Raw genomic sequence first — 178,052 nt, 5'->3', positions numbered from 1 at the left:
CCCCCGCAGGCGCCCGCGCGCGCCCCTCCTCGACAATCGTGTGCTGCATCCCCGACTACCCCGACCCTTCCTTGTCGTCACCTGGTTGGACGCCGCGCAGGACCGTTCGGTTCCCACGGATTTTCGGTCCGCGGTGACGGCTGAACGGCGTCTCGGTCAGGCGTTACCGTAGCGGTCGGCGAAGAGGCGGTGACGCTCACCCACCCGTCGGCACTCTTCGCGCAGCTCAGGAGGGTCGAGGACGGTGAAGTCGACGCCGAATGCGCTGAGCCAGTTGGCTATCGACGGCACGGAGTCGCCGCCGAGCGCCACCGCGCATCGTCCGTCGGGCATTTCTTCGAGAGTTCCCCAGTCTTCGTGGACCAGGGTCGCCATCTCGTCGATCGACGCGTGCAGCAGTACCCGTGCGCGGATCCGGGTGACGGCCCGGTTGATTCCGTGTGCGACGAATTCGGCAGCGCCGCCGGGCGGCAGTTCACGGGGTACGAACCTCGGTCCCGTCGGGATCTTCGGTGTCAGGCGGTCCACCCGGAACGACCGCCAGTCCGCGCGGGTGAGGTCCCAGGCGACGAGGTACCAGCGCAGCCCTGACCGGACGAGCCGGTACGGCTCCACTTCACGCCGGCTCTCGGTGCCGTCGTGGGTGCTGTAGTCGAATCGGAGTCGTTCGTGGTTGTGGCACACCGAGGCGACGGCCGACAGGACCTGCGCGTCGACGGCGCTCTTCGCGGGCTCGCGGTGGACCACGTCGACCTGCAGCGCCTCGAGGCGGTGTCGCAGCCGGGACGGCATCACCTGCCGGAGTTTGGTGAGCGCTCGCATCGACGCCTCCCCGATGCCGACCACGGAGCCGGTCGCGCCGGACTGCAGGCCGAGTGCGACGGCCAGGACTTCCTCGTCGTCGAGCAGCAGGGGCGGCATCTCCGCGCCCGCGCCGAGCTGGTAGCCACCGCCCACCCCGACCGTCGCGTCGACGGGGTACCCGAGGTCGCGGAGTTTCTCCACGTCTCGCCGAACCGTGCGTGGGGTGATGCCGAGCCGGTCGGCGAGTTCTGCCCCGGACCAGTCTTTTCGGGTCTGGAGCAGGGACAGCAGCCGGAGGAGTCGTGCCGAAGTTTCCCGCATGCACCTCAGGATGCCATCAATAGAGGACATCTTCTGTCCTCTATTGATGGCGGGTAACGGTAAGTAACGATTTTCCCACCAGCCCCACGAGTGTCACTACACTGGCGCCGACGCTCCACGGACCATCGCATGTGTACTTCGTGAAAATCCGACGGAAAGGTCTCAGCGTGACGCAGTTTCGTGTTCGGCCCATTTCTTCAGCAGTCAGGGCGCTGCTCGCCACCGTCATGACCGCCGCCTTCTGCCTGGCGCTGGCGGTCTCCACCACCGCGACGGCGTCCGCCTCGGCCGCCGACCTCTTCAACAGCGCGCAGGGCAGATTCGCCGCAGGTGACACCCGTGGCGCCCTCGCGGACATCGGTGGCGCCGTCGCCGGAGAACCAGGCGACACCAATGCGCTGGCGTTGCAGGCCATCTACGCCGACGCCGCGGGCGACCTGATCACCCGGGAGACGGCGCTCGCCCGGCTCGGCGCGATGGACGGTGGGATGCGCGCCGGCGTCGACGGGATGTTGAACGCGATCAGAATTGCGTCGTTCACGCCCCCGAACCCACTTCCGGCCATCCAGGGTCCGTCCACCGCGATCATCGTCCTCGGCTTCGGACTGCTCCCCGACGGTGCGATGCGACCGGAATTGATCAACCGTCTGCAGGCCGCGCTCGTCCAGTCGTGGGCCTCGCCGATGTCGCCGATCATCGTCACCGGCGGCAACCCGCAGAACGGCATCACCGAGGCGGCCGCGATGCAGGGGTGGTTGCAGTCGCACGGTGTCCCGGCGCAACGCATCCACCCCGAGCATCGTGCCGGCTCGACGGTGGGCAACGCGCTCAACTCGGTTCCGCTGGCCCGCTCGCTCGGTGCGGGCGGCGCGATCATCGTGACGTCGGCCAACCACATCCGCAGGGCAACGGTCGATTTCAACGTCGCCGGACTGCCGGTGGTCGGGGCGATGAGCGCGATCACCAGCGCCGGTCAGCTGATCGCCGAAGTCATGCCCCTGACCAAGGATCAGCAACTCGGCATGTACCGCGACGCGATCAGGGTGTTCGGCATCCCGGCCGGCTACTGACGCGACTCGTACTCGGCCACGACCGGCGGCTGCTCGACGGGATCCGCGCCGCCGGGGCCGAGCTTTCCGTGGATGGCGTCCTGCATCTTCTGCTTGTCCAGCTGGCCTTCCCAGTTCGAGACGACGAACGTGGCGACACAGTTGCCGAGGAGGTTCACGAACACACGCATCGAGTCCATGATCCGGTCGGCGCCGAGCAGCACCGCGACCGCCGCGACGGGGAAGATTCCGAGCGCGGTCGCGGTCGCCGACAGCGCGAGGAACGACGACCCGGGTACGCCCGCCATGCCTTTCGACGTGAGGAGCAGGATGAACAGCGCGCCGAGCTGGTCGGCGACGGACAGGTCGTGGCCGGTGGCCTGGGCGAGGAACAGGGTCGAGATGGACAGATAGATCGCGGCGCCGTCGAGGTTGAACGAGTATCCGGTCGGCACCACGAGCCCGGTCGCGGCCTGCGAGTTCCCGGCACCGACGAGCTTGGTCATGATGCGGGGAAGCACTGCCTCGGACGAGGCGGTTCCCAGCGCGAGACCGAACTCCTCCTTGGTGTAGCGGATGAACGTGAAGATGTTCAGTCCCACGGCGAACTTCGCAATGAGTGCGAGGACGAGGACGAACAGGGCTCCGGCGAGGTAGCAGCACGCGATGAGCGCGGCGAAGCTCCCGAGGGTGGAGATTCCGTACTGGCCGATGATGAACGCCATCGCGCCGAATGCGCCGATCGGGGCGAGCCGCATGATCCAGCCGATGATCATGAAGATGATGTGGCTGAGGTGGTCGACGAATTCGAGGACCAGCGGGGGCCCGTGCTCGCCGTACTTGGCCAGCGCGATACCGAAGAGCACCGCGAAGAAGAGGACCTGCAGCAACATGTTGTCGGCGAATGCGCCCACCACGCTGGTCGGGACGATGTCCATGAGGAACTCGACGGCGCCGGGGAGTTCACCACCGCCGGTTTTCTCCGCGATCTGCTCGGTGCCGTCGGCGAGGGTGGCCGGGTCGATGTCGAATCCGGCGCCGGGCTTGACGATGTTGCCCATCACCAGCCCGAAGAGCAGCGCGAACCCGGTGACGGCGGTGAAGTAGATCAGTGCCTTCACGCCGATCCGTCCGACGGCCTTGACGTCGCCGACCTTGGCGATTCCCGTCACGACCACCGTGAAGATCAACGGCGCGATGAGCATCTTGATGAGCTTGATGAACGTGTCGCCGATCGGTTTGAGCTCCGACCCCACGGTCGGCCACAGCCAGCCGAGGGTGATGCCGCCGACGATTCCGACGAGGAGCTGGACGAACAGGTTGGTGTACCAGGGCGATCGCGTCCGGGTTGTCGACGCGTCGCCGCCGGGTGGGGGATGGGCGGCAGTGGAGATGGCCATGGGGGAACGCTAGGAAGGCGCTGTGACGGGTTCGTGTCACGAATGTTTCCGCGGTGAGAACGGCGGCCGTTCCGGGCGTGGGCGGTGCCACACTGCAGTTCGTGGCAGTATTGCGACGCACCGACCGCAGGAGGACACATGCGCTTGTCGCCCCACGAGCAGGAGCGTCTGCTCCTGAGCTACGCCGCGGAACTCGCGCGCAGGCGCCGGCAACGCGGCCTCGTGTTGAACCACCCGGAGGCGGTGGCCCTCATCACGGATCACATCCTCGAGGGGGCCCGCGACGGCCGGTCGGTGGCGGAGCTGATGGTGTCCGGTCGTGAGGTGCTCACCCGGGCGGACGTGATGGAAGGCGTCCCGGAGATGCTGCACGACGTGCAGGTGGAGGCCACGTTCCCGGACGGCACCAAGCTCGTCACCGTCCACGATCCGATTGCGTAGGGGTGACCGTGATTCCAGGTGAAGTCGTGTGCGCCGAGGGCGTGATCGAGCTCAACGAGGGTTCTCCCCGCACCGAACTCGAGGTGGTCAACACCGGGGACCGTCCGGTCCAGGTCGGAAGCCACGTTCATTTTCCGCAGGCCAACCACGCCCTGCAGTTCGACCGTTCCGCCGCCCACGGGCTGCGGCTGGACATCCCCGCGGGCACCGCGGTGCGCTTCGAACCGGGTATCGCGCAGACGGTTTCACTCGTACCCCTGCGCGGCACCCGTGAAGTGCACGGGCTGAGCCTCACTCCTCCCGGAAAGCTGGACGCGTCATGACCGAACTCAGCCGCGCACGCTACGCCGAGCTGTTCGGTCCCACGACCGGCGACCGCATCCGGCTCGCCGACACCGACCTTCTGATCGAGATCACCGAGGACCGCAGCGGCGGGCCGGGACTGGCCGGCGACGAAGCGGTGTTCGGTGGCGGAAAAGTGTTGCGCGAGTCCATGGGCCAGGGTCGCGCGACCCGCGCCGAGGGCGCGCCCGACACGGTGATCACCGGCGTGGTCGTCGTCGACCACTGGGGAATCATCAAGGCGGACGTCGGTATTCGGGACGGACGCATCGTCGCACTCGGCAAGGCAGGCAATCCCGACACGATGTCGGGGGTCCACCCCGATCTGGTGGTGGGTCCGTCCACCGAGATCATCGCCGGGAACGGCAAGATCCTCACGGCCGGCGGTATCGACTGTCACGTGCACTTCATCTGCCCGCAGATCATGGACGAGGCACTGGGCGGCGGCATCACGACGATGATCGGCGGCGGCACCGGCCCCGCCGAGGGCAGCAAGGCCACCACCGTCACCCCCGGTTCGTGGCACACCGCCCGGATGCTGGAGGCACTCGACGGCTGGCCGATGAACATCGCGCTGCTCGGCAAGGGCAACACGGTCAGCTCCGAGTCGATGTGGGAGCAGTTGCGTGGCGGCGTCTCCGGGTTCAAGCTGCACGAGGACTGGGGTTCGACTCCGGCGGCCATCGATGCGTGCCTCACCGTCGCGGACGCCGCTGGAGTGCAGGTGGCCCTCCACTCGGACACGTTGAACGAGGCCGGTTTCGTCGAGGACACTCTCGCGGCCATCGCCGGACGCGCGATCCACGCCTATCACACGGAGGGGGCGGGCGGCGGCCACGCGCCGGACATCATCACGGTGGCCGCGCACGGGAACGTCCTGCCGAGTTCGACCAACCCGACCCGGCCGCACACGGTCAACACCCTCGACGAGCATCTCGACATGCTCATGGTGTGTCACCACCTGAGCCCGAAGATCCCGGAGGACCTGGCGTTCGCGGAGAGCCGCATCCGGCCGTCCACCATCGCGGCGGAGGATCTGCTCCACGACCTCGGCGCCATCTCCATGATCGGCAGCGACTCGCAGGCGATGGGACGCATCGGCGAGGTCGTGTTGCGCACGTGGCAGACGGCGCACGTGATGAAACAGCGCCGGGGTTTCCTGGCCGGCGACAACGGCGCCGACAACCAGCGCGTCCAGCGGTACGTGGCGAAATACACGATCTGCCCCGCCGTCGCGCACGGGTTGGAGGCCGAGATCGGATCGGTCGAGGTCGGCAAGCTCGCCGACCTGGTGCTCTGGGACCCGGCGTTCTTCGGTGTCCGGCCACACGCGGTGATCAAGGGCGGGATGATCGCGTGGGCCGCGATGGGAGATGCCAACGCGTCCATACCGACTCCGCAACCGGTGCTCCCGCGTCCGATGTTCGGGGCGGCGCCCAAGGCTGCGGCTGCCACGTCCGTGCACTTCGTCGCTCCGCACGCCCTCGAGGACGGTCTGGCGGATCGACTCGACCTGAGCCGTCGACTCGTCCCGGTCGCGAACGTGCGGTCGCGGGGCAAGGCCGACATGCCCCGCAACGACGCGCAGCCGCGGATCGAGGTGGACCCGGACACGTTCACGGTCCGCATCGACGGCGACGTGTGGGAAGAGCAGCCGGCGGCGGAACTGCCGATGGCCCAGCGATACTTCCTGTTCTGATGCGCCTCGCTCACCTGATGTCCCTCGCCGATTCGAGGCTGCCCACGGGCGGTCACGTGCATTCGGGCGGCATCGAGGAGGCCGTCGCGAGCGGTGTCGTCCGCGACGTCGGCACGATGGAGGCGTTCCTGCGGCGACGGGTCCGGACCGCCGGGCTCGTCGGGGGATCGATCACTGCGGCGGTGTGCGCCGGGCGGCTCACCGCCGAACACGCCGACGCCGAGATGGATGCGCGAACCCCGTCCCCCGCGGCGCGGTCGTCGTCGCGGGCGCAGGGGAGAGGTCTGCTGCGGCTGGCCCGCACCACGTGGCCCGAGCACGACTGGTCGCCGCTGGGCACACGTCCGCACCTGCCCGTGGTCTCGGGGGTGGTCGGATCCGTCACCGCCGTCGAACCGCGGGAGGCGGCACTCGTCGTCGTCTACACCACCATGACCGGGTCCGCGATCGCCGCGCAGCGTCTGCTCGCTCTCGACCCCGCGCAGGTCGCCGCGTGCACGTTCGCGCTGTCCGACCTGTGCGACGACATCGCCGGCCAGTGCGTGACCGGACTGTCCAGCGTGTCCGACCCCTTCATGGATGTCGTCGCCGAGCGGCACGTTCTGCGGGACCGCCCCCTGTTCGTGTCGTGACACTCAGCTGTACCCCAGTAAGGAGAGATCAACCATGCCACCGCATTTCATCGATGGTGAACCCCACGACCATCAGCACGACCGTCCCCGGCGGGTCCGGGTGGCGGGGGAGCCGGTCCGGATCGGGATCGGTGGGCCCGTCGGATCGGGCAAGACGGCGCTCGTCGCCGCGCTGTGCAGGCAACTGCGCGAGGAGTTGTCGCTGGCCGTGCTCACCAACGACATCTACACCACCGAGGACGCGGACTTCCTGCGCCGCCACGCCGTGTTGCCGGACGAGCGCATCGCCGCCGTGCAGACCGGTGGCTGCCCCCACACGGCCATCCGCGACGACATCACCGCCAACCTCGACGCCATCGACGACCTGATCGCGGCCAACCCGCCGCTCGATCTGATCCTGGTGGAGTCGGGCGGCGACAACCTCACCGCGACGTTCTCCTCGGGCCTGATCGACGTGCAGATCTTCGTCGTCGACGTCGCGGGCGGTGACAAGGTTCCCCGCAAGGGTGGTCCCGGCGTGACGTTCTCGGATCTCCTCGTGATCAACAAGACGGACCTCGCCCCCATGGTCGGAGCCGATCTCGCGGTGATGCGCCGCGACGCCGAGAAGGTCCGCGAGGGCAGGCCGACGGCGCTGATCTCGTTGACGGAGGATCCGTCGTCCGGACCGGCTCTGGAGTGGGTGCGCGAGCAGGTGCGCACCCTCGCCGACGTGCACTAGTAGTGCGCACCGAACTGACGATCGTCGCGTCCCCCGACCGCAGTCCGCGGATCTCCGCGGCCGGGGGACTGGCGGCACGGATCACCGGCCGCGACACGGTCCACGTGATCGGCACCGCCGCGACCCCGCTCGGCGGCGACCACTGGGACGTCACGGTCCGGGTGCTGTCGGGCGCCCGGCTGACGCTGCGCAGCGTCGCGGCGTCCCTGGCCCTGCCCGGCCGGGGTCGTGTGCTGTCCACGGCGCAGTGGTCGGTGGAGGTCGAGGACGACGCCGCGCTCGACTGCGCGCTCGAACCCACGGTGATCGCGGGCGGCGCGGAGCATCGCGTCGAGACCACGGTGTCCCTCGCCGAGTCGTCCACGTTGCTGCTGCGTGAGCGGGTGCAGATCGGCCGGGCGGGAGAGACGACGGGACGCTGGGTCGGGGTCACCAACGCCGATCTCGGCGCCCTGCCGCTGCTCCGGCACCAGCTGGAACTCGGCGTCGGCACCGTCTCGCACGACGTCCTGGACGGCCCGTCGGCCGTCACGAGTGAACTGCGGTACCCGGACGACCGGCCCGCGGACGTCACCGGCGACATCCGGTCGGCGCGGACCCGTCTGCCCCTCGCCCGGGGCGGCAGCCTCACCACCCGGCTCGGCCCGCGCCTGTGACGCGGGTGAGGGGCAAAGTGCGTGATGGTGCGCATTTCCGCACCCGTACCGGGAGCGCCTAAGCTCTACCCTTGTGCTTTCCGTCGTTCCTCGCCCCGTCGTCGTCAGGGCCCCGTCCAAGGTCAATCTGCATCTGGCCGTCGGGGACCTGCGCGACGACGGCTATCACGAGCTGAACACGGTGTTCCAGGCGCTCTCCCTCAGCGACACGGTGTCGGTGGTCCCCGCGGAGACGCTGTCGGTGACGGTCCGCGGTGAGGACGCCCGCGTCGTGCCCACCGACAGCAGCAACCTCGTGTGGCAGGCCGCCGAGATGCTCGCGGCCGAGTCGGGGCGGCGCCCTGACGTCGAGATCGCCATCGACAAGGGCATCCCGGTGGCCGGGGGCATGGCCGGCGGCAGCGCGGACGCCGCGGCGGCGCTGGTCGGGCTGAACGCGCTGTGGCAACTCGACCTGTCGCGGGAGGAACTCGACGGGTTCGCCGCGAAGCTCGGCAGCGACGTTCCGTTCTCCCTCCACGGTGGCACCGCGGTCGGGACGGGACGCGGCGAGCGACTTCTGCCGGTGCTCTCCCGCAGCACGTTCCACTGGGTGCTCGCGCTCGCGAAGGGCGGCTTGAGCACACCGACCGTGTTCCGGGAGCTGGACCGGCTGCGTGCCGACGGGAATCCGCCGCGACTCGGCGGACCCGAGGACCTGATGCACGCGCTCACCACGGGCGACTCCGCGACGCTGGCCCCGTTGCTGGGCAACGACCTGCAGTCGGCCGCGCTGTCGCTGAATCCGGGCCTGCGGCGGACGCTGCGTGCCGGGGTCGCGGCGGGCGCACTGGCCGGCATCGTCTCCGGGTCGGGCCCGACCTGTGCCTTTCTATGTGCTGAAGCGGACGCCGCGGTCCGGGTCAGCGCAGAACTCGCAGGTGCGGGGGTGTGTCGCACGGTGCGGGTCGCCAGCGGACCCGTACCGGGCGCCCGAATAATCAACGACGCGGCGGAGGGATCGCACTGATGGCGAATCTGATCAATCTCGAGCAGGTATCGAAGTCCTTCGGCATCAAGCCGCTGCTCGATTCGGTATCCCTCGGAGTGCAGGAAGGCGAACGCATCGGCGTCGTCGGCCTCAACGGCGGTGGCAAGACCACCATGCTCGAGGTGCTCGCCGGAGTGGAGGCGCCCGATTCCGGACGTGTCAGCCGGGTCGGCGGCCTGCGCATGGCGGTCGTGACCCAGCGGGGCGTCCTGCCACCCGGCTCCAGCGTCGGCGACGTGGTGCTCGGGCCGCTCGGGGTCGCCGACCACGAGTGGGCGGGCGACGCCCGCATCCGGTCGATCCTGGCCGGCATCGGCATCGACAACCTGGGGCTCGAGGTGTCGGTCGACGGGCTGTCCGGTGGTGAGCGGCGACGCGTCGCACTGGCCGCCGCGCTCGTCCAGGACCTCGACCTGCTGGTGCTCGACGAGCCGACCAACCACCTCGACGTCGAGGGTGTGCAGTGGCTGGCGGAACATCTCGTCAGCCGTCGCAGCGCACTGGTGGTCGTGACCCACGACCGGTGGTTCCTCGACACCGTGGCCAACCGCACGTGGGAAGTGGTGGGCGGCAAGGTCGAAAGCTACGAGGGCGGTTACAACGACTGGATCTTCGCCCGGGCGGAGCGCTCCCGGCAGGCCGACGCGTCCGAGGAACGTCGCCGCAACCTCGCCCGCAAGGAATTGGCCTGGCTGCGGCGCGGTGCACCTGCCCGCACGTCCAAGCCCAAGTACCGGATCGAGGCCGCCGAGGCGTTGATCGCGGACGTCCCACCGCCCCGCGACAACGTGGCGCTGGCGTCGTTCGCGCAGCGGCGGCTCGGCAAGGTCGTCATCGAACTCGAGGATGCGCGCCTGGAGACGCCGGACGGCCGGGTGCTCGTCGACGACCTCACGTGGCGGTTGGCGCCGGGGGAGCGTGTCGGCCTGGTCGGTGTGAACGGCTCCGGCAAGACGACGCTCCTGCGCACGCTCGCCGGCGAGATCTCGCCGGCGTCGGGCAAGCGCATCCAGGGGCAGACGGTGCACATCGGCTGGCTCCGTCAGGAACTCGACGATCTGCCGACGAACATGCGGGTGCTCGAGGCCGTCAAGGACGTCGCCGAGCGGATCACGTTGGGTGACAAGGAGGTATCGGCCGGGCAGCTCGCCGAACGGCTGGGCTTCACTCCGGCCCGGCAGCGGACACCGGTCGGTGACCTGTCCGGTGGCGAGCGTCGCCGGCTGCAGCTGACCCGTGTGCTGATGTCGGAGCCCAACGTACTGTTGCTCGACGAACCGACCAACGACCTCGACATCGACACGCTGCAGCAACTCGAGGACATTCTCGACGGCTGGGCGGGCACGATGGTCGTCATCAGCCACGACCGGTACCTGATCGAACGCATCTGTGACTCCACGTGGGCGTTGTTCGGTGACGGCAAGCTGACCAACCTGCCCGGGGGGATCGAGGACTACCTGCGTCGCCGGGCGAAGATGGTCGACACCGGCGCACCGTCGGTGGCGTCGACGGCAACCGGTGCGTCGGCCCCCAAGCAGGTGCGGGACGGGGCAGCCGAACGCGCCGCGCGCAAGGAACTGTCGCGTCTCGAGCGGGCTGTGGCGAAGCTGGACGACCGGGAACGGAAGCTGCACGAGAAGCTGGCGGAGGCGGCGACCGATCCGGACAAGCTGCAGAAGCTCGACACCGAGCTCAAGCAGGTCGTCGCGGAGAAGGAAGCCACCGAGGAACAGTGGATGGAGCTGGCCGCCGAATTGGATTAGGCGGGACCTGCGCTGCGGCCCGTCAGAACCGCAGAGACAGGATGCCGTCACGGTCCGTGACGTGAACGGTCCGCCCGATCACCGACCGTGCCGGGGTCTCGGTGAACGCGGACAGCGCGACCGCCTCCGTGGGGCCGGTACGTCCGGCCAGACGCCGGCCGTCGGGGGTGTGCGCGACGACGAAGCCGGTCGCCGGGGCGCCGTCCCGCCCGTACTCCACCGTGGACGTGACGATGTCGGCTCGTCCTTCGTAGCCGGTGACGAGTTCCGGCGCCTCCGACGCGAGTTGCGCCGGTTCCGGATCGCCGACGTACCCGTCCGGGTGCGGGGCGCCCGCCAGCATCACGACGTGCTGGTACGTCAGGTAGCCGCCGTTGCCGTGGACCAGGGCCGGTCCCGCGCCTTCCCGCAATCGGCGGGTGACCTCGGCAATCGAGTGCAGCGTGTAACTGTTGAGGGGCCCGCCGAAGAAGGAGTGGCCGCCCGTCACGCTCGGCACGATGCGTGCGGGCAGGCCGAGCGTGCGGGTCAGTAGCTTCGGCACCACCGGGAAGCAGCTGTACGCGTCGACGATGTCGAGTGCGGAGGCGTCGATCGAGGCCCGCGACAGCGCCCGGTGCACCGCGTCCGTCATCGCCGTGGACGTGCCGAAACCGTTGCGGCTCAGTACGTCCACGGGATCGGCGGCTCCCGCGCCGCCCCACAGGTACACCGTGCGGTCCTCCGGAACGCCGTGTTCGCGCGCGACGGCCAGGGAGCACACCAGCACCGCGGCGGCCTGATCGACGAACGGCATGGCGTTGAGCATCAACGGGTACGGCTCGCACACCATCCGGTTGCCCGGACCCACCGTGGCGATCTCCTCGGCGGAATACACCTCGCACGTCCACGACGCCGGGTTCTTCGCCGCCAGTTCGGAGAAGGCGGAATACATCCGGGCCGACTCCGCCAGCGACTGGTCGGGTCCGACACCCGACTCGTGCGCCACGCGGTTCTCGAACAACGGGTACACCCGGGTCGGAACGATCAGGCCGGCGCGCTGCATCGCGGGACTCCCGAGATCCGCCGGGTCGAACGCGGGAGGACCCCCCGGTTCCGACGCCCAGCCCAGCGTCGTGGGATCGGTGCCCGACTTGCGCAGCGCCGTCATGGTCGCCTGCGACTCACCGCCGACAAGGAGCGCTGCCGACGACCGGCCCGAGGCGATGTCGTCGCCGATGCGGTCGAGGAGCGTCGCGGGCCAGTGGCCACCGATCGGGGACGTGCTCGACCGTGGTGACGGCAGATTCAACCGGGCGGCCAGCAGTCCGGGGAGGTCGTCGTACGACCAGCTGACGGTCTTCACCGCATGGATTGCGTCGATCCGGGAGCCGAGGGTCGCGGAGCCGCTGTCGGCGAGGGCGGCACGCGCGGCGGCGGTGATCAGGTCGAGCGGTTCACGCGGGGCTGCCGGATCGCCTGCACGGCCGGAGCGGATGTCGCCGACTCCGACGATCACCGGTATGCGGGCCGGATCCATGGATTCCCCTCTCGCGTGACCACGTCAGCGTCACGATAGCGTCGGGCGGGTTACCTGTGGATTCGGGGTCACAGCAATCCCTTCCGGCGTCCGGCATTATGGGACCCTTCGGAGCGAAGGGTGCTCGGAAAGATGACTAAAAGTGCTGTACAGCAGATGGATTCGAACGCCGATGGACTGAGGTGCGGGACCCTCGGGTCGGTGGGAGCCTGCGGGCTCGGACCCTCGTCGGGTGAGGCTAGCCTAAGGTAGTGTGAACAGTGTGCTGTTGCGCAGGCCATGCAGTCATTTCGTAACCTTTTCGTGTCCCGGATCACGGCCTGAATATGCATGATCTGGTCAAAACGGGGGAAACCAAGGCGAACCTGCAGATCATCCGACTAATCTGCAGTCCAGGGCTTGCATGTTCGCTGCACAGGAGGCGGGGGTCATGGATCTCGAAGCAATCAAACAGATCGAGCAGCTCAAGCACCGTTATTCACGTGCTCTCGATACGAAGTCGTGGGTGGAGTTCGCCGACACGATGGTCCCGGACGTCACGGCGACGTACAGCGAATACCTCACGTTCGATTCCCGTGACTCATTCGTGTCCTTCCTCGAGAACACTCTCGGGACCCACGTCATCACCGAGCATCAGTGCGGCCAGCCCGAGATCACCGTCACCGGAGACACCGCGGTAGGGGTGTGGTTTCTCGCGGACACCACGCTGATTCCCGAGGACGGCATGCTGCTGCGCGGGTCTGCCTATTATCACGATCGTTATCTTCGGTGCCCCGACGGAAACTGGCGGATCACGCACACCGGATACGAACGCACCTGGGAATCGGTTGCGTCGCTCTCCGATTTCCCGAGTTTCCGGCTCACGTCCAACAAGTGGGCGATGTTGCAACCTCCGGCATCTGCCTGAGGGAGCACACTGGGACTCGACGCACCGCGGACACTGGGAGGTGACGATGGCTCCGGAAGTCCCCGTTCCCGGCGCGCTGCCGTATCTGACGGTGCGGCGGGGTGTCGAGGCCATCGAGTGGTATTCCAAGGTGTTCGGCGCCGAGGTGGTGGGTGAGCCGATCGTCATGGACGACGGCCGGGTCGGTCATGCGGAACTGCGGTTGCCGAGCGGCATGATCTATCTCGCCGAGGAGTTCCCCGAGATGGGTCTGACCGCGCCGGAATCGGGTTCGACGTCCGTGAGCCTGATGTTGTCCGTCGACGACCCCGATGCCGTCCTGGCGGGTGCCCGCGACGCCGGCGGCAAGGTGGAACGGTGGATCTCGGAGGGCCACGGACACCGCAACGCGACACTCATCGATCCGTTCGGTCACCGTTGGATGCTGGTGGGGCCGACGGATCCGGCCGCGTCGGCCTGAAGACCCGGGCCGCGGCTACTGTCGGCACATGCCGACCACACCCGACCGTTCGTCGTTTCCGGACACCCGCGCGTGGATACGCGCCCTGCCCGCTCTCGGCGGCGAGACACCCCCGCCCGTCGACGCGCTTCCGGAGTCGCCGACCGCGCTGTTTCTCGACTGGATCACGCAGGCCGCGGCGGCCGGTGTTCCGGAACCGCACGCCGCAGCGCTGTCGACCGTGGATGCCGACGGCGATCCGGACGCGCGATTCCTGCTCCTCAAGGACGTCACGGAGCGGGGCTTCTGGTTCTCGGGTGACACGCGCTCGCCGAAGGGGCGTGAACTCGCTACGAATGCGGTTGCGGCACTGTCGTTCTACTGGCGAGAGCAGGGCCGGCAGGTGAGGGTGCGCGGTTCCGTCGTCGAGGGGGATCCGGCGCTCTCCGCCCGCGACTTCCGCGAACGGTCGGTCACCGCGCGGGCCGTGGCCGCCGCCAGTCGTCAGAGCGAGGTCCTGGACGATCCCGCCGAATACGAACGCGCCGTCGCGGCTGCGGTGGCCCGCATCGAGGCCGACCCCGACTTCGTGTCGGGAACCTGGCGGGCATGGTGCATCGTCCCCGACAGTGTCGAGTTCTGGCAGGCGGACGCCGGGCGCAGGCACGTGCGCCAGCTCTACCGCCGCGAGTCCGGCCGGTGGCTCCGCGAGGTGCTGTGGCCCTGACGACGCCCGGGAGCGGGGGTCAGCGTGCGGTCGCGGACGGCGAGCGCAGGTCGACGACGATCGACTGGCCGTTCAGCTTCGCGTGGATCTCGGGGCGCTCGAACCCGGCTGCGACGAGGTATTCGCCGAGCAGCGCCAGCAGTTCGTCAGCGTCCACGGTGGGATCGGCGGAGTGACTGCTCGCCGAGGCGAGGTGCTCCTCGAGCAGTTCGGTGTGTGCAAGACGGCCCGCGACTCGCACGGCTGCCACTCCCATCGCGTTGCGTCGCATGACGGTGCGCCCACGAGATTCGAGCGACGCCGTCGTGTCGGAGACCTCGCCCGGCTCCTCGGTGCTGTGCGAACCCGAGCTGCGCGTCGGCAGCGGGAAGGTGAACGTCTCGGCGGAGCTGGTCGTGGACTTGCCGTTGCCGTTACCGTTGCTGCCGGTCAGCCCGCCCGTGCTCGGTTCAGCGAAAGGGGACTCCGATGCCGAGTTCGTGCCGGCGGAGCCGTTACTGCCCGATCCGTTGGTGGAAATGCCGTTCTCCATCGTGTCGCTTCCTGCTCGTGGCCAAACGGGTACCGCGCAAAGCCCGTCAGTGTGCTCGATTCGACCTGAAAGCTACCAGGAGGGTCCGGCGGGCCGCACGCCTCGACGGCGCACGGCGCGGCCCCGGTCGGTCTCGGGTCCGCGGCGCGGTCACGTCATCGAACTCCCTCGGCCCTCAATTCCCGGGCCCAGGCGGACGCGTGCTTCGTGAGCACGCCGGCGATCCGCTCCAGCTCACCCGGGTACGACGCGACCTCGGCGGGCATGGACACGCTGAGGGCGTCGGTGGCGGGGATCCGGTAGGGCACGACGGTCGCGATACACACCACGCCGACCGTCCGCTGTTCTCGTTCCAGGGCCCATCCGCGGTTGCGTACCTCGCCCAGTTCGGTGACGAGATCGTCGACGTCGGGGGATCGCCCCGGTGATGTGGTGCGCCGGGTCCGCCAGTGCCGCGCTTGCGGGCTCGAATAGCAATGGGAGTGACTGGACCGGATGCGCCTCGACGCGGAGAAGGTCCAGAGCGCGGTTGGTGTGGCCGATCCGGCGAGACAGACTGCCCCCGTTCGCCTGTAGCGTTTGTCGGGCGGTACCTGAGTTCCTAGCGGAGGTCAAGCCACCTGGCGGCTCGTAGGCTTGGTCTTGGCGGGCCGGCCTGTTGGAGCGCATCGCGACCCCTGGGACTCCTGACCCGCCGCCTGCTTGCGGCGCTCACGCATCCGCTTGTATCGGACGTTTTCGCGCCGCCGCGGGTCGATCTTGTGGCGCGCCTTGACGATCGCCCGGCCCTCGGCCTCGGTGATCGGCGTGTCGTCGACGTCCCGCAAGGCGTACGGTTGGCCGGTACGCATGCAGGGCGGCGATCCGGGTGACCAGATGGGTGGCCAGATGACAGATCGCAGACTCGTGGTGCCGGTCGCCGATCCGTCCAGCGATGACGGCGCTGATCATCGCCCCCACGCCGGGAGCAGAGGCAACGATGCCGGCCGGTCGGCGTCGGCGTAGAGGTTCGCGACTCGCTCGTCGATCTGCTTGATCTGACGGGCCAGGAACAGTGCCTGTTCGGCTTCGTGGGCGATGTCCTCAGCGAGCTCGGCGAAGTCCATCCCGTCAGACCCGTCGCTGACCACAAGCGTCGGTGTGGGACACGGTCAAACCCGCACCACCGCACGGTGATACAGGTAGCCGTGACACACATCCATCTCAACTATCCGTTGCGCCAGTGGCGGAGAGTGTGAGATCTATGTAGACGCTGTAGTAGAAGACGCTAGTCGGCGGCGGCCACGAGAGGTTCGAGCGTGAGGTCGGGCAGCTCCTTCTGGATGTACTGCAGCCGCCACTTGTCGCTGACGAGCGCCAGCATCACGCCGTCCGAGCGGGTGAACACCTCGACACCGCGCTGACGGTTCAGCTCGTCGGCCGACTCGGCGTCGGTGCGCCGCGCCAACGCGTAGCCCAGGGGTTCCATCCGGGCCTCGACGTTGAACTCGGCCTTCATCCGCGCCGCGACCACCTCGAACTGCATCGGGCCGACGGCCGCCATGACCGGCGAGGCGTCGCCACGGAGGTCGTTGCGGAGGATCTGCACGACACCCTCGGAATCGAGCTGATCCACAGCCCGCCGGAACTGCTTGTACTTGCCCGCGCTCTCGGCCCGCAGGATGGAGAAGTGCTCCGGCGCGAACGACGGGATCGGCGGGAACTCCACCTTCTTCTCGAAGAACAGGGTGTGGCCGGGGGCGAGTGCGGTGGCGTTGACCAGTCCCACCACGTCGCCGGGGTACGCCGATTCCACGGTCGAACGCTCGCGACCGAACACGGTCTGCGCGTACTTCGTCGTGAACGGCTTGCCGGTCTGGGCGTGGGTGACCACCATGCCGCGCTCGAACACGCCCGACACGATGCGCATGAACGCCAGCCGGTCGCGGTGCGCGGTGTCCATGCCGGCCTGGACCTTGAAGACGACCGCACTGAACGGGTCGGTGACCTCGCGAGGGGTGCCGCCGACGTCCTCGCGGGCGCGCGGCGGCGGCGCCAGCTCGACGAGCGTGTCCAGGATCTGGCGGACGCCGAAGTTGAGCATCGCCGACGCGAAGATCACCGGCGACGTCTGGCCGCCGAGGAACAGCTCCTGGTCGTGGTCCTGACCGGTGGCCGAGAGCAGTTCGCTCTCCTCCGCGGCGGTCTCCCATTCGGAGCCCTCCTTCGCGAGGGCGGCGTCGGCATCCATGACCTCTTCGGGGGCGATCTTCGCGCCACCCGCGGTCCGGGTGAACCGGATGTACTCCCGCGGGGCACCGTCCTCGCCGCGCCGCAGCAGGCCCCGGAAGTCGCCGGCGATCCCGACGGGCCAGTACAGGGGAGTCGGGGTGAGACCGATGCGTTCCTGGATCTCGTCGAGAAGCTCCAGCGGCGTCTGGCCCGGCCGGTCCCACTTGTTGATGACCGTGATCACCGGGATTCCGCGGTGACGGCACACCTGGAACAGCTTCAGCGTCTGCGGTTCGAGACCCTTCGCGGCGTCGATCAGCATGACGGCGGCGTCGACCGCCGTCAGGACGCGGTACGTATCCTCCGAGAAGTCGGAGTGACCGGGAGTGTCGACCAGGTTGATCACGTTGTCGACGGGGTCGTCCGCCGACGCCTCGGTGGAGCGGTAGTTGAACTGCAGGGCCGTGGAGCTGACCGAGATGCCGCGGGCCTTCTCCATCTCCATCCAGTCGGACACCGTCGACTTGCGGCCGGCCTTGCCGTGGACCGCGCCCGCTTCGGAGATGACCTTCGCGTGGAGCGCGAGAGCCTCCGTCAGCGTCGACTTACCGGCGTCGGGATGCGAGATCACGGCGAACGTGCGGCGACGGGACGCCTCCGCACGGACACCCTTCTCGGATTTCCCTTCCGGTGCGGCGGACGTGGCGACGGACGCCGCCTCGGCTGGAATGGTGTCGGCCGAGTCGGACGGGGTAGTCAACGAAGAACCTCTCGGGGGACGTGTGGCGTGCAGGAAGGCCGTGTGGCCGCATACCAGGTTACTCGGGTGCCGAACACGAACGCGCAGCACAGTCGCATCCAGGGAGGAGTAACGATCGGAGGCCGGTGGGGGATTTATATGGGTGAGTCGTCGGGGCGCTCCGGAGTTCACCGTTCTGCGTTCGGACACCCGTATGTGCAGGAGGAAGACTGTGAGCAAATTCACCGACGAGATGTACGCGACCGCGGCGAGTAGCACCCGTGGTCTCAACACGGGTGAGCCCGACGCGCCGCTGCGGCAGCCGTGGGGCGAGATCCACAAGGCCGCGCGCCGCATGGCGGGCGCACTCGCCGAGGCGGGTATCGGACACGGCGACGCCATCGGCATCCTCGCCGGTCAGCCCGTCGACATCGCACCCTCCTGCCAGGGCACCTGGATGCGGGGCGCGTCCGTGACCATGTTGCATCAGCCGACGCCGCGCACCGACCTGGCCGTGTGGGCCAAGGACACCGAGACCGTCATCAACATGATTCAGGCGAAGGCCGTCATCCTCGGTGCGCCGTTCGACGCCGCCAAGCCGCTGCTGGAGGAGCGCGGCATCACCGTGGTGACGGTGGCCGAGCTGAACGAGGGCACGGCTATCGACCCGGTCGAGACGTTCGAGAGCGACATCGCGCTGCAGCAGCTCACGTCCGGTTCCACCGGTTCCCCCAAGGCCGTGCAGATCACGCACGAGAACTTCTACACCAACGCGTACGCCATGATCGACCGCATCAAGTTCTCCATCGAGGACGATGTGATGATCAGCTGGCTGCCCCTGTTCCACGACATGGGGATGGTCGGGTTCCTGAGCGTGCCGATGCAGGTCGGCGCGGAGGTCGTGAGCATCACCCCGATGGACTTCCTCCGCACGCCGCTGCTGTGGGCGGAACTGATGGGGAAGTACAAGGGCACCGTCACAGCCGCCCCCAACTTCGCGTACTCGCTGCTCGCCCGCCGCCTCAAGCAGGCGGAGGACGGCGCCGTCGACCTGAGCACCGTCCGGTACATGTGGAACGGCGCCGAGCCCGTCGACCCCGAGACGATGACCAAGCTCGCCGAGGCGGGCGCCCGCTTCGGCCTGAACCCGTCCGCACTCGCCCCCGTCTACGGCATGGCCGAGACCACCCTCGCCGTCTCCATCCCGGATCCGGATCAGGGCCAGGTCCTCGACCTCGTCGACCCGGATCTCCTCGAGGCGATGCAGCGCGCTGTCCCGTCGAGCAAGCCGAACGCGCGTGCCCTCGCCACCCTCGGAAAGATGGTGCCGAACCTGGAGGGACGCGTCGTCGACAGCGAGGGGGAGCTGCTCCCGACCCGCGGTGTCGGCATCATCGAGGTCCGCGGCAAGGCGGTCACCCCCGGATACATCACGGTCGACGGACACAAGCCCGCGCAGGACGCGGACGGCTGGCTGAACACCGGCGACGTCGGCTACTTCACTGAAGAAGGCCTCGTCGTCGTGTGCGGCCGCGTCAAGGACGTCATCATCATGGGTGGCCGCAACATCTACCCGACGGACATCGAGCGGGCCGCCGGCACCGTCGCCGGAGTGCGTCCCGGCAACGCGGTGGCCGTCCGCCTCGACGCGGGGCAGAAGCGGGAAAGTTTCGCCGTCGCGGTGGAGACCAACGACTATCAGGACCCCGAAGTGGTCAAGCGCATCGAGCACGAGGTCGTGCACGCCGTGTTCTCCGAGGTCGGCGTACGACCGCGCACGGTCGCCGTCCTCGGGCCCGGCAGCATTCCCAAGACGTCGTCGGGCAAACTCCGCCGCGCCACGTCGGCGAATCTGGTCCACTAGGCGCTCCGCGCCCGTGCGCCTTTTTGGTAGCTGGGAGAACCAGATAGGCGCACGGGCGCGGAGCGCCTAATGCAGGCGGTTCTGCGCAGCCTCGAGCCCGACGCGCAGGACCAGCTCGACGGCGTCCGCGGATTCTTCGCAGACGAGGTCGAGTTCCTTGCGTTCCGCCGAGGAGAACGGCTTCAGCACGTACGACGCCGGATCCATCCGTCCGGGGGGACGACCGATCCCGACACGGGTGCGCAGGTACTCCTTGGTGCCGAGCGCGCTCGAGATGGACCGCAGGCCGTTGTGCCCGCCCTCGCCGCCGCCCTGCTTGAGTCGAATGGTCCCGAAGTCGAGGTCGAGTTCGTCGTGGATGACCACGATGTTGCCCGGATCGACGGAGAAGAAACGGGCCAGCCCGGCGACGGCGGAACCGGACAGGTTCATGAACGACCGCGGTTTGGCGAGGATCGTCGGACGTCCCTCGAGTCGCCCCTGAACGATCTCGGCGCCGCTCTTCTTGTGCGCGCTGAACTTGCCACCCATGCGAGCGGACAGCACGCCGGCCACCATGAAGCCGACGTTGTGCCGGGTCTTCTCGTATTGCGGTCCGGGGTTGCCCAGACCCACCACCAGGGCGGTGTCTTCACTCACCGACAGGGTCCTTCCATGCGTGAGGGGGTCGTGTCAGACGACAGCGGCGCGTCACCCCGGACAATCCGGGACGACGCGCCGCCGACATCAGTGCGGTTGCGAGAGGATCAGCTCTCGGCGCCCTCTTCGGCCGGAGCCTCGGCGGGCTCGGCCGCGGCTTCGCCGGTCTCCTCTTCGAGGTCGGCAGCGGTCGGGGCTGCGACGACGTTGACGATGAGCAGTTCCTCGTCGGCCTGCAGGGTGGAACCCTTGGGCAGCTCGAGCTGGTTGGCCAGGATCTGGGTGCCGACCTCGAGGCCCTCGACCGAGATCTCGATCTGCTCGGGGATGTGCAGCGCGTCCGCTTCGAGGGAGATGGTGGCGGCGTCCTGCGCGACCAGGGTGCCGGCAGCGGCCTCACCGGTGACGACGACGGGAACGTCGACGGTGACCTTCTCGCCCTTCTTGATGACGAGGAGGTCGGCGTGCTCGATGTAGTTGCGGATCGGGTGAACCACGACCGACTTGGTGAGCGCGACCTGCTCCTTGCCCTCGATGTCGAGGGTCAGGATGGCGTTGGTGCCGTGCGCGCGCAGGATGGCGGCGAAGTCGCGGGACGGGACGTTCAGGTGGCGGGGGTCCTCACCGTGGCCGTACAGGACTGCGGGGACCTGGCCGTCGCGGCGCGCGCGGCGGGCGGCACCCTTGCCGAACTCGGTGCGCACGGCGGCTACGAGGCGATTTTCGTCAGACATGGTGAAACGGCTCCTACAACTCACGGTGGTAACTGGCGGGCGGTTCGAGTCGACGAGGGACGAACACGCGACGGCCAGGAGCGAAACGCTCGAGCAGAGCCGTCGCCGCGTCGATCACGGTGAGCCAGTCAATGGGAACTTCTGGTTCACCCTCGCCGAGACAACTTATGGAACTCTACCGGATGGCCTGTTGACCTGCTAATCGGGTGTCTCGGGCGGCTGCGCGGCGCCGAGGTGGGGACGGTGCAATCCGATGCAACGCTGCCGCCCCGTCCTTGTGACCCGTATCACAGAGGTATCGAACTTCTCGATTCCCGACGACGGAGGACATCATGACCGCCACACTCGACGCACCCGTCGACACCGCCATCCCGCAGCCGGGTGACATCGCCCGGCGCTGGCTGGCCGGATTCGGTGCCGCCCTCGAACGAAGCGACGTGCGCGGGGCCGCCCAGCACTTCCTGGTCGACGGTTGGTGGCGCGACCTGCTGTCGTTCACCTGGGATCTGCACACCACGCACGGTCGCGCGGACATCGAGTCGCGCCTCGCGGATTCGGTTCCGGTGCACGAGCCGCGCCACCTCGTCCTGTCACCCGCGCACCCCGCCGAGGCGGTGGCCGATCCCGAGGGTGACTGGATACAGACCTTCTTCACGTTCGAGACGACCCTGGCCCGCAGCCGCGGTTTCGTTCGGCTGAGGCGCGACGACGACGGCGAGTGGCGTGCCTGGACGTTGATCAGCGCGATGGAGGAGATCAAGGGTCACGAGGAGAAGAAGGGGCATCGGCGGGTTCAGGGCACGAATCACGGCGCCCACCGCGGCAAGATCAACTGGCTCGACCGGCGAACCGTCAAGGGTGAGTTCGAGACCGAGCAGCCGGCCGTCGTGATCGTCGGCGCCGGCCAGGGTGGTCTTGCCCTCGCGGCCCGTCTGGGACAGCTCGGAGTCGACACCCTGCTGGTGGAGCGAAACGACCGGATCGGTGACAGCTGGCGCAAGCGCTACCACTCGCTGGTCCTGCACGACCCGGTCTGGTACGACCACCTGCCGTACTTGAACTTCCCCGACCACTGGCCGGTGTTCACGCCCAAGGACAAGCTCGCGAACTGGTTCGAGTTCTACGCCGACGCAATGGAACTCAACGTGTGGACGGGAACCGAGTTCACCGGCGGCAGCTATGACGACGCCACCGGCGAATGGACCGTGACCGTCGCCCGCGACGACGGCTCCACCCGCACGCTGCACCCCCGGCACGTCGTCCTCGCCACGGGAATGAGTGGGGTGCCGAACATTCCGCGGATCGCTGGTGCCGACACGTTCGAGGGAACCATCGAGCATTCGAGTTGGTTCGTCGGCGGCCGGGAGATGCAGGGCAAGAAGGCCCTCGTCGTCGGCTGCTGCAACTCGGGCCACGACATCGCCCAGGAACTCAACGAGCAGGGTGCGGACGTGACCATCCTGCAGCGCTCGTCCACGTATGTGATGAGCAGCAAGCACGGCATCCCCGGACTGTTCGGCGGCGTGTACGAGGAGGGCGGGCCCGCGGTGCAGGACGCCGACCTGATCTTCGCGTCGCTGCCGTACCCGTTGCTCGCGGGAATTCACGCCGGGGCGACGGAGGCCATTGCAGAGAAGGACGCGGAGATGCTCGACGGTCTGCGGAAGGCCGGATTCAAGGTCGATTTCGGCGAGGACGGCAGCGGCCTGTTCATGAAGTACCTGCGACGCGGCGGCGGCTACTACATCGACGTCGGTGCATCCGAGCTGATCGCGAGCGGCGAGGTGACGGTGAAGCAGGGAACCGAGATCGATCACTTCACCCCGGACGGGGTTGTGTTCGCCGACGGCACCGAGATGCCGGTGGACGTGGTGGTTCTCGCGACCGGATACAAGAACATGCGTGAGAGCGCCCGCAAGTTCCTCGGCGACGCGGTCGCGGACCGCTGCCAGGACGTGTGGGGCCTCGACGACGAGGGCGAGCTGCGCACGGTGTGGCGCCGGTCCGGTCATCCGGGTTTCTGGTTTATGGCCGGCAACCTGCATCAGTCCCGGCACTACTCGAAGTATCTGGCCTTCCAGATCAAGGCCCAGGAGGAAGGGTTGCAGCCGATCCGATGACGGACAGTGGTGTGGCTCACAACGTCGGGGGTAGCCTCGGCGTTGTGAGCGCTGAACGTCCGACCGCCGACCGGCTGACCGCAGTGGCAACTGGTGTGGATCTGCCGCGACATGCCCGGCTGCTCAGCCGGGTGCACGACGCCGTGCTGTCCGGGGAGCAGCCGCCCGCGCTGCCCCGGGACGTGGTGGCGCGGTCGTGGTCCCGACTGCAGGCGGGCGGTGTGAGCCCGGACCACTGCGCGGACGTGGAGCCCGCCGACTTCTCCGAGATCGAGGCGCGGCGTACCCGGACGGCGCTGCGCACGGTGCTCCCGGAACTGCGCAGCACGCTGACGCAGGTCGCGGACGATGCGAACTTCATCGTGGTCATCGCCGACGCCGACGGTGTCCTGTTGTGGCGGGAAGGATCCCGCGGGGTCCGGAAGGCGGCCGACGCCCTGGGGTTCACGGAGGGTGCTCGCTGGGCGGAGCAGGCGGTCGGGACCAACGCGATCGGCACGGCGCTGATCGAAGATGCTGCGGTGCAACTGTTCTCGGCCGAGCACTATGCGCCCTCGCATCACGGCTGGTCGTGCACAGGGTCGCCGGTGCACGATCCGCGCACCGGTGAGATCCTCGGCGTCGTCGACATCAGTGGGTCGGCGATGTCGATTCACCCGACCACGGTCGCACTCGTCCGCACCGCCGTGCGTCTGGCCGAGGCGACACTGTGGCGCGAGCACACGGCGCAACTGGACAAGTTGCGCGGCCGGGCGGCACCGCTGCTCGCGTCGGCGGGCGGTCCGGCGCTGGTCGTCGACAAGCACGGGTGGGTCGCGGAGGCGAGTGGCATCGCGGCGCCGGAGCGGGTTGCGCCGCCGAGCCTGGACCGGCCACTGCTCGTCCCGGGGCTCGGGCTGTGCGTGCCCGAACCGCTCGGCGACGGCTGGCTGGTGCGCAGGCGCGTCGACGGGGCAGCCATCGAACTGGAACTCGACCTCGGGGACGCGCCGCACGTGACGGTCCGGGGCGACGTCAACTGGACGCGGCCGCTCTCACCCCGGCACGCCCAGATCCTGCGGGTGCTGTCGGTCGCGGGACCGGCGGGCGTCGACGCGGCCTCGCTCAGCGAATCGTTGTTCGGCGACCGCGACCACGTGGTGGCGGTCCGCGCCGAGGTCTCGCGTCTGCGCAAGAGTCTCGGCGCGGTCCTGAGCACCCAGCCCTACCGGTTCGCGGCCGGCGTGACGGTCCGGCTCGTCGGGTAGTCCGGTCAGGCGCGCGTCGCCGCACTGATCCCGGCGCGGCGGCCGTAGAAGCTGCCGTCGCCGAGGGAGGTGCCGCTGGCGTAGCCGCCGGCGCACACACCGGACGTGCACCGTCCCGCCGCGAAGAGGCCGGGAATCGGTTCGCCGGAGACGTGCAGTACCTCGGAGTTCACGGTCGTCCGCAGGCCGCCGAGCGTGAAGCCGAGGGTGAACCCGCGCAGGTCGAGTGCCGCGACGGGGGTGCCGATCGGCTTCACCCACTCGGATTTCTTGTGCAGCAGCGGGTCCGATCCTTCGGCGGCGTGCGTGTTGTAGACCTCGACGGTCGACTGCAGTGCGCCGGCGGGCAAACCCATGTCCGATTCGAGTTCCTCGACGGTCTCCGCCGCCCACTTCGGTTGGACGCGCAGGAACGGCGTGGCCGTGGTGGCGGCCGCCCCCTCCTCGTAGGACGCCTCGTCGATGATGAGGAACGCCTGGTTGTCCTGGTGGAACAGGGTCATCTGGCCGATCCGCCCGGAGTACGTGTCCTCCGGCACGTAGCGCTGCCCCCGGCCGTTGACCAGGATGCCGCGGACGATCAACTGGGGGTCGCAGACGAACGCGACCTCGGTGGCGTCCATGTGGGCGAGATCGGCGCCGAGGGCCTGCGCCATGAGGATCGACCGTCCGTCGTGCTCCTCGATGGCGGCGCCGGGGCGGCCGATGAGCCGCGGCGCGTGGGCCTCGATCATCTTGTCGTTGTAGGCGAAGCTGCCGGTGGCGAGGACGACGCCGCGGCGCGCCCGCACGGCCACCTCCTTGCCGTACTGCTTGGCGACGATCCCGACGACGCGACCGGTGTCGTCCGTGACGAGCGTCTGGACGCGCATGTCGTATTCGGCTCGGACCCCGAGCTTTTCGGCGGTCTCGACGAGCGGCTTCATCAGCATGTAGCCACCGCCCTTCTCGCCGGTCCGCTTGCCGTCCATCTGCGGAACGTGGCCGCGCGGTGCGGGAGTCGCGATCTCGTTGAAGGGTGCCGCGTTCTCGCCGCCGGAGTACATGAGTCCGTCGTCGAACGGGGGCTCCCAGCCGGGTTCGCCCCAGAAGCTCTCCTTGAACGGGACACCACAGTTGACGAGCCAGTTGTAGTGTTCGACGCTGCCCTCGCAGTAGTCGGTGATCTTCTCCTCGTCGGCACCCGGGCCGAGGGCCGCCATCATGAACGTCTTCATGTTCTCGGGCGAGTCGTCGAACCCGCACGCCTTCTGCAACGGCGTGCCTCCGCCGAGGTAGATGAAGCCGCCCGCGAGAGCGGCGGCACCGCCCCAGCCGCTGGTGCGTTCGAGGACCAGGACGTCGGCGCCGGCGCGCGCCGCCTCGATGGAGGCGGACACACCGGCGATGCCGTAACCCGCGACCACGACATCGGCCTCGTAGTCCCACTCGGTGACCGTTGCTGCGGACCGGGGGCGGATCGGTGTGGCGTCGACCATGGGTGGAAGTCCTCTCGGGCGGTCACAGGCGAAGTGTGACGTGGGTTACCCTCAAACTGTAACCTGTTCCAAAACCCGATTCGGTGGATCTCCCGGTCAGTGGGACGCCGCGCTCGGAGGTCGGCGAGCGCCCGGCTATCCGGGCAGGTCCGTCACGCCGGACAGCTCGTAGTGCAGCGTCGACGTGCGTGCCAGCCGGTGCGCGAGATGCACCCCGATCCGCTGCACCACGGGATACTTCTCGTCGATCAGGGCGCCCGCGGCCCGCGCCTCCTCACCGGACAGCAGTCGCGCCGTGGCCTGCGCCGGCGGACCCGTCGGCTTGCCGGACCACGTGCACGGGCGGATCCGGACGTCGGGGAAATTGCGTAGCCGCTTGTTCTTGGACGCCCGTCCCGGGGTCCGGAAGTATGCCCGATCGCCCTGCACGGCGAAGTTGACCGGAGTGTCCACCCACGAGCCGTCGCGTCTGCGCGTCTGCAACTGCACGACCTTCTCCGCGGCGAAGCGCGGCAGCGCCGGTGATCCCTGGTCCGTCATCGCGAAGTCCTGATATTCGGGTGAGTTCCAGCGTACTGCCCTAGTTCGCGAGTGTCCGCACCTCCGCGAGGAACCGGTCGAGGTCGTCGGGGGAGCAGAAGTAGTGCGGCGACGCCCGCACCACGGCGTCCAGTCCGCGGGCGCTCATGTCCAGCAGCGTCGATCCACGCAGGCTGGCCGTGACCGTGACGTTGCGGGCGGCCAGCTGTTTCCGGACGTCGCCGGGATCGAACCCGTCGACGGTGAACGAGACGATTCCGCAGCGGCGGGCGCCGAGGTCGCGCACGGTGACACCGGGGATCGCCGCGAGCCCCGACCGGAGGTGCTCCGCCCCGGTAGCAACGGCCACCTCGACCTCGTCCACCCCGAGGTCGAGGAGATAGTCGGCCGCCACTCCGAGTCCGAGGCGCGCGGCGACGTCGCATTCCCAGAATTCGAACCGGCTGGCGTCGGTGGCGAGCCGGTACGCATCGGCTGCGGTCCACTCCGCGCTGTGCAGGTCGAGGGCGGCCGGCTCGAGCGTCGCGGCCAGTTCCGGCCGGACGTACAGGAAGCCGGTGCCCCGCGGTGCACGAAGCCATTTGCGGCCCGTGGCGGAGAGCGCGTCGACGCCCAGTTCGCCCACGTCGAGCGCGATCTGACCGACCGACTGGCACGCGTCGAGCAGCACGAGCGCGCCGTGCGAGTGTGCCAGCTCCGTCACCTCGCGGACGGGGTTGACCAGACCGCCGTTGGTGGGCACGTGCACGAGGGACACGAGACGGACCCGGTCGTCGAGAAGCGTCTCGAGGGCGGCCACGTCGATCTGGCCCGCCGGGTCGCTGGGGATCACGTCGACCGTCGCGCCCACGGACCGGGCCCGTTGCAGGACGGCGATGGCGTTGCTGGCGTACTCGACCTCCGAGATCAGCACTCGGTCACCGGCCCGGAGCGGGACGGCATGGAAGAAGTCGTTCCAGGCGGTGGTGGCACTGTCCACCAGGGCGATGCCGTCGGCGCTCGCCCCGATCAGCCGGCCCAGGGACGACTTGACGGCGGCGAGATCGTCGGCCCGTTCGGCGGCCGCGACGTAGCCGCCCACGTCGGCTTCCCGGCGCAGGTGCGCGAACACGGCGTCCAGGACCGGGGTCGGCGGAAGCGAGGAGCCCGCGCTGTCGAGGAACACCTTGTCGAGGCAGCCCGGGGTGTCCCGTCGCGCCTGCTCGAGGTCGAGCATGTCCGATACCTCCCTTTTCGCGGTGAATGGACTCGAACGTACCTGTGCAGGTTCCTCGAAAAGTATGCCGTTGGGGCGTGCATCGACGGCCGAGGCGCTCTAATGTCGATAACGACGTTCAGGCGGCGCCCGAAGGGGAGGGTCGAATGGCTACTGCAGTTCAGTCCGTCGAGGCAACGTGTTTCACGTCGCGGCCGGCGGCGGAGGCGTACCTGGGTGGTGTGTGTTTCAAACTTGGGCCGCCGCAGCTGATCGGCGCGGAATTGGAGTGGCTGACCGCGCAACTGCCGGAAAACGTGCGCCCCGACCTCGCCGCTCTCGCTGAAGCTCTCGGGCCGCACACTCCCAGAACCATCGATCCCTCTTCTCCTGCTCAGCCCCTTCCTGGTGGCAGCGTCGTCACGGTCGAACCCGGCGGACAGATCGAACTGTCCAGCGCCCCCTATTACTCCGCACGCGAATTGTGCGACTATCTCGCCGCCGATCAGGCGGTTCTCGCGGACCTGTTGTCGTCCCAATCGATCCTCATGTCGTCCGAGGCCGCGGACACCCGCCGGCCCGCGCAGCGTCTCCTCCAATCGCCGCGGTACTGCGCGATGGAATCCCACTTCACCGGCATCGGGCCCTTCGGGAAACTGATGATGTGCAACACCGCCGCAACGCAGATCAGCGTGGACGCCGGGGCCGATCCGGTTGCGGTGGAGAAGCGGTGGCACCTGCTCCATGCCATCGGTCCTGCATTGATCGCGGCCTTCGCGTGTTCGCCGCGGCTCTACGGGGGACCCGACGGGCAATGGGCATCGCAGCGGATGCGAACGTGGCTCGAACTCGATTCGCCGCGCACCACCGGAACCCCGCACATCGCGGACTATGCGGGGTGGGTACTGGACGTGCCGCTGCTGTGCATCCGTAACGACGGAACGGACTGGACTGCGCCCGACGGTGCAACTTTCGCCGACTGGGTCGAGGGCGCGCTGGACGACGTGATCGGACGCCCGATGCCCGCCGACCTCGACTACCATCTCACCACCCTGTTTCCGCCCGTTCGTGCGGCCGGTCATCTCGAGGTGCGCTACCTCGACGCGCAACCGGGTGACCAGTGGCGGGTTCCCATCGCGGCGATCGACGCGCTGCTGTCGGGTCCGGGTGCCATGACCGAGGCGCTCGACGCGGCGCTGCCCACCGCCGAACGCTGGCGGGACGCGGCCGAGTTCGGTCTGGCCGACCTCGAACTGCGCGCTGCGGCAACATCTCTGCTGTCGCTGGCGGCGGCGTACTCGCCCGACCCCGAATTCGTCAGACTGCTCGATGCCGCCGCCGAGCGATGTTGCCGGGGCCAGGCACCGAGCGGGGAACGCTGATGGGTACCCGCGAGAAGATCGAGACGGTGTTGACACGGGCGCGGGAGCGCACCGCCGGGTTGACGGACTGTGTGGACGGGGAAGACCTCGTCGCGCAGCATTCGCCGTTGATGAGCCCGCTCGTGTGGGATCTCGCGCACATCGGCAATCAGGAAGAGTTGTGGCTCGTGCGGGATGTCGGGGGCCGGGAACCGGTCCGCCGCGATATCGACGAGTTGTACGACGCATTCAAACATTCGAGGAACTCCCGGCCGTCCCTGCCGCTGCTGAACCCGGACGAGGCGAGGGAATACATACGAACTGTTCGAGACAAGGCGTGGGACGTGCTCGACCGCAGCACGTTCCGGGGCCGGCCGCTCGAGGAGAACGGATTCGCATTCGGCATGATCGCGCAGCACGAGCAGCAGCACGCCGAAACGATGCTCGCCACCCATCAACTGCGCACCGGTGCAGCAGTACTGGCCGCGGAGAGCGCGCCGCGTGTCGGCGGGGCGATGGACGAGGACGAAGTGGTCATTCCCTCCGGCGAATTCACGATGGGGACGTCGGACGATCCGTGGGCACTCGACAACGAGAGGTCCGCGCACCCCGTGCACGTCCCGGCGTTCGTGATCGACGCCGTCCCCGTCACCAACGGCCGCTACCTCGAGTTCATGGACGACGGTGGTTACGCACGTCCCGAATTGTGGAGTGAGCGGGGATGGGCGCACCGCCTCGAAGCGGGGCTGGACGCTCCCCAGTTCTGGGAGAACGACGGCTGCGGAACGTGGTGGCGACGGCGGTTCGGGGTGACCGAGCCGATCCATCTCCAGGAACCGGTCGTGCACGTCTGCTTCTTCGAGGCCGAGGCGTTCGCGCGCTGGGACGGCAAGAGGCTTCCGACCGAAGCCGAATGGGAGAAGGCCGCGCGATGGGACCCGTTCACCGACCGGTCGCGCCGATTCCCCTGGGGTGACGACGAACCCGACGCCTCGCTGGCCAACCTCGGGCAGCACCACCTCGGACCCGCGGTGGTCGGGGCATACCCGTCGGGGGCGTCCCCGCTCGGCGTCCATCAACTGATCGGCGACGTGTGGGAGTGGACGTCGTCGCCCTTCGAGCCCTATCCCGGTTTCTCGGCATTCCCGTACCGCGAGTACTCGGAGGTGTTCTACGGCGGCGACTACCGCGTGCTGCGCGGCGGTTCGTTCGGCACCGATCCGGTGGCATGCCGTGGGACGTTCCGCAACTGGGACCACCCGATCCGCAGGCAGATCTTCTCCGGATTCCGCTGTGCCCGGGACCTTCCGGGAGACGACCGCTGAGATGTGCCGACACCTGGGCTATCTGGGACCGGAACAGTCGGTGGGCGACCTCCTGAGTCGCGGCGAGAACTCGCTACTGCGCCAGTCCTACGCGCCACACGACATGAGGGGTGGCGGAACCATCAACGCCGACGGATTCGGTGTGGGGTGGTGGGGAACGGACGGCTTCTCCCGCTACCGCAGTGCTCAGCCGCTGTGGTCCGACCCCGTCGTGCGAGAGACGTTGCCGAACATCCGCTCCCGCGCGGTGATGGCCGCCGCTCGGTCGGCGACGGTCGGGATGCCCGTGCAGCACACGGCCTGTGCACCGTTCTCCGACGAGACCTGGGCCTTCAGCCACAACGGGGTGGTGCGCGGGTGGCCGGAGTCGCTCGGCGCGCTCGCCGCGGAGCTACCCGTGAGCGATCTGCTGCAACTCGAGGCACCGACCGACTCGGCCGCGTTGTGGCTGCTCCTGCGCCGGGCACTCGGCGAGCAGGACCCCGAGAAGGCGATGAGTGCGCTCGTGCAGGACGTCGTCGCCGCGGCCCCGAACTCGCGATTGAATCTGCTGCTGGGCAACGGCAGCGAACTGTGGGCCACCACCTGGCATCACTCGCTGTCGGCGCTCGTCGACGACGAGCGGGCCATCCTGATGTCCGAACCCTACGACGACAACCCCGCATGGCAATCGATTCCGGACCGGCACTTCGTCAGCGCACGCCCCGGACACCTGATCGTCACCCCGCTCGAGATGGGAGCACGATGACCACCACACCGACACTCGAGGTGTACCTGCAGCCCGAGCAGCTGAAGGCCGCTCTGCGCAAGGACGCCACCGTCGGGCTCACGTCGAACCCGAAATGGCTGCCTCCCAAATACTTCTACGACGCCCGCGGGAGCGAGCTGTTCGAACAGATCACCGCGTTACCTGAATACTTCCCGACGCGTACCGAACGGGAACTGCTCAGACGGTATTCGGGGGAGATCGCCGAGGTCGCGGCGCCGGAGATTCTCGTCGAACTCGGATCCGGGTCGTCGGAGAAGACACGGTTGCTGCTGGGCGCCGGCACGCGGCACGGAAGCCTCCATACGTACGTACCGCAGGACGTGTCGGTGTCCGCGCTCGAGAGCGCGGCGGAGCAGATCGGTGTGGAGTTCCCGAATCTGACCGTGCGCGGCGTCGTCAGCGACTTCACCGAGTCGTTGCACCACCTGCCACGCGGTGGCCGCCGCACGATCGCGTTCCTCGGTGGCACCCTCGGAAACATGGTGCCCGCCGAGCGGGCGGAGTTCCTCTCCGGGATCGCCGACGTCCTCGAGCCGGGGGAGCACCTGCTCCTCGGGGTCGGACTGGTCACCGATCCCGCCGTCCTCGTGCCCGCCTACGACGACGCGGCCGGGGTGACCGCCGAGTTCAACCGTAATGTGCTGCGGGTCCTCAACACACAGCTCGACGCCGATTTCCCGGTGGACGAGTTCCGGCACGTCGCGCTGTGGGACGCCGACAACGAGTGGATCGAGATGCGGCTCGAAGCCGAGCGTGCCATGTCGGTCCGCGTGGGCGAGCTGGATCTGGACGTGGAATTCACCGAGGGTGAGCAGCTGCGGACGGAAATCTCCGCCAAGTTCACCCTCGACGGCATCCGACGGGAGTTGGCGGAGGCGGGATTCGACGTCGACCGCACCTGGACCGATCCCGACGACCGCTTCGCGCTGGTGTGCGCCGCGCGGAACTGACCCATGTGAGTGGCATTGTGTGCCCGCGCACGCGGTGCCACTCACATGCAGCGACAAGGAAAGGGTAAGTATGGCAACGAGGATCAGACGTCTCGGCACGCTCGTCGGCACGTGCGCCGCTGCTGTGGCGTTCACGACTGCGTCCGCCGGCATCGCTTCTGCCGTCCCCGATCCGGTGTCGGTGACGACGACGGCGTTCCAGGTTCCGTTCACCGGTGTCATCGGAGACCCGTTCCCGTTCGCCACGGTGTCGCTGGCCGCGTCCACCGGTGCGAACCCGGGGCCGGGTGTCGTGCGGTTGTCCGCGACGAGCATGTGCCCGGCGTTCACCCCGAACGCGAACTGCACGACGTACGCGTTTGCCACCACGATTCGGTGGCTCAATCTCAGTACCGGCGTGACGGGGACGGCCACCGTGCCGTCGGGCTCCTTCGGGGTGCCTGGACAGGAACCGGTCGTCGACGTGCCGACGGGATCGGGGCATGTGACGGCGACCGTCCTCGGCGCCTCGTCGGGCACGATCGTGCCGGGCCTGGGTTACTTCTTCGTTCCCTGACCGTCGCCGATTTCGCCTCGGACGAACGGGACGCTCGTTGCGTCAGATCGAACGAGCGTCCCGTTCGTTCGGGCGGTGGCAGGTGTCAGGCGCGTCCGGAGTCGTGCTCGGCGATCGCCGGCGCGACGAACTGCTCGAGCATCGTGCGTTCGTCGGCGTCGTCGACGCCCGGAACGGTGAGCAGGGAAACGATGATCCGGACGAGCCACCGTGCCTTCCTTACCGTCTCCTCCCCGGAGAACCCCGCCTGCCCCAGGAAGGCGGTGCCCAGCGACTCGATGACGTCCGACGAGTGCGCGATCTGCGCGGCGAGTCCGGAGTCGCCGAGCTGGAACCAGGCGGCCAGAGTCGGGTCGGCGCGCACCAGCCGGATCGCGGCCAGCATTGCCTCCACGATCACGTCCTTGGGGTCGCCGACCCCGGACACCTCCTCCGCGACCAGCGCGCCGATGCGCTGGGCCTCGCGGTGCACGAACGCCAGCTGCAACGACTGCCTGCTGTCGAAGTAGCGGTACAGCGTGGCACGGGAACATCCGGCCGCCCGGGCGACCTCGGCCATACCGACGGCGGCGATGCCGTTCTCGACGTACAGCTGGGCCGCGACGTCGAGGATTCGCTCGGCGGCGAGGCGGGGGCGTTCGTCCCGCATCCAGTCAGCGGTCATGCTCACGCACCCGGAACGGGACGCTAGTCGGGCGGCGCACGTAGTTGCCATCCGCGTAGGCGACGGCGTCGATGTCGACGGTGAAGTCGGGGCAGCGGGCCAGCAGTTCCTCGAGCGCGATCCGCGCCTGCATCCGTGCTGCGGCCGCACCCAGGCAGTGGTGGGCCCCGTGGCTGAACGTGAGGATCTGCTTCGGACTGCGACGCACGTCCAGGACCTCGGAATCCGGTCCGAACCGGCGCGGATCGCGGTTCGCGGAGCCGTACAGCAGAAGCACCTTCCGTCCCTCGGGAACGACGGTGCCGTCGATCTCGACGTCGCGGGTCACCGTGCGGGCGAGGCCCTGGACGGGGGCCGTGAGCCGCAGCAATTCCTCGACGGCGTCGCCGAGGAGCTCCGGATGTTCGATCAGATCGCGGCGCTGATCCCGGTGCTCGGTGAGCAACTGGACTGCGCCGCCGAGCATCCCGGTGGTGGTGTCGTTACCGCCGGTGACCATCGTGAACGCGAAACCGAGGATGGAGAGCAGCCCGGTGACGTCGCCGTCGGCTCCCATTCCGCCCGAGACGAGGTGTGAGATCGTGTCGTCTCCGGGGTCGGTGCGCCGCCGCTCGATCAGTCCGGCGAAGTAGCCCATCAGATCGGTGACCGCACCCGTCGCCTGCAGCGTGTCGCCCTGCGCATTCGCCGCGACGATGGCCTCGGTCCAGCCGTCGAACTGCGCTCGGTCTTCTTCGGGGACACCGAGGTAGTGGGCGACGACCATGCTCGGCAACGGCTTGAACAGTTCCTTCACCACATCGCCCTCACCTGTCTCCCGCAGTCGTTCGATGCGCTCCACCACGAACGCCCGGACGTCCGGCTCGACGGCGGTGACCTGCCGTGGGGTGAATCCCTTCGACACGAGACGGCGGAACGCGGTGTGGTCGGGCGGGTCGAGCATCACCAGTGGCGGATTGTCCTGCAGGCCGATCTTCTCCAGCTCGCCGTATGTCGTGGTGAGGCCGGCTGCGGAGGAGAACGTCTCGGCGTCCCGGGCCGCCGCGTAGACGTCGGCGTGCCGGGACAGCACCCAGTACTCGTTCCCGGGTGCGCCCTCGGGGACGACGTGATGGACCGGATCGTGGTCGCGCAGGTCTGCGTACATCTGCCACGGGGCCCGCCACGATTGCCCGGACCTCGGCACGAACGAGACGCTCGACACATGTGCGGTCATGTACCGATAGTGAGACACATTCCACAATGTGTCAATGGTGCGGCTGCGACTTCTCTAGCCGAACAGGGCGAACGCCACGACGGCGAGGATCAGGACGAGTACCGGTGTGAGGATGAGCAGCAACCCGAGCAGTCCAGGATTTTTCACCGGCCGATGGTCGATGGCGCCCTTGCTGAAACTGCTGAACGGCGACGCGTAATACACCGGGGGAGCCGGGTGGTACCGGTTGTCGACGGTGATCTGCGCCCTGCCCTGCTCCCAGATCCACGGGACCGAGATCTGGATGTGGTGCACGCCCGGCGGTGCCGGAATTTCGTTGTGTCCCCACCTGAGCGGCACGGGATACCCGTTGATGCGCGCATTGGGGGTCACCAGCATCGGGCCCATCGGCGGTTTCTTCGCGTCGATGACGAGCGCTGTGGGTGAGGAGGCGGGCTGCACGAAGGGCGACAGTATCACCCTGCGGCACCCCGAAACGGGTGGCCTACTGGCCGGCCGCGATCCGGGCCTTCTCCAGCGCCGCGAGGGTGCGGAGCACGGTGGCGCGTTGCTTCTCGAGGTCGCTGATCCGGGCACGCGCGGCCAGTCCGGCGGGCTCACCGATCAGGTTCATCTGGGCATCGATGGCCGAGAGTTGATCGAGCAGACCCGTGACGCGGGATTCGAGTGCGGCGACGTCGACGGCGTCGGTGCGCACCGGTGCCACCGGCGGCGTGGCGGACGTGCGGGACGTGCTCGGGCGGGTCGACGCGGTGGTCGACGACGTTCCGGAATGGGAGGTGCTGCGCGGCTCCGACACCACACTGGCCGCCCGGGGACGGAGGGCCTTGCGCACGGCGGCCGGGTCCGGGAGTTCCGCGAGCTTCATCTCGTTGAGTTCGCGACGCGCATCGCGGGCGTTGACCCGGTGCTCACGCTCTTCGTCGTCGTCCGACTGCAACGTGCCGCCGAGCGGACGCAGACCGTACATACCCAGGAAGCGGCGGGCCTCGTCGATGACCGATTCCTTCTCGCGGCAAGTGCCACAGCGAGGTTCGTTACGGAACATTTCGACTGCGTTGTCGTCTCCGCACCACACGCACGCCCCCGGCGACCAACGCCGGACGTTTCGAATTGCAGCGATATCGATAGGGCCGGAGAGAGTCTGCGCGTCGATCACGACGAGCCACAGTAGGGGAATTCGAGCGTGCGAGTCACATCGCCGTAAGTACGACCTGCGGTTCTGCGGCCAAGCGTGACGAAGATCATGCCGATGCTCGCAAACTGCTCCGCAAACGCTGTGTGCCACACGTGTTTTCCCGACCGGTAAGTTTCATTCTCCGGCACCGATGACGGTGGTCAGCCAGTCGACGAGCGGCCGCATCGAACGCCAGGCGGTGCGCACTTCGTCAGCGGCGCGGGGAGTTTCGATCCAGTCGGGGGAGAGGTAGCTCCGGCTGGCGGTGAGCGACTTGTGACGCATCAGGTCGAGTCGCGGATGGTCCTCGGCGACGCCGCGGGGACGGGTCTTGAGTGTGTCGCCGCCGATCTCGAATCCCGACGACCGGACCTTCTTCACGAGCCGGACGAGTTCGCGGCCCTTGCGGTCGTCGTCGACGGCGTCACGGAAACGCCCGACCTGGACCGGGGTATGCGAATAGAAGCCGCCCGCGACGAACAGTCCGGCGGCGTCGATCTGCACGTAGTAGCCCACGCCGGGGCGGGTTTCGACGAATCCGCCCTGATGGGTCTTGTAGGGCGTCTTGTCCTTCGAGAACCGGACGTCGCGGTAGGGGCGAAACACCTTGCCTGCGCCGAACTCCGATTCGAGTTCCGCGAGCAGGGCGGTCATGGGTGCGCGCACGGAGTCGTCGTAGACGGATTTGTGCGCGGTCCAGAAGCTCTTGCTGTTGTCGGCCTCGAGGTCCTCGTAGAAGTCGAGAGCAGCGGTGGGGATCCCGGTGAACACAGAGAAAGGCTACGCCTGTGAGTGGTTGACGAGTGTCTGGACTCGTCAACCACTCACGGGTGCGAAGCGCTTAGGCGTTGCCGTTGAACAGCGACGTGACCGAGCCGTTCTCGAAAACTTCCTTGATGGTGCGAGCCAGCAGCGGTGCGATGGACAGCACCGTCAGGGTCGGGAATTTCTTCGACTCGTCGATCGGGAGCGTGTTGGTGACGATGACTTCCTTGGCACCACACGCGGCGAGGCGCTCGGCCGCCGGATCGGACAGGACACCGTGGGTGGCGGCGATGATCACGTCGCCCGCGCCGGCCTCCTTGAGGATCTTCACGGCGCCGGCGATGGTTCCACCGGTGTCGATCATGTCGTCGATCAGGATGCAGGTGTGGCCGTCGACGTCACCGACGACGCGGTTGGACTTCACCTGGTTGGGCACCAGCGGGTCGCGCGTCTTGTGGATGAACGCCAGCGGCGCGCCGCCGAGGGTGTCGGCCCACTTCTCGGCGACCCGGACGCGACCGGAGTCGGGGGAGACGACGGCGATGTTCTCGGTGCCGTAATTGCCGCGGATGTACTCGGCGAGCTGCCCCTGGGCGTGCATGTGGTCGACGGGGCCGTCGAAGAAGCCCTGGATCTGGTCGGTGTGGAGGTCGACCGTGATGATGCGGTCGGCGCCGGCCGTCTTGAGGAGGTCGGCGATCAGGCGAGCCGAGATGGGCTCACGGCCGCGGTGCTTCTTGTCCTGGCGTGCGTAGGGGTAGAACGGCAGGATCGCGGTGATGCGCTTGGCCGATCCGCGCTTGAGCGCGTCGATCATGATCAGCTGTTCCATCACCCACGTGTTCAGCGGGGCCGGGTGGCTCTGCAGCACGAAGGCGTCGGAGCCGCGGACCGACTCCTCGAAACGGACGAAGATCTCGCCGTTCGCGAAGTCACGGGCAGTCTGCGGGGTGACCCGCACGTCGAGTTCCTTCGCTACCTGTTCGGCCAGCTCCGGATGCGCGCGACCAGAAAAAAGCATGAGGTTCTTCTGGTTGTCGATCCAATTCGCGGTCACTGCTCTATGCCATCCTTTAAATCTTGCTTCTCGGTTTCGTGCAGATCTGAACTGTGGTGCGGTCCCGCGGCGGCTGCCGCCTCGGCGGCGGCGGTACCGGGCCGATTTCGTTGCACCCAGCCGTCAATATTGCGCTGCTTCCCGCCGGAGACCGCGAGTGCCCCCGGTGGTACGTCGAAACGCAGCACCGTGCCGGCGCCGGTGTAAGCACCGTCACCGACCTGTACCGGAGCGACGAACATGGTGTCCGATCCGGTCCGGACGTGTGACCCCACCACCGTACGGCTCTTGGTGACGCCGTCGTAATTGACGAACACGCTCGACGCACCGATGTTGCTGTACTCGCCGATCGTGGCGTCGCCCACGTAGGTCAGGTGAGGAACTTTGGAGTGCGCTCCGATGTCGGCGTTCTTCGTCTCGACGAATGCGCCGAGCTTGCCGGACGCACCGAGGACGGTGCCGGGACGCAGGTAGGAGAACGGGCCGACGGTGGCGCCTTCGCCGATCGTCGATTCCGAGCCGTGGGTGCGCACCACGCTGGCGCCTTCGCCGACCGTCACGTCGGTGAGTGTGGTGTCGGGACCGATCACGGCGTCCTCGCCGACGGCGGTGGTGCCGAGCAGCTGCACTCCCGGATGGATGGTGACGTCGCGAGCGAGCGTGACGCCGACGTCGATCCACGTGGTCGTCGGATCGACGACGGTGACGCCGGCCCGCATCCAGTTATCGACGGTGCGGCGGTTGAGTTCGGCGGCCAGCCTCGACAGCTGGACGCGATCGTTGGCGCCCGCGACCTTCGCGGAGTCGGACAGGTGGGCGGCGAAGACGGGTGCACCGGCCTCGCGGGCGATCTTGACGACGTCGGTCAGGTACAGCTCACCCTGCGCGTTGTTCGCGTTGAGCTGCCCGAGCGCGGAGCGGAGGAACTCGGCGTCGAACGCGTACACACCCGCATTGACCTCGGTGATGGCCGACTGCTCTTCTGTGGCGTCGGCCTCTTCCACGATCTCGGCGATCTCACCGTCGTGGGGCAGTCTGACGATCCGCCCGTAGCCCGTGGGCTCCGGGGCGGTGAACGTCAGTACCGTGACCGCCGCGGGCGTGGGCTCGCTGCGGTGCTCGTCGACGAGAGCGTGCAGGGTGCGGCCGTCGAGCAGCGGGACGTCCGCGGCGGTGACCAGCACGGTCCCGCGGAAATCGGCGGGCAGAGCGGACAGGCCGCATTCGACGGCGTGCCCGGTGCCGTTCTGCTCTTCCTGGACGGCGATTGCAATCGGACGGCCCAGTTCGGCCTCGAGGGCAGTGACGGCGGCTCCGACGCGTTCCTTGTCGTGCCCGACGACGGTGACGAGGTGTGCCGGATCGACCTCCGCGGCGGCGTGCAGGGAATGCGCGAGCATCGTGCGTCCGCCCAAGGTGTGCAACACCTTGGGGGTCTTCGACCGCATCCGAGTTCCCGCGCCGGCGGCGAGGACGACCACGGCGGTCTGCACTGGCATGAAGCTCCCTCTGGATCGTTCCGCTCTTGCTGTTCTCGACAGCTCCGCCTGCAGGAATCAGCTCCGCAGGCTCCGCTCCGCCGCCAGGACTCGAACCTGAACTATCTGAACCAAAATCAGAGGTGCTGCCATTACACTACGGCGGATTGCCACACACGGGGTGTCACGCCCGTTTGCGCGAGAGAATCCTCGCATGCCGACCCGCCGCCCGTCGAACCGCTGCGGAAATTTGTCTCGAACGTCCCGATAGAGTGGGTGCTACCTGCAGTGTTTCGACGCTGCCCGCGGCACTTCGTCGTCGCGAGTGTCAGGAAAGGATGGTGCCTCGGTGCCCCGACCCACGGACGTGGACGCGACCCCCGAGAGGGTGGTCCGCACCCGGATGACCGGTACGCAACGCCGGGAGCAGTTGATCGAGATCGGTCGCGCCCTGTTCGCCGAGCGAGGCTATGAGGCGACGTCGATCGAGGAGATCGCACAGCGGGCGCACGTCTCCAAGCCTGTCGTCTACGAACACTTCGGCGGCAAGGAGGGCCTCTATGCCGTGGTCGTGGATCGGGAGATGTCGCGGCTGCTGGAGATGGTGACGTCCTCGCTGAAGCAGAACCGCTCCCGGGTCCGGGTCGAGCGGGTGGCGCTGGCGCTGCTGACCTATGTGGAGGAGCACACCGACGGATTCCGCATCCTCGTCCGCGACTCTCCGGTGGCGGCACCGGACGGCACGTACTCGAGCCTGCTCAACGAGGCCATCGGTCAGGTCGGGCACATCCTCGCCGGCGATTTTTCGCGGCGTGGCTTCAATCCGGATCTGGCCCTGCTGTACGCGCAGGCACTGGTCGGAATGGTGTCCACCACCGCGACTTGGTGGCTGGACGAGCGGACACCGCCGAAGGAAGTCGTCGCCGCGCATCTGGTCAACCTGTGCTGGAACGGGTTGACCAATCTCGAGGCGGATCCGCAGCTGGGCACGGACCGGCCCCGCACGACACCTCAGTGAACGTGTTCTCGTTCTCCGACTCGCGGTTCAACTTCGCCAGGGCTGCGCCTGTCAAGTGCTAGGGTTCGCTGGAGTTTGCGCGCCCCGTCGGGGGGGTTGTTCGGGAGGCAGTCGATGGCGAGACAGGTTCGAGCAGAGGTAACTCGGGCGTCGGTCCTGATGGCGGCGGCCGACGTATTCTTACGCCTCGGGTACGCCAACGCGGGTCTCAACGAGATCATCGAGCAGTCCGGTGTGACCAAAGGTGCGTTGTACTTCCACTTCAGTTCCAAGGAAGACCTGGCCCGCGGTGTCATCGACGAGGGCCAGATCCGTCTCACCGCCGGAATGACGTCCGTCAGTGACGGGCCGACGCCGGCGCTGGAAGCGCTCGTCGCCCTGTCCTATGTGGCGATCGAGGCGGCGAGTTCCGATCCGATCGTCGCGGCGATGTTGCGACTGCAGCACGAGATCGGCGACTACCAGGGGACGCACGGCAACGTGGTGGCCTCGTGGCAGCAGGGTTTCGAACGACTTGTCGCACGAGCGGTCGAGGAGGGCGACATTCTCGCGGAGGACGACGTCTCCACGGGGACGCTTTCCACCTTTCTGCTCGGGTCGTTGCTGGGAGCGCATGTGGTCGCGACCGCGACCGGCGCCTTCGACGATCTTCCTCGCCGCATGGAGCGGGTCTGGTACTTCATTCTTCCCGGGCTTGTCGAGCCGTCGAAGCTCGTGTACTTCCGGCAGTTCGCCTCGCGCCGCCTGCTGCGCTGAGTGCGTTTCCGGCGGTGGTGCCTCCACCGCCGCGCGCTCGTCGCGCTCCCACCCGGAGCGGGAACTGCATCTGGTCCATCGCCACACGACGGCCGAAGTCCAGGGTTCATCAACGGATGGAACCCCCCGCGGCGCGCCGTTCGTCTGCGCATCGTCGAGATTCGTCAACAACTGAGGCTCTAGCTTCTGTCGAGCCGGGTGGGTAATCTCTTCATCGAAGTGATATAGCTCTCTTGTCTGTGTCGGGGGCCAAGAGAAGGCTCTGGAGGCCGCGCTCACCCACATCGATGGAGCCGCCATGTTCCACTTGCGTTCCGCGCTTGGTTCAGTTGCGGTCGCTGCGGCCGTCGTCTTTTCCATCTCGGTCACACCGCTCGGGGTGACGACAGGGGTGAGCGCCGCGCCGTTCACCACCCCCGTGGCCCGGACCTTCACCGGCGACTACAGCAGCGGCGACTTCTCGCAATGGCCGTCGGTGCAGACCAAGGACTACAACGGGTCCGGAGCGGACTATGTCCCCAGTTACTCTGCGAGCATCGTCCCGGACGGAACCTACGGCAGAGCGGCCCGCTTCGAGGTTCGCAGCGGCGACGTCCCGTCGTTCGGGGACGGCGAGCGTTCCGAAGTGGCGGCCGGGAACGAAACCGGCGGCTTCGAAGGCCAGACACTCTGGTATCAATTCTCCACCAAGTTCGACCCCGGATTTCCGCAGAACCACGCCGACCTCGGCTGGGGGCTGACGAACCAGTGGCACCAGGACGTCGGTGTCGGAAGTCCCCCGGTCGCATGGTCTGTGGGCCAGCGGAACGGCTACTGGTCACTGATCGTCCAGAAGCAGTCCGTGCCCGGCGCCTATCTGGAGACACTCACCCTCTTCGAGATACCCCTGGACGTGGGTCGGTGGCATGACGTGAAGATGCAGATCAATTGGTCGGCATCGGACACCGCAGGCTGGATCAAGCTGTGGCTCAACGGCGTACCGCAGACGTTCACCAACGGCGCCGACACGTACTTCGTCCGCACGCTGATTCCCGGCACGAGCACCGTCTACTACAAAGAGGGCTACTACCGGCAACCTATGCAACCCACCGGTGTCTTGCTCCACACGGGATTCCGGTGCGCCACCGACCAGGCGGCACTGTAGGAGGTGCCCGGTGGTCGCTCCACAGATTGCGGGTCACTCCGCACCGACGGCCGGCCGCATTGCACTGAGGCGCAAGTTATTTACGCTCGGCAATCAAGAGGACTTCACGGACCGAGAGAGGGCCGGCGAGTTTCGTGCGAACGGAGATCGGAGCCGCCTGCAACGGACGCTCGATGATCGCCTTGACTGCGACCGGCACGTACGCGTGACGCTTCGCCCTGCCAAGGTGTAACAACATCCGACTTGGCACGGCGCGACTGCGCACGCGCCGAAAGCCGGCGTCGCGCAGCATGGCGCCCAACTCCCCGTTGGTGTATTCCCGCAGGTGAAACCCCGTGGCCACAGGAGTGAAGCCGCGCGAAATATCCCAGGGACCAGTCAGTCGACTGGGTGTCTCGATGAGAAAGCGCCCCCCCGGCCGCAAAATCTTCAGAACCGCGGCGAGGTGTTCGGGAACATCGTGAGGGTGCAGGTGCTCCATAACCTGACGGCTTATCACGAAATCGGCCGAGGATGGCGGCAGCGGTGGGTCGAGCACGCTACCGACCATGAAGCGTGCGTTGGCCGGTCGCTCTTGGTTCGCAAGTTCCACCATCGCGTCCGAGGCGTCGATGCCGATGCATTCGCGCACGGCCGGCGCGAATCGCCGAATCAGACCTCCTCTCCCGCAGCCTACGTCGACCACAGTGTCAGTTGGTCGAGTCAGCGCCCCGTACTGCTGGAACCAGCCTTCTTCGAAGGCTTCCTCGGAAGCGGCGTCTGTGACGTGCGCTTTATGCCAGGGAACCTCCTCGAACAGACGGTTGTATACATCTCGAGTGACGGACTCGCGCGTGTCGGGGGTGCTGGCCAACAGTTCCTCGCGCAGTCCTCGTTCGATTTTCCAGTGAACTCTGTCTCGGTCTTCTGGCGGTGGCCAGTCCTTCGAGGGCTCGCCCGGTGGTTGAGACATGTCGATCGAGACCTCCTGGGTGAAGTGAAGTGAGGGTTCCCGGCCGAGACCTCTGACCAGGACGTATCACTCGAGGACGGAGATCCGACTTACGTTTTACAGTGTAGACATCCGCGGCGCCGCGGCTGAGACGAACGCGTCGACTCACCGACAATGCATCTGGACCGTCACCTAGATTTCCGTGGTTTTCCGGTACTTCCAGTCGACTGGCTTGTGCTCGGCGGGCGGGGCCGGGATAGCGGTGCACCGGTCTTCCGGCGAGCGTTGAATGTCGGTACCAGCGGTTTGCCGTTCGACTGTGCGGTCGAAGACCGGCTGGTAACGGTCATGGGCCTGGTTCGCGGCATGTTCGCGCATCGTGAAGTATCGCGAATCGGCGCCACCGGGACTGTGTATACGCGGATGCGTTGCCCCCGGTTTCGGCCGGGGGGCCCGCCCTCGACGTCGGACGGCATCCGAGCGGTTCATGCCGATCGTGCCTCCCCCGAAACGAGGAGGGGCGTCGCAATTCTGTCTTCGCAGAGCACTTTTCAGGGTTTCGACGAGTCTCCCTCCCGGTGGAAGGTGCCAATATGGCTCAGCCATTGTGGTATCGAGGGTTTTGCGCGGTGGAGGTGTCGAATGTGCCGGCATGACCAGGGCACCCGCGACCCGGTGCGGTCGTGAAATTGTGGCCGGAATTCATGGATGAATCGTGTGGTCGCCATCTGATCGTCCGTTGACGAAAGCGATTCTGCCGCTGACGAACTAGTCCGCTACCCCGATCCTGCGGGGTGCGGCGTACCGGCGAAGGGCGGGGGCGACCGGCCGCCCGCGGAGGAATCCCGCCACACTCCCGGCTTCGATCGCTCTGCTGTAGATCTGCAGTGCGCCCCGGGTCGCCTCGAGAGTGTCGGTGATGTCCGTCGGGGTGTGCGCTGCGGATGTGACGAACGATTGACCGAGCACTCCACCTGACAACAGTTCCTGGAGGAAGAGTGTGCGGAACTCCTGCGATGGTTGACGTTCGGGGTCTCGGGTGACGAATACGAGGCAGGATGGTCGTCCCATCACTTGGACGTAGTCTGCGATACCCAGCTCTGCCGCGGCCCTGTTCACACCCTCGGCCAAGCGTTGTCCCGACCGCACCATGTGAGATATAGGGTCCTCGGTGGCGTAGGCGTGAACGACCGCTCGGAAGGCTGCCAGCCCGCCGCGCTCCGGGCCGTGCGTGGTCGACAGGAGGAACACGCGCTCTCGGTCCGTATTCAGACCTCCTAGGTCCATGTACTCACGTTTACCGGCGAGGGCCGATATCGGAAAGCCGTTGCCCATGGCCTTTCCCCAACACGACAGATCAGGTTCGACCGAGTAGAGCGATTGTGCGCCGCCGGCCGACCAGCGGAATCCAGTGATCATCTCGTCGAAGATCAGCAGTGCGCCGTGCCGGTCGCAGAGGGCGCGGACACCCTGGAGGAAGCTCGGTTCCGGCTCCGCCGTTGCGGTCGCAGCTTCGAGGATGACACAGGCGATCTGACCGTCGTTCCGGTCGAAGAGTGCGGCGAGCGAAGCGAGGTCGTTGAACGCGAAACCGGCGGACTTGGCGCCGATATCGGTGGGAACACCGCTGTTCATCGCTGTGGTACCGATAAACCAGTCGTCGACCGAGAAGAACGGTTGATTGCAGATGGCCACCATCTCTCGGCCCGTCACCGCCCGGGCGAGGCGGACCGCGGCGGTGGTGACGTCCGACCCGTTCTTGGCGAACTTCACCATGTCTGCTGCGGGAACCAGTTCGAGGAAGTCTTCCGCGGCCTGCAGTTCGAGATCGGTCGGCCGGCTGAAGTTCGTTCCATCGGCGATCGCCGCGCAGACGGCGTTCACGACAGGACGGTAGCCGTGCCCCAACGTCACCGATCGAAGACCCATGCCGTATTCGATGAAATTGTTTCCGTCCGCATCCCACACACGGGCGCCTGAACCGCGGACGAGAACGGGTGCCATGAAGTCCGGATACTGGTCGGGACCGCGCGCGTAGGTGTGTGCGCCGCCCGGGACCAATCGGTTCAGGCGGGACTGCAGTTCGTTGGAGCGTGTGAACGACGGGCGGGCCGAGCCGTCGTCGCGTGCATTCGACATAGCCGAACTCCGGGGTGTGGAGGGGTGCAGTGCCTTCACGTTGTGCGGTACTGTCGACACGAGTCTCTCCCCGTCGGGGTGCACTCGCAAGCGGCGTCGATCGGAAATCTGTTCCGCGGGCTGCATCTGACGAGACTGTTGTCGGCCCAGCGTTGTCGCGCGAGACTGTAGCCATATCCGATTTCTCCGGACTCTTCAAGGACAGTAATGGCGAACTATGAGGCCGACTCGACGGGCATCGACAGTTCGACTGTGCGCGTACTGATCGAAAACGGGGAGTACTGGCTCACCAATAGAGGTGATCTCGCCATCCTCGACGTCACCGTCAGGAGATTGAGCGAGCGATGGCCCGGTGCGCGGCTCGGCGTCCTGACCTATGCACCGTCGTTGTTGCGCGCGTTCGCTCCGAGCGCCGAGCCGGTCACCTATCGCCGTGGGAGCAGATGGGCGCGATCCGGACCATGGTGGCAATTACCTGCGTATGCCGGGCCCCAACTGGTCGGCCCGGTGTCGGAGGGCTGGTGGGCTGCCTCGGATCGTCCACGGCGTTACGCGCGCAGGGTTCGTGACTCCCTCCGCGGATCGGTCGCCGTGCCCGACGAAACCGGGCGCATTCCGCGCATTCCGATGGCCGTCCGTGATGCGTCACTCGTGCTCGCCATGGGTGGTGGCTACATGACCGACGTAGATCCCTATCAGGCCCACCGAACCCTCGATCTGCTCGAGTGCGCGGCTGACCTGCAGATACCGACCGCGATGTGTGGTCAGGGCATTGGACCGCTCACGGGTGAACACCTCGTCGCCCATGCCTCGCACGTCCTGCCCAAGGTCGATCTCATCGCGGTCCGAGAGGGAGTGCGAGGCCCGGCGCTCCTGCGGTCGCTCGGCGTGTCCTCCGAGAGGATCGTGGTCACCGGCGACGATGCCGTGGAACTGGCCTACGACATGCGATCGGACCCGATCGGGACAGACATCGGGGTATGTCTTCGCGTTGCGGGATACTCCCAGGTCACGGGCGGTGCACAAGATGTCGTCGGACGTGTGGTCCGGGGGTTCGCTGGTAGCGTCGATGCTGGTCTCGTTCCGCTGATCGTCTCCGAGTACGAGGCCGAGGATCGTCGCTCGACGATGCCGTTGGTCGACGGGTTTCCGGTCGTGAGACCCATACTGGGGCGCTTCGCCAGTGCCCGAGATCTGGTGGCCGAAGTGGCGCGGTGCCGGGTACTCGTCACCGGCGCATACCACGTTGCCGTTTTCGCTCTTGCCCAAGGTATTCCGGTGGTGGGTTTGTCCACATCGCGCTATTACGACGACAAACTCGGTGGTCTGAGCGGGATGTTCCCCGGCGGCGTCGAGTTGGTGCAACTCGCTGAGGACGGGCTCGAGGAACGACTCACGCGTGCGGTTCACCATATGTGGCAGGCCGCTCCGGATCTGCGTTCCGGCCTGCGTGCTGAGGCGCGCGCGCAGGTGTGTGCGAGTAGGCGGGCGTTCGAGCGCGTGTACGCGCTCGTAGAGTCGGAGAACCCGCGCCGGGCAACGGAACAGTAACGCGCCATTCGTGTTCCGGTCGAATCACGGGCTGACGAATGCGGTGGTCAGGGTGTCGTCAATGTTGGATGTTGTCGGGACGTGGGTCTCCCATGTTCGAGGCCTGCGCCCACATGTCCGACGTGATCGCCCACATGTCGTGATCTCTACGGCAGCCGCCGACGTCGAGGAAGCTGGCCATTGTGCCCTCACGTCTCATGCCCACGCGCTCAGCCCGCTTCGCAGCCGCAGCGTTGTCCACGCAGATGGGCGCGGTGACTCGGCGTAGTCCCAACGTGCCGAACACGTAGTCCGCGAGTAGCACGCCCAAGACTGAGCACACGCCTTTGCCGGTTACCCGTGCGTCGAGCCAGATTCCCAACTCTGCGGTCTTGGTGCGCACGTCGATGCGCTCGAGATTGCATTGTCCCGCAAAGCGTCCGTCGATCTCGACCACCATCGGCAGCGCGAGGCCGGCACGGGCGGCCTTTCGTGACTGAAGGCATTCGTCGACCCATACCGTCTCGGTGTGGCGCTCCGGCCAGCTCAGTGCAGAACTGACCCAGTACGGTTCGATCAGACGCTGATCTCGCAGCCGAATTTCCCGCCAGGCGGTTGCGTCGGACAGCCGCGGCGAACGGAGCGCCACTTCGTGCCCGCCGACGACTACCGGGCCGAGGTGCAAGGCCGGGGCCCGGCGTGCAAGATGAATCCGGCGGAGCGGCCGGAGATGGAACCTGGCCGCCGCGACGACTGCAACTCTTGTTTTCGGAAGATCCAACGATCTCACCTCTGGCGATTGATGATACTCGGCCGCGTGTGCCAGTCGTCAAATATGAAAAATCCGCCAAAACCATACCTCAGGTACTCTTCTATGGAGTAAATTAATCTCGAGGTCGGGAATAGCTTAGTCGACATTTCGGGTCGGCGCCGTGGGTCGAACGATGGCGTGCCGAGTCAGCCCGACATCTCAGCGGGGACGCGCGATCCTCCGCAACCTGATAGTGGAGGGGTACATGACCAGCACATTGAACGTTCAGCTCGAGCGTATCTGGCGCCGTCGTGTGTTGGTCGTCCTCATCGCGGCGCTGGCGGTCCTCGGAGGGGTCGTAGCAGCGAAGGAAGCCGGGACCAGCTATACGGGCAGGGCGGCGCTGATCGTCTCCTCGCCGGGCCGGGCTCCCGAACAGGACGCAATCCTCGTGGTGGGGTATGTCGACTACTTCAACAACGGGCCCTACCAGGAACGGATCCGAACTCGAGCGGGCGTCCCCGACGACGTAGCCTTCGCGGCCAGCACAGCCGCCGCGAGTCCGATCCTCTATATCGACGCCACAGCCAAAGACCCCGAGACCGCGGCATCCGCGGCAACTGCAATGGCCGGGGCGTTCCGAGACGATGTCAACACCGTCAGGTTTGCCGGTAGGGCCGACACCCTCGAGGAGCTCAGGAAGCAACTCGACGAGCAGCGTGCAACCCCCGAAGCGGACCCCGTCGCAATGGCGCAGCTCCAGGACCGGATCACGGCGATCGAGTTGGACACGACAAACGAGCTGCAGGACCAGCAGCTCGCCGCCGGCGTCGCAGAGGAGAGCCCGTCTCTGGCGCGGAACGCGGTGCTCGGGCTGTTCGGCGGCCTGATACTCGGGTGCGTTGCAGCTCTCGCGCTGGACGCGGTGTCGAAACGCCTCACGACCGCCGACGACGTGCGTGCGAAGGTCGGCGTGGACACGCTGGTCGAGGTCCCGCGCGGCGGGAAGCCTCGGGCGGAACAGCGTCGCGAGGCACAATTCCGACGTTTGGCAAACATCGTCGGTTTGGCCGATCTTCCCCGCCCGGCAACGATTGTGGTGACCGCGCCGCGGCGCACGGAGGGCGTTGCACAGGTTGCGCGGGCAATCGCCGAGCACAGGGCGATCCAGAGCGAACGGTCCTTGATCGTGCGGGCGGATCTGCACGGTTCCGAGCGCGCAACGAATGTCGATGAAGCTCCGGGCGTAGCGGATTTCCTCGCCCCGGTCACCCCACCTGCGATCGCCGGGTTCATCCAGGACGCGGTACCCGGCGAGATACCGGAGATACCGGAGATGCCGAGCGGAACGGGGAACGGTGATCCCTACGCGCTGTTCACCCGTGAGCGGTTCGGCAACCTGCTCCAACAGGCCCGCAGTATCGCCGACGTTGTTGTCGTCGAGGCTCCGCCGATCACGGAAGCAGCTGAAGCGCAGGTGATCTGCGCGGCAGCAGACGCGGTAGTGCTGGTGGTCGAAAGGCGCAGCACGCGGGTCCCCGAAACGGTGGAGGCATGTCGGCTGCTCGGGCAGGTGGAGTCGAGGTTGCTCGGCGCCGTCATCATCGATCCTCGATGCACGCGGCGCAGTGCGCCGATCCCGCCATCGGACGAGTTGGACGAGTCCGCGGACTCGGTCGCGTTGGACGAGTCCGCGGACTCGGACGCGTTGGATACCGTCGACCTCGTGCAGGTCCGCGAGTCCACTCCGGATCAGACCGCGCGTCCGTGACCTGACGACAATGAGACGGACACCGCCCCTCGCCGACCCCACCAGTGTCTCGTCCACGGGTGGATCGACCTTCCGATGGATGGTGGGCGCAGGGTTCCCAGTGGCTGTGCTCATCGTGCTCGCAGCCGCCGCGAAGGTACCGACTCATTTCGGTGTGCTTCTCCTGCTCGGCGCCGTCGGCAGTGCGCTTGTCTTCGCCGGGCTGCGCGATCCGGTGGTCGCTGTGCTTCTGCTGCTGGTCACCACGTTTCTCCGGGTTGCCCTACCCAGCATTCTGCCGGTGGATCCCTTCGTCCTGGCGTACCTCGGGGTGGTGGGTGCGTGGGCGATCTGGATTGCCCGGGGCATCGATCGCGCTCCGCGTCTGGGCGCCATCGAGTGTGCAATGGTTCTCTACGTCACCTGGAACGTGATGTCGATGTTCTCCTCACACCAGTACGGCTCCGTCGTCCCCGTGTCCGGCGCAGAACTCTCCGTACCGCGATTCGTACTGACCGGCACCATCATTCCGTTCACGGTGTTTCTCGTGGGGCGGTACACATTCGACCGAGTGTCTGCGGTCCGGCTACTTCTATGGACGATCCTGTTGCTCGGGGCTTACTCGGCTGCGATGTGCATTCTGCAGTTTCATGGTCCGACCGCACTCGTCTGGCCACGCTACATAGTCGAGTCTCCGAGCTGGGAGGGGCGAGCCGTCGGCATCTTCGACCAGCCCGTGGTCAACGGCGTGGTGTTGATCCTCGGTTTCATCGTGGCGCTCCTCCTGGCCGCAACGCGCAGTGAACCTCGGTGGAGCAGGGTTGTGGCCATCGCTATCGCGGTAGCGTCCGCATACGGCGTCTATCTGACCCACACGCGAGTTGTCTGGCTCGCATTCGCTGTGGTGGTGTTGATCGGAGCAGCGTCTGCCAAGGGGTTTCGAACCGGGTTCGTCGTGACCGGCGCGGTCGTGGCGGCCGCCGTGGCCGTCAAATGGTCGGCCTTCACCAGCAGCGATCGTTCCGCGGGTGGCGTCGGATCACCCGACGAACTGCAGGATCGGCTCAACACTGCGGAGACGGCGATCTGGGCAGTCCAGGAGAAACCGTTGGCGGGGTGGGGGATCGGGCGCTTCACCGCGATGAACACGTACCATCACCAGCAGTGGGCGCCGGATGTGCCATGGATTCGCGGCTTCGGAATCGCGTCCCACTTCAACGAGCTCGGAATCGCGGCGGAACTGGGACTACTCGGGTTGGCTCTCTGGCTCGCGGTCCTCTTCCTCTTGGCCTGCGGTCTCTTCCACGCATACCGGGTGCTGCCGGCGGACGGCCTGTGCGGGAGGCGTCTCGCGCTCGTAGCGATCATGGCCTTCGTTGTGCTCGTGATCGCGGGCCTCACGGTCGACCTACGGTTCTTCGACTTTCCGAACGCGGTCGTGATGCTGCTCGTCGGAATCGTCATCGGCTGGGCTGATCGACTTCCCGCGGACCAGATGACACCGGATCCGTCTCGACGCGCGCCTGTATCGGTCCCAGAACAGGAACGCGCATGAACCGGCAGCGGGCCCTGTGGGCGTCGACCAGTACGTCCACCCGGGGTGGAGTAGCGACTTTCGTCCGAACGATGCAAGCTACTCCGCTGTGGGAGCTGTGGAATGTTCGCCATGTCAGTACCCACCGGAACGGCACGGTCGCCACGAAGATCGTGGCGTTCGCGACGGGGCTGGGCACGTTCGTGTCTGCTCTGGTTTTCGACCGGCCGGATGTGGTTCACCTTCATACCTCCGTCGCAGGCAGCTTCATCCGAAAGGCCATCCTCGCCTGGATCTGTCGAATCTTCCGGGTGCCGGTTGTGATGCACGTGCACGGTTCCGACTTCCATCTGTTCTACGGCCGATCGTCGCGCCCAGTAAAGGGGCTCATCCGCGCCACACTCACCCGTGCGGACGTGGTAGTGGCACTCGGCGACCGGTGGGCAGAGCGGCTCGAGCGGATTGCGCCGCAGGCGTACATCGTCTCTGTTCCCAATGCGGTCAGACCTTGCCGTCCGGTACGGCAGCCGTCCGGACGTGAACCGGTGCACGTGTTGTTCCTCGGCTGCATCGGCGATCGCAAGGGGACCTTCACACTGCTCGACGCGTGGGCGAAGATGATCGGCGACGGAAACGGGCGTGCGCGACTGACGATCGCCGGTGACGGCGAAGTGCAGCGCGCGCGGGACCGGGTCGATGAGCTGTCGGTGGGTAGCACCGTCACGGTGCTCGGATGGCTCGCTCCGGATCGGGTACCCGAATTGTTGGCAAGCTCCCAGGTATTGGCCCTGCCGTCGCGCAATGAGGGCCAGCCGATGGCGATACTCGAGGCGATGGCCCACGGTCTGTGTGTGGTAGCCAGCGCGGTGGGAGGCATCCCCGAACTGATCGACGATCATTGTGGGGTGCTGGTTCCGGTTGACGACGTGGACGCGCTCGCGCAAGCCTTGCGTCGTGCGGTCTACGACGACGATGCCCGCATCAGGCTCGGATCCCAGGCGTTGCAGCGCATCCGAGCAGAGTTCGACGTCGACGTCGTCTGGCGCCGTTTCGATGCCCTCTACCACAAGGTGCGGCGATGACAGCCGATCGCCCCCTGCGGGTGTTGTGTGTAGTGCCTGACCTCCGCGTCGGCGGAGCGGAGCGGCATGCTGTCACGTTGCTTCCCCGACTGGACCGAGAGAGGTTCGAGCCCAGCGTCATCTGCATCGGGAAGGAGGGCGAGCTGTTTCCTGCCCTGGCGGCCGGCGATGTTCCCGCCCTGGCGTTGTGGCGAACGAAGTTGCAGGCGGTCGGTGCGCTGCGCGACCTCGTGCGGGAGACGCGCAGGATCGCCCCGGACATCATGATCGTGCGCGGCTTCAATGCGGAGGCTCTCGGTCGGATCGCTGCCGTTCTGGCGCGAGTTCCACGGACGGTCGTATGGGTGCACAACTGCGGTGAGACCACCACGAGGAGTGTCTTTCGGCGGATCGTCGACCGCGCGCTCGGCCCGGTCACGAGCGCGTATTTCGGTGTGGCGAAGTTGCAAGTTCCCTATCTGGTAGACGATTTGCACATCCCGCCGGGCAAGATCCGAATCATCCACAACGGTGTGGACCCCGCAAAGTTCGATCCGAGGGGAGATCGTTCCGCCGCCGCGGAGCTCGGGATCGGGCCGCGCGACCGAGTGGTGGGAATCCTTGCCGCGCTGCGACCCGAGAAGGACCACGCCACGCTGTTGCGCGCCGCACGGCTGGTCATCGACGAGCTGCCGGACACGAAGTTCCTCGTCGTCGGCGATGGGCCGACGCGAGGCGATCTGGAACGGCTCGCCAGTGAGCTGGGCATCGCCGACCGCCTGGTGTTCACCGGCTCCCGTCCGGATGTGAGGGATCTGCTCGGAGTGATGGACGTCTTCGTCCTGAGCTCGTACAGCGTGGAGTGTTTCCCGATGGCGTTGCTCGAGGCGATGGCCGCAGGGCGGCCGGCCGTCTGTACCGCAGTCGGCGGCGTTCCAGAGATGATTTCGGAGGGGGTGACCGGATTTCTCGTGCCCCCGCGTGCGCCGACGGCACTGGCCGAGAAGCTGTTGCGAGTGCTGACGGACCCCGAGACGTCCAGGGAGATGGGCCTCGCAGCGCGGACGCGAGTCGAGTCCGAGTTCAGTCTGCGCGCCAGCGTAGCCGAGAGTGAACGTGCACTCGAGGAGGTGGCGGGTCGGTGCCCGCCTCGCGGGGCGAGACCCATCCGGCTCAGCTTGGTCTTGGACCTGACGTTCGTCGGGGGTGTCGAACTCCTGATGCTGGAACTGTTCCGCAATCTCGATCCGCGGGTGGTACGACCGCGCCTGATCTGTCTGCGCGAGGCTGGGCCGCTCGGCGAGGAGTTTCGGAGGGCGGGATTCGACGTCGAAGTGCTCGAGCGCTCGGGTCGCTACGACGTTCGAACCCTGCCGCGGTTGATCCGTAGCCTGCGACGTGATCGCACAGACGCGGTGCTGGTTACTCATCATCATCGAGCGGCGCTGGCGCTGGGGCGAATTGCGGCACGGATCGCGGGAGTACGTGCCAACATCGTGGCGGCCCACGACATGGACCTGACGTCGGTCGGCAAGCGTTGCCTGCCGCGCTCCACCGTGGAGACGCTGTGGCTGTCCGATGCGCTGGTCCTGCTCGCCCCGCGACAGGGCGAGTACCTGCGCCGGGAAGAAGGGGTAGGACGCTTCGCGTGGCGACGCACGCGCGAGGTGGTGATTCCGAACGGGATAGTGCTGCCGCCGTTGCCGCGTGACACCGACCGTGAGCGTGCCAGGACCGCGTTCGGTCTCGACCAGCAGGACTTCATTGTCGGTATCGTTGGCCGGCTCAGCAGTCAGAAGGCGCACCAGGTGCTCTTCGAAGCGATTTCTGCCGTGGCGGCGTCCGGTGTCCGGGTACGGCTGGTCGTGATCGGAGGCGGCGAACGCGACGATGAGCTACGCACTCTTGCCACCGAACTCGGTATCTCGGGCCGCACGCGGTTCATGGGGGTGCGGCGGGACGTGCAACAACTCCTGCCAGGGCTCGACGTGTCCTGTCTGTCGTCCGTGCATGAGGGCGTGCCGATCATCGCGATCGAGTCCATGGCCGCGGGCGTGCCGCTCGTGGTCACCGATTGCGGTTGCCTGCGAGACATGGTCACCGATGGTGAACAGGGTTATGTGGTGCCGGTCGGAGATGCACATGCGATGGCGCAACGGCTCATTTCCTTGGCCGCGGACCCGGGACTGTGCACTCGGCAGGGACGGTCGGGGCGTGCACGGGCGGAACAGCAGTACCGGATCGAAGACACGGCGCGAGGATTCGAGCGCCTGCTCACGGAAGTGGTGGAGGTGCGATGAGTCGGCACATTCTGATTCTCGTGGAGAATCTCTCGGTACCGTTCGACCGCCGGGTGTGGCAGGAGAGCAGCGCGTTGGTCGAGGCAGGCTACCGCGTCACGGTGATCTGCCCGATGGGGGCCACCCAGGACTGCGAGCCGGACGTCACGCTGGACGGGGTCCGCATTCTCCGCTATCCCCTTCGTGCCGCGGAAGGTGGGCCGTTGGGCTATCTGCGGGAGTACGGTCTGGCGTTGTGGCACTCCACGCGGCTCGCTCTCCGGGTGCGGCGTGATGATCCGGTCGATGCCGTCCACGCCTGCAATCCGCCGGATCTCCTGTTCCTCGTCGCTGCGCTTCTTCGCCCGGCCGGTGCCAAGTTCGTGTTCGATCACCACGATCTGGTGCCCGAACTCTTCCTGTCTCGGTTTCCCCGAGGCGGTCCGATCCTCTATTGGGCGACCAGGCTACTGGAACGGCTCACACTGGCCTCCGCCGACGCGGTGATCTCGACGAACGAGAGCTACCGGCGGGTTGCCCTCGAGCGCGGGCATCTGCCGCCGGAGCAGGTTACCGTCGTTCGGAGCGCGCCCGATCTGAGTCGGTTCGTCCGCCGAGACCCCGATCCGAACCTGAAGCGCGGCAAGCGGTATCTCGCGGCATACTTGGGTGTGATGGGCCCGCAGGACGGCGTCGACTACGCGCTACGCGCCCTCGCTCACCTGCGGGACGGGATCGGGCGGGACGACCTCCACTGCATATTCATGGGAGCGGGAGACTCCTTCGACGACATGGTGGCCCTCAGCGAGAAGCTCGGACTCACAGACATGGTCGAATTCACCGGCCGGGTCCCCGACGAGTTCGTGCAGCGATGTCTGTCGACCGCAGATGTCTGTCTCGCACCGGATCCACGCAACCCGTTGAACGATGTATCGACGATGAACAAGGTCGTCGAATACATGGCGATGAGTCGGCCACTCGTCTCGTTCGAGCTCGTCGAGTCGAGAGTGTCGGCGGGGGAGTCCGCTGTCTACGCCCCGGCCAACGACGAGGCAGCCTTCGCAGCGGGGATCGACGAGCTGCTTCGGGACCCGCAGAAACGTCACAGAATGGGCCAAGTGGGCAGGGCACGTGTCGAGCAGCAGTTGTCGTGGGAGACGTCGCGCCGGGCACTCACGGACTTCTACGCGCGGCTCTTCGCGGCCGAGCGCGTGAGGCGATGAACGACCGAATGCGGTCATGGGTTCTCGCTCGAGAGCACGAGACCGTCACTCGGTTGGAGGGTCACCGACGTGACGGTGTCTCCGTTGTTGGTGCTCGGATCCCGGACGCCCTGAAGTCGCCGAAAGGGCTTCTCGAGTTGCACTTCTCGCGGTTTGTCGTCGGTGTTCAGCAGGACGGTTCCGTGCTCGAAGTCGCGACGGAAGAGGCCGTGGCCCAGCGACCCGACCCCGTCCGCGTACGGATCGTTGAGGACAGCCGGCGACGGGTCGGCCACCAGTGGATGCCCGAGGTACCCCGGGCCGAGTCCGCCACCGTCCATCTCGTCGAAGTAGGCCGGCTCGTCGTAGTCGGCGCCCATCGGCGCCCAGAATCCGTTCTGGAGCAACGTCGCCGCCAGGAAGTACCGGGCACGCTGGAAATCCTGTGCCGAATGCGGTGCGGCACCCAGCTTGTCGATCGTCATCGCGAGGCCGGGCCGGCGGTGTTCGCCTTCGGCGGTCAGGCTGACATACTGCTCGATGTCGAACATGGGATTCCGGTCGGCTCGCGGGTCTGCGAATTTTTCCCACGCCCGGCCGTCCAGTTGTTGCGTCAGCAGTGTCCGGTCGCCGTTCGCGACCAGGATGGCATCCGGAATTCGTTGCCGGATGATCTGTTCGGCCAGGTTCACGCCGCGTTCCCAGGGGTTTCCGAACCCGTAGATCGAATCGTCCGGCTCGTCGGTGCCATCGGAATCGATGTCCCAGTGATCTCGATCCGCACTGTAGATCCGGTCGCCCCAGACGTCGAGGAAGATGCCGTCCCACACCCCCGCGGACCAGACGTCGTCCACCACCCAGTTCGCGGCATACTCGGCAAAGATCTGGCCGTTGATCCGCGGCGCCTGGTCCGTGAGGTTGGTCATCGTCGACTCCGGCCACTCGCTGACCGGCGTGCCGTCCATCGTGTGCGCCAGCCATGGTTCCGGGAAAGCACTTTCGCCGTTCTCGTCGAACTGCCACAGCGCGTATCGGTTGGCCCAGTACGCCTCCGTTCCGAGTTGATCGGGATGGTCGACCACGTTCACGTAGGCGAGCAACCGGAGGCGTGGATTGGCGTGACGGAGCTCGTCGAAGTATTCGTGCGGCTTCCGGTTCGCCCACTCGTTGTCGATAACCACCACGTCATATCGAGCGAGCTCCTCGACGGGAGGAAGATCCTGCTGATTCAGGAAATACGTTGCGGTCCTGGGGAACGTCAGGGAGTGGGGATCGCCGGGCGTGGGCGCGGGCGCGGGCCGCTCGTCCACAGGCGTAGCGCAGGCGGCGATCAGTCCAACGGCCGTAACGACCGTCGTCAGGGCGAACCGGAGGCGGCTGAAACGCCGGGAGGCGAGAGTGCCGGGCACCGAGTCAGCTTGACACGCTCGACGGCACCTTGTCACCTGCCGGATGAGGTTCTCGTATCCGCATGGAGGGCGCCGTGAGTCAACTCTTGTGGCACGTGCGGCGATTGCAGTCGATGAGCCCGCGCGAGGTGGCATGGCGTGCGAGTCGAGCGGGTCGGAGCCTGCTTCCGCACGGCGGGCGCGGTGCGACGAGTGACGCAGACCTGTTCGGGACGCCGGAGGCGGACTGGGAAACCGCGTTGGCGAGATTCCGGGAATGCGCCAGTCGGCCCGCACTGCTGGACCGCGGCCGGGCGGCCGTCATCGCGCGGGAACATCCGGCCGGGGTCGAGCAGGTGATCGCGGCTGCCGAGCGCGTGGCCGGTGGGCGATTCGCCTACTTCGGTTACCCGGAAGTGACGCTGCCGGAGCCGATCGACTGGCACTACGACCCGCATTCGAAAGTCGGCTGGCCTGTCGTGCCCGCATCCAGAATCGACCACCGCACCGCGGATGGTGATCCGAAGTGGATCTGGGAGCTCAATAGACTCCAACATCTGACCTGGCTCGCCGAAGCGTGGTTGTTCACCGGTGAGGAGCGATTCGGCGACGCGGCGTTTCGTCAACTCGACTCGTGGATCGAGCAGAATCCGCCGGGCATCGGCATCGGATGGCGCGGTGCCTTCGAGGCGGGGGTCCGCTCGATCTCGATCGCGGTGGCACTCCAGGGTCTGCGAAATTCGCCGGCGTTGACGACCGCGCGGTTTCGGGCCGTCGTCCGCGTGCTCGCCGAGTCTGCCCGTCGCTGCTGGGACGAGCGTTCACGGTTCAGCTCGGCGAACAACCACCTGGTAGGGGAAATGGCAGGCCTGGCCACAGTGTCAATTCTTCTGCCGGACCTGGCCCGTGCCGAGTCGTGGGAGAAGGACGCGATCCGCGTATTGTCGGCCGAGGCCGGGCGGCAGATCCTGCCCGATGGTGCAGGCGCCGAGCAGGCAATGGGATACCAGATCTTCACCTCGGAACTGCTTCTCACCGTGGCGGCGTTGCTGACGCTTCGTGACGGTCGACCACCCCCGGAGTTGATCGCGGCCGTCGATCGGAGCGCGGACTTCATCGCAGCACTCGTCGGTGATCGTGATCCGGAGCCGCACTACGGCGACGACGACGAGGGCTTCGCGCTCAGGCTCGGCGCGGAGCCGGTACGCACAGCCCGAGATCACCTCGGCACGGTGGGCGCGGTGACCCGCAACACGGCGGCACGTCGGGTGGGCCGCACGACGCTGTCGGCGGCCTGGATGAACTACGCTCGCACAGAACCGGTTTCCGGGGTGGAGTCCTTCCCAGAACCTGGTCCTCGTAGCTTCTACGCCCCGCACGGCGGTCTCGTCGTGCTGCGCGCGGGCGCGCGCCGGCTGACTGTCGACGTCGGGCCGCTCGGTTACCTCTCGCTCGCTGCACACGGGCACGCCGACGCCCTCGCAGTGACGCTGAGCATCGACGGCGACGACGTGATCGGCGACCCCGGCACCGGCAGCTACTACCGGCACCCCGACTGGCGCGCTGCTCATCGGGGTACTCGCGCTCATGCCACCGTGTGTGTCGACGGCCTGGACCAGTCGGTCGTCGGAGGGCCGTTTCTGTGGACGGAGCACGCCCGGGTTCGGGTGCGGTCGGTCGACCTCGAGCGCTGTGTCGTCGATGCCGAACACAGTGGCTACAGTCGGCTCTCGCAGCCGGTGGTGCATCGGAGGTGGCTCATCGCGCCGCCGGATCGGGGCAGCATCCTCGTCGTCGATCTCATCGCGGGCCGAGGCCGTCATGAGGTACGCACGTCGTGGCCGCTGTCGCCCTCGCTGGACGTCACACCGCTCGAGGAGGGTCACCTTGCCAGCCGCGATAGGGAGCCGATTCTCCAGCTGGTCCACAGCGCCAGCAGTGAGTTGATCCGGTACGAGGTACGAGGTGACGCCCAGCTCGGTCTCGGGTGGTGGTCGCGTCGGCTGGAATCGAGAGAGCCGGCATGGTTGGTCGGTGGATACTGCACGGGCGACGTACCGGTTGTGGTCGCAACTGTGCTCAACCCGCTGGACGGACGCATGGCGTGGGCTGAAGACCTCACCGTCGGGGTTCGCGATGGATGTCTCATCGCGAGTTGGCGCGAGGGGAGCTCGGAAAACCGGGTGGAAATCAACCATGCGATTGGAACCATGACGAAAAACGGGGACGTAGTATGGAATAGATCCCATTAGAAAACTTCTAGACCTCTACTGGTTGGGCGGTTGTCATGAGCGCGACCGAATTGCATATGCGTCCATCCGCGCGGCGGATAGCCCTGAGCGTCTTCGGGCTAGGCTACGTCGGATGTGTGTCGGCGGCGTGCCTGGCGTCCCGGGGTTTCCCCGTGGTCGGGGTGGACGTCAATCCCTCGAAGATCGATTTCCTGCGCCGGGGCCAGACCCCGGTGTTCGAGGAGCGGATCGGCCAACTGATCGCGGAGGTGGTGGAATCCGGCCTGCTCACCGTCAGCGACGACCCGGCCGCCGCCGTCCTCGCGAGCGACGTCACGATCGTCTGTGTCGGCACCCCGTCCGCACCGGGGGGAGGCCTGGCCACCCGCTATCTCGAGCGTGCGACCGACGAGATCGGCGCCGCGCTGGCGACCAAGGACAGCTTCCACGTCGTCGTCTATCGCAGCACCATGGTGCCGGGTACCTGCGAGGAGATACTCATCCCGCGTCTGGAACGTGCCTCGGGCAAGCGTGTGGGTGTCGACTTCGGCGTCTGCGTCAACCCGGAGTTCCTGCGCGAAGGCAGCAGTGTGCGCGACTTCCTCAATCCGCCCAAGACGGTGGTCGGGGAAAGTGACGAGCGCAGCGGGAAGCTGGTGACAAGTCTGTACGACGGGCTCGGTGGACCGCGGTTCCGCGTACCGATCCCCGTCGCCGAGATGGTCAAGTATGTCGACAACAGTTTCCATGCCCTGAAAGTGGGGTTCGGCAACGAAATCGGAGCCATCTGCGGATCTCTGGGGCTCGACTCACACGCCGTGATGGACATCTTCCTCGCCGACACGAAACTGAATCTCAGTGCCGCCTATCTGCGTCCGGGATTCGCTTTCGGCGGCTCGTGTCTCCCGAAGGACGTGCGCGCGCTGATGCACACTGCTCGAATCCACGACGTCGAAGTGCCGGTGCTGGCGAACGTGCTGGTGTCGAACGAGATGCACCTGCGGCGGGCAGTGGACCAGGTGATCGCGTTGGGTAAGCGGAGGATCGGCATCTTCGGTCTGTCGTTCAAGCCCGGCACCGACGATCTGCGTGAGAGCCCGATGGTCGAGTTGGCCGAGCGACTCATCGGCAAGGGTTACGACGTCAAGATCTGTGATGCCAACGTCGCACTGTCCAGGTTGTTGGGCGCGAACCGCGACTTCATCGAGGAACTGCTGCCGCACATCGGTGAGGTTCTCACCGATGACGTCGACGCCGTCCTCGATCACGCAGAGGTGCTCATCGCGGGGTCCAGGGAGCCCGCAGTGGTGGCGGCGGTCAACCGGGCGGGCGCGCAGCACACGGTTGTCGACCTCGTCCGGCTCCCAGGCGCCGAGGAGCGGCGCCGGCGCGAAGGTTATGTGGGCTTGGGGTGGTGACGGTGAGCGACTCGCGCCCCCTCCCTACCTTCAGCTTTCTGACCACCGCCTACCGGACGGAGGAGTATCTGGCGCAGACGATCGAGTCGGTGCACCGCCAGACCCGTACCGACTGGGAGTTGATCGTCGTCGACAACGGATGCTCCGACGAGATCGCGGCGATAGTCCGTTCCTTCGCATCCGACAGCCGAATCAGGCTGGTAAGACAGGAAAATCGCGGATACGAGGGCGGTGTGACGGCTGCCGCCGCTCTGGCGCGCGGACAGTACGTCTGCGTGCTCGACAGCGACGATCTGCTGATGCCGGACTTCTGCGCGCGGACGGGGGCGGTACTCGCCGCCGACCGGGCCGTCGACGCGGTCGGTTGTGACGCCCTGCTGTTCGACGATCTCGGTGGCGCACCCAAGGGATACCTACGCTCGATCGGATTCAGGGCGCGACCGGATCCGGGGCAGCCTCTGGCTCTGACCGAGATGCTCGCGGGATACATCCCGTACTACACGGGCGCGGTTCGGCGCGAGGCGTGGATCGCTGTGGGTGGGTACGAGCACGCGACACAGGAAGTCGAGGCGGACGTGGTCATGTGGCTGAGGCTCGTCGATTCCGGATTCGATGTGCGAATGCTCCCTGAGCGCCTCGCGCGCTGCCGTGTCCGGAAGGACTCGGTATCGCGCGACCCCGCGGGGGTCGAGGCGTTCGATGGGCGCATTCAACGGTCGTTCCAGACGGTGGCCCACTCCACGAGCCGGGCCGAGGACCTGGACGCGCTACGGAGCAATTTACGGCGGTTGCGGTACCACCAAGCGATGCGACGGGCCCGACGGTCGCTGCTCGAAGGGAACCTGGCCGTGGCGCGTGTCGAGGCGAAAGCGGCGTTCGCGCAGCGGCACACACTCCGCGCCGCCTTGGTGACGTGCTCGTTATCGCTCTTTCCCGACACGATGCGCAGGCTGCATCCGGTCAAGCAAAGGGTCACCGTTGCCCTCGGACACACGATCGGTCGGCGCACCGAGGCCGTGAGTCGGCCGTGAACGAAGGCGGCGCAGTGGATTCGTCGACACCTGGGCGCGCCCCGGAGTGTGGTGACTCGGGATCTGCACCGTCGCCCGGGACCACCTCGGTCGGCACACTGAGCAGCATCCTCCGCCGCGGGGCCGCGATGGCCGCGGCGGGTCTGCTGATCGTGCAGGGTGTGACGTTCGTGCAGACGTTGGTGCTGGCACGGCTGCTGAGCCCCGAGATCGTCGGGGTGTTCGCGGCGGGTACGGTGATGACGACCTTTCTGGTGGTCGTCACCCACGGCACGTTGGCCCAGGCACTCGTTCAGCGTGAGCACGACGTCGAGAATGCGGCCACCACGGTGTTCTGGGTGACCCTGGGTACGGGGATCCTCATGAGCCTGGTCATGTTGGCGGTGTCCCCCTTGATCGGGCGCGTGTTCAGCAGCCAGGCGGTCGGGACGGTGGCCGCTGCCATGTCCGGTTCGATGTTTCTGATCGCGATCACATGCGTCCCGGATGCCCTGATGCAGCGCCGTTTTCAGTTCAAGCGCCGGATCATCGTGGATCCCGCCGTGGGGCTCACCTTTGCGGCGGGTTCGATAGTGTTCGCCGCGCTGGGGTACGGCGTCTGGTCCCTGGTAATCGGCTCGTATGCGTCGATGCTCGTCTGGATCGTCGCGAGTTGGTGGCTGTCCCGATGGCATCCGTTCGGAGGGCGGTTCTCGTTTCGGATCTGGCGCGAAATGGCGGTCTTCTCGTTTCCGCTACTACTGGACGGCGCAGCCGCACGGGCACAGGAGGTCGTCGAGTTGACGATCATCGGCCGCGGACTGAGCGAGGCTGCGCTCGGCAACTATCGGTATGGCCGCAGGATCGCGTTGCTCCCCGGCATGGCAATCGTCCAGGTCTGCTCGTATGTGCTGTTTCCCGCCTTCTCCCGCATCTCCTCCGACTCGCGGCGCTTCAAAGATGCTTTCCTGCGTGCTCTGAGTTGGATCTGGCGGGTGGCGATGCCGGCTGGGGCACTGATGGTCGCAGTCGGTGAGCCCGCCGTCGTGGTACTGCTCGGCGAGCCCTGGCGCGGCGCCGGAGTGGCGGTGGCATCGATGGCGGGCATCGGACTCGGCGTGGCGATGAACTCGGTGAGCGCGGAGGCGATGAAGGGGGCCGGCCGATCCAGCCGCATGAATTGGATGACCGCAGCCGGCCTGCTGACCGGAGTCCCCTTACTGCTGCTGTTGTTACCACTCGGTCTCGCCGGGGTCGGTCTCGCGGTTTCCGGCGCGGCGATCGTCGTGGGGATAACCGGGCTCGGACTCGCGCGCTCGGTGATCGGGGCATCGGGCGGTGAGATAGCCCGGGTGATGGTCCCATCAGTGATCGCCTCGCTGGCTGCGTTCGCGATGATCGCGCCACTCGAACGGTACGTCGTGCACTCGGACCAGCGGTCGATCGCGGTGGGACTCGCGGCGATAGCCCTGGAGTGTGTGGCGTTCCTGATCGCCTACCTCCTGTCCCTTCGGTTGATCGCACCATCCGCCTTCGCGGAGATACGGGCGGCCGTCCACACGATCGCCGGCCGCGTCGTGGGAGGGGAACGCTAGGTGCGCAGTACAGCTCGATGGTTGCGCTGGCCGTTCATCTGCGTGGTTGCCGCGGTCCTCGGCGCGACGGCAGCAGGTGTGCCGACATATGTCGAGCCGCAACTCGACGAGCTCCACCGAGCTGATGCGATCCTGGTTCTCGGTGGTCCCGGTCACGAGCGCTATACCTACGGACTCGACCTCGCCCTCGAGGGGCTCGCCGGGCATGTGGTGCTGTCCGATCCGAGCGGTGGATCCGACGAGTGGCTCGATCGACTTTGCGGAGCGCAGTTCGCGTTTGCGGTTGTCTGCTTCGATCCCGACCCCGCGACCACCGCCGGGGAAGCGCAGGCATTCCGCGATCTCGCGACGGCCGGCGGATGGAACAGCGTCATCGTGGTCACGTTCACCCCGCACGTGTCACGGGCTCGGTACATTATTCAGCGCTGCTTCGGCGGGGACGTCATGATGGCGGCCAGCCCGGCGGACATCTCTGCCGCCGACTGGGTGTGGCAGAGCGGCTATCAGACGGCAGGGTATGTGCGGAGCTTGTTCCAGCCAGGCTGCTGACGTTCCCCGTCGGCGATGTCCACCACCCATTTGCCGGTCAACCCTGGAAACTGCGACTGCACCTCCGGGAGCAGGTCGGCGACCGTCAGCAGCACCACGTCGGGGTCGTCTGCGAGCAGCTGCGCGGGGGAGATGATCGGTACATCGGTGCCGGGCATCCGCCGGCCCTGCTTGGCGCGGGACGCGTCGGCCACCGCGCACAACACACGTCGGTCGACGCCCGCACGCCTGAACAGGGCAACTGCCCGCGACGCCGCACCGTATGCGTAGACGCGTTGCCCGCGACCTGCCATCGCGGCGAGCCAGATACGCAGCGAGCTGACGTGGTCGTCCGCGGCCTGCTGCAGGTGGCGGATCGATCGCGGCTTGCACACACCCATGGCGTTTTCAGCCGCGAGGATTCTGCGGACGGTGTGCGACGTGTCCGACCGGACGCCGTGCCGGGCGGCAACCAGGACGGTGCCACCGTAGAGGTCGAACTCCCATGCGGACGACAGGCTCATGCCGACGTCGCCGAGCATGCGCTGCAGGGCCGTCAGGGAGTAGTACGCGTAGTGGCCGTGCCGCAGCGCGTTCCATTGGCCGTGCGTGACTATTGCAGCGAGAGAGTGAAATTGGAGAAGAAGGGTGCCATCACTTGCCGTTGTGCTCACTCGTTCCGCCAGTGCCGCCCTCTGGTGTCCTTCGTGCATGAGGCCGAAGCAATCGAGCACCACCGATGCAGGTCTCCCCGGGGGCGGCGGGCGGAACCCGCGGTCGGCGAGCAGTCCGAGCCAGCTGCCGCCGTGCGGGCTGCCGAACTCGAGGACGGTGTCGCCGCTCAGGAAGCCCGACTCGGCGACCGTCCGAACGGCGTCGGCAGCCTGGTTCCGCAACGCGAGAGGTTCGACTCCCCGCGGCTCCTCCGGCGTTGTGTCGTCGTCCGCGAGTTGCGCGAGTCCGCACTGTCGGCACAGCTCCATTGCCAGCGGATGCGCCGACTCGCGCGAGTCGATCGCCGACCACGCCGGCGGGAAGTGGTCCGCGGCGGGCATACGCCCGAGATCGAGCACACGGACCGTGTCGGAACCGGCGCATCCGCGGCAGATCATCGTGACCGTCCGGACTTCCGGAAACGCCGCACCCGCCTACCGCGGTGCGGCACGATGGTGATGTGCGCGTGGAAACCACGGAACTCGAGGATGTCCTGCTCTTCACTCCCGAGCCGTTTCGGGACGAGCGGGGACTCTTCACGCGGACGTTCGACGCACACATATTCGACGACGCCGTCGCGCGCCGAGCGTCCTCGCGCCGACCGGTCCGCGCCGCGGACTTCGTGCAGGACTCCCAGTCGCGATCGGTGCGCGGCGTGATCCGCGGCATGCACTGCAGATCGGGGGAAGGCGAAGCCAAGCTCGTGCGCTGCGCGCACGGAGCGATCTACGACGTGCTCGTGGACGTACGGCGGACGTCGCCGACTTTCGGACGCACGCAGGCGTTCACCCTCGACGATGACACGTTCGCGCATCTGTTCGTGCCACCCGGATTGTTGCACGGGTTCCAGGCCCTCACCGACTGCGCCGATGTCTGTTATCGCATCGACAGGGAGCACGACCCGGCAGAAGACGTGGCGGTGGCCTACGACGACCCTGACCTCGCCATCGCCTGGCCGCTCCCGGTGTCGTCGGTGAGCGCGCGGGACGCAGCTGCCGCGAGCTGGGCAAGTCTGATGAAGTCGCTCTGAGGCGCGCGCACGACCGTCGTCAGTCACGGCCCGCACCGACCCGCTGGAATCGGAGCGACGCGTCGAGCAGACCCGCGGTTTGCAGCGTCCGCAGGTGGGCCAGGCGGGTGAAGCGCGTAGTGAAGAGCTCTTCCGTGAGCCCCCAGCGGACGTAGTTCTCGTACAGTTCGACCGCGCCCGCGACGACGGTCCACTGCGGGGTGTATCCCTCGAATGCCGTCCGGATCGCGCTGAAGTCGACGCGATACGACCGCGGATCCGGTCCTGTCTCACCGGTGACGTCGACGGTCGAGTTCGGCACTGCCGTGGCCGCGGCTTCCGCGATCTGCGCCACGGTGACGTTGTTGTCCTCGGTCCCCACGTTGTAGGCGCGGCAGTGAATCGCGTCCACGGGCGCGACGAGTGCGGCGCAGAATGCAGCTGCGATGTCGCGGGCGTGCACCAGTGGGCGCCACGGCGTGCCGTCCGACAACACACGCACGGTGCCGGTCAGCATCGCGACGCCGACGAGATTGTTGAGGACGATGTCGGCGCGCAGACATGGCGAGAACCCGAACGCGGTCGCGTTTCGCAGAAAAACCGGCGAGAACCCCGAGTCGGCGATGGCGGTCACGTCCTCCTCTACGCGCACCTTGCTCTCCGCGTACGGGGTGAGAGGGCGGAGGGGTGCCGATTCGGTCACCAGATCCTCGCCCGCCGAGCCGTACACCGAGCATGTCGATGCATACAGGAAGCGTTGCACACCAGCATCTTTCGCGAGCCGGGCGAGGTGCAACGACGCGTGATGGTTGATGTCGAAGGTGATCTCGGGGGCCAGTGAACCCAGTGGATCGTTCGACAGCGCGGCAAGATGGATCACCGCGTCGAAGCCGACGAGATGTGACGCCGTCACATCGCGGATGTCTGCGTGAATCGACGGAACCTCGGCACTGTCGGGTCCGAGGATGCAGCCGGCGAACAGTCCCGAGTCGAGGCCGACGACGTCGTGGCCAGCGGCGAGCAGACACGGAGCCATGACCGAGCCCAGGTAGCCACGGTGTCCGGTGAGGAGCACTCGCATGTCAGGTCCTTCCGAATCGTATGTTCGCCTTCTCGAGAACGAAGGCCTCGGCGTGCAGCCGCCGACACTGCACACCCCGCAGCCGGGTGACGCCGAGGAACGCTTCTTCGTCGAACCAATCGCGGTCGATCTGGGACGGGTAGTGCTTCAACAGAACCCGGACCTTTTCCTCCGCGACCGCTCGTATCAGAGGATGGAAGACGGTGGGGTGGGGGGTGTCGGTCTCCCATTTGAGGATCTCATAGCCCAGCACGAGATGGTCCCGAAACACTGTCGGTACGAGTTCGGCCAGTAGCCGGTGATCCTGGTGGGCATCCCCGCGGTGTGGAGCGAACACGATGTCGGGCTCACATCGTCGCCGGAATCCCTCGAGTGCAGTCTTGATCGGCTCCCAGTATCCGGGCGCGTGCCCGTCAGGAACGTCGAGGACGTCGAGTTCGAGGTCGGCACCGGGGCACAGTGCGGTGAGCGCGTGCCGTTCCTCGATCTCTCGCCTGGAGTCGTTGCCCGACAACACCAGGGCACGCACTCGGAGTCCTGGCGAAGTGGACGACAGAGTCAGCAGCGTCCCGCCGACGCCGATCGCGATGTCGTCACAGTGTGCGCCGAGGACGGCGATCTCGGCGACCTGCGGGGTATGGAGGTCGAGCATGACCTATGACACCGCCTGCGGTTGATCCCACACCATCCACGGATGGATGCCCTTTGCGTAATTCGCGTCGAGTTCGGCCCGCTCCTTGAAGGTGTCGGCAGGCTTCCAGAAGCCCTCGTGCCGGTATCCGAACAGGCGGCCCTCGCCCGCCAGGGTTTCGCAGACATCCGCTACCAGATCGCCGCCCGGTGGGAGAAGGTCGAAGATCTCGTGGCTGAGGACGAAGTAGCCACCGTTCTCCCAGATCGGTAGCCGACCGACCGGTATGATCTCCTTGACCTCGCCGTTATCGGCCACGTTCACGCAGTGGAACGAGGACTGCGGCGGAACGACGAGCATCGACGCCGCGGCACCGGATTCGTGGAACTTCGCGACCACGTCGTCGAGGGGAGCGTCGGTCAGGACGTCTGCGTAGTTCGCGAGAAAGTATTCGTCGCCGTCGAGGTGCCTTCGCACGCGGCGCAGTCGTTCACCGATCGCCGATTCCAGACCCGTGTCGACGAACGTGATGGACCAGTCGCTGATGTCGGAATGCAGAAGCTCGATCTTGTTAGCGTGAAGGATGAAGTCGTTGGACTCCGCTTCGCGGTAGTCGAGGAAGAACTCTTTGATTGCCTCGGCGCCGTACCCGAGGCAGAGGATGAACTCCTTGTGCCCGAAGTGGGCGTAGTAGTGCATCACGTGCCACAGCAGGGGCCGGGGGCCGACCATCTGCATCGGCTTGGGGATTGCGTCGCTGCGGTCGTTTCGCATGCGCATGCCGTAACCGCCGCAGAACAGGACAACTTTCATGTCGTGAGCCTCCTTGACACGAGGTCCGGCTGGAAACCAGCGCTGTGTAGGGAGGGGAGTGGAAAGACCAGTTCCCCGCCCCACTCTGTGATGTATCGCAGTTGTTCGGTCAGTTCTGCCTCGAGATTCCAGGGCAACGCGAGGACGACGTCCGGGCGATCCTTCTCGATCTGCTTCGGGTCGAGGATCGGAATCCGGGTGCCGGGCGTGAAACGACCGTGCTTGTAGGGATTCCGATCGACCGTATATTCGAGTAGGTCCGGACGAATTCCGCAGTAGTTCAACAGCGTGTTCCCCTTACCCGGAGCGCCGTAGCCGACGACCGTCCGGTTCTCGGTCCGGCAGTCCAGGAGGAACCCGAGCAACTGCTGTCGTACAGCCCTCACCCGAGGCTCGAGTCCGAGGTAGCCGTCTACGTCGTGCAGGCCGGCCGTCTTCTCCCGGTGCAGCACCTCGGCGACGCGGCGAGTCGGCTCCCGGCCGACGGCGCTGGGACGCGCCCAGATCCGTATCGATCCCCCGTGTGTATCCAGCAGTTCCACATCGACGACGGTGAGGCCCGCCGTCGCGAGCGCGCGGGTCGCGGACAGCACGGTGTAGTACTGGAAGTGCTCGTGATAAATCGTGTCGAACTGCGCGAGGTGGACCAGATTCAAGGCGTGGTGAACCTCGATGCTCAGCCAGCCGTCGTCTGCGACGAGGGTGCGGAGAGAGCGAGTGAATCCGAGAAGGTCCGGGACGTGCGCGTAGACGTTGTTCGCGACCACGAGTTCCGCGGGGCCGTGCTCCGCTCGAACACGGGCGGCGAGGTCCTCGTCCAGGAACGCGGTGAGAGTGGGAACCCCGCGCTCACGCGCAGCCGCACCGACGTTGTGCGACGGTTCGATTCCGAGACAGCGGATTCCGGCGGCGACGCAGTGTTGCAGCAGGTAGCCGTCGTTGCTCGCCACCTCCACGACCGACGAAGTGTCGTCGAGGCCGAGTCTGTCCGCGGCCGAGGCGACGAACCTCCGCGCGTGCTCGACCCAGGAGTCCGAGAAGGAGGAATAGTAGGCGTAGTCGGTGAAGGTGTCTTCCGGCGTGATCAGTGCAGGAATCTGCAGGAGCAAACAGTCTTCGCACAGCCGCAGGTGCAGTGGATAGGTTACTTCCGCAGTGTCCAACGCGGCTTCGGTCAGGAAGAGTTCACAAGGCGGGGTCGCGCCCAGGTCCAGGATGCTCCGCATCCGGTCGGAGTCGCACAGTCGGCAGCGCACTGCAGTCTCCCTTCACCCCGGGGAGGTCATGACGTTCCTGTCAGGTATGTCACACCACGGGTCGTCGATCCACTCAATAAACCACACTTCATGTCACCGTTCAAGGCTCAAAACCAACTTTGGGTATGTTAGGGGCGTGCAAAACCATTTTCGAAATTTATCGAATTAGTCCAGACAGTGGAGTAATTTGTGGCCGCGAACAGGAGGCTGGCGGCTTCGGGGACCAATGACGCAGACGGTGGATACCCGACGATGTATTGTGAAAATTCGACCTCCAAAAAGCAGGAGGCCGAACATAAATTGTCGTTGTAGGCCATAAGGTCCGATGACATCGGAGGGGTGCCCGGTGCCGTTCGTCATTGTCGAACGTGAAGAGACGTTAGTCGCTGGACTGGCTGTGCGCAGCCCCAAGCGGGCGCTGGGGGAAGCGCGCGACAAGGCTCTCGAGAAGACGTGGTCCACCCTCCTCGCGCAGAATGTGGATCGCCCGTTGGCCTCTGCCTACGTTGACCACGCTCCCGAGATCAATTCGTATTACACGCAAATCGTGGGGTACGAGTGCTCCTCGATAGATCAGGTAGGGCGCGGGCACCTGGTATCGCGGATTCCTGCGGGCACCTATGCGAAGTTCTCCTCGGTCGGCACATTCCCTGATCTCTTCGACGCCCTCTGGGGGCAGATTCGAGACGCGGAGGAGTCACAGCAAATTCAACGGTCCTTCACCGGCGATTTCGAGTTCTACCCGCATGCTTTCGGGATCGATCTCTATGTGGCGATAGTGCCACCCGCCACCAGGCAGGGGCAGCAATGAGTTTCGAAATTGTCAAGCGTGAGTCGACTGATTTCGGTGGCCTCGTTCTCCCGCGCATGGAGTTGGGTTCGTCGGCGCATGCGACCGACCTGTTGAAGTTCACCCGCGAGCGCGTCCAGCTGCGCGGCGTCGAGGAACTCACCACCGTCTACGTCGCGGTCCCGGAGCTGGGATGGACGGCCGTGATCGGGTATCGCTGCATCGACCTCGACCACCTCGAGATCGGCGACGTGCTGGTGCGCGTCCCGGCCGGTTATTTCGCGAAGTTCACACCAGACGGGCGGACGTCCGACCCCATCGAAGATGTGTGGATCCAGGCCGAGGTGGCCGAGAAGGAGGGGCGCATCGAGCGCGCTTACGCGGAAGAGGTAGAGGTCTTCCGTCCTCCGAACAACGTCGAGTTGTTCATTTCCCTGACGTAATTCAGGCGCGTTGAATACCGACCTGAAGTTTGTTTTAGTGCCTATTTTCGGCACCACAGGTGACAAATCCGGAGTAAACGCGGAAAATGAGTAGCCGCGGGGCTGTGACCGGGTGTTCGTGTGTCCAGTTCTTGGGGTCTTAACGTAACCCGTGAGTCCCCGGAATTGCCGCACCAACTCCGATGGGAAAGCCAATGCCTGTTGAACAGCTGACGCGTCCGCAGACCGACGTACGGTCGACCGAGACCATACTCGACCGAACTCTGAGTGTCTGGGATCCCCGGTCGGAGTGTCGCTTCGTCGTGGCCCGGCCCTCCGACGAGCCGGCGCTGTGGGAAGCATATCTCGAGGGTGCCGTGACCGGCTATCGCAAGTACGGCGCCGAGAAGGCCCTCGAATACCGCCGGATACAGGACGGCGACACCACTGCAATGTTCGTTGTCGCGATCGAGCCGCAGGGCTCCGTCGCGGCGGGCGTCCGAATCCAGGGGCCCTATCTTTCCGCAGATCAGGCGCATGCGATCACGGAATGGGGCACCCATCCCGGAGCTCCCGCCGTCCGCCGGATGATCGAGGACCGGTTGCCGTTCGGCGTGTTGGAGGCGAAGGGCGCGTGGGTGTCGGACAGCGCCGGCCGGCGGGGTGAACTCGTCGGCGCACTGGGCCGATTCGCCACCTATTCGATGGATCTGCTCGACGTCCAGTTCATGCTCGCAACCGCGGCGGCCCACGTTCTGGACACGTGGCGGTCCTCCGGCGGGGTGGTGGCCGGCCATATTGCTCCTGTGCCTTACCCCGATGACCGCTACGAGACGCGGCTGATGTGGTGGGATCGGAGTAGGCGCAGGGGCCGCGCCGAATCCATGCAGTTGGCCCAACTGTTACTCACGACGTCCCGCTCGACGCCGTCGGCGGACACCGCGACGGGGACGGGAGGAAACGTCGTCCGGCCGATGCGGAGCGTCTCGTGAACGAATCCCGCGGTGACTACACCGCACTGCTGTTCGACGAGGGCCACTCCGGGGACGCGGCGGTACTCGACCGTCTCCGCCGCGACCCCGCGGTGGTCTTCGTCGATCGACTCGAACAGCAGAGGGACACGCTCCGCACTCTTGTTCCCGCGCCCGATCCCGATGTGCTGGACGAGACGCCGGTGTGGGCGTACTACTCGTGGCGACGCACCGCGGTGCGGTTGCTCGGCCCCGCAGCGTTCCGGTTGCTGCGGCTGGACCGTAATCGAAACAAAGTCACCGCACCGGAGCAGGAACGACTTCGCGACGTGACCGTCGGGATCGTCGGGCTGAGCGTCGGCCACGCGGTTGCGCTGGCCCTCACCCTGGAAGGGGCATGCGGCGGCCTGCGGCTCGCGGACTTCGACACCCTCGAACTGTCCAACCTGAACCGGGTTCCCGGCACCGTTCTGGACCTCGGCGTGAACAAGGCAGTGGTCGCCGCCCGCCGTATCGCGGAGATCGACCCCTACGTCACTGTGACGTTATGGGAGGACGGTCTCGACGTCGAGTCGGTGGCCGAATTTCTGGACGGCACGGACGTGGTGATCGACGAGTGCGACTCGCTGGACGTCAAGGTGTCCCTGCGGAGGGAGGCCCGTCGCCGGGGTCTGCCGGTGCTGATGGCCACCAGCGACAGGGGCCTGCTGGACGTCGAGCGGTTCGACCTCGAACCGGATCGCCCAATCTTCCACGGAGTGATCGGCGACGTCGACGTGGAGTCACTCGCCGGTCTCGGCGCGCGGGACAAGATTCCGCTCGTCCTTCGGATTCTCGACGCCACACAGTTGTCGGCGACGATGGCGGCCTCGCTGGTGGAGGTGGACGAGACCATCTCGACCTGGCCGCAGCTCGGGGGCGAGGTGTTGCTCGGCGGGGCGGAGGTCGCGGCGGCGGTGCGGCGCATCGTGCTCGGACAGCCGCTCGCGTCGGGTCGGTGTCGCATGGATCTGGACGGGCATCTCGATGCCCTCACCGATCCGCCCAGACCGCACGACCTGCCGAAGGAGCCCGCGGATCGCGAGGCGGCTGCCGCGGTCTCGCGCGACGCCGTCGACGCCGTCGTGCATGCGGCGGCCCGCGCGCCGTCCGGCGGCAACGTCCAGCCGTGGACGATCGCGGCGGACGACGACGGGCTGACCATCTCCCTGGCCCCGGAGCACTCGACGGCCATGGACGTCGGGTACCGGGGCAGTTATGTCGCGGTCGGGGCCGCCCTGCACAACGCCCGGATCGCCGCGTCGGCCGCCGGACTGCTCGGCGCCGTGACAGTCCGCGACGGGGATCTGGGACTTCCCGTCGCCACGATGACGTTCGGCAGCGGAAACGACCGTGAACTCACCGACCGCTACGAGCACATGCTCGACCGGACCACCAACCGCCGGCCGGGCGTGCCCCGGCCGTTGGACGACAGGCAGGTAGGGCTTCTCTCGGATGCTGCATCTCGCGAGGGTGCACGCCTCTGCCTGGTGACCGACCGGGACGACATCGCGACGATCGGCGCCATTCTGGCGGAGTCGGATCGCATCCGATTCCTCACTCCTACCCTGCATCGCGAAATGATCGGCGAGTTGCGGTGGCCGCTCCTTGATTCGGTCGAGACCGGCATCGACGTTCGCGCACTGGAACTCGACTCGGCGGAACTGTCGACCCTTGCGCTGTTGCGGAGACCCGACGTCATGGAACGGTTGGGCGCACAGGACGCGGGCCAGGCGCTGGGCAAGTCCACTGCGGACCGCGTTGTGTCGAGCTCGGCGATCGCCGCCGTCGCGATCCCGGGTAGCACCCTGCGGGACTATGTGCGCGGCGGCCAAGCTACCGAATGCGTATGGATCTGCGCGCAGGCGCTCGGGCTCGCCGTCCAGCCGATTTCACCGGTATTTCTCTACGGGGTGGAAAGCGCGGAACTCGAACAACTCTCACCACGGTATGCGGCCCCATTGGAGAGGCTGCGGAAGGAACTGTTCGACGTCGTCGGAGCGAAGGGAGGTGAAGCGCTCGCCCTGGTGTTACGGCTCAGCCATGCGCCGGGCCCCTCGGTTCGGAGCGAGCGCCTCGCCGATCGGGTTCGCAGGCGGATATCGTAAGGACAGGAGGGCCCGTGAACACCGAGAAGCAAACCGAGAAGCTCGAGACCCTGGTGACAACCGTGGCGTCCCGGCTCACGCCTGTCGATGCGGTCTCGTTCAAGCCCGTGGCCACCCGCGTGTTGCAGGATCTTGTGGAGCATTTCGAGGTCGACACCAGCTTCCTCCGGTTCACCGACCACGACATCGCCGCGACGGTCCTGATCGCGGAATACCCACTCCGGCCCTTCATCCCCGACCCCGACCCGCTCGGCGTCGTCTATTTCAAGGACGCCGACTCGACGTTCGCCCAGATCGAGCACCAGAAGGAAGTGGCCATCTTCCGGCCGGAGGTGTCCGGTCCGGATTACAACGAGCGGGTCCGCGAGGCGTCCGGAGTGCCACAGGTGTCGCTCGCGGCCGTTCCGCTGCTGTCCGGTGAGACGACGACGGGCACGCTCGGATTCATCAAGTTCGGCGACCGCGACTGGACGCCGCCAGAGCTCGACGTCCTCAAGGCCATCGCCGCGTTGCTCGCCCAGGTCCAGGCACGCATCGTCGTCGAAGAGCAGTTGCGCTACTCGGCCGACCACGATTCCCTCACCGGACTCAGTAACCGGCGCGCGCTCTACCACCACCTGGACACTCGCCTCGCCGAGTCCGAACCCGGGCCGGTCGCCATCCTGTTCCTCGACCTGGACCGGCTGAAGCCTCTCAACGACTTCTTCGGTCACGGAGCCGGCGACGGGTTCATCTCCACGATCGCGGACCGGCTCAGATCGAGCAGCGAGGCCGACGACCTCGTCTCCAGGCTGGGCGGCGACGAATTCGTGCTCGTGCTTGGCGGATCGGTCGGTTTGCAGGAGGCGGAGGCGCGGGCGCAGCGCATCCGCGACGTAGTGACCGAGCGGGTGCGTCTCGGCCGCGAGGTCGTCAGTCGCAGTGTCAGCATCGGTGTCGCGGCGGGATATCCAGGTAAGGCCACCACAAGTTCACTTCTCAGCCAGGCGGACCAGGCCGTCATGGTCGCGAAGACCAAGGGCGGTAACGCGATCAGCGTCTTCACGGACGAGATGCAGGAGGAGAGCGAGAAACGCAACATGATCGAGCTCAGTCTGCGTGCGGCCATCGCGGACGAGTCGCTGTTCCTCGAGTACCAGCCCGAGGTCGACCTGCGGACCGGCCGCATCATCGGGGTGGAGGCTCTGGTGCGGTGGAATCACCCGCTGCTCGGTTTGCTGCAGCCGGCGTCGTTCATCGACGTCGCCGAGGCGACGAATGTGGCGGGGGAGCTCGGGCGCTGGGTGATCCGGAAGGCCTGTCGCCAGTGGGCCGACTGGCGGTCGCAGGTTCCCGAACTGGATCTGGATCTCCGCGTCAACGTCTCGCCGGGGCAGTTGGCCGGTCTGGATTTTCTCGACGTCGTCGCGAATGCGTTGACGGAATTCGACCTTCGGAAGGGCGCGCTGTGCCTGGAGATCACCGAGAACGCTGTGCTCAGTGACCTGACCTGGACGCGTGAGGCGCTCGAAGGGCTGCACGCGATGGATGTCGAGGTCGCGATCGACGACTTCGGCACCGGGTACAGCTCCCTCAGCCACCTCAAGGCGCTGCCGGTCGGGACGCTGAAGATCGACAAGGGCTTCGTGATGAACCTCGACAGCAATGCGGGGGACCGGGCGATCGTGAAGTCCATCATCGGCCTTGCCGAATCGTTCGGCCTGGAGCTGGTCGCGGAGGGCGTCGAGAACGTCGAGTCGGCCCGGCAACTTCTCGACATGGGTTGCCATCGGGCGCAGGGCTTCTTGTTCAGCCGCCCGGTCTCGGCGGAGAAGATCGGCAAGTTGCTGGTCGCGGGAGCGATCGAGGTCGGGCTGTAGGTAGCCCGTGCCGCATTAACTATACCGAAAGTTTGGTTTAATTCGTTTAAAATAATGCAAGTCATTTGATTGCGGCCATAACAGACTCGGAGTATGTTTTTAGTAATCAGTTCCGGGGCTCGATCGGATCGACGCCGCGGCGGGTGGGTTCCGAGCATGGGTTTGGCCAATGTGCGAATGTGGAAGCGATGTCGAAGCGCTGAGTGTGTCCGAGAGGACCCAGCTCCTCATTAGATCCGAATGTGCACGTGTCCGAACGGGGGCGGGAGTACCGACGATCCCCGGCCGTGCCGTGCCCGAGCCTCCGCCTCGACGACCGGACTGGGAGCGTTCGTACTTTCGCGCTGCGTTCTGCAGCGATCTCCTCTGCGTCTTGGCTGCGGACCTCTTCGTCACCGTCGCCTATCGCCACCTCTCTCTCGGGTCTGTTGGGGCGTGGCAGGGGGGGCTCGCAGTTGCGGTCGCGGTTCTCGTTCTCTCGATGCTCTCCCTGGCTCTGGCGCATGCATGGGATCCACGCGTTCTCGGCAGCGGTGCCGAGGAAGTGCACAGGGTCGGACGAGCGTATGTCTGGGCCATCGCAGTGATGGCTGTTGCCGGGTATGCCCTCGGCACCTCGAACGGGCACTCGTGGGTGTTCGGCGCTCTTCCGCTCGCGGCCGCACTCTCGGTGCTCGGACGCTATGTGCTGAGGCTGGAACTGCGCAGACGCCGGAGATCGGGGGGCAATCTGCGCTCCGTCCTCGTGGCCGGCGACGTCGCGGAAGTGCTCGAATTGATCAAACGAACGCCTGATATCTCACAGGCCGGGTGGCGCGTCGACGCTATCTGCCTGGCCGATGTGAGACCGGGTGAAGAGCTTCCGCTTGCAATCGAGGGCATTCCGGTGATCGGGACGGAGAAGGACATCGTCGGAATCGCGAGGCTGCATTCCTTCCAGGCGATTGCGGTTCTCCCCTCGAGCGGCTGGACCCCCACTCGAACCGAGCGGCTCAGCTGGGAACTCGAGGGCACCGGAACCGACCTTCTGATCGCGCCCGTGCTCATGGATGTGGTCGGTCCGCGCCTGCATATAGCGCCTGTCGCGGGAGTTCCGTTGATGCAGTTGAGCGCGCCGACGTATTCGGGCCCGGCATGGGTCATCAAGAATGTTCTCGATCGGATCTTCGCTCTCGTTCTCGTCATCGGCATCGCTCCGGTTCTTCTGATGATCGCCTGTGCAATTCGCGCCAGCAGTCGTGGTCCGGCGTTGTTCAAACAGACCCGCGTGGGGCGGGACGGCGCGCTGTTCACGATGTACAAGTTCCGCAGCATGGTGGTGGGTGCCGAAGGGCGAATCCGTGAGCTCGCGGCGTTCGACGAGGGCGCCGGCGTGATGTTCAAGATTCACGACGATCCCCGGGTCACACGTGTCGGCAAGTTCATTCGCCGCTACTCACTCGACGAGTTGCCGCAGTTGTTCAATGTCGTGACGGGCAGCATGTCCTTGGTGGGCCCACGTCCACCGCTGGAGTGCGAGGTGGCGCGATACGGCGACGACGGTGCGCGGCGTCGGCTGTTCGTCAAACCGGGACTCACGGGTCTGTGGCAGGTGAGTGGCCGGAGCAACCTCAGCTGGGAGGAGTCGGTGCGTGCCGACTTGCATTACGTCGAGAACTGGAGCCCCACGCTGGATTTGCTGATCCTGTGGAAGACGACTCGCGCAGTGCTTCGGCCGAGCGGCGCCTACTGAGGGTGCGTCGACTCCGAGTCGGCCATCGGGTCGCGGGGATGTGGAGGGCGGTCGTCCTTTCGGGACTTGTAGTCGGCGTTCCGACAAGACAGCGTTACAGACTCGGGGTATGTTTAGGTCCGGCGCAGGCCGAGCTCGGCAGCCTCGCGGCGGCCGGCCACCATCCACGGTGGAAGGCGGCCGTGCCGCGGGACAACGGGGCGTCCTGGGACTTCGAGGACGTCCGCGATCACTACGTGCGGACGCTGTTCGGCGAGGAACCGTCGACGGTCCGCTGGAGCGACCCCGAGCGGTACCTCGCCCCTTGGTCGGGCCGCCGTCTGCGAGGTGTTCGCGGCAACTCTCGGTTACTGGCGACGGCCCGATTCGGGATGCGACGGCGCCCTGGTGCTCGCACTCCGCGACCTCGAACCCGGCGCCGGGTGGGGGCTGCTCGACTCCGACGGCAGGCCGAAGGCGCTGTGGTTCGTGATGCGGCGGATGTCGCTGCCGGTCGCCGTCCTCCTCGCCGAGGACGGACTGGACGGACTGCGGATCGACGCGGTCAACGACTCCGACCACACGGTCGTGGGGGAGTTGCGGGTGCAAAGTGCACACCCGCACGGGTTCCCGGGCGTTCGACGTCACCGAACCGGTGACCCTCGCCGGGCACGCGGCCCGCCGGTGGTCGCTCGATACGGTGCTCGGGCGTTTCACCGACGCGACACACGTCCACCGCTTCGGCCCCCGCAGCTACGAGAGCGTGACCGTCACCCTGTCGAGCGAGGGCGGTGTCGTCGCCGAGTCCGTGCACCTCGTCGGCGGACCTGCACGGGCCCTCGAACGCACCGTCGGCCTGACGGCGGTGGCGCGGCAGGCGGCGCCTGGAGACTGGGTCGTCGACGTCGGAACCGACGGCGCTGCCCAGTACGTCCACCTCGAACTCCGCGGCTTCGAACCGGCGGACTCCTGGTTCCACCTGCCGCCCGGCGGAGCACGGATCGTGCCGGTGCGCAGGACCGGGACAGCGGACGTGGTGACCGGGCACGTGCGGGCGCTGAACTCGGTGGCCGTCGCACCGGTCGTGCAGGTCTGCACCTGATACGGACCCCGGTCCGTCCGTGTGCGATATCGACTAGGCTGGCTCAGTCCGCAACTGGCCGCTCGTCCCGGCCCGAGCTGTTCGCCGGCAGTTCGTCATCACTGCTCAGGAGTGCGTCGTTGTCTTCCCCGCTCATCGCTGCCGAGCCCTCGTCCGACACCCCGCTCGCCGGTCTGGCGAAGATCGCGCTGGGCGACGCCGTCATCGCGCAGGTGACCGAGGCGCTCGGGCGGCATCACCTCGACATCGTCGCGCCCGCACCCGCCCGGCCGTTCGTGGCCGCGGCTCTCGCCGAGCGCACCCATCTGCTGCTGGTCACCGCGACCGGTCGCGAGGCCGACGACCTCACCGCCGAACTGCAGGAGATGATCGGCGACGCCGTGGCGCAGTTCCCGTCGTGGGAGACGCTGCCGCACGAACGGCTGTCGCCGAGCGCCGACACGGTCGGTCGCCGCGTGGAGGTGCTCCGCAGACTCGCGCGCCCGGACGACCGCTCGTACGGGGCCCCGCTCCAGGTCATCGTCACCACCGTCCGTTCGCTGGTGCAACCCATGGCCCCCGGTCTCGGTGAGATCGAACCCGTCACGCTGCGCGTGGGTGTCGAGCACGACTTCGACGGGCTGATCCAGCGGCTCGTCGAAATGGCGTACACGCGCGTCGACATGGTGGGCAAGCGCGGCGAGTTCGCCGTCCGCGGCGGCATCCTGGACCTGTTCTCACCCACCGCGGATCATCCCGTGCGCGTCGAATTCTGGGGCGACGAGGTCACCGAGTTGCGCGCGTTCTCCGTCGCGGATCAGAGGTCGCTGCCCGAACTCGACATCGACGCCGTGATCGCCCCGCCGTGCCGCGAACTGCTGCTCACCGAGGACGTCCGCGACCGCGCCGCGCAGCTCGCGGTCGACAACCAGGCCGACGCCGCGCTCGTCGAGATGCTCGACAAGATGTCGGCCGGCATCCCGGTGGAGGGCATGGAGGCACTGCTGCCCGTACTGCGGCCGGGGCAACTCCAGTTGCTCACCGACGTGCTGCCCGAGAGCGCACACGTGCTGCTGTGCGATCCGGAGAAGATCCGGACGCGCGCCACCGACCTGGTGCGCACCGGTCAGGAGTTCCTCGAGGCGTCGTGGACGGCGGCCTCGATCGGCGGCGCCGTCCCGCTCGACACCTCGGTGCTGAAGGGCGACGGCATCGACCTCGGCGCCTCCGCCTACCGTTCGCTCAGCCAGGTCCGTGAATCCGCGGAGACCACGGGTCTGCCGTGGTGGACGCTGAGCCCGCTCGCGTCCGGCAACGGCGAGGAACTGGAGCTGGCGGTCACGCCGGCACCGCAGATCCGCGGTTCCGACGACCTGCTGTCGGAACTGTTCGTGAGCCTGCGCGCCCACGTCACCACCGGCGGGCGGGCCGTCATCGTGGTCGCGGGCGCCGGCACAGCGCATCGCGTGCTCGAGCGTCTGCGCGAGGCCGAGGTACCCGCGGCGGAACTCGCGCCCGGTACCGAGCCCCCGCGGGGCAAGGTCGGGGTGCTGCGCGGTTCGCTCCACGACGGCCTGGTCTTCCCCGGCGACGCCTCCACCGCCGGACTCGTCATCGTCACGGAGGCCGATCTCACCGGCAACCGGGTGGCCGCGGTCGGCGACGGCAAGAGGCTGCCGGCGAAGCGCCGCAACCAGGTGGACCCGCTCGCTCTGACCGCCGGGGACATGGTGGTGCACGACCAGCACGGCATCGGACGATTCGTCGAGATGGTCGAACGCACCATCGGCGGCGCGCGGCGCGAGTACCTCGTGATCGAGTACGCCGCCAGCAAGCGCGGACACCCGGGCGACCGTCTGTTCGTTCCCATGGAGTCGCTCGACCAGCTGTCGCGGTACGTCGGCGGCGAGCTGCCCGCGCTGAGCAAGCTCGGCGGTTCCGACTGGGCCAACACCAAACGCAAGGCGCGCAAGGCGGTTCGTGAGATCGCCGGTGAACTCGTCCAGCTGTATGCGGCGCGGCAGGCCGCACCCGGTCACGCGTTCGGCCCGGACACCCCGTGGCAGAAGGAGATGGAGGACGCCTTCGCGTTCACCGAGACCCACGACCAGCTGACGGTCATCAGCGAGGTCAAGGCCGACATGGAGAAGGCGGTCCCGATGGACCGCGTCGTCATCGGCGACGTCGGCTACGGCAAGACCGAGATCGCGGTGCGCGCGGCATTCAAGGCCGTGCAGGACGGCAAGCAGGTGGCGGTCCTGGTGCCGACGACGCTGCTCGCTCAGCAGCACCTGCAGACGTTCACCGAGCGCATGGCGGCGTTCCCGGTGACGGTGCGCGGGCTCTCCCGCTTCACGGATGCGGGGGACTCCAAGGAGATCATCGCCGGCATGGCGGACGGCGAGATCGACGTCGTCGTCGGCACGCACCGGTTGCTGCAGACCGGGATCCGGTGGAAGGACCTGGGCCTCGTCATCGTCGACGAGGAACAGCGCTTCGGTGTGGAACACAAGGAGCACATCAAGGCGCTGCGCACCCACGTGGACGTTCTCACGATGTCGGCCACGCCGATCCCGCGAACGCTGGAGATGAGCATGGCGGGCATCCGCGAGATGTCCACGATCCTCACGCCGCCGGAGGAGCGGCACCCCATCCTCACCTATGTCGGCGCGTACGCCGACAAGCAGGTGGCCGCGGCCATCCGACGGGAACTGCTCCGCGACGGGCAGGTGTTCTACGTCCACAACCGGGTCAGCTCGATCGACAAGTCGGCCCAGCGGATCCGCGACCTCGTCCCCGAGGCGCGGGTCGTGGTGGCGCACGGGCAGATGAACGAGGACACGCTCGAGCGGACCGTGCAGGGCTTCTGGGAACGTGACTACGACGTGCTGGTGTGCACCACCATCATCGAGACGGGTCTCGACATCTCCAACGCCAACACGCTCATCGTCGAACGCGCCGATTCCCTCGGCCTGTCGCAGCTGCACCAGTTGCGCGGTCGCGTCGGGCGTAGCCGGGAACGCGGCTACGCGTACTTCCTGTACCCGCCGGAGAAGCCGCTCACGGAGACGGCCTACGACCGCCTCGCGACCATTTCGCAGAACTCCGACCTCGGTGCCGGCATGGCGGTCGCGATGAAGGACCTCGAGATCCGCGGCGCCGGAAACGTGCTGGGCGCCGAGCAGTCCGGTCACGTCGCGGGTGTCGGGTTCGACCTGTACGTGCGGCTGGTGGGGGAAGCGGTCGAGGCGTTCCGGGCGGCCGCCGACGGCAAGCCGATCACGACGGAGGACGCTCCGAAGGAGGTCCGTATCGACCTGCCCGTCGACGCGCACATCCCTCCCGATTACGTCACCAGCGACCGTCTCCGGCTCGAGGGGTACCGCAAGCTCGCGGCGGCCACCGAACTCGACGGCATCACGGCCGTGGTCGACGAACTCGTCGACCGGTACGGACCGCTCCCCGAGGAGGTCCGCCGACTGGTTTCGGTGGCCAAGCTGCGCCTGCTGGCCCGCGAGTACGGACTCGAGGAAATCGCCGTGGTCGGGACGCAGCTGAAGATCGCGCCGATGGCCCTGCCCGACTCGAAGCAGTTGCGTCTCAAGCGGATCTACCCGAGCGCGCAGTACCGTGCCACCACCGGGATGGTGCAGCTGCCGCTGCCCCGGGCAGGGTCGGGCGGAATAGGCGCGGAGCGGGTGCGGGACGTGGAGTTGCTGCAGTACATTGCCGATTTCGTGCTCGCGCTGGACGGCAAGGCTGCCGGGTCCGTGGTGATGGAGGCCTGACCCGATGACGGTGGTCCTGCTCGATCCGTTGCGGCCCACGACGCTCCCGATGCAGGCCGTCGGGGTGGTCGGTGACGGAGTGGAGTTCACCGACGAGGTACCCGAAGCCGTGCGGACGTTGCTGACCGAAGCACCTGGGGCCGCCGTCCTGGTCAGTACCGATCCCGACCACCCCACTGTGCGCGAGTGGGTGGCGTCGGGGTCCCGGGTCATCGCGGCACCGAAGGTCCCGGGCGACAACCTCGTCGAGGCCGCCGAGGTGATGGATCGACTGTGGAGTTACGGCGGCTGGGAAGTGACGCAGACGCACCGCACCCTGTCGCACTACCTCGTCGAGGAGACGTACGAGGTGCTCGACGCGATCGAGTCGTCCGAACCCGGCGATCTCCGGGAAGAACTCGGAGACCTGCTGCTGCAGGTCCTGTTCCATTCGCGCATCGCGTCGGCGTCGGGCAATTTCGACGTGGACGACGTAGCCGCGACCCTGGTGGCCAAGCTCGTGCACCGCAGCCCCCACCTCGGGGAAGACGTCGTCGGGCCGATCGACATCGCGGAGCAGGAACGGGCATGGGAGATCCGGAAGGCGGCGGAGAAGGCGCGGAGTTCCTGCCTCGACGGCGTCGCGATGAGCCAGCCCGCAGCGTCCCTCGCGGCGAAGGTAATCGCCCGCGCGCGCAAGGCCGGCCTGCCGTCCGAACTCGTGCCCGACGAGCTCGAGTCCGGTCTGGTAGCTGAGGCAGAGGCCGAGACGAGACTCCGGGCGGCGACGCACGCGTTCATCACCCGGATCCGGGTAGCCGAGAACGCGGCGCGTGCACAGGGGAAGGCCTCCCTCGGAGCGGCGGACTGGGCGGGTCACTGGCCGTCGTGAGGGCGGCCGTTCCGCGCAACCTCGAGAGAGGTTTACCTGCCGCTGCGGCCACCCATTCGCCGCTCACGAGCACTACCGCGAGGGCACGTCCTGTGCACTGTGCGACTGTCCGCGGTTTCGGCGGCCGCTTGCTCGGGTGATCCGGAAGCTTTTCGGCCGCTGACCGCGATCCGCGCACGGTAGCGGTGCGGATCGGGCAAGCGATGTCGAACGTTCGTGCTTGCCTGTCTGCCTTACGGTGACGACGGAAACATACCATGGGTATCATTCTGCACTGTATTTCAGTATGCACGTCGTGCAAAGATGGACGTCTGGATACTTTGAATTCAAGAATTCACTGACAGCAGGCGGCAGTTCGGGTGGTGACGATGGGACATCGGACAGCCGAGCGGGTGGGGACGTCGTCGAGCGCCGAGGCCGTGTGGAGAGGCGGTCTGTGTGCGATCGCCGTCGCATTCATCGTCCCATCGCTGCTGTTCGCGATGGGTTGGTGGTCGGGATGGGATGGAGCGTTCACGACGATCGTGATTGCCGACGTGAGTTTGCTGGTGTTCGCCGTGCTCGCCACCGCGTGTGCCGCCTGGGCTGCCTGGGTAGGGCGGGGCGCGGTGCGCCACAGCTGGTCGGCGTTGGCAGGTGGGCTGGCGGCCTGGTCGGTCGGTCAAGGCATCTGGTGCTACTACGTGGTGAACGAGGGAAGTGATCAGATACCGTTCCCCTCCGCGGCGGCTGCGGCGTATCTGTTGTTTCCGGTCGGCGCATGCGCGGCGTTGTTGCTGTTCCCGGCCGGTGACAGCGGACAGTCCCGTACCCGGCTGATTCTGGACGGAATCATCGTGGCCGGTTCACTGTTCGTGGTGTCGTGGGTGAGCGTGCTCGGCAGCGTGTACCACGCGGGGAGCGACACACCGGCAAGCCTCGTGTCGTCCCTCGCCTATCCTGTCGCGGACCTGGTGATTGCGACGATGGCGATTGTGGTGCTGACCCGAGCGCGGGCCGGGCAACGCCTGACCCTGGGATTGCTGTGCATCGGGATCATCCTGATGGCATTGTCTGCCAGCGCAGTCTCCTACCTGACCGCGCTGGGCACCTATCGCAACGGCGGTGTGACAGACCTGGGCTGGGTGGCCGCCTTCGTCGCGATCGGGCTGGCGGCGCTGTCGAGCACCCGCACACCGTCACCCGAACCGGTCCCGGTGCAGATTCCGTCCCGGGCACGATTGTGGTTGCCGTACGTTCCGTTGTTGCTGGCCGTTGCCGTCGGCCTGCAGCGGGAGCTGCCCGGGCTGGGTTCCGGCCCGATTCCCGCTGCGATCATGGTCCTGGTGTCGGCCTTGCTGGCACGGCAGTTCATCGTGTTGGCCGAGAACCGGCGGTTGTTGCTCACCGTGGCCCGACAGGCCTTTCGCGACCGACTGACCGGACTGGCGAACCGTGCGTTGTTTCTCGACCGTCTCGACCAGGCAGTGCAGCGACAACGGCGGGAACGGTCACCGATCGTGGTGTTGTGTGTGGACCTCGATGATTTCAAGACAGTCAACGACAGCCTCGGCCATCCCGCAGGGGACGAGCTGTTGATCCGCGTTGCCGAACGGCTCACCGGGTGCGTGCGGAGCACCGACACCGTAGCCCGGCTCGGAGGTGACGAGTTCGCGGCCCTGGTCGAAGGGAGCGTCGAGGATGCCCTGTCTGCTGCGGATCGGGTGCTGGAGGCCTTCATCCCGCCGTTCGTCATCGACGGTGTCGCGCTCTCCATCCGTCCCAGTATCGGGCTGACCATTGCCGCATCCGAGGTCCCCGACGCGACGACCGAGAGCCTGCTCAAACAGGCAGATTTGGCAATGTACGCGGCCAAACGCGGCGGCGGTGGCTGCCTTCGCAGTTTCATGCCGAATGCGGCCGGCTTCGACGAGTTCGACGGGCGGCCCTGTGTCGACCATCCCACCTCCCGCACCGTCGACACCGGGCCGGGGGAGATCGAGAACCTGCCTCGAGCCGCGGAACCCGTAACAGAGCAGCCTCTCTCGGGCCGGCGTGCCGCAACTGGAATGACGTCGGCACACAGCCGAACACGGCCGTTTCGGACGGGCTGGGTGTCGCCACCAGGTCGGTCACGGCGCGGTGTGATGGCGGTGCTCGGGATTCTGCTGATCGGTGCGGTCTCGTACGCGATCTCGATCGCGGTGGGTGATCGGGCTGGCTGGATCGTGCTGCGCGAGGCGCTCTACGACGGATTGACGCTCTCGGTCGCCTTCATGGTCGCCGCTCGCGCGTGGTGGGTGCCGGCCGAGCGCCAGGCGTGGTGGCTGATCGCGCTGGGGCTGACGAGCTGGTGCGTGGGCGATGTCGTGGCGATGTCGTGGGTGCCCGAGGGCCAGTCCCCATCCGTGGCCGATCCGCTGAAGTTGGCGTTCTACCCACTCGTCTATACCGGGCTGGTGTTGCTCCTCCGTGCGCGAGCGCGGCGACTACCGGCGGAGATCTGGTTGGATGCCGTCACCGCCGGGTTGACGCTCGCGGCTCTGGCGGCGGCCCTCGCATTCGGTCCGATCGAGTCGGTGGCGAGCGGGTCACCCGCAGCGGTGATCGTCGGGCTGGCGTACCCGGTGGGAGACGTGCTGCTCCTCGCGCTTGCGGTCGGAGCGCTCGCGGTGCTGGGTTGGCGTGCCGAGCAGCGGTGGGTGCTGCTGGTTGCGGGGTTCATGCTGTTTGCGGTGGCCGACACCTTTTACCTGTTCCGCAGTGCTGACGGCTACGTCGAGGGCACGTGGATCGATGCGCTCCCGCACATCGCGGTGCTGCTGGTGGCCTTGGCCAGTTGGCGGGCCCCCGGCCGACGGCGATCCAATCAGCTTCCCGGACTGGCTATCTGGGTCCCCCCACTGGTGTGCACCGCTGCATCGGTGGGCCTGCTGGTGCTCGACCACGATGCGCGGCTGTCGCGGCTCGCGGTGGTTCTCGCCGCGCTCACCCTGGTCGCGGTCGCGGCCCGATTCGCGGTGACGTTCCGTGAAGTGGTCGTCCTGGCCGACAGCCACCGCGAGGCGAGGACCGACGACCTCACGAACCTGGCAAACCGGCGGGCGATCACGGCCGCGTTGACGGCCGAATACTTCGACCATGTGGCGCAGCCGGCCGGGCAACCCCACCGCCCGGGTCCCGGCTTGCTGCTGATGGATCTGGACCGGTTCAAGGAGATCAATGATTCTTTCGGACGGTACGTGGGCGATCAATTGCTGCGCCAGGTCGCGGACCGGCTGGCGCGGTCGGTGCGACCGGGTGATCTGCCGGCCCGGATCGGCGGAGACGCGTTCGCGGTCCTACTCCCGTCCGGGATCGACCTTACGGAAGCCCGTGCGCTGGCTGGTCGTCTCCTCGAAGCGTTGCGCGAGCCGTTCCACCTCGATGAGATCACCGTTCACGTCGAGGCGAGCATCGGAATCGCCCTCTGCCCGCAACATTGCGCCAACCCCCAGGACTTGCTTCAGCGCGCCGGAGTGGCGATGTATCGGGCCAAGTGCGGCCGTCGCGCGCTCGAGGTGTACGACGCCGCCGAGTACCAACGCAGCATCGAGGAGAGGCAGTCCATCGAGGAGTTGCGCACAGCGATCGCCGGCGACGAGCTCACGTGCTATTACCAACCGAAGGTCAGCGCGTGCGACGGGCAGGTGCACAGCGTCGAGGCTCTCGTTCGATGGGAACACCCTCGCCACGGCCTACTCCTGCCCGATCAATTCCTTCCTCATGCCGAACAGTCGGGCCTGATGCGGCCACTGACAACGAGAGTCCTGGAGCTTGCTCTGGGTCAAGCGCGCACCTGGCTCGATCGCGGGGTATCGCTGACCGTCGCGGTGAACCTTTCGGTCACGAATCTGCTCGACGCAGACCTGGTTGCCGAGATCGACCGGCTCTTGAAGGACTTTCGACTACCCGCCGACGCACTCATTCTCGAGATCACCGAAAGTGTCCTGATGACCGACTACATGCGCGCCAGAAGGGTGGTCGAGGCGCTGCAGGGTCTCGGAATCGGATTGTCGATCGACGACTACGGCACCGGGTGGTCCTCCCTTGCCTATCTGCAGGACCTTGCCGTCGATGAGCTGAAACTCGACCGGGTCTTCGTCGCCCGCCTCGCCAGCGACCCTCGATCCGTCGCGATTGTGCGATCGACCGTGGAGCTCGCACACAGCCTGGGCGCGTCTCTGGTCGCCGAAGGTGTCGAAGACGAGGAAACCCTGAGGGCCCTGCGTCGATACGGCTGCGACGTCACCCAGGGGCATTACCACGGCCGCCCGCTGCCTCCCGACCAGCTCGACCTTCGGTTGCTCGGCCGGCACCGTTGATGCGATACGACTGTCCGGTGCGTTGATCGGGAGGCTCTACGTGAACAGGCCCTGACCCCAGTACTGCCCCTCGGCGAGGCCGGGCGGGCAGGCGAAGAGGGCGGAACCGACGTGCTGGATGTACTCGTTCATCGCGTCGTTCCTGGACAGGTTGAGCTGCATCGGCACGAACTGTTCCTGTGGGTTGCGGCAGTAGGCGATGAAGAAGAGTCCGGCGTCGAGGTGGCCGAAACCGTCGGAGCCGTCGGTGAAGTTGTATCCACGACGCAGGATCTGGATGCCGCCGAGTTCCTGAGCGGATGCCAGTCGCACGTGCGCGTCGACGTCGATGACGGGGTCGTGACCCTTCTTGGAATCGAAGTCGAGTTCGTCGAATTCCGCCTTGCCGCTCAGCGGGGCGCCGGTGCCCTTGGACCGTCCGATCACGCGTTCCTGCTCGCCGAGCACGGTGCGATCCCACTGCTCGATGAGCATGCGGATCCGCCGCGCCACGAGGTACGCGCCGCCGCCCATCCACGCCTGGTCGTCGTCGGACGCCACCCACACGTGCTGGTCGAGGACGCCGGGTTCCTCGGCCTTGATGTTGTTCGTTCCGTCCTTGAACCCGAACAGGTTTCGCGGCGTGTCCTGGGTGGTCGACGTCGACGAGGTGCGGCCGAACCCCAGCTGCGACCACCGGACGGAGGCCGTCCCGAACGCGACGCGCGCCAGGTTGCGGATGGCGTGCACGGCCACCTGCGGGTCGTTGGCACACGCCTGGATCGCGATGTCGCCGCCGCTGCGCGCCGGATCCAGGTTGTCCGCCCGGAAGTGCGGAAGGTCGACGAGCGCGGCAGGCTTCTTGGACGCGAAGCCGAACCGGTCGTCGAACAGTGAGGGTCCGAACCCGATGGTGAGCGTCAGCTGGGACGCCGGCAGGCCGAGCGCCTCCCCGGTGTCGCTGGGCGGAACGTAGGCTCCGTCGCCGATGGCACCGTCCGGGGTGGCCTCCTCGCCCGCGGTCATCCGCTCGGCCATCACGGTCCACTTCTTCAGCAGTGCTTCGAGTTCCTCACGGGACTTCGTGGTGACGTCGAACGCCACGAAGTGCATCCGGTCCTGCGCGGGCGTCACGATGCCCGCCTGGTGTTCGCCCCGGAAGGCGACGACGTCGCCGTGCGAGAACGGTGGTTCGGCGGCGGTGGCGCGCCCGACCAGTGCACCGGCGCCGGCGAGGGCGGCTCCCGCCCCGACGGCGCCGAACAGACGTCGTCGGGACATTCCCCTGCGCTCGTCCACCGAGGTGGTCGTGTCGGGTGTTCCGGTCGGATCAGTCATGATCATGCGCCTGCTACCACGCCCTGAACCTGGCTGACCTCGGCCGAGAGGGCGTCGATCTTGCGCGACAGTTCCTGGCGCTGTTGTTCGTCGACAGTGTCGTAGAAGACGAACCCGTCACCCTGGCGGTATTGAGCGAGTTCGGCATCGAGGTCCGCGAAACGCTGGGTGATGTTCGCGGCCAGTTCGGGATTGCGTTCGTCGATGATCGGCTGCAGTGCGGCGACCGCGGCCTGCGAGCCGTCGACGTTGGCCTGGAAGTCCCACAGGTCGGTGTGCGAGAAGATGTCTTCCTCACCGGTGATCTTCGACGTCGAGATCTCGTCGAGCAGTCCCTGCGCGTCGCCGGCGATCTTGGTGGGATCGATCGTGTAGTCCTCGGCGTTCACCTGGTCGGCGAGGTACTGGACGTCGACGACGAGTTGGTCGGCGATCGCGTTGGTGTCGGGCTGGGGACCGGTGACCCACAGATCCTTCTCGAGCCGGTGGAAGCCCGTCCATTCCTGCCCGGGTTCGAGGTCGGCCTCCCGCAGGTCGAGCTTGGGGTCGAGTTCGCCGAAGCTCTCCGCCTCGGGCTCGATGCGCTCGTAGTAGGTGCGGGAGACGGGGAAGAGTGCCTTGGCCTGATCGATGTTGCCGGCCTTGACGGCGTCGACGAACTGCTGCGTGGTGTCCTGCAGGGCCACGACCTGACTGCGGATGTAGCGGCGGTAGCCGTCGGCGGCCTCGGCGAGCTGTCCGCTCTCCTCGGAGGCGCTCATCGAGTCTCCGGTGACGGTGAACTCCTGGCGGATGCCGTCGCCGACCATGCCGGGCTTGCATGCGAGCTGGTAGGTGCCGGCGTCGGGCAGCGACACGATGAGCTGGCGGGTGAGGCCGGGACCGATGTTCTCGACCTCGCCCATCGCCCGGTCGCCCTCGGCGAATACGTAGAACTCGGTGACCTTGGTGCCGTTGTTCGTGACCTGGAACGTGCTGTTCCCGGTGGTCCCGGAGTCGGCGCTGACGTCACACGTGTCGTCGCTCGCGGTAACGGTGATGTCGTCGGTGCTTGCGGTCGACTTCTCCGTGCAGCCGGCGAGCGCCAGCGGCAGTACGGCGACCGAGGCGAGGGCGAAGGTGGTTCGGCGCTTGGTCTTCATGGGCGGAAGGTGCCTTTCATGAAACGGTCTCGTCGGGGGTGGGGGAAGCGGTGCGCTCGGGTGCCGCGGGGGCCGGTGTGGGTGCGGAGACGGGCCGGAGGAACAGGAACAGGACCACGACGACGTACACGACCCAGGCGACGGCCTGCAGGACCGTCGGGTCGGGCCGGAAGTTGAAGATGCCTGCCAGGACGGTGCCGTACCAGCTGGACGCGTCGTAGCCGTCCGAGATGTCGAAGGCGAGTGCCGAGCCGCCGGGCAGGACTCCGCCGATCTGCAGGGCATGGATGCCGTACCCGAGGATTCCGGCGGCGACGATGATCAGGAAGATGCCGGTGTATTTGAAGAATTTCGCGAAGTCGAGCCGGACGGCGCCGAAGTACAGCAGGACCGTGAGGGCCGCGGCGGCGACGATACCGAGCAGGAGGCCGACTAGGGGCCAGGCGCTACCCGCTGTGTTCTCGGCGTACCCGACCATCAGGAGCGCCGTCTCGACGCCTTCCCGGCCGACGGCGAAGAACGCGAGGGTGAGCACCGCGATGGGCCCCGCGACCAATGCTTTCTCCATGCCCGCCTTGAGGTCGTGGGAGATGGTCCGCGCGGCCTTGCGCATCCACAGCACCATGACGGTGACGATCGCGACCGCGACGAGGGACGCGACGCCGGCGATGACCTCCGCGGTGAGTCCGGTGACGGTGGACGTTCCGTAGTGGATGACGAGAAAGATCGCGGCCACCATCGCGACGGCGATGCCGACGCCGAGCCAGACCCACTTGAGTGCGTCCTTGCGCTCCGCTTTCACGAGGAACGCGGCAAGGATCATGACGACGATGCCAGCCTCGAGGCCCTCGCGCAGACCGATCAAACCACTGCCGAACAGCTGTGTGGCGATCGACGGCGCGGTCCCTGCGGCGAGGACTGACATGCACACTCCTGGGCGAGACGGGGTCGAGTCGAGTGGTCCGCAAGGTTGGGTAGGCAAACTTGCGGTAGGCAAGGCGAACCTTAGCCCTGAAGAAAAACATACACCGCGCCTACTTATCCGAAGAAGCCCTCACCAGCACTTTTACAACCCTTTACCTTTGCTGTGTTGCCTCGTCGCGGCCCGGCGCCGTGCGGGGGCCGTCCCGCGTGGCTGGGATCGACCAGTTTCGTGTGGATGATGGAGACGTGAACCGATATCCCGCGCGGCCGAAACGTCGTTCCCGATGGCCCGGACCGCTGTTCGCTCTTCTCGCGGCGACGGTGGTCGTGGTTCTCGCCTACGGCGCGTGCTCGCGGGAGCAGCAACCGAGGATCGCGATTCCGGAAGGCATCCCACCCGGGCCCGGCGCGGCGACCCCGCCGATCGACATCAACGCACCCGGGCGTTCGGCGGATCAGCTGCACGGATGGTCTGCCGGGCTGGCCGACTCGGTCGGCGTCGGGAGTACCGCGCTCGAGGCGTACGGCTACGCGGCGACGGTGATGGCCGAGACGAAGCCGGAATGCGGAATCGGGTGGACCACCCTCGCCGGAATCGCGAGTGTGGAGAGCCGGCACGGCACCCACGCCGGTTCGGCGGTCGGGCCCACCGGTCAGGTGACGCCCGAGATCCGGGGTATCCCCCTCGACGGGGGGCCTGGTGTCGCCGAAATCCCCGACACCGACGGCGGGGCGATGGACGGTGACCCCGTGCACGACCGCGCGATGGGTCCCCTGCAGTTCATTCCCGAGACGTGGAAGCGGTGGGGAGTCGACGCGAACGGTGACGGCGTGGCCGACGCCGACAACATCGACGACGCGGCGCTGACCGCCGCCCGCTACCTGTGCGAGCGTGGCGGCGACCTCACCGCGGCGGAGGGCTGGCAGTCGGCGCTGATGGCCTACAACCTGTCGGGGGAGTACCTCACGCTGGTGCGCGACCGGGCGTCCGCCTACTCGGTCGGGGTTCGCCCGTAATCCTTCCACCACCCCTTTGTGACGTGATCGGCGCCACATCGATGGATGTCGTGCGGGCGGCTCGCCGTCCGCGGGGCGCGCCATCCCGCGCCGGTTTCGGTGTGCCGTTACGCTGTGTGCTGGCACGATCTGGTGTCCCTGGCACGATCGGACCGGTCGATGCACAGTGCGAAGCCCATATAAGGAGAATCAGCAAGTGTCCATCATTGAGCAGGTCGGAGCCCGTGAGATCCTCGATTCCCGTGGTAACCCCACGGTGGAGGTCGAGGTGCTGCTCGACGACGGAAGTTTCGCTCGCGCCGCGGTCCCGTCAGGTGCATCGACCGGTGAGCACGAGGCCGTCGAATTGCGTGACGGCGGCGACCGGTATGGCGGCAAGGGTGTCGAGAAGGCCGTCGAGGCCGTCCTGAGCGAGATCGCTCCGGCCATCATCGGGATCGACGCCACCGAGCAGCGGACCGTCGACCAGGCCCTGCTGGACGCCGACGGCACCCCGGACAAGTCGCGTCTGGGCGCCAACGCGCTCCTGGGTGCGTCACTGGCGGTGGCCCGCGCGGCCGCCGAGTCGTCGGGTCTGGATCTCTTCCGTTACGTCGGTGGCCCCAACGCCCACGTCCTTCCCGTTCCGATGATGAACATCCTCAACGGAGGTGCGCACGCCGACACCGGTGTCGACGTCCAGGAGTTCATGGTCGCCCCGATCGGTGCCGCCACGTTCAAGGAGTCGCTGCGCTGGGGCGCCGAGGTGTACCACGCCCTCAAGTCGGTGCTCAAGGAGAAGGGCCTGGCCACCGGTCTCGGTGACGAGGGCGGCTTCGCCCCCGACGTCGCGGGCACCAAGGAAGCACTGGACCTGATCAGCGTCGCCATCGGTAAGACGGGCCTGGTCCTGGGCACCGACGTGGCACTCGCACTCGACGTCGCCGCCACCGAGTTCTACACCGACGGCACCGGCTACAAGTTCGAGGGCAGCAACCGGACCGCGGCCGAGATGTCGGCGTTCTACGCCGAGCTCGTCGATGCCTACCCGATCGTGTCCATCGAGGACCCGCTGGACGAGGACGACTGGGACGGCTGGGTCGCCCTGACCGATCAGATCGGCAACAAGGTGCAGCTCGTCGGTGACGACCTGTTCGTCACCAACCCGGAGCGTCTGGAAGAGGGCATCGTCAAGGGTGCCGCGAACGCTTTGCTGGTGAAGGTCAACCAGATCGGCACGCTGACCGAGACCCTCGACGCCGTCGACCTCGCGCACCGCAACGGCTACAAGACGATGATGAGCCACCGGTCCGGTGAGACCGAGGACACCACCATCGCCGACCTCGCGGTCGCCGTGGGCAGCGGTCAGATCAAGACCGGTGCCCCCGCACGCAGTGAGCGCGTCGCCAAGTACAACCAGCTGCTGCGCATCGAGGAGAACCTGGGCGACGCCGCCCGCTACGCCGGCGAGGTCGCGTTCCCGCGGTTCGCGTTCGAAGGCTGACGTTCGACAGTCGAGTAAGGGGTGTTGGGGTAGGTGGCACAGCGCGGCAGGCCGCGGTCGTCCGGAGCAAGTCCGGGCGGCCGGGGCTCCGGGCGGGGTGAGCGGGTCCGCGGAAACCGGGCGGACGGCGCTCCGGGCGGAGCGCGGCGTCCCCGTACCACCAAGTCGACGACGCCGGGGCAGGCTGACGGCAAGCCGGACGCCGTCGACGGCGCCGACACCGGCAAGGTGCTTCCCGGTCGCGCCCGCCCGAGACGGGTGGGCGCGGCCGGGGCCGCCCGCACAATGCGCTCCGAGCACACGATCCTCGGACTGTCGACGGGCCGGGCGCTCGTCCTCGTCATGGTCGTGCTGCTTCTCGCGCTCACCCTCGCGGTTCCGCTGCGCAACTACCTCACCCAGCGTGGGGAAGCGGACCGTGTTGCGGCGGAACAGGTTCAGCTCGAGAAGGATCTGCAGGAACTGCGGATACTCGAGGAGCGCTACTCCGACCCCGCCTACATCGAGGCGCAGGCACGCGGCCGGCTCCGGTGGGTGAAGCCCGGCGACACCCCGTTCCAGGTGCAGCTGCCCGGCGACTACAAGGAACCCGAGAAGCCGGAGGAGAAGGACGCCGAGATGGCGGGCCCCTGGTACTCCGACCTGTGGAAGACCATTTCAGAACCGCCGGCCGCGCCCGAGGTGCAGCCGGCACCGGCTCCGGCGCCCCCTGTGGTGCCGCCGCCCGTACCGCCAGAACCAGGAGAACCCACCGGGTGACCACTTCGTCCGACCCGTCCAATCCCGTGCCGCAGGAAGACCTCGACGCCGTCGCCGCCCAGCTGGGCCGCGAACCGCGTGGAGTGCTCGAGATCGCGTACCGCAGTCCCGACGGCACGCCCGGCGTCGTGAAGACCGCGCCCACACTTCCGGACGGAACACCGTTCCCGACGCTGTACTACCTGACCGATCCGCGACTGACCGCGGAGGCCAGCCGGCAGGAGTCCGCGGGGGTGATGCGTGAGATGACCGAGCGTCTCGGGCAGGACCCGGAACTCGCGGCCGCGTACCTGCGCGCCCACCAGTCGTATCTCGCCGAACGTGACGCCATCGAGCCCCTCGGAACGGACTTCACCGGCGGCGGAATGCCCGAGCGCGTCAAATGCCTGCACGTGCTGATGGCCCACTCGCTGGCGAAGGGACCGGGCGTCAACCCGCTGGGCGACGAATCGGTGGCCCTCGCCGCGTCCGCGGCAGGCGGAAAGCTGAGGGGCACCGCGATCCCCGCGGACTGGCCCGGCATCGACGACGTCGAAAGTCCCGAGCAGTGACCCGCGTCGCCGCCGTCGACTGCGGCACGAACTCCATCCGCCTGCTCGTCGCCGACGTCGACGACCAGGGCGCACTGCACGACGTATGTCGCGAGATGCGCGTCGTCCGGCTGGGACAGGGCGTGGACGCCACCGGGCGCCTGGCGCCCGAGGCCATCGAACGCACCCGGGTCGCGTTGAGCGAGTACGCCGGCATGATCGCCGACGCCGGGGCCACCGCCGTCCGCATGGTCGCCACGTCCGCCACCCGCGACGCGTCCAATCGGGAGGACTTCTTCTCGATGACCCGCGAGGTGCTGGGCGCCGTCATCCCCGGCGCCGGGGCCGAGGTCATCACCGGCGACGAGGAAGCACGGCTGTCGTTCAACGGAGCGGTCGGGGAGCTCGATCCGTCGCAGGGACCGTTCGTGGTCGTGGACCTCGGCGGCGGTTCCACCGAAGTGGTCCTGGGCGACGAATCCGGCGTCCACGCCGCCTTCTCCACCGACATCGGATGCGTGCGCATCACGGAGCGCTGCCTCCACGACGATCCGCCGACACCCGCACAGGTCGAGGAGGCCCGCGCGTTCGCGCAGGAACGCCTGGACGAGGCGTTCGCGCGTGTCCCCGTCGAACAGGCCCACACCTGGGTGGGCGTCGCCGGAACGATGACCACCATCGCCGCGCTCGCCGAAGAACTGCCCGAGTACGATGCCGAGCGGGTGCACCTGTCCCGCATCCCGATGCCCCGGCTGCGCGAGGTCTGCAACTCGCTGATCGCCATGACCCACACCGAGCGGGCCGCCCTCGGCCCGATGCACCCGGGCCGGGTCGACGTCATCGGCGGCGGCGCGATCGTGACCCTGGCACTGGCCGACGCATTCGAGAAGAAGGCGGGCATCGACCAACTCGTCGTCAGCGAACACGACATCCTCGACGGAATCGCATTGTCGATCGCCTGAGCTAGGGTGATCTGCGCACGGTCGCCGAGTCGGCGGCCGGTAGCCCCTATAGCCCAATTGGCAGAGGCAGCGGACTTAAAATCCGCACAGTGTCGGTTCGAGTCCGACTGGGGGCACCACCACCATGCAGGCGTGCTTGCGCGGCGGGTCAGGGCGTTCGGGCAAGTTCCGCCCGCATCTGGGTGAACAGGAACAGCCCGGGGCGTCCCGAGATCTGCTCGTACGCGTGCACGACGTCGTCCATGAACTCGGGCACGGCTGCGTCGTCGAGGTTCGTGGTCCAGTCGGTGGACCCGACGGTGCACCACCGCGCGAATTCCTCCCGGGAACCGAAATCCCATTCGACGTCGCGCACGACGAGGTCGGTGGTGTCGAGTCCTGCCGCCTTCGCGACGTCGCGGAACTTCTCCGGTTCGACGTGGATGAACGGCGCCGTGAAGTCGGTGAAGAACTCCGCCCATCGCGGGCCCGCCGCCACGGCCATCAAGACGTCTTCGACACTGGTCCGCGGGCCGGCGCACACCATCTGGATGATCACCCGTCCGCCGTCCACGACGCTGCGGGCGATCCCGGCCAAGGCCACCTGCAGGTCGGGGACCCAGTGCAGGGCGTTGAACGACACCGCGACGTCGAACTCGGCGTCGAACGGGAGGCCACGTGCGTCGGCAATGCGGAACTCGGCGCGGGTGCCGTCCGGCAACACTCGCGATTGGGCTTTCGCGATCATCCGCGGCGACGCGTCCACTCCGACCACCGAACCGCCGGGAAGCCGTTTGGCGATGCGGAGCGTGACGAATCCGTCGCCGCATCCCACGTCGAGCAACCGTTCACGGCCCGCGAGGGCGAGTTCCGCGATCGATGTCTCCGCGACGGCGCGCTGGAGGGCGCCGACATCGGCGTAGCCTTCGCCGTCCCAGTCGACCATGACGGCGGCGGCCCGGCTTCCTCAGGCTCCCTGGTGGTGCGGGCTCGAGTGTGCGCCGCCGCCGGATCGTGCGATGGACGCGCGGACGCGGGCCGTGGCCTGCCAGATCTGGGTGCTGTCGTGGACGCTGATCACCGGTATGCCCTGTTCACGAGCATTCTGAACGGTCAGCGCGTCCTGGGGTGAGCCGACCCCGTCGAGGACGTCCTCGGTGACGATCGCGCAGAGCGCGGGGCCGTCCATCTTCCGGACGGGCTCGAGTCCGTGGACCACCATCCACTGCTTGACCATCGCCCAGTGCGACACCTCTTTGTACCGCGTGGGGTTGCCGATGAAGAGAACCCGACGGGAGCGGCGGGCGCGAGCGATATCGATGTGCGTGACGGTAGCCATGGCGGAGGGTTCCTGTCCGTTGCGGGATTCCGTACTGTCAATCCCCGCTCGCAGCGGTTTCGTTACGCGTTGGTCCAAGAAGTTCGCCATTCCCGCGTACGTGAGTAAGAAAGAGTGCTCGAACACGCTTTGCCGCTCACGTACGCACGGTCCGTCAACTGCCGAACGGGCTGCCGGACGAGCCTCCGCCGCCCGGCCCGGATGTCTCGGTGACGGTGACGATGGTGGGTTCGACGGTGCCGTTGGTCAGCGGCGGAATGCTTCCCCACTGCTCGAACGACGGCACGCTCGAGCAGGACCATTGCACCGCGTACTTGCCGGGGTCGACGGTGGCCTTCAGCTCGCCGTCGTCTCCGCCCATCACGACGGTCGGGCCCACGGTGGCGGCCGGCAGGGTTCCGTCGACGGGGACGATGTTCATCACGCACACCACTGCCCCGGACACGTCGTACCGGACGTCCATCACCACGGCATTCCCGTCGACGCCGATATCGACCGTGACGTCTTCGGGTGCCGCGGACGCGGTGGGTGCGGCGAGTAGACCCGCGCCGGCGACAGCGGCGGCGATACCTACGGTTCGTGCAATCGTGACCTTCATCGGTGCATCCTTCCGGACTTCTTTGTTGCCGGTTGATACGAGGCAAGAGCCACCCGGGAGTATCGCACCTCGAACCCTCATCTGCTGGGATGTGGAAGGTGGAACACTGCTGGTCTGGGAGTTCAGCGTGTCGATCCGACACCCGGTGCATCGAAGGAGACGGCGAAGTGCTCGGACGGAAGAACTACACGAAGGACGAAATCGATCACGCCGAGGCGTCCGTCGCGGAGCAGGTCGCCGCGTACACGTCGCTGACGGGGGCGATTGCGGGCGAGGTCACGGGCAAGAAGGTTTTCGCCGCACTCGAGGACTTCGAGCCACTGTTCTTCGGCAACATGGTCCTGGTGCTGGACCGCTACTTCGTCCACCGGATCCGGGCGGTCACGGGCAAGGACGGGAACCCGCTCAACGAAGTCGAGATCATCGCCGACTCGTTGATGAACAACGACGGCATCCTGCGCGGCATCAGCGTCCTGAAGTATTTCTCCGGCCAGTCCGTGCTGAAGCTGGAGATCGGCGACCGGATCCGCGTGAGCGCCGACGACTTCGAGCGGCTGTCGGCGGCGTTCTTCGCGGAACTGCGGTCGCGGTTCCTGGCATGAGCGTGTGGTTCACGTCCGATCTGCACCTTCGTCACGCCCGGCTGGTGGAGATCCGGGGCTTCGAAACGGAGATCGACGCGCACGACCAATCCATCCTCGACGCGCTGGCCGCCGCCGTCGGGAGCGGCGATCAACTCTGGATACTCGGCGACATCACCGTCGGAGGTAAGGCCGCCGAGGACTGGGCGCTGCGCGCACTCGACGAGTTCGCGCGGAAGCGGAACGTCGAACTGCATCTGATCCCCGGCAATCACGACTCGTGTCACCCGATGGCGAACCGCAACAGCCACATCCGGCAACGGGTGTTCCTGGAGACGTTCGCGTCGGTGCAGTTGTTCGCGCGGCGCAAGATCGCGGGCGAGACCGTGCTGCTCTCCCATTTCCCGTACGTCGGCGACCACACCGCGGAGGACCGGGGCGTGAAATACCGGCTGCAGGACGAGGGAGACTGGTTGCTGCACGGGCACACTCACCAGGACGGCGTGCTCGACCCGTCCGTGCACCCGCGGCAGATCCACGTGGGCTGGGACAGTTGGCGCAGGCCCGTGCACGTCGACGAGATCGCGGAGATCATCGGGCCGGACGCGTCGACCCGGTGACCGGTGTGGCGTCGGCGCGGTATCTGCCGGGCGTCGATCCGTGCGTGTTCTTGAACAGCCGGGAGAAGTGGGCGGCGTCGGTGAAACCCCAGCGGGCACCGATGGCCGAGACGGGCAGATCGCGGTGACGGGGGTCGGCGAGATCGCGTCGGCACTGTTCGAGGCGGCGGCGTCGGATCCATCCGCTCACCGTGTCGCCGTCGGCCTCGAACAGCTTCTGCAGGTGCCGCACCGAGATGTGATGGGCACCGGCGATCGAGTGCAGATCCAGCTCCCGGTCGGCGAGCCGCTCGTCGATGAAGGCGGTGACCCGGACTCGCAGTGCGTTCCCACGCGACTGCGGGATCAGTCCGTCGGCGAGGTGGAGTTGCTCTGCGAACGCGGCCGCGACCAGATCGAGGACGGCATCGCCGAGGTGTACCGCCACGGTGGGGGAGGCGTCGGCGATCTGCTCGCCGAGCCCGCGCAACAGCGGGGTGACGACGGCACCGAGCCCCTGGCTGCCCGGCACGCGGCGCGCGGTGAGCTGGGCGATGCCGTCGGGCGGAACGCGGAGCAGGTGCCGGGGGAACATCACGACGAGCATCCGGAACCGGTCGTCGAACGACAGCTGATACGGCCGGGTCGTGTCGTAGATCGCGAAGTCGCCGGGGGTGAGCGCGGCTTCGCGGCCGTCCTGGCTCAGGACGCACGACCCGTGCACCTGCAGTCCGAGTTTGAAGTAGTCGGGGTTGGCGGCGCGGATGGTCCGCGGTGTTCGGCTGATGACGTGCGGGGCGGCCGTGACCTCGCTGATCCGGATCGCACCGACCGTCGCGCCGCGCACGACGCCACGGAAGTCGTCGTGGTCGGCCGACGTCATTTCGAGGGGGACGAACGCGTCGCTCACCGAGTCGCGGAACTCGTCGAACGAGACGAGGCGCTGTTCGCCCGGACGGATGAGACTGCTCACGACCATCGTCTACCTCAACTGCGTTTGACGGCTTCGCGTGCGGCGGTGCCCGACGCCAGCTTCTCCAGCAACCCGATCAGGACGAGCCGTTCCGACGCTGTCAGCGCGTCGGTCCACGTCTGCTCGCGTTTGTTGTGCGCCGAGTACGTGCTGACGATGGCGTCGTGCCCGGCGTCGGTGAGTTCGAGGTCGACCGCCCGGCGGTCGCCTGCGGACGGTCGCCGCGTCACGAGACCGTCGCGCTCGAGCGTATTCACCAGCGCCGATACAGCAGACCTGCTCATCCCGGACAGTGAGGCCACCCGCTTGGCTTCGCACGGTCCGGCGAGCCACAACACGAACAGCACCCGGAATCCGGGCCAGCTCCACCCGCTGGGCCGGTGGACCGTCGACTCGAGGTCGTAGACGAGGGCACTGGTCACGCGGTGCAGCGCGAGAACCAGGCGCATGGACACCGGATCGACCTCGGGCAGTTCGTCGACGGTCTTGCCCACCGCGAAGTCCACGAAGGACAGGAAGTCCAGGTTGCTCTGGTCGGTCGTCTCCTCGGGCATGAGCACAGGTTAGCGGCCGAATCGGTGTAATCAAAGCCTTGACCATTAGCGCCCGTGAGTACTTGTTAACCGCCCGACGTTAATAAGTACTCACGGGGCGTCAGCCAGTGACCCTCGCGGCACTGCCCGCGTCGACGGGCAGGACGATGCCGCTGATGTGTGCGCTGCCCTCGGCGGCGAGGAACAGCACGACCCGGGTGACCTCGGCGGCATCCAGCCACGCCACGGGCTGGGCGTGCAGGCTGCGGAACACCGGTTCCACGTCCTGTGCTCCGGGCATCTCCAGGTCCGGCCGCATCATCCGGTAGAGGGCGTCGTTGTGAATCATCGGTGTCGAGATATTGCCCGGTGCAATCGCATTCACCGTGATGCCGTGCGGGGCGAGGTCGAGCGCCGCGCTCTTGGTGAGCCCGATGACACCCCACTTCGACGCCGCGTACGCGGCCATGTTGGTGTTGCCGGCCCGGCCGAGCATCGACGAGATGGTGACGATCCGGCCGTATCCCCGCCGGATCATGCCGGGCGCCACCGCTCCCACTGTGTTGAAGACGCCGGTGAGGTTGGAACCGATCGCCTCCGACCACTGTTCCTGCGTAAGCGACTGCACCGGGGCGGCCACCGAGACGCCGGCATTCGCGACCGCGACGTCGATCCGCCCGAACTCGGACTCCGCCTCCGCAACCAGTGCGTCCATCGCGGCCCGGTCCGCGGTGTCCACCTTGGCGGTGATGCACCGGCGGCCGGTGGCGCGCACCAGCTCCGCGGTCTCGTCGAGATCGGCGGCAGTGGCCAGGGGATAGTTCACGGCCGGGCTGTCCTCACAGCGGTCGCACAGAACTATGTCTGCTCCACGTTCGGCCAGTGCGACCGCGTGGCTGCGGCCCTGGCCGCGGGCGCCGCCGGTGATCAGGGCGACCCGGCCTTCGAAGTCTTCCATCGTCGTTCTCCTGTCCGGGCGGATCAGCGCAGCTTGATGCTGCCGCCGTCCGCCATCAGTGTCTGTCCGGTCATGTACCGCGAATCTTCGGAGGCGAGGAACACCGCGACGGGCGCGATGTCGGTCTCGGGATCGCCGATCCGCTGCAGCGGAACCTTCGCCACGGACGCGGCGGCGCGGTCGGGAAATTGTTCCTGCCAGGCGAGGACGCCCTCGGTCGCGGCGAACGGACAGATCACGTTGACCCGGATCTGGTCGGCCGCCCACTCGTTGGCGGCCACCCGGCTGACGCCGCGAATCGCTTCCTTGGCCGCGGCGTACGACGTCTGGGTGGGCATGCCGTCGAGCCCGGACCCGGACGCGAAGTTGATCACCGACCCCTTCGACGCCGTCAACTGCTCGTAGCACGCCTGCATGAGGTGAACGACCGGATAGAACCCGGTCCGGAACGAGAGGTCGAACATCTCCTGGGTGTGGTCGATCAGTAGGGCCTGCCGCGAGGCGTGGGCGTTGTTGACCAGCACGTCCACGGATCCGAACGCTGCGACGGCGGCGTCCCGGATCTGCTCGGCGGATTCGCGCCGGGAGATGTCGGTGTTCAGGAAGCGAGCGGACGATCCCAATTCCTGCTCGAGATCCTTGCCGCGTTCGTCGTCGATGTCGACGAACAGGACGTTGGCGCCCTCGCGGACGAACACCGTCGTCACGGCCCGGCCGATGCCGCCGGCGCCGCCCGTCACGATCGCCGTCTTTCCGTGCAGCCTCATCGTGCGCTCCTTCTGCGGTTGTGGCTCAGACATCGGCGGTGTCGCCGGTCGCCAGCGCGACCTTCTCCAGTTCGGCGACGCTGAACGCGGCATAATTCTCGTACGGTCCGCGGCCGGCGAAGTAGGGTGTGAGAAGCTCCTCCAGCTCCTCGGGCGAGAACGCGGAACCCGCTGCGTCGAAGCGGTTCTCGACCTGCGGTGCCGCCATCACCGCGACCATCTTGCCGTACACGACGAACACCTGTCCGTTGATCTCGTCGGCGGCGGGGGAGGACAGGTAGTGGACGAGGGTGGCGACCCGTTCGGGTGACAGAGGGTCGAGTCCCGCGTCGGCCGTGTTCTCGCCGAACGCGTCGGCGGTCATGGCCGTCCTGGCGCGCGGGCAGATCGCGTTGGCGCGCACCCCGTAGCGGGACAGGCCCTGTGCCGTCGAGAGTGTGAGTGCGGTGATCCCGGCCTTCGCGGCCGAGTAGTTGGGCTGGCCCGCCGATCCGAACAGGAACGCCTCGGACGACGTGTTGACGACCCGCCCGTATACCGGGCCTCCGGCGGCCTTGCTCGCCTCGCGCCAGTGCACGGCGGCGGCCCGCGACGTGGCGGCGTGCCCCTTGAGGTGGACGCGGATGACGTCGTCCCAGTCGGATTCGGTGAGGTTGAAAATCATCTTGTCGCGCAGGATTCCGGCGTTGTTGACGAGGATGTCCATCGATCCGAACGTGCTGACGGCCTCGTGCACGAGGTGTTCGCCCAGCGACCAGTCGGAGACGTCACCGGTCACGGCGGTGGCGCGGCCGCCGGCCGCCGCGATCTCCGCGGTCACTGCGTGTGCGCCGTCGCCCATGTCGTTGACGACGACTGCCGCGCCGGCGGCGGCGAGTGCGAGGGCTTCGGCCCGGCCGAGGCCTGCGCCCGCGCCGGTGACGACGGCAGTGCGTCCGGCGAGGCTGAGTGATTCCGTCATGGGAACTCCTGAGTGAGAGATGAACTAGATTTCATTCTAGTTGTATCGCACGAACTACTGATCAGTCACGAGAGAAGCGCAATCTGATAGAGGAATGTTTTCTACTTTCCCTGCCGATTCGGCATCGACGGCACCGGCTGCGGACAGGTCTCGGTGAGTGGGAACTGTGGTCGACGTCACTGAGCGGCATGCCAGGTTGGGCGTGCTGATCCTCTCGAATCCCCGGAGCCACATATGCATAACATGCCCCTGTCCCCAGGTGAGGCGGAGCGCGCACCGCTCTCACGCGGGAAGTCGTTCGCCCTCCTCGCCCTGATCATCCTTCTCGTCGAAGTCATCCCGCTCGCCTACAACTTCGTCACCCCGGCGCTGCCGGAGATCGCGAAACACTTCGGCACCGCGAACGTCGGTTGGGTGATCACGATCGTCACGCTCGTCCTCGCCGCCTCGACTCCGCTCGTCGGCAAACTCGGCGACATCTACGGCAAGAAGCGGATGATGCTCGTGTCCGCCGCGGTGTTCGGCGCCGGTTCACTACTCGGCGCGCTGGCCCCCAACTTCGAACTCTTCCTCGTGGGCCGCGGACTCCAGGGTGCGGGCATGGCGATACTCGTACTCGCCTACGGGTTGATCCGAGACATCCTGCCCCCGTCGATCATTCCCGTGGCCGTCGGATTCGTCGCCACCGGAATGGGCGCCAGCACCATCCTCGGCCCGATCATCGGCGGCTACCTCATCGACCACTTCGGCTACACCGGCGTGTTCTGGGCGCAACTCCTCCACGTGGCGGTCGTCGGAATCGCGGTCGCGATCTTCGTTCCCGAGACCACGCTGCGGACGCGATCGAAGCTCGACGTGCTCGGCGCGGCCATCCTCGGACTCGGCGCATTCGTGCTGCTGTTCGGTATCGGTAAGGCCGCCGCGTGGGGTTACACGGCCCCGCAGACGCTTCTGTGCGTGGGCGGCGGTATCGCCATCCTCGCCGGCTGGCTTCTCTACGAACGCACGCCGAAGGAACCGCTCATCGACCTGCAGATGCTGAAACACGGACCCGTCGCGAAGACATTGGCCGCCAGCGGTTTCGTCCAGTTCGTCCTCGTCAGCCATTCGATGCTCATCCCGATGTTCGTCATGACCGATCCCGACCTCGGTCTCGGTTACGGATTCGGAGTCACCGCCCTCGCCGTCGCCATCTACACCGTCCCCACGGGCGTCGTGTCGATGATCGCGGGCCCGGTCGGCGGATACTTCACCCGTCGGATCGGCCCGGCGCCGGTTCTGGTGTTCGGCGGCGCATCCCTCGCGCTCGGATCGTTCCTGCTCGCCACCCTGCACGATTCGACGGTCCAGATGATGTTCGGGCAGTTGGTGATCGGCCTCGGGCTCGGTTCCGCGTCGGCGACGCTGCCGAACCTCATCATGCGCACCGTGCCCGCGCAGACGCAGGGGATTGCCGGCGGGATGCTGAACCTGTCCGGCTCGCTGGGCAGTGCGATCGGCAGTCAGGTGATGATCGCCATCGTCGCGATCCCCGGTGTCGTGCTGGTGGGCCGCGCCGCGCAGTACTCGGAGAAGGGCTTCGTCTACGCCTTCTTCACACTCGCCGTCGCCGGACTGCTCGCCGCGGTGATGGGGCTTCTCCTCACCCGCAACAAGATCGAGCGTCCGGTCGACGCGACGGTGCCCAAGTCGGAGTTGGTCGCCTGATCTTCCCTCCGCGCACACCCGCCGCCAGCAGGGTGCGCGCCTCCTCCCGACCGTCGAGCAACCGATTGACGCGCCGGGTCACCTTCCACGCGCCGTCGATCTTGGCGAGCTCCCACCGGTTGGCGGTGATCCGGTGGACGCGGAATCCGTCGTCGTCGTGAATGATCAACTGCGACTTGCACGTGGCCACCGCGGTGTCACCGTCGACGCGCACGTGCCCGGGCTCGAGCATGTGCGCGCAGCCACTACCGATCCAGCCCTGATGTGCCTGCGACTGCACCATCGCCGTGATGGCCGCATGCCCGCGCATCACCCCGGTGTCGACGTCGTACACGCCGTCCTCGGTCCACAGCCGCGCGACCGCGTCGGCCGAACCGCTGTCGATGGCGGGACCGTAGGCGGTCATCAATTCGAGGATGGCGAGCTTGTCCTCGAGTGCGGTGACGCGTTCGGCGAGTGCGCGGACGAGTTCGTCGGTGCCGGTCATTGACGGATCCTGTCTTCGGTTGCGGTGCGGAAGGAGACGCCGAGTTCGTCGCCCAACTGCCGGAGAGCCTCCAGTTGCTCGCAGTAGTGGGCTGCGCTCGTGGACGCGAGGGTGACGCTGCCGACGGTGGTGCCGGCGTCGCGTCGTCGTTCGAGGGCGCGAGTCACGGTGTCGCGGGAACCGATCGGGTCCAGGGGCGCGCCCGCGCTGAGGACCACGTCGAATCCGTCGGGGACGTCGACCCTGGCGAGCAGCGCGCACAACTCGTCGAGAGAGAGGCCGAACGGCACCCACCCGTCGCCGAGCGTCGCAGCGCGGCGCAGGGACCGCAGTGTCCGTCCCCCGATCCACAGCGGGACCCGCGGCTGGACGGCGTGCGGTTCGACGACGACGCCGTCGAAGTCGTAGAACGTGCCGTGGTACTCGGGCCGAGATTGCGACAGCGACGCACGGAGCGCCGCGAGGGCGTCGTCGGCGCGGGCGCCCCGGTCGTCGAAGTGGGCGCCGAGCAGGTCGAATTCCTCGCGCAGGCTGCCCACGCCGAGGCCCAGGACGAGCCGGCCGCCGCTGACGACGTCGAGCGTGCCGTAGCGCTTCGCGATCTCGAGGGGGTGGTGATAGCCGAGTACCAGAACCTGGGTGGCGAGGCGGATGCCGGTGGTCTGGGCGGCGAGGAAACCGAGTGTCGCGAGCGGGTCCCAGTAGGTGCCGCCGCGCTCGACCGCGACGTCGGTGGGTACGGCGACGTGCTCGCTGCAGGTGAGGTGGTGGTAGCCGAGGCGGTCGGCTGTGCGGGCGATCGCGGTCAACTCCGCGATGCCGGCGCCGAGCTCCCAGTCCGCGCGGACGGCGGGGTGCGCGATGACGATGGGCGGCGCGATTCCTATGTGCATCAGTTCGTTACTCCGCTGTCGGGGGGGTCGGTCTGTCGTCACCGTTGTAGTGGAGGTGCCCGGGTGCCGCGCGGGCACTCCCGGTGACCGGACGCGGCGGTTGTCCGAATTCTTCCCCGCGGCGGGCACGACTGGTACATTTTAAGAATTCATTTCAATTTTTGTCGGGCGTATGCGTGTGACCAGGATATTTGGAGGCGTCGATGACTGTCGTCGATTCGGATGATGCACTGTCGGTACCCGCTGCGAAGAAGGATCTGCCCCCGTCGATGGTCGAGCGGATGACGCTGATCCTCGACGCGTTCGACGGCCGCACGTCGCGCCTGACCCTCGAGGAGGTCGCGTGCCGCACCCGGCTGCCGCGGTCCACGGTGCACCGCATCCTCGACCAGCTGGTCCGCCTCGACTGGGTCGACCACGCGAGCTTCGGCTACTGCCTCGGACGGCGCGCGACGGGGCTCGGCGGCGGCGACAACGGACACAGCCAGGTGCGGGCCGCGGCGGCCCCGCTGCTGCACGAACTGCACATGCAGACCGGAATGGTGGTGCACCTGGCCGTGCTGGACGGCGCGGAGAGCGTGTACCTGGACAAGGTGGGCGGGCGAATGGCCGCGAGCCTGCCGTCGCGGGTGGGTGGGCGCGTTCCCGCCTACACGACGGCGGGCGGCAAGGCGATGCTGGCGTGGGTCGACCCGGAGCAGGTCGACGGCATGTACGGGCCGCGGCTCAACCGGAGCACGGACCGCACGATCACCGAACTGTCCACGCTGCACCAGGAGCTCAACCGGATCCGGCAGCGCCGCGGTCTCGCGTTCGAGCGCGGGGAGGCGGTGCGAGGAATCGGTTGCGTCGGTGTCGCGGTCCGCAGCGCCGACGGGCCGGTGGCCGGGATCTCGCTGTGCGGCGACGCGCGCACCGTCCAACTCGAACGCATCGCCCCGCTCGTCGTCGACGCCGCGCGGGAAGTCACCCGGACGCTCCACCCCGAACTGGGAACACCCCGTCGCGGCCGCCGGACCCCGGAAATCCCGGACAGCTCGTGGTCGACCGAGACCCTGGACCAGCTCCTCGCGGTGCAGTCCGGGCAATGGCTGTAGCGCCCGTGCGCGCGTGACGAGTCTCTGGACTCGTTACGCGCGCACGGGTCGCGGAGCGGCGTCGAGGCCGAAACCGCCCCGGAAGAACACCATCGGACGCTCCTCGCACACCGATTCGAGTTCCAGGACGCGTCCGATCACCACGTCGTGGTCCCCGGCGGTGTGCACCGACTGCACGTCCGCGTGCACGCGCACGAGAACCCCCGGCAGCGACGGCGTCGACCACCGCGACGGCTCCCAGGACAGCCCGTCGAACTTGGTGCCCCGGCTCGAACCGAACCGGAAACAGAGGTCCGTTTGGTCCTCTCGCAGCACGTTGATCGTGAAGCGCCCAGACTGCCGAATGCGCGGCCAGGCCCGCCCGCGGTGATCGGCGCAGAACAGGATCAGCGGCGGCTCCAGGGACACCGACGCGAACGACTGACACGTGAATCCCACCGGACCCTCCGTGTCGAGCCCGGTCACCACTGTCACTCCGCTGGCGAATTGGCCGAGGGCACGGCGCATCTCGTCCGGTGACGGTGCGTCCGAGCGTGTCCCGGGCTGGGTGCCGGCCGGTTCCGTTGCCATCAGACCGCCTCCGATTGCTCTTCCGTCGCCGACCCGTTCGACGATCGTCCCCGAGGCTAAGGACGGCCCGGTACCGTCACGAGATGCCGTCTCGGTCAGTGGAAATCCCCTGCCGATACCTGCGCGAGCAGGGCGATGTCTCGCTGACCGGGATCGCTTCTGTCCGAGCCGGGAGCGCGCTGGCAACGTGACCGACCATGACGACTGACTCGAGTTACGAGGGCACCCTGAAGGAGCTGAAGACCGACCTCGGCGTGCTTCGCTACCACGAGGCCGGCGACGGCCCGCCTCTTCTGCTGCTGCACGGCTCCGGCCCCGGCGTGACGGGGTGGCGCAACTTCCGCGGCAACCTCAGCGTCTTCGCCGAGCACTTCCGCACCTTCGTCCTGGAGTTCCCGGGATTCGGGGTCAGCGACGACTTCGGCGGTCATCCGATGCTCACCGCAGGCGACGCGGTACTCCGCTTCCTCGACGGGCTCGGACTCGACGAGGTGGCGATGCTCGGAAACTCGATGGGCGGCATCGTCGCCACCCAGTTCGCCATCGCGCACCCCGACCGGGTCGGCAAGCTGATCACCATCGGCGGCATCGGCAGGAACCTCTTCAGCCCCGGCCCCGGTGAGGGCATCAACCTCCTGATGGAGTTCACGGACGACCCCACCCGGGAACGACTGATCGCGTGGCTGCACTCGATGGTGTTCGACCCCGCGATGGTCACCGAGGAACTGATCGAGGAACGCTGGACGCAGGCAACCGACCCCGAGACCCTCGCCAGCGCCCGCAAGATGTACAGCAAGGCGGCGTTCGAGGCCGGCGCCAAGGCGGCACTCGAGTCCGATGCGACGCCGTACTGGGCTCAGCTGCACAAGGTGAAGGCGCCGACACTGCTCACGTGGGGTCGCGACGACCGGGTCAGCCCGCTGGACATGGCGATCATCCCGATGCGGTCGATTCCCCGGGCGGAACTGCACGTGTTCCCGAACTGCGGGCACTGGGCGATGATCGAGCAGAAGACGGCGTTCGAGAGTGCCGTCCTCGCCTTCCTCCTCCGCAAGGAGGGCACCGGACGATGAGCGGCACCGAAGAAAACTTCGACACCACAGTCGATTTCCTCGTCGTCGGCAGCGGTGGCGGCGGCATGGCCGCGGCGATCACCGCGGCCGACCGGGGAATCGACACTCTCGTCATCGACAAGGGCGCCACGTTCGGCGGATCCACCGCCATCTCCGGGGGCGGCATCTGGATTCCCAACGCCCCGACGCTGCGCGAGAAGGGTGTGATCGACTCGCGGGACTCGATCCGCCGCTACCTGGACATCATCACCGAGGGCACGGTTCCCGCCGACCGTCTCGACGCGTTCGTCGACAAGGGCCCCGAGCTGATGGAACTGCTCGACCGCAGCCCGCACATGAAGCTCTACTGGGTGAAGGGTTACTCCGACTACCACCCGGAGTACGACGGCGGCCGTCCGCTCGGACGCACCATCGAATGCACGCCGTTCGACACCCGGGCGCTGAAGGAGGACGAGCAGTACCAGCGGCCGAACAGCATGAAGGGCCCGCTGGGACTGTGGGTCACGTCCAAGGACTACCACGATCTCGCCATGGTCAAGCGCACCTGGAAGGGCCGCAAGGCATCACTGGTCGCGGCGTGGCGGGTGGCGTCCAACGTGATCCGCCGACGCCACATGGCCACCGGCGGCCGCGCACTCGTGGCGCGGATGCGGATGGTCCTCAAGGACGCCGGGGTGCCGCTGTGGCTGAAGACGTCGATGACGGAACTGATCGTCGACGGCACCGGAGCCGTCGTGGGTGTTCTCGCCGAACGCGACGGACGAACGGTCCGGATCGGCGCGCGTCGCGGCGTGCTGCTCGCGACCGGCGGCTTCGACCACAACCAGGACATGCGCGCGAAGTACCTGCCCAAGCACGGCGTCCCGGACGTCAGCGCCGGTGCCCGGGAGAACACCGGCGACGGCATCGTCGCCGGCCAGAAGCTCGGCGCGGCAGTCGACCTCATGGACGACGCCTGGTGGATGCCGTCGGTGTTCCACCCGATGGGCGCCGTGATCCCGCTCGTGTCGGAGCGGTGCACTCCGCCGTCGGTGATCGTCAACGGCCGCGGCGAACGCTTCACCAACGAGTCGTCGCCGTACGTGAATTTCGTCCACGACCAGCTCGACGGCGGTCACGTCCCGGCGTGGTTCGTGATGGACGCCAAGGCGAAGTCGCGGTACCCGTTCGCGCAGGTGCTGCCGGGTGTGCCGTTCCCGCAGGGGTTCTACGACTCCGGGGTCGTGCACAAGGCGGACACGCTGCGTGACCTCGCCGACGCGATCGGCGTCAAGGCCGACACCCTGGTTGCGACGATCGACCGGTTCAACGGCTTCGCCCGCACCGGCAAGGACGAGGACTTCGGCCGCGGCGACAGCGCGTACGACCGGTACTACGGCGACCCGACGATGAAGAACCCGTGCCTCGACGAGATCGTCGAGGGACCGTTCTACGCGATCCGGTGCGAGGCCGGCGACCTGGGGACCAAGGGCGGACTCGTCACCGACGCCGACGCGCGGGTGCTCCGCGAGGACGGTTCCGTCATCGACGGCCTGTACGCCACCGGCAACACGTCGGCGTCGGTGATGGGCAACGAATACGCCGGTGCGGGCGCGACCATCGGTCCCGCCATGGTGTTCGGCTACATCGCCGCGCTGCACGTCGCCGACGTGAGTGGCGAGACGTCCCGGGGCGCGCGACAGCACTCACGTGCGGGAGAGGTGGCGTGATGCTGAGCGATGCACAGCGACTGTCCGCCGCCCACCTCCTGCGGAATGCCGAACAGAGCCGCGCGCCGATCGATCCGTTGACCACCGTGTTCCCGGGCATCGACGTCGTGGACGCCTACGAGATCGCGCTGATCAACATCCGGGCAAGGCGGGGCGCGGGGGAGACGGTGTACGGCCACAAGGTCGGGCTGTCGTCCGAGGTCATGCAGAAGATGATGGGCGTCGACGAACCCGACTACGGGCATCTGCTGTCGAGCATGGTGTACGCCGAGGGGACGCCGATCGACACCGCCCGATTCTGCTACCCGCGCATCGAGGTGGAGATCGGATACGTCCTCGGCGAGACCCTGCCGGGGGAGGGATGCACCGAGGCGGACGTGCTGGCGGCCACCGAATACATCGTTCCCAGCATCGAACTGATCGACTCCCGCATCACCGACTGGAAGATCGGGCTCGCCGACACGATCGCCGACAACGCGTCCTCGGCCGGGGTGATCCTCGGCGCCGGACGGGTCGAACCGGCGAACGTCGACATCGGCGGGATCTCCGCCGTGCTGTTCCAGGGCGAGGAGGAGATCGCGCGGGGCGAGGCGTCGGCGGTGCTCGGCAATCCCACGAAGGCCGTGGCCTGGCTGGCCCGGAAGGTCGCGAGCTTCGGAGTGCGACTCGAGGCCGGGCACGTGATCCTGCCGGGTTCGTGCACCCGCGCGATCGACGCCCGGCCCGGCGACGTGTTCCGCGCCGATTTCAGTGACATCGGTTCCGTATCAGTACAATTCAAGTAAAGGCGACAACTGTGACCAAGGCTCTCGCCGCGATCGTCGGATCCGGCAACATCGGCACCGACCTCCTGTACAAGCTCCTCCGCTCGGAGATCATCGAGCCCCGCTGGATGATCGGCGTCGACCCGGACAGCGAGGGACTGAAGCGCGCCGCGGACCGGGGTGTAATCGCCAGTGCCGAGGGCGTCGACTGGCTGCTCGCCCAGGACGAGCGGCCCGACATCGTCTTCGAGGCCACGTCCGCCTACGTGCACCGGGTGAACGCACCCCGTTACCGGGAACTCGGCATCCAGGCCGTCGACCTCACCCCCGCCGCGCTCGGACCGGCCGTCGTGCCCGCCGTGAACATGGGCGAGCACCGGACGGCGCCGAACGTCAACCTCATCACGTGCGGCGGCCAGGCGACCATCCCGATGGTCCACGCCGTCTCCCGGATCACCGAGGTGGCGTACGCCGAGATCGTCGCCAGCGTGGCGTCGCCGTCCGCAGGCCCGGGCACCCGCGCGAACATCGACGAGTTCACGATCACCACGAGCCGGGGCATCGAGACGATCGGCGGGGCGAAGAAGGGCAAGGCCATCATCATCCTGAACCCGGCCGAACCGCCGATGTTCATGAAGGACACCGTGTTCTGCTCCATTCCCGCCGACGCCGACCGGGCCGCGATCACCGCGTCCATCCACGACGTCGCGGCGTCCGTGCAGGCGTACGTCCCCGGCTACCGTCTGCGCGCCGAACCGCAGTTCGACGACCCGACGCCGATCAGCGGTGGCCTCGCCCGGGTCGGCATCTTCCTCGAGGTCGAGGGAGCGGGCGACTTCCTGCCGCCCTATTCCGGCAACCTCGACATCATGACCGCCGCCGCCACCAAGGTCGGCGAGAGCTTCGCGACGCAGATCCTCGGCGCGAGCGTCTGAGCGCGTCCGCCCCATTCACTCTTCGAAGGAATACCGATGCCTTACAGTGCTGATCTCGACATCCGGGTGACGGACTCGTCGCTGCGCGACGGCTCCCACGCCAAGCGACACCAGTTCACCGTCGAACACGTCCACTCGATCGTCGAGGCGCTCGACGCCGCCGGGGTTCCGGTCATCGAGGTCACCCACGGCGACGGACTCGGCGGTTCCTCGTTCAACTACGGCTTCAGCCACACCCCGGAGCAGAAGCTGATCAAGGCCGCGGTGGAGACGGCGGAGCGGGCCAGGATCGCGTTCCTCATGCTCCCCGGACTGGGTGTCCAGTCGGACATCCGCGAGGCCGCGGACAACGGCGCGAGCATCTGCCGCATCGCCACGCACTGCACTGAAGCCGACATCTCCGTGCAGCATTTCGGTCTCGCCCGCGAACTCGGGCTGGAGACGGTTGGCTTCCTGATGATGTCGCACAGCCAGCCGCCGGAGGTTCTCGCGAAGCAGGCCCGGATCATGGCCGACGCCGGCTGCCAGTGCGTGTACGTGGTGGACTCGGCCGGGGCGCTGATCCTGAACGCCGTCAGCGACCGCGTGTCCGCCCTGGTGGCCGAACTCGGCGACGACGCGCAGGTCGGCTTCCACGGGCACGAGAACCTCGGGCTCGGTGTCGCCAACTCGGTGCTCGCCGTCGAGGCCGGCGCCCTGCAGATCGACGGCTCCACCCGGCGTTTCGGTGCGGGCGCGGGCAACACCCCGGTCGAGGCGTTCGCCGCCGTCACCGAGAAGCTCGGAATCCGCACCGGCATCGACACTCTGAAGATCATCGACGCCGCCGAGGACGTCGTCCGGCCGATCATGGACGGCGACTGCCTGCTCGACCGGCTGTCGCTGACCATGGGCTACGCGGGTGTCTACTCCAGCTTCCTCAAGCACGCCGATTCCCACGCCCGCCGGTACGGGGTGTCCGGTGCGGAGATCCTCATCGAGGCCGGCCGACGCAAGCTGGTCGGCGGTCAGGAGGACCAGCTGATCGAGATCGCCCTCGGTCTCGCAGACCGGAAGTCCGCGGGGTCCGCAGTCGCCGAGAAGAAGTCCGCCTAGGCGTTTCGCCGGGTACCGACACCAGAAAGCCGAGATCATCATGGGCCAGGTTCTTGACAGGATCGAACAGTCCGCGGACGAGATCCGCGCGGAAGGCGCCGAGGGCGACAAGCTGATGCGCCTGTCCGACACCTCCGCGAAACGGTTGCGCGACTCCGGCGTGATGCGGATGCTGCAGCCCAAGGAGTACGGCGGCTACGAATCGCATCCGCGCGAGTTCGCGGAGACCGCGATGGGCATCGGCGCCATCGACGGGGCCGCGGGCTGGGTGAGCGGCATCGTCGGCGTCCACCCGTGGGAACTGGCGTTCTTCGACCGCACGGCCCAGGACGAGGTGTGGGGCGAGGACTCCGACATGTGGATGGCCTCGCCGTACGCGCCGATGGGTGTGGCCGTGCCCACCGACGGCGGCTACGTCCTCAACGGACGGTGGTCGTTCTCCTCGGGCACCGACCACTGCGGGTGGATCATGATCGGCGCCGCGGTCGGTGACCGGGACGGCAACCGGGTGATGCCCCCGCAGATCCTGCACGTGCTGCTGCCACGCTCGGACTACGACATCGACCAGGACAGCTGGAACGTCGTCGGACTGCGCGGCACCGGGTCCAAGGACCTGATCGTCAAGGACGCGTACATCCCGCAGCACCGGACCCTGCAGGCCGACAAGGTGTTCGACGGGTCTGCGCCGAGGGAGTTCGGCCGCACCCAGACGCTCTACAACTTCCCGTTCTCGTGCATCTTCCCGCTCGGCATCACGTCGTCGCTGATCGGGATCGCCGAGGGCGCGCTGGCCTGCCACCTGAATGCGCAGCGTGAACGTGTCACCGTGTCGGGTACCGCGATCAAGGACGACCCGTACGTGCTGTTCGCGATCGGCGAGGCAGCGGCGGAGATCGCGGCGTCGCGCGCGGCGATCCTCGAGACGGTCGACCGGTTCTGGGACATGACCGAGAAGGGCCAGGACGTCTCGTTCGAACTCCGCTCCATCGGCCGGCGCACGCAGACGGCCGCCGCGTGGCGGGCGGTGCGCGCCGTGGACGAGATCTTCGCACGTTCCGGTGGCGGTGCGCTCCAACTGAAGACACCCCTGCAGCGCTTCTGGCGCGACGCCCATGCCGGCCTCTCCCACGCCATCCACGTGCCGGGGTCGATCTTCCACTCCTCGGCTCTGACCCAGCTCGGCGGGGAACCTCAGGGCATCCACCGCTCGATGATCTAGGCGCTCCGCGCCCGTGCGCCTTTCTGGTAGTTCCAGCTACCAGAAAGGCGCACGGGCGGCGGAGCCGCCTCCAGGAAAGGACTTTCACATGACCGACATTCGAGGACTCGGCTACCTCAGGATCCAGACGAAGGACGTGCCACGCTGGCGTGAGCTGGTGGTGGACGGGCTGGGGATGGCCGAGGGTTCCGGCCCCGAGCCCGACGGCCTGTACCTGCGCGTCGACGAGCGGCGGTCGCGACTGATCGTCCTCCCCGGCGACACGGACGCGGCACTCGCGGTGGGGTGGGAGGTGCGCGACCAGTTCGCTCTCCAGCGGGTGCGTGAGCAGGTGGAGAAGTCGGGTGTCACGGTCGACGTCCTGTCCGAGGAGGAGTCACGCCACCGCGACGCAGAGCAGGTGATCGCGTTCGACGATCCGTCCGGCACACGGGTGGAGGTGTTCTTCGGGCCCGTGCTCGACCACAGTCCGGTCGTCACTCCGCACGGCGGCCGGTTCGTCACCGGCGCACAGGGTTTGGGGCACGTGGTCCTCCCGACGCCGGCGTTCGAGGAGGCCTACACGTTCTACGCCGAGGTGCTGGGCTTCCTGCCGCGCGGCGCGATCCGGCTCGGACCGGCCGACGCCCCGGGACCGGCCCGCCGGGTGCGGTTCATGGGCGTCAATCAGCGCCATCACAGCCTCGCGTTGTGCCCTGCACCGCGCAGCGGCGAACCCGGGTTGGTGCATCTGATGACGGAGGTCGACACCCTCGACGCCGTCGGCCAGGCGCTCGACCGGCTCGGCAAGCTCGGCTTCTCCATCTCGTCGACCCTCGGTCGGCACACCAACGACCGCATGGTGTCGTTCTACGTGCGTGCCCCCGGCGGCTGGGACCTCGAGTTCGGCACGGAGGGCATGCTCGTCGACGAGATGCACTACACCGCGGAGGAGATCACGGCGGACAGCTACTGGGGTCACGACTGGTCGGGTTCCGAGCCGCTGGCGGCGTTCTCATGACGTTGTCGCGCGCCCGGATCGGCGCGGTGGCCGTACTCGTCCTCCTCGTCGGTGGAACCGCCTGTTCCACTGCGACATCCGAGACGGCGACCGAACCGGGCGCACTACGGCCGGGCCAGCTTCTGTCGTCCCGCGCCGTCGCAGACGGTCCCGCACTGCCGAGTGCCGCGCGAAACGACGTGATCACCTACGTGTCGCAGGACGGCAACGGCGACCCCGTCGTGGTGTCGGGCACCGTGTCGATCCCCCGCACGCCGGCACCCGAGGACGGGTATCCGGTGATCAGCTGGGCGCACGGCACGACCGGCGTCGCGGACGCCTGCGCCCCGTCCGCGGATTTCGCCGGCGGCCCCGCCCACGGCTATCTCTCCGGGGTGGACGCGTCCCTCGACGACTGGGTCGCCAAGGGATATGCGGTGGTGAGCACGGACTACCTGGGTCTGGGCACGCCGGGGATCCACCCGTACATCAACGGTGACACGGAGGCGAACGCCGTCGTGGACATCGTGCGCGCCGCCCGGACGATGGATCCGGCGGTCGGCTCGACGTGGTTCGTGATCGGTCACAGCCAGGGCGGGCAGGCGGCGTTGTTCACCGCCGCGCAGGGCGGGGAGCGCGCCCCGGAACTGCGCCTCGGTGGTGCGGTGGCGATCGCGCCGGGCAACGGGCTCGACCAGACGCCGCAGTACTTCCGCTCGGGTGTTCCGGGTATCGAGGCGGCCGAGGCGTTCCTCCCGCTGATCCTCCTCGGAGCCCAGGCTGCGGATCCCGCCATCGACCCGTCGACGTTGCTGACGGAGCAGGCGCAACCGCTGCTGACGGTGGCGCGGACCGGCTGCATCGACGACATCCGGAAGGTGCCGCCCGTGCCCGCCGGTCAGGTCTTCCGTCCCGACGCCGACCTGGGACCGCTCACCGAGTACCTGGCCCGTCAGGAGCCGTCGCGGGTTCACGTGCAGGTCCCGACGCTGGTCGCGCAGAGTTCGGGCGACCTGGTGGTGAGCAAGCCGTCGACGGATCTGATGGTGAAGACGTTGCAGGACAACGGGAACGAACTGACGTATCGGACGTACGAGGGTGCGGACCATCGCGGGACGATCGGTGCGTCGCAGAAGGACGCGCAGGATTTCGTCGCCGGGATCCTCGCCGGCTGAGGATGCCGGGTCCGCGCCCGACGACGCGCCCATCAACAGGATGTTGACAACAGACTGTTGATGGCGTGTGGTGGTCGGGTGACCACCGACGACCAGACCCACGCGGCCGAACTCGATCAGGCACGCACGACGCTGAACGAGGCCGGTGCCGCCCGGCTCGAGCGGCGTCCCTGGGAGCATTCCGGGCAGCCACGTTCGGACACCGACCTCGTCAGGTTCGCGGCGTGGGCCGGCCGGGACGCACACGGCACGGACCCAGCGGTGCTCGCGGCCGGGCTGCGGCTGCTGTCGTCAGCTCGGGTCGAGCTCGATCAGATCGAGTCCGGCCTGCTGTTCGCCGCCCGTGCCTGTGGGATGACCTGGCCGCAGGTCGCGGAGGCGCTCGGTCTGGGTTCGGCGCAGGCAGCCCAGCAGCGCCTGAACCGGGTCCTTGCCAGAGCCGGCGACTGCGACGCGGAGGCCTGAGCAGTGCCGATGCTCCCCCTGCCGGACGCGTCCGAGCGTTGCGGTGTGAAGGCCCGCAACCTCGGCCGGCTGCTGCGTGCCGGATACCGGGTACCCGACGGATTCGTGATACCCGACCCCCTCGGCGATCCCGGTTGGGAGCGGGAGATCGAGGCCGGACTGCACCGTCTCGGTCCCGGTCCGTTCGCGGTGCGCTCGTCCGCCCTCGCTGAGGACGGCGTCGAGTCTTCGTTCGCCGGACAGCTGACCACGACGCTCGGGGTCACCACCAGCGCCGAGGTGATCGAGGCGGTGCATCGCAGCGCCGCGTCGGGTTCCTCACCCGAAGCCGTCGCGTACGCGGCTCGCACGGATCGGGAAGCCCCCGCGTCGGCCGGGGTGATCGTGCAGGTGATGGTGCAACCCGAGACGGCCGGAATCATGTTCACCCGGCACCCGGTCAGCGGGGCCGAGCAGGTGGTGATCGAGGCCACGAGAGGCCTGGGCGACAGTGTCGTGGCCGGGACCGTCACTCCGGAGGCGTACCTGGTCGACGGTGCGCACGTGCAGGTCGCCCGGCACCGGGGCGGGCAACTGCTGACCTCTGCCCAGGCCCTCGCCCTCGCGGCGCTGGGACGCGATATCGAGAGCCTGTTCGGCCGCCCGCAGGACATCGAGTGGGCGATCGCCGGCGAAGACATCCGGGTCCTGCAGGCCCGCCCGATCACGACCGCTCCCTCCACCGCGCGGCCAGTGCGAGCCACGTCGGGCGACATTCTGCTGACGGGCATCGCAGCCGGCCCGGGCACCGCCGTCGGGCCTGCACGGATCATCGGCAGCCTGGACGACTTCGCCCGCTTTCGTCCGGACGACGTGCTGGTCTGCCGTACGACCTCGCCGGCGTGGACCCCGCTGCTGGCCCGAGCCTGCGCGGTGGTCACCGAGACGGGCGGGATGCTCGCGCACGCCGCGATCGTGGCCCGCGAATTCGGCATCCCGGCAGTCCTGGCAGCGGCGGGGGCCATGACCACCCTGACCGAGGGCAGGCTGGTCCGCGTCGACGGCACCCACGGGCACGTCGGCACCGCCACCGGGAACACTGGGAGAAACTGATGTCGCACCGCACACCGACGGACATCCTGGTGCTGCACGCCGTGCGGATCCTGGGCTACGCGGAGACCGCGCGCATCGCCGCCCGGTTCGCGCTGCCTGCAGGACTGGCAGCCGAGCACCTGCTCGATACCGAGGCCCGTGGGTGGGTCACCCACACCGACTTTGCCGGGGACAGCGGCTGGTCCCTGACCGAAACCGGGAAGGTTCACGGCGAGCGACTGCTCGCCGCCGAGCTCGACCGGTGCGGCACCCGCGCCGTGGTGGTGCAGGTGCACCGGGACTTCCTGCCGCACAACGTCGCCGTGGCGGACGCGTGCACCGCCTGGCAGCTGGCCGAGATGGGCGTCGGCGAGGCGACCGTGACCATCGACGCGACGATCACCCGCCTGGCGACCGCGGCGCACGCCCTGGGCGAACTCGAGGCGCGCCTGGTCGCGGGCATGGACCGGTTCGCCGGCTATCACCAGCGGTTCGCCGGCGCCGTCGAGCGAGCGGGCACCGATCCGGGCTGGATCACGGCAAACGACCGCGACTCCTGCCACCGCGTCTGGTTCGAGTTCCACGAGGACCTCGTCGCTTCCCTCGGCCTGGCCCGATGACAGGCCTAGTCTCAACTCATGGGCCTGCGACTGCGCGACAGCATCGGACGTCAGCTACGCGAGCTTCGCTACGAGCCGACGGCGAAGCGGATCCGTGCCGTGCTGAACGGGACCACGGTGGTCGACAGTGACCGTGCGGTCCTGGTCTGGGAACCGCGGCGCGTCGTTCCCACGTACGCGGTGCCGGCGGAGGACATCGACGCGGAGTTGTCGCCGGAGCCAACGGGTTCGGTGGCTGCGGAGGGGACCGGCGACGTCGGCTTCGCCCTGCCGGACGTGACGACGATGCCGGTACTCGATCCGCGGGTGCCGTTCTCGGTGCACAGCACGGAGGGCGAACCCGTCGCGCTCCGTACCGCCGGCGCAGGGAACGCCCTGGGGTTCCGGCCCGGAGACGAGGACCTGGCCGGGTACGTGGTTCTCGATTTCGACGGCTTCGACCGCTGGCTGGAGGAGGACGACGAGATCGTCGGTCATCCGCACGACCCGTTCCAGCGCATCGACGTTCGCCGCACGTCCCGCCACATCCGGGTGATGCTGGGCGACACGCTCCTCGCCGACACTCGGCGGGCGAAAATGCTGTTCGAAACACTGCTGCCGGTCCGCTACTACCTGCCGCCCGACGACGTCGTCGCGGAACTGCAGCCGAGTGCGACGACGTCGTACTGCGCCTACAAGGGCGAGGCCGCCTACCGGTCCGCGGTCACCGCAGGCGGAGTGCTCCACGACATCGCGTGGCGGTACGACGAGCCCCTCGTCGACGCGTCGGAAGTTCGGGGGCTCGTGGCCTTTTTCGACGAGCGGCTCGATCTGGTCGTCGACGGTGTGGCCCGGCCTCGGCCGGTGACTCCCTGGTCCTAGTGCTCCTCGCCGGCGCCGGTGTCGGCGCGCCCGAGGACGATCTCGAGCGCCCGGGCCTCGTGCGCGTGTCCGAGCAATTCGTATCCGACGACCGTGACGATCGGCGCCAGCATCACCACGATCAGACACCATGCCATCGACACACCCTGCGCCGCCAGCACCAGCGCGAGCGCGATCGTGGCCGCGGTCAGGACGAGGAGCAGGACATGGAACGGGTCGGGCACCCGCAGCAGGTACGTGTACAGCGCGTAGACGCCGGCGAGGAAGATCGCGACGGGCGCGGCGACGGAGAGCACCGTTGCCGTCGCGCCGATGTGGGAGGCGTGTTCGATGTAGTACGCCGCCACGTGTAGTCCGGCTCCCACCGCGGCCAGCGACGCGAAGAGCGCGATGTGGCTGTAACCCCAGACGAACGACCGGTTGCGGTACACCGCGAGCACCTCGGCCGACGGCAGGATGTAGTACACCCACCACAGTCCGAACGTGAGTCCGATGCCTGCGACCGTGACGAGTATCGCGTCGAGTGTCCAGCCCTGGTGTTCGACCACGGCGGACAGGGACGCCACGGTGCCGATCACACCCTCGCCGAGGGTGATGATGACGAGCAGGCCGTGACGCTCGACGATGTGGTGTGCGTGCCAGGGTGTTCCGCCCCGGTACCGTTCGGCGATGACGGGGCTGGTCAGCTCGACGAGGATGAGGATCGCGCCGAAGCCGAACGCGTACTCGACGGTGAGGGGAGCGATCACCAAGGCGACCCAGCCGATCTGCGCGATGACGAGCGTCGTGGCGTACGTCAGTGACGCGGGACGGTGCTCGGGGTCGTGTTTGGCGGCGCGCAGCCATTGGAACACCATGGCGACGCGCACGACGATGTACCCGGACACCATCACGGAATTGTCGAGCTCGACGCCGCGGTCGATGGACGCGAACATCGGCGGCATGCCCAGCGCCAGGATGACGACGCCGATCATCTGGACCATGGTGGTGACCCGGTAGATCCAGTCGTCGGTGTCGTAGGCCGACGCGAACCAGGAGAAGTTGATCCACGCCCAGATGATCGAGAACATCGCGAACGCGAATCCCGCCAGCCCGGCGGCGACGTGCCCTTCGGCGACGAGGTGCGCGAACTGCTCGCCCGCGACGCCGAACGCGACGACGAACGTCAGGTCGAACAGCAACTCCAACGGCGTTGCCGCACGGTGTTCCTCGTGCGGATCACGCCCGACCATCTTGTGGACCCGATGGGCGAGGCTCCTGCTGTTCGGTGCCGGTGTTCCGGGCGCGTTCACGGCGGTCCGCTACGGAGTTCCCTGGTCTGCCTGCACCACGAGGTCCGCGACCGCGCCGGGCTGGGACACCAGGACGGCGTGCGACGCGGAAACTTCCGTGATCCGGGCTCCCGCGCGTGTGGCCATGAACCGCTCCGCGGCCGCCGGAATCACGCGATCGTTCTGAGCGACCATGGCCCAGCTGGGTGTCGACGCCCACGACGGATCGGCGGTCGGCTCGAGGTTCGCGACGAGCGCGGCCGACTTCTGGTGTGCGATCATGTCGGCCACCGTGGCGTCCGGGACGTCCTGGGCGAACACCTCGTGGAATCGGCCGGGGTCGATGTAACCGTCGAGGTTTCTCTCGGCGATTCCGGTGGGATCGTTCTCGATGACCTTCACCTGAAGCACCGGCGGGAGCAGTTGGCTGCCGGGGAACCGGATCGGATCGAGGTTCAGCATGACCGGCTCGCCTTGCGCCGGGGCGAAGGCCGCCACGTAGACGAGGGCCTCGACGTTCGGCGAATGCACATTGGTGATGACCGCGCCGCCGTACGAGTGACCGACGAGCACCACCGGCCCCGGGATGTCCGCGAGCACCTTCTCGATGGCGGCGGAGTCGTATGCCGGTCCGCGCAACGGGTTGTCGGGGACCACGACTTCGTATCCTCGGCCGCGCAGTTCCGCGGCCACCGCATCCCAGCTGGTCGTGTCGGCGAACGCGCCGTGGACCAGCACCACCGTCGGCAGATCCTGGGCGAGGGCCGGTCCGGCCCCCACGGTCAGCGTGCCGGCAGCCGCGATTGCGCACGCGGCAACGGCGGTTCGAAGTCGAAGAAGTCGCATCACTCGTCTCCCGAGTCAGGAAAGAACACAGTGCTTAGGGGTGAAGGGGCCTGCGCGCCAGGTGTAGTCGTGCGACGACAGGCATCGCCATACGAGAGCAACGCCGTGGCCTGGCCCTTCGTCGCTGAGATTACTCGCCTGCAGCGCGGTCGGCATCATTTCGGCTAGCGTGATCGGAGGGGGATGTTCCGCTCGTCCGTGCACGCTCCGCCGTCGTCAGGAGGAACCCCGTGGATCTTGCCTTACGTGGCACCGTCGCCGTGGTCACCGGAGCCAGCAAGGGCATCGGGCTCGCCATCACCCGGGCGCTCGCCGCGGAAGGCGCGTTCGTGGTGGCGGGGGCCCGTTCGCCCAGCCCCGAACTGGAAGAACTAGTCCGCAGCGGAACGGTGGAGGCGGTGAGCGTCGACTTGTCGACCCCCACCGGTCCGGGCGAACTCGTCGCCGCCGCCACTGCTCGGGGCAGTCTCGGCATCGTCGTCAACAACGTCGGCGCCGCCCACCCGAGACTGACCGGGTTCCTCGACGTGACCGACGAAGACTGGATCACGACGATGAATCTCAACCTGATGTCGGCGGTGCGGACGATCCGCGCCGCCCTGCCCACGATGATCGCGGCGGGCCGGGGAAGCATCGTGACCACGAGTTCGGTCAACAGTTTCCTGCCCGACCCCACCGTCATCGACTACTGCGCGTCCAAGGCCGCGCTCACCAACTTCTCAGGCCCTGTCGAAAGAGTTGGGACCCTTGGGTATTCGGGTGAACACCGTCAGCCCCGGTCCGGTGTCGACCGCCCTGTGGCTCGGCGACGACGGGGTCGCCGCGACGGTGGCGCGCGCCGCAGGCGGTGACCCGGAGGCAGTGGCGGAGCGTGTCGCGGAGCAGGCGGTCACGGGCCGGTTCACCCGCCCGGACGAGGTGGCGGATCTCGTCGTGTTCCTCGCGAGCGACCGGGCGGGCAATGTGACGGGCTCCGATTTCGTGATCGACGGCGGACTCGTCACCACCCTCTGACGTCCGCGGCTACCGGCGGCCCAGAAGTTTCCGCATACCCTCGGCTGCCCCGCGCACGAGTGCGTCGCGGGGGAAACCGCTGCGCTTGCGCGCCGCGTCGTAGTTGCCGCCCGCCACCCAGACCGGGCCGTCGGCGATGTGCGCGATCCCCTCCCGGGCAACGTCTTCGGGTTCGGCGACCTTCATCCCGGGAAGATTGAAGTTCAGGCCCGCCCGGACCATCGCCGGCGTGCGGGTGACGCCGAGGACCAGTTCGACCACGTGGACGCCGAACGGCGCGAGCTCGAGCCAGAGGCTTTCGGCGAAGATCCGGCCGAACGCCTTGGATGCGGCGTAGATGCTCTGGTCTTCCGAACCCAGGTACCCGGCCAGCGAACCGACCAGCACGATGCCGCCCCGGCCGCGGTCCTTCATCCTCGCGCCGAAATGCTGCGAAAGGTGCAGCTGCGAGGTGATGTTCAGGTCGATGACGCGCTGGAAGCCGGTGAGGTCGCCGCTGACGAACTCGTGTCCGTAACTGTTGGCCCCGGCGTTGAAGATCAGCAACCCGACCTCGACGTCGTCGGTGGCCGTGCGGATCCGGTCGAGGGCGTCCGGATCGAGGAGATCGAGCGCGAGTGTGCGCACCAGGACGCCGTGGGCGCGGACCGTGGCCGCGGTCTCCTCGAGCGGCCCGGGCTTACGGGCGATCAGCACGAGGTTGATCCCCGCGCGGCCCAGTGCCTCGGCGAAACTCGCGCCCACACCCTCGGAGCCGCCTGCGATCACGGCCCACGGACCGTAGTGCTCGGTGTCGATCATGTTGTGTCCTTCCGGAAAACGTTCAGTGGGCGACGACGGGGGTCGGGACGGGGGCGGGATCGCGCACCGGGACGACGCCCGCTTCCGCGGCTCGGGTGATCGACACCGTCAGCGCCGAACACCCTTTCCGGGGAGCGCCGGGGCGCCCCGGCCCCGCGCTGCCGATCTCGCGGCACCGGGCGCGGGCCGCGTCGTCCCACTGAACGGAAGTGTGTTCCCAGCTGTTCTTCTGGACCAGCACGCTCGCGCCGCACTCAGTGCACTGCAGTGGCTGCATCTTCGCGTACCTTCCGGGCGAGATTCTCTTCGACTTCCCTCTTCCACGACTCCACGGGGCGGGTGGTGTCGAGTTCGAACTCGAACCGTTCGGTCATCTGCGGGGTCACCGCGGCGACGTCGACGTAGAACTGCTCGTACCAGCGTCGCAACTGGTAGACCGGGCCGTCCTCCTCGCACAGCAGCGGGTTCTCGATGCGGGTCTTGTTCTTCCAGATCTCGATGTCCTGTTCGAAACCCTTCGCGATGAACGTGCCGAAGTTCTTCGCCATCTCGGTGGCCGCGTCGCCTTCGAGGTCCTTCGACTTCTTGACGATGATGCCGTACTGCAGCACGAACTTGTCGGCGCTGACGGGGTAGTGGCAGTTGATCAGCACGGAGTCGACGTCGTGCGTCTCGTACTGGTACGTCAGGTCGTCGACCATGAACGACGGGCCGAAATAGGTGGCGTCCGAGCGGCTTCCGACCATCTTGGGCTGACCCGACGCGTGCGGGCGCATGTCGTCGCGGGCCTGCCCGCGCATGAACTGGCTGGCGACGTGGCCCTCGAAGACGTTCTTGAAGTACGTGGGGAACGAGTAGTGCACGTAGAAGAAGTGCGCCATGTCGACGATGTTGTCGACCACCTCGCGGCAGTTGGTGTCGACCGTGGTCCGATACCAGACCCAGTCCGTCCATTCGTCGTCGAGCGCGCCGTCGATGCGGGGAATCGTGACGTCCGCGGGCGGCGGATTGCCCTCCGGATCGTTCCACACGAACAACATCCCGTCCTGGTCGAGCGCGTGCCACGACCGGGTCCGGGCGAGCGGCGGCACCCGGCGCGCGTACGGAATCTTCTTGCACCGGCCGTTGCTTCCCCACCTCCAGTCGTGGAACGGGCACGCCACCTCGTCGCCCTTGACCGTGCCCTGGCTGAGGTCGCCGCCCATGTGTCGGCAGTAGCCGTCGAGCACGGCGAGATCACCCGCAGTGTCGGCGAAGACGACGAGCTTGGTGCCGAACGCTTCGACGGAGTGGGGCTTGCCGTCCTTGAAAGCGTCGGACAATCCGATGCAGTGCCATCCACGGGCGAATCGGGTGGGCGCTGCGCCGGCGTCGATTTCGCGTACCTCGACTGTCTCGGACTGTTGGGTGGTCACGATGCGTCCCGTCCTCTCCTGGGCTTGTGCGGTGCCCTGCACGCTAAGTGAGCGTGGACGGCCCGCATGACGTGGTCCCACTGGACGGGACCGGGCGGTGGGGCGGCGTTTCCCGTTGAGCGAGATGCCTGTCCACGCGCGGGGGTGATCGCCCTACCCTCCGACAGATGACGAACGAGGTCCTGAGATCGATCCGCGGCCTGCTGCCGATGATCGCGGAACGCGCGGACAAGGTCGACGAGTCGCGGCGGGTGTCCGAACAGGTGATCCGTGAGCTCGGCGACGCCGGATTGTTCAAGATGCTGCAGCCCAGGCGGTACGGCGGCACGGAAAGCAATCCGGTGCACTTCTACGAGGTGGTGCGCGCCGTGTCCGGTGTGTGCGGCTCGACGGGCTGGCTGGCGTCCGTGCTCGGGGTGCACCCGTGGCACCTGGCCCTGTTCGACGACCGGGCGCAAAATGACGTGTGGGGCCACGACGATTCGGTGCTCGTGTCGTCCGCCTACGCACCCGTCGGGCGGCTCGTCCCCGTCGAGGGCGGCTACCGGCTGACGGGGGACTGGCATTTCTCCTCGGGCTGCGAGCACGCGTCGTGGGCGCTGCTCGGCGCGATGGTGGTCGGGACCGAGGGCCGCCCGGTCGATTTCATGACCGCGCTGGTGCCGCGGTCGGACTACCGCATCCACGACGTGTGGGACGTGGTGGGGATGCGCGGCACGGCCAGCAACGAGATCAGTGCCGAGGACGTGTTCGTTCCCGACTACCGGATCAAGAGGAATTACGAGACGGCGCAACTGCGCGGACCCGGACAGAAGGTGAACCGGGGACCGCTGTACCGGCTGCCGTTCGCCACACTCTTCACGACCGCCGTCGCGGCGCCCGGGGTCGGCATCGTCGCGGGATGCTACGAACGCTATCTGACGTTCATGCGGGAACGAGTGCGGCTCAGCCTCGGTGGCGGAAGATTCGTCGACGACCAGTTCGCCCAGGTCGCGGTGGCCCGGGCGTCGTCCGAGATCGACGCCGCGATACTGCAGATGGATCGCAACGTGCGTGAACTGTGGGAACTGGCCGAGGCCGGGGAGGAACTCCCCATGGGTCTGCGCCTGCGGGTGCGCCGCGATCAGGTTCGCGCGACCGAGCGAGCCCTCGACGCGATCGACCTGCTGTTCAAGACCGCCGGCGGAAGTTCGCTGTCGCGCGGCAACGCGATCGAACGGTCGTGGCGCGACGCCCACGCGGGCAGCGTGCACGTGGCCAACGAGCCCGAACGCGCCCTCGCCCTGTTCGGCAGGGGCGCGTTCGGACTCCCGGTGGAGGACAACCTCGTGTAGTCAGCTCCGCATGTGCTGAACTGCCCGGTAGGAGAAGACCATCGCGGTGCCGAGCGGCACTCCGGGACCGGGGTAGAACCGGCCGCTGAGCGATGCGCTGGTGTTGCCCGCCGCATACAGTCCGTCGATGGGCGTGCCGTCGGCGCGCAGGACGCGGGCGTCGGCGTCGGTCCGGACCCCGCCCTTGGTGCCGAGATCGCTGAGCACGATGCGGGCCGCGTGGAACGGGCCCTGCGACACCGGGCTCAGTGCCGGGTTCGGTGGCGCGTCCGCACCCGTGCCCGGAGGGCAGAAGAAGTTGTCGTACGGGTCCTCTCCCCGGTGGAAGGCCTCGTCGACGCCGTGCTTGGCGAAGTCGTTGAACTGTTCGACGGTGCGGCGCAGACCGTCTGCGGGGACGTCGATCTTCTCCGCGAGTTCCTCGATCGTGTCGGCCGAGACCCAGGTGCCCGCCGCGTGATGCTTCTCGGCGGAGATGTTCGGAATGGAGATGGCAGGCAACACGGGCCCGCCCTCCTTCGAGTCGAACACGAGATACGAACTGCTGCTGCCGTGCTCGATCATCGCTCGGCCGAACTGGTCGTACGGCAGCGATTCGTTGAGGTACCGCTCTCCGGACGTGTCGACGAGAATGCCGCCGCGCACGCCCACCATGAAAGCGCCGGAGCCGTCCGGAAGTTCGACCCCGGGGCACCACCACGCCTCGTCGAGGAGTGCGGTGTCCGCGCCAATCTCCACCGCCGCCCGCAGGAGGTCGCCGGTGTTCGCGCCGCGCGGGCCCATGCTCCAGTCCGCCCGGCCCGGTGTTCCGTTCTCGGTGCGCAGGGCCGCGTTGCCCTCGATCCCGCCTGCCGCGAGCAGCACGCCGCGCGTCGCCCGGATGCGGGCGGTCTGACCGGCGGCGTTGGTCGCCTCGACGCCGACGACCCGTCCGTCCTCGACGATCAGCGAGCGCGCGGCGGTCTCGGTGCGCAGTTCCGCGTGCCCGGTGCCGTGCAGAGCCATGAGAAGGCGGCCGATCAGGGCGCGGCCACCGTTCAGTGTGCCCTCCGGATGCGGTTCCCCGGCCCGGTCGACGTCGGCCTCGGGCCGGATGACCTCGCGCAGGTCCCCGATCTCGTCGCTCGGCAGGTCGAGCGGGTTGATCGCGCGACCGTAGTCCATCCGGCCGGGTGCCCTGTAGTAGTCGGGGAACGCCCGCCACTCGAACTCGATGTGGGGATCGCGTTCGAGAAGGTCGACGACCTCGGGCGCGGTGGCGACGTACGCCTCCTGACGGTCGATCTCCTCGTCGCCCACCACTGCGCGCAGGTACGTGCGCGCCTTGTCCGTGGAGTCGCCGATGCCGGCGCGCTCCTGCACGGCGGTACCCGGCAGCCACACCGCGGCGCCGGAGTACGCGGACGTGCCGCCGAACAGTGGGGTCTTCTCGAGGACGAGGGTGCGCAATCCCTGCGAAGCGGCCGTGTATGCGCCGGTCAGCGCACCGCCCCCCGAACCGACCACCAGCACGTCGCACTCGGTTGTCCAGTCCTGCATCGTCGTTTCCTCCGTTGATGGTCTGTGGAGACTGGCGGTCCAGTCGTAGGGTTCACGCAATCGCATCCGGGCGACCTGCGGCACGCGCGGTCCCACTCACCGGACGAAATTCGATGGTTTCCCGATCCGATGCGAGAATCGACACCGGATCCGGGGCTGTGTGCGGAGTGAAGGGGGATCGAGGGTGCCGAGAATCGCCGAAGTGCGGGACGCTGCCGAACCGAGTTCGGAGGAACAGCGGGCCCGCCACGTCCGCATGCTCGAGGCCGCCATCGAACTGGCCACCGAGAAGGAACTCGCCCGGGTCCAGATGCACGAGGTGGCCAAACGTGCCGGCGTCGCGATCGGGACGCTGTACCGGTACTTTCCGTCGAAGACGCATCTGTTCGTCGCGGTGATGGTCGATCAGATCGACCGGATGGGTGCCGGGTTCAAGAAGAGTGCGCCCCCTGGCGAATCGCCGCAGGATGCGGTGTACAACGTGCTGGTCCGCGCCACCCGCGGGCTGTTGCGCCGGCCCGCATTGTCCACCGCGATGATCCAGTCCACGAGCACCGCCAACGTCGCGTCCGTGCCGGACGCGGGGAAGGTCGACCGGGCATTCCGGCAGATCATGCTGGACGCCGCCGGGATCGAACATCCGACGGAGGAAGACCTCACGGCGCTGCGCCTGCTGGTGCAGCTGTGGTTCGGCGTCATCCAGTCCTGCCTCAACGGCCGGGTCTCGATTCCCGATGCCGAGTCCGACATCCGTAGGGCGTGTGACCTGCTGCTGGTCAACCTGTCGCATCGCTGACAGATCGCCGGCGTCGGGCCGCCTCCCGCCGACCTCGACGTGAAATTCATTCCTGACTCCTGAGCTGTGCGGAGAACTATTTCGCATGGCGAAGGGCATTGATGTCTCCTCAAAAGTAGAATACATTTCAAAAATGAGCCGCGGACGCGTCCGCGTGCCGGAAGAACTCAAGGAGCGGAACATGGGCAACGCCGTCATCGTCGACGCGGCACGGACACCGATCGGGCGCCGGCGCGGGGCACTGTCCGGACTGCACCCGGCCGAACTACTCGGCGCCGCACAGCGGGGTGTCCTCGAACGGGCCGGTGTCGCCCCGGCGGACATCGGGCAGATCGTCGGCGGATGCGTCACCCAGGCCGGTGAGCAGTCCAACAACGTGACCCGGCAGGCGTGGCTGCACGCGGGACTGCCGTACGCGACGGCGGCCACGTCGCTCGACTGCGCCTGCGGATCTTCCCAGCAGGCCGTACACGTCGTGGCGGGTCTCATCGCGTCCGGCCAGATCTCCGCCGGAATCGGGTGCGGTGTCGAGGCGATGAGCCGGGTGTTCCTCGGCCAGGCCGTCACGCCGGAGACCGGCAACCCCTACCCCGACGACTGGGCGATCGACATGGGCGACCAGTTCACGTCCGCCCAGCGGATCGCCGACCTCCGCGGGCTCGGGCGCGGCGACGTCGACGCGTTCGGGCTCGAGTCGCAGCGACGCGCCGCCCAGGCCTGGGCGGACGGACGGTTCGACCGCGAGATCGTTCCCGTCACCGCTCCCGTCGTGGACAAGTCCGGCGCACCCACCGGTGAACTTGCGGTGGTCACCCAGGACGGGGGACTGCGCGAGACGACCGCGGAGGCCCTGTCGGCCCTGAAGCCCGTGATCGACGGCCACATCCACACCGCGGGCAACTCGTCCCAGATCAGCGACGGCGCCGCCGCCGTCCTGCTCATGGACGGCGGCCGTGCCCGCGAACTCGGATTGCGGCCGCGCGCGAGGATTCTCGCGTCCGGCATGGTCGGCTCCGACCCGTACTACCACCTCGACGGGCCGATCGAGTCGACGCGCATGGTCCTCGAACGCGCCGGAATGTCTTTGGGCGACATCGATCTCGTCGAGATCAACGAGGCGTTCGCGTCCGTCGTGCTGTCGTGGGCGCAGGTGCACGGAGCCGACATGTCGAAGGTGAACGTCAACGGCGGCGCCATCGCCCTCGGACATCCGGTGGGCTCCACCGGGGCCCGGCTGATCACGACCGCCCTGCACGAACTGGAGCGCTCCGACACCTCCACCGCGCTGGTCACGATGTGCGCGGGCGGCGCGCTGTCCACCGCAACCATCATCGAACGCATCTGACCCGAACGATCGACGAGGCCGACATGACAATGGGATTGACCGAAGAAGAGCGCGACCTGCGTGACTCGGTGCGAGGCTGGGCCACACGGACCGTGACCCCGGCCGTGCTCCGGGAGGCCGTCGAGGCCAAGACCGAGCAACGACCGCTGTTCTGGAAGTCGTTGGCGGAACTGGGCGTACTGGGACTCCACCTGCCCGAGGATGTGGGCGGGGCGGGGTGTGGACTGGTGGAATTGGCAGTGGTCGCCGAGGAACTGGGCCGGGTCCTGCTGCCCGGTCCCTTCCTCCCGACCGTGCTGCTCGGCGCCGTCCTGCACGAGTCCGGGCGCACGGGTGAGCTCTCCGGGCTGGCCGACGGTTCGGCCCTCGGCGCGGTGGCCCTGCAGCCGGGTTCGCTGCGTCTCGTCCGGGACGGCGGAGTGGTGACGCTGGACGGTGAGTCCGGGTACGTCCTCGGCGGGCAGGTGGGCGACCTGTTCCTGCTCGCGGCGAGAGACGGCGACGAGACCGCGTTCGTGGCGCTCGCCCGCGGCCGGCTCGACGTGACCGACCTGCCCAGCCACGACGTGGTGCGCCGCAACGCGACCGCTTCGGTGAACGCCCTCGAGATCGCCGAAGCCGATGTCCTGCAGATCGATTCGCAGCGCGTTCTCGATCTGGCGGCCACCTTGTTCGCCGCCGAGGCCTCGGGTGTCGCCGACTGGGCGGTCACCACCGCCGCCGACTACGCCAAGGTGCGCCACCAGTTCGGCCGCCCCATCGGCCAGTTCCAGGGGGTGAAACACCGGGTCGCCCGTATGCTCTGCCTCGCCGAACAGGCCCGCGTCTGTGCGTGGGACGCGGCCCGTGCGATGAATCCCGGAAGCAGTGCCAGGGCCGCGACGGCTGCGCCGCGCTGCAGTGCGGCGGAGGCGTCACTCGCGGCCGCGGTCGCCGGAGCCACCGCACCCGACGCGGCGTTCGCCGTCACCAAGGACTGCATCCAGGTGCTCGGGGGAATCGGCTACACCTGGGAACACGACGCCCACCTGTACCTGCGCCGGGCGCAGTCGCTGCGGATCCTGCTCGGGTCCACCGCATCGTGGCGGCGGCGCGTGGCCCGCGCGACCCTGGGCGGGGCCCGCCGGGTGCTCGGCATCGACCTGCCTCCGGACGCCGATAGCATCCGCGCCGGCGTGCTCGCAGAACTCACGGACGCGGCCGCATTGGACGAGCCGGAGCGCAGGACGTACCTGGCCGAGAAGGGCTACACCGCACCGCACCTCCCCGCGCCGTGCGGCAGGGGAGCGGGCGCCGTGGAACAACTCGTGATCGCGGAGGAACTGCGCGCGGCCGCGCTGAAGCCCCACGACATGATCATCGGCAACTGGGTGGTGCCCACGCTCATCGCGCACGGCAGCGACGAACAGTTGCGGCGCTTCGTGCCCCCGTCGCTGCGCGGCGACCTCGTCTGGTGCCAGCTGTTCTCCGAACCCGGCGCCGGATCGGACCTCGCCGGCCTGACCACCCGGGCCACCAAGGTGGACGGCGGCTGGGTGCTGCGGGGGCAGAAGGTGTGGACGTCGATGGCCCGGGACGCGGACTGGGGTATCTGCCTCGCCCGCACAGATGCCTCGGTGCCCAAACACAAGGGGGTGTCGTACTTCCTGATCGACATGAGGGGCAGCGACGGCCTCGACATCCGGCCGCTGCGCGAGATCACCGGCGAGGCACTGTTCAACGAGGTGTTCCTCGACGACGTGTTCGTCCCGGACGAACTCCTCGTGGGCGAACCGGGCGGCGGCTGGAAGCTCGCCCGCACGACCCTCGCCAACGAACGGGTATCGCTGTCGCACGACTCCTCGCTGGGCTCTGGTGGCGAGGCTCTGCTGACCCTGGCCGGCGAACTGCCCGGCGGCATCGACGACGAGCAGCTGACCGTGCTCGGCAAGGTCCTCTGCGACGCACAGTCCGGCGGCCTGATGGGGCTACGCACCACCCTGCGCTCGATCGCGGGCGGGCAACCGGGCGCCGAGTCGTCGGTCGCGAAACTGCTCGGCGTCGAACACATCCAGCAGGTGTGGGAGGTGGCGATGGACTGGGCCGGACCGCGCGCCCTGCTCGGCGACCGGCCCCGCACCTCCGCTACGCAGATGTTCCTGAACTCGCAGTGCATGTCGATCGCGGGCGGCACCACCAACGTCCAGCTCAACATCATCGGCGAACGACTGCTGGGTCTGCCGCGTGATCCCGCGCCCGGAAAGGGAGCGTGACCTGACATGGCGATCGACGTGAAGGCCGCGCTGACCGCGGAACCGGCCGTGCGTGATGTGGCGTGGACCGAGCGTGACGTGATGCTCTACCACCTCGGACTCGGCGCCGGCGGGAACGCCCAGGACCCCGCGGAACTGCGCTGGGTGTACGAGAAGGACTTGCTGGTGCTGCCGACGTTCGCGCTCGTCGCGGGGCAGGGAATCTCGGCCGGCGACGCACCGGCGGCCGGGCTGAGCCTGCCCGGTATCGACATCGACCTCCGCAAGATCCTGCACGGCGGACAGTCGCTCACCGTGCACGCGCCCATTCCTCCGTCAGGTGGGGCCCGGGTGTCCTCGCGGGTGGCGGACGTGTGGGACAAGGGCAAGGCCGCCGTCATCGTGCTCGAACAGACGGCCACCGACTCGGGCGGGAACCCGTTGTGGACCACGGGGATGCAGATCTGGGCCCGCGATGAGGGCGGGTTCGGTGGCTCCCCGGGACCCGAGTCGGTGGCCACGGTGCCGGCCCGCGAACCCGACAAGGTGCTGGTGTCGCGCACCGGGACGGCGCAGGCCCTGCTCTACCGGCTCAGCGGCGACCTCAACCCGCTGCACTCAGACCCCGAATTCGCGGCCGCGGCCGGGTTCGAAAGGCCGATCCTGCACGGGCTCGCGTCGTACGGTGTGGTGTGCAAGGCCGTCGTCGACGGGATGCTGGACGGCGATCCCACACGACTGCGCCACTACGCGGTGCGGTTCGCGGGCTCGCTGTACCCGGGCGAGACCGTCGAGACCGCGGTCTGGCACGACGGCGACCGGCTGACCCTGCGCGCGACGTGCCCCGATCGTGACGGGCAACCGGTCCTGACCCAGGCGACGATGGAGGTGAGCGGATGAGCGTCGGTACGCACCCCACGTTCGAGAACAGCCCGTCGGGAACGGTGCTGACGTCACCGCCCGACAGTTCCGCCGTCGACCGGGCGACCGAGGCCGCCCGCCGCGTGGTCGACGCGCTGCTGCGGACCGATCGCGGCAACGCCAACCTCGACCGCGTCGCGGAAGAGCTGAACAGCATCGCCGAGCACCTCGAGGAACACGCGCCTGCCGTCGCCGAGCGGCTGATCGACATGTGGAACGGCGAGGGCGTCACCCGGCACGATCCCGTCACCGGACCCGAGAACGCGCTCGCGCCGCCTGTGGTCCTCGAGGGGCTGTCCGACGGATCGGTCCGGGGCACCGTCACGCTGACCATCCCGTACCAGGGGCCGCCCGGGCACGTCCACGGCGGCGTGTCCGCGCTCCTGCTCGACCACGTCCTCGGCGTCGCCAACGCCTGGGGTGGAAAAGCCGGCATGACAGCGCAGTTGAGCACCCGCTACCACCGCCCGACGCCGCTGTTCGAACCACTCACCCTGACCGGGAAGCTGATGTCGGTCGACGGCCGCAAGATCACCACCGTCGGCGACATCCGGACCGCGGACGGCGAGGTGTGCGTCTCGGTCGAGGGACTGTTCGTCGACAAGACCGTGCCCCGCCCACGATGACCCCGATCAGGAGCAGACAATGACGTCACCCGGCCGTTTCGAGAACAAGGTCGTCTTCGTCACCGGCGCGGCGCGCGGGCAGGGCCGCGCCGAGGCCGTCCGGTTCGCGTCCGAGGGCGCCGACGTCATCGCGATCGACGCCTGCACCGAATTCGCGTCCACCGCCTATCCCGGCGCCACCCGGGACGACCTGGCCGAGACGGTCCGGCTCGTCGAATCCACCGGCCGGCGGATCGTCGCCTCCACCGCGGACGTGCGCGATTTCGACGGACTCTCGCGTGCCCTCGCCGAAGGCATCGAGCAGTTGGGCCGCCTCGACGTCGTGATCGCGAACGCGGGCATCTGCTCGGGGGCGTTGTCGTGGGAGATCACCGCCGAGCAGTGGCAGGAGACGGTCGACGTCAACCTCACGGGAACGTTCCACACCGCGAAGGCGGCGGTTCCGTATCTGATCGAACAGGGGGAGGGCGGCGCCGTCGTCTTCACGAGTTCGGTGTCCGGGCTGAAGGGCACCCCGTTCACCGGGCACTACGTCGCCACCAAGCACGGCATCACCGGGCTCGCCAAGACGATGGCGAACGAACTCGGGGAGCACCGCATCCGTGTCAATACGGTGCACCCGGCGGGCGTGGACACCGGCATGAAGGTGCGCGACCTGCACCCGCTCATCGCCCGGTACGCGTCGACGCTCGGCTCCATCTACCAGAACTCACTGCCCTACCGCATCACCCAGCCGGAGGACGTCGCCGCCGTCGTCGCCTGGGTGTGTTCGGACGAGGCGAAATACATCACCGGGGCGCAGATTCCCGTCGACCTCGGCAACCTCATTCGCTGAGGTTCGCCGTCTGTGTTCGCCGAATGTCACAGTGGTGCAGTTCGACCGCACCACTGTGACATTCGGCGCTCAGCTGCCGGTGTCAGACGGCGATGTCCCGGCGGATCATCTTGCCGGTCGCGTTGCGGGGCAACAGGTCCGTGGTGATCCGCCAGCGGGTCGGGACCTTGAAATACGACAGGCGATCCGCGGCGTACTCGCGCAGTTCCGCCTCGGTGGTCACGGCACCCGGTCGCAACACCACGACAGCCGCCACCTCCTGACCCAGATCCTCGTGGGGCGTCCCGATCACCGCGCATTCGAGCACGTCGGGGTGTTCGTCGAGGCACTGCTCGATCTCGGTGGGGTACACGTTCTCCCCGCCGCGCAGAATAAGATCCGAGCGACGTCCGGTCAGCCGCAGGCGACCGTTCTCGACGAGTCCGTAGTCGCCGGTCCGGAGCCATCGGCCCGGGGCGATCGCCGCAGCGGTGGCGGCCTCGTCCTCCCAGTAGCCGAGCATCACGAACGGGCTGCGCACGCACACCTCGCCCTCGACGCCGTCGGGCAGCCACTCCCCGTACGGGTCGCGGATCTCCATGCTCACCGTGATGATCGGACGTCCCAGAGTCCCGGGGAACTGCTCGAGTTCGGGGGCGGTGGCGACGGCGATCGCGGTACTGCACTCGGTGAGTCCGTAGCTGTCCACGAGGGCGTTCCGCGCGAACGGCACCTTCTCGCGCAGCCGTTCCTTGAACGCCACCGACGACGGTGCGGACGCCAGCGAGAACGACGTGAGCGACGACAGGTCGTACTTGTCGAGGTCGTCGTGCTCGACCAGACGGGACGCCATCGTGGGCACCGCTCCCCAGTTGGTGACCCGTTCCCGCTCGACGAGGCGGAGCACGGCGTCCACGTCGAATCCGCCCTGGTGCATGACGACCGCGCCGCCCGTCGCCAGCCGCGGAATCACCAGATTGTGCAGGCTCGCGATGTGGAACAGGGGAGAGGTCAGGAGGTAGCGAAGCGGACTCGGCATCGCCGGGTCGACGGGTCGTCCACTGAATTCGCCGACCACGGCGTCGCTGAACCGGTGGTAGTCGACGACGGCCAGAATGTTGCGCTGCGAGTGCAGCGCTCCCTTGGGTCTGCCGCTCGTGCCGCTGGTGTAGAGGATGGCGGCGGGATCGTCCTCGTCGACGTCGGTGTGCGGCATCGGGGACCCTGCGTACTTCGCGAAGATCGCGGGCAGATCCGCCTCCATCGTGAGGACCGGAAGGTCGGTGCCGACCGCGGCGAGCGTCTCGGCGCGCTTCGCGTCGGCGATCACCACAGTGGGGCGACTGTGCGTCAGCCCGTACTCGACCTCCCGCCGAACCCACCAGCCGTTCAGTCCGACGCTGATGGCGCCGAGTACCTGCGTGGCCCAGAACGCGACCACCCACTCGGGGGTGTTCGCGGCCAGGATCGCCACCCGGTCACCCTTCCGGACGCCGTGGTCCTCGCGCAGCGCCGTCGCCAGGGCCGCGACCGCGGCGGCGTGCTCCGTGTAGGACATCCGGCGGTCGGCGGTCACGAGGTAGTCGCGGTCGCCCCACCGGAGCGACGTGGTGAGGAGTTCGCCCACCGAGCGCCCGCGGTTCTTCATCACCGGCATCCGGGTGCCGAGTACCGGCTCCTCGACGAGTTCGAACCGGCCACCGGGTCCGGTGAGACGGGACATCACCTGATCCAGGTGCAACTGTGGATCTGTAGGGGCAGTCATCGGGGCGACCTTTCGTCCTCGGGCACTCGTACCGACACAAGATGGCACGCCGTGACGGGCGCCCGGACGTGGTTACCACTCAGCGAGACTGCCGCGATCCGCGACATCCCGGCGCCGTTACGTTCGACAGCGAATCGCAGCTGGAGGAACTCATATGACGATAGATCTCGACCCGCCCACAGTGAAGGTCGACCCGCTCGCCCCGGCCACACTCGGGCCGATCACCCTGCGCAATCGCGTGATCAAGGCAGCGACGTACGAGGGCCTGACCCCGAAGGGGATGGTCACCGACGAGCTCATCGAATTCCATCGGCAGCCCGCCGCCGGAGGCGTGGGCATGACGACCGTCGCGTACTGCGCGGTCGCCGCGGACGGACGCACGTCGCCCGGCCAGATCCAATGGACCGACGAGACGATGCCGGGCCTGCGGAAGCTGACCGACGCCATCCACGCCGAGGGTGCGGCAGTGTCTGCGCAGATCGGCCACGCGGGACCGGTCGCGGCTGCGAAGTACATCGGATCTCCGGCCTTGGGCCCGTCCCGTGCGTTCCGGATGACCACCCAGAACTTCTCCAAGCCGGCGTCTGCGGCAGATATCGCCCGGATCGTCGAGGCACACGCCAACGCGGCTCGCCGCGCGGTGGAGTCGGGGTTCGACGCCGTGGAGATCCATTTCGGCCACAACTACCTGATCAGCTCCTTTCTCAGCCCGAAGGTCAACAAGCGCACGGACGAATACGGCGGATCCCTGGCGAACCGCGCCCGGTTCGCGCTCGAGACCGCACGCGCCGTACGCGACGCGGTGGGGGACAGGATCGCGATCCTCGCCAAACTGAACATGGACGACGGTGTGCCCGGGGGCTTCTGGGTGGACGAGGCCATCCAGGTGGCGCAATGGCTCGAACAGGACGGTTCGCTGGACGCGCTCGAGCTCACCGCGGGCAGTTCCCTGCTGAACCCGATGTACCTGTTCAAGGGCGACGCGCCGCTCCGTGAGTTCGCCGCCGTCATGCCGCAGCCGACGAAACTGGGAATCCGGTTGGTCGGCAAGCACTTCCTGAAGGAATACCCCTACCGCGACGCCTACCTCCTCGAGGACGCCCGCCAGATCAGAGCCGCCGTGACGATGCCGCTCGTCCTACTCGGTGGCATCACCGGCAAGGCGACCATGGACCTGGCGATGGCGGAAGGATTCCAGTTCGTGGCCGTCGCACGGGCACTCCTGCGGGAACCCGACCTCGTCAACCGGATCACGGAGGAGACCCACAACCCCGGTCTGTGCATTCACTGCAACAAGTGCATGACGGCCATCTACGGTGGCACCCACTGCGTGCTCCGCGTGCCGTGAGCGTGCATACCGTGTCGACAGGAGAGATGGAGTTGGAACGCACCACGATCGCCGAGATGCTGCTGGACCGGCTGGGTGACGATAGACTGGGAGTCCGTACCCGGGAACAGGATTGGACCTGGGACGAGGTGGTACGCGAGAGTGCGGCCCGCGGGGCCGTCGCATCCTCGCTGCGGCGCGACGGACCGTTCCACGTCGGAGTCCTGCTCGAGAACACCCCCGAGTTCCTGTTCTGGCTGGGCGGCGCCGCGATCGCCGGCGCCACCGTGGTCGGCATCAATCCGACCCGTCGCGGGGCGGAACTCGAGGCCGAGATCCGGTACGTCGACTGCCAGCTGATCGTCACGGACACCGCAGGGAAGGCACAGCTCGCCGGTCTCGACCTCGGGCTGTCCGACGACCGGTTTCTGCTGGTCGACGATCCGGCCTACACCGAACTCGTCGCGTCCCATGCCGTCGAGAGTCCGGCCGGGGAGCCCGGGATCGACGCGTCGACGCTGTTCCTTCTGCTGTTCACGTCCGGCACCACCGGCACGTCGAAAGCGGTGCGGTGCAGTCAGGGCCGGCTCGCCCGGCTGGCGTACGCGAACACCGTCAAGTACGGGCACGTGCGCGAGGACGTCGACTACTGCTGCATGCCGCTGTTCCACGGCAACGCGCTGATGGCGCTGTGGGCGCCCGCACTCGCCAACGGCGCCACCGTCTGCCTGCCGCGCAAGTTCTCCGCGTCCGGATTCCTGCCCGACGTCCGGTTCTTCGGCGCCACATTCTTCACCTACGTCGGCAAGGCGCTGGCGTACCTGATGGCCACACCGGAGCAACCCGACGACCGTGACAACACTCTCGTCCGCGGTTTCGGGACCGAGGCGTCCCCGGAGGACATGACCGAATTCGTCCGCCGGTTCGGCGCCGAACTGTACGAAGGGTACGGCTCGAGCGAAGGCGCCGGTTCGGTGACGCTCGACCCCGACGCCCCCGAGGGTGCGCTCGGCAGACCCGCGAACGAGAACATCGTCATCGTCGACCCCGACACCCGCGCGGAGAAGGCCCGGGCGCGGCTCGACGGGCACGGTCGCGTGCTCAACCCGGACGAGGCGATCGGCGAAATGGTCGACAAGGCCGGCGCGGCGCGATTCGAGGGCTACTACAAGAACGAGGACGCGATCGCGGACCGCATCCGGCACGGCTGGTACTGGACGGGCGACCTCGGGTACGTCGACGAGGCCGGCTTCATCTACTTCGCCGGCCGGAAGGGCGACTGGATCCGCGTGGACGGGGAGAACACCTCGGCGTTGATGGTGGAGCGCATTCTGCGCCGCCACCCGAAAGTGGTCGCCACCGGCGTGTACGCCGTCCCCGACCCGCGGTCGGGCGATCAGGTGATGGCGGCCGTCGAGGTGTCGGACCGCACCGATTTCGATCCGGCGGAGTTCGCCGCCTTCCTCGGCAGACAGGACGACCTGGGCACGAAGGCGGCACCCCGCTTCATCCGGGTGTCGACGGACCTGCCGGTGACGGGATCGAACAAGGTGCTCAAACGAACGCTGCAGGAACAGCGCTGGCGTTGCGACGATCCGGTCTTCCGGTGGGTGGGACGCGGTGTTCCCGAATACCACCAGATGACCGACAGTGAGAAGGCCGCGCTGGAGCAGGAGTTCCACACGCACGGCCGGCAACGATTCCTGCACGTGTGACGGTGAGGGTGACATGAAACTGGGTGTGGTGGTTCCCGTCGAGCTGGGACGGGCGGGCGAGCCCGAGTGGATACTCGAATTCGCGAGGGCTGCGGAATCACTCGGATTCGACGAGATCTCCGCCGTCGAGCACTCGGTCGTCATCGCGGACACGGCGAGTGCCTATCCGTACTCGCCCACCGGGAAGTCGCACCTGCCCGACGACTGCAGTCTGCCGGACCCGCTGGAACTGCTGTCGTTCGTCGCCGGCGCCACGACGACCCTGGGTCTCGCGACGGGCGTGCTGGTCCTGCCCAACCACCATCCGGTGGTGCTGGCGAAGCGTCTCGCCACCCTGGACCGGCTGTCCGCGGGACGCCTCCGTGTCTGCCTCGGTCTCGGCTGGATGCGTGAGGAGATCGAGGCCTGCGGAGGTGATTTCGACCGGCGCGGCGCGGTCGCCGACGAGGCGATCGCGGTGATGCGGGCGCTGTGGTCGGGTACTGGCGCCGTCGACTTCGCGGGCGAACACTTCTCCTTCCGCGGCGCCCAGAGCTGGCCCAAACCCCACCGGAATTCGGGAGTGCCGCTCTACATCGGCGGTCACAGCCCAGCGGCCGCACGGCGGGCAGGGCGGCTGGGCAACGGATTCCAGCCGCTCGGCCTGGCCGGCGACGACCTGGACCGGGCGATCGCCCGGATGCGGGCTGCGGCAGCGGACGCCGGCCGCGATCCCGCCGACGTCGACCTCGTGCTGGGGGCGACGCTGCCGCGGCTGGACGAGGCCAAGCTCGACCGGTCCCGGGACCTGGGTGCGAGTCGGCTCGTGCTGTCGGCGTCCCGACACGCGCAGTCCCTCGGCCAGGTCATCGACGAGATGGCCGCCTGCTCGGCGCGGTTGGGCCTCAGTCCGGCACGGTGACCGGCACGTCCTCGCTGAAGTCGACGATCAGTTCGCGCCGGGAGAACTGCCAGCCGGTGTCGCCGAGCACGTACCGGTCGTGGTAGCGCAACGCGATCCGGTTGTCGCGGAAGCCGTTTCGGCCGGCGTAGACATGGTGCGCCGTGCAGTACGTCTCGCCCGACGCCGTCGACCCGTCCACGTCGATCACCTGCTGGTGAACGACGTGCCGGGTGGATTGCAGATGCGAGACGGCGTCCACGACGGCGGACGCGAGCACGCCGCTGCCGCGGAGTTCCGTTGCCGCGCCGGTGCCCGTCAACGCGGGCGGGAGGACGAACGTCGCGTCGGAGTCGAACAACGCCGCGAGCGTTGCCGCCTCGCGCCGGTCGACGGCCCGCGCGTAGCGGGCGGTGAGTTCGGTGAGAGCGAATCCGGTGGCCATTCCACCATTCCAGCGGACGTCCGGCATCGGCGACAGCCACCTCCCGCTGACCGAGACATCGGCACCGAGGCGTGGGAGTGCTGGTTAGCGTCCAGAACACCCGTGGCGACAGCCACGCACAGGTTTGAGGAGAACGCCGATGGATGTGAGGGAATCGCCCGGGCAACGGGAACTCCGGCGGGAGTTGCGCGCCTACTTCGCGGCGCTGCTGCCGGAGGAGACGCGGCGGATCGCGGGTGAGGAGGGTGTGGGCGGAGAACACTTCCGCGACATCGTGCGGCTGCTGGGCAAGGACGGCTGGCTGGGTGTCGGCTGGCCGGTGGAGTACGGCGGGCAGGGACGGTCGATCGAAGACCAGTTCGTGTTCTTCGACGAGGTGCAACGGGCCGGGTTGCCGTTCCCGTTCGTCACCGTCAACACGGTCGGCCCCACCTTGATGAAGTACGGCACCGAGGAGCAGAAGGCGCGGTTCCTCCCCGGCATCCTCGCCGGCGACATCGTCTTCGCCATCGGCTACACCGAACCGGAAGCCGGTACCGACCTCGCGTCGCTGCAGACCCGGGCCGTGCGCGACGGGGACACGTGGGTTGTCGACGGCAACAAGATCTTCACCAGTGGCGCCAACACGGCCGACTATGTGTGGCTGGCGTGCCGCACCGATGCGGACGCACCCAAGCACAAGGGCATCTCGATCCTCATCGTCCCCACCGACGATCCCGGCTTCAGCTGGTCGCCGATCCACACCGTGGGCGGGCTGACGGTCACGTCGACCTACTACACCGGGATCCGGGTCGGCGATCAGGACGTCGTGGGTGACGTCGACGGTGGCTGGCAGCTGATCACCGCTCAGCTCAATCACGAACGCATCGGGCTCGCCGCGCTCGGCGGACGCACGCTCGGCCTGTGGCACCAGGTCCTCGACTGGGCCGGACGGAACGGTGCACTCGACATCCCGTGGGTGCAGATGGACTTCGCGCGCACTCACGCGAAGCTCGAGGCGATGCGACTGCTGAACTGGAAGATGACCGCCGCGGTCGCGCGGGATGCGTTGTCGGGTGCCGACGCCGGTGCCACTAAGACGTACGGCACCGAAACCCACGTCGACGTCTATCGCACGCTGCTCGGGATCCTCGGTGCCGCCGGACGGCTGCGTCCGGGCTCGCCGGGCGCGATTCTCGCCGGCCAGATCGAACAGATCTCCCGGCAGAGCGTGGTGAACACGTTCGGCGGCGGCGTCAACGAGGTGCTCCGCGACATGGTCGGCACCCTCGGCCTCGGACTCGCCCGCGAGAAGAGGGTGAAATGAGCGAACTCCTCACCCGGCTGCGCGCCTTCGAGGGACGGACGATCGTCCCGGCCACCTGGGGTCCCGACCCGGTGAACACTCCCATGATCCGGCACTGGGCCGAGGCGATGGGTGACACGAGCCCGGTCTACCTCGACGACGACGCCGCACGCGCCACCGGCCGCGGCGGCGCCGTCGCGCCTGCGCAGATGCTGCAGGTGTGGACGATGCGCACATTCGCCGACAAGATGTCCGGCGCCGACCCGTCACCCGTCTGGACGGAACTGATCGCCACACTCGACGAGGCGGGATTCACGTCCGTCGTCGCCACCGATTCCGACCAGGAATTCTTCGCAGAACTGCGTCCCGGCGACCGGGTGAGCACGACCGAGGTCGTCGAGTCCGTCTCCGCGGAGAAACGGACAGGTCTCGGCGCAGGACATTTCGTCACCACCCTCAAGACGTACCGCAACGGTGACGGCGAGATCGTCGGCACCCAGCGGTGGCGGACACTCCGATTCCGGCCCGCCGAACGCCCGGCCACGCGCGCGCTGCGCCCGCGGCCCGCCCTCGACGACGACAACGCGTTCTGGTTCGCGGCCGCCCGCGAGCACCGCCTCGTCATCCAGCGGTGCACGAACTGCGGTGTGCTGAGGCACCCGACCGGACCGATGTGCGGGGAGTGCCGCTCCACCGAATGGGACACCGTCGACGCGTCGGGGCGGGGCACCGTCTACACGTTCGTCGTCAACCACCACCCGAAGATCGACGCCTTCGACTACCCACTGATCGTCGCGGTGATCGAACTCGCGGAGGGCACCCGCCTGATCGCCAACATGACGGGTGTCGAACCCGAACACGTGCACATCGGAATGCCCGTGGAACTGGACTGGATCGACGCAGACCCGGAACTCACACTTCCCGCATTCCGGCCCGCAGTATCGGAGGAACACTGATGGACTTCACATTCGGCGAGGAGCAGGAAGCGGTCCGCGGACTGGCCGCGGACGTGTTCGCCGCCAGGTCGCGACCCGAGCGGATCACGGACGTGGAGTCGGGCGCCGACCGGATCGACCGGGAACTGTGGCGCGAACTGGTCACCACCGGGCTGCTCGGCATCGCCCTGCCCGAGAACCTCGGAGGCGGCGGCATGGGACTCGCCGAACTGTACGTCCTGCTCGAGGAGCAGGGCCGGACCGTGGCGCCGGTTCCGTTGTGGCCGCACGTGCTCGGCGCGCTCGCGATCGCCGAGTTCGGGACGCCGGACCAACGGGACGCGCTGATCCCCGCGGCGGCCGACGGCAGCCTGATCCTCACGGTCGGACTGGAGGAGTTCGGACCGTACGTCGCGGGCGAACCGGCGACGACGGCACGCGAGGTGGACGGCCGGTGGCAGGTACACGGCGCCAAGGCCGCGGTGCCCGTGGCGCACCTCGCCGAACGCCTCCTCGTCTCCGCGACCACACACAGCGGTCCGGCGCTGTTCCTGGTGCACCCGGAGGCCGCGGGTGTGACTGCGCGGCAGGCGGAGTCGACCACCCACGAGATCTGCGCGAACGTCGCGTTCGACGCGGCCCCCGCGGAACCGGTCGGCCCGGCGGACGGTACCGCGGTGCGGTGGCTGCTCGAACGAGCGGAACTGGCGGTCGCCGCCCTGCAACTGGGCGTGGGGGAAGGCGCGGTGCGTCAGGCCGTCACCTACCTCAATGGGCGCACCCAGTTCGGCCGCCCGCTCGCGACGTTCCAGGCCGTCACCCATCAGCTCGCGGACTGCTACATCGACCTCGAGGCCATGCGGGTGACACTGTGGCAGGCCGCCTGGCTCCTCGCGAGCGGGGAAGATCCGGGAACCGCTGTGCTGGTCGCGAAATGGTGGGCGACCGACGGCGGCCAGCGGGTCGTCCACCGCACCCAGCACGTGCACGGCGGAATCGGCGTCGACACCGACTACCCGGTGCACCGGCACCTGCTGTGGGGCAAACAGCTCGCCGCCACCCTCGGCGGAGCCGGCTCCGACCTGGCACGTCTGGGCGCGCAGCTGGCGGCCGGGGTCGAGGTGGTCGCATGACCGCCACCGTCGGCACCACGACCTACGACGCCGTCACGGTCGGCGATCGGCTGCCGGAGTTGGTGATACCGCTGACCCGCACCCTGATCGTCGCCACCGCCCTCGCCACCCGCGATTTCCAGGACGTCCACCACGATCCGGCGCTCGCGGTGGAGCGGGGGTCGAAGGACGTGTTCATGAACATCCTCACCACCAACGGGCTGGTGGGACGGTTCGTCACCGACTGGGCGGGGGCGCACGCGTCGCTGCGCCGGATCGCGGTGCGGCTCGGTGCCCCCAACTACCCCGGCGACGAGATGACCCTGACCGGTGAGGTGGTCGCGAAGGACGACGGCCTCGTCACCGTGAAGATCCGCGGCGCGAACAGCCTCGGTGATCACGCCACCGGCACCGTCGTCGTCGCGTGGACCGCGGGAGGGAACCGATGACCAGCCCCCTGTCGGGCGCCGCCGCCATCGTCGGCATCGGCGCCACCGAATTCTCCAAGCACTCGGGACGAAGCGAACTGCAACTGGCGTGCGAGGCGATCGTCGCCGCACTCGCCGACGCGGGCATCGACCCGTCCGAGGTCGACGGACTGTCCACGTACACCGCCGAGACGAACGGGGAGGTCCTCGTCGCCCGCAACACGGGCATCGGCGAGCTGAAGTTCTTCTCCCGCATCGGGTACGGCGGCGGCGCCGCGTGCGCCACTGTCCAGCAGGCGGCGATGGCCGTGGCGACGGGCATCGCCGACGTCGTCGTCTGCTACCGCGCCTTCAACGAACGGTCCGGTGTGCGGTACGGACTCGGGCAGCACGACCGACCGATGGACTGCACCGCGGACCGGGCGGCGTACGCCTGGCTGACCCCGCAGGGATTGTCGACGCCCGCCCAGTGGGTGGCGATGTTCGCCCGCCGGTACATGCATCGGTACGGCGCCACGAGTGAGGACTTCGGCCGGATCGCGGTCGTCGCACGCAAGCACGCCGCCGGCAACCCGGCCGCCTGGTTCCACGGGCGGCCCATCACCCTCGACGACCACCAGAAGTCGCGGTGGATCGCCGAACCGCTGCACCTGCTGGACTGCTGCCAGGAAACCGACGGCGGCCAGGCCCTCGTCGTCGTCTCCGCCGAACGCGCCAAGGACCTCCGCACCACCCCGGCGATCGTCAAGGCCGCCGCGCAGGGCTCCGGCAAGGACCAGCACATGATGGCCAGCTACTACCGGCCCGACATCACCGGAATACCCGAAATGGGCCTCGTGGGCAGGCAACTCTACCGGCAGAGCGGTCTCGCGCCCGACGACATCTCGGCGGCGATCCTCTACGACCACTTCACCCCGCTCGTCCTCCCGCAACTCGAGGAACTGGGTTTCTGCGATCCCGGCGAGGCTAAGGACTTCATCCGGGACGGCAACCTCGAGGTCGGCGGCCGACTCCCGGCGAACACCCACGGCGGCCAGATCGGTGAGGCCTATCTGCACGGCGTCAACGGCATCGCCGAGGCAGTTCGCCTGATCCGCGGAACGTCGACGACACAACCGGACGGCATCGGCAACGTGCTGGTGACCGCGGGCACCGCCGTGCCCACCAGCGGCCTGATCCTGGGCAGAGAGGACTGATCATGACGACAACCGAACGCACGACGGCAGGAGCGTGGCGAGGCAAGGACCTCGGCACCCGCACCGTGAGTTACGACGAGCGCGACGTCATCCTGTACGCACTGTCGGTGGGTGCGCGGGCCACCGAATTGGACCTCGTCTTCGAGGAGCGTCTGCGGGTGCTGCCCACGTTCGCTCTCACTCTCGCCCAGTGGGCGCCGGACGAACTGGGGTCGCGGGGCGCTTTCGACACGAAGACGGCGCTGCACGGATCGCAGGAACTGACGGTGCTCGCGCCGCTTCCCCGTCGCGGCGAGATCGCGTTGTCGGCGTCGGTCGGCGAGGTGTGGGACAAGGGCTCGGCCGCCGTGTTCGAGGTGCGCGTCGACTCTGAGTTCTTCATCGCCACCTGGTCGCTGTTCGCGCCCGGCGCCGGTGGTTTCGGCGGCGATCGAGGCCCCGCGAAACCGTCTCGGCCCGAGGGTGAACCGGCAGTGGACGCTGTTCTGCGGACCGCGGAGAACCAGGCGGCGCTGTACCGGCTGACCGGCGACCGGCACCACATCCACATCGACCCGGCGGCGGCCGAGCGGATCGGACAGCCCCGGCCGATCATGCACGGTCTGTGCACCCTCGCCGCGAGCACGCTGGAACTCGCCCGAGCGCTGGACGTCCACCCGGCCGACCTCGTCCGGCTGGAGGGACGGTTCGCCGCACCGGTCTACCCGGGCGACGCGCCGACGTTGCGGGCCTGGGGTGATGCGGGTGATGCGTCGTTCGAACTCGTCCAGGACGACCGGCCGGTGATCGCCGGCGCCCGCGCGGCGTTCGGCTGACCGCACGGTCTATCCGTCGCCGAATGTCACACCGGTGCAGTTCAACTGAACCGATGCGGCATTCGGCGAGGAGGTCAGGAGTGGGTGGCGAGGTACCGCGCGGGATACTCGCCGCCGCCGTGGACGGCGAGATCGGCGCCGTTCACGTACGACGCCTGCGCGCTCGCCAGGTACAGGCAGGCGTCCGCGATGTCGGACGGCACCGCCATCCGCCCCATCGGCAGGGTCCGGGTGACGGCGGCGCCGCCGTCGTCGCCGTAGACGGACGCCGCGCTCTCCGTGCGGATGAGACCCGTGGTGATGTGGTTGATCCGGACCTTCGGAGCCCACTCGAGCGCAAGCGCTTTCGTCAGAACCAGCAACCCCGCCTTCGCGGCGCTGTACGCGGCGGTGCCGGGTTGCGGATCGTGGGCGGAGACGCTGCCGATGTTGACGATGGCACCGCCGTCGGGCTGCTGCTGCATCACCGCATTGGCGGCCTGGGCGACAGTGAAGGGCGCCAGCAGATTCAGCGCGACGATCTTCTCGACGAAGCGCGGCGAGACGGTGGCCGCGTCGGCATCGGGCGAACCACCCGCATTGTTGACGAGGACGTCGAGGCGGCCGTACCGCGCGACGGCCTCGTCGATCAGGGCGGCGGCGTCGGCGTGGTCGCGGACGTCGGTCGCGCGGAACGCGGCGGTGCGATCACCGTGCGCGGGCGGGGTGTCCGGTGCGCTCCGGCCGCACACGAGCACGTTCGCACCCGCGGCGAGAAACGATTCGGCGACGACGAAACCGATGCCCTTGGTTCCGCCGGTCACGACGACGGCGCGGCCACTGAAATCGAGAGGATGGGGGATTGTCACGGGAGACCTTCGGAGTGAGGGAGCGCGGGATTGCCGGCGCTCGAATGGGATCGGGTGAATCAACACGAAGACCGAAAACAAGCAAATGCTTGGTTCGATAGTAGGGGAACGGGAGTGGACATGGGCAAACTCGACGGCAAGGTCGCGCTGATCACCGGTGCGGGGCAGGGGATCGGGCAGGGAATCGCCCTGGCCCTCGCCCGGGAGGGCGCGGCAATCGCCGTCGCCGGCCGGACCGAATCGAAACTGCACGGCACGTGCGAGCGGCTCACCGAACTCGGCGCACGCAGCGAACCAGTGGTGTGCGACGTCAGCAGGCGGGCGGACATCGCGTCCGCCGTCGAGCGGACCGTGGACGTGTTCGGCGGCGTCGACATCCTGGTCAACAACGCCAACGACTGCACGCCGGGACCGATCCTGTCGGTGATCGACGAGGAGTACGAGCGGTCGTTCGCAACGGGACCGCTCGCGACGCTGCGCATGATGCAGTCGTGCCACCCGCACATGAGGGCGCGCGGCGGCGGCGTGATCGTCAACCTCGTCACGTCGGCGGCCGTGCGGTGGGACGCGAGCAACTACGGCGCCTACGGTTCGATCAAGGAGGGAATGCGTTCGCTGACCAGGTCGGCGGCGTGCGAGTGGGGCCGGGACGGCATCCGGGTGCTGTCCGTGGCCCCGCACGCCAAGAGTCCGGCGCTCGAGCGATGGATGGACAGGAACCCGGACGAGGCGGCGGAGTTCGTGGCGGGCATCCCGCTCGGACGGGTCGGCGACGCCGAAACCGACATCGGACGTGCCGTCGTGTTCCTCGTGAGCGAGGACGCCGGCTACCTTACCGGGGCCACCATCCCCCTGGACGGCGGGCAGTCCCGTTGGGGCTGACGGCGGGCATCCGGGTCCCGCACAGCGGGAAGGCCAGGGGCCGGCGCGCTCGATCTGCACTAGTTTCGGCAGGATCGAATTACCGTAGCGAGAGGGCACCGTCGCGATGACGACCGTTGAAACACCACGCAGTTCGCGATCAGTAGTGGTCACCGTGGCCGCTGTCGTGGAGGAGACGTCCGACGCCCGGTCGCTGGTGTTCGACGTCCCCGACGAGCGTCGGCACGAATTCGCCTACAAGCCCGGGCAGTTCCTGACGCTGCGCATCCCGAGCGATCGGACGGGTTCCGTCGCGCGGTGTTACTCGCTGGCCAGTTCGCCGTTCACCGACGACCTGCCGAAGGTGACGATCAAACGCACCGCAGGCGGGTACGGTTCGCACTGGTTGTGCGACAACGTCGGTGTCGGCGACCGCATCGAGGTCCTGCCTCCCGCGGGCGTGTTCACTCCGGCCAGCCTGGACGAAGACCTGATCCTGTTCGCCGCGGGCAGTGGAATCACCCCGGTGATGTCGATCCTCAAGTCGGCGCTCAGCGAGGGCAACGGGAAAGTCGTTCTCGTGTACGCGAACCGGGACGAGAAGTCGGTCATCTTCGCCGAGGAGTTGCGGGAACTCGCGGCCCGCCACGAACACCGGCTGACCGTCGTGCACTGGCTCGAGAGCGTGCAGGGCCTGCCGACACCGCGGCAGCTGGCGAATCTGTCGGACCGGTTCCGGGACCACCGCGCCTACCTCTGTGGGCCGCGCCCCTTCATGGACGCGATCCACGAGTCGCTCGCACTCGCCGGCGTCCCGCGCGACCGTGTGCACGCCGAGGTGTTCACCTCACTGTCCGGGGATCCGTTCGCGGACGTCGTGGTCGAGGAACTGCCGGACACGGAGGCGGGAACGGCGTCGACGGTCGAGGTGCAACTCGACGGCGAAGCGCACAACCTGCGCTGGCCCCGCCAGGCGACACTGGTCGACGTCATGCTCTCCAAGGGGCTCGACGTCCCCTACTCGTGCCGCGAGGGCGAATGCGGTTCCTGCGCATGCACGGTGGTCCAGGGAGAAGTGGACATGGACAACGCGTCGATCCTCGATCCCGAGGACATCGCGAGCGGCTACATCCTCGCGTGCCAGGCCCGCCCCGTCAGCGAGCACGTGCGGATCGAGTTCTGACCGACGCCGGTACTACTTCTCCGTCTGCGCCGCCGCGGCGTGGGCGCCCAGGTCGGCGAGGCGGATCGGGTAGCGCGGTGGGCGATCGACGATGACCTCCCGGGTGACGGCGAGGTCACGGTCGACGTGGAGCAGTTCGCCCGGCTGCAGTGGCATCCAGCCGGGGTCCTCGTCCATCTGTTCGCTGGCGACGACCACCGCCGGATACTCGGCGAGATGCTCGGACCTGGCACGGATCCGGCCGGGAGTGCTCGCGTGCTGGAGGTGGCGACCACCACTCGGACCGCCCGCGCGCCGCTCGAGGAACAGCAGGTCGTGGGTGTCCGGGTACCGTAGCGCCCACAATTCGCCGGGCGTGGTCAGCAGGATGTTGAGCGCGTAGATCGGCACGTTGTCGGCCAGCCATCGGGCGGCCGAGGTGATGCCGGCCGTGACGTCGCCGCCGTTCCTGCCGATGTCACTGGTCACGAGGGCGAAGACGCGTTCCGAGTCGGTGTCGCCGTGAACGAGCGCGAGATCGGAGCCCAGTTCCGCCTCGAGCTTCGGCAGGTCTTCGACCACGCCGTTGTGGGCGAACACGCGACCGCCCTGGGCGAACGGGTGGGTGTTCTGGGGAAGCAGTTCACCCGTGGTCGCGAAACGGATGTGCGCGACGAACGTGACCGAAGAGCGATGCTTCGCCTCTTGCGCGAACTCCCTGTCCTCGTATGCGGCGAGCGGTTGCTTCTCCACCACCGGAGTTCCGTCCTCCGCGAACGTGCCGAGACCGGTGCCGTCCGGCTCGCGGTGACTCTGCTGTGCGAGGCTGTCCGGGGCGTCCAGCAGCCAGAACGACGCGCGGACGCGATGCGGGGCGGCGGACAACCCGAACAATCGGCACATAACTTCCCTCTCGGATGGGCGGATCAGCGGTAGTCCGGGTTGGCGAAGTCGGGGCGGCAACCCGCGTCCCACTCCGAACGTCGATTTCCGTACGCGGGGAACCCGCCGGCCTTCTTCAACATCGCGGCGACGTGCATCAGGTTGTACGTCATGAACGTGGTGTTGCGGTTGGTGAAATCGTTCTCCGGACCGCCCGACCCTTCGTCGAGATACGACGGGCCCGGGCCGGCCTCACCGATCCATCCGGCGTCGGCCTGCGGCGGGATCACGTATCCGAGATGCTGGAGGCTGTAGAGGATGTTCATCGCACAATGCTTGACCCCGTCCTCGTTGCCGGTGATCAGACAACCCCCGGCGCGCCCGTAGTAGGCGTACTGGCCGTGGTCGTTGAGAATCGACGAGCAACCGTAGAGCCGCTCGATCACCTGTTTCGTGACGGAACCGTTGTCGCCGAGCCAGATCGGACCGGCCAGGACCAGGATGTCGGCGTCCAGCACTCGCTGAAACAGCTGGGGCCATTCGTCGCTCGGCCACCCGTGCTCGGTCATGTCCGGATACACGCCGGTCGCGATGTCGTGGTCCACCGCCCGGATCTGGTCGACCGAGACGCCTTCCTGCTCCATCAGGCCGACACTGCGGTCGATCAGCCCCTGGGTGTTGCTCACGTCGGGGGACCGCTTCAGGGTGCAGTTGACGAACAGGGCACGCAGGCCGCTGAAACGGGGGGTTCCGTCCCGCGGCGACGGATCGGCCATCAGTCCTCCCACGAAAGAGTCCGGAAGTCCACGATATGCCGCGGCGGTCCCTGTTCGTGGCAGAAGAGTCCGCCCGGTCCGGGACGATCCCGGACCGGGCGGACCCGGGTGTTCTGTCAGCCCAGCGCGGAGATCGCCTTCGCGACGCCCTCGCCGTAGGCGGGATCGCACTGCGTGCAGTTGTCGATGTGCCGCTGCACGACCTGCTGCGACGCGCCGTTGATGGCCCGCGCGGTGTTCTCGAACAGCACCTGCTTCTGCTCGTCGCTCATGTTGTTGAACAACACGCGCGGCTGCGAGAAGTAATCGTCGTCGTCCTCCCGGAAGTTGAACCGGTCGGCGAACGCGCCCACGCCCTGCGCGGGATCGCGGTACCGGCTCTGCTCCTGCCACTTGCCGTAGCTGTTCGGCTCGTAGTGCAGGGTGCCACCGTTGTTGCCGTCGACCCGCATGGCACCGTCGCGGTGGAAGTTGCTCACCGGGCAACGGGCCGCGTTGACCGGGATCTGGTAGTTGTTCACGCCGAGGCGGTAGCGCTGCGCGTCACCGTAGGAGAACAACCGGCCCTGGAGCATCTTGTCCGGGGAGAAGCTGATGCCGGGCACGACGTGTGCCGGGTTGAACGCCGCCTGCTCGACCTCGGCGAAGTAGTTGTCGGGGTTGCGGTTGAGTTCCCATTCGCCGACCTCGATGAGCGGGTAGTCGGCCTTCGGCCACACTTTCGTCAGGTCGAACGGGTGGTAGGGGACCGTGTCGGCGTCGGCCTCGGGCATGATCTGCACGCACAGCTTCCACTTCGGGAAATTGCCGGCCTCGATGGCGTCGAAGAGATCCCGCTGATGGCTCTCGCGGTCGGCGCCGACCAGGGCCTCGGCCTCGGCGTCGGTGAGGTTCTCGACTCCCTGCTGCACGCGGTGGTGGAACTTCACCCAGAAGCGTTCGCCCTCGGCGTTGATGAAACTGAACGTGTGCGAACCGAATCCGTGCATGTGCCGGTACGACGAGGGGATACCGCGGTCGCTCATCACGATGGTGACCTGGTGCAGCGACTCGGGCAGCGACGTCCAGAAGTCCCAATTGTTGTCGGGGCTGCGCAGATTCGTGCGGGGGTCACGCTTGACGGCGTGGTTGAGATCGGGGAACTTCAGCGGGTCGCGGAAGAAGAAGACCGGGGTGTTGTTGCCGACGAGGTCCCAGTTGCCTTCCTCGGTATAGAACTTGACCGCGAAGCCGCGGATGTCGCGCTCGGCGTCGGCGGCGCCGCGCTCACCGGCGACGGTGGAGAAGCGGGCGAACAGGTCGGTCTTCTTGCCGACCTCGGAGAAGATCTTCGCGCTGGTGTACCGGGTGATGTCGTTCGTGACCGTGAACGTTCCGTACGCACCGGAACCCTTGGCGTGCATGCGGCGTTCCGGAATGACCTCGCGGTCGAAATGTGCGAGCTTCTCGAGGAACCAGACGTCCTGCAGCAACTGCGGCCCGCGGGGCCCGGCAGTGACGACGTTCTGGTTGTCGGGGACGGGTGCGCCTACGGCCGTGGTGAGCTTGTCGCCCGTGTTCGCAGTGGTCTCTCGGCTCACAGTGGATCCCTTCGTTGCTGACTCTCGCGGTGGGTTTTCTGGAACTGGCTGTCGGGCAAGAGGCTTCGCCGATGGACGGGTCGACGTCGCGGATCGAACCACCCTCACGGGACGCGACGTGGTGGTGGCCGTCTCCCGCCCTCGTGTGTGTTCACGGTCACACTGCACCATCGTTTCTTGAATTAGTCAAGAAAGCGCACGCTAACTCTCGACCGGTGTCCGCGTCTCCAGCGCCGCAACCAGGAACTCTTCCGGAACATCCGGCCAGTCGGACTGCCAGCGGCCGGCTCGCCTGTCCTCGAGGAGTGCCGTCAGCGCGGGCACCATGCGCGGTCCGCCGTCGATCAGGTAGCGCACGAAGCCGATTCGTGCACACGTCGCGGCGATGGACGCCAGCACCGGCTTCGCTTCGTCGACCCGGCCCGCCGCGACCAGGCAGGCGACGAGCAGGCGACTGGCCTGCATGGCCGCCCTCGGCCGGCTCTCCCGTTCGACCCTGCGCACCCACTCCTCCGCGCGGCGACACGCGACATCGGGCTCGTCGGCCGACTGCTTCCGGATCTCGGTGGCGTCGTCGAGCTGCGCGACGATCTCGGCGAAACCGAAATCGGGTTCCCGGTTGGCCTTCCCGGCAGTGGCCGGGGGCTGAGGCGAGGCCGGCAGACCGAGCCGGACCCGCTCGTTCTCGACCCGGGCCCGCAGCCGGGGAAGTCCCAGCGACGCCGCCGCGGACGCGCCCTCGTCGAGGTGGCGGGCGGCGGACACGACGTCGCCGCGCGCCGCCTTCAGCCGGGCGCCGGTGACGAAGCGGGCAATCATGAAATCGACTATGCCGCCCTCGGGCCCGAGCTCGTAGCTCTCGTCGAGGAGTCGTTCGGCCTCATCGAGATGGCCCAGTTCGTACATCAGCTCGCCGAGGAGTGCGCCTGCAAGTCGTGCGGCATGTGAATGGGTGCCTGCCGACTTCGTCGCGGTCTGCACGGCCAGCCGGAAGTTGTCCTCGGCCGCGGCGATGTCGAGTTGTTCCATCGCGGCGATGCCGGCGAAGCAGTACCCGTACATCCTACTGAACGGTCCGACGGTCCGCTGGTGGTACCCGGCGGCCCACTCCTGCAGGCGGCGAGCCTCCACGAAATCGAACTGGGCGATCGCGACGGCGGATGCGAGATTCGACCCCGCCGAAACCACCCACGCACGTAGGGTTTCCGGGCGGGCCAGGCATTCCGCGATGAGGTCGGGAACTCCGGCGATGCGATCGGACGACACCGCGATCACGGCGCGGACGATGTCGGCCTCCACGCGGATGTCCGCCTGCTCGGTTTCGCTCAGCTTCGAGGACTCGAGGGTCGACGCGACCAGCGAGAGCGACCGCAGCGTCGGCGCCACCCGTTGCAGCAGGATGTTCGCCCACGCGACCGCGATCTGGATGCGGGGACTGGACTCGACCAGCGGCCGCGGCAACTTGTCGACGAGGCCGAGCAACGCGACCATCCGCGAGTGCTCCACCAGGTACATGCCCTGCTCCTCGACCACCGCGACGGCCACGTCGCGATCACCCGCCGCCAACGCGTGATCCACTGCGTCGCTGACGTAGTGGTGGTCGGCGAACCAGTGCGCGGCCGCACGGTGCAGGTCCGCGATGCGCGACGGATGATCGCGCTCGAGGCGCCGGCGGAGATACTCGGCGAACAGGTGGTGGTACTCGAACCACTCCCGGTCCTCGTCCAGGCTGCGCAGGAACAGATCACGCGATTCGACCTGCTCGAGCAGGGCCTGACCGCGGGTCACGTTCGCCAGCACGCAGGCGAGGTCGCCGCACACCCGCTCGGTGACGGACGTGGCCAGCATGAAGTCGAGCAGCGCAGGCTCGAGAGTGCTGAGCACGTTCTCCGCCAGATACTCACCGATCGCATGGTGGCGACCCGACATGTGCCGGATGAGATCGCCGGGATCGGCGCGATCACGCAGCGACAGCGACGCCAGTTGCAGCGCCGCCACCCACCCGTCCGTGGTCTCCTCCAGAGCCTCCACGTCGGAATCCTCCAGGTGCAGTCCACCGAGGTCGACCAGGAACCGCTGCGACTCGGTGAGGTCGAAGCGCAAAGCCACGGAATCGATTTCGACGAGTTCGTCGCGCACCCGCATCTTGGCCAGCGGAAGCCCTGCCTGGCTTCGGCTGCTCACCACCATCTGCAGGTGGTGGCAGCCGTTCTCGAGGATGAAGTCCATCGCGGCGATCGTGTCCGGCGACGTCACGCGATGCCAGTCGTCGATCATCACCACCACATGGCGCTTGCTGTCGTGGACCTGATTCACCAGCGAGGTCAGCACATACCGTTCCGCTTCGGCACCGTTCTCGTCGAGCGCCTGCCCCAGTTCGTCCGCCAGGGTCGGCTCGGCCCGGCGGATCGCCTCGACGAGGTGGGACAGGAACCACACGACATTGTTGTCGTCGTTGTCGACCGTCAGCCAGGCGACGGCAGAGCCGTCTTCGATGAGCACGTCGCGCCACTGCGCGGCCACCGTGCTCTTCCCGAAGCCGGCGGGTGCGTGGATGAGCGTCAACCGCCTCCGCTGACCCAGCCGGAGCAGATCCAGGAGACGGGTGCGTTCCACCAGGGACCGCATCGGGGTCGGCGGGCGGAAGCGGGCCGCGGCGCTCGGTGGAGTGGCACCCGACCGCCGGCGGTAGCTGCGACTGCGCCCGGACGCCGAGGACTGCGTGGTCGGCGCCGCCGGGTGCTCGGTGCGCGGGAATTCGTCGGCCGCGGCGGGGAGCGCCATCTCGTCGACATCGAGTCCGTGTCTGCGCTCGATGTCGCGGAGTTCCTGGCCGAACTCCGCGGCCGAAGCCGGGCGGTCGGTCGGTTCCTCGGCCATGGCACGCTCGATGGCCGAGCACACGTCGTCGGGAATGTCCTCGCCCCGCAGGTCCGGAACGGGTTGCGTCGCGATGCGGAGGAACTGCGCGACGAGCCGCTCCCCGCTCCGCCGCTCGAACGCGGCATGACCGGTGAGCAGGCAGAACAGGGCGGCACCCAGGCTGTACACGTCGGAAGCCGCGGACGGTGCGTCGCCGCGGAGGACCTCCGGGGCAGTGAACGCGGGCGAACCGGTGATCATGCTCGACGTGGTCTCGAATCCGCCCGTGACCCGCGCGATGCCGAAGTCCGTGAGCTGCGGTTCGCCGTACCCGGTGAGCAGGATGTTCGCGGGCTTCACGTCGCGGTGCAGGGTGCCGAGCCGGTGCGCCGTCTCCAAAGCGCCCGCCAGCTTCACGCCGACGCGCAGCGTTTCACTCCACGGCAGCGGCCCTTCACGGCGAATCCAGGCGTCGAGCGAATTGCGCGAGTGGTACGGCATCACGATGTACGGCCTGCCGCTGGGCGTCACCCCGGACTGCAAGATGTCGACCACGTGGGGATGCCCCGACAATTTCCCCATCGCACGCTGTTCCCGCAAGAAACGTTCGCGGTCCTCGCCGTCCAGATCGGAGGACAGCACCTTGATCGCGACCGTGCGGTCGAGCGCTGTCTGAAGGCAGCGGTACACGACCCCGAACCCTCCCCGGCCGATCTCGCGGGCGTCGTCGAATCCCTCCGACGACAGCTCCGCGACGATGTCGGTCACGACGATCCGCTTGGTAGCCTGCGGATCCGAGTCGGTCGGCCCGGAACTGCTTTCCGGGTGTCGTGGCACACTCAATGAAATCACCTTCTCGGTGCACTGACGCCAGCATATCGCGGTCGCCCGACACAGAGAGCGGGTGTTCGAGAACGAGTAGACCCGAGGAGAATTCGACGGTGACGGATACCGGCATTGCGGCAACGGACACGAGCCTGGCCGAGCGGACCCTGGCCCAGCTCCTCGACGCCCGGATCAGTTGCAGGGCTTACCTACCGACGCAGGTGCCGCGCGAGGTGATCGAGAGGATCCTCGAGCTCGCGCAGCAGACGCCGTCGTGGTGCAACACGCAGCCGTGGCAGGTCGCGATCACCGAGGGGGAGGGGACCGATCGGTTCCGTTCCGGACTGGCGGAGTACGTCCGCACCCACCCGCAGGAGTCCGACTTCGAGTGGCCCCGCGAATACGTCGGCGAGCACAAGCAACGCCGCCGGGAGTGCGCCATGCAGCTGTACTCCAGCGTCGGCATCGCGCCCGGCGACCGGGCCGCGTCGGCGGAGCAGACGATGAAGAACTTCGACCTGTTCGGCGCGCCGCACGTCGCGATCGTCACCACCCACGAAGCGCTCGGCACGTACGGCGCCGTGGACTGCGGCCTGTACGTCGAGACATTCCTCCTCGCCGCGCAGAGCCTCGGGGTCGCGACCATTCCGCAGGCCGCCGTCGCGGGAAGTTCGCGGTTCATCCACGACTTCTTCTCGCTCGACGAGGACCGCAGGGTCGTCTGCGCGATCTCGTTCGGCTACCCCGACACGGAGAATCCCGTCAACGGATTCCGCACCCACCGGGAACCCGTCGCCAACGTCGCGCAGTGGGTGTCGCAGTAACGTGCTCGACTCCGAAGTGTTCGACCGGGACGCCCTGTTCGCCCGCCTCCGCCGCCGTCCCGACGTCGAGGCCCCCAACCTGACGGCCGTCGATGCCGCCGACCGGCTGATCCTCGACGAGGCCGCGGCGGCATTGTCGGCGGCGCGTCCCGGGACGCTCGCCGTGATCGGCGACCACTACGGTGCGCTCACCCTCGGCGCCGCGGCGACGCACGGCTCGACCGGGATCCGCGTGCACCAGGACCCGCTGACCGGCGAACTGGCGCTCGCCGCCAACGCCGCGACGGTCGCGCTCGCCGACCGCTACCGGTCGTGCGCGCTCGGTGAGGAGCTGCTCGCGGGCGCAACCGTCGTGCTGATGCAGCTGCCGCGGAGCCTCGGCGAACTGACCGAGGTCGCCGAGGCGATCGCCCGCCACGCCGACCCGTCCGTCGTCGTCTACGCGGGTGGGCGCAACAAGCACATCTCCACCGCCATGAACGACGTGCTCGGGCGTTCGTTCTCCGACGTCCGCGCGACCCTCGGCAGGCAGAAGTCGCGGGTGCTGATCGCGAGCGGTCCGGTGGAGGTGGCGCAGCAGACGTACCCCGTCACCGATCATCTCCCCGAGATCGCACTGGACGTCGTCTCGTACGGGGCCGCGTTCGCCGGCCCCAAGCTGGACATCGGGACCCGGTATCTCCTCGACTTCCTACCCCGCGTGAATCCCGGTGCACGGGCCGCGGTCGACCTCGGCTGCGGAACGGGCATTCTCGCCGTCAGCCTGGCCCGGCTCCTCCCGGAGGTCTCGGTGATCGCCACCGACCAGTCCGCCGCCGCGGTGGCATCGGCCGCCGCCACCGCCCGCGCCAACGGCCTCGACGGACGGGTCAGGACGCTGCGCGACGACGCCATGTCCACGCTCGCCACCGACAGCCAGGACGTCGTCCTGTGCAACCCGCCGTTCCACGTGGGCGCGGCCGTCCACACCGGTGGCGCGTCGAAGATGTTCACCGAAGCCGGGCGCGTGCTCCGGCCCGGCGGCGAGTTGTGGACCGTGTACAACTCGCACCTCGGGTACCGGGGCCGGTTGCAGCGGCTCGTCGGTCCGACCGACGTGGTCGGCCGGAATCCCAAATTCACGGTCACCCGGTCGGTGGCCTGACCGCCACGCCGACCGGCCTCGTCTGGCGGGTGTCCCCGCGGCACCGGTAGAGTCCGAATTGTCCGACCCGAAAGCGACGAACGGGAACTTGCGGTGGGTGCGGGACGTTCAACGTACAAGAAACCCGGATCCACCCGGCGAGCCACGAGAAGGGATGTGCACGGTGCGCACCACCAGTAACCCGGTGTTCCGCAACCTGCCCAAACAAGAGGGCAGCGGCGGATACGCCTCGTTCGGATCTACGACGGCCGGCGCAGCGCAGGTCACGCAGCAGTTCGGTCAGCCGCAGTACACGCAGGCCGAGCCCTACCGGACGGGCCCCGACTACCGTTCGATGACCATCGACGACGTCGTCACCAAGACGGGTGTCACGCTCGGCGTGCTCACGGTGTCGGCGATCATCTCCTACTTCCTGGTGAGCAACGACGCGAACCTCGCGACCCCGCTGGTCATCGGTGGTGGCCTCGTCGGTCTCGTGCTGGTCCTCGTGGCCACGTTCGGCCGCAAGATGGACAACCCGGGCATCGTCCTCGCCTACGCGGTGGCAGAGGGCCTGTTCCTCGGCGCCCTGTCGTTCATGTTCACCGACGTCACGTTCGGCGGAGTCGGGGGAGCGGCGCTCATCGCCCAGGCCGTACTCGGCACGTTCGGCGTGTTCTTCGGCATGCTCGTCGTCTACAAGACGGGCGCGATCCGAGTCACGCCCCGCCTGACACGGATGATCATCGGCGCCCTCATCGGTGTCGTCGTCCTCGCCCTCGGCAACGTGATCGCCAGCTTCTTCACCGAAGGCGGCCTCGGTCTCCGCGACGGCGGTCCCCTGGCGATCATCTTCAGCCTCGTCTGCATCGGCATCGCCGCGTTCAGCTTCCTGCTGGACTTCGACGCCGCTGACCAGCTGATCCGGGCACAGGCGCCGGAGAAGGCAGCGTGGGGCGTCGCATTCGGACTCACCGTCACCCTCGTGTGGCTGTACGTCGAGATCCTGCGACTCCTGAGCTACTTCAACAGCGACTAGTAGTTCCACGAGAAGGCCCCCGAGAGCATGCTCTCGGGGGCCTTCTCTGTTGTGCGGGCCCGGTTCGATTACCTCGGAGGTAATCGACGCGCGTATTCCGACGGAGGAATGTCGTGTGCGGCAACCAGCCCCACCCGAAGGAGCACGACATGAGCGCGTACGGAATGGCCCACCTCGAGAACGTCGACATGGGTCCGCAGATCGTCGAATACCTCGAACGCATCGACGGCACCCTCCGCCCGTTCTCCGGCAAGTTCATCGTCCACGGCGGACGCCAGGACGTGGTCGAGGGAACGTCCGACGGCGCGTTCATCGTCATCGAGTTCCCCGACCGCGAGCACCTCGAAGGCTGGTACGCGTCCGACGCGTACCGGGAGATCCTCCCGCTCCGCGCCGAGCATTCCGACGGACTGGTGATAATGGCCGACGGGGTCGACGCCGACCACAAGGCCACCGACATCCTCGGGTAGGCGCTTCGCGCCCGTGAGTGGTTAACGAGTCTCTGCACTCGTCAACCACTCACGGGTGGCGGAGCCGCCTAGCTCAGGCGCTCCAGGACCATGGCCATGCCCTGCCCGCCGCCGACGCACATCGTCTCGACGCCGAACGTCTTGTCCTGCTCGCGGAGGTTGTTGAGCAGGGTGTTGGTGATGCGGGCACCGGTCATGCCGAACGGGTGACCGAGGGCGATGGCGCCGCCGGAGATGTTCAGCTTGTCCTCGTCGATCTTCAGCTCGCGAGCCGATCCGAGGACCTGGACCGCGAAGGCCTCGTTGATCTCGAACAGATCGATGTCGGAGATGGACTTGCCCGCGATGGCGAGGGCCTTCTTGACGGCCTCGATCGGGCCCAGGCCCATGATCTCGGGGGACAGTCCGGACACCCCGGTGGACACGATGCGGGCCAACGGGGTCAGGCCGAGGGCCTTGGCCTTGGTGTCGGACATAATGACGAGCGCGGCGGCGCCGTCGTTGAGCGGGCACGCGTTGCCGGCGGTGACGGTGCCGTCCGGGCGGAACACGGGCTTGAGCTGGCTGATGCCCTCGTAGGTGGTGCCGGCGCGGGGGCCGTCGTCGGTGCTGACGACGGTGCCGTCGGGGAGGGTGACCGGGGTGATCTCCCGCTCGAAGAAGCCGTTCTTGATCGCTTCCTCCGCGCGGTTCTGGGAGCGGACACCCCAGCGGTCCTGCTCCTCACGGGTGATGCCGGTGGCCGATGCGACGTTCTCGGCCGTCTGGCCCATCGCGATGTAGACGTCGGGAATCTGCTCGTCCCCGCGCGGGTCGGTCCACGCGACGCCGCCCTCGGCGAGCTTCGCGGTACGCGCCTCGGCATCGGCGAACCTCGGGTTCTTGGTGTTCGGCAGGCCGTCGGCGTTGCCGGTGACGAAGCTGGACACCGACTCGACGCCGGCGGAGACGAACACGTCGCCCTCGCCGGCCTTGATCGCGTGCAGTGCCATGCGGGTGGTCTGCAGCGAGGAGGAACAGTAGCGGTTGACGGTGACACCGGGCAGGAAGTCATAGCCCAGTTCCACCGCGACGACGCGGGCGATGTTGAAACCCGACTGGCCTGCGGGCTGACCGCAGCCGAGGAGCAGGTCGTCGATCTCGGTGGGATCGAGTTCGGGGACCTTCGCCAGAGCCGCGGCCACCATCTGCGTCGTCAGATCATCCGGGCGGATGGTCTTGAGCGAGCCCTTCATGGCTCGGCCGATCGGTGAGCGTACTGCGGAGACGATGACTGCCTCGGGCATGAAAACTCCTTTGTCAACTGCGGGGGTCTGCACTGTGTTGCAGACCACCCGTTCTGTGGCCTTCCCGACAACTTACGTTGCCGGGCGGCACCGGGGACATCGCCATCTCACTCAGCGACCCGTCGCCTCCTGGACGCGGACGCCTCCTCGATCGCGAGGAGCTCGTCGAGGCGGGAAGGTGAGCGTCGCCGGGCACTGAGTCGCCACAGGAAACGGTTGAGCGAGGCGGTCATTCGGGTCGACAGCTTGCGTGATTCCGCGGCCTCCGACACCTGGGGCAGGTCGGGCAGCGGTCCGCCGTGCCACATGCCCAGAGCGGTCGCGAGAACGGGCACGATCTGCATCGCCGCCAATTCGTACCCCGCCGCGGACGGGTGGAAGTGGTCGGAGGAGAACATCCGGTCGGGGGCCGCCAGGAACTCCGGCGCCAGCAGGTCGGCCAACGCCACCGGGTGGCCACCCGCCGCGCTGGTCGCCGCCGCCTGCGCCCGGGCCAGGCGCAACCCCCACGTTCGGACGACGGTCCGCAGGGGCTGCGGAATCGCGGTGACCACCCCGAGGTCGGGGCACGTTCCGACCACGACCGCGCAGTCGTGGGCGCGGAGCCGTTCGACCGCCTCCCCGAGCCTGCGCGCCGACGCCCGGATCGAGTTCTTGGACGTCACGTCGTTGGCGCCGACCAGGATCACCGCGGCGTCCGGCGGCGGTCCGGCCACGAACATCGCGTCCACCTGCCCGCTGAGCCCGCGGGACGTGGCGCCGCCGATGGCCTTGGTGCTCAGCCGGATCCGCTTGCCGGTCTCGTCGGCGAGGCGCCTCGCGATCTGCACACCGGGCACTTCGTCCGCCGACAGGCATCCCACCCCGGCGGCCGTGGAGTCGCCGAAAATCATCAGATGGACGTCGTACGAGACGGTCCGTAGCCAGCGTTCGGGGACCGCGGCGCCGGGGGAGTAGACGCCGTCGGCCTCCGGCGGCTTGGCGACGTTGCGCCCGATCACACCGCGGGCCGCCGTCGCCTGCGACATCAGATATGAGTACGCCGCCCACGACAGCGTGCCTGCGCTCGAACCTGCCACGACAGCCGCGGCGCCGGCTTTCACTCCGGTCTGCCAGGTCCTCTTGGGCACTGGTCTCACCTTTCCGCTACCTGGTGCTCATCTCACGGGTTCCAGCGGACTGCGTCCGCACCAATCTAGTCGGATCAGGGCCCCCGTGCCGGACGTCTGTGAGCATCGGATCAGGGCATCTGGGAGCATGGAGGCATGCGCATCGCGGAACACGTCGTCGACCTGATCGGCAACACCCCTCTCGTCAAGCTCTCTTCTGTCATCGGGGAGAACCACGGGACCGTTGCAGCCAAGATCGAATACCTCAACCCGGGCGGAAGCTCGAAGGACCGCATCGCGGTCAAGATGATCGACGCCGCGGAGGCGTCCGGTGAGCTGAAGCCGGGTGGGACCATCGTGGAGCCCACCTCCGGCAACACCGGCATCGGCCTCGCCCTGGTGGCCCAGAAGCGCGGATACAAGTGCGTGTTCGTCTGCCCCGACAAGGTCAGCGAAGACAAGCGGAACGTCCTCAAGGCCTACGGCGCCGAGGTCGTGGTGTGCCCCACCGCGGTCGCGCCCGAGCACCCGGACAGCTACTACAGCGTCTCCGACCGGCTCGCACGCGAACTCCCCGGCGGCTGGAAGCCCAACCAGTACTCCAACCCGGGCGGCCCGCAGAGCCACTATGAGACCACCGGCCCCGAGATCTGGGCCGACACCGACGGCAAGATCACCCACTTCGTCGCAGGCGTCGGCACCGGCGGCACCATCACCGGCACCGGCCGCTACCTCAAGGAGGTGTCCGGCGGCAAGGTCAAGGTCATCGGCGCCGACCCCGAGGGTTCCGTGTACTCGGGTGGCACCGGCCGTCCGTACCTGGTCGAGGGCGTGGGCGAGGACTTCTGGCCGAGCGCCTACGACCCGTCCATCCCCGACGAGATCATCGCCGTGTCCGATGCCGACTCCTTCGAGATGACCCGTCGCCTCGCGCGCGAAGAGGGCCTGCTGGTCGGCGGCTCCTGCGGCATGGCTGTCGTCGCTGCACTCGAGGTCGCCAAGCGCGAGGGCCCCGACGCGGTCATCGTCGTCCTGCTGCCCGACGGTGGTCGCGGATACCTCTCGAAGATCTTCAACGACAAGTGGATGGCGTCCTACGGCTTCCTCCGCACCCCGCTCGACGGCAAGCCCGACGAGAAGACGGTCGGCGACGTGCTGCGCGGTAAGTCCGGCGAACTCCCGGACCTCGTCCACACCCACCCGTCCGAGACGCTGCGCGACGCCATCGAGATCCTCCGCGAGTACGGGGTGTCCCAGATGCCCGTCGTCGGCGCGGAGCCGCCCGTCATGGCCGGTGAAGTGGCGGGCAGCGTCACCGAGCGTGACCTGCTCAGTGCCGTGTTCGAGGGACGCGCGCACCTGGCCGACCCGGTGGAGAAGCACATGAGCAAGCCGTTCCCGCTCATCGGTTCGGGTGAGCCCGTGTCGGCCGCCACCAAGGCGCTCGGCGACACCGACGCGCTGATGGTCGTCGACGACGGCAAGCCTGCCGGGGTCATCACCCGCCACGACCTTCTCGGGTTCCTCAGCGCCGGCTCCTAGACGACACGTCGGACCCGGGCACGACAACACTGGTCCCCGCTGCGCACGGAACGTACGGTGCACAGCGGGGGACCGGTCCGGTGTCCGTGAGGGGGAATCTCAGTGAGTGCTCGTCTACGTCGTCGTGTTCTTGTGGGCTCGGTTGTCCTGCTCGGGTTCGCCGCCGCCGGATGTGGGAACAGCATCGAGGGTGCCGCCGTCGCACAGCCGGGATCGTCGGACGTCGACTCGGCGTCTGCGGGCACGTCGTCTTCGGCGGCGTCCGCCGACTGCGCCGCGCTGACGAAGGCACTCGGCCGGCTGGTGGCGGACCGGCCGCATCTCACCGAGGCCGTCCTGCCCGGCTCGATCGATCCGACGTGCTCGTGGTCCAAGGGACCGACCAACGTCATGAGCACCATCACCGCGTCGGTCAAGCCGCAGGTGACGGATCCCGCCGTCCTCGTCGAGATGCGGAACGGGACGAACGTCGTCCCCGACCCCCGTTCCGCCGAGTTCGGCGGGGTGGTCCTCGACGTCGTGGCCATGGCGCTGCTCACCCCGGACCACAGCATCATCGTCAACGCGCTCGACCCCTCCGTCAGCGACGCGACCAAGCTCGACGTCGCGTTCGCGATCGCGGAGTATCTGGAGAAGTAGGTCCCCACTAGGCTGGGGGCCATGAGTGAGCAGCGCAGCAAAGCGGACAACATCAGCTGGCAGGGGTTCTCCACCAAGGCCGTGCACGCAGGATTCGACCCGGACCCGCAGACGGGCGCCGTCAACGTTCCGATCTACGCGAGTTCGACGTTCGCGCAGGACGGCGTCGGCGGCATGCGTAACGGATTCGAATACGCCCGCACCGGCAACCCCACCCGACGACCGCTCGAGGCCAACCTCGCCGCCCTCGAGTCGGGCACGTACGGTCGCGCGTTCGGCTCGGGCATGGCCGCCACCGACTGCCTGCTCCGTGCCGCGCTGCGCCCCGGCGACCACCTGGTCATCCCGAACGACGCCTACGGCGGAACGTTCCGCCTGATCGACAAGGTCTTCACCCAGTGGGGCATCGAGTACACGCCCGCCGCGGTCTCCGACGTGGACGCGGTCCGGGCAGCCATCCGGCCCAACACCAAGCTCGTGTGGGTCGAGACGCCCACGAACCCGCTCCTCAACATCGGTGACATCGAGGCACTGTCCGACATCGCGCACGAGGCCGGCGCGAAGATCGTCGTCGACAACACGTTCGCCTCGCCGTACCTGCAGCAGCCGCTGCAGCTCGGCGCCGACGTCGCGCTGCACTCGACCACCAAGTACATCGGCGGACACTCCGACGTCGTCGGCGGCGCACTCGTCACCAACGACGAGGAGCTCGACACGGCGTTCGCGTTCCTGCAGAACGGTGCCGGCGCGGTCCCCGGACCCTTCGACGCGTTCCTCACGCTCCGCGGAATCAAGACCCTCTCCCTGCGCATGGAGCGGCACAGCGACAACGCCGAGAAGGTCGTCGAACTGCTCACCGGGCACTCCGCGGTGTCGCAGGTCATCTACCCCGGACTCGACTCGCACCCCGGCCACAAGGTCGCGGAGAAGCAGATGCGCCGCTTCGGCGGCATGATCTCGGTCCGCCTCGCCGGCGGCAAGCAGGCCGCACTGGACTTCTGCTCGCGCACCGAGATCTTCACGCTGGCCGAGTCGCTCGGCGGCGTCGAGTCGCTGATCGAGCACCCGGGTGCCATGACCCACGCCTCCACCGCCGGTTCGCTGCTCGAGGTTCCGGACGACCTGGTGCGCCTGTCCGTCGGCATCGAGGATGCCGCCGACCTCGTGGGCGACATCGAGCAGGCGCTAAAGTAGGCGGCTTCGCCGCCCGTGCGCCTTTTTGGTTGCCGCCGCTACCAAAAAGGCGCACGGGCCGAAGGCCTTATGCTGGCCCGCGTGGAGCCTGTCACGCTGGATCAGATCAGAGCAGCTCGTAAGCTGCTGGACCCCGTCATGCGCCGGACGCCGGTGATCGCGTCCCGGGCGTTATCGGAACGATGCGGGCACGTCGTGTCGCTGAAGTGCGAAAACTTGCAGCGCACTGGATCTTTCAAACCGCGGGGTGCGTACAACCGGATCGCGAATCTGTCGGTCGCGGAACGGGCCTGCGGGGTCGTGGCGGCCAGCGCGGGCAATCACGCGCAGGGCGTGGCCTGGGCGGCCACGGAACTGGGCATCCCGTCCACCGTGTTCATGCCCACCGGCGCACCACTTCCGAAACTCGTCGCCACCAAGGCGTACGGCGCCACCGTCCACTTGACCGGCGACACCGTGGACGACGCGCTCGTCGCCGCGAAGGAGTTCGCGGACGAGACCGGCGCCGTCCTCATCCATCCCTTCGATCACGTCGACATCGTCGCCGGGCAGGGGACCGTCGGGCTCGAGATCCTCGAGCAGGAACCCGACGTCGGCACGCTTGTCGTCCCGACCGGCGGCGGTGGGCTGATCGCGGGCATCGCCGCGGCGGTCAAGGCCACCCGGCCGGACGTGCGGATCGTCGGCGTCCAGGCCGAGCAGGCGGCCGCGTGGCCGCGTTCGCTGGCGGAGGGCCGTCCGATTCCGCTGGAGACCATGTCGACGATGGCCGACGGCATCGCGGTCGGCCGGCCCGGCGACGTGCCGTTCGCCCACGTCGGCTCGCAGGTCGACGCCATCGTGACGGTCAGCGAGGACGCTCTGTCCCGGGCGCTGCTCCTGTGCCTCGAACGCGCGAAGCTCATCGTTGAGCCTGCCGGCGCGGCGGCGGTGGCCGCGTTGATCAGCTGCTCGACGGAAGAGCTGGGACTCACCGGGAAGGTGTGCGCGGTGCTGTCCGGTGGCAACATCGACCCGTTGCTGCTCACCCACGTCGTCAATCACGGCCTTCGGGCCGCCGGCCGGTATCTCGGTGTGCACGTGACCATTCCGGACCGACCGGGTGGTCTGGTCAGCCTCCTGGGCGTGATCAGCGGCAACGGCGCCAGCGTGGTGGACGTCGTCCACTCCCGCACCGGCGGCGCGCTCGCACTCGACGAGGTGGAGGTGTTCCTCACCGTCGAGACCCGTGGCCCCGGCCACCGGCAGGATCTCCTCGACGCACTGCGCGACGCCCAATACGCGGTTCGCCTCCAGGAATAGCCGGACCTAGCTCGGCCACCCACCCAGGGTGATCACCCGGAACTCCTGATCCACCAGCCGGGCAGGCAGCTCGAGGTTGGTGAGCCAATCGATCGCACCGCCGCCCATCCCCACCGCGGCCGTGCTCGACGCGTGCGCCGTGGTGCACGACTCGGCCACCACGGTCACGGTCCGCCACAACGAGATCGAGTCGGGATGCAACGGCTTGACGGTGCTGGCGGTCGCGACGGCCGCACCCGACGGGATCGACACCTGACAGGTGGGGTCGCCCGGCAGGTCCTGGACCTGGACCTGCCAGCCGCCCGGTGGCGTGGTCCCGGCGGTGGCGATGTCTCCGCCGAGCGCCACCAGGACGCCACACCCGAGCAGCTCCGCCGTCGTCGACGCACAGTGGTCGGCGGAACTCGCCCGCGCGGTCGCCGTCAGGTCGAGTTCCACGCCGGCGGGGAGCGTGACCTCGGTGCCGTCGACGGTGATCGATCGCCACGACTGGGGTGCGGGGGCCGACGCAGTGGGGTCGAGTGCCCCCTCCGTGGTGCGCGCTGCGGCGAGGGCGTCGGTGAGGAACCGCGCGAACATCGGGGTGACCGTGTTCGGGCCCTCGTCGAGGGAGCGGATCTCGGCGTCCGCGCGGTCCCGGTTGACGGCGGCATCGGCCGCCGCGAGGTAGCCGCGGATCAGGTTCGACGCCGAGCTCAGGGCGTCGGGGTCGGTGACGACGATGCGTGCGTGCGCACCCCAGGTGGACCATTCGGTTGCGCTGCGTGCGCTGGTCATATGGCGGTTCTCCGGTCGCGCGATCTCAGGAACCGCTGGACACGGCGTCCGGTGCGCCGAACCCTGCCGAGACGAGGGGTGCTGCCACCGCCGAATCGGGGGTCGCGGGGTCCGCTGCCGCCGCCATGCCACCACCGGCGACCAGTCCGGCGATTCCGGCTGCCGCGAGGACGCGGCGAACGGGAAGCAGGCGGGAAATCCGTCGGTCTTCACTCATGCCGACCAGCTTCCCCGACGAACCTTAGAACAACCTGGGAAGAATCTGTCTCTCCTCGTCGAGTGCGCGGTGGGTGCAGTGCACGCCCCTGGCGCGTCGCATGCTGTCGTGCCCGACAGCCGTGATTCGCCAGGTGCCGCTCTCCCGCAGGTCACGGTAGGAAACGGATCAATCCCGCAGAATCGCCTCGCATCTGCTGTGCCCCGTCGTAACGTGAACTCACTCGGTTAGGTGCACCGAGGAGGAGGAGCGCACGTATGTCAGTTGATGCAGCGGCGATCATCGTGGCGATCACCACCGCAGCGGGGGCCATCGTTCAGGGAGCGGACATACCGCAGCCGGTGAAAGATCAAGCAGCAGAAGCAATTCAGGTGGTCGAGCAGGCCTCACCCGACGTTCAGAAACAAGTTGACGACGCAATATCGACCCTCCCCGAACCGGCCCGCGTGCAGGCCGAGCAGATGGTGGCCCAGGCCTCGGATGTGGTGAAGCAGGCGACCGACCCCTACATTCCGCCGCCACCCGCCGTCGAGGCGGCTCCGCCGCCTGCTCCGGTTCCCCCACTGGCGCTGCCGGACACGCCACTCGACCAGCCCCCAGCGATGAGCGCCCCCGACGTCGGAAATGCGATCGGGGGCCTCGCCGCTCTGCCGGGGGTCCCCGCCCTGATCAGCGGACTCGGGTCGCTGATCCCGTCCGTCCCCGCCGGCTTCCCCGGTGTCTCGCTCGCGCCGGTCGGCGCCATCGCCGTCTTCGCGCCGTGGATCCGCAAGGCCGGGTCGCTGTGCGAGGGCATCAAGCCGCCGACGCTGGCGGCACTGTACTCCGTCGAGAACGGCTTCCGCTACGGCGCGACCTCACCGGTGTCCCGGGCGGGCGCCCGCGGTCCCGGCCAGTTCATGCCCCCCGCGTGGGCCAAGTACGGCAAGGACGCGGACGGCGACGGCAAGGTCGACATCAACGGCGTCGCCGACCCGATGATGGCGTCCGGTCAGATGCTGTGCGACCTGTTCGGGCAGATCGAGGGCTGGAAGAAGGAGGGTGTGGTCAAGGGCGACACCCTCGACCTCACGATCGCCGCGTACAACGCCGGTGCGGGTGCGGTCCGGACCGCGGGTGGCATGCCCGCCGGCAAGTTCGACTACGAGCACGAAACGCAGCCGTACGTCGCGCGGATCCGATCGCTGGAGGAGTCGTTCGCGCGGATGCTGTCGCCGTTCTTCTACGGTGCGGCCGCCGGTGACACGAGCCGCGTCGTCGAGGCGGCCATGCGGTTCATCGGTCTGCCGTACGTGTGGGGCGGCGGCAACATCAACGGACCGTCCGGCGGCGGTTTCGACTGCTCGGGGCTGACGTCGTTCGCCGTGTACGCCGCAACCGGCGTCAAACTGCCCCGCACGTCGGAAACGCAGTGGAATGTCGGTGTGGAGGTGCCGCTGTCGCAGGCCAGGCCCGGAGACCTGCTGTTCGGCAACTGGCAGTCGGGTGGGCCGGGACACGTGGCGATCTACGTCGGCAACGGCCAGATGCTGCACGCCCCGACGACGGGCGACGTGGTGCGGATCGGTCCCGTGTTCGCCGACATGAAGGCCCGCAGGGTCTTCTGATCCCGCTCACCGGCGTCAACGCAGAAAACTCCGGCCCGGGCGCGTGGCCCGGACCGGAGTTTTCGGCGGTGGATCCGCGATCAGCTGTGGTACGGCTCCGCGCTGACGAGCGTCACCTTCATGCTGCTGCCGTTGGGCAGCGTGTATTCGCGGGTTTCGCCGACCTTCGCCTCGAGCAGTGCGCCACCCAGCGGGGAGTTGGGGGAGTAGACCTCGAGCTTGTTGTCGCGTGCACCCTCTTCGCGGGTGGCGATCAGGAACGTCTCCGTGTCCTTCTCGTCGCCGTCGTAGTACACCTTCACCACGGAACCGGGCAGTGCGACACCGGACTGGGTGGGCGCTTCGCCGACCTTCGCGCTGTTCAGGAGTTCCTGAAGCTGGCGGATGCGTGCCTCCTGCTGACCCTGCTCTTCGCGGGCCGCGTGGTAGCCGCCGTTCTCCTTCAGATCGCCCTCTTCGCGACGCTCGTTGATCTCGGCGGCGATGACCGGACGATTGGCAATGAGCTGGTCGAGTTCGCTCTTGAGCCTGTCATGTGACTCCTGGGTCAGCCAGGTCACCTGGGTCTCGGTCATCTCGATCACTCCCTCGTAGTTGGAGCCGCCGGGCTCCCTCGACAGACCACTGCAACAGCAGTGATCAACGGCTCGGCAAAATTCGACGGCCGAGGCCGTTCGATTTCCGCCTTGCCGCCAATGCAGCAATACACGGTTCCAAACCGGAACCGTGTACCAGGCGATTCTAGCACGATCGGGGAGCGCAAACCCCGAATAACCCGAACGGTCGCTCGGGTGCGCTGGTGTCAGCCGCCGGTCAGATAGGCGGGAACGTCCAGGCTGCAGCCGTAGATGTCGCCCATCGCGGGCGGGCGCGACGTGTAGACGGGGGCGGTGACTTTCACCGTCTGGTCTTCGCCGCCGGCCATGTAGACCTCGCGACGGCCGGTCTCGGAACCGTCCTTGGAGCGGGAGCGGACGATGCAGACCGCCGCCTGGGACGGGTCCTCGCGGGTGACGGTGAACGTGATGTCCAGCTGCGATTCACTCACCAGATCGAACGACGTGGCCTCACTGTCGATCTCGGAGACGGCAAACTTGTCGTAGGCGACGAACGCCACGATCACACCGACGACCAGGACCGCCGCGGACAGCGCCCACACGAGCCAGCGCTTCGGGCGCGCAGGCTTTGCCGCGGCTGTGTATCGGCCCGGGGGAAGCGTTCTCGTCATCTCTCAACTCTCGTACCGCTCCGGTTCCACGTAACTTGCAGCACTCGAGCGGGGGCACGGCTGCAAGCGGAACTCTCGGGTGGAACTATAGAGGACGTGCGTCAGTGCGCCGTCAGCGATGGCGGAGGGCGAGAGCGCGCGACACGGACAAGCCGGCAACGGCTACTGGCGAAGTTGAGGTGAACGAATACGTGAGCGGATTCCGGCTCATGGCCGTCCATGCCCATCCCGACGACGAGTCGAGCAAGGGTGCCGCGACAACGGCCCGTTACGCCGCAGAGGGCAACGAAGTGAAGGTCGTGACGTTGACCGGTGGTGAACGTGGCGACATCCTCAACCCCGCGATGGACGTGCCCGGGGTACGGGACCGCATCCACGAGGTACGCATCGAGGAGATGGCCGAGGCGGCGCGCATCCTCGGAGTCCAGCACCAGTGGCTGGGATTCGTCGACTCGGGTCTGCCCGAGGGTGACCCGAAGCCGCCGCTGCCGGAGGGCTGCTTCGCGCTCGTTCCGCTCGAGGAGTCGACCGAGGCGCTGGTGCGCGTGATCCGCGAGTTCCGTCCGCACGTCATGACCACGTACGACGAGAACGGCGGCTACCCGCACCCCGATCACATCCGGTGCCACGAGGTGTCGATGGCCGCGTACGAGGCCGCTGCCGACCCGGAGCGGTTCCCCGACGCCGGGGAACCGTGGAAGGTGCAGAAGGTCTACTACTCGCACGGCTTCATCCGGAAGCGTCTCCTGCAGTTCCAGGAGGAGTACGACCGCCGCGGCGAAGAGTTCCCGATGGCCGAGTGGCTCAAGAAGTGGAAGACCGAGCAGGGCGACCTGATGGCACGCGTCACCACCCAGATCACGTGCGGCGACTATTTCCCTCAGCGTGACGACGCGTTGCGGGCCCACGCGACCCAGATCGACCCGAACGGCTCGTTCTTCGCGGTTCCGCTCGAGATCCAGCAGAAGATCTGGCCGACCGAGGAATTCGAGCTCGCCAAGACCCGCGTCACCACCTCCATCCCGGAGAACGACCTGTTCGCGGGCATCCACGAGGACGGACAGCAGTGAATGCGTTGACGGTGAGCATCGTGGCCGGCGCGGCGGACGTCCTGGCGCAGACGCCGAGCACCCCGTCCGGTCCCGAGTTCGGCAAGGCGTCGCCCATCGGCCTCGTCGTCATTCTCGCGCTGCTCGCGGGCGTGGTGCTGCTGGTGCGGTCGATGAACAAGAAGCTCAAGAACCTGCCCGAGACGTTCGAGCCGGAGCACCCCGAACCGGACCAGGAAGCGGACGAGGGCACCGACCGCGGCGCGATCCACGGTGGCGGGCCGAGCAGCACCGAACCGCCGAAGCCGACGGACACCCCGCCGAACCTGCAGAAGTAGTCGAACAGGAGCCGGACATGGACCCACGTGCACAGAACACACTCGGTGGGTCCACCAGCCCCTATCTGCGACAGCACGCCGGCAACCCCGTGCACTGGCAGCAGTGGGGTCCGGAGGCGACCGAGTGGGCGCGCGAGCGGGACGTCCCGATCCTGTTGTCGATCGGATACTCGGCGTGCCACTGGTGCCACGTGATGGCCCACGAGTCCTTCGAGGACGAGGCGGTGGCGTCGCTGATGAACGAGCACTTCGTGTGCGTCAAGGTCGACCGCGAGGAGCGTCCGGACCTCGATGCCGTGTACATGAACGCCACGGTCGCGATGACCGGTCAGGGTGGCTGGCCGATGACGTGCTTCCTCACTCCCGACGGCGCCCCGTTCTACTGCGGCACCTACTACCCGTCCGAGCCGCGCGGCGGGATGCCGTCGTTCACGCAACTGCTGAGCGCCATCGCCGACACGTGGCGGGACCGCCGCGGTGACGTCGACGACGCGGCCGCCTCGGTGGTCGCCGAGTTGCGGCGGGGAGCCGGCGGCATTCCCGAGGGCGAGGTCCGGGTGGACGCGGCCCTGCTGGACGCGGCTGCCGCAGCCGTGCTGCGGGACGAGGACGCCGACCGCGGCGGGTTCGGAGGAGCCCCCAAGTTCCCGCCGTCCGCGCTGATGGAAGGCCTGCTGCGCACGTACGAGCGGTCCGGTGACGACGACGTGCTCGGTGTTGTGGGGCGGACGGCGTCGGCGATGGCGCGCGGCGGCATCTACGACCAGCTCGGCGGCGGTTTCGCCCGGTATTCGGTCGACGCCGCGTGGGTGGTGCCGCACTTCGAGAAGATGCTCTACGACAACGCCCAGCTGCTGCGCGTGTACGCGCACCTGGGCCGGCGCACGGGCGCGGACCTGGCCGTCCGGGTCACCGAGGAGACGGTCGAGTTCCTGCTGCGCGATCTGCGCACCGACAACGGGTCGTTCGCGTCCGCCCTCGACGCCGACACCGAGGGCGTCGAGGGACTCACGTACGTGTGGACCCCCGGGCAGCTCGTCGAGGTTCTCGGCCCCGAGGACGGGGAGTGGGCGGCCCGGGTGTTCGCGGTGACCGCGGACGGGACGTTCGAGGCCGGCACGTCCGTCCTGCAGCTTCCGCGCGATCCGGACGACTGGGACCGCCGGCGCCGGATCCGGGACACGCTGCTCGCCCAGCGTGCGACGCGGCCGCAGCCGGGACGCGACGACAAGGTGGTCACCGCCTGGAACGGTCTCACGATCACCGCGCTCGCCGAGGCCGGTGCCGGACTCGGCAGGCCGGAGTGGGTGGCCGCGGCCGCCGAGTGCGCGCGTGCGGTGCTGGGCTTGCACGTCGTCGACGGGCGTCTGCGGAGGGCGTCGCTGGGAACGTCCGTGGGCGAATCGGCCGGGGTGCTCGAGGACTACGCCTGCCTGGCGACGGGCCTTCTCGCGTTGTATCAGGCGACCGGCGACAACGAGTGGCTGACACACGCGCGGGCGCTGCTGGACCGCGCCCTGATCCATTTCGCCGACGACGAGCGGCCGGGCAGCTGGTTCGACACCGCCGACGACGCCGAGACCCTGGTGACCCGTCCCCGCGACCCGGTCGACGGTGCGACGCCGTCCGGAGCGTCGTGCCTGGTCGAGGCACTGGTCACGGCGGCCGCGGTGGCCGACGCGGACGCGTCGGGACGGTACGCGAGCGCGGCCGCCGAATCGCTCGACCGGGTGGCACTGCTTCTGGAGCGCGCGCCGCGATCGGCCGGGCACTGGCTCGCGGTGGCCGAGGCGTCGGTGCGCGGCCCGATCCAGGTGGCCGTGGCGACCGACGGGGATTCCGTCCTGCTTCGGGAGGCGCGCAGACTCGCTCCCGGGGGTGCCGTCGTGGTCGGCGGCGCACCGGACTCGTCACCGCTGCTCGCCGACCGGCCGCTGGTCGGCGGCGCGTCCGCGGCGTACGTGTGCCGCGGGTTCGTGTGCGACCGCCCGGTGTCGACGATCGAGGACCTGGGTGCCGCGTTGAGCCGGTAGTCCGGCCTACCGGAACACCACCAGCCACACGGCGATGTAGTGGCACAGGGCCGCGATGACGGTGGCGGCGTGGAAGAACTCGTGATGCCCGAACGTGGTCGGCCACGGGTTGGGCCACTTGGTGGCGTAGAGGATCGCGCCGACCGAGTAGAGGATGCCGCCGATCAGCAGCAGCACCATCGGTAGGACGCCGACCTCGTGTGTCAGTTCGGGTGCGACGGGAACGATGGCCCAGCCGAGCAGCAGATAGAGCGGTACCCCGACCCAGCGCGGTGCCGTCGGCCACAGCATTTTCAGTGCGACCCCGGCGAGCGCCCCCGCCCACACGACGATCAGCAGGGTCCGGCCCGTGTCGGGCGGAAGCCCCAGCACCGCGAACGGGGTGTAACTGCCGGCGATGAACAGGAAGATCATCGAATGGTCCGCGCGCTTCATCCACGTGCGGGCCTTGACGGTGTTCCAGTGGATCCGGTGGTAGGTGGCGCTGACCCCGAACACGCCGCACACCGTGAGGCTGTAGACGGCGGTGGCGAGCGCCGCTTCCCCGGACACCTGGGTGCCCGACAGTGTGACGAGGACGATGCCGGCGATCACGGAGACGCCGAACGCCCACAGGTGGATCCACCCTCGCAGTCGGGGCTTGACGGGCAGTTCGTCGAGGCCGAAAGCGGTCACTGAACACCTCTTCTCGCTGTGTGTGGCAATAACCTACGCAACCGTAGGTTAGCTTGTGGTGAGAGCGTACCCGTCGGTAGCGGCAAGTCGTGCGCTGTGTGACGGCCGTCGCGGATCACCTTCGGATGCGGCGTACTCTTGCGTGTCATGGTGATCTCCAGGTGAGTGCGCGAGGACTGCTGTACAGCATCTACGAGCGTCGTCTACTGAAGCGGCTCGACGGTCTACAGCACCCTCGGCACATTGCCGTGATGTGCGACGGCAACCGGCGGTGGGCCCGCGAAAACGGCTTCGAGGACGTCAGTCACGGCCACCGCATGGGCGCCCTGAAGATCTCCGAGCTGCTCGGCTGGTGCGACGCCGCGGGCATCGAGATGGCCACCATCTACCTGCTGTCCACCGAGAACCTGCGCCGCGACCCCGGGGAACTCGACACCCTGCTCGAGATCATCACGGACGTCGTCGAGGAGATCTCCGGCCCCGACAAGAACTGGAGCGTCAAGATCGTCGGCGCCCTCGACCTCCTGCCCTCCGAACAGTCCCGCCGTCTGCGTGACGCGGCTGCCGGGACCGAGGGGCGCACCGGCACCCACGTCAACGTCGCGATCGGCTACGGCGGTCGCCAGGAGATCGCCGACGCCGTGCAGTCGCTGCTGAGCGAGAAACTCCTCGCGGGACTGTCGGGGGACGAACTGGTGAAATCGATCACAGTCGACGGCATCGACGGTCACCTCTACACGTCCGGCCAGCCCGACCCCGACCTCGTGATCCGCACGTCGGGGGAGCAGCGGCTGTCGGGGTTCCTGCTGTGGCAGAGCGCCTACTCCGAGATCTGGTTCACCGAGGCGTACTGGCCCGAGTTCCGCCGGGTCGACTTCCTCCGCGCGCTCCGCGACTACGCCGCCCGGCACCGCCGCTTCGGCGTCTGACGTGAGTGGCGAAGCGTGCCGGAACACACTTCGCCGCTCACCTACAGCTTCCGCAGCCGCAGCCGGTTGATCGAATGATTGGCGTCCTTGCGCAGCACGAGCGTGGCACGCGGACGCGTCGGCAGGATGTTCTCGACGAGGTTGGGCCGGTTGATGTTGTGCCAGATCTCCTGGGCGGCAGCCGTCGCGTCCCGGTCGGACAGTCCGGCGTAGTGGTGGAAGTGTGCGTCGGGGTCGGAGAACGACGTCTTCCGCAGCGCGAGAAAACGCTGGATGTACCAGTTCTCGATGTCCTCGATGCGGGCGTCGACGTAGATCGAGAAGTCGAACAGGTCCGACACCATCAGCCGGGGACCGGTCTGCAGCACGTTGAGACCCTCGATGATGAGGATGTCCGGCTGCCGGATCAGGTGGTACTGGCCCGGGATGATGTCGTACGAGATGTGTGAATACACCGGCGCGGCCACTTCTTCGGCCCCCGACTTCACCTCGGTGACGAACCGCAGCAGCTTGCGGCGGTCGTAACTTTCGGGAAAGCCCTTGCGGTGCATGATCCCGCGGCGGTTCAGCTCGGCCGTCTGATACAGGAAGCCGTCCGTCGTCACCAGGTCGACGCGCGGGTGGTGCTCCCACCGCGCGAGGAGGGCCTGGAGGACACGGGCGGTGGTGGACTTGCCGACCGCCACACTGCCGGCGACGCCGATCACGAACGGCACCTGCTGGTCGGGGTGCTTCTCGCCGAGGAACGTCGCGGTCGCGGCGAACAGTCGCTGACGTGCCGCGACCTGCAGGTGGATGAGACGCGACAGCGGCAGGTACACCTCCGCGACCTCTTCGAGGTCGATCTGCTCGCCGAGGCCCCGCAGTCCGTACAGCTCTTCCTCGGTCAGGACGAGTGGCGTCGACTTACGCAGTGTGCGCCACTGCTTCCGGTCGAATTCGACGTACGGACTGGACTCGCTCGTCCGCGCCATCAGTTCCGCTCACACTCGGGTACACGGGGGAGTGAGCGGTCCATGCCCAGAATCTCTGCCGTCGTCGTTGCGCTGGCGAGTAGCGGTTGCATAGTCGGATTGTGCTTGGTGCCACAGGCTGCGCTGTCGGCGGGTCGGGCAGACGCGTGTGCGACTAAGGTCGGACGGCATGGAATCCGTTTCGTTCGTACGCGAATACTTGCTGCTCGGGCTGGGTTTCGACCGGCTGGAGGAAGGATTCGTCGACGCGTATACCGGCGATCCCGCGCTGCGCAGGCAGGTGGAGAACGCGCCGAAGCCCGATCCGCGCGTTCTCGCGCGCACGGCGGCGAACCTCCGCGCGGAATTGCCGTCGGCGGGACTGTCCGAGGAGCGGACACGGTTCCTCGACGTCCATCTCCGCGCCCTCGAATGCTCAGCGCGCAAGTTCGCGGGCGACGACGTCGGCTTCGTCGACGAGGTCGAGGCGTACTTCGACGTCCGGATCGAACGGGGCGACGAGGAGCAGTACCGGGAGGCGCACCGGAAGATGGACGCCGTGCTGCCCGGAACGGGGCCGCTCGCCGAACGCATCCAGGCCCACCGCGCGAAGGACGAGATCCCCGCGGACCGGTTGCAGGAATGTGTCGACGCCTTCTCGAGCGCTCTGCGCGATCTCGTGCGCGGGCATTACGCACTGCCCGACTCGGAAGTCGTCGAGTACGAGGTCGTGGGCGACAAGCCGTGGTCGGGGTTCAACTACTACCTCGGCGACTACCGTTCCCGGGTCGCGATCAACTCCGACCTCAAGCAGCACATGTCGAACCTGCCGCGGCTGATCGCGCACGAGTCGTACCCCGGCCACCACACCGAGCACTGCCGCAAGGAAGCCGGACTGGTCGGCGCTGGACAGCTCGAGCAGACGTTGTTCGTCGTCAACACCCCGCAGTGCCTGATGGCCGAGGGGCTCGCGGACCTCGCGCTCGAATCGATCGTCGGGTCGGACTGGGGGCTGTGGGCGCAGGAAATCTACGCCGACCTGGGCCTGCGATTCGACGGTGAGCAGGCGCAACGTCTGTCCGGGGCGTCCGGGCAGCTGCTCGGTGTGCGGCAGGATGCGGCGATGATGCTGCACGACGAGGGCCGCAGCCACGACGACGTCGCGGCGTTCCTGCAGCGGTGGAGCCTGTCGACTCCCGAGCGGGCCCGGCAGTCGCTGCGGTTCCTGTCGTCGCCGTTGTGGCGGGCGTACACCAGCACCTACGTGGAGGGATACCGACTGCTCGGTGGCTGGCTGGGCGAGGTGCCGGTCGGCGCGGAGCGGTCGGAGCGGTTCCGCCGGCTGCTCGACGAGCCGCTCGTGCCCAGCGTCCTGCGCGCCGGTGAGGGGTACCTCACCGCGGGCGGTTAGGAAGTCCTCACGGGTACTTCGTAGACTGGGAGCATTCGTTTCCGCATCCAGCTTGGAGATCCCTCGATGACCGCTGTGCCCGGTACCGACGTCAACACGGCCCCCCTCGCCGAACTCGACCCCGAAGTCGCCCAGGCCATGGCAGGTGAGCTGGCCCGTCAGCGCGACACGCTGGAGATGATCGCCTCGGAGAACTTCGTTCCGCGCGCGGTCCTCCAGGCCCAGGGCAGCGTCCTCACCAACAAGTACGCCGAGGGATACCCGGGACGCCGCTACTACGGCGGCTGCGAGCACGTCGACGTCATCGAGGATCTCGCCCGCACCCGCGCCAAGGAACTGTTCGGCGCCGACTTCGCGAACGTTCAGCCGCACTCCGGCGCACAGGCCAACGCGGCGGTCCTGATGGCCCTGATGAACCCGGGTGAGAAGCTCCTCGGCCTCGACCTGGCGCACGGCGGCCACCTCACGCACGGCATGAAGCTGAACTTCTCCGGCAAGCTGTACGACGTCGAGTCGTACGGGGTCAGCAAGGAGGACCACCGCATCGACATGGACGAGGTCCGCAAGATCGCGGTCGCCGCGCAGCCGAAGGTCATCGTCGCCGGTTGGTCCGCGTACCCGCGTCACGAGGACTTCGCCGCGTTCCGGTCGATCGCCGACGAGGTCGGCGCGTACCTGTGGGTCGACATGGCGC

Annotated in this window: 160 protein-coding genes, 2 tRNA genes and 4 pseudogenes (1 of these 166 only partly in view); 102 read left to right on the top strand and 64 right to left on the bottom strand. The window is 67.8% G+C overall.

All coding sequences use genetic code 11. The features are described 5' to 3' along the window. Window positions 1-156 precede the first annotated feature (156 nt). A complete protein-coding gene (locus G9373_RS02325; protein ID WP_005561741.1) occupies window positions 157-1,125 on the bottom strand; it encodes a YafY family protein in 969 nt (322 codons plus the stop codon). A 227-nt stretch (window positions 1,126-1,352) separates the two neighbouring features. Here G9373_RS02325 and G9373_RS02320 point away from each other — a divergent pair, with 227 nt between their 5' ends. Continuing rightward, the gene (locus tag G9373_RS02320) at window positions 1,353-2,195 is read left to right on the top strand and encodes a YdcF family protein (RefSeq protein WP_005238742.1); all 843 of its coding nucleotides are present in this window, start codon (window positions 1,353-1,355) and stop codon (window positions 2,193-2,195) included. Here G9373_RS02320 and dctA read toward each other — a convergent pair. Further along, window positions 2,189-3,574, bottom strand: a complete 1,386-nt coding sequence (gene dctA / locus G9373_RS02315; RefSeq protein ID WP_054247605.1) for a C4-dicarboxylate transporter DctA — start codon at window positions 3,572-3,574, stop codon at window positions 2,189-2,191. The two genes, G9373_RS02320 and dctA, sit on opposite strands and share 7 nt — an antisense overlap. Window positions 3,575-3,712: 138 nt before the next feature. Here dctA and G9373_RS02310 point away from each other — a divergent pair, with 138 nt between their 5' ends. The 8 genes from G9373_RS02310 to G9373_RS02275 all read left to right on the top strand — a co-directional run bounded on the left by G9373_RS02310 (window position 3,713) and on the right by G9373_RS02275 (window position 10,858). Further along, window positions 3,713-4,015, top strand: coding sequence for an urease subunit gamma (locus tag G9373_RS02310; protein WP_005255454.1), 303 nt, complete (start codon window positions 3,713-3,715; stop codon window positions 4,013-4,015). Between the two features lie 8 nt (window positions 4,016-4,023). Continuing rightward, window positions 4,024-4,338 (top strand): urease subunit beta, encoded by a 315-nt coding sequence (locus G9373_RS02305; protein ID WP_005572824.1) that lies wholly within the window; start codon window positions 4,024-4,026, stop codon window positions 4,336-4,338. Further along, window positions 4,335-6,056, top strand: a complete 1,722-nt coding sequence (locus G9373_RS02300) for an urease subunit alpha (protein WP_005572825.1) — start codon at window positions 4,335-4,337, stop codon at window positions 6,054-6,056. Before G9373_RS02305 ends, G9373_RS02300 begins: the two co-directional genes overlap by 4 nt. Further along, the gene (locus tag G9373_RS02295; RefSeq protein WP_005572826.1) at window positions 6,056-6,688 is read left to right on the top strand and encodes an urease accessory UreF family protein; all 633 of its coding nucleotides are present in this window, start codon (window positions 6,056-6,058) and stop codon (window positions 6,686-6,688) included. The genes G9373_RS02300 and G9373_RS02295 overlap by 1 nt, the downstream gene beginning before the upstream one ends. Before the next feature lie 34 nt (window positions 6,689-6,722). After that, window positions 6,723-7,409 (top strand): urease accessory protein UreG, encoded by a 687-nt coding sequence (gene ureG, locus G9373_RS02290; RefSeq protein WP_167113739.1) that lies wholly within the window; start codon window positions 6,723-6,725, stop codon window positions 7,407-7,409. 2 nt (window positions 7,410-7,411) lie between these two features. Then, a complete protein-coding gene (locus tag G9373_RS02285) occupies window positions 7,412-8,065 on the top strand; it encodes an urease accessory protein UreD (RefSeq protein WP_167113736.1) in 654 nt (217 codons plus the stop codon). 73 nt (window positions 8,066-8,138) lie between these two features. Continuing rightward, window positions 8,139-9,074, top strand: a complete 936-nt coding sequence (locus G9373_RS02280; protein WP_054247603.1) for a 4-(cytidine 5'-diphospho)-2-C-methyl-D-erythritol kinase — start codon at window positions 8,139-8,141, stop codon at window positions 9,072-9,074. Then, window positions 9,074-10,858, top strand: a complete 1,785-nt coding sequence (locus tag G9373_RS02275) for an ABC-F family ATP-binding cassette domain-containing protein (protein WP_054247602.1) — start codon at window positions 9,074-9,076, stop codon at window positions 10,856-10,858. Before G9373_RS02280 ends, G9373_RS02275 begins: the two co-directional genes overlap by 1 nt. 22 nt (window positions 10,859-10,880) lie before the next feature. Here the strand turns inward: G9373_RS02275 and G9373_RS02270 are convergent, their stop codons facing one another. Next, window positions 10,881-12,377 (bottom strand): acetyl-CoA acetyltransferase, encoded by a 1,497-nt coding sequence (locus G9373_RS02270; protein WP_005565180.1) that lies wholly within the window; start codon window positions 12,375-12,377, stop codon window positions 10,881-10,883. A gap of 430 nt (window positions 12,378-12,807) precedes the next feature. On the opposite strand from G9373_RS02270, the gene G9373_RS02265 reads away from it, so the two are divergent. The 3 genes from G9373_RS02265 to G9373_RS02255 are packed head-to-tail and all read left to right on the top strand — an operon-like array spanning window position 12,808 to window position 14,450. Continuing rightward, window positions 12,808-13,284: a nuclear transport factor 2 family protein gene (locus G9373_RS02265; RefSeq protein WP_007300089.1), complete on the top strand. Its 477-nt coding sequence runs from the start codon at window positions 12,808-12,810 to the stop codon at window positions 13,282-13,284. Between the two features lie 46 nt (window positions 13,285-13,330). Continuing rightward, window positions 13,331-13,744, top strand: coding sequence for a VOC family protein (locus G9373_RS02260; protein ID WP_005255471.1), 414 nt, complete (start codon window positions 13,331-13,333; stop codon window positions 13,742-13,744). A 28-nt stretch (window positions 13,745-13,772) separates the two neighbouring features. Continuing rightward, window positions 13,773-14,450 carry a pyridoxal 5'-phosphate synthase gene (locus G9373_RS02255; RefSeq protein ID WP_005565174.1) on the top strand — a complete coding sequence of 226 codons (678 nt, stop codon included), beginning with the start codon at window positions 13,773-13,775 and terminating at the stop codon, window positions 14,448-14,450. A gap of 19 nt (window positions 14,451-14,469) precedes the next feature. Here the strand turns inward: G9373_RS02255 and G9373_RS02250 are convergent, their stop codons facing one another. From G9373_RS02250 to G9373_RS48060, 3 genes and pseudogenes are all read right to left on the bottom strand, one after another. Then, on the bottom strand, window positions 14,470-14,982 hold the full coding sequence (locus tag G9373_RS02250) for a hypothetical protein (protein ID WP_054247601.1): 513 nt from the start codon (window positions 14,980-14,982) through the stop codon (window positions 14,470-14,472). A 155-nt stretch (window positions 14,983-15,137) separates the two neighbouring features. Then, on the bottom strand, window positions 15,138-15,479 hold the full coding sequence (locus tag G9373_RS02245) for an IclR family transcriptional regulator C-terminal domain-containing protein (RefSeq protein ID WP_346842791.1): 342 nt from the start codon (window positions 15,477-15,479) through the stop codon (window positions 15,138-15,140). A gap of 114 nt (window positions 15,480-15,593) precedes the next feature. Next, window positions 15,594-16,088: pseudogene (locus G9373_RS48060) on the bottom strand (IS110 family transposase); the annotation flags it as partial. Between the two features lie 20 nt (window positions 16,089-16,108). Here G9373_RS48060 and G9373_RS46135 point away from each other — a divergent pair. Further along, window positions 16,109-16,231 (top strand): annotated as a pseudogene (locus tag G9373_RS46135) (DNA-binding protein); the annotation flags it as partial. A gap of 18 nt (window positions 16,232-16,249) precedes the next feature. On the opposite strand, the gene G9373_RS02235 reads toward G9373_RS46135, so the two are convergent. Beyond that, a complete protein-coding gene (locus G9373_RS02235) occupies window positions 16,250-17,953 on the bottom strand; it encodes a peptide chain release factor 3 (RefSeq protein ID WP_007300094.1) in 1,704 nt (567 codons plus the stop codon). Between the two features lie 211 nt (window positions 17,954-18,164). Here G9373_RS02235 and G9373_RS02230 point away from each other — a divergent pair, with 211 nt between their 5' ends. Next, the gene (locus G9373_RS02230) at window positions 18,165-19,796 is read left to right on the top strand and encodes a fatty acyl-AMP ligase (protein WP_054247598.1); all 1,632 of its coding nucleotides are present in this window, start codon (window positions 18,165-18,167) and stop codon (window positions 19,794-19,796) included. A 66-nt stretch (window positions 19,797-19,862) separates the two neighbouring features. On the opposite strand, the gene pth is transcribed toward G9373_RS02230, so the two are convergent. Further along, on the bottom strand, window positions 19,863-20,435 hold the full coding sequence (pth, locus tag G9373_RS02225; protein ID WP_005255495.1) for an aminoacyl-tRNA hydrolase: 573 nt from the start codon (window positions 20,433-20,435) through the stop codon (window positions 19,863-19,865). A 107-nt stretch (window positions 20,436-20,542) separates the two neighbouring features. Then, complete coding sequence (locus tag G9373_RS02220; protein ID WP_039952679.1) at window positions 20,543-21,169, bottom strand: 50S ribosomal protein L25/general stress protein Ctc; 627 nt, start codon at window positions 21,167-21,169, stop codon at window positions 20,543-20,545. A gap of 332 nt (window positions 21,170-21,501) precedes the next feature. On the opposite strand from G9373_RS02220, the gene G9373_RS02210 reads away from it, so the two are divergent. Together G9373_RS02210 and G9373_RS02205 are read left to right on the top strand one after the other, a co-directional pair. Next, complete coding sequence (locus G9373_RS02210; protein WP_167113733.1) at window positions 21,502-23,289, top strand: NAD(P)/FAD-dependent oxidoreductase; 1,788 nt, start codon at window positions 21,502-21,504, stop codon at window positions 23,287-23,289. Continuing rightward, window positions 23,286-24,536 carry a GAF domain-containing protein gene (locus tag G9373_RS02205; RefSeq protein WP_133986364.1) on the top strand — a complete coding sequence of 417 codons (1,251 nt, stop codon included), beginning with the start codon at window positions 23,286-23,288 and terminating at the stop codon, window positions 24,534-24,536. Before G9373_RS02210 ends, G9373_RS02205 begins: the two co-directional genes overlap by 4 nt. 5 nt (window positions 24,537-24,541) lie before the next feature. On the opposite strand, the gene G9373_RS02200 is transcribed toward G9373_RS02205, so the two are convergent. From G9373_RS02200 to G9373_RS02190, 3 genes are all read right to left on the bottom strand, one after another. After that, on the bottom strand, window positions 24,542-26,014 hold the full coding sequence (locus G9373_RS02200; protein WP_007300098.1) for an FAD-dependent oxidoreductase: 1,473 nt from the start codon (window positions 26,012-26,014) through the stop codon (window positions 24,542-24,544). A gap of 135 nt (window positions 26,015-26,149) precedes the next feature. Continuing rightward, window positions 26,150-26,554 (bottom strand): PPOX class F420-dependent oxidoreductase, encoded by a 405-nt coding sequence (locus tag G9373_RS02195; RefSeq protein WP_005562704.1) that lies wholly within the window; start codon window positions 26,552-26,554, stop codon window positions 26,150-26,152. Window positions 26,555-26,594: 40 nt separating this feature from the next. Next, complete coding sequence (locus G9373_RS02190; protein ID WP_065490025.1) at window positions 26,595-27,770, bottom strand: aminotransferase class V-fold PLP-dependent enzyme; 1,176 nt, start codon at window positions 27,768-27,770, stop codon at window positions 26,595-26,597. Window positions 27,771-27,916: 146 nt separating this feature from the next. On the opposite strand from G9373_RS02190, the gene egtA reads away from it, so the two are divergent. From egtA to G9373_RS02165, 5 genes are all read left to right on the top strand, one after another. Continuing rightward, on the top strand, window positions 27,917-29,131 hold the full coding sequence (gene egtA, locus G9373_RS02185) for an ergothioneine biosynthesis glutamate--cysteine ligase EgtA (protein ID WP_005255517.1): 1,215 nt from the start codon (window positions 27,917-27,919) through the stop codon (window positions 29,129-29,131). After that, window positions 29,131-30,435, top strand: a complete 1,305-nt coding sequence (gene egtB / locus G9373_RS02180) for an ergothioneine biosynthesis protein EgtB (protein WP_043793786.1) — start codon at window positions 29,131-29,133, stop codon at window positions 30,433-30,435. The genes egtA and egtB overlap by 1 nt, the downstream gene beginning before the upstream one ends. A gap of 1 nt (window position 30,436) precedes the next feature. Beyond that, the gene (gene egtC, locus G9373_RS02175) at window positions 30,437-31,183 is read left to right on the top strand and encodes an ergothioneine biosynthesis protein EgtC (RefSeq protein WP_037203445.1); all 747 of its coding nucleotides are present in this window, start codon (window positions 30,437-30,439) and stop codon (window positions 31,181-31,183) included. Continuing rightward, on the top strand, window positions 31,180-32,154 hold the full coding sequence (gene egtD / locus G9373_RS02170) for an L-histidine N(alpha)-methyltransferase (RefSeq protein WP_005574298.1): 975 nt from the start codon (window positions 31,180-31,182) through the stop codon (window positions 32,152-32,154). The genes egtC and egtD overlap by 4 nt, the downstream gene beginning before the upstream one ends. A gap of 70 nt (window positions 32,155-32,224) precedes the next feature. Continuing rightward, window positions 32,225-32,710, top strand: coding sequence for a hypothetical protein (locus G9373_RS02165; protein WP_005574296.1), 486 nt, complete (start codon window positions 32,225-32,227; stop codon window positions 32,708-32,710). 85 nt (window positions 32,711-32,795) lie between these two features. Here G9373_RS02165 and G9373_RS02160 read toward each other — a convergent pair whose 3' ends face one another. The 8 genes from G9373_RS02160 to G9373_RS02125 all read right to left on the bottom strand — a co-directional run bounded on the left by G9373_RS02160 (window position 32,796) and on the right by G9373_RS02125 (window position 39,234). After that, complete coding sequence (locus tag G9373_RS02160; protein WP_167113731.1) at window positions 32,796-33,374, bottom strand: TetR/AcrR family transcriptional regulator; 579 nt, start codon at window positions 33,372-33,374, stop codon at window positions 32,796-32,798. Beyond that, window positions 33,364-34,590, bottom strand: coding sequence for a cytochrome P450 (locus tag G9373_RS02155; RefSeq protein ID WP_167113729.1), 1,227 nt, complete (start codon window positions 34,588-34,590; stop codon window positions 33,364-33,366). The genes G9373_RS02160 and G9373_RS02155 overlap by 11 nt, the downstream gene beginning before the upstream one ends. A 54-nt stretch (window positions 34,591-34,644) precedes the next feature. Continuing rightward, window positions 34,645-35,031, bottom strand: a complete 387-nt coding sequence (locus tag G9373_RS02150; RefSeq protein WP_005255557.1) for a hypothetical protein — start codon at window positions 35,029-35,031, stop codon at window positions 34,645-34,647. Between the two features lie 43 nt (window positions 35,032-35,074). Further along, complete coding sequence (locus tag G9373_RS02145; RefSeq protein WP_133986367.1) at window positions 35,075-35,638, bottom strand: hypothetical protein; 564 nt, start codon at window positions 35,636-35,638, stop codon at window positions 35,075-35,077. A 264-nt stretch (window positions 35,639-35,902) separates the two neighbouring features. After that, on the bottom strand, window positions 35,903-36,538 hold the full coding sequence (locus tag G9373_RS02140) for a DUF2461 domain-containing protein (RefSeq protein ID WP_005568654.1): 636 nt from the start codon (window positions 36,536-36,538) through the stop codon (window positions 35,903-35,905). Between the two features lie 70 nt (window positions 36,539-36,608). Then, complete coding sequence (locus G9373_RS02135) at window positions 36,609-37,589, bottom strand: ribose-phosphate diphosphokinase (protein WP_005568652.1); 981 nt, start codon at window positions 37,587-37,589, stop codon at window positions 36,609-36,611. Then, on the bottom strand, window positions 37,586-39,088 hold the full coding sequence (gene glmU, locus G9373_RS02130) for a bifunctional UDP-N-acetylglucosamine diphosphorylase/glucosamine-1-phosphate N-acetyltransferase GlmU (protein WP_167113726.1): 1,503 nt from the start codon (window positions 39,086-39,088) through the stop codon (window positions 37,586-37,588). The genes G9373_RS02135 and glmU overlap by 4 nt, the downstream gene beginning before the upstream one ends. A 75-nt stretch (window positions 39,089-39,163) precedes the next feature. Continuing rightward, window positions 39,164-39,234 (bottom strand) — tRNA-Gln (locus G9373_RS02125). A gap of 236 nt (window positions 39,235-39,470) precedes the next feature. On the opposite strand from G9373_RS02125, the gene G9373_RS02120 reads away from it, so the two are divergent. The 3 genes from G9373_RS02120 (at window position 39,471) to G9373_RS02110 (ending at window position 41,985) form a co-directional block, all read left to right on the top strand. Further along, window positions 39,471-40,085 carry a TetR/AcrR family transcriptional regulator gene (locus G9373_RS02120; protein WP_206031502.1) on the top strand — a complete coding sequence of 205 codons (615 nt, stop codon included), beginning with the start codon at window positions 39,471-39,473 and terminating at the stop codon, window positions 40,083-40,085. A 114-nt stretch (window positions 40,086-40,199) separates the two neighbouring features. Then, on the top strand, window positions 40,200-40,841 hold the full coding sequence (locus tag G9373_RS02115) for a ScbR family autoregulator-binding transcription factor (protein ID WP_037203446.1): 642 nt from the start codon (window positions 40,200-40,202) through the stop codon (window positions 40,839-40,841). Between the two features lie 298 nt (window positions 40,842-41,139). Continuing rightward, a complete protein-coding gene (locus G9373_RS02110) occupies window positions 41,140-41,985 on the top strand; it encodes a polysaccharide lyase (RefSeq protein WP_167113723.1) in 846 nt (281 codons plus the stop codon). A gap of 76 nt (window positions 41,986-42,061) precedes the next feature. On the opposite strand, the gene G9373_RS02105 is transcribed toward G9373_RS02110, so the two are convergent. Both G9373_RS02105 and G9373_RS02100 read right to left on the bottom strand, forming a co-directional pair. Then, window positions 42,062-42,937, bottom strand: a complete 876-nt coding sequence (locus G9373_RS02105) for a class I SAM-dependent methyltransferase (RefSeq protein WP_133986370.1) — start codon at window positions 42,935-42,937, stop codon at window positions 42,062-42,064. Window positions 42,938-43,684: 747 nt separating this feature from the next. Beyond that, complete coding sequence (locus tag G9373_RS02100; protein WP_054246056.1) at window positions 43,685-45,055, bottom strand: glutamate-1-semialdehyde 2,1-aminomutase; 1,371 nt, start codon at window positions 45,053-45,055, stop codon at window positions 43,685-43,687. A gap of 207 nt (window positions 45,056-45,262) precedes the next feature. Here G9373_RS02100 and G9373_RS02095 point away from each other — a divergent pair, with 207 nt between their 5' ends. Continuing rightward, entirely contained in the window at window positions 45,263-46,606 is a 1,344-nt protein-coding gene (locus G9373_RS02095) for a polysaccharide pyruvyl transferase family protein (protein WP_120659450.1), read from the top strand. Between the two features lie 58 nt (window positions 46,607-46,664). Here G9373_RS02095 and G9373_RS02090 read toward each other — a convergent pair whose 3' ends face one another. Beyond that, window positions 46,665-47,366, bottom strand: coding sequence for a GNAT family protein (locus tag G9373_RS02090; RefSeq protein WP_082359721.1), 702 nt, complete (start codon window positions 47,364-47,366; stop codon window positions 46,665-46,667). Window positions 47,367-47,601: 235 nt separating this feature from the next. Between G9373_RS02090 and G9373_RS02085 the strand changes: the two genes are divergently transcribed. The 5 genes from G9373_RS02085 to G9373_RS02065 all read left to right on the top strand — a co-directional run bounded on the left by G9373_RS02085 (window position 47,602) and on the right by G9373_RS02065 (window position 55,183). Continuing rightward, entirely contained in the window at window positions 47,602-49,107 is a 1,506-nt protein-coding gene (locus G9373_RS02085; RefSeq protein WP_054246054.1) for a hypothetical protein, read from the top strand. A 100-nt stretch (window positions 49,108-49,207) separates the two neighbouring features. Further along, on the top strand, window positions 49,208-50,641 hold the full coding sequence (locus tag G9373_RS02080) for an O-antigen ligase family protein (RefSeq protein ID WP_167113720.1): 1,434 nt from the start codon (window positions 49,208-49,210) through the stop codon (window positions 50,639-50,641). 71 nt (window positions 50,642-50,712) lie between these two features. After that, window positions 50,713-51,702 carry a glycosyltransferase family 4 protein gene (locus G9373_RS02075; RefSeq protein ID WP_240960301.1) on the top strand — a complete coding sequence of 330 codons (990 nt, stop codon included), beginning with the start codon at window positions 50,713-50,715 and terminating at the stop codon, window positions 51,700-51,702. Beyond that, window positions 51,699-53,981, top strand: a complete 2,283-nt coding sequence (locus tag G9373_RS02070) for a glycosyltransferase (protein ID WP_182623816.1) — start codon at window positions 51,699-51,701, stop codon at window positions 53,979-53,981. Before G9373_RS02075 ends, G9373_RS02070 begins: the two co-directional genes overlap by 4 nt. Next, window positions 53,978-55,183, top strand: coding sequence for a glycosyltransferase family 4 protein (locus G9373_RS02065; RefSeq protein ID WP_167113715.1), 1,206 nt, complete (start codon window positions 53,978-53,980; stop codon window positions 55,181-55,183). The genes G9373_RS02070 and G9373_RS02065 overlap by 4 nt, the downstream gene beginning before the upstream one ends. A 14-nt stretch (window positions 55,184-55,197) precedes the next feature. On the opposite strand, the gene G9373_RS02060 is transcribed toward G9373_RS02065, so the two are convergent. Next, the gene (locus tag G9373_RS02060; protein WP_054246049.1) at window positions 55,198-56,571 is read right to left on the bottom strand and encodes a putative glycoside hydrolase; all 1,374 of its coding nucleotides are present in this window, start codon (window positions 56,569-56,571) and stop codon (window positions 55,198-55,200) included. Window positions 56,572-56,645: 74 nt separating this feature from the next. Between G9373_RS02060 and G9373_RS02055 the strand changes: the two genes are divergently transcribed. From G9373_RS02055 to G9373_RS02035, 5 genes are read left to right on the top strand one after another with little or no spacing between them, the layout of a single operon-like run. Then, window positions 56,646-58,802, top strand: coding sequence for an alginate lyase family protein (locus tag G9373_RS02055; protein ID WP_317610980.1), 2,157 nt, complete (start codon window positions 56,646-56,648; stop codon window positions 58,800-58,802). 35 nt (window positions 58,803-58,837) lie between these two features. Next, entirely contained in the window at window positions 58,838-60,199 is a 1,362-nt protein-coding gene (locus tag G9373_RS02050) for a nucleotide sugar dehydrogenase (RefSeq protein WP_240960300.1), read from the top strand. A gap of 2 nt (window positions 60,200-60,201) precedes the next feature. Further along, window positions 60,202-61,230 (top strand): glycosyltransferase family A protein, encoded by a 1,029-nt coding sequence (locus tag G9373_RS02045; protein WP_054246068.1) that lies wholly within the window; start codon window positions 60,202-60,204, stop codon window positions 61,228-61,230. A gap of 14 nt (window positions 61,231-61,244) precedes the next feature. Then, window positions 61,245-62,804, top strand: coding sequence for an oligosaccharide flippase family protein (locus tag G9373_RS02040; protein ID WP_259465574.1), 1,560 nt, complete (start codon window positions 61,245-61,247; stop codon window positions 62,802-62,804). After that, on the top strand, window positions 62,805-63,353 hold the full coding sequence (locus tag G9373_RS02035) for a YdcF family protein (protein WP_240482734.1): 549 nt from the start codon (window positions 62,805-62,807) through the stop codon (window positions 63,351-63,353). It abuts the gene before it with no gap. Here the strand turns inward: G9373_RS02035 and G9373_RS02030 are convergent. Beyond that, window positions 63,308-64,444 (bottom strand): methyltransferase domain-containing protein, encoded by a 1,137-nt coding sequence (locus tag G9373_RS02030; RefSeq protein WP_167113712.1) that lies wholly within the window; start codon window positions 64,442-64,444, stop codon window positions 63,308-63,310. The genes G9373_RS02035 and G9373_RS02030 overlap by 46 nt on opposite strands. A gap of 62 nt (window positions 64,445-64,506) precedes the next feature. Between G9373_RS02030 and G9373_RS02025 the strand changes: the two genes are divergently transcribed. Next, window positions 64,507-65,076, top strand: coding sequence for a dTDP-4-dehydrorhamnose 3,5-epimerase family protein (locus G9373_RS02025; protein ID WP_054246047.1), 570 nt, complete (start codon window positions 64,507-64,509; stop codon window positions 65,074-65,076). A gap of 19 nt (window positions 65,077-65,095) precedes the next feature. Here the strand turns inward: G9373_RS02025 and G9373_RS02020 are convergent, their stop codons facing one another. The 4 genes from G9373_RS02020 to G9373_RS02005 are packed head-to-tail and all read right to left on the bottom strand — an operon-like array spanning window position 65,096 to window position 68,836. After that, window positions 65,096-66,136 (bottom strand): SDR family oxidoreductase, encoded by a 1,041-nt coding sequence (locus tag G9373_RS02020; protein WP_054246046.1) that lies wholly within the window; start codon window positions 66,134-66,136, stop codon window positions 65,096-65,098. Between the two features lies 1 nt (window position 66,137). After that, the gene (locus tag G9373_RS02015; RefSeq protein WP_054246045.1) at window positions 66,138-66,788 is read right to left on the bottom strand and encodes a PIG-L family deacetylase; all 651 of its coding nucleotides are present in this window, start codon (window positions 66,786-66,788) and stop codon (window positions 66,138-66,140) included. A gap of 3 nt (window positions 66,789-66,791) precedes the next feature. Then, entirely contained in the window at window positions 66,792-67,580 is a 789-nt protein-coding gene (locus G9373_RS02010; RefSeq protein ID WP_054246044.1) for a hypothetical protein, read from the bottom strand. Beyond that, entirely contained in the window at window positions 67,577-68,836 is a 1,260-nt protein-coding gene (locus tag G9373_RS02005; RefSeq protein WP_054246043.1) for a class I SAM-dependent methyltransferase, read from the bottom strand. The genes G9373_RS02010 and G9373_RS02005 overlap by 4 nt, the downstream gene beginning before the upstream one ends. 346 nt (window positions 68,837-69,182) lie before the next feature. Here G9373_RS02005 and G9373_RS02000 point away from each other — a divergent pair, with 346 nt between their 5' ends. From G9373_RS02000 to G9373_RS01955, 10 genes and pseudogenes are all read left to right on the top strand, one after another. Continuing rightward, window positions 69,183-69,647, top strand: a complete 465-nt coding sequence (locus G9373_RS02000) for a GyrI-like domain-containing protein (protein WP_054246065.1) — start codon at window positions 69,183-69,185, stop codon at window positions 69,645-69,647. Beyond that, window positions 69,644-70,069 (top strand): hypothetical protein, encoded by a 426-nt coding sequence (locus tag G9373_RS01995; protein ID WP_054246042.1) that lies wholly within the window; start codon window positions 69,644-69,646, stop codon window positions 70,067-70,069. Before G9373_RS02000 ends, G9373_RS01995 begins: the two co-directional genes overlap by 4 nt. Window positions 70,070-70,263: 194 nt before the next feature. Beyond that, window positions 70,264-71,040: a hypothetical protein gene (locus G9373_RS01990; RefSeq protein ID WP_120659445.1), complete on the top strand. Its 777-nt coding sequence runs from the start codon at window positions 70,264-70,266 to the stop codon at window positions 71,038-71,040. Next, window positions 71,037-73,166: an Rv1355c family protein gene (locus tag G9373_RS01985; protein WP_167113709.1), complete on the top strand. Its 2,130-nt coding sequence runs from the start codon at window positions 71,037-71,039 to the stop codon at window positions 73,164-73,166. Before G9373_RS01990 ends, G9373_RS01985 begins: the two co-directional genes overlap by 4 nt. Window positions 73,167-73,180: 14 nt before the next feature. Then, window positions 73,181-75,025: a bifunctional diguanylate cyclase/phosphodiesterase gene (locus G9373_RS01980; RefSeq protein ID WP_054246039.1), complete on the top strand. Its 1,845-nt coding sequence runs from the start codon at window positions 73,181-73,183 to the stop codon at window positions 75,023-75,025. A gap of 373 nt (window positions 75,026-75,398) precedes the next feature. Then, window positions 75,399-76,757 (top strand): sugar transferase, encoded by a 1,359-nt coding sequence (locus G9373_RS01975; protein ID WP_240960299.1) that lies wholly within the window; start codon window positions 75,399-75,401, stop codon window positions 76,755-76,757. 125 nt (window positions 76,758-76,882) lie between these two features. Continuing rightward, a pseudogene (locus G9373_RS01970) lies at window positions 76,883-77,838 on the top strand (glycosyl hydrolase); the annotation flags it as partial. A gap of 119 nt (window positions 77,839-77,957) precedes the next feature. Next, window positions 77,958-81,605 (top strand): transcription-repair coupling factor, encoded by a 3,648-nt coding sequence (gene mfd / locus G9373_RS01965; protein WP_167113706.1) that lies wholly within the window; start codon window positions 77,958-77,960, stop codon window positions 81,603-81,605. A 4-nt stretch (window positions 81,606-81,609) separates the two neighbouring features. Then, the gene (locus G9373_RS01960; protein WP_054246036.1) at window positions 81,610-82,476 is read left to right on the top strand and encodes a MazG family protein; all 867 of its coding nucleotides are present in this window, start codon (window positions 81,610-81,612) and stop codon (window positions 82,474-82,476) included. 368 nt (window positions 82,477-82,844) lie between these two features. Continuing rightward, on the top strand, window positions 82,845-86,819 hold the full coding sequence (locus tag G9373_RS01955; RefSeq protein ID WP_054246064.1) for a bifunctional diguanylate cyclase/phosphodiesterase: 3,975 nt from the start codon (window positions 82,845-82,847) through the stop codon (window positions 86,817-86,819). A gap of 36 nt (window positions 86,820-86,855) precedes the next feature. Here the strand turns inward: G9373_RS01955 and efeB are convergent, their stop codons facing one another. The 3 genes from efeB to efeU are packed head-to-tail and all read right to left on the bottom strand — an operon-like array spanning window position 86,856 to window position 90,203. After that, complete coding sequence (gene efeB / locus G9373_RS01950) at window positions 86,856-88,136, bottom strand: iron uptake transporter deferrochelatase/peroxidase subunit (RefSeq protein ID WP_182623823.1); 1,281 nt, start codon at window positions 88,134-88,136, stop codon at window positions 86,856-86,858. Between the two features lie 2 nt (window positions 88,137-88,138). Further along, the gene (efeO, locus tag G9373_RS01945) at window positions 88,139-89,278 is read right to left on the bottom strand and encodes an iron uptake system protein EfeO (protein ID WP_005572551.1); all 1,140 of its coding nucleotides are present in this window, start codon (window positions 89,276-89,278) and stop codon (window positions 88,139-88,141) included. Window positions 89,279-89,294: 16 nt separating this feature from the next. Further along, on the bottom strand, window positions 89,295-90,203 hold the full coding sequence (efeU, locus tag G9373_RS01940; protein WP_005255611.1) for an iron uptake transporter permease EfeU: 909 nt from the start codon (window positions 90,201-90,203) through the stop codon (window positions 89,295-89,297). Between the two features lie 245 nt (window positions 90,204-90,448). Here efeU and G9373_RS01935 point away from each other — a divergent pair, with 245 nt between their 5' ends. From G9373_RS01935 to G9373_RS01910, 6 genes are all read left to right on the top strand, one after another. Then, window positions 90,449-91,219: a lytic murein transglycosylase gene (locus tag G9373_RS01935; RefSeq protein ID WP_005255613.1), complete on the top strand. Its 771-nt coding sequence runs from the start codon at window positions 90,449-90,451 to the stop codon at window positions 91,217-91,219. A 196-nt stretch (window positions 91,220-91,415) separates the two neighbouring features. Beyond that, entirely contained in the window at window positions 91,416-92,702 is a 1,287-nt protein-coding gene (eno, locus tag G9373_RS01930) for a phosphopyruvate hydratase (protein ID WP_005238851.1), read from the top strand. Between the two features lie 33 nt (window positions 92,703-92,735). Next, entirely contained in the window at window positions 92,736-93,461 is a 726-nt protein-coding gene (locus G9373_RS48055) for a septum formation initiator family protein (RefSeq protein ID WP_005255615.1), read from the top strand. Then, window positions 93,458-94,012 (top strand): DUF501 domain-containing protein, encoded by a 555-nt coding sequence (locus tag G9373_RS01920; RefSeq protein WP_005255623.1) that lies wholly within the window; start codon window positions 93,458-93,460, stop codon window positions 94,010-94,012. The genes G9373_RS48055 and G9373_RS01920 overlap by 4 nt, the downstream gene beginning before the upstream one ends. After that, window positions 94,009-94,953 (top strand): Ppx/GppA phosphatase family protein, encoded by a 945-nt coding sequence (locus tag G9373_RS01915; protein ID WP_167113703.1) that lies wholly within the window; start codon window positions 94,009-94,011, stop codon window positions 94,951-94,953. The genes G9373_RS01920 and G9373_RS01915 overlap by 4 nt, the downstream gene beginning before the upstream one ends. Before the next feature lie 42 nt (window positions 94,954-94,995). Then, window positions 94,996-95,072: transfer RNA gene (locus G9373_RS01910), tRNA-Leu, on the top strand. 29 nt (window positions 95,073-95,101) lie between these two features. On the opposite strand, the gene G9373_RS01905 is transcribed toward G9373_RS01910, so the two are convergent. From G9373_RS01905 to G9373_RS01895, 3 genes are all read right to left on the bottom strand, one after another. After that, window positions 95,102-95,878 (bottom strand): class I SAM-dependent methyltransferase, encoded by a 777-nt coding sequence (locus G9373_RS01905; RefSeq protein WP_005255625.1) that lies wholly within the window; start codon window positions 95,876-95,878, stop codon window positions 95,102-95,104. Between the two features lie 21 nt (window positions 95,879-95,899). Then, the gene (locus tag G9373_RS01900) at window positions 95,900-96,271 is read right to left on the bottom strand and encodes a hypothetical protein (protein WP_005255626.1); all 372 of its coding nucleotides are present in this window, start codon (window positions 96,269-96,271) and stop codon (window positions 95,900-95,902) included. Window positions 96,272-96,425: 154 nt separating this feature from the next. Beyond that, a complete protein-coding gene (locus G9373_RS01895) occupies window positions 96,426-96,869 on the bottom strand; it encodes a hypothetical protein (RefSeq protein ID WP_005255627.1) in 444 nt (147 codons plus the stop codon). A 167-nt stretch (window positions 96,870-97,036) separates the two neighbouring features. Between G9373_RS01895 and G9373_RS01890 the strand changes: the two genes are divergently transcribed. Then, a complete protein-coding gene (locus tag G9373_RS01890) occupies window positions 97,037-97,471 on the top strand; it encodes a hypothetical protein (protein WP_005255628.1) in 435 nt (144 codons plus the stop codon). Further along, on the top strand, window positions 97,468-98,070 hold the full coding sequence (locus G9373_RS01885) for a metallophosphoesterase (RefSeq protein WP_005572560.1): 603 nt from the start codon (window positions 97,468-97,470) through the stop codon (window positions 98,068-98,070). Before G9373_RS01890 ends, G9373_RS01885 begins: the two co-directional genes overlap by 4 nt. On the opposite strand, the gene G9373_RS01880 is transcribed toward G9373_RS01885, so the two are convergent. From G9373_RS01880 to G9373_RS01860, 5 genes are all read right to left on the bottom strand, one after another. Further along, entirely contained in the window at window positions 98,042-99,028 is a 987-nt protein-coding gene (locus tag G9373_RS01880; protein WP_167113699.1) for a helix-turn-helix domain-containing protein, read from the bottom strand. The two genes, G9373_RS01885 and G9373_RS01880, sit on opposite strands and share 29 nt — an antisense overlap. 8 nt (window positions 99,029-99,036) lie before the next feature. Next, window positions 99,037-99,582, bottom strand: a complete 546-nt coding sequence (locus G9373_RS01875) for a MarR family transcriptional regulator (protein WP_005255632.1) — start codon at window positions 99,580-99,582, stop codon at window positions 99,037-99,039. A gap of 94 nt (window positions 99,583-99,676) precedes the next feature. Continuing rightward, the gene (locus G9373_RS01870; protein WP_005255634.1) at window positions 99,677-100,513 is read right to left on the bottom strand and encodes a mycofactocin-coupled SDR family oxidoreductase; all 837 of its coding nucleotides are present in this window, start codon (window positions 100,511-100,513) and stop codon (window positions 99,677-99,679) included. A gap of 23 nt (window positions 100,514-100,536) precedes the next feature. Next, window positions 100,537-101,280, bottom strand: a complete 744-nt coding sequence (locus G9373_RS01865) for an SDR family oxidoreductase (RefSeq protein ID WP_005255637.1) — start codon at window positions 101,278-101,280, stop codon at window positions 100,537-100,539. Between the two features lie 25 nt (window positions 101,281-101,305). Further along, window positions 101,306-102,241 (bottom strand): 3-oxoacyl-ACP reductase, encoded by a 936-nt coding sequence (locus tag G9373_RS01860; protein WP_005255638.1) that lies wholly within the window; start codon window positions 102,239-102,241, stop codon window positions 101,306-101,308. A 243-nt stretch (window positions 102,242-102,484) separates the two neighbouring features. Here G9373_RS01860 and G9373_RS01855 point away from each other — a divergent pair, with 243 nt between their 5' ends. Beyond that, window positions 102,485-103,948, top strand: a complete 1,464-nt coding sequence (locus G9373_RS01855) for an MFS transporter (protein WP_065490065.1) — start codon at window positions 102,485-102,487, stop codon at window positions 103,946-103,948. On the opposite strand, the gene G9373_RS01850 is transcribed toward G9373_RS01855, so the two are convergent. Both G9373_RS01850 and G9373_RS01845 read right to left on the bottom strand, forming a co-directional pair. After that, entirely contained in the window at window positions 103,884-104,435 is a 552-nt protein-coding gene (locus G9373_RS01850) for a nuclear transport factor 2 family protein (protein WP_240960298.1), read from the bottom strand. The two genes, G9373_RS01855 and G9373_RS01850, sit on opposite strands and share 65 nt — an antisense overlap. Beyond that, window positions 104,432-105,328 (bottom strand): TIGR03619 family F420-dependent LLM class oxidoreductase, encoded by an 897-nt coding sequence (locus G9373_RS01845; RefSeq protein ID WP_167113697.1) that lies wholly within the window; start codon window positions 105,326-105,328, stop codon window positions 104,432-104,434. The genes G9373_RS01850 and G9373_RS01845 overlap by 4 nt, the downstream gene beginning before the upstream one ends. Before the next feature lie 203 nt (window positions 105,329-105,531). Between G9373_RS01845 and G9373_RS01840 the strand changes: the two genes are divergently transcribed. Then, window positions 105,532-106,425, top strand: coding sequence for an IclR family transcriptional regulator (locus G9373_RS01840; protein ID WP_167113694.1), 894 nt, complete (start codon window positions 105,532-105,534; stop codon window positions 106,423-106,425). A 33-nt stretch (window positions 106,426-106,458) separates the two neighbouring features. Here G9373_RS01840 and G9373_RS01835 read toward each other — a convergent pair whose 3' ends face one another. Further along, on the bottom strand, window positions 106,459-106,995 hold the full coding sequence (locus tag G9373_RS01835) for a flavin reductase family protein (RefSeq protein WP_054247357.1): 537 nt from the start codon (window positions 106,993-106,995) through the stop codon (window positions 106,459-106,461). A 197-nt stretch (window positions 106,996-107,192) separates the two neighbouring features. On the opposite strand from G9373_RS01835, the gene G9373_RS01830 reads away from it, so the two are divergent. The 12 genes from G9373_RS01830 to G9373_RS01775 all read left to right on the top strand — a co-directional run bounded on the left by G9373_RS01830 (window position 107,193) and on the right by G9373_RS01775 (window position 118,961). Continuing rightward, entirely contained in the window at window positions 107,193-108,068 is an 876-nt protein-coding gene (locus tag G9373_RS01830; RefSeq protein WP_005565233.1) for an alpha/beta fold hydrolase, read from the top strand. Continuing rightward, window positions 108,065-109,777, top strand: a complete 1,713-nt coding sequence (locus tag G9373_RS01825; RefSeq protein ID WP_167113691.1) for an FAD-binding protein — start codon at window positions 108,065-108,067, stop codon at window positions 109,775-109,777. Before G9373_RS01830 ends, G9373_RS01825 begins: the two co-directional genes overlap by 4 nt. Beyond that, a complete protein-coding gene (locus G9373_RS01820) occupies window positions 109,777-110,562 on the top strand; it encodes a 2-keto-4-pentenoate hydratase (RefSeq protein WP_005565235.1) in 786 nt (261 codons plus the stop codon). Before G9373_RS01825 ends, G9373_RS01820 begins: the two co-directional genes overlap by 1 nt. An 11-nt stretch (window positions 110,563-110,573) precedes the next feature. Continuing rightward, a complete protein-coding gene (locus tag G9373_RS01815) occupies window positions 110,574-111,476 on the top strand; it encodes an acetaldehyde dehydrogenase (acetylating) (protein ID WP_005565236.1) in 903 nt (300 codons plus the stop codon). A gap of 36 nt (window positions 111,477-111,512) precedes the next feature. Further along, the gene (gene dmpG, locus G9373_RS01810) at window positions 111,513-112,571 is read left to right on the top strand and encodes a 4-hydroxy-2-oxovalerate aldolase (RefSeq protein ID WP_005565237.1); all 1,059 of its coding nucleotides are present in this window, start codon (window positions 111,513-111,515) and stop codon (window positions 112,569-112,571) included. Window positions 112,572-112,611: 40 nt separating this feature from the next. Further along, the gene (locus G9373_RS01805; protein WP_167113687.1) at window positions 112,612-113,790 is read left to right on the top strand and encodes an acyl-CoA dehydrogenase family protein; all 1,179 of its coding nucleotides are present in this window, start codon (window positions 112,612-112,614) and stop codon (window positions 113,788-113,790) included. Window positions 113,791-113,878: 88 nt separating this feature from the next. Next, the gene (bphC, locus tag G9373_RS01800; protein ID WP_167113684.1) at window positions 113,879-114,790 is read left to right on the top strand and encodes a biphenyl-2,3-diol 1,2-dioxygenase; all 912 of its coding nucleotides are present in this window, start codon (window positions 113,879-113,881) and stop codon (window positions 114,788-114,790) included. After that, on the top strand, window positions 114,787-115,944 hold the full coding sequence (locus G9373_RS01795) for a lipase family protein (RefSeq protein ID WP_167113681.1): 1,158 nt from the start codon (window positions 114,787-114,789) through the stop codon (window positions 115,942-115,944). Before bphC ends, G9373_RS01795 begins: the two co-directional genes overlap by 4 nt. A 78-nt stretch (window positions 115,945-116,022) precedes the next feature. After that, window positions 116,023-116,409, top strand: coding sequence for a hypothetical protein (locus G9373_RS01790; protein ID WP_167113678.1), 387 nt, complete (start codon window positions 116,023-116,025; stop codon window positions 116,407-116,409). 9 nt (window positions 116,410-116,418) lie between these two features. Continuing rightward, window positions 116,419-117,501, top strand: a complete 1,083-nt coding sequence (locus tag G9373_RS01785; protein ID WP_206031490.1) for a PEP/pyruvate-binding domain-containing protein — start codon at window positions 116,419-116,421, stop codon at window positions 117,499-117,501. After that, the gene (locus G9373_RS01780) at window positions 117,501-118,100 is read left to right on the top strand and encodes a hypothetical protein (protein WP_005565246.1); all 600 of its coding nucleotides are present in this window, start codon (window positions 117,501-117,503) and stop codon (window positions 118,098-118,100) included. Before G9373_RS01785 ends, G9373_RS01780 begins: the two co-directional genes overlap by 1 nt. A gap of 18 nt (window positions 118,101-118,118) precedes the next feature. Next, window positions 118,119-118,961, top strand: coding sequence for a DUF427 domain-containing protein (locus G9373_RS01775; RefSeq protein WP_054247350.1), 843 nt, complete (start codon window positions 118,119-118,121; stop codon window positions 118,959-118,961). On the opposite strand, the gene G9373_RS01770 is transcribed toward G9373_RS01775, so the two are convergent. Both G9373_RS01770 and G9373_RS01765 read right to left on the bottom strand, forming a co-directional pair. After that, window positions 118,958-120,193 (bottom strand): low temperature requirement protein A, encoded by a 1,236-nt coding sequence (locus tag G9373_RS01770; RefSeq protein WP_054247349.1) that lies wholly within the window; start codon window positions 120,191-120,193, stop codon window positions 118,958-118,960. The two genes, G9373_RS01775 and G9373_RS01770, sit on opposite strands and share 4 nt — an antisense overlap. Before the next feature lie 69 nt (window positions 120,194-120,262). Beyond that, on the bottom strand, window positions 120,263-121,078 hold the full coding sequence (locus tag G9373_RS01765) for an alpha/beta hydrolase (RefSeq protein WP_054247348.1): 816 nt from the start codon (window positions 121,076-121,078) through the stop codon (window positions 120,263-120,265). Between the two features lie 230 nt (window positions 121,079-121,308). Between G9373_RS01765 and G9373_RS01760 the strand changes: the two are divergent. Beyond that, window positions 121,309-122,092 (top strand): annotated as a pseudogene (locus G9373_RS01760) (SDR family oxidoreductase). 9 nt (window positions 122,093-122,101) lie between these two features. On the opposite strand, the gene G9373_RS01755 reads toward G9373_RS01760, so the two are convergent. The 3 genes from G9373_RS01755 to G9373_RS01745 are packed head-to-tail and all read right to left on the bottom strand — an operon-like array spanning window position 122,102 to window position 124,308. Continuing rightward, window positions 122,102-122,893, bottom strand: a complete 792-nt coding sequence (locus tag G9373_RS01755) for an SDR family NAD(P)-dependent oxidoreductase (RefSeq protein WP_005570110.1) — start codon at window positions 122,891-122,893, stop codon at window positions 122,102-122,104. Between the two features lie 22 nt (window positions 122,894-122,915). Next, on the bottom strand, window positions 122,916-123,170 hold the full coding sequence (locus G9373_RS01750; protein WP_005255686.1) for a hypothetical protein: 255 nt from the start codon (window positions 123,168-123,170) through the stop codon (window positions 122,916-122,918). After that, window positions 123,148-124,308, bottom strand: a complete 1,161-nt coding sequence (locus G9373_RS01745) for a Rieske 2Fe-2S domain-containing protein (protein ID WP_065490082.1) — start codon at window positions 124,306-124,308, stop codon at window positions 123,148-123,150. The genes G9373_RS01750 and G9373_RS01745 overlap by 23 nt, the downstream gene beginning before the upstream one ends. A 167-nt stretch (window positions 124,309-124,475) precedes the next feature. Between G9373_RS01745 and hsaA the strand changes: the two genes are divergently transcribed. Next, a complete protein-coding gene (gene hsaA, locus G9373_RS01740) occupies window positions 124,476-125,642 on the top strand; it encodes a 3-hydroxy-9,10-secoandrosta-1,3,5(10)-triene-9,17-dione monooxygenase oxygenase subunit (protein ID WP_054247346.1) in 1,167 nt (388 codons plus the stop codon). Here hsaA and G9373_RS01735 read toward each other — a convergent pair whose 3' ends face one another. Beyond that, entirely contained in the window at window positions 125,643-127,181 is a 1,539-nt protein-coding gene (locus G9373_RS01735) for an FAD-dependent oxidoreductase (protein ID WP_005570118.1), read from the bottom strand. It abuts the gene before it with no gap. A gap of 184 nt (window positions 127,182-127,365) precedes the next feature. Between G9373_RS01735 and G9373_RS01730 the strand changes: the two genes are divergently transcribed. The 6 genes from G9373_RS01730 to G9373_RS01705 all read left to right on the top strand — a co-directional run bounded on the left by G9373_RS01730 (window position 127,366) and on the right by G9373_RS01705 (window position 133,935). After that, window positions 127,366-127,977 (top strand): TetR family transcriptional regulator, encoded by a 612-nt coding sequence (locus G9373_RS01730; protein ID WP_005238914.1) that lies wholly within the window; start codon window positions 127,366-127,368, stop codon window positions 127,975-127,977. Window positions 127,978-128,158: 181 nt separating this feature from the next. Next, on the top strand, window positions 128,159-129,322 hold the full coding sequence (locus G9373_RS01725) for a steroid 3-ketoacyl-CoA thiolase (RefSeq protein WP_054247360.1): 1,164 nt from the start codon (window positions 128,159-128,161) through the stop codon (window positions 129,320-129,322). 23 nt (window positions 129,323-129,345) lie between these two features. After that, window positions 129,346-131,574, top strand: coding sequence for an acyl-CoA dehydrogenase (locus G9373_RS01720; protein ID WP_167113672.1), 2,229 nt, complete (start codon window positions 129,346-129,348; stop codon window positions 131,572-131,574). A 6-nt stretch (window positions 131,575-131,580) separates the two neighbouring features. After that, the gene (locus tag G9373_RS01715; protein WP_054247345.1) at window positions 131,581-132,453 is read left to right on the top strand and encodes a MaoC/PaaZ C-terminal domain-containing protein; all 873 of its coding nucleotides are present in this window, start codon (window positions 131,581-131,583) and stop codon (window positions 132,451-132,453) included. Then, window positions 132,450-133,100 carry a PaaI family thioesterase gene (locus G9373_RS01710; RefSeq protein ID WP_005570126.1) on the top strand — a complete coding sequence of 217 codons (651 nt, stop codon included), beginning with the start codon at window positions 132,450-132,452 and terminating at the stop codon, window positions 133,098-133,100. Before G9373_RS01715 ends, G9373_RS01710 begins: the two co-directional genes overlap by 4 nt. Window positions 133,101-133,119: 19 nt before the next feature. After that, entirely contained in the window at window positions 133,120-133,935 is an 816-nt protein-coding gene (locus tag G9373_RS01705) for a mycofactocin-coupled SDR family oxidoreductase (RefSeq protein ID WP_167113669.1), read from the top strand. Between the two features lie 82 nt (window positions 133,936-134,017). Here G9373_RS01705 and G9373_RS01700 read toward each other — a convergent pair whose 3' ends face one another. Next, window positions 134,018-135,679: a class I adenylate-forming enzyme family protein gene (locus G9373_RS01700; protein ID WP_133986392.1), complete on the bottom strand. Its 1,662-nt coding sequence runs from the start codon at window positions 135,677-135,679 to the stop codon at window positions 134,018-134,020. Window positions 135,680-135,833: 154 nt separating this feature from the next. Between G9373_RS01700 and G9373_RS01695 the strand changes: the two genes are divergently transcribed. Genes G9373_RS01695 through G9373_RS01685 form a run of 3 tightly spaced genes read left to right on the top strand, consistent with a single transcriptional unit; the run spans window position 135,834 to window position 139,622 of the window. After that, window positions 135,834-137,027 carry an NADH:flavin oxidoreductase gene (locus tag G9373_RS01695; RefSeq protein ID WP_005570132.1) on the top strand — a complete coding sequence of 398 codons (1,194 nt, stop codon included), beginning with the start codon at window positions 135,834-135,836 and terminating at the stop codon, window positions 137,025-137,027. A gap of 26 nt (window positions 137,028-137,053) precedes the next feature. Continuing rightward, the gene (locus tag G9373_RS01690) at window positions 137,054-138,721 is read left to right on the top strand and encodes an AMP-binding protein (RefSeq protein ID WP_167113745.1); all 1,668 of its coding nucleotides are present in this window, start codon (window positions 137,054-137,056) and stop codon (window positions 138,719-138,721) included. A 13-nt stretch (window positions 138,722-138,734) separates the two neighbouring features. Beyond that, entirely contained in the window at window positions 138,735-139,622 is an 888-nt protein-coding gene (locus tag G9373_RS01685; RefSeq protein WP_007300179.1) for an LLM class F420-dependent oxidoreductase, read from the top strand. Here the strand turns inward: G9373_RS01685 and G9373_RS01680 are convergent. Beyond that, the gene (locus G9373_RS01680) at window positions 139,606-140,046 is read right to left on the bottom strand and encodes a nuclear transport factor 2 family protein (RefSeq protein WP_005255709.1); all 441 of its coding nucleotides are present in this window, start codon (window positions 140,044-140,046) and stop codon (window positions 139,606-139,608) included. The genes G9373_RS01685 and G9373_RS01680 overlap by 17 nt on opposite strands. A gap of 139 nt (window positions 140,047-140,185) precedes the next feature. On the opposite strand from G9373_RS01680, the gene G9373_RS01675 reads away from it, so the two are divergent. From G9373_RS01675 to G9373_RS01650, 6 genes are read left to right on the top strand one after another with little or no spacing between them, the layout of a single operon-like run. Continuing rightward, complete coding sequence (locus G9373_RS01675; protein WP_054248332.1) at window positions 140,186-141,352, top strand: acyl-CoA dehydrogenase family protein; 1,167 nt, start codon at window positions 140,186-140,188, stop codon at window positions 141,350-141,352. Further along, a complete protein-coding gene (locus tag G9373_RS01670) occupies window positions 141,349-142,287 on the top strand; it encodes an OB-fold domain-containing protein (protein ID WP_167113666.1) in 939 nt (312 codons plus the stop codon). The genes G9373_RS01675 and G9373_RS01670 overlap by 4 nt, the downstream gene beginning before the upstream one ends. Beyond that, window positions 142,287-143,399, top strand: a complete 1,113-nt coding sequence (locus tag G9373_RS01665) for an acyl-CoA dehydrogenase family protein (protein WP_054248334.1) — start codon at window positions 142,287-142,289, stop codon at window positions 143,397-143,399. Before G9373_RS01670 ends, G9373_RS01665 begins: the two co-directional genes overlap by 1 nt. Further along, window positions 143,396-143,827: a MaoC family dehydratase gene (locus G9373_RS01660; RefSeq protein WP_005255714.1), complete on the top strand. Its 432-nt coding sequence runs from the start codon at window positions 143,396-143,398 to the stop codon at window positions 143,825-143,827. Before G9373_RS01665 ends, G9373_RS01660 begins: the two co-directional genes overlap by 4 nt. Continuing rightward, window positions 143,824-145,002 carry a lipid-transfer protein gene (locus G9373_RS01655; protein WP_133986398.1) on the top strand — a complete coding sequence of 393 codons (1,179 nt, stop codon included), beginning with the start codon at window positions 143,824-143,826 and terminating at the stop codon, window positions 145,000-145,002. Before G9373_RS01660 ends, G9373_RS01655 begins: the two co-directional genes overlap by 4 nt. Window positions 145,003-145,004: 2 nt before the next feature. After that, the gene (locus tag G9373_RS01650; protein ID WP_133986399.1) at window positions 145,005-145,817 is read left to right on the top strand and encodes a MaoC/PaaZ C-terminal domain-containing protein; all 813 of its coding nucleotides are present in this window, start codon (window positions 145,005-145,007) and stop codon (window positions 145,815-145,817) included. Window positions 145,818-145,891: 74 nt separating this feature from the next. Here G9373_RS01650 and G9373_RS01645 read toward each other — a convergent pair whose 3' ends face one another. Further along, window positions 145,892-146,665 (bottom strand): SDR family oxidoreductase, encoded by a 774-nt coding sequence (locus tag G9373_RS01645; RefSeq protein WP_167113663.1) that lies wholly within the window; start codon window positions 146,663-146,665, stop codon window positions 145,892-145,894. Between the two features lie 120 nt (window positions 146,666-146,785). Between G9373_RS01645 and G9373_RS01640 the strand changes: the two genes are divergently transcribed. Both G9373_RS01640 and G9373_RS01635 read left to right on the top strand, forming a co-directional pair. Then, complete coding sequence (locus tag G9373_RS01640; protein WP_133986400.1) at window positions 146,786-147,547, top strand: SDR family oxidoreductase; 762 nt, start codon at window positions 146,786-146,788, stop codon at window positions 147,545-147,547. Window positions 147,548-147,653: 106 nt separating this feature from the next. Continuing rightward, window positions 147,654-148,709, top strand: a complete 1,056-nt coding sequence (locus G9373_RS01635) for a ferredoxin--NADP reductase (RefSeq protein ID WP_005568572.1) — start codon at window positions 147,654-147,656, stop codon at window positions 148,707-148,709. Window positions 148,710-148,721: 12 nt separating this feature from the next. Here G9373_RS01635 and G9373_RS01630 read toward each other — a convergent pair whose 3' ends face one another. The 4 genes from G9373_RS01630 to G9373_RS01615 all read right to left on the bottom strand — a co-directional run bounded on the left by G9373_RS01630 (window position 148,722) and on the right by G9373_RS01615 (window position 155,625). After that, on the bottom strand, window positions 148,722-149,591 hold the full coding sequence (locus tag G9373_RS01630) for a class II glutamine amidotransferase (protein ID WP_167113660.1): 870 nt from the start codon (window positions 149,589-149,591) through the stop codon (window positions 148,722-148,724). 23 nt (window positions 149,592-149,614) lie between these two features. Continuing rightward, window positions 149,615-150,346 (bottom strand): flavodoxin family protein, encoded by a 732-nt coding sequence (locus G9373_RS01625; RefSeq protein ID WP_005568575.1) that lies wholly within the window; start codon window positions 150,344-150,346, stop codon window positions 149,615-149,617. Between the two features lie 116 nt (window positions 150,347-150,462). Then, window positions 150,463-151,926 carry a catalase gene (locus tag G9373_RS01620; RefSeq protein ID WP_005238953.1) on the bottom strand — a complete coding sequence of 488 codons (1,464 nt, stop codon included), beginning with the start codon at window positions 151,924-151,926 and terminating at the stop codon, window positions 150,463-150,465. Window positions 151,927-152,127: 201 nt separating this feature from the next. Then, window positions 152,128-155,625 (bottom strand): serine/threonine-protein kinase, encoded by a 3,498-nt coding sequence (locus tag G9373_RS01615; protein ID WP_167113742.1) that lies wholly within the window; start codon window positions 155,623-155,625, stop codon window positions 152,128-152,130. A gap of 104 nt (window positions 155,626-155,729) precedes the next feature. Here G9373_RS01615 and G9373_RS01610 point away from each other — a divergent pair, with 104 nt between their 5' ends. The 4 genes from G9373_RS01610 (at window position 155,730) to G9373_RS01595 (ending at window position 159,069) form a co-directional block, all read left to right on the top strand. Next, complete coding sequence (locus G9373_RS01610) at window positions 155,730-156,437, top strand: nitroreductase (RefSeq protein WP_005255735.1); 708 nt, start codon at window positions 155,730-155,732, stop codon at window positions 156,435-156,437. Window position 156,438: 1 nt separating this feature from the next. Then, window positions 156,439-157,581, top strand: coding sequence for a methyltransferase (locus G9373_RS01605; protein WP_005568578.1), 1,143 nt, complete (start codon window positions 156,439-156,441; stop codon window positions 157,579-157,581). A gap of 163 nt (window positions 157,582-157,744) precedes the next feature. Next, a complete protein-coding gene (locus tag G9373_RS01600) occupies window positions 157,745-158,599 on the top strand; it encodes a Bax inhibitor-1/YccA family protein (protein ID WP_005255740.1) in 855 nt (284 codons plus the stop codon). Between the two features lie 149 nt (window positions 158,600-158,748). Beyond that, the gene (locus G9373_RS01595; protein ID WP_007300195.1) at window positions 158,749-159,069 is read left to right on the top strand and encodes a DUF1330 domain-containing protein; all 321 of its coding nucleotides are present in this window, start codon (window positions 158,749-158,751) and stop codon (window positions 159,067-159,069) included. Between the two features lie 68 nt (window positions 159,070-159,137). On the opposite strand, the gene G9373_RS01590 is transcribed toward G9373_RS01595, so the two are convergent. Both G9373_RS01590 and G9373_RS01585 read right to left on the bottom strand, forming a co-directional pair. Then, a complete protein-coding gene (locus G9373_RS01590) occupies window positions 159,138-160,355 on the bottom strand; it encodes an acetyl-CoA C-acetyltransferase (protein ID WP_005568580.1) in 1,218 nt (405 codons plus the stop codon). Window positions 160,356-160,462: 107 nt separating this feature from the next. Then, window positions 160,463-161,458: an SGNH/GDSL hydrolase family protein gene (locus G9373_RS01585; RefSeq protein ID WP_248949614.1), complete on the bottom strand. Its 996-nt coding sequence runs from the start codon at window positions 161,456-161,458 to the stop codon at window positions 160,463-160,465. A gap of 162 nt (window positions 161,459-161,620) precedes the next feature. Between G9373_RS01585 and G9373_RS01580 the strand changes: the two genes are divergently transcribed. The 4 genes from G9373_RS01580 to ilvA all read left to right on the top strand — a co-directional run bounded on the left by G9373_RS01580 (window position 161,621) and on the right by ilvA (window position 166,141). Continuing rightward, the gene (locus G9373_RS01580; protein ID WP_005255744.1) at window positions 161,621-163,006 is read left to right on the top strand and encodes a cystathionine beta-synthase; all 1,386 of its coding nucleotides are present in this window, start codon (window positions 161,621-161,623) and stop codon (window positions 163,004-163,006) included. A 102-nt stretch (window positions 163,007-163,108) separates the two neighbouring features. Then, the gene (locus tag G9373_RS01575) at window positions 163,109-163,645 is read left to right on the top strand and encodes a hypothetical protein (RefSeq protein ID WP_085999970.1); all 537 of its coding nucleotides are present in this window, start codon (window positions 163,109-163,111) and stop codon (window positions 163,643-163,645) included. Between the two features lie 21 nt (window positions 163,646-163,666). Beyond that, window positions 163,667-164,839 carry a cystathionine gamma-synthase gene (locus tag G9373_RS01570; protein ID WP_005567047.1) on the top strand — a complete coding sequence of 391 codons (1,173 nt, stop codon included), beginning with the start codon at window positions 163,667-163,669 and terminating at the stop codon, window positions 164,837-164,839. A 69-nt stretch (window positions 164,840-164,908) separates the two neighbouring features. Then, window positions 164,909-166,141 (top strand): threonine ammonia-lyase, encoded by a 1,233-nt coding sequence (ilvA, locus tag G9373_RS01565; RefSeq protein WP_005253726.1) that lies wholly within the window; start codon window positions 164,909-164,911, stop codon window positions 166,139-166,141. Window positions 166,142-166,147: 6 nt separating this feature from the next. Here the strand turns inward: ilvA and G9373_RS01560 are convergent, their stop codons facing one another. Both G9373_RS01560 and G9373_RS01555 read right to left on the bottom strand, forming a co-directional pair. Next, window positions 166,148-166,918, bottom strand: a complete 771-nt coding sequence (locus G9373_RS01560; protein WP_005569314.1) for an FAD:protein FMN transferase — start codon at window positions 166,916-166,918, stop codon at window positions 166,148-166,150. Window positions 166,919-166,943: 25 nt separating this feature from the next. Next, complete coding sequence (locus G9373_RS01555) at window positions 166,944-167,135, bottom strand: hypothetical protein (protein WP_005253724.1); 192 nt, start codon at window positions 167,133-167,135, stop codon at window positions 166,944-166,946. 257 nt (window positions 167,136-167,392) lie between these two features. Here G9373_RS01555 and G9373_RS01550 point away from each other — a divergent pair, with 257 nt between their 5' ends. Further along, on the top strand, window positions 167,393-168,742 hold the full coding sequence (locus G9373_RS01550; protein ID WP_005253723.1) for a bifunctional lytic transglycosylase/C40 family peptidase: 1,350 nt from the start codon (window positions 167,393-167,395) through the stop codon (window positions 168,740-168,742). An 80-nt stretch (window positions 168,743-168,822) separates the two neighbouring features. Here G9373_RS01550 and greA read toward each other — a convergent pair whose 3' ends face one another. Continuing rightward, window positions 168,823-169,317 carry a transcription elongation factor GreA gene (greA, locus tag G9373_RS01545; protein ID WP_005238978.1) on the bottom strand — a complete coding sequence of 165 codons (495 nt, stop codon included), beginning with the start codon at window positions 169,315-169,317 and terminating at the stop codon, window positions 168,823-168,825. A 227-nt stretch (window positions 169,318-169,544) separates the two neighbouring features. Beyond that, complete coding sequence (locus G9373_RS01540) at window positions 169,545-169,970, bottom strand: DUF4307 domain-containing protein (protein WP_167113657.1); 426 nt, start codon at window positions 169,968-169,970, stop codon at window positions 169,545-169,547. A 191-nt stretch (window positions 169,971-170,161) separates the two neighbouring features. Here G9373_RS01540 and mca point away from each other — a divergent pair, with 191 nt between their 5' ends. Genes mca through G9373_RS01525 form a run of 3 tightly spaced genes read left to right on the top strand, consistent with a single transcriptional unit; the run spans window position 170,162 to window position 173,390 of the window. Further along, the gene (gene mca, locus G9373_RS01535) at window positions 170,162-171,040 is read left to right on the top strand and encodes a mycothiol conjugate amidase Mca (protein ID WP_005253721.1); all 879 of its coding nucleotides are present in this window, start codon (window positions 170,162-170,164) and stop codon (window positions 171,038-171,040) included. Beyond that, window positions 171,037-171,357: a hypothetical protein gene (locus tag G9373_RS01530; RefSeq protein WP_005253720.1), complete on the top strand. Its 321-nt coding sequence runs from the start codon at window positions 171,037-171,039 to the stop codon at window positions 171,355-171,357. The genes mca and G9373_RS01530 overlap by 4 nt, the downstream gene beginning before the upstream one ends. 17 nt (window positions 171,358-171,374) lie before the next feature. Continuing rightward, window positions 171,375-173,390, top strand: a complete 2,016-nt coding sequence (locus G9373_RS01525) for a thioredoxin domain-containing protein (protein ID WP_167113653.1) — start codon at window positions 171,375-171,377, stop codon at window positions 173,388-173,390. Window positions 173,391-173,396: 6 nt separating this feature from the next. On the opposite strand, the gene G9373_RS01520 is transcribed toward G9373_RS01525, so the two are convergent. Further along, complete coding sequence (locus G9373_RS01520; protein WP_005572246.1) at window positions 173,397-174,065, bottom strand: hemolysin III family protein; 669 nt, start codon at window positions 174,063-174,065, stop codon at window positions 173,397-173,399. 161 nt (window positions 174,066-174,226) lie between these two features. On the opposite strand from G9373_RS01520, the gene G9373_RS01515 reads away from it, so the two are divergent. Beyond that, window positions 174,227-174,994 (top strand): isoprenyl transferase, encoded by a 768-nt coding sequence (locus G9373_RS01515; RefSeq protein ID WP_005572244.1) that lies wholly within the window; start codon window positions 174,227-174,229, stop codon window positions 174,992-174,994. Window positions 174,995-175,035: 41 nt separating this feature from the next. On the opposite strand, the gene coaA is transcribed toward G9373_RS01515, so the two are convergent. Further along, on the bottom strand, window positions 175,036-175,968 hold the full coding sequence (coaA, locus tag G9373_RS01510; RefSeq protein ID WP_005253716.1) for a type I pantothenate kinase: 933 nt from the start codon (window positions 175,966-175,968) through the stop codon (window positions 175,036-175,038). Between the two features lie 169 nt (window positions 175,969-176,137). On the opposite strand from coaA, the gene G9373_RS01505 reads away from it, so the two are divergent. Further along, the gene (locus G9373_RS01505; RefSeq protein ID WP_064079892.1) at window positions 176,138-177,358 is read left to right on the top strand and encodes a hypothetical protein; all 1,221 of its coding nucleotides are present in this window, start codon (window positions 176,138-176,140) and stop codon (window positions 177,356-177,358) included. A gap of 66 nt (window positions 177,359-177,424) precedes the next feature. Next, a protein-coding gene (gene glyA, locus G9373_RS01500) for a serine hydroxymethyltransferase (protein ID WP_005253714.1) crosses the window boundary here: on the top strand, window positions 177,425-178,052 show its 5' end (the start). Its footprint extends 668 nt past the window's final position; only the first 628 of its 1,296 coding nucleotides appear in the window; its start codon is at window positions 177,425-177,427; the stop codon falls past the right edge of the window.

The organism is Rhodococcus sp. A14 (assembly GCF_011603105.1).
GTDB lineage: Bacteria > Actinomycetota > Actinomycetes > Mycobacteriales > Mycobacteriaceae > Rhodococcus_F > Rhodococcus_F opacus.
The sequence above is the reverse complement of the archived record's forward strand: the minus strand, read 5'-3'. Positions and strand labels throughout refer to the sequence as shown.

What these genes read in the sequence shown, in the direction of transcription:
- G9373_RS02325 (WP_005561741.1), bottom strand. Translation starts at nt 1,125, where the DNA reads ATGCGGGAAACTTCGGCACGACTCCTCCGGCTGCTGTCCCTGCTCCAG.
- G9373_RS02320 (WP_005238742.1), top strand. Translation starts at nt 1,353, where the DNA reads ATGACCGCCGCCTTCTGCCTGGCGCTGGCGGTCTCCACCACCGCGACG.
- dctA (WP_054247605.1), bottom strand. Translation starts at nt 3,574, where the DNA reads ATGGCCATCTCCACTGCCGCCCATCCCCCACCCGGCGGCGACGCGTCG.
- G9373_RS02310 (WP_005255454.1), top strand. Translation starts at nt 3,713, where the DNA reads ATGCGCTTGTCGCCCCACGAGCAGGAGCGTCTGCTCCTGAGCTACGCC.
- G9373_RS02300 (WP_005572825.1), top strand. Translation starts at nt 4,335, where the DNA reads ATGACCGAACTCAGCCGCGCACGCTACGCCGAGCTGTTCGGTCCCACG.
- G9373_RS02295 (WP_005572826.1), top strand. Translation starts at nt 6,056, where the DNA reads ATGCGCCTCGCTCACCTGATGTCCCTCGCCGATTCGAGGCTGCCCACG.
- ureG (WP_167113739.1), top strand. Translation starts at nt 6,723, where the DNA reads ATGCCACCGCATTTCATCGATGGTGAACCCCACGACCATCAGCACGAC.
- G9373_RS02275 (WP_054247602.1), top strand. Translation starts at nt 9,074, where the DNA reads ATGGCGAATCTGATCAATCTCGAGCAGGTATCGAAGTCCTTCGGCATC.
- G9373_RS02270 (WP_005565180.1), bottom strand. Translation starts at nt 12,377, where the DNA reads ATGGATCCGGCCCGCATACCGGTGATCGTCGGAGTCGGCGACATCCGC.
- G9373_RS02265 (WP_007300089.1), top strand. Translation starts at nt 12,808, where the DNA reads ATGGATCTCGAAGCAATCAAACAGATCGAGCAGCTCAAGCACCGTTAT.
- G9373_RS02260 (WP_005255471.1), top strand. Translation starts at nt 13,331, where the DNA reads ATGGCTCCGGAAGTCCCCGTTCCCGGCGCGCTGCCGTATCTGACGGTG.
- G9373_RS02255 (WP_005565174.1), top strand. Translation starts at nt 13,773, where the DNA reads ATGCCGACCACACCCGACCGTTCGTCGTTTCCGGACACCCGCGCGTGG.
- G9373_RS02250 (WP_054247601.1), bottom strand. Translation starts at nt 14,982, where the DNA reads ATGGAGAACGGCATTTCCACCAACGGATCGGGCAGTAACGGCTCCGCC.
- G9373_RS02220 (WP_039952679.1), bottom strand. Translation starts at nt 21,169, where the DNA reads ATGTCTGACGAAAATCGCCTCGTAGCCGCCGTGCGCACCGAGTTCGGC.
- G9373_RS02210 (WP_167113733.1), top strand. Translation starts at nt 21,502, where the DNA reads ATGACCGCCACACTCGACGCACCCGTCGACACCGCCATCCCGCAGCCG.
- G9373_RS02205 (WP_133986364.1), top strand. Translation starts at nt 23,286, where the DNA reads ATGACGGACAGTGGTGTGGCTCACAACGTCGGGGGTAGCCTCGGCGTT.
- G9373_RS02200 (WP_007300098.1), bottom strand. Translation starts at nt 26,014, where the DNA reads ATGGTCGACGCCACACCGATCCGCCCCCGGTCCGCAGCAACGGTCACC.
- G9373_RS02195 (WP_005562704.1), bottom strand. Translation starts at nt 26,554, where the DNA reads ATGACGGACCAGGGATCACCGGCGCTGCCGCGCTTCGCCGCGGAGAAG.
- G9373_RS02190 (WP_065490025.1), bottom strand. Translation starts at nt 27,770, where the DNA reads ATGCTCGACCTCGAGCAGGCGCGACGGGACACCCCGGGCTGCCTCGAC.
- egtA (WP_005255517.1), top strand. Translation starts at nt 27,917, where the DNA reads ATGGCTACTGCAGTTCAGTCCGTCGAGGCAACGTGTTTCACGTCGCGG.
- egtB (WP_043793786.1), top strand. Translation starts at nt 29,131, where the DNA reads ATGGGTACCCGCGAGAAGATCGAGACGGTGTTGACACGGGCGCGGGAG.
- egtC (WP_037203445.1), top strand. Translation starts at nt 30,437, where the DNA reads ATGTGCCGACACCTGGGCTATCTGGGACCGGAACAGTCGGTGGGCGAC.
- egtD (WP_005574298.1), top strand. Translation starts at nt 31,180, where the DNA reads ATGACCACCACACCGACACTCGAGGTGTACCTGCAGCCCGAGCAGCTG.
- G9373_RS02165 (WP_005574296.1), top strand. Translation starts at nt 32,225, where the DNA reads ATGGCAACGAGGATCAGACGTCTCGGCACGCTCGTCGGCACGTGCGCC.
- G9373_RS02160 (WP_167113731.1), bottom strand. Translation starts at nt 33,374, where the DNA reads ATGACCGCTGACTGGATGCGGGACGAACGCCCCCGCCTCGCCGCCGAG.
- G9373_RS02155 (WP_167113729.1), bottom strand. Translation starts at nt 34,590, where the DNA reads ATGACCGCACATGTGTCGAGCGTCTCGTTCGTGCCGAGGTCCGGGCAA.
- G9373_RS02145 (WP_133986367.1), bottom strand. Translation starts at nt 35,638, where the DNA reads ATGTTCCGTAACGAACCTCGCTGTGGCACTTGCCGCGAGAAGGAATCG.
- glmU (WP_167113726.1), bottom strand. Translation starts at nt 39,088, where the DNA reads ATGCCAGTGCAGACCGCCGTGGTCGTCCTCGCCGCCGGCGCGGGAACT.
- G9373_RS02120 (WP_206031502.1), top strand. Translation starts at nt 39,471, where the DNA reads ATGACCGGTACGCAACGCCGGGAGCAGTTGATCGAGATCGGTCGCGCC.
- G9373_RS02115 (WP_037203446.1), top strand. Translation starts at nt 40,200, where the DNA reads ATGGCGAGACAGGTTCGAGCAGAGGTAACTCGGGCGTCGGTCCTGATG.
- G9373_RS02110 (WP_167113723.1), top strand. Translation starts at nt 41,140, where the DNA reads ATGTTCCACTTGCGTTCCGCGCTTGGTTCAGTTGCGGTCGCTGCGGCC.
- G9373_RS02105 (WP_133986370.1), bottom strand. Translation starts at nt 42,937, where the DNA reads ATGTCTCAACCACCGGGCGAGCCCTCGAAGGACTGGCCACCGCCAGAA.
- G9373_RS02100 (WP_054246056.1), bottom strand. Translation starts at nt 45,055, where the DNA reads ATGTCGAATGCACGCGACGACGGCTCGGCCCGCCCGTCGTTCACACGC.
- G9373_RS02095 (WP_120659450.1), top strand. Translation starts at nt 45,263, where the DNA reads ATGGCGAACTATGAGGCCGACTCGACGGGCATCGACAGTTCGACTGTG.
- G9373_RS02085 (WP_054246054.1), top strand. Translation starts at nt 47,602, where the DNA reads ATGACCAGCACATTGAACGTTCAGCTCGAGCGTATCTGGCGCCGTCGT.
- G9373_RS02075 (WP_240960301.1), top strand. Translation starts at nt 50,713, where the DNA reads ATGCAAGCTACTCCGCTGTGGGAGCTGTGGAATGTTCGCCATGTCAGT.
- G9373_RS02070 (WP_182623816.1), top strand. Translation starts at nt 51,699, where the DNA reads ATGACAGCCGATCGCCCCCTGCGGGTGTTGTGTGTAGTGCCTGACCTC.
- G9373_RS02065 (WP_167113715.1), top strand. Translation starts at nt 53,978, where the DNA reads ATGAGTCGGCACATTCTGATTCTCGTGGAGAATCTCTCGGTACCGTTC.
- G9373_RS02050 (WP_240960300.1), top strand. Translation starts at nt 58,838, where the DNA reads ATGAGCGCGACCGAATTGCATATGCGTCCATCCGCGCGGCGGATAGCC.
- G9373_RS02030 (WP_167113712.1), bottom strand. Translation starts at nt 64,444, where the DNA reads ATGATCTGCCGCGGATGCGCCGGTTCCGACACGGTCCGTGTGCTCGAT.
- G9373_RS02020 (WP_054246046.1), bottom strand. Translation starts at nt 66,136, where the DNA reads ATGCGAGTGCTCCTCACCGGACACCGTGGCTACCTGGGCTCGGTCATG.
- G9373_RS02015 (WP_054246045.1), bottom strand. Translation starts at nt 66,788, where the DNA reads ATGCTCGACCTCCATACCCCGCAGGTCGCCGAGATCGCCGTCCTCGGC.
- G9373_RS02010 (WP_054246044.1), bottom strand. Translation starts at nt 67,580, where the DNA reads ATGAAAGTTGTCCTGTTCTGCGGCGGTTACGGCATGCGCATGCGAAAC.
- G9373_RS01995 (WP_054246042.1), top strand. Translation starts at nt 69,644, where the DNA reads ATGAGTTTCGAAATTGTCAAGCGTGAGTCGACTGATTTCGGTGGCCTC.
- G9373_RS01990 (WP_120659445.1), top strand. Translation starts at nt 70,264, where the DNA reads ATGCCTGTTGAACAGCTGACGCGTCCGCAGACCGACGTACGGTCGACC.
- G9373_RS01960 (WP_054246036.1), top strand. Translation starts at nt 81,610, where the DNA reads ATGACGGTGGTCCTGCTCGATCCGTTGCGGCCCACGACGCTCCCGATG.
- G9373_RS01955 (WP_054246064.1), top strand. Translation starts at nt 82,845, where the DNA reads ATGGGACATCGGACAGCCGAGCGGGTGGGGACGTCGTCGAGCGCCGAG.
- efeB (WP_182623823.1), bottom strand. Translation starts at nt 88,136, where the DNA reads ATGACTGATCCGACCGGAACACCCGACACGACCACCTCGGTGGACGAG.
- efeO (WP_005572551.1), bottom strand. Translation starts at nt 89,278, where the DNA reads ATGAAGACCAAGCGCCGAACCACCTTCGCCCTCGCCTCGGTCGCCGTA.
- efeU (WP_005255611.1), bottom strand. Translation starts at nt 90,203, where the DNA reads ATGTCAGTCCTCGCCGCAGGGACCGCGCCGTCGATCGCCACACAGCTG.
- G9373_RS01905 (WP_005255625.1), bottom strand. Translation starts at nt 95,878, where the DNA reads ATGGTCGACTGGGACGGCGAAGGCTACGCCGATGTCGGCGCCCTCCAG.
- G9373_RS01900 (WP_005255626.1), bottom strand. Translation starts at nt 96,271, where the DNA reads ATGGCTACCGTCACGCACATCGATATCGCTCGCGCCCGCCGCTCCCGT.
- G9373_RS01895 (WP_005255627.1), bottom strand. Translation starts at nt 96,869, where the DNA reads ATGAAGGTCACGATTGCACGAACCGTAGGTATCGCCGCCGCTGTCGCC.
- G9373_RS01885 (WP_005572560.1), top strand. Translation starts at nt 97,468, where the DNA reads ATGAGCGTGTGGTTCACGTCCGATCTGCACCTTCGTCACGCCCGGCTG.
- G9373_RS01880 (WP_167113699.1), bottom strand. Translation starts at nt 99,028, where the DNA reads ATGGTCGTGAGCAGTCTCATCCGTCCGGGCGAACAGCGCCTCGTCTCG.
- G9373_RS01870 (WP_005255634.1), bottom strand. Translation starts at nt 100,513, where the DNA reads ATGGAAGACTTCGAAGGCCGGGTCGCCCTGATCACCGGCGGCGCCCGC.
- G9373_RS01865 (WP_005255637.1), bottom strand. Translation starts at nt 101,280, where the DNA reads ATGAGGCTGCACGGAAAGACGGCGATCGTGACGGGCGGCGCCGGCGGC.
- G9373_RS01860 (WP_005255638.1), bottom strand. Translation starts at nt 102,241, where the DNA reads ATGACGGAATCACTCAGCCTCGCCGGACGCACTGCCGTCGTCACCGGC.
- G9373_RS01855 (WP_065490065.1), top strand. Translation starts at nt 102,485, where the DNA reads ATGCCCCTGTCCCCAGGTGAGGCGGAGCGCGCACCGCTCTCACGCGGG.
- G9373_RS01850 (WP_240960298.1), bottom strand. Translation starts at nt 104,435, where the DNA reads ATGACCGGCACCGACGAACTCGTCCGCGCACTCGCCGAACGCGTCACC.
- G9373_RS01845 (WP_167113697.1), bottom strand. Translation starts at nt 105,328, where the DNA reads ATGCACATAGGAATCGCGCCGCCCATCGTCATCGCGCACCCCGCCGTC.
- G9373_RS01840 (WP_167113694.1), top strand. Translation starts at nt 105,532, where the DNA reads ATGACTGTCGTCGATTCGGATGATGCACTGTCGGTACCCGCTGCGAAG.
- G9373_RS01835 (WP_054247357.1), bottom strand. Translation starts at nt 106,995, where the DNA reads ATGGCAACGGAACCGGCCGGCACCCAGCCCGGGACACGCTCGGACGCA.
- G9373_RS01830 (WP_005565233.1), top strand. Translation starts at nt 107,193, where the DNA reads ATGACGACTGACTCGAGTTACGAGGGCACCCTGAAGGAGCTGAAGACC.
- G9373_RS01825 (WP_167113691.1), top strand. Translation starts at nt 108,065, where the DNA reads ATGAGCGGCACCGAAGAAAACTTCGACACCACAGTCGATTTCCTCGTC.
- G9373_RS01820 (WP_005565235.1), top strand. Translation starts at nt 109,777, where the DNA reads ATGCTGAGCGATGCACAGCGACTGTCCGCCGCCCACCTCCTGCGGAAT.
- dmpG (WP_005565237.1), top strand. Translation starts at nt 111,513, where the DNA reads ATGCCTTACAGTGCTGATCTCGACATCCGGGTGACGGACTCGTCGCTG.
- G9373_RS01805 (WP_167113687.1), top strand. Translation starts at nt 112,612, where the DNA reads ATGGGCCAGGTTCTTGACAGGATCGAACAGTCCGCGGACGAGATCCGC.
- bphC (WP_167113684.1), top strand. Translation starts at nt 113,879, where the DNA reads ATGACCGACATTCGAGGACTCGGCTACCTCAGGATCCAGACGAAGGAC.
- G9373_RS01795 (WP_167113681.1), top strand. Translation starts at nt 114,787, where the DNA reads ATGACGTTGTCGCGCGCCCGGATCGGCGCGGTGGCCGTACTCGTCCTC.
- G9373_RS01785 (WP_206031490.1), top strand. Translation starts at nt 116,419, where the DNA reads ATGCTCCCCCTGCCGGACGCGTCCGAGCGTTGCGGTGTGAAGGCCCGC.
- G9373_RS01780 (WP_005565246.1), top strand. Translation starts at nt 117,501, where the DNA reads ATGTCGCACCGCACACCGACGGACATCCTGGTGCTGCACGCCGTGCGG.
- G9373_RS01775 (WP_054247350.1), top strand. Translation starts at nt 118,119, where the DNA reads ATGGGCCTGCGACTGCGCGACAGCATCGGACGTCAGCTACGCGAGCTT.
- G9373_RS01770 (WP_054247349.1), bottom strand. Translation starts at nt 120,193, where the DNA reads ATGGTCGGGCGTGATCCGCACGAGGAACACCGTGCGGCAACGCCGTTG.
- G9373_RS01765 (WP_054247348.1), bottom strand. Translation starts at nt 121,078, where the DNA reads ATGCGACTTCTTCGACTTCGAACCGCCGTTGCCGCGTGCGCAATCGCG.
- G9373_RS01755 (WP_005570110.1), bottom strand. Translation starts at nt 122,893, where the DNA reads ATGATCGACACCGAGCACTACGGTCCGTGGGCCGTGATCGCAGGCGGC.
- G9373_RS01750 (WP_005255686.1), bottom strand. Translation starts at nt 123,170, where the DNA reads ATGCAGCCACTGCAGTGCACTGAGTGCGGCGCGAGCGTGCTGGTCCAG.
- hsaA (WP_054247346.1), top strand. Translation starts at nt 124,476, where the DNA reads ATGACGAACGAGGTCCTGAGATCGATCCGCGGCCTGCTGCCGATGATC.
- G9373_RS01735 (WP_005570118.1), bottom strand. Translation starts at nt 127,181, where the DNA reads ATGCAGGACTGGACAACCGAGTGCGACGTGCTGGTGGTCGGTTCGGGG.
- G9373_RS01725 (WP_054247360.1), top strand. Translation starts at nt 128,159, where the DNA reads ATGGGCAACGCCGTCATCGTCGACGCGGCACGGACACCGATCGGGCGC.
- G9373_RS01720 (WP_167113672.1), top strand. Translation starts at nt 129,346, where the DNA reads ATGACAATGGGATTGACCGAAGAAGAGCGCGACCTGCGTGACTCGGTG.
- G9373_RS01715 (WP_054247345.1), top strand. Translation starts at nt 131,581, where the DNA reads ATGGCGATCGACGTGAAGGCCGCGCTGACCGCGGAACCGGCCGTGCGT.
- G9373_RS01710 (WP_005570126.1), top strand. Translation starts at nt 132,450, where the DNA reads ATGAGCGTCGGTACGCACCCCACGTTCGAGAACAGCCCGTCGGGAACG.
- G9373_RS01705 (WP_167113669.1), top strand. Translation starts at nt 133,120, where the DNA reads ATGACGTCACCCGGCCGTTTCGAGAACAAGGTCGTCTTCGTCACCGGC.
- G9373_RS01700 (WP_133986392.1), bottom strand. Translation starts at nt 135,679, where the DNA reads ATGACTGCCCCTACAGATCCACAGTTGCACCTGGATCAGGTGATGTCC.
- G9373_RS01695 (WP_005570132.1), top strand. Translation starts at nt 135,834, where the DNA reads ATGACGATAGATCTCGACCCGCCCACAGTGAAGGTCGACCCGCTCGCC.
- G9373_RS01690 (WP_167113745.1), top strand. Translation starts at nt 137,054, where the DNA reads ATGGAGTTGGAACGCACCACGATCGCCGAGATGCTGCTGGACCGGCTG.
- G9373_RS01685 (WP_007300179.1), top strand. Translation starts at nt 138,735, where the DNA reads ATGAAACTGGGTGTGGTGGTTCCCGTCGAGCTGGGACGGGCGGGCGAG.
- G9373_RS01680 (WP_005255709.1), bottom strand. Translation starts at nt 140,046, where the DNA reads ATGGCCACCGGATTCGCTCTCACCGAACTCACCGCCCGCTACGCGCGG.
- G9373_RS01675 (WP_054248332.1), top strand. Translation starts at nt 140,186, where the DNA reads ATGGATGTGAGGGAATCGCCCGGGCAACGGGAACTCCGGCGGGAGTTG.
- G9373_RS01670 (WP_167113666.1), top strand. Translation starts at nt 141,349, where the DNA reads ATGAGCGAACTCCTCACCCGGCTGCGCGCCTTCGAGGGACGGACGATC.
- G9373_RS01665 (WP_054248334.1), top strand. Translation starts at nt 142,287, where the DNA reads ATGGACTTCACATTCGGCGAGGAGCAGGAAGCGGTCCGCGGACTGGCC.
- G9373_RS01660 (WP_005255714.1), top strand. Translation starts at nt 143,396, where the DNA reads ATGACCGCCACCGTCGGCACCACGACCTACGACGCCGTCACGGTCGGC.
- G9373_RS01655 (WP_133986398.1), top strand. Translation starts at nt 143,824, where the DNA reads ATGACCAGCCCCCTGTCGGGCGCCGCCGCCATCGTCGGCATCGGCGCC.
- G9373_RS01650 (WP_133986399.1), top strand. Translation starts at nt 145,005, where the DNA reads ATGACGACAACCGAACGCACGACGGCAGGAGCGTGGCGAGGCAAGGAC.
- G9373_RS01640 (WP_133986400.1), top strand. Translation starts at nt 146,786, where the DNA reads ATGGGCAAACTCGACGGCAAGGTCGCGCTGATCACCGGTGCGGGGCAG.
- G9373_RS01635 (WP_005568572.1), top strand. Translation starts at nt 147,654, where the DNA reads ATGACGACCGTTGAAACACCACGCAGTTCGCGATCAGTAGTGGTCACC.
- G9373_RS01630 (WP_167113660.1), bottom strand. Translation starts at nt 149,591, where the DNA reads ATGTGCCGATTGTTCGGGTTGTCCGCCGCCCCGCATCGCGTCCGCGCG.
- G9373_RS01625 (WP_005568575.1), bottom strand. Translation starts at nt 150,346, where the DNA reads ATGGCCGATCCGTCGCCGCGGGACGGAACCCCCCGTTTCAGCGGCCTG.
- G9373_RS01595 (WP_007300195.1), top strand. Translation starts at nt 158,749, where the DNA reads ATGAGCGCGTACGGAATGGCCCACCTCGAGAACGTCGACATGGGTCCG.
- G9373_RS01590 (WP_005568580.1), bottom strand. Translation starts at nt 160,355, where the DNA reads ATGCCCGAGGCAGTCATCGTCTCCGCAGTACGCTCACCGATCGGCCGA.
- G9373_RS01580 (WP_005255744.1), top strand. Translation starts at nt 161,621, where the DNA reads ATGCGCATCGCGGAACACGTCGTCGACCTGATCGGCAACACCCCTCTC.
- G9373_RS01570 (WP_005567047.1), top strand. Translation starts at nt 163,667, where the DNA reads ATGAGTGAGCAGCGCAGCAAAGCGGACAACATCAGCTGGCAGGGGTTC.
- ilvA (WP_005253726.1), top strand. Translation starts at nt 164,909, where the DNA reads ATGCTGGCCCGCGTGGAGCCTGTCACGCTGGATCAGATCAGAGCAGCT.
- G9373_RS01560 (WP_005569314.1), bottom strand. Translation starts at nt 166,918, where the DNA reads ATGACCAGCGCACGCAGCGCAACCGAATGGTCCACCTGGGGTGCGCAC.
- G9373_RS01555 (WP_005253724.1), bottom strand. Translation starts at nt 167,135, where the DNA reads ATGAGTGAAGACCGACGGATTTCCCGCCTGCTTCCCGTTCGCCGCGTC.
- G9373_RS01550 (WP_005253723.1), top strand. Translation starts at nt 167,393, where the DNA reads ATGTCAGTTGATGCAGCGGCGATCATCGTGGCGATCACCACCGCAGCG.
- greA (WP_005238978.1), bottom strand. Translation starts at nt 169,317, where the DNA reads ATGACCGAGACCCAGGTGACCTGGCTGACCCAGGAGTCACATGACAGG.
- G9373_RS01540 (WP_167113657.1), bottom strand. Translation starts at nt 169,970, where the DNA reads ATGACGAGAACGCTTCCCCCGGGCCGATACACAGCCGCGGCAAAGCCT.
- G9373_RS01525 (WP_167113653.1), top strand. Translation starts at nt 171,375, where the DNA reads ATGGACCCACGTGCACAGAACACACTCGGTGGGTCCACCAGCCCCTAT.
- coaA (WP_005253716.1), bottom strand. Translation starts at nt 175,968, where the DNA reads ATGGCGCGGACGAGCGAGTCCAGTCCGTACGTCGAATTCGACCGGAAG.
- G9373_RS01505 (WP_064079892.1), top strand. Translation starts at nt 176,138, where the DNA reads ATGGAATCCGTTTCGTTCGTACGCGAATACTTGCTGCTCGGGCTGGGT.